Source organism: Bacillus sp. MMSF_3353, assembly GCF_030733445.1.
Classification (GTDB): domain Bacteria; phylum Bacillota; class Bacilli; order Bacillales; family Bacillaceae_G; genus Bacillus_A; species Bacillus_A wiedmannii.
The window spans coordinates 1-230,686 of record NZ_JASHJA010000004.1 but is presented as its reverse complement, the minus strand read 5'-3'; the positions used below and the strand labels follow the sequence as shown (position 1 = coordinate 230,686).

The window sequence follows — 230,686 nt, the reverse complement described above, 5'->3', positions numbered from 1 at the left end:
TTTTCATGCTAAGCATGATTCTTATATATTTTAACGTTTGACTAACCTATCTGTAATATTTATGGCTACAGTATGTTACTAAGCGAGAAATCATATTTTTTATCGTAGGAGGACAACGATGAACAGCGACTTTACCTTGGCCATTCACAGTTTAACTTATTTAGCTTTACAGCCAGATCGGATGTCAACAAGTAATGCTATTTCAGAAAGTGCAGGTGTTCATCCAGTACGCATTCGCAAAGTGCTAAGTTTGTTAAAAAAACATAAGTTTATACAATCAAAAGAGGGAACTGGTGGAGGTTTTATTTTTGCCCGTGATTTAAGTGAAATTAATCTTTGGAATATGTATCAAATAACCTCTGAAGGTGCATTGCAGCCGAAGTGTCCAGAATCAAATGATCAGTGTATTGTAGGTTCGAACATGCGGAAAGTTCTTTTTGCTATTTTCTTAGGTGCGGAAGAACATCTAGGTGAATATTTAAAGAATTATACAATGAAAGAAGTTGTTGACCTTATTAATCAAGAACGTTAAGCGGCTTAATTATTATGTAGCCGTGAGTTCTTAAAAAACAACTGTAATAAAAAGAATTACAGTTAAAGTTAGTTTTTATATCTTTTTTATCGTTACAAAAAATATTTATAAGAAGGTGAAAAGTATGATGTCAAATAATAATCATGTTTTAAAAGTGGGAGATTGGGTTCGTGGAATATCAAATGAGGGTGAATTCATAGTTGGTTACATTGTATCACTTGATGAAGTGGAAGATGTAGTTACAGTTAGCATTGTGAAACGTGACGACAAGTACACAATGAACGAAGCGATTTTACTCTTTAGTAAACACGTTAACAAACTCCCTGAATCAAAAGTAATAAATAAGGAGCAAATCCTTTATCTTATAGACCTTGCATTATTAACAGGGGATGAAGAATGGTTTATTGAGCTCTCTGCAAAATTAAACTTGATAAAAGAGCTAGTTAATGAGGGGTTTTAAAGATTACATTATTCGTATTTAATAGGTTTAATGGTGTAATAATCAATAATATCATCTCTTTTGTTGCATTTTAATAAAAGAGGTGATTGATGGTATGAAAATAAAAATAATTAGCATCATATATCTTCTGAGTTTTTTATTACCCTGTATTTCTGCTCAAGCAATTGGAAAAAGTGAAAATGAAATCAACGAATATTTTGACATAGATTTAACTGGTTATGAACTTTATTCGTTTGGTGACTTTAATCAAATAGGTTATAAGATAACGCCGCTTACTCAACTGTTTTTAGGTATAGTTCAAACAGAAGGTGAATGGATTGATGAACCACGATTATATATTAAGGGGACTAAAGGTTATTTTCATCTTTGGAAAGAGGATGGTACGAATGTTCTTTATACCGTTGAACAGAAAAGTGGTTTTTGGAAAATTATAAATGTAAATAGAAAAAGGATTAACAGAATCCCTGTACCAAAAAAAATTTAAAAGAAGTAGTAATTAATCTTTTATTAGAACCAATAAGTAAAGAAGTTGAAAAATATTATAAGGAACCGAAGCTTTGGTACCGGGGTTCTGAAAAAATTGTTGAAATAACAAAAGACGAAGCAAATTATATTTTCTATGTAACTGTGCAAATTCAAACTTTTGAAGGGGCACACAATCCGCCTTATGGAGAGGACACAATTACTTTTCGTATAAAAGGAAATGAAATAAAACCCATTCAATACAAACATAGAAATATCCCTGAAGAAGATTTGAAAAAACTAAAATTAAGATGACATTGAAGTGATTCGTTTGCCTACACCTAACAATGATAATGATGTAAATAAGCTGTCCATATATGGGCAGCTTATTTTATTTTTTCGTTTAGCGAAGATTTTTGCGAAATGTTAGCGGTTCTCTTATTGTCATCAAGTTAAAATATGTATTTTCCTAAAAATGTATATGAATGCAATATTGATAATATATAACCTAAAAATTGGTTTATGCATTTAAAAAGAAATTTCTTTTTAACCACGTTAATTATTTATTAGAATATCTTTTTTAAATCAAAATAAAATTTTTAGATAAAGAAGAATATAAAAATTTTTAAAATGAGTATCTTGAATAAACAATATTTTACTGTGTTTTTTGCTGATTAATTCCGTTATAAGCGATAGGAACAAGGGTTGCATGCTAACTGTAAATTATTATCCATGTAAAATTATATCCATTGAATATTTCTGAAAATATAAAAATATTAATTTTATAAATATACACGTTATAATGAGGGCGTCGAGAGAAATTTTATGATCTCTGGAGAAAATATAAAAAATGCGATTAATAGAAAGAAAGGCGTGTGATTAGAGGCGAAATGTATGTAAAGTGCTTCAGTAGCTTGTGTAATCAATACCATAAATGCTGCCGAAGTTATGAAAGTGATGTATAGAATTGAGAAAGAAATGCCTCATAAATGAAGAGAGGCTGGTTTATCTAAAATTACTGTTACAAGTAAGTAAGAGAAACCATTAAAGTAACACACTGTTATTAGAAATGTTGCAACGTATTTATGAAGTCTATTCAATATTGTTCTCTTAAGCGGTCTTTATATAAAGAGTGGATAGTACGAGTAAACTTTTTTGTGAACGCTAACATTTATGTTAGGACGCTAACTAGCGAATGTTTCAATTTGGATTCATTATGATGAAGGACATACAATGTGGGGCAACTTGTAAGGAATTTATTTTCCGAAAAAAGGGAATGTTCGTTAGCTATAAAGAGATACGCAAGAATAGGATACAAGGGGGAGTTATTATATGAACGGGAATACTGCAAAGAAAATAGAAGTTCAAGCTGAAAATATCGCACTAGAAAATGAGCAATATGCAGATCCGAAAAAGTGGCATAAGCAGGATACTACATGGGCATTGAGCCTATTTGGAACTGCAATTGGAGCAGGGGTGCTCTTTTTACCGATTAATGCAGGTTCAGGTGGTTTATTATCATTACTACTAATTACATTGCTTGCATATCCAGTTATGTATTACTCACATAGGGCACTTGCTAAAATGATATACGCTTCTAATTCTGCTGATGAGGGGATCACAGGTACAATTAGAGAGTATTTCGGAAATAAAGCAAGTATCATTTTTAACATCGTATATTTCGGTTCAATTTATACAATCGTGCTAATGTATTCGGTTGCGCTTACAAATACTGCAAGTAGTTTTATCGTGCATCAATTGCACATGCCAGAGCCTCCAAGGGCTATTTTATCACTTGTATTAGTTCTTGGTCTTATCGCTATACTGAATTTTGGTCAAGATATTACCGTAAAGATCATGAGTATGCTAGTGTATCCTTTCATAGCTTCTCTACTTTTTATCGCAATATCTTTAATTCCACAGTGGAATACGTCAATGCTTAGCTTTTCAGCTGTTTCTACTGCTTCAACAGGAACAGGATATTTTGGAACGATACTGTTGATTCTACCAATCATCGTATTCTCATTTAATCATTCACCTATGATTTCATCATTTGTTGTAAAACAGAGAGCTACGTATGGAATAGAAGCTACTGATGCTAAATGTGCGCAAATACAAAAAGTTTGTTATATCATGACATTCGCTGTAGTTATGTTCTTCGTTTGGAGTAGTACATTAAGCTTGACTCCAGAGGATTTAAAAATGGCAAAAGAGCAAAACTTATCAATCCTTTCATATCTTGCTAATGAGCTTAATTCACCTGTAATTACGATTGCAGCTCCAATCATTGCTTTTGTGGCTATTACAAAATCTTTCCTTGGCCATTATATCGGAGCATTTGAAGTAATGCGTGACATGATTATTAAGTTCGGTAAATCACGTGGAAAAGTTATTGAAGAAAAAACAATTAAAACAATCGTCCTTACTTTTGTTGTATTATCATGCTGGTTTGTTGCTTATACAAATCCAAGTATTCTTGGACTTATTGATTCTCTAAGCGGTCCATTAGTTGCTGCTATCTTATGTCTATTACCGATGTATGCGATTCAAAAAGTACCAGTACTAGCTAAATACAAAGGGAAAATGAGTAACGTATTTGTTATTATTGTAGGTGTACTTACTGTTTTAGCAAGTATTAAATCATTATTCTAATTCACGATTGTTAGTTCTAATGCAAAATAGAACGATTTTGGGACAGGTTTCTCCGTTTGGAGAGTCTGTCCCTTTTTAATGCGTTACAGTTTGATCTTATTGATTTTATGAGGGATTCACGCATAATGGTAAGTAAGGGAGATGATTTCAGATTGAGTAAACTGAATATTAGTACAACGGTTTCCGGAGATATAATTGTTACTCGTCTTATAGGCAAGATTAAAACAGATGATGTTTATGAATGGTTTAATGGCTTCGAGCAAGTTTGTCAGCAATTCATTTCCGAAGGGCGGAAATACAAATTGTTGATCGATAGAAAAGGATACATACCAGATCACTTTTCTGTTCAAAAAGCATGGAAAGAGAAATTTTTCAATGAAACGATTTTGAAACACAGTAAGGCAATGGCTTTTCTTCTTGAAGAAGGAGAGATACTGAATTATTTACAACAATCTAATACAAAAAAATCTGTAAAATTTTTCGATGATTATGAACAAGCATTCCTTTGGTTGAATGAATATCCTAGATAAAACTTTTAGTGAACCAGTTGCTTAAGCAACTGGTTTTTTTATGCTTGTAAGTAGTAGCTGGAAGAAAACTTCTATACGAAATGTTTAGCGCTAGAGGACATACATTTTTAGTGCGTTAAATATAATTCATAATAGCAACAAGAAGAAAAGAATACGCTTTACGTTATTAGTTATATGGAAAGTCCGTACGGTAGGGTCGCATAATTTTAAAAATAGCAATGTGGCATAAAGTGAGTAAGGGGGATAAACATATGAGTACTTCAAATTTGAATGAAATAAGTAAACAAATTTTAATAGAGGAGGAAACACTTCAATTTTCCTCTTTTACAAATGAAGATGCACTGCAGATAGGTTTATTTATCGTTGAAACAGCGAAAAAGGAAGGGAAATTGATTGCTGTTGATATAGCGAAAAATGGTGTGCAATTATTTCATTTCAAGATGACGGGGACAACTGAGGAAAATACGAAATGGATTGAGCGTAAAAAACGAGTTGTTTCTTTGCACAATCATAGCTCGTATTATATGCAAATACAAAGTGAAATAACGGGTGTTCCATATAATGAAAAGTATCTTTTAGATAGGTCGGATTATGCTGCGTTTGGTGGTTGCGTTCCTGTGCAAATAAAAGATGTAGGAGTTATTGGAATGATAACAGTTTCAGGGTTACCACCAGAAGAAGATCATGAATTAGTTATAAGGGCAGTTAAAAATCATTTAAAGCAATAATAAAAAGGAAAAACCGAACAAGAATATGTTCGGTTTTTCCTTTTTATTATTCAGTTCATGAACATATTTTTAATAAGATGTTACGAAATGAAAAATCTTTAATTCAAGACACTTTCCTTGACGATAATAATCTATGTAGTTAATATGATAGACATAAAATAACCTAATTATTTTTTGTAATTTAGTTATTTTATATAAGTATAACTGAGTAAGTAGGATGTGGGGAAAATGCTTTGAATTGCCACTATTAATATTGGGGACAATTAGAAAGCGACAAATATAAAAAATTAGAAGTTAAGAAGTAAGATTGGATCAACAATAATAGTAGCTTCTGTACAATGCATTCTTACTATATTGGCAATGACTATACATCACGAGGAGGACTGAAATTGGAATCGATGACCTTTGTTTTATTTGGAGCGACAGGGGATTTAGCGAAAAGGAAAATTTACCCCGCGCTATATAACTTATATAGAGATCAAAAGCTTCCAAAGCCAATATCTGTTATCGGGCTTGGAAGACGTGAAGTATCTCATTTAGATTTTCAAAAAAGAGTAAAAGAATCCATAGAAACTTTTTCTCGTCGCAGAGAAGAAGGTACTCCGAAAATAGAAGATTTTTTAGAGTATTTTCGTTATTGTCCGTTAGATGTGAATAAGCCAGAAGATTATAAAAGGTTATTACAAGTAGTTCATGAAAGGGAAGAAGAACAAAATATACAAGGGAATAGAATGTTCTACCTTTCAGTTACTCCTGACTTCTTTGAGACCATTGCTTTAAATATTAAAGAAAGTGGACTTGATAAAACAGATGGATGGAAGCGTCTAATGATTGAGAAACCGTTTGGTCATGATCTTACATCTGCCCGAGAGCTGAATGATAAGCTTAGTCGAACGTTTGAAGAAGACGAAATATACCGTATTGATCATTATTTAGGTAAACCGATGGTTCAAAATATTGAAGCACTTGAATTTGCAAATCCTGTTCTTCAATCGATTTGGAATAAAGAACATATAGCGAATGTACAAATAACAGCTAGTGAAACGGTTGGGGTAGAAGAAAGGGCAGCATATTATGATCATGCAGGAGCCATTCGCGATATGGTTCAAAATCATATGCTGCAAATATTAATGATGACTGCTATGAATCTGCCGGAAAAGATTAATGCATGTGAAATTCGTGAGGAAAAACGAAAAGTGATGGAGACTCTTCGTAAAGTGAAAAAAGAAGACGTTCAGAACCATATCATTCGCGGACAATATGCTTCAGGGGAGATAAAAGGACAACAAGTTGTGGCGTATAGAGAGGAGCCAGGAGTAAATCCTTCTTCTCAAACAGATACATTTGTTGCGGCTCGCTTATGGATTGATAACCCATTTTGGACTGATGTTCCTTTTTACATACGAACAGGAAAAAGAATGAAAGAAAAGTCTACTCGTATTGTAATTGAGTTTAAAAATACATTAAAACAGCAGTATCAAGATAGTAATCCAAATGCAGCGCCTAATTTGTTAATCATTGAAATTAGCCCAAATGAAAATGTTTCACTCCAATTAAATAGTAAAAATCCATTGAACAATGGAGAGCTTGAACCGATCCGTATTCATTTTACTTGTGAGCAAACAGGTGTGGGAATACCTGAAGCTTACGAAAGGCTTATCTATGATGCTGTATGTGGAGATTCTACATTCTTTGCACACTGGAGAGAAGTTGAATTGTCATGGGAATGGGTGCAGCCAATACTTGAAGCATTCGAAGAAAACTTGTTACCACTTCATGAATATAAGTCGGGTTCGTATGGTCCAGATGCTGCGAATGCTCTATTACAAGAAAGTGAGTTTAAATGGTGGTTAGATGAGGAATTGAAAAAATAAGTACATTCTTACATGAAGGTATTTCATACGTTTCTTTATATGTAAAACAATATGACAAAAAGATATTCATCATTTTATTAACATGTATTTATGATGAAAGGTAATTCAAGGAGGAATTATATTATGAGAGTAGGATTAATTGGTTTAGGTAAAATGGGATTAAATTTAGGGAAGAATTTAATGGATCATAAACATGAAGTAGCTGCATTCGATTTAAATACGAGTGCGGTGGAAGAAATGAAAGAGTATGGTGCTACAGGTACGTCTAGTTTAAACGAACTTGTGCAATCATTGGAATCACCAAGAATTCTTTGGGTAATGGTTCCGCACGCTGTTGTTGATTCTGTTATTAATGAGATCACTCCGCTTTTATCAAAAGGAGATATTTTAATTGAAGCTGGTAATTCACATTATAAAGAGTCTATTCGCCGATATGAGCAACTAAAGAAAGATGGCATTCACTTTATGGATGCAGGAACTTCTGGCGGAATGGAAGGTGCGCGTAATGGAGCTTGTTACATGATCGGAGGAGATCAAGAAGCTTGGGACATCGTTGAACCTATCTTCCGTGATACAGCTGTAGAAAATGGATTCTTATATGCAGGAAAAGCTGGTAGCGGTCACTTCTTAAAAATGATTCATAACGGAATTGAATACGGAATGATGGCTGCTATTGGTGAAGGGTTTGAGGTTTTAGAGAAGAGTGAATTTGATTACGATTATGAAAAAGTATCAAGAGTATGGAACAACGGTTCAGTCATTCGTTCATGGTTAATGGAATTGACTGAAAACGCATTTTCTAAAGATGCAAAATTGGATGAAATTAAGGGTGTTATGCATTCTTCTGGTGAAGGAAAATGGACAGTAGAAACAGCATTAGACCTTCAAACAGCAACTCCTGTTATCGCAATGTCTCTATTAATGCGCTACCGCTCATTAGACAATGATACATTTACAGGAAAAGTTGTAGCAGCACTGCGTAATGAGTTTGGTGGACATGCAGTAGAAAAGAAATAAATATCTTAAAATTATAACTCGTTAACGTTTAAAAAATGGAGGGAATGAATTATGAAGTTTTTTATTGATACTGCAAATCTTGAGGACATAAAAAAAGCATATAAACTTGGAGTTTTAGCCGGCGTTACAACGAATCCTTCTTTAGTAGCGAAAGAGGGCATTAAGTTTGAAGACCGTATTGCAGAAATTTGTCAGGCAGTGCCTAAAGTTGAATCTGTTTCGGCAGAAGTAACTCCAGATGTTGTTGCAGCTGAAGAAATGATCGCACAAGCAGAAGAACTGATTAAAATTAACGGTGGCGATAAAAACATCACGATAAAACTTCCAATGACGCTAGCAGGATTAGAAGCTTGTCGTTACCTTACTGAAAAAGGTGTGAAAACGAACGTTACCCTTATTTTCACTGTGAACCAAGCCCTTTTAGCTGCTAGAGCAGGTGCAACCTATGTTTCACCATTTTTAGGTCGCCTAGATGATATTTCTGAAGATGGCGTACTATTAGTTGCTAAAATAGCTGAATTGTTCGATATTCATCAATTAGATACACAAATTATTGCGGCTTCTGTTAGACATCCAGACCATGTCACTCGTGTAGCAATGGCAGGTGCTCACATTGCAACAATTCCTTATAAAGTCATTGAACAACTTGCTATGCACCCATTAACAGACCAAGGTATTGAGAAGTTTGCTGCGGATTGGGCGAAGGCGCCTAAGTTATAAGGAAGTAAAGTTTACACAAATTGCTTTTTCACGAGAGGACCAATCTCTATGTAACTTCATCCTTTAAAATAAATCTCGAGCTTGGTACCTTATTACGTAAAAGCAGCGATATGAAAAGACACCATGCATTTTCAAAACAGCACAATGGTTATAAAAAGGATCCCCTTATGAGAGTGAAGTTTATGAAAACGTAGCTCTCATAAGGGAGCGTCTTTTTGTAGACACCATGGTGCTCTTTTGTTATAGGAATGATTTGAAAGGGGTTACATAGTGAGTTCGAAATATATGATTGGTGTAGATATTGGGACAACTAGTACAAAAGCAGTTTTGTTTTCGATCGATGGATCTGTTATTGCAAGTCATGGGATTGAATATCCTTTGTATACTCCCGCACCAGAAACAGCGGAACAAGATCCAGAAGAGATTTTTCAAGCGGTCATACATACGATTAAAGAAACTATACAATCAAGTAATGTACAGCCAGTTGATATTCTTTGTGTTTCTTTTAGTTCGGCAATGCATAGCGTCATTGCTGTAGACGAAGCAGGGAAGCCGTTAACGAGATGTATTACTTGGGCAGATAATAGAAGCGCAAGTTGGGCAGAAAAAATAAAGAATGATATGAATGGTCATGAAATTTACCTTCGTACTGGAACACCAACCCATCCTATGTCACCACTTTCGAAATTAGTTTGGCTTAAAAATGAACATGCTGATTTATTTGCAAAAAGCTATAAATTCATTTCTATTAAAGAATATGTTTTCTATAAGTTATTTAAGGAATATGTGATTGATTATTCTATAGCATCAGCAACAGGAATGTTCAATTTGAAATCTTTAAAATGGGATGAAGAAGCTCTTCGTGTTGCAGGAATTTCGGAGGGAAAGCTTTCTAAACTCGTTCCAACTACGCACACCTTAATAGGATTAGATGAAGAATTTGCAAGAGAGATGAATGTACTTGTTACTACTCCTTTTATAATAGGAGCGAGTGATGGAGTACTATCGAATTTAGGTGTGAATGCAATAAAACCTGGAGTAGTTGCTATTACAATTGGTACGAGCGGTGCAGTGCGAGTTGTCACAAATCATCCTGTAACGGATCCGAAGGGTAGGACTTTTTGCTATGCGTTAACTGAGGACCTTTGGGTAATTGGTGGACCGGTGAATAATGGTGGTATGATTTTTAGGTGGGTTCGTGACCAATTATGTGCGTTAGAAGTTGAGCATGGGAAGCGCTTAGGAAAAGATCCTTATGAATTGCTTACTGAAATAGCAGCAAAAGTTAATCCTGGATCTGATGGTTTATTATTTCATCCGTATTTAGCAGGAGAAAGAGCTCCTTTATGGAATGCGAATACGCGGGGGTCTTTCTTTGGGCTTGGACTACATCATAAGAAAGAGCATCTTATCCGTGCTGTTTTAGAGGGAATCATTTATAACTTGTATACAGTTCTTCTTGCTTTAAAAGAGCTAATTGGCGAACCGAAAAAAATTCAAGCGACAGGTGGCTTTGCAAGATCGGAACTTTGGAGACAGATGATGGCAGATATTTTTCATCAAGACGTATACGTTCCTGAAAGTTTCGAAAGCTCTTGTCTAGGAGCAGCTATCCTCGGTTTATATAGTTTAGGTGAAATAAATACATTACATGTAGTTTCTAATATGGTAGGTGCCAATTTTTATCATGAGCCAAACATGGAAAGTGTGGAGAAATATAAAGAATTAATACCGATCTATATTCGTTTGGCCCGTCACTTGGAAGAAGAATATGAAAGTATAGCAGCTTTTCAGAAAAAATGGGTTTAGAGGCTATTTGGCAGAAAAATATGGTAACTTAAAAGAGGTACTCCGATTTTTTAGGATATTCTTTCAATCAAAAATAGTTTTATGAACTTGGTAAGAAGTATGATGAACAAAAACTATAGGGAGAGGGTTATGAAAATGACGGATAACAAAGAGTTTATTGGATATGTTGGAACGTACACGAAAGAAAATAGTGAAGGGATATATACTTTTACTTTAAATACGGAAGCACAAAAAGTTAGTAATGTAACGCTTGCGGCTAAGCTGGATAACCCTACATATGTAACGATTAGTAAAAATAATCAATATCTCTATTCTGTTGTTAAGGAAGGCGAAGCTGGTGGTGTAGCTGCTTATTCGATTAACAGTTATACAGGAGAGCTAACGGAACAAAACAGACAAGTAGTAGAAGGGGCTTCTCCTTGTCATATTAGTGTGGATAGTGAAAACGGTACGGTAGTTACAGCAAATTACCATAAAGGAACAATTGAGTCTTTCGTAGTTAATGAAGAAGATGGAACTGTAAATCCTGTTACATCGATTATGGCAAATGAAGGTTCTGGTCCAAATAAAGAAAGACAAGAAAAACCACATGCGCATTACGCGGGATATACTCCTGATGAAAAATATGTGGTGGGCGTTGATTTAGGAATTGATAAAATCATTACGTATGAAATAAAAGATAGTAAGTTAAAGGAAGTGAATAGCTTGTCTGTGAACCCAGGAAGTGGTCCTAGACATATTACTTTTCACCCGAACGGAAAGTATGCGTATGTAATGACTGAACTTAGTTCGGAAGTTATTGCATTATCATATAATCCGGAAGAAGGGTCCTTTACAGAGTTGCAGTATATTTCTACCGTTCCAAAAGAATTTGATGACAATAGTCAAGGAAGTGCGATTCATATTTCTTCTGACGGCCGCTTTGTATATGCAGGTAATCGCGGTCATAATAGTATCGCTGTTTTCAGTGTGGATCAAAATTCAGGTCAGCTTACATTTGTTGCACATACATCTACAGAAGGAAATTGGCCGAGGGACTTTGTATTAGATCCGACTGAAAAGTTTCTTGTTGTTACAAATGAAAAGTCACATAATCTTGTGCTATTTTCAAGAAATGAAACGACAGGTGAGTTAACATTGTTACAATCTGATGTTATTGTACCAGAGCCTGTTTGTGTGAAGTTTTTGAACGTTTAATTTGTGATTGGTAGAATTTCTATATATCCCAAAAACAGTAAAAAAGCAAAGCGATATCGCTTTGCTTTTTATTGTTTCTTTTTCGGTCTACGTACTAATTCGCCGCCGCAGTTTGGGCAAACGTTTTGTCTTTCTTCTGTACACGGTGCACAAAATGTACATTCATACACGCAAATGTAGGCTTCGGAATTTGATCCGAGAGATTGATCGCAAATTTGACAGTTTGTTTTCATTTCGAGTGCCATAGTAAGTCTCCTTTTAGTTTGAATATTTATAATTTAATTATAATTCATTAGATAGAAGCTGTCTTTTTCAATTGAAAGGAAATCGAATGATAAAGTTATGATTTGAAATGAAAGAAGCTCATTTATTTTTAAATTGATTATTTAATAAGGTTGGAATATTATGAAATAGTCAAAAGACAACAGGGGGTATATACTTTGACTAATCATAACGATCATTTAAAAGCAAACTGCGAAAAATGCTTCGGTTTATGTTGCGTGGCGTTAGCGTTCGCAGCATCGGTAGATTTTGCGGTGAATAAAGATGGCGGGAAGCCATGTTCTAACTTACAAACAGATTTTAAATGTAGCATACATAAAAATCTTAGAGGAAAAGGTTATAAAGGTTGTACAGTGTTTGAGTGTTTCGGGGCTGGGCAGAAGATTTCGCAAGTTACGTTTAACGGGATTGATTGGCGAAAAGATGCTAAGCATGCGAGAAAAATGTACGATGCTTTTCCAGTTATGCATCAGCTTCATGAAATACTGTGGTATTTGAATGAGGCGATTCTTTTACAGGCGACACAATCGATTCATAAAGAACTAAGTAAAGCAATTGAAGAGACGGAGCGCTTATCAAATTTAAATGCGGACGAGTTAATGAAAGTAAATATTCCATTACACCGTGCGGAAGTAAATGTGTTACTTTTAGAAACGAGTGAGCTAGTTTGGAAGGAAATGAATTCCGCGCGTAAGAAACGAATTAGTCACCGCGGAGCAGACCTTATGGGAGCAAATTTGAAGAAGAAAGATTTACAAGGAGCGAATTTAAGAGGAGCTTATTTAATTGCGGCTAACTTAAATGGAGCAGATTTAAGAGGAGCAGATCTTATCGGGGCAGATTTGCGAGATGCAGATATTCGCGGGGCGGATTTCACAAATAGTATTTTTCTGACGCAAGTTCAAATTAATGCAGCGAAAGGGGATAAACATACGAAATTACCGAAAGTGTTGTCCCGTCCATCGCATTGGAGTGCGTAAAGAATGTGGAACAGGCAGAGATTAAGAATCTCTGCCTATTTTTTCATTTCTTTTCAAAAGTAGTAATGAAAACACTACATATAATAAGAATACCACCAATAAAAAAGTTAATATTTAATGTCTCATTTAAGAGTAACCAACCAAGCAATGATCCGACGATAGGTTGGAAGAAGAAAAATAACGAGCCGATGCTTGCGTCCATTAATTCTAACCCTTTATTCCAAAGGAAAAAGGCACCTGCCGTTGAGACGACTCCTAAATATACTACGCCTAATATTACGTACGTATTTATTGTTTCGATAGAGGTTGATTGTAGTTCCCATATCATAAAAGGTGTAATGAAAAAGAGTGAAAAGAATATGGCGTACGTTGTAATAACTAAGGATGAAAATCGAGCTGAAGCAATCTTCACATAAATGGATAGTAAAGCCCACGTAATAGCGGCCCCGACTAATATGATTGTACCGATAAAATAGGAGCCAATTTCAATATCCCATCCGATTACGATAATTACACCGATTGTCGCTATGATAGTAGATAGCAGTCTACGAGCGGTTAGTTTTTCTTTTAAAATGATCACTGCAAATATAACCATAAATGCAGGTGTAGCTGATGTTACTAAAGAGCCTGTATGAGCGTCAGATAATTTTGTTCCGATAAATTGACAAGTAATCGAAATGAAATATCCGATAAATCCAATCCAGGCGAAGAGTAGCCAATCTTTTTTGTGAATGGTTACTTTTTTCTGTTGCTTTTTCTCAACTATTTTCAAAATGAAATATAAAACAACGAAAGCGATAATAAAGCGTAGCCAAACGAGTGTCAGTGGTGGGATAAAGTCGAGTACATATTTGCTAACAACATACATACCGCCCCATATACTAGCTGCTAGTGATAAACATATAGCTCCTAAAATTGTTTGTTTCATGTAAAGTACCTCCGTCTATTTTTAGGGTTTTATGAGTTCCCTAAGACGAGGCATAGTGTTAAGTGTTATATGAATGCCCGCCTTAGTTTATAGACGGCTTACAGGTTGATCGTTTTCGAATGAAGTGTTGTAGTACATGAGTGCATTCCTCCTTCATAATTTAATAAAGATATTATAACTTAATTTTCAGTTTATTGGGATGTTTCTTTAGAAAATGGTGGTTGTCTAAGAAAGCATAGTATATGGTAGAAAAACATATTTTAAAAATAAAAGAAACCAATTACATAACTGATAAGTATAGTAAGAGTAGGATGAAAAAGTAGATTAATAGAGAACGAGGAGGAGATTGTTATAACTACAACCGTTATTTCTCATTTTTACAATGAAGAGTATTTATTACCGTGGTGGCTTGCTCATCATACGAAACTGTTTGATCATGGCATTTTAATTAATAAAGGTTCAACAGATCGTTCGGTTGAAATTTGTAAAAAATTCGCACCACACTGGGAAGTACGAGATTCTGCAAATCCAGAATTTGATGTATTAGCGACAGATCATGAAGTGATGAGGATAGAACAAGAAGTAAAAGGATGGAAAATAATTTTAAATACGACCGAGTTTCTTTGTGTGCAAGATAAAAATCAGTTTTGGAAATCCCTGAATGAATTGGGAGGGAGGATGTATTGGCTGGAAGGGCTTATTATGGTCGATGATCTTAACTATAATTATCCGGACCTTAACTTTGGAATACCTTTAATGAAACAGCGATTTCATGGTTATTTACCAGAAGATTGGGCGTTATGGAGAAGAGGTAGATTTATTCATAATCATGAACACGGAAGTTATACGGTTGGGAGACATTTATCTGCACATGAATCTATGATTTATCCGCCACTTGCGTGTATTGCATGGTTTGGTTTCAGCCCTTGGAACGATGCGATGAGAAAGAGGAAATTACAAATTGGCCCGACTCTTTCTGAAGCTAGTAAGCATGGGGGAATGGGAACACATCATATTATTACACCTGAAAAATTAGAAGAATGGTATAAGGATTTAGCGAGAGGGACGAAGGATTTGCGTTTTAGTGGTGCGTATCGTTATGTTTTTTTATAAATGATTCCCACCATAAAATTGTTTCTTCGATCCCAGTATTTAGATCGTATGTTGGTTTCCAATTTACTTCAGTTTTTAAACGCTCTACATTAACGCCGACGAATAAAGGTTCATCTTTAGAGAAAGGAATCGTACCTAGTTTAATTAAATGTTCTTTTCCTAACTTTTTAGCAATGATAGAAGCTAATTCTTTAATTTGTACAGATTGACCAGAAGCGATATTGATTGTGCCTGTAACGCCATGTTCTAATACTGTTACGAGAGCATCAGCGACGTCGCTCACATGGAGGAAATCTCTTGATTGTTTTCCATGTGTACATAGTGCTTCCTCATTTTTTAATAAGGAAGTGATAATGTTAGAAACGAGCCGATTCCCTTGTTCGTGAGGGCCATACATATGAAAGATGCGGCCCCAACACATGCTGAGGCCGGTTTGCTCAGCGTACGTTTGTAGCCAAGAGTGTAGTGCGTTTTTACATAATGCATACGGTGTTTTATAGGAAAGAAGCGGTGAATCTTCAAATAGTACGCCGTTAAACCATTCGTACTCTGCGCCGGTGCCGGCAACAACGACTCGCTTTCCGCCGCATGTTGTGAAGTGCTGAATCAATGAGATGCTGGATGTAAGCCAATAGTAATTATTAATAGATACATAACAAGCTGGCGGCACTGCTTCCCAAGCTAAATGAATGAGATGACTAGGCTTCATGTCGTAAATGAGTTTTTTTACTTCTTCATCACAAAGTAAGTTTACTTTATGCCAGTGGCAAGGGATGTGAGAAGGCTTCTTTGTATGATAAGTGGCGTGCACCTCATAGCCCCTTTGTATAAGAGAATTTACAACATATTTACCAATCCATCCACTACCGCCTGTTACAAGAATTTTTTTCATGGCTCAATTACCTCAACTTCTGGAATGGTTACTAAAAATTTGCCGCCCCATTCACGAATGAAAGAGCATTCTTTCATAATTTCATCTTTCAAATTCCAAGGGAGTATGAGAATGTAATCAGGTTTTGTACGCTTAATTTCTTCTGGAGATTTTATTGGAATGCGTGTTCCTGGTAGTAGGAGATTTTGTTTGTGAGGGTTTTTATCTACTGTATAAGCTAAAAATTCTTTTCCTATTCCGCAATAATTTAAAAGGGTGTTTCCTTTAGCTGGTGCACCGTAACCAATAATTTGTTTGTTTAAAGCTTTTGCTTCGATAAAAAACTTTAAAATATTTATTTTCAATTGCTCGATGCGTTTAGAAAAAAGGAGATAACAATCTAATGTATTTAGCCCGTGATCTACTTCTTTTTCGATTAATTTTGTAACACTGGAATGGATAGTGGATTTGTCGCTATGATGTTTTACAAAAATACGTAAGGAACCACCGTGCGTTGCAAGCTCTTCTACATCGACAATTTGTAAATGATGATGAGCTAAAACTTTTTGAAGACTTATAAGTGAGAAATAGGAGAAGTGCTCATGGTAGATCGTATCAAACTGTTTAAAGGATATGAGATTTAATAAGTGCGGGAATTCAATTGTTATTGTTCCGTCTTGTTTTAATAACGTTTTTAAAGCAGCGACAAAATCATGTAAGTTCGGGACGTGTGCCAATACGTTATTTGCGATGATTAAATCAGCTTTTGGTAATTTTTTTGCAAAGTCATTGCTGAAAAAATTCACTTCAGTAGGAATTCCTTTTTGGATAGCGATTTCTGCTACATTTTTTGCTGGTTCAATTCCTAACGTTTCGATATTTTCTTTTTGAAAGTATTGTAATAAGTACCCGTCGTTACTCGCGATTTCAATCACTTTCGAATGATTGGTTAAGTTGAAACGCTTAATCGCCATTTCTACATATTGCTTAGCGTGTAGTAGCCAGCTTGATGAGTAAGAACTGAAGTATAAATAGTCATGAAAAATATTGTGAGGAGATTCAAATTCATCTAATTGTACGAGTAAACAAGAGGTACAGACAAACGTGTGCAGTGGATAGAATGGTTCCATTTTATATGAGTGTTCTGGATCTACAAATGAGTTAGCGAGAGGGGAAACACCTAAATCTAGAAAAGTATTTGTTAGTAATGAGTGGCAAAAACGGCATTTTTTCAGTTCCATTTTATAGCCCCCTTATAAATTTTTGAATGCATCGATTTGTTGGCGCGTGAAAGATTCCATATTTTCACCAGATGCATATTTCTTGTACCAATCAACAGTCCAAGCGATAGAGTGATCTGTTGATAACTTAGGAGTCCAACCGAGTTTATTTACTGCTTTTGTACTATCGAGTGTTAAAATAGGTGATTCATAAGGAGTGTTTGTATGAGGAGAAAGGATTGTTAGTGGTTTATTCCATAATTTCATTATAGATTGAATGACATTATGAACGGTTCTGTTAGGTTCATTTATCGGGCCGAAATTCCACGCCGCTGCAAATTCGGCGTCTTTCCAAAGTTTTTCAGCTAAAAGGATATAGCCATGTAAAGGATCTAATACGTGTTGCCACGGGCGGATAGCGTGTTTGTTTCTAATATTTAACGTAGCATCTTGTAAATATGCACGAATGACATCTGGGAATAATCGGTCTTTTGCCCAATCACCGCCGCCGATAACGTTACCTGCTCTTACTGAGGCAAGATTCTGAGTGTTAGTGCGGAAGAATGAGGTTTGATAGGAAGTCGCCACTAGTTCAGCACAAGCTTTACTAGCACTATAAGGATCGAAACCTCCTAATCGGTCACTTTCCACGAATGCACGGTTACCGCTCCCATCATTTTCATAGCATTTATCACTTGTAACATTAATGATGCCGCGTATACTTTCTATATGTTTTGCCGCTTCTAATACGTGAACAGTACCTAAAACATTCGTCTTAAATGTTTCGATAGGATTTTTGTATGAAGTGGTGACGATTGGCTGGGCAGCTAAATGAAATAGTATGTCAGGGTTATGATGTTTTAGGGCATGTAATAAAGAATCGTAATCTGTAATGTCGCCTTTAATTGTTATGCACTCTTTTGCTACGTTACATTGTTCAAAAAGGTTTGGAATGGATGGTGGATGAGAAGAATAGCCAATTACTTCTGCGCCTAAAGAAGTTAAAAAAAGGGTGAGCCATGAGCCTTTAAAGCCAGTATGTCCTGTAATAAATACTTTTTTCTTATTCCAAAAAGATGAAGAAGCCATATTACCAAACCTTCCACGGAGCGTTATTACTTTCCCATAGCTCGACTAATTTATTTTTATCGCGCAATGTATCCATCGGATGCCAAAAACCAGAATGTTGATATGCGGCTAGTTCATTTTTGTTTACTAACTGAACTAAAGTGTCTGTTTCAAAAACAGATTTATCTCCGCTAATGTAATTGAAAACATCAGGGTTTAAAACGAAAAATCCACCGTTAACCCATCCGCCATCCCCGAGTGGCTTCTCTTGAAAGGATGTGACAGACTGTTTATCTAATACGAGAGAACCGAATCTACCAGGAGGTTGTACGGCTGTAACAGTCGCCATTTTACCGTGTTTTTTATGAAATGCAATGAGTTCTTTTATATTTACATTACTTAATCCATCGCCATAAGTGAGGCAGAAAGGTTTATCCCCGACGTAATTTTGTATTTTTTTAACTCGTCCACCTGTTTCGGTATTTAGACCAGTATCAATTAATGTAACTTTCCATGGTTCAATGCGATGAGAGTGGTTCGTAATTGTATTGTCACTTAAATGTATCGTAAAATCGGACATGTGTAAGTTGTAATTTAGAAAGAATTCTTTAATTGCATATCCTTTATAGCCTAAGCAAATAATAAACTCAGTAATCCCGTAATGACTATACAAACTCATAATGTGCCATAAAATAGGCTTTGTTCCAATTTCAATCATAGGTTTTGGTTTTAAATGAGTTTCTTCCCCAATCCTTGTTCCATATCCACCTGCAAGAATAACAGCTTTCATTTTTTCCTCCTAAAATAAAAATTTATAATATATACAGTATTCATATGAAATACAAATGGTATGGTTTTTAGCTAAGTGCGTAAAAATGTGTGGAACATGATAGGGTGAGAAATGTTAAGGTTTGAATTTAGGGAATAATTGTTGATACTCAGGGTGATTACGTAGATCTTGTGTTATGTTACTAAGCTCTAAAAATCGAGTTTCGAGTTCCTCAGAGGACTGACCATAATGAGTTTGAAGGCCCATTTGAACACCCGTTTTTGAAAGAGTAGGTGTAATTTGTAATTTTCTTGCCTTTGTATGTTCGTTCCAAGGGCTAAAATAAAATTTTAAAATGAATGAAGGGGAGTTATAAACGATAGGTTGGTGCTGCGTAAAATGTCTGCCTGGTAAATATGCGCCGTTAAGATGGTTGTGTATAAATCTCCAGGCACAGCCGATTTCTGGTTTATAAGGAAAGAGCCCGTGATATCGTTGCTCTACTAACGGAATAGAATATCTTAGTTTTGAATAATTGTAATTATGCTTATCAATCATGACAATCATTCTAATTGCATACATATTTTGGCCTAACGTATGAAGTGATGAGAAAAACTCTTCTACATTGTTACAACAAAGAAATTCCGTAGTATTTAATACCATTTTCCAACCTGAAACCTCTCTTTCAATTTCCATCACCTCAATATCAGTATTAGTGGGATCGAAATCAAGGAATCTTGAATTTCGTACTTCCCAGTTGGGAGCAAATAATTTACAAATTTCAACAGAACGATCTGTAGAACCTCTATTAATTAATATGCCGTGATCAAATATTTTTGTATGATGCATAAGCCACCATGGTAATAAATACTCCTCGTTATAAAAGTGAGAGATAATTGTCCTAGTGATTTTAATCTCCTCCAGTTGCATAAATAATGATTTTATTTCAATATTATTATCATATGTTTTGAATTAAGGAAGGTTGAAAGGAATGTGTGATTCCATTTTTATATTTTGGTATCGGCATATCGAAAAAACAGTAATCTAACTATATGGATAGAGTTATAGAGTGTGAATATACTACATACTTAGATGGCATGTGAAATTTTGTATAAATTATGAATAATAAACCGTCACGTTTGACTGTACAGTTTATGTATTGTATGATGTTAGTAATATAAACAAGGGGGGAAGATCGTTGGGAAGGTGTATCGAATCGGACAGTTGGCTCTCATGGCTCACGTGTCGAAACGCACGATTGATTATTATACGAATCTAGGAATCTTAAAAGCGGAGCGATCTCAATCTAATTATCGCTATTACGATGAAACAGCATTTGAGACATTACAATTTATTGAGAAGTGCAAAGAAATGCATATGCCGCTTTGTGAGATTAAAGAGAAAATCGAGGAGAAGAAGAAGCTGCTCGGTATCAATGAACACGTTTCGAAACAAGTGAATGAAGTGACAGACCATATTCATCGATTAGAAGCAGAGTTAACGGAGTTAAAGCCGCTTTTAGATGGATTGACTGATTCACAACGTGAAAAAATATCGAAATCTTTATCTGGTCAAACGACAGCTTTAATACAGACACTTGTTCTATTATTATAGAAAAAAGTGAAATCCGACCTCTTTAATTTTTGTATCGGGCTATGTTTTCTAATGAACAAATAAGAAAACATTATAGTATACAGGAGGTGGACACCTTAGTTTTTTTAAACTAAGGGGATTCATTGGAAATATTTAATTTAGTCATGGTTGCGATTTTAATCGCATTTACTGGATTTTTCGTAGCAGCAGAGTTTGCGATTGTAAAGGTACGTTCAAGTCGTATTGATCAGCTTGTTGCGGAAGGGAAACGCGGTGCTTTAGCAGCGAAAAAGGTAACAACAAATTTAGATGAATATTTATCTGCTTGTCAATTAGGTATTACAGTTACAGCTATGGGATTAGGTTGGTTAGGTGAACCGACAATTGAAAAGTTATTACACCCGTTATTTGAGAAATGGAACATAAATCCTTCTATCTCATCAGTATTAACATTTGGTCTTGCTTTTATGCTAATGACGTATCTACACGTTGTAGTAGGGGAATTAGCTCCGAAAACGATGGCAATTCAAAAGGCTGAACAAGTAACATTGTTATTGGCAGGTCCGTTAATGATGTTCTATAAAGTCATGTATCCATTTATTTGGGTATTAAACGGTTCAGCTCGTGTTGTAACTGGCTTATTCGGTTTAAAACCAGCTTCAGAACATGAAGTAGCTCATACGGAGGAAGAATTACGTCTTATCCTTTCAGATAGCTATGAAAGTGGCGAAATTAATCAGGCTGAATACAAGTATGTAAATAACATTTTTGAATTTGATAATCGTATTGCAAAAGAGATTATGGTACCGCGAACAGAAATCATTGGTTTCTACCTGGAAGATTCAGTAGAAGAACACATGAAAGTAATCCAAAATGAACGATACACACGTTATCCGATTTTTGGAGAAGATAAAGATGATATTATCGGTATGGTCAATGTAAAAGATTTCTTTATTCGATATATGAACAACGATAAAGAAGATTTATCATCGATTCGCACGTATATGCGTCCGATTATTGAAGTGATGGAAACAACTCCAATTCACGATTTATTACTTCAAATGCAGAAGAAGCGAATTCCGATGGCTGTTTTATATGATGAGTACGGAGGAACAGCCGGAATTGTAACGCTTGAAGATATCTTGGAGGAAATCGTCGGCGAAATTCGTGACGAATATGATGAAGATGAAGCACCACCAATTCAGCATGTGAATGAGCACCATAAAATCGTTGATGGAAAAGTGCTTATCTCCGAAGTGAAAGATTTATTTGGATTACACATTGAAGAAGATGATGTGGATACAATTGGTGGCTGGATTATGATGCAAAATCATGAAATTGAAGAAGGACAACATGTTGAGGCGGAAGGTTATGAATTTAAAGTGTTAGAAAAAGATGCTTACCAAATTAAACGTGTTGAAATTCGTAAGATGGAACAAGAGCAAGAAGAAGAGAAAGCAGCAACTGTGTAAGTTGCTGCTTTTCTTCTAAAGTATAAAAAATGTGAAATTAGGAGCGGATATTTTGATTCAAGCAGCCTTACGTGTATATCGATTACAATTGTATGCGATCTTTAGTGGTTTACTACTTATGTGGACGATTACTCCGTTTGGAAAACAAGTAACAGGGTTTGGTATCGGATTAGCTGTAAGTGCATATTGCCTTTGGTTATTGGCTCGCAGAGTGGAGAAACTTGGGAAAAGTATCGTAATGAAAGAAAAGGCTCCTGGATTAGGAGTTTTAAACCGATTTGCAGCAGCCATTTTAGGAGCTATTATTATGTATGAAATTGAGCATGAAATGGAAATGTGGGCATTCGGTACAGGCATTTTAGGTGGTCACTTTTTAATGATTGCGAATTTAGCTTATGCAAACGTGCAGTTAGTGAAAGAAGAAGAGAAGCAAAGAGAACAGGCTTCGAAAAACATAGAGCTATGATGAAAGGGGCCTAATGGGGTTCCTTTTTGTGTTTAAAGCGAGCTAATGAAAGGAATCAAATTTACGACAAATATAATACGCTTCTTTTTTACGTTTTTCAATAGTATGAAAAATAATAAAAAAAATTAAAAAACCCATCGATTTCTAAAGGTTATGTATGTTATCATGACAAAAGACTTTTTGAAAGAGGTGGATACCAATGTTACAAGCGTTACTTATTTTTGTGCTTCAAATTATTTACGTTCCAATTTTGACAATCCGTACGATTTTGCTTGTAAAGAATCAAACAAGATCCGCTGCTGGTGTTGGATTGTTAGAAGGAGCTATTTACATTGTCAGTTTAGGTATTGTGTTTCAAGATTTATCAAATTGGATGAACATTATTGCCTATGTCATTGGCTTTAGTACGGGACTATTATTAGGCGGTTATATAGAGAATAAATTAGCAATTGGTTATATTACGTATCAAGTTAGTTTGCTAGACCGTTGTAATGAATTAGTAGATGAATTACGTCACTCAGGATTTGGCGTTACAGTATTTGAAGGCGAAGGTATTAATTCTATACGTTATCGCTTAGATATCGTTGCAAAGCGTTCTAGAGAAAAAGAACTGTTAGAAATTATTAATCAAATTGCACCAAAAGCGTTTATGTCTTCTTATGAAATCCGTTCATTTAAAGGCGGATATTTAACGAAGGCGATGAAGAAAAGAGCGTTAATGAAGAAGAAAGATGAACATGCATCGTAAAGAGAAGGGAGTTGTGCAGCTTTAAAAGTGCAGTATAAGCCCCATAGAAAAAAGAGAGGAATCTATATTGAAAAAGATTCCTCTCTTTTTTCTGCGTTATTTTTTTCTGCTTTTTCTCAGATTAACAAGTAACCATACAACTTGAATAATTAGTGGTAATATAAATGCAATTAATAAAACGATAAAGGCTATTAATTTCAGCTCAGGTGTTTGAGTAACACCAGTCCCATCAACCTCTCTTAGCCAAATGATAGCTGCCAATATCCCGAAAGTTATAATCCAAAATATGTTACCAATCCACCAATAAATCCATCTTCTTTTCATGCTAGCACCCCTTACATTTACCCTCTGTTAAAAGTGAATTTTCGTTCGTTACATTTATAATGAAATACCTATAAAATTAATTTTTTTTAACTGTATGTCTAACTTGTTTAAACGTTACCATCTCTCCATCTTTATGATCATCTTGCGTTTGCAAAAGTTGAACTTTTGGTTTGTAATCTGTCCTATGAGCGTGCTCGATATCTTTAATGTTAACTTTGTAGGATTCGCCATTATTAATTTTTTGTTCCAATACTTTTTTATTGGCGACATAAATAAACGTCACTTTATTTTCATCAATGCCTTCAGTCTTAAATTCTAATTCGTTATCTTTTGTTGTAATCGTCGGTGTTAATAATTCAATACTGCCTTTTCCAGTTTCTAAAGAATTTTCTGCTATAGTTGAACATCCGGATAATATGATTCCGATGAATAGAAGAGCACTTAATTTCTTTCTCATAACATCCCCCAATTTCAAGTGATTTTTGATTTTGGCATTGCTAGACTGCTAGTGTGGAACGTAACTGTTTAGCTAGCACTCTTTTTAATTGTACCATAATATGTAAATTTAAACAGGCTGTATATCCAATTTAAGGGGTTTGAAAAGTTTACTTATTGTTTTAAATCAGTATCTTTCCAGTAGGTATATATTTTCTGTAGAAAGCAGTGTTGTCAAAATCATTATGAATTGGCTATCCAACTATATGATGACATGTAGACAGGCGAAAGGACTTATTTTTATGGAAATTACAATTTTTTCATATTAAAATAACGATGTGGAATAGATGAATTCATTCACTTCGGAGGTAGTTACTTGAACATTAACGAGAAGGCAATTGAAATGTTTGAAAAAAATGAATATGTGGAAGCAATGAAACTGTTTCACCTAGCAGTAGATGAATCTAGAGGTGTACAATCTCTCAATAATCTTGCTTGGATGTACTTTTATGAGGAAGAGAATGATGCTAAAGCTCTTGAATTAATAAAAGAAGTTGTTAAGTTGAATCCTTCCTCATACTTTCCTTATAACATCTTAGGGGAAATTTACACGAAACAAGAAAAGTGGGAAGAAGCGAAAGAAGTATTACAAAAGTCTATTTCGATGCAACCATCCAATGAAGCATTTCACAATGTAGCTGTAGCGCATTATAACCTTGGAGAGTTAGAAAAAGCTTCGGAATTTTTCTTGCGAGTTGCGGGGGATTCGGACTATATCATGTATAGCTATGTAAAATGTTTAATTGATTTAGGGCGAGCGATAGAAGCGAAAGAGAAGTTAGATGCTTTTAACAGGAAATCTGATGATTTTGTAGGAGAAATTCATGTAGCAGATTTATATGTTGAGTTGAATTGCTATAAAGAAGCCATTCAATGGTTCGAAAAGGGATATAAAGAAGTTTGGAAAAGCCCCAATTGGATTGGTAGATTTGTTTATGCTCTATATAAAGCTAATAATTTCACCCGTATAAATGAAGTTATACGGGAATCTATCGAAGCGAAAACAGCAGAAATAGAAGATGTTCAAAATGAAGAAGTAGAAGAAAACTGGACAGAAAAAGATAAGAAAGAGTTAATTGAGGAATATACAGAAGAGAATCATTGTTATAAAAAAATGATAGAACGTATCAAATCTGGATATGTTCCAGGGTTAGAATTTGAAACTTATCATATAGGGGCTTGCTATTTGTTTGGTTGTAAAAGACATAATCATCTTGAATATGAAGAATAAAAAAATTCGACTGTCACATATGATGGTCGAATTTTTTATTATAGGCTGCTTGTCTAAAGGTACCATCTCAATTGTAATGTGTTAAAGATGTTTCGTCTCATTACATAGGTATATATCTTCTTTAGAGCTCTCTTTTTTTATATTTAAAATATGGAGTGAAATAAAACCAATAAGTCCTATTCCACCGAAAATAAGCCATGGTGTATACATTCCGCTTAAGTTGGATGTAAAAGATGTACCGGTATAATTACCGATGATAAAACCAAATGCGAGTGATAGTTGATAAAATCCGAAGTAAGTAGCTGTATATGATTCGTTACTGTAATTTGCAATAGCAATATCAGCGTTAGGTAATACGAGTGTTTCGCCAATTGTAAATAAAATTACACAAATAAATAGCCAATATGGGTGTGGAAATAAAGGAATGAGTAAAAAAGAAAAACTCATTAATAAAACACCGTATTTAATAATCGAAAGTGTATTGTATTTATGAAATAGTTTACGAAATAATACCATAAATATGACGCCTGTCATTGCATTTATCGTAATAACGAGTGTAGCAAGCTGATTGCTATTACTAATGTTTTTCATATGAAGTGGAAGTGCGACAGTAAGCTGAGTAAACATAATATAGAAGAAAATCATGATAAATGAAAACAGAAGAAAAGGCTTGTTTTGTAAGATAGCCTGTATTCCAAATGTAATAGACGTGTTTTCAGTAGTGACTTGAAAGTGATTTTTAAGTAAGTAAAAGATAAAAGCGAATAACAGCATAAGTGATCCTGTTAGAGAGAAAGCGTAGATGGGATTGAGTAAGAGTAAGAACCCTCCTGCGATTGGTCCGATTATTGCACCGCAATTAAAACTAAGGTTTAAATATGTAAATAAATTTTTTCTCATATGAGCTGGTTGTGAGCCGAATATGGCGCGCGCAGCAGGTTCGTAAAATGCAGTTCCGAAGCCAATAAGTGCAGAAGAAATAGAAATTGTATAGAAATCAGAGCATATTCCTAAAGTGATAAATCCGATTCCTCTTAAAAATAATCCGGCTATCATCATAATGATATAGCCTATTTTGTCAGCAATTAATCCTGAGAATAAAGGGATAACTCTTGATGTGATTGTCATAACTGTCAACACTGTTCCTACTTGGACAGCAGAAAAATGAAGAAAGCTTAATAGATAAATAGCTAAAAATGCGTATACTGCAAAATAGCCAAAAGACATAAAGAATGAAGAAATAAGCATGAAACGTATCGGTATTGAGAAACTTTTCATAGAACTCCTCCTAATGTTGTAACCAGTAAAATTATTTAATGGTTAACTAATTTATATTATAATTATACATAAAGTCAGAAAAAAGTAAATTTTAAGAAGAAGGTGGATGGAATTGAATCAAAATGCACCAAATGAATTAGAATATATTCGGGAATTTTTAAATACATGGAAAATACCAAACGATACGAGAGAGCCAATTGACATGCTGCAAACAGAAGAGGATATAAAGCTCTTTATGAAAGAATATTTTCATGAAGAGGTTCCATTCCATACGATAGAGGAATTAAAAAGTTTTCGAGAAGATATTCGGGTGGCAATTGAAGGCGGAAAATCATTGCAAAAATGGTTAGAGAAATACCCATTTCATGTACATGTAAAGGAAGATATGAAAGGTATTACATATGAGCCTGTGCACGAAGAGAATGTATATACAAAAGTATTAAGCGTGGTTTTAATGGCGATTCAAGAAAATTTGTGGGGAAGGTTAAAAGCATGCCCAGATTGCCGCTGGGTATTTTATGATCATTCGCGAAATGGAAGTAAAAGATGGTGCGGTATGTATGCTGGAGAAGCAGGAGGAAGAGCGTGCGGTACGATTGCGAAAGTGAAAAATTATCGGGCGAAGAGAAAAGGGAGATCGGGTTATAATGTGTAATTTATATTAGGGGAAGAAAATTGGATGGGGGAATGTAGAATATGAAAGGGACACAAATGTTAGCTTTAAATAAAAAGTGTTGGGATACAGTTGCACCATATTTCTTTCAAGTGGATTGTTTACCGAAATATGGTCCGTATACGGCGTCTGAAGATGAGATTCATATGTTCGATTCAATTAGAAATAAAAAGGTTCTTGATATTGGATGTGGAAGTGGGCATTCGCTGCAATATATGGGAGAGCATGGTGCGGAAGAGTTATGGGGGCTTGATCTTTCAAGTGAACAAATTAAAACAGCGAATGAAACTTTAAAGTGTTGGAATCCAAAGTTAATATGCGGAGCAATGGAAGAAGAATCGGATATTCCAAAAGGATATTTTGATATTGTATATTCCATTTATGCATTAGGTTGGACTTCGAATTTACGAAAAACGTTGGAACTGATTTATTCATATGTAAAGCCAGGAGGAAGTTTTATCTTTAGTTGGGAGCATCCAATATATTCAAATTTACAGTATGGTACAGAAGAAATTGCTTTAAAGTCTTCTTACCATGAGGAAACACCTATTACGTTTGAAACATTTAAAGGGGAAAATGTACAAGCGACATTATATAAGAGAAAAATAAGTACATACATAAATGAGTTAAATAGAGCGGGATTTACAATGGAGAGAATAGAAGAGCCTGAACCATCAAGCTCGTTTGATGGAGAGTTAGCTGCGCCGTCTACGAAATATTATTCTTTATGTAAAGCTAGGATGGTGCCGACTACCTTTATTATTAAGGCGAGAAAGTAAAGTGCTTTATAAAAAGAAGCCTATCATTTTAAATAAATGATAGGCTTCTTTATTTTTTGAAAAATGAGTTCAGAGGTGTACTTTTCTTATAAAAATGCATTTCATATAAAAGGTGTAATTATTTTGGGGAAGGGGGATTGTTGTGCGTCATCATAGAAAATGCAAAAAATTTGGAGTGGCACTGCCTCTTCCGCTTATAGGAGCAACGGGTCCTACTGGTAATAGTGGTCCAACTGGTCCAACTGGAGGGCATGAAGGTCCTGTCGGGCCTCCGGGAATCACTGGGCCTTTAGGAGCAACGGGTCCACAAGGCTCTCAAGGTATTCAAGGTATACAAGGTTCGCGAGGAACAACAGGAGCTCAAGGAATACAAGGTGCCATTGGTGATACTGGAGAGCAAGGAATTACAGGTCCAGTCGGCTTACAAGGTCCTCAAGGATTAATTGGAGAGCAAGGTCCTGTTGGCGATATTGGATTACAAGGACTAGAAGGAATACAAGGAATTACAGGCCCTGCTGGTAGTCAAGGTATACAAGGCATCCAAGGAATACAAGGAGAAATAGGCGAACGAGGACAAACGGGAGCACAAGGAATGCAAGGTGTGGTAGGTGAAGCTGGTATTACAGGTGTAACAGGTCCACAAGGTCCCCAAGGAGTGCAAGGAATTCAAGGGGAGGACGGAACTACAGGTATACAAGGAGAAGAAGGTCCACAAGGAATACAAGGAATTACTGGAGAGCAAGGGCACCAAGGTGATCAAGGGATACAAGGTGTAACTGGCCCTACAGGTTCTACTGGAATACAAGGACCTCAAGGTATAAGTGGAATAAAGGGGATAACAGGTGTAATAGGTCCTCAAGGTCCACAAGGAATACAAGGGATACAAGGAGTAAGGGGATCCACAGGTTTTCAAGGACCAAAAGGAATACGAGGAATAACAGGAGCAACTGGGTCTACTGGTACACAAGGTGCAGAAGGTCCACCTGGAGGACCAACAGGAATAACCGGTCCAATTGGTCCCTCTAGTGGAGTGACTGGTCCATCTGGCCCGCCCGGTCCACCTGGGGGACCAACAGGTCCAACTGGTGAAACTGGTGAACGTGGTGTAACAGGGGGAACTGGTGCAATAGGAGCGCAAGGTTTACAAGGTATAACGGGTCCCACTGGTGCTCAGGGTGCAAGGGGAGCACAAGGTTCTCAAGGGATAATTGGTGTAGCTGGCGTACAAGGTGCACAAGGAATACAAGGAGTTCAAGGAATAACAGGAGCAACTGGCGCAGAAGGTCCCCAAGGAACTCAAGGTCCACAGGGAGAAATCGGTCCAACTGGTGCAGAAGGTCCTAAAGGTGTGCAAGGAATACAAGGGATAACAGGTCCAACAGGAGCACAAGGAATACAAGGGTTACAAGGAATAATCGGTCCCACAGGCACAACAGGAGCGGCTGGAGCCCAAGGTCCCCAAGGAATACGAGGGGAAACAGGAGCAGCTGGAGCACAAGGGATACAAGGTCCCCAAGGAATACGAGGGGAAACAGGAGCAGCTGGCGTTCAAGGAATACAAGGACCTCAAGGAATACAAGGGGAAATTGGATTAACTGGTGGTCAAGGTGCTCAAGGTCTTCAAGGAGTCCAAGGAATAATCGGTCCAACTGGTGCCATCGGTCTCCAAGGTCCTCAAGGAACACAAGGTATAGTAGGCCCAACAGGAGCGCAAGGTTCTCAAGGTATGCAAGGGATACAAGGAATAACAGGCCCGACAGGTGCACAAGGAATTAGAGGCCTTCAAGGGAATATAGGAGAAAGCGGGATAACAGGCCCACAAGGAGTGCAAGGGGCGCAAGGTATCGAGGGACCCGAAGGACCACAAGGAAATGTTGGGATTACGGGTGTAACTGGAGAAACAGGAGCGACCGGAGCAACAGGGGCGACCGGAGTACAAGGGATACAAGGCGTTCAAGGGATTATAGGGATACAAGGAAGTACAGGAAGTACAGGACCTACCGGAGCAACCGGAGTAACTGGAATACAAGGTACTCAAGGTATTCAAGGTTTGCAAGGCCCAACTGGAGTAAGTGGAATGACAGGCGTTAGTGGTAGTCAAGGGCCAGCCGGAGCGCAAGGTAGTCAAGGGCCGATTGGAGCTGTGGGACCTACTGGAGCAACTGGTAGTCAAGGGCCTATAGGTTTTTTAGGAATTGTAGGTGCAACAGGAGCGACTGGCTTACCTAGCGGTGGCGGTTATTTCTTTTCTACTTCAACGAGTGCAATTGCAGCGAATGCGTTAATACCAATCAATTCTGGATCTACAACTTTTGGTTCCGGTGTCAGTTTAACAAATGCAACAACTGTAACGTTAAGTACGCCGGGAATATATTTAGTAAGCTATTATTTTCAAGGTGATCCAAATGGGGGGAATGAAACGATTTCTGTGAGTCTTACTTTAAATGGAACGCAAGTCGCAGGGAGTTTTATTTTTTATGTTACAGGAGGTACTTTTGTATTAGAACCAGCGGTTTCGAATACGATGGTCATTAATGTTACTTCTTCAAATGCTACTTTATCTTTGCAAAATGGTCCATTAGCTATTGGGCATGTAACGACATTATCTGGAGTGATAACAGCTAGTTTAAATGTATTAAAAATAGTTTGACACGTTAGTTATAACGGGGGAGATGCTTGTGAGGGATCAAGATAAGTGTAGTAAGTTTCAAGCACCTATTCCTTTTCCGGCGTCAGGTATTACGGGGCCAACAGGTCCAACGGGTCCGACAGGTTCTTTAGGTGGACCGACTGGCCCGCAAGGAATACAAGGCGTACAAGGACCAATTGGTCCAACAGGTCCGACAGGAATTCAAGGAGTGCAAGGGGTGCAGGGAGAAATTGGCCCAACTGGTCCAACTGGCTTAACAGGACCACAAGGTGCTCAAGGTAGTCAAGGTCCGATGGGGGAACAAGGTCCACGGGGAATTCAAGGTGTTCAAGGTATACAAGGCGAAAGGGGTCCGACTGGTCCAACAGGTATTCAAGGGATACAAGGAATACCTGGACCAATGGGAGAAACAGGTCCAACCGGAATACAAGGTATACAAGGAGTGCAAGGAGAAATTGGTCTAACCGGCCCAACCGGAATACAAGGTATACAAGGAGTGCAAGGAGAAATCGGTCCAACTGGTCCAACTGGAAATACGGGTATACAAGGTGTTCAAGGTAATTTAGGGAGTAGTGGTTTACAAGGGGTAACAGGAATACAAGGCATTCAAGGGCCGATTGGTCCAACAGGTCCAACAGGTTCTCAAGGAATACAAGGTCCACAAGGGCCGATGGGACCAACAGGAGCAACTGGCATTCAAGGTTTACAAGGTCCACAAGGTGAGGTGGGTCTAACCGGTCCAACCGGCTCTCAAGGAATTCAAGGGGTGCAAGGTGTAATAGGCCCAACAGGGGCAACTGGCTTGCAAGGAGATCCAGGTCCAACCGGCTCGACAGGTCAGGCGGGAGTAACAGGTCCAACTGGATCTGCAACAGGTCCAACAGGAGCAACGGGTCCAACAGGTCCACCAGGAGGCCCAACAGGTCCAACGGGTCCAGCAGGATCACCGGGAGGTCCAACAGGTCCGACTGGAGCAACAGGGGCAACAGGGGCGACCGGAGCAACAGGAGCGACTGGAATTCAAGGAGTGCAAGGAATACAGGGACCGACAGGGGCAACCGGTTTAACAGGTTTGCAAGGAGTACAGGGACCGATGGGGGTAACAGGTCCAACGGGTGATCAAGGTATTCAAGGTCCACAAGGAGTAATGGGAGCAACAGGTCCAACGGGTTTACAAGGTCTACAAGGAGTACAGGGACCGATAGGAGCAACAGGCCCAACCGGTCAACAAGGAGTGCAAGGGGCACAAGGTCCAATTGGTCCAACAGGTCCGCAAGGAATACAAGGAATACAAGGTGAGCAAGGAGTAATGGGAGCAACTGGACCAACAGGCTTACAAGGTCTGCAAGGAATCCAAGGTCCACTCGGTCCAACCGGTCCTCAAGGTTTACAAGGAGTGCAAGGGATAAGTGGTATAACAGGTCCAACTGGTCCTCAAGGAATCCAAGGAATTCAAGGTCCACAAGGGGATATAGGTCCAACCGGTGCGACTGGAATACAAGGAGTGCAAGGTCCAGAGGGTCCAACTGGTCCAACGGGTGCAACAGGCCCGCAAGGAATTCAGGGAATACAAGGAATCCAGGGTCCAGCCGGTCCACAGGGAATTCAAGGTCTGCAAGGAATTCAAGGTCCGATTGGTCCAACAGGCCCAACTGGACCTCAAGGCATACAAGGTATAACTGGCTCGACGGGTCCAAGCGGAGCAACCGGAGCAACAGGTCCGACGGGAGTAACGGGCCCTCAAGGTCCTCAAGGAATCCAAGGCCCACAAGGAGTAACCGGACCAACGGGAGCGACTGGAGCGACGGGAGTAACGGGTCCACAAGGAATCCAAGGAATCCAAGGCCCACAGGGGATAACGGGTCCGACGGGAGCAACCGGAGTGACTGGAATAACAGGCCCACAAGGAATCCAAGGAATTCAAGGCCCACAAGGTGTGACGGGAGCAACCGGAGCAACCGGAGCGACTGGATCGACTGGTGCAACAGGACCGACAGGAATCCAAGGAATCCAAGGAATAACAGGAGCAACAGGGGGAACGGGAATAACAGGCCCAACAGGTGCTACGGGCCCAACCGGCTTAACCGGAGCAACTGGATCGTCTGCTATATCAACAGGTGGCGGCTATTTCTTCTCTACCTCAACAAGTACAATTGCAGCAAATGCCAACATCCCAATTAATTCTGGATCCACTGTATATGGAACTGGTGTATCTTTAACTAGTGCTACAACTGTCACAGTATCCACACCAGGAATATATTTAGTAAGCTACTATTTCCAAGGGGACGCGACTGGTGGGAATGAGACAGTATCTGTTAGGTTGCTATTAAATGGAACACAAGTAACAGGGAGTTTCATACAAAATGTGACGACATCAACGGTAGTAATCGAACCTGCCATTTCAAATACGCTTCTTGTGAATGTAACGAGTGCTAATTCAACATTAATATTACAAAATGGCCCGTTAGGTGTAGGGCATGTGACGACTATAGCAGGTGCGATTACGGCAAGTTTAAATGTAGTGAGAATACTATAAGGAATATAAAAAACACAAGGAATGTCTGTATAGACACACCTTGTGTTTTTTTCTTTATCTTTTCGGTTGAAAAATATGTTGAAAGAAGTATTTGTGATGTAAGTTATCTACAACTTTATTAGCTTGATATGTGCGATGTTGTTCGAGTCGAAGTCTTTGCTCCATCATTTTTATTGCGTGATCAGATAAACGTAACATTATACATGTCTCCTTTTCTATAAATATAGGTGTCTATTGGTATCGATCCCATATTTATAATTAAGGAGGTACACTGTGTAACATAGGCAAAAAGCACCTTCCTCTCCCATTACGCTTACGAGGTTAGCTGTCGGACTCGGGAAGTGAGAGTTTCCCTACTTAAATAAGATTCGCCCCAAGTAGCATGGCTACAAAAATGGTTCCCCCGCTCCAAAATTTGGACTCAGCAAAAGGATTTATAAAGTAAAGGATAACATAAATAAATTGATGAGTCAAACTATTTTATGTTTTCTGATTTTTTTAGCGAGGTTAAAACCACTCCATCGGGTAATATAATATCATTTATTTTAATAAATCCATGTTTTTTATATAAAGACAGAGCAGGTGTATTTTCTTTCCCTGTTTGTACAATATATGTTTGTGAAGGGGAGAACATGTCAAATACATAAAGTAGTAGTTTTGTGGCGATTCCTTTATGAAAATGATCGGGGGATACTACTAAACGATGAATATCAACTTCCTCTTCATCCATTTTAAAAGAAATAAACCCAGCAAGTGTATCTTCATAAAAATAGCCGTAAAAAATTTCATCACATAATTGAATATCGGTTACAGTATCATAAAGACGAGGAATAGCCGTACTATTTATATATTTTGCTTCAATTTCATAAGCGGGTATTTGAATGTTTAAAATAGAAGTAGCGGTGTTGTGAGAAGTTGTTACTAATTTTTGAATCATAGGGTAAAACCTCCTTATAGACTTTATTTTCATAGATTTGACAAGATTTTTCTTTATTGGATATAATAATTATAATAGTTACATAACAATTTAGTATGAAAAAGAAATACACCATAATAGAAATGGAGGGCTAAAGATGGGATGGATTATCACATTAATAGTTGGTGCTATTATAGGTGCAATTGCAGGTTCTATAACGGGTAAAAATTTTCCGGGTGGTATGTTTGGAAATATTATCGCAGGTTTGTTAGGTGCTTCATTAGGTGGTAGACTATTTGGAGCTTTTGGGCCATCATTTGGTGGGATTCATGTCGTGCCAGCATTATTAGGTGCGATCGTATTAATTCTTATTGTATCATTTGTAGTGAAAGCTGCAAGAAAATAAAGATATAGATCATGATGAAAAGCCCTGAATAAGGGCTTTTCATCATTCGAAGAGGTGGTATCATTGGAGAAATTAAATATTAGAAAAAGAGATAAGTTGAAAAAGTTTTTTAGAGAACAAAATTATTTAGCGGTGTTACTCGGCTTTGCGTTATTGTTTATTAACATATTACTGCTAACGAAAATTTCTTTTGTTTTTACTCCGTTTATCGTCTTTTTAAAAACAATTTTCTTCCCCGTATTATTAGCGGGAGTGCTATTTTATATTTTGCATCCATTCGTTTCGCTTTTAGAAAAGAAAGGTGTTTCAAGAATCGTATCAATCGCTTCTATATATATAATAGTACTAGGATTATTTGTATTTTTAGTTGTAACAGTAATCCCGATTATTAAAGATCAAATTGATGCATTAATAGATAACTTACCGTATTTCGGTCATGAAATTGAACGAGCAGCACGTAGATTCGGGGAAAGTAATTTACTAGGCAAAATTCAAGAGAATTTAAATATTGATGTAGCGAGTATGGTAAAAGACTACACAGTTGATTTTACGAAGTCGCTATCATCAGTAACTGGAAATGTAACTGGATTTTTAAGTACTGTTACAGAGGTCGTTTTAACGTTTGTAATGGTTCCGTTTATATTGTTCTATCTTTTAAAAGATGGTGAACAATTACCGAACCACTTTTTAAAGTTTATTTCAGAGCAAAGACAACCAGCAGCGATGAGAATACTAGATGATATGCATTATGCGATTAGCTCGTATATTAGAGGACAAATTATCGTTAGCTTGTTTATCGGTATTATGCTATTAATCGGTTACCTTATTATTGGTATTAAATATGCGGTATTACTCGCTATTTTAGCAATGATTGTAAATATCGTTCCGTACGTAGGACCAATCATTGCAATTACACCAGCATTAATTATCGCATTTATTGACTCGCCAGCAATGGTGTTAAAAGTAATTATTGTAATGATGGTCGTACAATTAGCAGAAGGTAAATTTATTTCTCCGCAAGTTATGGGAAAAAAGCTAGACATTCACCCAATTACTATCATTTTTATTATTTTAACTGCCGGAAATTTATTTGGAATTATGGGGATTATTTTAGCAATTCCAGGATATGCGATATTAAAAGTGTTAGTAACGCATAGTTATAGATTTGTTAAGTTGAATACGTAAAAAAAGAGCTAAAACAGATAAAACTGTTTTAGCCCTTTTTTTATTTATACTCTTGTTGAAGTAAACAAATAAACCTTATGCGTAGGCTTTTAATTCAATGATAGGTAGATTGCTTTCCTTTAGTTTGTAATCAAAAATTAAATCGTCCATGCGAAAATTAGCATCTACTTCAAGAGAAATGAAGGTACCCCCGATTTCTACTTGATTTCCGTTCTCATTTTCAAAAGTGAGCGCACCGTCAAATGTTTCTATGTACTCATCGCAGGTGTATAAATATATTGCGATAGGTGTGAAATGTATAATTACCCCTAAAGTATCATCGTGACTATTATCATCGTTCTTAAATACATCAATCTTAAACGTATCATTCTTTTTAGTAAACCAACCCATGACATCACCTCGTTTTTGTATTACAAATCAATTCTATATATATTGATTATATATCGTTCGGAATGAATTGGTAATAACTATTGTTAAAACTTAATAAAAATAGAAAATTCAGTTTTGAGAGAACGAGAAATGTGATAAACTGTAAAAAAATAACGAAAAGCAATGAAAGAGAAGAGTACATATTCAAAACTTTGCAGAGAGCTGATATGTGGTGGAAATCAGTAAGGGATGAATATGGAATGGGCTCCGGAGCTTCTAGCTGAAATGAGTAGGCAAAGACGGTTACTTCACGTTACGAAGTTGAAGTGAGCTATGAATGATAGCTAATGAAGGTGGTACCACGGGAGTCTCTCGTCCTTTTTATAGGATGAGGGGCTCTTTTTATTTTAAGGAAGGAGGAGTTAGGGTGAGCGAAAAAATAATGTTAACAGGAATTAAGCCGACAGGTTATCCTCATTTAGGAAATTATATTGGTGCGATTAAACCTGCATTACAAATGTCAAAGAAGAATGAAGGAAAAGCATTGTATTTTATAGCGGATTATCATGCGTTAAATGCTGTTCATGATCCAAGTCAGTTTAGTAGTTATACGAAAGAGGTAGCAGCTACTTGGTTATCACTTGGACTTGGAGAAGATGTTATTTTCTACCGACAAACAGAAGTGCCGGAGATTCTAGAATTAGCTTGGATATTAGCTTGCCTAACTCCGAAAGGGATTATGAACCGTGCCCATGCGTATAAAGCGAAGGTGGAGAAAAATAAAGAATTGGGTTTAGAGGTAGATGCAGGCGTGAATATGGGATTATATACGTATCCGATTTTAATGGCAGCTGACATCTTACTATTTCAAGCTACTCATGTGCCGGTAGGGAAAGACCAAATTCAGCATATTGAAATCGCGCGTGATATTGCGACGTATTTTAATCATACATTTGGTATGACATTTACGCTTCCGGAGTATGTCATACAAGAAGAAGGTGCCATTTTACCTGGTCTTGATGGAAGGAAGATGAGTAAAAGTTATGGAAATGTGATCCCATTATTTACAGAGCAAGAAAAACTACGAAAATTAATATTTAAAATCAAAACAGATTCTTCACTTCCAAATGAACCGAAAGAACTAGAAACGTTATTTATGATATATAAAGAATTTGCGACAGAAGATGAAATACAGTCGATGCGCGAAAAGTATGAAACTGGAATCGGATGGGGCGATGTGAAAAAAGAGTTGTTTCGCGTTGTAGACCGTGAATTAGCTGGACCTCGTGAAAAGTACGCTCTGTATATGAATGAGCCAAGTTTATTATATGAAGCGTTAGAAAAAGGTGCTGAGCGGGCGCGTACTATTGCGAAGGTAAATTTAGCAGAAATTAAAAAACGGATTGGGTTTGAGAGGGAACGCTGAGCGTTCCCTTGTTTTTTTTATAAAAAAATCGAACGAAATTTAAATTTGTTACCAATATAGAGTGAGGGAGGGATAGAAATGGTTACAATTCTCCAATTAAAAATGTTGCTAGTTCAAATAGGAACAGAAATTGTACCACCTAGTAATTTAAAAGAAAAAATTTTAATTCAAGTTAATCTGATGGAGGAAGTAACATTTAATCATGTTGAGGTGAATAAAGATGAGTGAAATTGTGTTAGCAGTTCAAGGTTTAAGTAAGACTTATGAGAGTGTAGATACAAATGTTAGAGCTTTACAAAATGTATCTTTGGAGTTAAATAAAGGAGAACTCCTTGCTGTAATGGGAACGAGTGGGTCTGGGAAGAGTACATTGCTTAACATACTTGGTGCTTTAGACAAACCTGATGAGGGAGTCGTATATGTAAATGGTGAAGTCCCTAAAAATATGTTTGTTGAACCATATGCAACGGAGTACAGGCGGGATAACATAGGATTTATATTTCAGTCATTTCATTTATTAAAGGATTTATCTGTAGAAGAAAATATTGCGTTACCCCTCATATTATCAATTGATTCAGAAGAGGAGATACGAGAAAAAACAAATAAAATATTAGATGTTCTTGGTTTAGTAAATTGGAGAAATCATCGACCAGTTCAGCTTTCTGGGGGACAACAACAGCGTGTTGCAATTGGTAGGGCATTAATAACATCTCCTCCAATTGTTCTTGCAGATGAACCTACTGGAAATTTAGATTTCAATACGTCTAATGATATTTTACGAGTACTAGTCGATATGAAACAAAAATTTAATCAAAGTATGATTCTTGTTACTCATGATCCTCACATTGCTACGTATGCAGATCGGGTTCTCTTCTTTCATAATGGAGAAGTTGTTGATGATTATACGTGTTCTCATGGAGTAAATGATATGAATATTATTTTAGATAAATTTAAAAAATTAATGGAGAAATCAAAATGATAAAATCAGTACGAGGATTAGGTTTACGCTTTTTTAAGATGAATAAATTTACTGCTATTTCCTCTATAGTTAGCGTTATGTTGGCTGTTTCTCTAATTGTTACGATGATTGTATTTTCGAGTCATGCGAAACAGTCTGTTATAAATGAAGTTAAAAATTTATATGGAGATATGGATTTATCTGTTGGATATAACCCTGATCAAAATAAATTGATGGATAAATCTTTACTACAAAATATTAAGGAACAAGGAAATATTGAATACATGTCAAAAGTATTGGTAAATCATTTTCAAGTGAATAAATTGAATACAACTATTTATACAGTAGGTGTTCAAAATGATTCGTTATCTAAAAGTCGATATCACTTCTCTAAAAATCTATCAAATGAAGAAGTAACATTAAATGATGGATTAGCGGAAACTTTACAAGTAAAAGTTGGGGAAAAGGTTGAAATAGAAAATAAATTCTATGTAGTAAAAGAAGTTTTACCTGATATAGAAGCTGGAGGTTCAGCTCCAGACATACTCGTTTTATCGGAAGGTGCGGTGAAACAGCACGTATATGAAAAAACGGGTAAACACAATGAGGCTACTTATGTGTTGATAAAAGCAAAAGAGAATGCAGATGTACTAGCATTGTCTAGTCAAATTCATAAAATAGACAAAGAATTAAGAATCGATATTGCGGAGGAAGACGAGTTTTTAAAAAGTAACTTAGTGTCATTACATATTTTTATAGTTATTGTATCTGTATTAATACTTATTATTACATCGTTATTATTAATGTCTAATTTTGAAGTGTTTTTATATAAATATAAAAATCAATTTGCTATTATGCGATCAATGGGAGCAACAACGAAACAAATGTTTAAAGTTATATTTATTCAATGTAGTGTAATTAATTTCTTTGGTGGAATATTTGGTTTGTTACTAGCTGTAATAAGTAACCGTTTTTTACAAAGTTGGCTAGAGCATGTATTTGCTTTTCAAATTAATACAATGAGTTTCGACTATGAAATAGCAATTGTAACAATGATTTGTAGTATCTTTTTTATTGAATTGTTTATGTTATATCCTTCATACAGAAGTTCGAAAATATTGCCAGTAAAGCTTATGCGCGAAAATGAGGAATCCGACTTTTCTAATAAAAAAACACGCAGTATGATGGGGAAATTCCTTTTAATTAATAGCATATTTTTAACTGTTTTAGGTGGATTTGTAGCAAATACGGGAGATACGCAGGCGATAGTGATATTAATAGGATCTATATTTCTTGTTTTAGGGGTGTATATATTATTTCCTATTTATCTTTCTTCGATATTAATAGCATGTCTACCTATAATGAAAAAAATATTTGGAAGGAATACATTTGTTGCTATTAAAAATGTAATTCCGCAAGTAAGGAAAAATACATTTGTTATCTTAATGATAAGTACAATGATGGTGATAGTTGTCTTCGGATCCACTATATTTAAAACGATGCAAAAAAATAATGAAAGATATTTAAAACGAGAATTTCCAACACATATTGTTGTAGAAAATCGTTTGAATAATGATTCAACAATTTCCTCACCTCATATACAAAATATATTTAAAGAAATAAGTAGTGTAAAAGGAGCTAGTACAATTAGTACGAACTCACTTGCAGAATTAAAGCAAGGTGAAAAATATATTACTTTTGACTATAATTTAGGTGATTTGAAAGAAATGGAAAAGCAAGGATTACTGCCAGAAGTACCTGCGAATTTGGAGAATAGTATAATTATTACCGAAGAGTTAGCAGAGCAGTATAAACTTCATGTAGGTGATATCGTTCAATTGGGTCTATTTTCAGAACAGGAACAAAAAGTTAGACCGACTAGTAAGGTGGAAATTGGGTTAATTGTTAATGAGCTACCGAATTCTCCTGCGGTACTTATGGATTGGAGTAATGTAACATATAAACAAGATTATACAGTTTTTGAGCGTGCATTTATTAGTTCAAATAATGAGAGAGAGACGTTGGAGCAATTAAAGGAATTAAAAGGTCAATATCCACAATTAAAAATAAGTAGTTATACCCAATCGTTAAAACAATCTAATTTAATGTTTCAGCAAAGATGGTCCATCTTCATTGTTGTTATTATAGTAATTTTGTTAAGTGTAACATTAGGGGTATGTAATACACTTATAAATAATATTCAATCTAAAAGAAAAGAGTTTGCCATTTTACGAGCAATAATAGTTAAGAAAAAGGGGATTGTACAAGTTATTTTGACGCAAGTTAAATTATATGTACTTATTGGAATAGTGCTAGGCGTTGTAATAGGAACATTATTAACCTATATGGTAAGTATAATAGATCGTACACCTTTATTTTTTAATTTCAAACTTATCGTAACGGTAATAGCGGGGATGTTTGGAATAGTCCTTATTATTTTTCTACCTTTTGCTAATAGAATAGGAAAAAGGGATATTGTACAAGAGTTAAATAAGGATAATAAATAAAAATATAGTCAAGGTGAATCTCATCTTGACTATATTAATAGTTCAATTCGAATTCTGAAAGTCAGTAACAATCCTCTCAATAACAGAAGGAAGATTACTAGGTAACTCATCTAGCGGAAAGAAGCGCAGTTCTTTCGATTCCGTTTGGTCGCATACAAGTTCGCCATTGAATTCGCGGCAAATATAAACAACGAGTACACCGTGTACTTGATTGCCGTTTGGATAGATTTGAAAGAAATCTGGTCCTGAGTATGTACGGAATAGTTCTGGATTTTTAATAATAAGTCCAGTTTCCTCATACACTTCTCGCTTTAAAGCGTCTTCTAATGTTTCGTTATATTCTAAGGCGCCGCCAATAATGCCCCAGCGGTTAAAATCTGTACGTAGCTGCAGTAATATTTCATCTTTCTCATTTAATATAATGGCGTGTGAACCTATTAAAATAAGTGGATGATTTCCTACTAAATTTCTCATGTCTTCAATATAACCCATGTTATTTCTCCTTGCTTTTAATAATAGTTAGGAAGTTCTTTTAACATTCTTTCTGTTTTACGTGCTGTATAGGCTAAGTTATGATCATCTTTCGTTCTGAAAAATAATGTGCGTAAAAAGGTTTTAATGTTGGCACATAATATACAATACTCATTAAGCGAAAGGCGTTTTCTAATTTGAGGAAGCCTTTTTATTTTTTTATAAATAATTGAAATTAACTCATCTTGCGGAAAATCATGATATAGCATCGATAGTAACGGTGTAACAATTCGTTCATCTTCATTATTATGAAAAAGGTCAGATGGAATGAAGATTTTATTCAATAAACAATGAATTAATTCTTCATACCACTCAAAAGTCGTATAGGAATTGTGAACAATTTCAGTAAAGGCATCAGATACGTGGGCAAGACAATGAGCCCATCCTTTATTTTCAATATAGCCTCGGAAATCTGTTTCTAAGTTTGTGTATGTAATGAGTTTGTTTTTTATGTCTTCAATATCCTCTTCTGTAAAAAAGTAGTGCGAGTTAGCGAATTGGAGTATTAACGCAAGTAACGAAACAGTATAAGAACGTGTGAAAACCCCATCTGTATGCGGGGAGTAAATGTCACAATATAAATACTCATCACTTAAACAAGTTTGTAAAAGTAATTTCAGCTGATCATCCATAAGGAATTCATGATGAATGAAATGTGCAAAACATTTATATATAAGTTGGTAACGAACGTAACTATCAGTCGTTCCGATATACTGAAGCATGTTGAGTGTTAACTCATTTATATCTATATGTTGCAGTTGCGTATAGTCATTTTGTTGTATAAGCTCTAACTGTTGTTGTAACGTTGTAATATCCAATGGAGAACCTCCTCCGCACTTTAAAGATGCGATGTTTTCTAGTATTCTATATATTCAAGGACAATCCTGCTCATGCAAGGAGAACAAGTAGAAATTCGAGTATGACATAGATGAGGGAAGTATATGATGACTATAGAACAGTTAGAAAAACATTTTAAAATAAGAAGAAATGCTTATTCTATTATGATAAAAGAAAATAATGCAGAGCTTTTTACAGAAGAGAAATTAGAAGAAATAGTGCAGTATTGCATTGCTGAGGCTGAAAAAGAGGGAATAGAAAACTTACATTTTGAAATTTCTTCAAAAAGCCCAAATTATGATGTATATAAGAAATCTTTCGAAACGTATTCATTTGAATATGCTACTGAAAACATGATTGTATTTAAGGATATATATGAAGTAGAAGGTGTAGAAAGTGAGATTGATTTTAAGCTTATTGAAGAGATAGGCGAAGACGCTTTTTATTCACTGTGGAATGAAGTGACGGGAGAACAAATTGATTATGATCACTTTGTACATATGATGCTACAAGAAATTGGTGAGCAATGGAAAGAGCATTGTTTAACAGCGAGTGTCGATGAAGAGCCGATAGGAATTGTAATCCCACATATTGAGAGTGGTACGTTAGAAGAAGGAAAACTAATGTATTTCGCAGTTGCTCCAAATATGCGAAATAAAGGGTATGAAGCAGCGTTTTTTACAGGGGCAATGTTTGTCTTAAAAGAAATAGGCGCATCTTATTATATTGGCGAGACAAATGTACAAAATGAGTGGATGAAGGATGTTTTTGAAAAGAATGGATGTCAGTTGTTAAGTTGTACTGAGCGATATGTGAGAAGGTTTTAGGAGGGGGAAAAGGTTCTTGAACTTGTTTAACGGGAATCCGTGTACAAATTTTGAACAAGTAAAAGAACTTCTAGCCTGTTTGTAAGATAAAAAGAAAAATGAGAACGACAAAATAGATATTCCTATAATACAATAGAGAAAGATTCGATTATACGAGAAAGTGTTGGTGAAAGAATGGAGCAGCAAAGAAGTTGGTTACAAGCAACTGTAGAAAGAAATGAAGACAATACGTTATATATAAAGTGGGAAAATAATATAGAAGAAGTTCGCATTTACTGGAGTACTTCACCAGAGCATATTGAAGAAACGGGAGAATTACTTGCAACGGTAAATGGAGAATCATCATGTACAGTTCAAAACCCGAGTGAAAATGAGCGTCCATATTTTAGACTAATTGGAAGTAATGGACAAGCAGTGACAGTAGCTGAGCGTAGATTGCCATTACAAGGCGCGTTTAACTTCCGTGATATGGGAGGATATGAAACGACTGAAGGCCGTAAAGTAAAATGGGGCAAGTTGTACCGTTCTGAAGAATTAGCAGGACTAACAGAGTGGGATATCTACTATTTACAAAAGTCTGGCTTAAAATTAATTTGTGACTACCGTACAGATTTTGAAGTGAAGCATAAGCCGAATCCAGAGATTACGGGTGCTCGTCAAGTGTGCTTACCAGTTATGCAAGACTTGGCAAAAGACTTGAACATAAATGAATTTTTCCAAGTTGGTGACCTTTCTATGTTAGGGCAACCAGGCGAGTATCTTGTGAAAATGAATCAAGATTTCGTAAGTGGTAATGAAGCATTCGTGAGCTTCTTAAACTTAGCACAAAACCCAGAAAACTTACCGTTAGTAAACCACTGTACAGCTGGAAAAGACCGTACTGGATTCGGATCAGCACTATTATTACTTTTACTAGGTGTACCGGAAAAAACAGTAATGGAAGACTATTTACTAAGTAACGGCTTCCGTGAAAAATTAAATGAAAAAATGATGGCTTTTTTAGGTGCAAAACTACAAAACGATGAAAGTAGAGCAATATTAGGCGCAATGTTTGAAGCGCGCGCTGAATATTTACAAGCTGCGATTGATGAAGTGAAAAAGCAATACGGTTCAGTTGAAGTGTATGCTGAAAAAGCACTTGGCTATACGAAAGAGTCGTTAGAAGACATGAAAGTGTTATTGCTAGAGGATAAATAATGAGGAGGGAGGCTAATTGGATTAGCCTCCTGTTTCTATTATGAAATTTTTCGTTGTCTTATTATTCCTATGACAATTGGAATAACTGTCCCAATTAACAATATCGGTAAAAATAATTTTCCGAAACCGCCGCTCCAATCTAAAGCTATTGAAATTGTTTCAAATTGGATGAAAGCAAAAATAAGTAAACAGACATTTTTTAATTGATTAAGCATTTTTCTGCTATTTAAATAAAACAGCGGAGCATTCGATTCATGCAGTCTTTGTGGGTAGTTATGAACTTCTGGAAACTTTTCTAAAGTTTGCATTAAAAGGAGTATGAATGCCCCAATTCCTGGTAGAAGCAAAAGTTGCCACTTTGATCCCCAGCGATCTACAGCCCCATATGCGTTATAATGTGTGGGTACTTCCTCGGGTAATCTTCCCCAAATGATAATCAAAAAAATGATTGATCCAAAGAATAATGAATATCCAATGATATCTCCAACCCATTCACTTTTTGTTTTTGGGATTTGTATTTTAGGTCTTCCCCATGAATTTACTATGTCTTTCCGCCCCTTTCTATTCCTGTATTCCCTTTTTTAAAATTGGATTCATTATCCAAATTATCTCAAATTTATAGTATTTTCACAATTAATTATTTTTGAATAACATGATTCGTGTGTCTGAAACAACTTTAAGATTGCTGTACAGCTATTATTCGTAAAGGGAAAAAGTTCGACTTAAGAGACGATTAATGAGAAAATACAAGTTGTAAATAACGTACTAGTTGAGGAGAGCATAATGAAATACAAAGTTATATTATTCGACGTAGATGATACATTATTAGATTTTCCTGAGACGGAAAGAAACGCATTACATAACGCGTTTGTACAGTTTGGCATGCCTACAGGGTATGATGATTATCTTGCAAGTTATAAAGAGATTAGTAATGGATTATGGAGAGATTTAGAAAATAAAATGATTACACTAAGTGAATTAGCGGTAGATCGATTTAGACAATTATTTGCACTGCATAATATAGAAGTAGATGCGCAGCAATTTAGTGATGTATACCTTGAAAACTTAGGGAAAGAAGTACATTTTATAGAAGGTGCAGTACAATTATGTGAGAAACTACAAGATTGCAAGTTAGGTATTATTACGAATGGATATACGAAGGTGCAACAATCGAGAATTGGAAATTCGCCTTTATGTAACTTCTTTGATCATATTATTATTTCAGAAGAGGTTGGTCATCAAAAACCAGCGCGTGAGATTTTTGATTATGCATTTGAGAAGTTTGGGATTACTGATAAATCAAGTGTACTAATGGTCGGAGATTCGCTAACTTCTGATATGAAAGGCGGAGAAGATTACGGCATTGATACGTGTTGGTATAATCCAAGTTTGAAAGAAAATAAGACAGATGTTAAGCCGACTTATGAAGTGGAGAGCCTGCTACAAATTTTAGAAATTGTGGAAGTGGCGGAAGAAAAGGTAGTTTCATTTTAATCGTGTCGATATAATTTGAGTTGCGTTCAATTTATAGGTACGATCGGTGTAATAACTAGAGGTGAGTGAAAGATGTTAACGTTTTTATTTGAGTTAGACAAAAGTATTCCGCAGAAAGATGAGCCACGGTATGCTGCTTATGCAAATGGCTTTATTGAAGGGGATTTAACGATTCATGTGGGTGACAGAGTACTTTTTCAAAAGTCATGTATGAAGGTCGCAGAGCTCGGCATTTATTTAGGACAGTGGATGGAACAAGTGCAACATGGGAAGAACGAACAGTTGAATTATGAAACGAGTAACCGTGAGGAAGTAATTCTCGGATTCTTATATGAAGAGGAAGATCAGTGGAGAGTTGCTTCCAGTTGGCAGCAATTTGAACTTCAGGAGCGTATATCCACTACAGTATTAGTAGAAAGCGTTGGGCGTTATTTGAATGAGCTCAATAAGGAGCTGCGCGCGATAGAATATCCTGTGACGTTTGATCAGTACTTAAGAGGAGAGCGAATGATGCAGCTTTCTTATAAACGACTGTGTGATAGTAAAGCGGATACGACTTCAATAGAGGTTTACAATGGAAGCGAAGGAGTAGGCGTAGTACGGGGCTATTATAAAAATGCGTTGATGAAAGTGCTAGACTTCATTCCGAAAGTCGGTAGTAATATCATTTATGAAATAAAGGATAGTAAGGACAATATTCGTGTCATTGCAAAGGATGTAAGTAGGCAGCGTCAAAGAAGAATTTTAGTAACGTACATCGATAATAATGATGCAGAGCATGAAATACTTGTATGTGACGGAAAATTATTAGATGCAAATTTCTTATTTACTTTTACATATAAGGGAGAAGAATATGTTGTTCACAAAACTTCAATTGGGCTTGGAAAGTTATTACGAAACGGCTATGTAATCGCAGATTGGAATATTCGTCTTGAGGAAGATATGTATTATATCGAGATGGATGTATATGATGAAAATTATATAGAAGATCAATACTTACTGTTAGGCGTATTTCATGCTGTTTTGTATGGTTGATAAATGAGAAGTACCGGCATTCTTTATGGGAAGGATGCCGGTATTTTTATGTGATTTTGTGTCCTTAATTAATCCTCAAAAATAAAAATCTCATCAATCGTACTATGAAGTGCCTTCGCTATATCGTGAGCGAGTTGTAAGGAAGGGTTATATTTTCCTTTTTCGAGATGGCTTATCGTTTCACGACGTACACCAACAGTTTTCGCTAAATCTTCTTGTGTCATGTTCGATTTGGCGCGGTATTCTTTTATTCTCGTTACGAACGCCATGGCGCATCTTCCATTTCATCAACAGGTTTATCATAAAAGAACATAGAGAAGCCGAACGTAAGAATGAGTGTGCTGAAAATAAGAGCGATATCAATCTCTTGTAGCGCCGGGTTTGGAAATAACATTTCAATAAACATAATGATAGCGGTCGTTAGTAATGTAACGATAAAGGCATTGCGGCACGATTTATTGACGATTTGTTCAAATAGTTCATCGTGTTGAACCGTTCTATACGTTGTGAAAAAGGAGAAGAAACAAAACATAGTAAACAATCTTTTTTCATAAAAAAAGCCGAGGAAACCGAAGAAACCGAGAAATCCTAAATATTTTATCCAAGTTGTTTTCACGATAGATTCTCCTTTCAGTGTTAGAAATAAATCATGTTATGTTATAAATATATCACATATAGAAATGTATAGTAATAATAGTTTTCCAATTCTTTTCATAATAATAGTAAAAAGAGGAAATATACTGCGAAATAAAGAGGATAATATTGTAAAATGGTTGTAAGGAGGGGGAGGAAGGAATGTTAACTTGGATCATGATCGTTGTATTACTTGTAGTCATTACTGTAGTGGCGACGGTGTTAATTGGGCGAAATGGTGATGCGAATTATAGTAAAGCGACAAAAGGGAATATTAAACGGCTGACGATGATTTATATTATATTAGCTGTCGTTTTAATCGTTGGATTGGGCGTGTATATTTATTTTAAAGGTTAAAAAACTGAAAAAATATAAAAATCTAAAAATAGAAGTATGCTATAATATTAATATAGTTATTTGGTAATTAAGGAAAGGATTGGATGGAATGATTGAAATTACGAATGTGTCAAAAAGTTATAATGGGTCTACCTATGCAGTAAAAGATTTAAGTTTATCTGTGCCTAGCGGAGAAATCTTTGGATTTTTAGGGCCGAATGGTGCGGGTAAATCAACGACAATTAAGATGATTACTGGTATTCATGGGGTGGACAAAGGGACGATTACGATTAACGGTATAGATATTATGAAAAATCCAATGGAAGCGAAAAAGACGTTTGGTTATGTTCCAGATAGTCCAGATATGTTTTTACGTTTAAAGGGAATTGAATATTTAAACTTTATGGCAGATATGTATGAAGTGCCGAAAGAAGTACGCCAAGAACGAATCGAGTCTTTAGCAAAGAAATTTGATCTTTACAATGCGTTATCGGATCAAATTCAAAGTTACTCGCACGGTATGAGACAAAAAATCGTTATTATTGGTGTGCTCGTGCATGAGCCAGATGTATGGATTTTAGATGAACCGTTAACGGGGCTTGATCCGAAATCTGCATATATTTTAAAAGAAATGATGAGAGAACATGCGGATAAAGGAAAGATTGTATTTTTCTCTACACACGTATTAGAAGTAGCGGAAAAAATATGTGACCGCGTTGCGATTATTAATAAGGGAAATCTTCAGTTTAAAGGGAATTTAGATGAAATGAGAGATCATTTTAAATCCAATGAATCACTTGAAAAAATGTTCTTGGAGATGACGGGCAATGAGTAAAATTTGGACGTTAACGAAAGTATTATTGAAATTAAATTATGCAGATTTCATAACAGATAAGAAGAAGCGATGGGCGTATGTATTTTCATTTGCAGCCATTTTATTTGTTGGCTTTTTAATATTTGGTTCGATGACGCACGGAATGTATGAGGGTATGAAACATTTAGGGCAAGACCCAGGAATGATTATCGCAATGGGACTTGCGATTGCGAGTATATGGGTATTTTTAATGAGTATAACGAACATTTTAACTGTATTTTACTACAGTAATGACATTGAAATGTTATTGCCATTACCATTAAAACCAGCACAAATTATTTCGGCAAAATTTTTAACGGTATTAATTACACAATACGTAATGAGTTCATTTATTTTATTACCAATCTTTATTACGTACGGGTTAAAAAGTAGCGCATTTATTACATATTATATATACATGATTTTTATTTACTTACTCTTCCCGATTGTGCCGTTAGTATTAGCTTCATTACTGATGACAGTTATTATGAGGTATACAAATATAGCGAAAAACAAAGATCGAGGCAATATATTTATTGGAATCGTAAGTATACTATTTATTGTAGGAATTAATGTATTTTTACAGTGGAAAAATAAAAGCTCGTTTTCTGAAGATGCGCTTACGAATTATCTTGCGAACAACCAATCTTCTCTTTTAGTACAAATGACAAATTATTTTCCAACTACATATTTTGGAGCAGTGGCATTAGTAGAAAATGCAAATTGGAAGGGACCTTTATACGTAATAATCTTTGCACTTATTTCATTTGTATTTTTTGTGTTGTTTTATTACATTGCAGAGCGTACATATTTAAAAGGGGTTATTGGACTTTCAACGAGTACAGCAAAAAAAGAGGTCATTTCAGCAGAAGGTTTACAAAAATCAACGGTACAAAGTTCACATTTAAAAGCGTATGTGAAAAAAGAATTTAAAACGTTATTCCGTACACCGCAATTTTTCTTAAATTGTATCGTACAAACTTTCGTTATGCCGATTATGTTATTCTTTGTTTTATTCGTGCAAGATGGGAATTTAAAATGGATTACAGGGTATATTGATAACCCAAAATCAGCAGGATTGGCGATTGGTGTAGGACTTTGTGCATCGTTATTTTTAATGGGAAGTAACGTTATCGCAACAACATCATTTTCACGTGATGGAAGCTCTTGGTTTGTGAATCGTTATTTACCTGTAAAAGCTTCGGATATCTTTTTTGCGAAAGCGATTACTGCTTGGTTAATTAATGTGATTATTTTAGCAGTATTCGGTATTACGATGGCAGTTGTAGCTGGGATTTCTCCTGTATTCATGTTACTGTGGTTTTTACTAAGTGCGAACGGTTTACTGTTAATTAATTTAATTGGTACACGCTGGGATGCACAAACTGCAGATATACATTGGGATACAGAGCAGAAATTATTTAAGAGCCGATATACAACTTTGTGGAACTTTTTAGCTAATATTTTTATAGCTTTAGTTATTGTAGCGGGAGTAAGTCTATTATACTTCTTCCTTCAAGTAGGACTGTGGGTTATGTTTATCGTTTTATTTGTAATGTTTACGATTGTAAATTATATCTTCATTAAAATTTTAAAATTAGGTGCAGAACGCATATTATCAAATATTGAATAAAAAGATAGATCCTCTGTATTCGTGCAGGGGATTTATCCATAGATGGAGGAGAAAAGGTGAAGAAAATAGCAATTGTAACAGGGGCAACTCGTCTGAATGGAATTGGTGCAGCTGTATGCAAGGTGCTTGCTCAAAAAGGGATAGACATTTTTTTCACGTACTGGTCTCAGTATGATAAAGCGATGCCGTGGGGAATGCATGACAAAGAGCCCTTTTTGTTGAAAGAGGAGATTGAAAGTTTAGGTGTTCGATGTGAAATGGCAGAAATCAATTTATCACAGTCGTATTCGCCAAATCGTTTGTTTTATATGGTCTCAGAACGTTTAGGTGATCCATCTATTTTAATTAATAATGCAGCGTATTCTACACATACGAGAATTGAAGAATTAAATGTAGAACAGCTAGATAAACATTATACAGTAAATGCCCGCGCTACTATGTTATTAAGTTCATTATTTATAAAACATTATGCACTGAAAACGAATGGAAGTATTATTAACCTTACTTCAGGACAGTCACTAGGGCCAATGCCTGATGAACTAGCATACGCAGCAACGAAAGGAGCAATTGAAGCATTTACAAAATCAGTAGCACCAGTTGCGATGGAGAAGGGGATTACAGTGAATGCTGTTGATCCAGGACCGACGAATACAGGATGGATTACAGAGGAGCTGAAGCATCATTTAGTATGGAAGTTCCCACAAGGTAAAGTAGGAGAACCGTCAGATGCAGCACGCTTAATTTCTTTTTTAGTAAGTGAAGAAGCAAAATGGATTACGGGGCAAGTCATTCATTCGAACGGTGGTTACTCATAAATATATTATGTTAACAATTGTTGAGAAACAAAAAAATAAAAGAAAATTTTATTTTTTTGTTTAAATAAAATGTCAAGAAAGATAAAAATTTGATAGGAGAGTATATCGTCATATGAAGATAGTAATTCTTCATTTGACAATATACTCTTTTTCTTTTACTACAGAGAAGAAAAATGAAGTAGAAGAAACTCGAATATTCAAATGGGTTTATCAGTTTTTGTACGTAATATTATGAAGATTACTGTCGGAAAGATGGTAATTCATGTGAAAAGGGATTTTTTAAGGGGAAATCGAATCGTAAAGGGGAGGATAAATAAAGTAAACATAGGGGGATTTATATGAAAATGAAAAAGGTCGCTATCGCATCGATAACAATTGGTACAATGCTTACTATGGCAGCTTGTAGTCCTTCAGCAGATAAAGAGACAGAAAAGAAAGAGCAAGTAACAGCGCAAAATGAAGGAGAATCAAAAACGACAAGTGCAGAGGAGACGTCAAAAACAACGAAAGATACTGAAAAAGATACAAATACTTCTTCAAATGAAAAAACAGATAAGGATGCAAAAAATACGAAAGAATCATCAGGAACAGAGAGTAATGGTAAAACGTCATCTCAAAATGAGAATGTGAAAACAAAAGAAAAAGAGACGACAGGAAAAACGAATGACGAAACGACTAGCGGAAAAACAACAGATCAAAGTACAAGTACAAACTCAAACGGAAAAACAACGAAAGATCCGAAGAAAAGCGTAGCTGTGAAAACAAATGTAAAAGAAGTTGCTGCATTAGTTGATAGTTTAGACAAGCAATTAGCTGCAAATCCGAAATTAGAAACAGTAAATAAACTTGGAAAACAAATTAATGAAAAGTGGGATGTAATCGAGAAAGAGTTAGAAGCATCACATCCAGCTGAATCTAAAACAATCGGACAAAGTATGTATCCGTTAATTGTAGGAGCGGAGAAAGAAAAAATAGATATTAATAAAATGAAGTCATTAACGACGAAAACGAAAAAAGATTTAACTCAGTTATTAACGAAACTTTCGTAGTTTGAAAAGCCTACTGTGGAAGTAGGCTTTTTTGTGTTGAGAGTGTAAGTAAAGTTTATGGGAAACCTAACGAAAAAGGATGGTGATAAAAATGACAATCGATCGAGTTTGTACAATTGGGCCAGCAAGTAATAATAAAGAAACGTTAGCACAGTTAATAAACAATGGTATGAAAATAGTGCGCTTGAATTTATCACATGGCACGCATGAAAGTCATAAAGACATCATTCGTTTAGTCAAATCGTTAGACGATTCTATTAAAATTTTAGGCGATGTACAAGGTCCTAAAATAAGGTTAGGTGAAGTAAAAGGAGAACAAATTACACTTCAGGCGGGAGATTCTTTTATTTTACATACGCAAGCAGTTACAGGGAGCAATAGAGAAGCAAGTGTTGATTATGAAGGAATCACGAATGATGTGAAAGTTGGAAGTAGAATTTTAATTAATGATGGAGAAGTTGAGTTAATCGTTGAAACGGTAAGTGCGGATAAAATAGAAACAAAGGTCAAAATAGGTGGTAATATCTCATCTCATAAAGGGGTGAACTTACCAGGGGCAATCGTTAGTTTACCAGCTATTACGGAGAAAGATAAAAAAGACATTCAGTTTCTTCTAGAAGAGGATGTTGATTTTATCGCATGTTCTTTCGTACGGAAACCTAGTCATATAAAAGAAATACGAGATTATATACAACAGTACAAAGAAACGTCACCTAATGTAATTGCCAAAATAGAAACAATGGAAGCGATCGAGAATTTTCAAGATATATGTAAAGAAGCAGACGGAATTATGATTGCAAGGGGTGATTTAGGAGTAGAGTTACCGTATCAATTTATTCCGCTCTTGCAGAAAATGATGATTCAGGAATGTAATCGAACGAATACATATGTTATTACAGCGACACAAATGCTTCAATCAATGGTAGATCATTCTATTCCAACAAGGGCTGAGGTAACTGATGTGTTTCAAGCTGTACTGGACGGAACGAACGCTGTTATGCTGTCTGCTGAAAGTGCATCAGGCGAGCATCCAATTGAAAGTGTAAGAACATTACGTCTCGTTTCTGAATTCGCTGAGCATGTGAAAAAAGAGGGGCCATTTGTGATGAAAGATGTACTGGAATTGTTGCATAAGTCTTTGGATGAGTGATAAAGTGAAACTTTAATCAGTGGGGGTTTTGTCCATCCCCCACTGATTATCAGCCCTCACCAATTGGGCTTTTACGGGCAGTTTATCTCCCACCTAACTCCTCCGCATTTGCCGAATTTTGAGGTGGGAGTCTTACTGCCCGGCGAATAGCGGGATAAATAAAAAGAGGGCGGATATGCATCCACCCTCGTGTTTTTCATTCTTATTATTCTTGCTCTTGCTCGTCCAAAATTTTATCAAAAGCAGCAGATACTTTATCAAACTCTTCATCATTTTCAATGTATGAAAACTCATTATCTTCTTCTACTTTTAAAAAGAAAATATCAATGTCTTCCTCAGATTCTGTTTGAATGTCTTCTACGAAGGCAACTGCAATATATTCTGCGCCTTCGACATCCATCGCTCCGAGTACTTCTACTTCCTGATCCTCATTATTCTCATCACTGAGAGTAAACACTTCGCCAACTTCAATATCAGACATATCCATTCTCCTCCTGTTCGACTCTAAAAAATAGAGCGCTCAAACTGTATACATACTAACATATCTTTCCATGAAAAATCAATTTCATACATTAGAAAAACAACTGATTCTTCAATAGAATAAGTATTTAGCTAGAAGGAGTTTTATTTGTGAGTGCTATATTACTTAATCCATTCAACAATTGTATCCATAGTTTGTCTTGTTTTATCACGCTTTGGCTCTTCTTTACGGTAACCAAAGGCAACCATAACAGATACTTCAAGATTATCGTCTTTTATAATGCCTTCTTGACGAAGTAAAGAATCTATTTTCTCTTTATCAAATCCTTCTATTGGACAAGAATCAATGCCGATTTGAGCTGCACTCGTCATCATATTACCTAAAGCAATATAAGTTTGCTTAGATGCCCAATCAAATACAGCACGATCGGATTGTAATAAGTTAAAATCTGTTTCCTGGAACTTTTTGAAGAATTCATATCTAATTTTTTGAGTGTCTTCAGGTAATCCAATAATATCGTTCATCATATGTTTAATATACTCTGCATCATAATGCATATCTTTAATATTTCTTGAAAGAACAATGACAAAGTGACTAGCTGTTGCAAGTTGCCCACCAGCGCCCCATGAATACGGTTGTAGTTTTTCTCTTAATTCTTTATTTTGTACGACAATAAATTTCCAAGGTTCATAACCAAAAGAAGAAGGAGATATTCTGCCTGTTTCTAAAATGAAATGAAAATCCTCTTCTGAAATTTTGTGCATAGGATCGAACTCTTTACATGCATGTCTGAAATGGAAAGCCTCCATAATTTTCTCTTTTGTAATTTGTTTTGTATTTGTCATAAAAGTTCCTCTTTTCATTAATTTATTTTTGTAAGTAAATTATATTTTTAAAGTAACATAGATACAAGTACGCACATTAATGTGTTATAGTATCAAAAAAGATACTATTGGTAAGGGAAGGGACTTATGATGGATTGTTCAAACGAAAATAATATAAATTACCCATTTTTAAATAAATATTCTTGTCCAGTGGAAGCTATGGTTGAGGTTATTGGCGGAAAATGGAAAGGGGTTATTTTGTATCATTTATTAGATGGTACAAAGAGATTTAATGAATTAAAAAGATTAAAACCTAATATCACACAAAGAATGTTAACACTGCAGCTGAGAGAACTTGAAGCAGATGGCATTATACATCGTGAAGTATACCGTGAAGTGCCGCCAAAAGTAGAATATTCGTTAACGGAGCTTGGTGAATCACTACGTCCAATGATTCTATTAATGATGGAATGGGCAACTCATAATATGGAGAAAGTTTTGGAGAGTAGAAATACGAAAAATAATAGTTAAGAGTTGTAGAAATAAAAGGTGTTTTCCATATGTGAAGAAACCTTTTATTTTTTACTTTCTTAAATTTTGGTTGTAATTAAAATGCATGTGAATCTATTCTGGGGATGTGCTGTTGATTTTGCTATGAATTAAAAACTTCCTTTTTAGTAGTAGAAGCTGCATCTAATAAAAGGAAAACAGCTGCTATAATATGTAGAACGACGTCTATATAAGGAAAGAAGGCAACTAGAGTAACGATAATACCTATATAATGAGCGTACGTATTCATGCCTGCTTTGTTAGCTAATAAAATAGTAGTAATATGTAAAGCAATCAATAGTAGTAAAGGTATCCCGTCTAGGTTAATAAAACTTGGAGATAAATAATAACAAGGAAGTAATAATAGGTGAGAGATCCCTGTAGTCCACTTTAGTGCTTGTATGTAAGTTTTCAAAGTAAATCCTCCTAAAATAATTAATATCTATATATTACCAAAAATAATAGGTAATTGGATATTAAATACTTGTGATTTTTAGTAGAATATAATTGTTTTATGTTAACTAATGGTTTCGTTATCTATAAAATAGAAAAACCACCCAAACGAGGGTGGTTCGTATTATAAATAACTATTTAAAGAAGAAAGGGGAACCTTCACCTCACTACCTTCCTTCATATTCCGCAGCATAACGGTTTCTGTACTAAGTTCTTCTTCCCCAATAATAAGCACATAAGGGATGTTTTCCTTATTGGCATAATTAAGGGCCCGTTTTAATTTGCGTCCTGCTAGTTCGAGTTCGACTTTTAAGGAAGTTGTAGAACGTAATTGCTGGGCAATTTGTAAACATTGTAATTCTGTCCCGAGTGGGATGATAAATACATCCGCTGTAGATGATATTGTTTCTTTCTGAGATAGTGCTGTGTAAATAACGTCTAAACCGAATGAAATACCGACTGTTGGATAGTTCATATTATCACCACGGAATGCTCCGATAATATTATCGTATCGACCACCGCTACCGATGCTGGATGTAATCGAGCCATCTTTTAAAAAGATTTCATACACGGTACCTGTATACATTGTAAGTCCTCGTGCTAAAAATGGATTGAATATAGCATTTTCATTTATTCCAAGGGCAATTAAGTATTGCTGTAATTGTTGTAGTTTGTTTACTCCATCGGCAACGAGTGGAGTATTGAAAGCGTCTTTAAAGTCAGCAATTGAAAGCTTTAGACAAGATAAAACGGTATTACATATCGTATCAGCCATTTCTTCAGAAATTCCGCGTTCTAATACATCTTTTCGTACACCATCAATCCCAATCTTTTCGATTTTGTCTAATGATAAAATGACGTCACTCGTTCGTTCAGTAGGGATGTTAATGGACTCGAGAATACCATTTAACAATTTTCGGTTATTATATTGGATCGTTACTTCTAAGTTTAGCGTTCGGAACAGTTCAAACGCCATACTCATAAGTTCCGCCTCTGCCATGACTGATTCTACACCGACTATATCAACGTCACATTGAATGAACTCACGAAATCTTCCTTGTTTAATGGGCCCATCTCGAAAGACTTTTCCAATTTCATACCGCTTAAAAGGGAGGCGGATGTTCGGATTCATTGCCACGAATTTTGCGAATGGAATGGTTAAATCGTAGCGTAAGGCAAGGTCACGTTTTCCTTGATCCCTAAGCGTATATATTTCTTTTAAAATTTCATCGCCACCGCCGTACTTGTAAGACATAAGCTCATATATATTTAACGTTGGTGTTTCTAACGGTTTACATCCGTATCGTTCGAACGTGTCTTCACAAGCTCTTTTAATTTTATTTCGCAACACTTGTTCCTCTGGTAAATAGTCTTTCGTTCCTTTTACATTTTTCATTTCCATTATAATCACTCCTTTTTAAATTAAAAAAAGCTATGCAGGTATAAAAATACCCACATAGCTTTATGGACGCTTCGTGGGTCAACAGGAAAAGCCCTGTACCCACGAAGAAAAATTTTTCTTCGGATACACGGCGTTACGTATGATGATGAAGTTGGAAAGAAGTATTTAAATTTCGCATGACAAATCTCTCCTTAACATAAGTTTTTCCAAATTATATCAGATGATTTTTGAATTATCAATATTTTTAGTTTTGAAATATACGTGAAGTTATGTAGAAGAAATGGAAAAGAGTGTATAATAAAACTTAATAATATGAAATAACCTTTTAAGGAGCTCACTATGAAAAAAGATAAAACAAATGCGATGCGAATATTAGATAAAGAAAAAATCGAATATTCGATGATGTCATATGATCCAGACGATGGAAAAATTGATGGCGTATCAGTAGCTGAGAAAATTGGACGAGAAGTGAGAGAAGTATATAAAACGTTAATTGCTCAAGGGAATAGTAAAAATTATCATGTGTTTATCATTCCGGTAGATGAAGAACTGAACTTGAAAGCAGCAGCAAAATCAGTTGGTGAAAAGAAGATTGAAATGATTCCCGTAAAAGATATTACGAAAGTATCAGGATATATTCGCGGTGGTTGTTCACCAGTAGGAATGAAAAAGTTATTTTCTACATGCATTGATGAGAGTGCTCAATCGCTTGAAACAATCATAGTGAGCGGCGGGAAGATTGGTATACAAATTGAGCTGAAAGTGGATGACTTAGCGAAAGTGACGAGAGCGCAGTTTGGTGAAATAATGAAATAATGATACATAGGAAAAGAAGTTCTAGTTTTATTGAGTTTAGATAATAATTTATAGGGTAGCTAGTCCGTTTTGTCTTAGAAAGGTGTAGATTTTTTGAATACGAAATTAATCATAGTAGAAGGGCTTCCTGGCTTTGGGAAATCCACCACTGCAAGCTTGCTTTACGATATTCTAATTGAAAAAAGTATTGACGCTGAGTTATTTCTTGAAGGGAATCCGGACCACCCTGCTGATTATGATGGGGTATCTTGTTTTGATAAAAGTGAATTCGAAAGTTTGTTAGTGAATAGTGGTAATTTTAAGGGAGTAATTAGTGATAGAGTCACGGAGCGAGAAAACAATTATTTATTGCCATATAAAAAAATTAAAAATGAATACAGCTCTAATTTTCCTGAAAATTTATTAAATACCATTTTCAAAAATGATATATATGAATTACCGCTAGAGAGGAATATTGAATTAATAACTGAAAAATGGAGGGATTTTGTTGAAATAGCCAACAACGAAAATAAAATTTATATTTTTGAATGTTGCTTCATACAAAATCCATTAACAATCGGGATGGTTAAATATGGTGAAAAAAAAGAGAAAGTTATAAGTTATATTAATGCATTAGCGAAAATCATAGAAAAATTAGATCCAGTATTGTTATATATAGAACAAGATGATTTGGAATTCTCATTCAGAAAGGTATTTAATGAAAGAGCAAAAGAATGGTCTGCTGGATTTATTGAGTATTATACAAATCAAGGGTATGGGAAAATGAAAGGCTATCACGGTTTAGACGGAACAATTAAAGTTTTAGAAGCAAGAAGAGATATTGAAAGAGAAATATTTGATATGTTAAATATAAAAAAGACAAAAATTGATAATTCACAGTATGAAGCTATCAAATATAAGTCAATGATAATTGGAAAATTGAAATCACTTGAATTTCTAGATTAATGTAGTGCTTTAAGTGAGCAAGAAACTAAGGGTTTTTAACTTCAGCTTTCGAAAATTATACAAATAATCTGTTCACTGGATTCTCATAGAAAACTGTAGTGAGATGAAATATTTGATGTTGAAGCATGTCAAAATCTTAACTAGATGGTTAGTATCGGTACCCACAATAAAAAGGCAGGAACATATCAAATATGTTCCTGCCTTTCATTTTAGAGAGATGTTTCCTAACAGTTGATTTTGTTAACGAAAGTCGACTTTAAATCCATATTTTGTATAGAATAAAGTACATATAATAAAAGTATGAGGTGATACAGTGAGAGAGATTCATATTCATAAAATAATTGCGGATAAGAGAAAAGAAACGGGAATTACGCAGGAAGAGTTAGCAGCGTATATCGGTATTACGAAGGCGTCTGTTTCCAAATGGGAGACAGGGCAGAGTTATCCGGATATTACATTTTTACCACTGTTAGCATCGTACTTTAATATAAGTATAGATGAACTAATCTGTTATACACCACAAATGGAACAGGGAGATATTAGGGATTTATATCATAGACTAGCGGAAGCTTTTAGTGAAGAACCGTTTGATGAAGTAATGATGGAGTGCAGGGGAATAATTAAAAAATATTATTCTTGTTTTCCATTATTACTTCAAATGGGACTACTTTTTATTAACCACCATATGTTAACAAAGGATACGGATAAAAGAATTGGAATTTTAGAAGAGGCAATGTCTCTTTTTAGCAGGGTGCAGGAAGAGAGTGATGATGTTTCTCTTGTGAAAGAGGCGGTATCGTTTCAAGCAACTTGCTATCTTATATTCAATAGACCAAATGAGGTGCTTCAATTACTTGGTGAAACGATACGTCCTAATTTTCCAGAAGAGGATTTAATCGCACAAGCGTATCAAATGCTTGGAAATGCTGAAAAGGCGAATGAAATGATGCAAATTAGTATGTACCAACATTTAATACACCTCGTTGCGACGATACCGAATTATGTAGTAGTAAATGCTTCAAACACTGAAAAGGTAGAGGTAATTTTAAATAGAGCTTTCCTGTTAATAGATATATATGAAATAGAAACATTACATCCCAATATGACTTTAAAAGTATACTATGCTGCTGCACAAGTATATTGTATGCAAGGGAATTTTGAAAGAGCATTAGAAATGTTACGGAAATATGCAGCGGTTTGTGCGTCTAGCTTTACAATAAATAGTCTGCATTTACACGGCGATTCATATTTTGATGCGATTGATGGATGGTTTGCAGAATTTCCGCTTGGCGCTAAAACGGTTAGAAATGAGGATATTATAAAGCGAAGCATGCTACAAGGTATTGCAGAGAACCCCATTTTCGCATCGATGAAAGATGTAAAAGAGTACAAAAATATAATAGCGAGTTTGAAATTTAAATTGGATATAACAGATTAGAGGGAGGACAAATATGATGACCTTTGACGAATATGAAGTAGCGATAAATAGTGAATTTACTTTGCAAGGTACGATTACTAAACCGAAAGCTGACGGGAAGTATGCTGCTGTTGTCATTATCGCTGGTTCTGGAGAAGTTGATCGTGATGGAATGATTGTACCGTTAAAGCTTGCGTCGAATATTTACAAAGATTTAGCACATGTAATAGCGAGACTTGGAGTAGTAACGCTCCGCTTTGATAAGCGCGGGGTAGGAAAGAGTGAAGGGGAATTTCAGAAGACTGGAATGTGGGATTTAGTTAATGACATAGAGGCTATGATTACGTATGTAAAAGAACAGCCATTTGTTGATTCGGAAAATATCATTTTAGTTGGTCATAGTGAAGGGTGTATGTTAGCAAGTGTAATAAACGCAAGAACACCAGTTAATGGACTCATACTTCTTACAGGAGCTGCGGAATCATTAGAAGAAGCTACGAAAAGACAAAGAGAAATTGCTTATAAAGAATTAAAAGAACAAAAGGGAATAAAGGGAAAACTAATGCGCCTTCTCAATGTGGAGAAACGTGGAGAGAAGCAGATGGGAAAAATAAAAGAGAAAATGATGAATACAGAAAAAGATACAATTAAAGTTGGTTTTAAACCGATGAACGCAAAATGGTATAGAGAGCATTTTCAGCATGATATTTATAAAGATTTACAACAAGTAACATGTCCAGTACTAGCAATTGCTGGTGATAAAGATTTTCAGGCGAATCCTGAAAAAGCGAAGAGAATTGGTGATTATGTACAAGGTGATTCTGAAGTATACGTAATAAAAAATATGGATCATACCTTAAAGTATTTTGAAGGAGATTTTAAAGCGTTACAATTTAAAAAGATTTATACGGAAAGTGCAGATAAGCCGCTTCATCCAGAGTTGGAAGGAATAATTGTAAATTGGATGGATGCGCGTTTTATCTCGCATAAGATCCCTGCATCAACATTAAGTGAATATGAGGGAGATGGAAAGGAGAGTAACTGTCTGTAAAAGACGGATTGGTTTAGATTAATAATAGGTATAAGTTCTTTAGTAGTTTCAAGCATATCTCCCTGACCGTACATTCTATAGTAAGATAATAAGCTTTTGTTATTAGATTGCTATAGTAAATCCTCTTAATCAATTCAATATACTACTAAATTCTGTATAGGGGTGTTTATATAAGGTTCGAAGTATAAATTCATATTCCGCTTCAAAACTTTTATCTAAATCAATATAGGTGTAGGCTCAAAGTAAAGTTAGAACAATTATATAACCCCCTATAAATAATCCAGGCTATTTAATATTAGGAGGAAGCCAACTATACACATAATCCATGACAGAGCTGATCCTGAATGATTAGCGATTTTCATTCGAAGCCTCTCGAGAGATTTTTGCATCCATCGACCAAATAGGAGATAGAGGAGAAACAGCAAGAGAGAGGGCAATACCATGATAAAGTTGTATCCAGCTAAAATAGAAGACCATTCTATCCATGATAGATTAGAAGTAGTTAATATGCCGATTGCTGCAAAATAAGGGAATGCAGTTCCCACTTCAATTAATGTAGTAGTGAATCCGAGCGCAATTATTGAAAGAATGCTATTTGATTTTGGTGAAGGGAGCTTTGAACTTTTCTTTGGTGGAATATAAAAGCTTGCGATGAATAATAGGGCTCCAATAATAAAGAACGTCCAGCTTACGATTTGGTTTTGAAATACGCCAGAAATAATCTCAAACAAAAAATCTAATCCTAGCATGAGTGAAACTCCAACAACAAAATAACATCCAGCTACCGTCAATAAATAAACGAATAAACGTTTCGTGAGACGCTCTTTATCTGTTAAAAGTAGATATATTGTTACTCCTATTGTAGTAGGGCTTAGCGTGTCCAATATAGCTAATCCGCCTATTAGGAGAAGGTGTTCTGTACCCATCGTGCTTTCCCCCTTATTTCGGCTCAGGATTATTTTTTTCAGTCATAAAAATGGCATATGCCTCGTTCATAAACTGAAGCACATCTTGATCAATTGGATATAAACTAAGTTTCTCTGATTGTTTGGGAGACATCCTTATCTCCCAAAGCTTATTTAGAAATTCATCCTCACCTTCAAATTCTTCTAAGCGTTTTTCCTCCATTCTTCTTATGATATTTTGAACTTTTGTTGCTTTTGGACCGTCCTTCATATAACGCTTTAACTGGCCGATGAGAGCAATCCATTCAAGTGAATCAGAACAGTCACTTGCCATTTTGGGAACCTTTTCCAATAGTTTTATTTCTTTTTCTTTAAATACAGATTCGCGATAATACTGTTGTATATCTTTATCTTTGCTGGATAATTGCATAATCTTCTGAATCGCAATCCAGCTTTCTTCTCCTTCTATCGCAATTCCATTTATCAATTCCCGTAAGGATAATTCTATTTTCTTTAAATGTTCCTGCTCTTTTATGACATAAGATAATTGACTCTGTAAACTATCCGACCAATTCCACTCATTAAAGTCGAGCATATTTTTAATCTCTTGTAACGGAAATCCAACCTTTTTTAAAAATTGAACTTGCTGTAATTTTTTTATTTCTTCATTTGTATATAAACGATGGCCACCCTCTGTTTTGGATGCTGGTTTTAATAATCCGATTTTATCGTAATAACGCAGTGTCCTTACTGTAACGCCTGTCAGTTCTCCAACTTTATTAATGTGTATCAACGGATAAACCTACCTTTCTGTACGTTAAGATTTTATCGTTAACGATTATTTTCTTCAAACCACATCTATTTTTCTTTACTAAAAATGTTTTTAAGTAAGTATCCTGCTCCTAGCCCAATTAGTACACCAGGAAAGGCATGATCCAATGTCATTCCGATCCCTGCACCTATAATGACGCATCCATAAATAATAATATCGCCTTGCTTCATCTAAAAACCTCCTATTTTTTTAATTTCTTTTATGAAATTGCTAAATAGTAGCTACTTAACAGTATATAAAATGACCCAACGTCAACTTCAAGTGTTTTTGATTTTTATTAATAAATTTATATAACTCTTTAACAGAAGGCTTAGTTTCGAAATGTTTTTATGGACTTATCGTTCCGAAAAATTTATACTAAATTATATAATAGGGGGTGTTGTTAAATGGGTAGAAAGATTAGTTTTAACAAAGAACATGCTTTAAATAAAGCGATGCATTTATTTTGGGAGAAAGGTTATGATGCTACGTATATTTCAGAGCTTATTGAGACAATGGGTATAAGTCGCTCTACTCTGTACGATAGTTTTGGAGATAAGGATGCACTATTTAAACTAGTTTTGGAACATTATAAAAATTATGGCTCTCAAAAGAGAAATTTACTTTTTAGTGGTATAAACACAAAAGCATCACTTCAATCCTTTTTTTATCAACATATTGAAAAATGTTATTCAGATGAAATTCCAAAAGGTTGTATTATAACAAATTCTTCACTGCTTATTGGACAAATTGATCCTTCCATAGAAGAGATACTCATAAATGATTTTAATGAACTTGAAAAAGTATTTAAGCAAGTTATCGAAGAAGGAAAAAAGAAAGGCGAAATTTCACAAGAGGCTGATACTGAATTAGTTGCATATTCTTTATTAAGTTTAAACCACAGCTTGAATATAATGTCCAAATATAAAAAAGAAAAAAATTTAGCCTATCGCCTAGTGGATAAGACTATTGCAGACCTATAGTCTTTCTTTTTTTAATGATTTAGGAATGAACGTTCCAAAAAAAGAAAGGAATGGTAAAGTTGAATAACAAGACAAATTTTCTAATATTTATTTTAGCGATTAGTTGTGGCTCACTTGCTGCAAATATTTATTATGCGCAACCAATTGTACAATTCATTGCAAAGGACTTGAATATCTCCTCTGATTTATCTGGATTGCTCACTACTTTTACGCAAATTGGTTATGGATTGGGATTGTTTTTTATCGTACCAATGGCAGATTTATTTAAAAGTAAGAAAATAATAGGGGGTCTTATCGGGCTTACTATTCTTTCATTAATTGGTGCGTTAATTTCGACACATGGAATTGTTTTTTTACTATTAACAACTATAATTGGCATTGGAGCCTGTGCTGCTCAAATGTTAGTTCCGCTAACAATGAGGATTGTGCCTATTGAAGAGACGGGGAAATATGTCGGTAAAGTAATGAGTGGTTTATTGATTGGGATTATGATTGCTCGCCCATTATCGATCGGAATAGCTGAATGGTTTGGCTGGAGAATGGTATTTCTTTTTTCATTAATAGTCTTAGTTGCTGTCTTACTGTTAATTATAAAATTTTTACCCAACTATGAAGTGGTATCGACTAGTAACATGTTATATCCAAATTTAATAGCTTCTATGGTAAAACTACTCATACATACTTCTCCGTTACAACAACGAGCTTTTTATCATGCATGCTTATTCGCAACATTTAGCCTTTATTGGACAGTTATTCCCATTTTATTAAGGTCGGAGCCATTACATTTCTCAAATAATGAAATTGCATTGTTTGGATTTGTTGCAATAGCTGGAGCTGTATTAACTCCTACTATTGGTAAAATAGCAGATAAAGGTTATATGTTTACAATGACTAATCTATCAATGGTGCTCGTACTATTATCTGTTGTACTACTATTTTTTGTTCAAGATCATTCACTGTTTAGTGTGATTTTAATACTTATTTCAGGCATTAGCATCGATATTGGTGTAGCAGGAAATTTATTATTAGGTCAAAAAGTTATCTTTAGTTTGAATCCCGAGATAAGAAACAGACTGAATGGATTATATATGACCATCTTCTTTTTGGGGGGAGCCTTTGGTTCATGGGTTGGAAGTTATACGTACTATAAATTTAATAGTGAAGTAACTTTACTCATTGGAGCAGCTTTTCCTTTAATCGCCTTAGTTGTTCATTTCATAAAGAATAATACAAAAAAATTATCGAAAACCAAAAGTGAGTTCATATCATGACTATAGTTTAGTGTTTTTGATTGTAAGTTTTTTTGTGGTATTATCCACTGAAAAATGAATAACATCATCTTTTTTTGTGTAAAAACGAACATTTTAATTATTTTTAGTTAAAATGTTCATATTTAGATTGCATGCACACTAAAAGTTTGATATATTACCAATATAATAATTTTACACATCATCACTCGTATATACTCGGTAATATGGTCCGAGCGTTTCTACCTAGTTCCCAATGAAAGAACTGGACTACGGGTTAAAGTATTCGGCCGTGCTATGTAATGTACGCTACCGATTTATAATTTTGCATGTGCTTAATTAACTTTGACTACCGTAGTTCTAGAAAGTAGAGATTCTTCTACAATTTCTAGAACTTTTTTGTTTGGACTAAAAGCATCGAGTATAGAAAACAACAAGAGAAAGAGGAGATTATTTATGAAGAAGAATACGTTGAAAAAATGTGCTGCCCTAGTAACTACTGTTGCATTGTCATTCTCAATACTTGCGGGATGTAATGTGACTCCAAAACAAGTTGAGGCAAAAAGTAATCAACAACCTATTTTAATTCAAGGGCCAATGCCGATAGAGGCTGAGAAGTTTGCAAAAAGGTTAAAAAATGTGAAAGAAGAAAAGTCTGGAACTTTCGTATTTTATAAAGGCACTGTCGACAATTATCCTGTAATCGTAGCGAAAACAGGTAAAGGAATGGAAAATACAGCAGCTGCTACAGCAGTGGCTATTGAAAAATATAAGCCTAAGGCGATTATTAACCAAGGAACATCAGGTGGACACGATCCAAATTTAAACGTATTTGATATTGTTTTAGGAAAACAAGTAGCAAACATAGGTTCATTAAAAACAACAAATATGGATGAGAATCAAGGGATTGAACCGACAAAGTGGATTTCAATGGACTTAATGGCTTCTGAAGGAAGTGCAGGAGAAGATCCAAATGCTGAGAAAATCCGATACTACGAGGGGGATAAGGATTTACTTGCAGCAGCTAATGCGGTAAAAGATAAATATACAAAAGGTAAAGTGGTTGAAGGGACTATAGGTTCAGCAGATCTTTGGAATAATGAAGTTGATAGAATTAAATGGTTCCATACAAAATACGGTACATCTGTTGAAGAAATGGAAGGTGCTGCCGCAGCGCAAATCGCAAAAGCTTATGACGTACCATTTTTAGGGATTCGAGTATTATCTAACAATAAAACAAACGGCGGAAAATACAATCCAAATACAGCGGCGGCAAATCAAGAATATGTATATGAAGTAGTTAAAAAGTATATAGATTCGATACCAAATAAATAGTAGTAGTTCTGTCTCAATATAAAAATGTTATCATTACTGCGCAATGTGTTGTGAACTCAGAATTACCAAAGTTTCTTTAATTAAAATAGATTGGTGCCTTACATGGTATCCAATCTATTTTTGTACTTATTTTTCAGAGGAAGAAGGGTTTTACACCAAAAAATAAAGACAATTATAGAAAAAGGAAAAGTCGAACGATTTATCAAATATGCATAATTGCATGAAAAAATTGAAATTTATAAGTTAACATTAAACTACTTTTTAATTGTAAAGAATATTTTAATAATCTTTACTAGAGAAGGATATTCCTTGAGAAGTAGATAAACCAAAAGTGTGGAAATAATACAGACTCAATAGAGTTTTGTATTAAATAAAAAGAAAAGGATGGGTATGGCTTTCTAAAAGTTTTTGGGGGTTAGAAAGCATTTTTTAGTTAATGGCTTCAAATTATATGTTAAAGGGGAAATGGGTATATGAAGTTTCGAAATACAAAGCTTGCTATGGTTACACTATCTTCATTTTTTATTTTAAGTACTGCATCTCTATCATTCACAGATACCATACACGGTGAAGTAGCTTCTGCATCACCACAAGAGATTACTGTAAAAAGCTATGATGATACATATTATAATAATGCAATAGGAAAAACGGGTTTAGAGTTAAAGAAGGAACTTCATAATATTATTGATGATCATACAAAGTTATCATACAGTGCGGTTTGGGAAGCACTAAGAGATACTGATGAAGATCCAAATAATAAAAACAATGTGATACTCTTATATACTGGGCGTTCGCAAGGGAAACTTACGAATGGTTCAGGAGTTGATAATTGGAACCGAGAGCATGTTTGGGCAAAATCTCACGGTGATTTTGGAACGACTGCAGGAGCTGGAACAGATTTGCATCATTTAAGAGCGACGGATGTATCTGTAAATAGTTCACGTGGAAATCTGGATTTTGATAATGGTGGTGTGAATCATTCGGAAGCGACAGAATGTAAATATGATAGTGATTCTTGGGAACCTCGTGATAGTGTAAAAGGAGATATCGCTAGAATGCTATTTTACATGGCTGTTCGTTATGAAGGAGACAACGGCGAAATAGACTTAGAATTAAATGAAAAGGTGAATAACAATAAAGATCCATACATGGGCAAACTATCCGTTTTACTAAAATGGAATGAACAAGACCCTGTAGATGATTTAGAGCGAAAGCGTAATGAAGTGATTTTTACGAAATATCAACATAATCGTAATCCTTTTATTGATCATCCGGAATGGGTAAATAAAATTTGGAACTAACATACTTAAAGGTATTTTACTTTGAGAGAAGGGATTGATCACTATGATCAATCCCTGTTTATATCTATACTAGAATAAGTGATTTTTATAGGATTGGAGAATAGAATCGATATTTTATTAAGTAAAGTATAATATAATATGAGTCTTTTAATACGGTCCCCACTCAATATTCACACCAACAATAAGAAAAATAAGTCCAATGATAAACCAAATGAATGCAAGTGGAGCCATAAATCGAATCCATTTTCCGTAAGAAATGCCGCTCGCTGCGAGTACGCCCATTAAAACACCGGAAGTTGGGTTGAGGCAGTTCACTACACCTTCTCCAAGCATAACAGCTTGTACTGTAACTTGGCGTGTAATGTGCATGAAATCAGCTAATGGAGCTAATATCGGAATGAAAATAACAGATTCTCCTGTCCCGGATGAAATGAGGAAATGTAATGCGGCACTACTTACATACATGCCGATAACGCCAAATACAGGGCTTTGTCCTTCGAGAGACTGTGCGAGTTGGTTAACGATTGTATCAAGTAATTTGCCTTGTTCTAAAATGACTGAAATACAACGAGCCATTCCGACGATCAAAGCACCGTATATGAGATTTTGGCAGCCTGCTAGAAAAGTAGAAGCGATATCGTTCGCTTTCATACCACCTATTATTCCAGCTGTAATTGCTATGAAAATAAAAGTAGCGGTCATTTCTGCGTCAGTCCAATGTAGACGAAAAGCGCCTATTAAAAATACAATTAATGATAAAGCTGAAACGAGTAAAATTAATTTGTGACGTATTGTCCAAGGAACTTCAGTTTTCTCTAGTTCTTTCTCACTTGAAAGAGCATTACTTGGAAACCAGTTATCTCCGAGTATGCTTCCTTTATTCGATTTCTTCAAACGTTTTACGTACCAATTAATATATAAAATGGTAGCAATTAAAAAAGAGATATAGATTGCTGTGCGTAAACCAATTCCTGAAAACATCGGAAGTTCGGCGATTTTTTGTGAAATGCCTAAAGGTGAGGGAGATAATATAGTAGCATTAAAACCAGCATAAGTGCCTAAATAAATAATTGCTACACCGACGATAGCATCCCATTTCAATGTGCGTGCAACGATGATGCCGATGGGGATAAAGCCTATAACTGAGTTAACGATAATGCCAGTTGTTCCGAGAATAGAAAAGAGTGCGGCGACAATACAAATGAAAAGTAATTGCTGATTACGAAATTTGTTAATAACATGATAGATTAAACCGTCAAGAGCGCCTGTTTTTTCAAGAATGGCAATGGCTCCACCTGTAAATAAAATTAAGAAGATGATAGGAGCAGCAAGTGTCATTCCTTTTTCAATAGCGGTAAAAAAAGAAACAAACCCTACCGGCGATTGTGGAACGGAATGATAACTTCCTGGTATTGTCGTTGTAACAGTACCGTTTGTAACTCTTTTAAACTCTCCAGCAGGAACGAAATATGTAGCAATGGCACAAAGTAAGGCAATAAAAAATAATAGTACGTACGCGTCAGGCATTTTAAACTTTCGTTTACTCGGCTGCTTTTTTACCTCGGTATGTAATTGCATAAAAAACCTCCTTTTTCACCTGGTTAATTTTTAATATTCTGAATCTTATCCGTGAAATAGATTATAATAAAGGTGGCTTCTTAAGGCAATAGTTTTTCTATCCTTTTCTTACACATACAAATTCTTGCAACATTAGACAGGGAAACGAAAAAAATCAAAGAATATGTTATATAGAAAGAATAAGGAAAAGAGGGAAAAAGATGTGGAAAACTACGGATCTATGTGATGAGTTTGAAAAGGATTTACAAATATGTCGCCAGTCATTTCGGTCTTTTGGGAAGAAAGAACAATTTCACGGGAAAATTGCAACGGTGAAAGTGAAGGATGATAACGTACTAGTGAAGGAAGGATTGCAAACATTACCAGAAGGAACGGTATTAGTTGTTGATGGCGGAGCGTCTACGAATTGTGCGTTACTTGGTGATAATTTGGCAGCTATTGCGGAGGAAAGAAAGCTGGCAGGAATTATTGTAAATGGATATGTTCGTGATTCTAGTGAACTAAAGAATATTAATATTGGTATTTTAGCGTTAGGGACGATGCCAAATAGAAGTATAAAAGAAGGAAAAGGAGAGCGGAATATTTCGTTGCAATTTGGACAAGTAGAATGGAAGCCGAATGAATATGTTTATGCGGATGAAGATGGCGTCATTATTAGTGAAAAGAGTTTGCATCGTTAAAGGATAGTAAACTACTATTCTTAGAAAATAAATCCGATAAAGCATGGACAAAATTCTTTGTCAATAGTAAAATAATACAGAAATTTATAATTAACAGAATGTATAGGTTTATCGTTTTACGATAACTTGAATGGAAGTCAGTTTTGCCTAGAAAAGTGAATGTTATCACAATGATACGTTCATAAACAAAATTATTTTTCCTATACAAATATAGCCGCGAATGATGCGGGTAGGAGGTGTTGCACAGTTTGTTCGACACTTACAAAAAAAGAGTGTCAATTGCACGCCCTTGAAGGGCCTTTTTTTGTGTAAATAGTAGTAAGGGAGGAAATTTTGGGATGGCAATGTTGAAAAAATGGCTGCTTACGTCGTTAATGGCAGTTACACTCGTATTTGTTTCTTTTGCGAATACAGTACATATTACGTTTGCTGAAGGAAATACAGCAAAACTTGCAATTATTGGTGAATCACAAAAGGGCATTATGTTATGCCCGAAAGAAGAGCAAATTACAGATGGGGAAACAGCTTTAAGTTTGCTGCAAAAAGTCATGGGGGACAAAGTAACAGCAGAGACGATGTCGTTTGGAACGTATGTTAAAGGCATTGACGGCTTAATGGCTGGGGACACAAGCGGCTGGTTGTATGATGTAAATGATAAATCTGCAGAAGTTGGAGCAGATAGTTATAAATTAAAGTCTGGAGATGTTGTTGTCTTTCGTTTTGTTGCAGACTGGAGCAATATGAGCCAGGAAACATTACAGCAAACATTAGATAAATTTGGTACTTGTAAAACTGTAGAAGAACCAAAGACAGATGACCCAAAACAAGAAAAACCAGAAGAACCAAAAACAGATGATCCAAAACAAGAAAAACCAGAAGAACCAAAAACAGATGATCCAAAACAAGAAAAACCAGAAGAACCAAAAACGGATGATCCAAAACAAGAAAAACCAGAAGAACCAAAGACAGATGATCCAAAACAAGAAAAACCAGAAGAACCAAAAACAAATGTTGAAAAGGTAGAACAACCAAAGCAAGAGAATATTCAAGTTCCAGTAGCACAAGTAAATGACGCGATCTTTAAGACATCTGAAAAGATGTTACAAGATGGAATTGAAAGTGATTGGGTAGCTTTAGGCCTTTCTCGTTCTGGAAAGAATGTTCCAATTGAGGCGAAATTAAATTATGTTAAGTCAGTAACTGAAAAAGTAGAAAAGCGCATTAACCGTTTTTCAGCGACAGATTTAGCTAGAACGATTATTATGATGAATGCAATGCAAGCAGACCCTACAAAGGTTGGCGAACATAATTTAGTTCAAAGATTGTACGAATCAGATAAAGTGAATTCTGTTACAGGTTATACATTTGCTTTACTTGCATTTGATACGAAGAAATATGAAGTGCCAGTGAATTCAAAATGGAATCGAGTTGCTTTAGTAGATGCGCTTTTAAACTCACAGCATACAGATGGTGGCTGGACTTACGATAGCGCAAGCAGTAAAGACAGTGCTAGTAGCGTTGATGTAACAGGTATGGTTTTATCAGCATTAGCTCCTTATCAAGAACGAGAAGATGTGAAACCCGCTGTGCAAAAGGCTGTTGCCTATTTATATAACGAACAGCTAGAAAACGGTGGTTTTTCTGCTGATGGACAAGAAAATTCTAATAGTGTTGCACAAGCAATTATTGGATTATCTCTTGTACAAGATGTAGATCAAAATCGTCTACATAAGGCAATGCAAAATCTACTGTCATACCAACTTCCAAATGGTGAATTCAAATGGTTACCAAGTGATCAAAACGGTAGCGGAATGGCTACAGAGCAAGCATTCTTAGCTTTACTTCAGTTTAAAGATCTTGGGAAATCGATTTATGACTGGTCAACTGTATCTGTTCCTGAAATTGATACGAAACCAAATGTGGATGCAGAAAATATTGTAGTAGAAAAAGAAGTTACTGAGCAACCAGAAGAACAAAAACAAGTACAACAAGAAACGAAAGATGACACGCTAAAAGTTGTTGTCGATAACGAACCGGTTAAAAGCAAAAAGTCAGGAAACGGTAGCACGTTACCAAAAACAGGAGCATCTTCTCATAGTGCAGCTACAGAAGTAGGTATGGGTGTATTATGTATTGCTTCTGCATATGTATTATGGAGACGTAAAGCAGCTTAACAAAAATTAGGAGCAATCATTTGCTCCTAATTTTTAATATGAAAGGTGAGAGACAACATGAGTAAGATGAAATGGTTTATTTCTTTAATGCTTTCACTTGGGCTACTTGCCGGGTGTGAAGAGGCAGCTGTAAAGCCTGAGAAGAAAGTAGAACCAAAGCAAGAAGAGGTAGCAAAACAAGAAGAGAAAAAAGATGAAGCGAAACCGGAAGAAAAACCGGAGGAAAAACAAGCTGAACAAGAGCAAAAGCAGCAAGAAGAGCAGAAAGAGAAACAAGAGCAAAAAGTAGAAGAGAAGCCGAAAGAAGAAAAGGCACAGGCACAACCGGAAGTAAAGAAAGAAGAGAAACCTCAGGAACAGCCTGCTACTAAGCAACCAGAACAGCAAAAAGCACAAGAAGAGAAACAACCGAAAGCGCAAGAAATAAAAGAAGAAGCGAAGGTTGTGAATCAGCCGAAAGAAACACCGAAGCAGGAGCAGAAGGTTGATCCGAATAAAGAGCAACAAGCAACTGTACCAACGCCACCAACACCGGTACCAGATCCAGTACCGCCAGTGCCAGATCCAGTAATACCAAAACCAAAACAAGTCACTATCTCAGTAAAAGGTGATAAAGGGTACTTATTAGGTGCGAAAAAAATGGATGTACAAGAAGGCGATACTGTTTATAAAGTATTGCAGCGTACAGGTTTAGATGTGGATGCAATGGGCTCTAAAGGTGATATTTATGTAAAAGGTATTAATGATTTATATGAAAAAGATATTACAGATACTAGTGGATGGAAATATCGTGTGAACGGTGCGTTTCCAAACCATAGTGCAGGTGTAGTAACAGTTAAACCAGGAGATACAATTGAGTGGGTGTATGTATTAAAATAAGAAAGGCATTCGGTAAAGGACTATGAAAATAAGTTTTTCTTCTTTACATCCTTTTGTGAATTTTTTCTATTATATCGGGGTGATGATACTATGTATGATGTGTCTTCATCCTCTTTTTTTAATTGGAGCAATACTATTAATCGTCATAATCAATATAATGCAAGGGAATAGTGAAAAGATAAGAAAGATGTTACCGAGCACAATCGTTTTCTTTTTTATGGTCATTTTATTTAATTCGTTATTAACACATAGAGGGCGAACTACGTTATTTTGGTTAGGTGATAGCCGTATTAAGCTTGAGGCGATTATGTTTGGAGTAGTAATGGGATTATTATTAGTTGCGATTATGTTTACGTTTGCTTCGTATAATGATATTATTTCGAGTCATAAATTTTTATATTTGTTTTCTAGAATTTCACCGAAGGTAGCATTGTTAACGATGATTACGGTGAGGTTTGTTCCTTTGTTTATGAGGCGATTACAGAAAATAACACTCGTTCAAAAAACGAAAGGTGTACAAGTAGACGCAGGTTCCATTGTAGAACGGGTGAAAAATGGTATGCAATTGCTGCAAGTATTATTAATTTGTTCATTAGAAGATGCGCTGCAAACAGCAGATTCTATGCAAGCTCGTGGATTTGGTGTAACGAAGCGTACGACATATATTCGGTATAGAATGGAAAGACGAGATTGGTATACGCTCAGTTATTTAAGTATTCTACTTATCATTGCTATTATATGTAATACGTATGGCGGGGGAAAGCTAATCATTTATCCGAAAGTCGAATCTATTCTATTTCAGCAATACGATGGAGTGATGTTCGGAGTATTTATGATGTTTATTAGTCTACCAATTATAATGGAAGGAATGGATATGGTGGCGCATGCAGAAATAAACAATTTATCATTTGTATATGCTGATGAAAACGAATATGCGTTACAGCATATTTCTCTTTCTATTCAAAAAGGAGAGTTTATTGCACTTGCTGGAGGGTCAGGCTCTGGAAAGACGACTTTATTGAAACATTTTAAAAAGGAATTACTTCCAATCGGTACACGTTCAGGCGAAATTTTTTATGATGACGTTTTATTAGAGGAAGTACCTGATTTATTATCTGCACAAGAAATTGGTATGGTATTTCAAAATCCAGAAAATCAGCTCGTAATGGATACGGTCATTCAAGAATTAGCATTTTCTTTAGAAAATATCGGGTTACCATCACAGATTATTCAAAAACGAATAGCAGAGCTTATTAGCTTCTTAGGATTTCAAGATTTATTGCATCAATCTGTTCATACGTTATCTGGTGGACAAAAACAACTTGTCAATTTGGCTGCGGTACTAGTTATGCAGCCAAAACTATTATTATTAGATGAACCGACGGCGCAGTTAGATCCCATTGCTGCGAAAGAGTTTTTAGGATTGTTAAAACGTATTAACGAAGAACTTGGTATTACGATTGTGTTAAGTGAACATCGTTTAGATGAAGTGATCCCACTTGCTACGCGCGTTATTTGTATGAATAATGGTCAAATCGTGTATGATGGAAATCCTAAAACGGTTATCGCGAACATGTGGGAAGTAGAAAAATTCCGTCCATTTATTCCGCAAATTCCAAGATTGTTTTTAGAATGGAATGCGGAAGATATTCCGTTTACAGTGCGAGAAGCGCAAATGAAACTGAATCATTTTTCAGCGATATCATATGTGAATGAGCCAATAGCACAAAGTGAAAAGCGAGAAGTCATTTTAAGTGCAGAGCATATTTCGTTCCAATATGAAAAAAATAGTCCACTTATTTTACGAGACTTAACCGTATCGATTGAAAAAGGAAAATGGGTAGCTCTCGTTGGAAAAAATGGTACAGGTAAGTCTACACTGTTAACGATTTTAGCTGGATTACAAAAAGCGAGAAGAGGGAAAGTAAAGTGGAATGGGAAAGTGATACATAAAATTGATTCGAAAGAACGATTTAAAAGGATCGGGTATGTATCGCAGCATCCGTATTATCATTTTACATTTGATACAGTGTGGGAAGAAGTGTATGAACGTGCACGAGAGTTATACGGAAAACAAGGAAAAGAAATAGCAGAAGATATGTTGAAGAAGTTTTGGTTGTATTCGCTTAAAGAACGCCATCCGCATGATTGTAGCGGGGGAGAGCAACAACTACTTGCGTTATGTACAACGTTATTATCAAAGCCGACTTTATTGTTACTTGATGAACCGACAAAGGGATTAGATCCGTGGAAAAAAGAAAGAGTAGGAGAGCTATTTAGAAAGCTGCAAAAAGAAGGTACAACAATTGTAATGGCAACGCATGATATTGAGTTTGCAGCGAAATACGTTGATCAATGTATGATGTTATTTGACGGAGCAGTCATTATGAATGACACACCGAAAGAATTTTTTAGTGGCAACTTCTTTTATACAACCTCTATTAATCGATTTATTCGAAAAGAGTTACCATATGCATTAACGTGGGAGGATGTGTACGAAGCGTGTCCAAACGATATGTTGCATTCATAATATGTATTTTTGCAGTAATAATAGGCACACTACTCTTTACTACACTTATCATGGATGGTTATTACATGTTAAGTAGTTTGTTTTTATTAGTTGTTATTATGTTGCCGTTTTATATCCGTTTTGAAAGGAAGGCGTTTGTTTCACGTGAAATTGTTCTCGTTGCTGTGTTAGCGGCAATTGCAGCAGTTAGCCGTGTACCATTTTCTATTTTACCAAGTGTACAACCGACTTCTTTTGTCATTATCGTTTCTGCAATCGTGTTTGGAAGCGAAACTGGTTTTATGATCGGTGCAACAGCAGCTATCGTATCTAACATCTTTTTAGGGCAAGGTCCGTGGACGCCGTGGCAAATGTTTTCATGGGGCATGATCGGGTTTATAGCTGGATTACTTCGTAATACATTTTTAATGAAAAAGCTATGGGGAAGGCTTCTATACGGATTGTTTGTTGGATTTTTATTTGGCTGGATTATGAACTTATGGGGGCTTCTCGGTTTCATACGTGAGGCAACGTGGGAAGCAGTCGTTTCGTATTATATTGCAAGTTTTTATTTCGATTTGAGTCATGCAATTTCGAATGTTATTTTCTTACTACTATTTAGTACGTCTTGGATTACGATTCTTACGAGATTTAAAAAGAAATACGGCATATTAGATAAGCATAACATGGCATAGAAAAGCATACTCATATAAGGTAGGGTCGCGACTTACATATTCGTTTGCCTCTTTCATGCTTCTTACACATTGTAAGGAGCATTTTTTATTGTCAAAAAATAGTCCAATATATATACGTTACTATATAAAATTATTTGTATAATAGTAGGTGAGAACTGCTTTCAAAAGGGAGGTGTATAGTTAATGAAGTTAGTTATTCCGAAGCAACACGGTGCATGGGCCATGCTCGTTATACCATTTCTATTAAGTGTCATGCTTGGGAAACCTACTATGTATCATATTCCATTGTTTTTAGCTTGGTTCTTTATCTATTTAGCTACGTATCCATTTCTTACGTACATAAAGCAAAAACGAAAAAAAGAGTACTTACATGCTGCAATTGTATATTTTATCATCGCGTTCGTATTTGGAATGATTTCTCTATTATATGAATGGCGCATTCTTTTATTCGTAGTATTCATGATTCCATTATTTATTGTAAATATGTATTACGCTCGTCAAAAAAATGAAAGAGCGTTACTAAATGACATTAGTGCGATTATTGTTTTCTGTATTGGTGGTTTAGTTAGTTATTATTTTTCAATGAAACTTATAGATAAAACAGCATTATTTATTGCGCTTATTTCATTTTTATATTTTTTAGGAAGTACATTTTATGTAAAAACGATGATTCGCGAGAAAAATAACCCGAAGTATCGTCTTATATCATGGGGGTATCATATTGTATTAACAGTCATTGTCTTTGCTATCAATCCGTGGTGTTCTCTTATTTTTATACCGAGTGTCATTCGAGCAATTATGTTATATGGCAAAAAAATTTCTATTATAAAAGTAGGGGTTTTAGAAATTGCTAATTCTGTATATTTTTTAATTATAACGGTAATAATTATGAAGTATGCCATTTGAAAAAACTTCCCACCTTATGATGGGAAGTTTTTTCAATCTTGTTCTAAAATATGAACCGTGTAATCACAGCGTTGAATAGCTTGTTCGATCGCATAAAGTGATTGTTCAATACGAGCGCGATTAAAATCTTTTTCAACAGTCTGTAGCGCTTCTTCTAAACAATGTTTTGCTTCTTGTAATGATTGAAAAGAATTTTGGACATATCCGCGAGCATTTTCGTGCATTTCATAATCCTCCTTGCATATTCATATATGTATAGTATGAACAGTAAGGAACAAAATATAATTTGTTATATTTGTTTGACAATTAGAATGAAATTACGTATAGTAAGAATTAAGTGAATATTTTCTTATCCAGAGAGGTGGAGGGACTGGCCCGATGAAACCCAGCAACCGCGATGCAGGTGCTAATTCCAGCAGAACATATTTGTTCTGGGAGATAAGACGAAGATATATACGTAACTTCTTCTTATCGGAGAGGTTTTTTTGTTGCAAAAAAACCGATTACGAAAATTTATATTAAGAAGAAAGGGGTTGCGAAGTACTGTGACACTCGAAAAATACGTAAAACTGCGTAGTACAGTTTATGAATATATGATAGAGCAAGATAAGCCAATATCATTGTTAGATATTCAAGAACATATCGTTTCGCATCATGAAGGAAAATTCACGAAAAAGATGTTACATCAATTTTATTTATCAAGACTATTAGATGAACTGAAACTGGATGGGAAAATTACATTAGCTGATGAATATCTCTATACTGAAAAAGGGGTATTTTATAAGGCGGGAAAAGGGAGCTAAGCTCTCTTTTTTTTGGAGTATGTAGCGTAAAAGACTGCTTAAGCAGCCTGATACAAGGGAATGGTGTTGAGTGTGTAGTGTCAAAGATTGAATGTGCCTGAAAGAGGCACTTCATATCGGCTGCAAATGAAAAGAGACACCTCCGCCGAATAGGTGTCAGTCGTTTTGTCATATAGACTTGCTATTTGACAGTTATTAGAATAACATGCAGGGTTTTGGAAGTCAAAAGGGAATTAAAGGAAGAGGTGTTGTTATGTACGCTTACTTACTAAATGATATAACGAAATGGATTCCTAAGTACATTATGGATAAAGGTTATGAATATTATGAAGAAGGACATGTAGAAGATGTTGAAATACAAGAAAAGAAAATATTTGCTTTTGTTACTGGAAATGCAGGAAACTATGAAGTAATGATTGATCTTGAAAATTTTACAGAAAGTAGCTGCGAGTGTCCATATGAGAATTATTGTAAGCATATGGCAGCAGTTGTTTATGATATTCAAAGTGCTGGTGAGAGTACGGTGAAAGAGAAACTGAAAGATTTAGAAAAGGAAGAGTTACTTACATTATTAAATCGTTTATTACAAAGTTCGAAAAACGTGCAAATTGTAGAGAAAATGTTAAAGAAGGGGAAACTTTAACTTATAGAGGGAGTTGTTATGTAGTGAATGTACTAATTGTATACGCTCATCCTAGTCCTTCCAGTTTTAATGCGGGGATATTAAAGCATGTGCAAAAAGGATTACAAGAAACAAATCATTCGGTTACGGTACTTGATTTATATAAGGAACAATTTAATCCCGTCCTTGTATTTAATGAGGAGAAGAAAAGACGTGATTTAGTAAATGAAGAAGAGACAGCTCGGTACAGAACGTTAGTGGAAGAAGCGGATACTCTTCTCTTCATTTATCCAATATGGTGGTGGGGGATGCCAGCTATTTTAAAAGGGTTTATTGATCGCATTTTCGTAGCTGGTTTTGCTTATAAATATGAAGGTGCCCTGCCGAAAGGCTTATTGAAAGGTAAGAAGGCATGGGTAATTAATACGTTAGACTCACCGTTATGGTACGTCGCACTACTATATCGATCAGCCGATTGGATTATAATGAAGAGAGGTATTTTACGTTTTTGCGGCATTCGCGATATAAAACGATCTGTTTTTCAATCTGTGAAAACGAGTAAACGAGAGAAGCGGGAAAAATGGTTATTACAAATAGAAGAAAAGGCTCGTACGTTATGAATGAAATGGAACGTATTATAAATTGTTGTCAGTATGATAACGAACTTTTTCGTACATATATTAATTGCTTAATCCAATTGAAGAAATGTAGTGAAACGTTTCAACAAATACAGATTCAATTAAGAAATGATTATTTAATAAGAGGAATTTGTGAAAGAGAAGTGGATGAGGTAGTAAGAGGAAGTAAAGAGTATGAAACGTATTTTCTTCCTAAAGCGTTACAGTGGAATTTCTTGAGGGAAAATCCACATCTGATTGAAAAAGTATGTGAAGATTTTTTTGCATTTGAGGCATTACAGCTTACGGATATAGAGTGGAAGATCGTGATAAATTGCGTGGGAAATAAGTGATTTATTATATAAAAAAGCTAGTATAAAACTAGCTTTTCGTTTAAATAAATAAGAAACATAGACTAATGATAAATCCTGCATATAGTAAGTTAACAACGCAAAATCCCATAATATCACGAGCACCTAAACCAGCTATCGCTAATGCCGGTAATGCCCAGAATGGTTGAATCAAATTCGTCCAAGCATCGCCCCACGCAATTGCCATTGCTGTTTTTGCGGCAGGTACACCAAGTTCAGCGCCAGCTGGAATCATAATTGGTGCTTGCACAGCCCATTGACCCCCACCAGATGGAACGAAAATATTAACGATTCCAGCACTTAAAAAAGTAAAGAGCGGGAAAGTCGTTTCGTTTGAAATGCTAATAAAGTAATTCGAAATAGCCCCTCCAAGTGAAAGTCCTTCACTATTCGCTCCAATCATCATCCCCATAATTCCTGCGTAAAACGGAAATTGAAGTAAAATGCCAGAAGCACTTTTCGTAGAGTCTGAAAAAGCGCGAATATATTGAATCGGAGTACGGTGGAAAATAAGTCCAGCAATTAATAACATAAAAATAACGATGTCTAGCGTAAGGTTAAAGCCTTTCGTATAAAAATAATTGAAAATATAAATGAGACCTAACAATCCAACGCAAAGTGTAATAATGATGCTATTTTCCATTTTTTCGGCGAATGTATTGTTTCCTACTTCTTGCGCGGCAGCTTCTTCATGGAATACGCTAGGATCTACCGTTATCGTATGTTTTTCATCTGGATGCATCGCTTTATTAATGAGAGGCATCGTAACGAGAAAAATAATAACTGGTACAAGTGCGTATGGTGAGAATAACGTTTCTGTTATTGGAATCGCTTCTTTAATACTTCCAGCTGTCGTTTTAATTAACGTTTCGCCGCCTGTTGCTAACGTAAGAGGAATAGAAGCAGAAAGCCCCGCATGCCAAATGAGAAATCCAGAGTAAGAAGAGGCAATGGCTAGTCTATAGTCTAATCCTTCAAGCTGCCGTGCTACTTCTTTTGCATATAAAACAGATACAACAATACCAAATCCCCAGTTTATGTATGCCCCTAGTAAACTTACGATTGAAATGGCAATAATACCTTGTCCATTCGTTTTCGGTAGTTTTGCCGCTTTCGTTAATCCTTTTTTAATGAGAGGCGCGTTTGCTAAAGCAGATCCTGTCACGAGTACAAGTGCCATTTGCATAGAAAAGGCGAGTAGTCCCCAAATGCCATTACCCCAGTGATTAATCATTTCCACAGGTGTTTGGTGAGTCGCAAACATGCCGAAGAAAATAACGAAAACAGTTAATAAACATGATAAAATAAACGGCTCTGGCAAGAAACGTTGCACTAAGGCGACGCAACCATTTGTAAAAGAACGAAACAAAATAGATCAACCTCCTTATGTATATGTATTACAATTATTCGAGGTTGATTCGTTCATAACCTTTTAGAATTAGAAAATTCTGATATTTTTGGAGGGATTGAAATATTGTCAAGAAGAGTAGTACCACCATCACCCTGACAGAAAAAGTTGCTTTTCCTCAATATGAAATATTGCATATAAAAATGAATTGATGCAAATGCAAAAGCTTATTATAATGAAAGCATAAATATACAACGCATCTTAATACAGCAAAGAGGAGGAAGTAATATGGAAATCGCAATGGCAGTTTTAAAATTTTTAGGTGGAGTAATTCCTTTAGTTCAAGAACTTTTAAAAGCGTTTATGTAAGGTTATTAGTTAGCTATCATATATCAATCATTATTATATCTTACTAAAAAAGAACGGGGTGATTTTTCTGAATAATAAGAAAAGTACCAAGAGAAGAAAGTTCCTTGCATGTTTATTAGTTAGTTTATGCACTCTTAATTATTCATCTATTTCTTTCGCAGAAACACAAGCCGGTAATGCAACTGATATAACTAAAAATGCTAGTAGTATTGATACTGGTATAGGAAATCTTAAATACAATAATCAAGAGGTTTTAGCTGTAAATGGTGATAAAGTAGAGAGTTTTGTTCCGAAAGAAAGTATCAATTCAAATGGTAAATTTGTAGTAGTGGAACGCGAGAAAAAATCACTTACAACGTCACCAGTCGATATTTCGATTATTGATTCTGTAGTAAATCGTACGTATCCAGGAGCTGTACAACTTGCCAATAAAGCATTTGCAGACAATCAACCGAGTTTATTAGTGGCTAAGAGAAAGCCTTTGAATATTAGTATAGACTTACCTGGTATGAGAAAAGAAAATACAATCACTGTTCAAAATCCGACATATGGTAATGTGGCTGGAGCAGTAGACGATTTAGTATCTACTTGGAATGAAAAGTATTCTACAACACATACGTTACCTGCAAGAATGCAATATACAGAATCTATGGTTTATAGTAAATCACAAATCGCAAGTGCTCTTAATGTTAACGCTAAATATCTTGATAACAGTCTAAATATTGACTTTAATGCGGTAGCAAATGGAGAAAAGAAAGTGATGGTGGCCGCATATAAACAAATATTTTATACTGTAAGTGCTGAACTACCAAACAATCCATCTGATCTCTTTGATAATAGTGTTACTTTTGGTGAGTTAACTCGTAAAGGAGTAAGTAATGCGGCTCCACCTGTTATGGTTTCAAATGTAGCTTATGGTAGAACGGTTTATGTAAAATTAGAAACCACATCTAAGAGTAAAGATGTACAAGCTGCTTTTAAAGCTTTACTTAAGAATAACAGCGTCGAAACGAGTGGACAGTATAAAGATATTTTTGAAGAAAGTACCTTTACTGCTGTCGTATTAGGCGGAGATGCGAAAGAGCATAACAAGGTTGTTACAAAAGATTTCAATGAAATCCGAAATATCATTAAAGATAATGCTGAATTAAGTTTTAAAAATCCAGCATACCCAATTTCATATACAAGCACTTTCTTAAAAGATAATGCAACTGCTGCTGTTCATAACAATACAGATTATATCGAGACGACAACTACAGAATATTCAAGTGCTAAAATGACACTTGATCATTACGGTGCTTACGTTGCTCAATTTGATGTATCTTGGGATGAATTCACATTTGATCAAAATGGGAAAGAAGTATTAACACATAAAACATGGGAAGGTAGTGGCAAAGACAAAACGGCTCATTACTCTACAGTTATCCCTCTTCCACCAAATTCAAAAAATATAAAAATTGTAGCAAGAGAATGTACAGGTCTTGCATGGGAATGGTGGAGAACAATTATTAATGAACAAAACGTTCCGTTAACAAATGAAATAAAGGTTTCAATTGGAGGAACAACATTATATCCAACTGCTACTATTAGTCATTAGGTTGGAGTAAAGCGCCCTGGTTATAGGGCGCTTTTTTACTTGTTTGAAAGAATATCGGTGTTTTTAGATGTATCATAATCAATTCGCAAATCTTGTAATCATATTTTTTTATGGCTGTATCAATGTTATTAATGATTGCATTTCCCATTATTAAATCCCCATAAATGTAGCCTATCTTAGGTTGATAGTGATGCATGGTGCCTCAATGTATATAAATGCATTTTGTCGAAATTATTAAAAAGGGGAATTTTTCTATTTGAAGAACTAATAATTGATTGTCAATATGTATTAGAAATCTCAATCTAAACTAAAGGAGAACAAAATGGGACAAAACAATAAGGGCTTTTCTGAAACAGGATTGCGCAAAATGCGCAATATATTGGCGCGGCATGTTGATTCTGGAAAGATTCCTGGGCTCGTCGCCTTAGTCAGCCGAAACGGCGAGACGTATGTCGAAGCGCTTGGAACAATGAGGCATGATGGTGGTGCACCAATGCGTCGGGACACGATTTTTCGATTGGCGTCCACTAGCAAGCCAATCGCAGTTTCACCAGTAATGGTTCTGCTCGATGAGTGCAAACTGCATTTAGACGACCCAGTAGACAAATGGCTACCGGAACTCGCCGACCGACAAGTGTTGAAACAGCCCGATGGCCCGCTAGAAGAGACCGTCCCAGCACGACGTCCTATCACTGTACGAGACTTGTTGACCTCCACATTCGGGCTCGGAGTGGATCTCACGTTGATGGGTTCTCCAATCATGAACGCGTTCTTCGAGAGTGGGATATTCGACACGCCAGGTCAGGATATGCCCGATCCAGATGAGTTTATGCGTCGCCTAGGTGCACTTCCGCTAAGCTATCAGCCCGGAGAGCGGTGGCAGTATCATATCAGTATAGAAGTAATCGGCGTTCTTGTTGCCAGGGTCACGGGTCAGACGTTCGAGTCGTTCTTGCGCGAACGCATATTCGATCCGCTAGGAATGAAGGACACTGGATTCTACGTACCTCAGCTCAAGATTGATCGGCTTCCACCAGCCTTCAACCCCAATCCGCAGACAGGTGAATTCATCGTTTGGGATGAGGGGGCGGGTGGACGTTACAGCAAACCTCCAGCATTCCAAGCAGGCGGTGGTGGACTGCTTGGAACCGTCGACGATTATCACGCGTATTTGCAGATGCTTTTGAATAAAGGGGTGCACGGTACTAAACGGATCTTGTCTAGGCCCGCAGTCCAGCTGATGACCACCAACCGTCTTACTCCGGAACAACAAGTATACCGAGACGATTTGGCCAAAAATAACGTCCATTTGTCGTTCGGACAAGGGATCCAAGGTGGCTGGGGCTTTGGGATGGCGGTGCGTACCTATCTTGGAGACTACGCGTCTATTGGTCAATTCGGCTGGGATGGTGGAACCGGTACTTCAGCTTACGCTGATCCAGATAAACAGTTTATTGGAATTCTGTTCACCCAGGTTGGGATGTCCACTCCGGCCCCATCGCATCTTATCCAAGACTTCTGGACCACGACCTATCAAGCGATCGAAGACTAGGGTATCGTTTAAAGGAAAACGCCAAGACGGATAGATAATCATAGGCTTGATGGCCACGATCAACACCATGGTTAAAAGTTAGGATAGGACCGTGTTGGAAGTACTGCGGTAATAGTTGGGCATTATTAATAATAGCACAACAAAAAATCCCCTTGGATGCAAGAGGATTTTTTTATTGGGAATAGTAAGGACGAGAGGAGGTGCATTACATATGGGAAAAGGTAGAAGTAATAATGCTGGTAAAAAGCAACCGAATTTCGATGATTCATCTAATTTCGCTAAACAAAGCCAACCGACAGAAAAGAAGAAGAAGTAAAAAAAGGATCTCTCTTGATAAAGAGAGATCCTTTTTTAATATATTGACGTTTCGGCACAACATATCGATTGCTCAACCAAATAGTCATTATAGTCATTCAGGCAAGGCTTAAACTCCTTCGAATGGAAGTTAATTTAATATTATTGCCCTGCTTTTTATAATGCTTCTTCACGTTTACCTTATTTAAAAAGCCAATAAAAAAAAGACACGTTTCCTAAATAAACGAGCTCTTAATGGAGTATTATCTTTATTTTGAGCATTTAATAAAATTCTCCAATTTATATTTTACTCTAATAGTCTATGAAATTTAATTAATTAAATGTAAAATTTATATAGTAAGTTATAAAAATTTATGAAGAACTTTAAATATATTATTCTACAATTAGGCCAAATTATAGAGTGCAAGTTCTACTAGGCTTAAAACTATTGAGAAACATGAGGAGAGGATTACATTGACTATTTATGAGCAATTTATAGAGGCTCTTAAAGAAAAGATAGGCGATACTGTAACATCTGCAGAGATAAAGGACAGATTAATAACAAAATTTAATACAAAACCGGGGAGTATTAATCCTGCTGATTATTGTTATAACCGTTATAACAAAGGGAGAGCTGTTAATAAAAATCTGTTTATATATATAAATAAAAAAACTTTTAGATATGTAGGTGAAAATTATCCTTATACAGGATTAGTTTTTCACAAACCTAAAGGGACAGATTGTGAATCTGTTGTAGGTGAGTGGGATAATGGAAACTTCTTGTCTATGGGGATAAGGATAAAATAGGAATCTCACAAATTAAAAAGTTATATGAGGCATATTTTGAAATGTTACGATTTGAAATGAATGTTCTTGGTTGTAAGGCGACTGAATTAAGGCATCTTATAGGTCGTCTAGGTGAATCTTTTTGTGTTCTTTATACGAATGGTGAGCTATCCAAAGTGACGAATCAGCATGGATATGATGTCATTAAAGATGGACGAAGAATAAGTGTTAAAACAACTGCCCAAGAAAAAGGGTTTATCACGATCAATCAAAACACATTTGACCAATTTGATGACTTCTTTGTAGTTCAGTATAAAGATGATGAGTTGAAAGTATTATTTTATGGGCCAAAGGAAGAACTTTCGGCGCTTAGACCATATGGGAATAATTATGAGGTCGATATAAATTCTTTTCTTATAGTTTTTTAGCAGAAGCAAGCAGCTCCAACGATGATTAGTAAAATAAACAATACAACTAATAAAGTAAAACCTTCAGCAAAATCGCAACTACCACCAAATCCCATAATAGTTCCTCCTTTAATAAGAGGGAACAACAGGGGTATGCTCATGTAATTACATTCTAAAAAAAAACATATTTGGAGCCACTTGGCGTTCTTATCATTAATTTTAACTTTTTGTTCAGGAATACAAGCTCTAGCATTTTGGACAATCCGTTTAGATTTCGATATTTCTTGGTGGATTCCTAATTTATATTTATTAGTTTACCCATGCTTCTTTTTAAAAAGTGTTTGGAGAGAGTGTGGACGGTATGACAGTAGCATGAGAAAAGAAAGAAAAGAATTCATTTAATAAAAGAAAGACAGGGGCTTTAAGCACATTCGAATTCTAGATCAGTTTTTTCGCTAGCCTTACAGCAGAAGTTAAAACAGAAGCTAAACAATTTTTGAAATGAAAATAGCCGATGTTTCCTTAACATAGGAAACATCGGCTTGTATTATTTATATTGAGTTAGTTTACGTTTCTGGAATAATTGTAATAGCGACGGTCCGAACAGGAGCCTCTTTTTCGTCACCTTTACTTTGGGTATGGTAGTATTTATTCATTAATTCATTAAGTTCGTTTTGAAAGTTCATAAAGTGTTCTTCATCTAGCTTTAATTCCACTACAGAAAAAGTAGCATTATCTTCTTGACTGTTTTGTTCCTCTAATTTTTTAAGGTAACTTTGATATTGTGTCATAAGTGATAATTGGTAATAGGAAATGTAATTTAACTTTTCCTCATCACATAATCCTTTCCACTCACTTCCTTCAATTTTTGCATCTTCTTCATTGATTGCGTAATATTTTTCAGAAACAGATTTTACCTTTTTTTCGTTAATTACATGGACGATATCAGAATCAACCATAGTTTGTAGATGTCTATATAGAGTTGCTTGTGGTACATTTTTAATGATTTTTACCATTTCTAATGGTGTTAGTCCATCTTCTTTATTTCTCATTAATACTTGGCAAATTTTCATTCTTACTGGATGCATTAAGATTTCAACTTTATTACTCACTATATATCACCTTATTCATTATTTATTCTCATTATAAATAATGAGAATAATGTTTGCAATGCATCTGCTCTTGATTTATCATTATTATTATCAATAATGATAATGAGTTTAGGAAGGAATGATAAAAATGCAACTACATTATGGATGGAATGATCTTAAAGACATGGATATTATGGCGTTTCTCCCAATCATATTGCCAGTTATTGCAGTCGGGGTACTTTTAGTTTTCATTGCACTAATTGATTTATACCGACATAGAAAAACAAGAAAAAATGTACTTGTATGGGCGCTAATTATTCTTTTTGTTAACGTATTGGGACCTATTCTATACTTTGTTATAGGGAGAAAGGACAGTGAGAAATTATGAAATTAGAGATTAGAAATGTAACAAAATCATTTAAAGGGAAAATTGCTGTCAATACTTTCTCAATGGAACTGCAATCAGGGGAATGTGTAGGGTTAATCGGACCAAATGGAGCAGGGAAATCTACATTAATAAAAGTGATTTCGGATATTATTAATCCAGATGTGGGTGAAGTGTTATTGAATGGGATAAAAATATCAAAAATGAAAAGGGAAATTGGCTACTTACCGCAATACCCTAATTTTTTTCATTGGATGACAGCGCGAGAAACCCTTATGTTTATGGGGCAACTTTCAGGGATGAAAAAAGAAGCATTGTCAAAGTCGATACCAAAAATTTTGGAGAAAGTTGGATTAAGTGGGGAAGAAGATTCGAAGGTGAGTACCTTTTCTGGTGGAATGAAACAAAGACTCGGTATTGCACAAGCATTACTGCATAAACCGGCGCTTATTGTCATGGATGAGCCAGTATCCGCATTAGATCCAATAGGTAGAAGGGAAGTATTAAATCTCATTGAAGAAATAAAAAAAGATACGACTATTTTATTATCAACCCATATATTGAGTGATGCAGAAGAAATCTGTGAACGATTTGTCATGATTAAAGATGGAACAAAGATAGAAGATACAACAATTACTGAGCTTTTACACCGTAATAGCGAAAATAAATTAATCATTGAAATTACAGCTAAAGATCGAGAGTGGATTGACGTTGTAAAAAATTTGCCTTATGTGAAGGATGTAGAAGTGATTGGACTTAAAGTCAAAGTGAAGGTTGAAAGTATCAAAATAAATAAAAATATGTTACTGCAAAATGCACTCGAACATAAAGTGGACATCGTTAAGTTTGAAATAAACAACGATACTTTAGAAGAAATTTTCTTGAAATTGGTGGTGCAAAAATGAATAACTCAATGATATTGATAAAAAAAGAATGTGTTCAAATGTTACGTGATTTTAAGATCATTTGGCTACCAATTGTTTTTATATTTTTAGGGGCAACACAGCCAATAGTAACGCATTACTTACCATCCATTTTAGGAGCATTAGGTGGAGGGCAGGGAATTACCATCGATCCAAGTATGACATCACAAAAAGGAGGCGAAGTATTAGCGAGTACTTTGGGGTCTCAGTTTGATCAGCTCGGACTTATGATTCTAGTGATTTCTATGATGGGTGCTATTCAAACAGATAAAGCTAACGGTATGTTGGCCTTTATTTTAACGAGACCTGTTACGGTTACTTCATATATAGTGGGGAAAATAGTATCAAATTATGTAATAGTAGCGCTTAGTGTAATGATTGGATACTTTACCTCTTATCTATATACAAACTATCTTTTTACTGTTGTTCCGTTTTCGCACATGATTACTGGATTACTATTTTATTTAATTTGGGTTCTTTTTATCGTATCTTTCACAACAATGATAAGTGCTATTTTTCACAGTCAAGGTATTATTGCACTAATTTCAATTGTTGTTCTTTTAGCTTGTAGAATAATCGTCGGTTTGAGTCCAATAATAGATCAAGTTAATCCAGCCAGTATGAGTAAACACGCAATGGAAACGTTAGTCACAGGGGGAGTGAATGCAACTGCAATGGTCAATGTACTACTAACGATTATTTGGATCTTATTGACACTCTTCGTGACAAATTATTGGATTGCTAATAAAAAATTCACGTATGAATAAGAAAAGAATAATCGTGATGAGGGGATTTATTAAAATAAATACCCCAATAAGAAGAAGCTTCCACTACTGTGGAAGCTTCTCTAAATGATGTGCAATATCAATATACATATTTGAGTAGACTGAATGTATTTCATTACTTGGCGTAGCGTTAGAAGAGAAGTGGACAATGACCATATTTGCTTTCGGATCGATGTAAAGTGTTTGTCCGTAACTACCTAACACTTCAAAAGCACCTTGTTCATTGTGCGGAATCCACCATTGATTATGATAAGAAATGGAAGCTCCAGGGCCAACTGCAAGTTCACCTTCTTGGACATTTTTTATATCTTTAGTAATAGAAGAAGGGAGAATTTGTTTTCCATTATATTCCCCGTTGTTTAATAGTAATTGCCCGAATCTAGCCATATCTCTAGCAGTTGCATTTAAACCAGCGCTAGCTTGTTCAACTTTTGTTTCATCGGTGACATAATAAGCATTTTCTTCCATACCAATTTGAGACCATATGCGTTCGCTAACATTTTCAGCTAATGATTTACCCGTGATAGTTCGAATAACCCAAGCGAGTGTTTCGGCTGATCCGTTATCGTAAGAAAAATCGGAACCAGGCGTTGCAGTTTCTTCTGCTTCTCGTAACATATCATAAATTTTCATCGGACCGTCGTAGTTTTTACCTCTAGGTAAAATATTGCTCGCTAAATATAGTTGTGCATCTTGATTTTCTAACGCTGGATGTTCGTATCCGTGAGTAGGGTATTCTACAGAAACTTGCATGTCCATTAATTGCTGAAGTGTGGCATTACCGAACGGTGTATTTTTTAATTCTTTTATATATGCGTCAGCTGTTTTTTCTAAGTCAATACGATTTTCTTCAGCGAGAGATTGTATAATTGCACCGGTAAAAACCTTTGCTAATGACGCCATGCCATGAGGTTCACTCTCGTTATACCCGTTGAAATATCGTTCATAAACAAGTTGTCCATTGTGTACAACGACAAAAGCATCCGTTTTGTTATCGTCTAAAAGTTTTTTTAGAGGAGTTGTATTTCCAAATCTACGCTCCACAGCAAAATCGTCTAAGTTTTGTGATGCGGTAGAGAAGTGGGAAACGTGATCCGGGTTATTATTTACCTCGTTAATTAAAGTGAATTCTTTCATATGTGTGTACGACCAACGTAAGTAAGGATCATCTAACCAATTTTTTTTCGTCACGTTATTTTTTGATGGGATTGTTTTATTATGTTTGAAGTATGTAAAACCGAGCCCTGTAATTACAAATATGAATGTGATTATGAGTAAGAGTAGGGGAGATTTTTTAAGTTTCATATCGGTCCCTCCTTTTTTATTTCTATTATAAGTATACGCTTCTATTAAAAGAAATACAAAATAAGGAAAGTAAACGGGGAAGTTTACTTTCCTTATTCATGTTAAGCGGAAATTTTTCCATCTGTATGTTGTTTCTTGAATTTTTGTTTTCGTCCGTGTAATCCATAATATAGAAGTAAAGTGAAGGCAACGATAATAGCTGCGATAAAATACATATTATGGTAACTGGATTTCGCTGCGACGATACCTAAAATGAAAGAACCAAAGCCAATACCACTATCAAAGAATGAGAAGTAAGTAGCTGTCGCAGAACCACGTCGGTGGTTTGGAGCGGCAGAAATCGCAATCGTTTGGAAGCTAGGAATTAATGTCCCGTAGCCTAAACCGATTAGCATACCTGCGCCAAGGAACCAAAATGAAGTTTGTGCTTGGCTTAAAATAAACATCCCAATTGTGAAAATAATGATAGCAGGGTAAACAAGTACATTTTCACCGAAGCGATCAAAAATCTTTCCTGTAAATGGACGAGAAATTACAACAACAAGTGCGTATACAATAAAGAAGTAACTAGCAACTTCTCCTAAACCGATCTCTTTCGCATAAATAGGAATAAAGGATAAAATGCCACTATAAGAAAAGGCTAAAACAAATCCTGTCAGAGCGATCGGAATAGAGGATGGTTCAATTAAGTCCTTCCATTTCATTTTTTCTCGTTTTTGTTTGTTCACTGGTGCTTCATGCGGAATATTTACAAGTAGTCCTAATAAAAATGCAAGCAATGAAAATACGGAACAAACGATAAATAGTACAGTAAATGAAAAATGAGAAATAATTGTTAAACCTAAAAAAGGACCAATTACCATCGGCAGACTCATGAATACGCCGAAATAGGCAAGTGCTTCGCCTCGTCTATGAGCTGGCGCAACATCTGTGACAATCGTACCAGTTGCTGTCGTTGCCATACCGAACCCAATACCATGTAAGAAGCGAAGGGCAAGTAATAAAAATAAACTTTGCGCACCGAAATACATAACAGTAGCAGCTAAAAATAATGAAAGTGAAATAAATAATATTTTCTTTCTTCCTAAATCATCGAGCCATTTACCTGTAAATGGTCTACATAAAACAGATGAAATAAGAAAAACAGTTGCAACTAAACCAATTTCCTCAGGTTTTCCTTTTAGGCCGTCTATTACATAGACAGGCAGAGTAGTCATAAGCATGTAAAATGTTAAGAAGAGAAATAGACTACTAAAACAAGTTCCGAGGAAATCCTTCGTCCAAAGTTTCTCACTTTGCATCGTCATCCCTCCAATTTAATCTAAATTTTTAATAATTTGTTGTAACACTTCAAATGCTTGATGTAAATCATCTTCGTTAATATCTTCTAGTGTTTTTTCTTCGAAAGTATCAACTTCTTCTTGCCATACCGGAATCATTTTTATCGCTGTCTCTGATAAAGAAATGAGCTTCTCACGACGATCTTTTCCTTCTGTACGAATAATCCAGCCCATCGTTTCCATACGTGTTAACGTACGAGTCATCGTTGGTGATTCAACATTTAAGTACTGGCACAATTCTGTTTGCGTACAAGAACCGGTTTGATTAATGCGGAAAATAACAGCCCATTGCGCACTGAATAGCCCAGTTGGAGATACGCGTTCATTAAATTTCTTTGTGAATTTTCGAGAAGTCTGGCTGACAATGTGAAAAAAATGTTGTTTTTCGTCCATGTATTTTGATCCTTTCAAATTAGTTACCTAGCTAACTATATACTTTTTCATTATAATTGTCTAGTAATAGACATGTTGATTTATGTAAAAATTTCGTATAGGTTTTATGTTGCGAACGTATATTCTGCATGCTATTCTTTAAGTAAGTAAAGAATTTTCTTTCTATTAAAAAGAATGGGGGAACTTGTGATGATTAAGCCTGCAACAATGGAGTTTGTTTCACTATCGAACGGAGAAACGATTGCGTATCAGGAAGTTGGAAGGCAAAATGCAGAAATTCTTGTACTCATTCACGGAAACATGACATCGTCACAACATTGGGATTTAGTAATTGAAAAGCTGCAAGACCGATACCATATTTACGCTCTTGATTTAAGAGGATTTGGACAATCAACATATAATCAATCGATAGATTCATTACAAGACTTTGCAAGAGATGTAAAACTATTTATTGATCAATTAAAACTAGAGAAATTTTCATTAATGGGCTGGTCAATGGGTGGTGGTGTTGCGATGCAATTTACAGCGAATCATCCAACTTTTGTTGAAAAGTTAATTTTAGTAGAATCAGTAGGCATGAAGGGATATCCAATTTTTAAAAAAGATATTAACGGGCAACCGATCGTATCAAGTTTAGTAAAGACGAAAGAAGAAATCGCGCAAGATCCCGTACAAATTGCTCCAGTGCTAGATGCGATAAAAAATATGAATAAATTATATTACCGTACAGTATGGAATCTATTAATATATACACATAATCAACCGGAACCGGATCGTTACGAAAAGTATTTAGACGATATGTTAACGCAACGTAATTTCGTAGATGTGAATTATGCACTAATTACATTTAACATTTCGGATGAACATAACGGGGTTGTAGAGGGAAATAAGCAAATTCATCATATTAAAGCTCCAACACTCGTCATACAAGGTGACAGAGATTATGTCGTACCGCAAGTAGTCGGTGAGGAATTAGCAAAACATTTGCCGAATGCAGAGTTGAAAGTGTTAGAGGATTGCGGTCATTCGCCGTTTATTGATTGTTTAGATGTATTTATAAAACATGTAGAGGATTGGTTAGAAGAGAAATAATCCCCGAAATGATAAGTATTGCATATACTATAACATTGTAGGTAAAAGGGGAGATTATCCATGCATCAGCCGTTCTTAATTGCGCATTCGCCATATAATCATCACTTATATACAAAAATAATGATAGCTCCGATGTATATGCAAGTTTCACCAGCTGTAGTTCCTTTACAAATGCAATACCCGCAGCCACCAATTGCTCATGCACAGCAATACGTGTATGAAACTGCTTTTTATAAACATCCGTATTTCAAGCAATTCCATAACAATGTGAAAGCGCAAGTATGGGAAGGATAAGAAGCTAAAGGATTCATTCTTTTAGCTTCTTTTTTATTCATAATATTCGTACACGCATTTGGAGAAACAGTTTATAATGAAAAGTGGAAAGCGTGAGAAGGAGAGGGAAAAGGATGTCGATGCGTTTTACTTTTTGGATTATGGTTGGAATTGTAGCAATCTCGGGTTTGTCACAAGGGATGCTTTTACCGGCCATTGCAATGATTTTTGAACAAGAAGGGGTAAGTTCAAGTATTAACGGTATTCATGCGACGGCATTATACATTGGGATATTAGTTATTTCACCGTTTCTTGAAAAACCGATGCAAAAGTTTGGAATGAAGCCAATTATCGTTATTGGTGGGTTTCTCGTTATTATTTCATTATTCTTTTTTACACAAACTTTTTCATTTTGGGTATGGTTTATTCTTAGATTTCTAGTTGGAGTCGGAGATCATATGCTTCATGTCGGAACACAAACATGGATTACGACAACATCAGACCCGAGTAAAATAGGGAGACAAGTATCGATATACGGTGTATTCTTCGGAATTGGTTTTGCCGTTGGTCCGTATTTAGCAAGCACTGTGCAGTACGGTCTTGCAACGCCATTTATTATATCTACTATACTTTGCTTAATAGGTTGGCTATTATTACTTCCAACGAAAAATGCATTCCCGGCGCAAGATGAAAGAGAAGTGAAGAGTGAATCATCATTTTCTCGTTATAAACAAGTTGTTGGATTAGGGTGGATTGCATTACTAGGACCACTTGCATATGGCGTACTAGAAGCAATGTTAAATAGTAACTTACCAGTATACGCGCTTCGTAAAGGATGGTCTGTATCAGATGTATCCTTCTTATTACCAGCGTTCGCAGTTGGGGGCATTATTACACAAATTCCACTCGGTATATTAAGTGATAAATACGGAAGAGATCGTATTTTAACGTGGACGTTCAGCGTAAGTACGGGCATTTTCCTACTTGCAGCAGTATTTGATCACTATTACTGGATCGTCTTTGCCTGTATGCTGTTAGCGGGTATGGTCATTGGATCATGCTTCTCACTAGGTCTTGGATTTATGACAGATTTATTACCGAGACATTTACTACCAGCAGGTAATATATTATCTGGAATCGCCTTTAGTTTAGGAAGTATTATGGGACCTGTATTAGGAGGCGTATTTATAGAAAAAATACAGTATACAAGCTTTTTTATTGCGGTTATGATTATAATGGGAATTCTCGCAATGGTATATATGGTCTACATGAAGAATCAATTCGCATCAAGAAAAATAGAAAGTAGGTTAGGGCATGACAAAACAACCTAATAAAAAGAAATTTGAAGTACTCGAAAACGAAACAATTACAGACTGCTTAGCACGTATGGAACAAGAAGGCTATGCACCGTCTCGTCGTATGGAAGAACCAATCTTTCATGAAGTGAAGAAAAACGGCAAAACAGAAGTTGAACCGTGCGGTAGAAAGATTGTCTTTGAGGGGAAATTGAAGTAATACGTTATATAAAAAGAATTTGCTTTTGGGTACAAACAAGATAAAACATAAAGTCACATAAGAAAACGCTATTGATTCCAATATCAATAGCGTTTTTATTTTTAACAAATATATAGATCAAAATGAATTTCTGCTTGAATGGAACTAACAAAATCAATAATGTTTTTTTGTAAATACATCGCGGGTGATTCGTTATTCTCCACTTGCATTACTACCATAAAAAGAAACTCTAAACTATACTTCTTCTTGAGATGTTTTAATTGCTCTGTTTTTCCTTCAAGGGATTTTAGAATAACTTGCAACTGATTATTTATATCGTATGATTCTTGATAGCCGGTGCTGAAAGTCCAATTAGTTTCTTTTCTATATAGGGTTTTGGTGGATACAAGATTCGGATTATCACGTTTTGCAACAACATCACCTTTTTTATAAGTTCTTGTAGGCTCGATACTTAGGGCGTCGGTAATTGCTTCAACAGGGAATATATTACCCGTTGCACTAAAATAAGCCATAACTTTTGTTTTATCCAGAATGGCTCCTCCTCTATTATTAAGATGTTAATCTTATTACATTATAAAAATTTATGAATGTAAATAGAATTTTTATCCTGCTATTTGTGGGCAGCAAAGCTTCTAATGGGAGAAAAGTAGGTGAGAGCCAATTTTTCATAAAAGCTCACTAGTTCCATTGTATTGAATTCCGGCGTTGAGGCATTAGTTAAAGATGGATACCTATACATTTGTAGGACAGAACAATTATACAAAAGTAGGATGCTTAAAAATATAAATATTTGTATGATAAAAACAAAATATATTTTAAAAATCAGAATGTAGAGGAGAGGGAAATATATAATGATACAAAGCATATATGAAACTCATTTACATGTAAGAAATTTAGAAAAGGCGATAGATTTCTATCAAAATAAGTTAGGCTTAACAGTAGCAAAAAAACTATCGAAAAGACGAGTTGCGTTCTTTTGGATAGGCGAAAATAAAGAGCAAATGCTCGGATTATGGGAAGTACATACGAATGAAGAGTTTGAGACGAAACACTTCGCTTTTCGTGTAGATTTAGAGTTTTTAAAGATTTCTAAATTATGGCTAGAGAAGCGTGGAATAGAGGTAGTAGGGAGTCAAGGGAAAGGAAATCGAGAACCAATTGTCCAAAGGTGGATGCCAGCTGCAAGTGTATATTTTCTAGATTGTGATGGAAATAAATTAGAGTTTATTTCTATGTTACATGATGATCCAGATGAATTAGAATATGCAACGTATTTAAGTGAATGGGATGCGGAGCATCAAGAAAAATAAAGTTTAAACAGTAGGAGTTATATAGTTTTGGATTATATTAAATAGATAGAGACAAATAAAATCCCTCAAGAAAAAGCACGTTCTTGAAGGATTTTTTATGCTTTATATATTTTATATTGCTTGTAACTTATTAATTGAATTTATTTTTAGATATTTCAGCGCGTTGAATATAACCATCAGAGAAGCTGAAATAAAGAGAATAGCTTCCTCGATTATATATAAAGCCTTCACTAGTCATATCCTCTCCGATTCCATCTGGCTCACCAAACCACTCTTTTAATTCATTAATAGTGATATCCATTTTCACTGAAATATATCTAGCGTCCGAAGGGTACATGTCAATATTATAATCGCCGTATACCGCTATATTAGGTGCATCACATTCTGTACATGATGCTTGCTTCCAAACATCAGGCGCTCCAAATTCTTTTTTCACTTCAGATATATCTTTACCTAGTGCATCTAATTTAAATGGACCAAACGTCCCATTCTGTAAAGCTGTTGTTAACATTTGTTTCATTTCTTCTTTTGTATTGATGTTGAAATTATAAGATCGGTTCTTGGCTATTGCATTATAGAAAAATTGTGCATATTGCTCACGCTTCACAATCATGTTGCCATTAAAATTACCTGATTCGTCACCTTGTGCTATACGGTTACTACGCACTGCATTTACAGATTCATAGGCCCAATGACCTTTTGGTACATCTTTAAAGCTCCCTTGTCCTTTTGATTCTAAATGAAATGCTTTTTGTAACACTACTGCCATTTCATATCGAGTTAATACATCATCTGGACGAAATGTACCTGATCCATCACCTTTCATAATTCCAGCTTGCGCAATGGCTTTAATATCCTTTTCAAACATATGATTTGTAATGTCACTAAACATATTCGCCTGTTTATCATCTGCTATTAAACCTAAATGTCGATTGACTAAAGAAGCTACCTGTCCTCTAGTAACATTGTCCCCAAAACCAAATTTCCCATTTCCGTATCCTTTATAAATTCCTGCTGACGCTAAGTAATCGATAGCATCTTTTGACCAGTGGTCCTTTGGTACATCTGTAAATACAACGTTCGCATTGCTAGCTACCTTATAGCTATTTTCATTACCGTTTGTTTTCGTAGTTGTTTCTGCATTTACTGTACCTACCATCGTTGTAGTTGCTAATGCTGCAGTGATTATGAAACCGAAAAATTTTTTAGCTTTGCTTGTTTTCTTGCCCATTTGCGCAAGCCTCCCCAGTTTAATTTAACTTTATTAAATATACGTATTACACATTTAATATAACTAAATGCATGCATCGTAATTATAACATGTAAATTATAATTATTTGTCATTTATTTCCGCAATATGGATAATTTTTTGATAATATAACTGAAAATGTAATATTTGGATAATGGATATTCAGCTCTATTTAATAATGGTATATACAGTAAAACATTCTGCTTTCCAATCTGTAATAGAAAACAGAACGTATATTTGGTATAATCGAAACATACTATATGAAACGATGTACATGAGTTTGACATTTACGTAATAAGGTAAGTACTACATAATAATAACTACGCTATAGAATTCAGTTCATGTTATACAAATCAATCGTTAGAAAGGAAAAGAAGTAATGAATCAAATTTCATTTGAAGATTTATTTGAAGAAGAAAATAAACCAGAAAAGGTGGAGGTAGCTGATATACCAGTACCTTTATCGCCATTGCAAAAAGATATATTGGAATTAGTGGATTCTGAAGAAATAAGTACACTTGAGCTATGTGAACAATTAATACGATCCGGCAAAATATCAGATGAAAGATTCACAACGAATAAGCCGAAAGCATATGGACAAGTATGCTTAGTATTAGAAGATTTTGTTAAAGAAGGAAAGCTTATTTTTGTCAAAAGCGATGAGAAAAGAGATAGGGTTTATAAATTAAAAGAAGAAGTTTCTAACATATAAGTTGTCCAGAGGTAAATGAATGTTTTCTAAGAAGAGAGTTCAGTAGTCAAAGAAAAAGGTGGTATCAATCAAGAAAGATTGATACCACCTTTTTCTTTTTTAACATCTTACATACTTACGTTTGAAACCAAGTCTGCCTCTATCAAGTTCTTTCTGAATACTTTCGGAAGCATTTAGCAAACTGCTTTTTTTATTATCACGTTTTACTTCAACTATACCAACTTCTTTTGCAATCTCGACTGCCTTTTCGTGTAGTGGCACATATGAAATTGCTACAGTGTTTAGAAAATTATTCATAGCGGATTTTGTTCGTTCTGGTGAATCATGGATCGTATTTTTTACCATTTCAAGCATAGTGGAAATTTTGCTTTCAGAAAACTCATTGTCTTTGCGATTTCCTAAAAGCCAGCAGTAGCAACTCCAGCCCGCTGACATTCGTAGCTCGTCTCCACTTGCAATCCATTTATCAGCAACATCTTGTGCAATATTTGATTCTGATAAAGTTACTGCCACCACATAATCGGACAACATATAAAAATATGCTCCGTCTATCCAGCGATCAAAATCAGACTCACTCATAGCTTTCGGATCTGCAATAATGCCTGCAAAATACATAGCATCGTAGTTGCCTGTCGCATACAGTTCTTCAGCTAACTCTTGGTTTAATTTTATTTTTTTAGCGATTGGTTTCATAGCGCCTGTAGCTACGCCGAAAACTGGCTCGTGCGCACCGTTAGATATGTATATTTTTTTCGTTCTTTCCTTACCGAGGGATTCAAGCTCTTGCATAACTGTTTTTAAATCCATAGCTGTGCACTTCCTTCCTTCATATAAAAATCAGTTTAATTGCGATCATCTAGTTTAACTTTTTTATCATGTTTTCCATACTTCCTAATTTTAAATCTTATGTGAGTAGGATGTCTACTTTCTATAATTTATCGATAATTCAGTTAGTGATTTTGAAAGTCTAGCTATCTATAATTGTAAGGGTACTATATGAAAGTAGACGGGAAGGAAATACAGAAGTATAGCTTTTTACATAGATTGTTGGGATGAAAATAATATTTTACCTTTGGCTCTTTCTCGGTATTATCATGTTATTATTCGAAAAGGGAATAAATAGAATTTAAAATTAAACATGTGAGGTTGGTTATAAGTGATAAAGAAATTTACTAGAGTAGTATTAACTGCAATAATGCCAATTGGTATTATTGCGGGTTGTGGAAATACTGAAAAAACTGAAGCAAAAGAGCCGAAAGCGGTACAATCGGAGAAAAAGGATTATACGGATTACTCGTATGGAAGCAAAGGTATAGTAGTAAGCGGCAAAGCGAAAGAACGTCAACAATACGAGGTTGGATATATGGATGACAATAAGTTAATTGGAATTGATGAAAATATTGAGGATTGTATTATTTTAGATAATAAAGATGAAGCAGGTCTCGTTTGGAAACAAATAGAGCGTGGGTCTATTATTGAAGTGCAATATGGTAAAGACCGCAATGATATTGTAGGCGTACAATTAGTAGGAGATCGTGAGCCATACGAAATTAGTGATAAGTTTGATCGGAATACGATAAACGAGATTGTCGAAAACGTTAAAGGGAATTTGTAATAGATGTACTTCGCTAGTATAGGATTTAGTATTATAAAATGATGAATCGCATATGTGAAAATTTAGAATCAACGGCATTTTTTATATGAAAATGCCGTTGATTTGTGTTAAAAAGTAAATGCTATTCTATAGTCTTGTAGAAAAACACGTATGAAACATAAATGAATTATTCTTCTTTTAGCTGTTATGATCGCCGTAAGGTTATTATCCAAAATAAAAGAGCACAAGCACTAACAGATACACCTAATATGCATACTCCATCCCAACCATATTTTGCATACGTATTTGTTGAAAGAATTGCACCTGTTGCACTACCGATAGAGTAAAAAATCATGTAACTGGCAGTGAGTCGACTTCTCGCTTCAGGACGCACTGTGAAAAGCATACTTTGATTGGTGACATGTACAGCTTGCACCGCTAAATCTAAAAGGATAATTCCGAAAAGTAGTAATAATAGAGAATGGTTAATAGATTTAATTAGGAGCCATGAAAGTACTAATAATGATAAGGCTATGCCAGTTGTTCTTTGTCCGAATCCTTTATCAGCTAATTGTCCAGCTTTAGTAGCAGCTAATGCACCTGCAACTCCAGCAAGGCCGAATGCGCCAATAGCTGTATGAGATAGATTATGTGGTGTAGCACTTAGAGGTAATACTAAAGAAGTCCATAAAATACTGAATGAAGTAAAAATGAGAAATGCTAGTATTCCGCGAACGCGTAAAAGTCGTTCTTCTACAAATAATAAGAGAACAGAGTGTATTAATTTTCGGTAAGACATAGTTGTCACTTTTTTAAGTTTAAGAGTTGGTAAGTTCCGGTGTAACAAAACAGTTACGAAGAGTAAAAGAATAGCGGAGGTGAGATAAACGGATCGCCATCCAGCTAAATCTGTTAATGTGCCTGCAAATGTACGAGCAAGGAGAATACCTATTACAACGCCACTTGTAACGAAACCTACTATGCGTCCACGTTCTGCTGGATTAGCTAAAATTGATGCATATGCGACGAGTGTTTGCGTAACCGTTGCAAGAATACCTACTAAGGCCATACCTATAAAAAGTACGGTGCTTGAGGAAGCGCACCCGATTATAATTAAAGCGAAAACAGATAAAAGCATTTGGAGAATTATTATTTTCTTTTGGTTTAATAAATCACCAAGTGGAACTAATAAAAGTAAACCGAGTGCATAACAAACTTGAGTAATAGTAATCACAATACCGATAGTTGAATGACTAATCTTAAATTCATTTGACAATGAATCAAGTAGTGGATGAGCGAAGTATATATTTGCTACAGCCATCCCACAAGCGATTGCGAATAATAGAGTCATATAGCGAGACATGGTTGCATGAACAGGTGGATGTATCTGAGTGTGAGTATGTTTTAGAATGGGCATCATTTTTTCTTTACTATTCATAAAAACAGCTCCTTTTTGCATTACTTACAAATAATGTACCGAACGGTATGTTATTTGTAAGTAAAATATAATCTCGAAGAAACATATATGTCAAGTTTATTTTGAGTTAATTATAATTTTTTTGACATGTCGTTTATAATCTAATACGATATATAACATACTGATTGGTACATAAATGACGATGTGTAATCTTAATAACTAGATATAGAAAGGATATGGTTTTAAATGGCACGACTACGCGAATTTGATGAAGAAAAAGCTTTGGATGCTGCTATGCAACTTTTTTGGGAGAAGGGATACGCAGCTACTTCATTAAGCGATTTAACTGCAAAAATGGAAATACAAAAGCCGAGTTTATATTCAGCCTTTGGTGATAAAGAGGGTTTATTTGAAGCGGCATTAAGGAGATACACAAATTTACATGCGGCTAATATACGAACAAAACTTCAAAACGAACAATCTGTAAAAGGAGCAATTCGGACGTTTTTTGAAAATATGGTGGAAGAGGAATATAAAAAAGAGTTCAGTAAAGGTTGTTTTTGTATTAACACAATGGTTGAACTTGCTCCTCATAATGAAAAATTTGAAGTACTGACTAGAGAACATCAAATGTATCTTGCAGTTATTTTTCAAGAATTAATTACGAAGGGAATACGATCAGGTGAACTGCAAAGTGATTTGAACGCTAAAGCATTAGCGCAAACATTAGTCACGTCCTTAATTGGATTAACAGTGTTAATGAAATCACGTCCAGAACGTTCCGTTATAGAAAATTCGATATCGATAATAGTATCGTTAGTAAAATGATCTTTGGGCGAGGTGTTAATCAGCAAATTAGATATTAAGAAAGTCGATTCCTTATTAAAATAAGAAATCGACTTATTATAATTATTTATTTTGTAAGTTGTCTTTCCAAAAATTATAGCTATTATCAATAACGTTTTTTAATTTGAAATAGTTTTCCCAAGTATCTTGCACATGGTAGAGAGTTTCGCCTTCGTCTATAAAAACATCACTGTAATCATTTATATATTTCCAGTCCTCGTCATGGTTAAAGTAGTACTTTGCGAATTGGTTGCCCTCATCATTTAACATGTCGTCTGCTAAAACGCCATCCCAGTTCATATAAATTTCTGTGCCAGTCATTTGTTTAAGTTTAAACTGATTAATTTCGTCTTGAGACTCTTCTTCAAATTCTTCACTAAATAAATTATGTTCAAGTATCCATCCTAAAAACATACCAGTATGTACAAAAGCTTGATCAATTGGTAAGTCCTCAGGGAAATCACCTTGATAATGGTACTTCGCTTTATCATAAACGATCGTATTTAACAATTAGGTCATCCCCTTTAATGTATAATCTAATAAACTTGTATGGTTTGTTTTAATATTTCAACTATGTTTTCAAGCCATTCTACCGGTGTGATTTCTAGCCCTTCAAAATATATCCCATCTGCTGAATATCGAATGTACGCTTGTTTTTCTTCAATGCTATAATCATTTTTTAGAAATTTAGATAGAAAAACAATAGAGTCTTGTAAATATTCCTTGTGTGCCTCTTCTAATAATTCTTTAAGTGCTTCTTCGTAGAAAGTATCTTGATGGAAAGTGCCAGCTAGAAATTGGAAAACTTCATCATCTTCCATATTTTCTATTCGTAGCATACTCATACTCATCCTCCTTGTTTCGTATGTAGTGATATTTCACAATTAATTAATCTAGAATAATTAATTGTGAAAATAAACTTTCTATGTCTTTAGCATCTTTCTTGAAAAATTTAAGTATGCGTGCCATAACGTAGTAATTTTCCCCGCCACGCTCTGATACTAGAACATTCTTTTCGTTTTCTTTTGTCACTTCATTTTCTAATACAGAGTAGATGTGTTTGAAATCGCCTTTTTCAAATACTACACAACATGTTAATAATGCTATGCTGTAGTAATAGCCAATAACATCATACATAGCAAATTGATTGTTTGGCATTAAATCTAATTGGTAAGAGTGTACTGTATTGGCAACGAGTCTAGTTATTCCTTCAGATTCAATAAAAGGTTTCATACGTAAGCAGTGATTTTTATTTAGTGGTGCATGAGCAAAAGATTTTAACTTATTAACTAGTTTCTTTACAATTTTTTGGTCTTCTTCATTTAATGTATCAATATTAGTGAGTAAAATATGAGCAATTTCTTCCATATAAAAACTCCTTTCAATGTAAAAAGATGACAACTATATTATAACGAAAAATTGAAAAGCTTAGTATTTTCAAATAGGGAAATTACATTAAATCAGGATCTAATTAATAGATACATAGTATTTATGAAAAAACGTAAAGGTCCTTCTTGGTGAAGAAAATCAGTAAAAGGTATCCTAATCTATTTTTTGAGAAGTAGTAGTGTGTAAGGGGATAAGTGTTTTTGACGGCAATTGCAATTGGTTATAAAATAATGTCTGTTAAGGGATTTTATAGAAACTATCATTCACCTGCTGGGGGTAAAATGAAGTGTTTATAAAAAGGCGAAATAAACATATTTTTATACATAGTAGATTCATAGTCTTTCACTAATGAGAAAATAAAGGGAGGTTGAGATACTTACACGAACAGTGTAGGGTATCGATTACAGCAATGAAAAAAATTATAAAAAAAAGAGTAATTGCACTATCAACAAGTTTAGTAATGTTAGGGAGTGCACCTTTAGCGATATCAGCAGAAGAGAGCAAAAACCTTCAAACGGATCAACTTCGTATCGCACAAGGGGAACGTGGAACGAGTGGATTAAGTTATTCTCATTTCAATCTAGAAACTCCTGATCACATGCAAATTAACGAAGCAGAAGTATCAGAAAACGAGAAAATACTTCTAGAAGAATATAAGCATAAACATGATGAAACAGAAGAACTAAATAAAATGAAGGAAGCTAAAAAAGGTCAAGTAGCAGAAGATGAAGCTATTTCAAACATTGAAAAGGCATTTGAACATGTAGACGGCCGAAATGATGGTTCTACTCGCGAAATGAAGCCGGTTGAAAAGCCAAGAGCTATTCAGTATAGTGCATCGATGACTACAAAGAAATATGGAACACTTGCAGGTACTCCATTTGTAGAGTGGATTGTTCCAGCAGGAAATCCTGATATTCGCCCTGCTAATCCGATGAAAGCACGCTACATTACAATTCACGAGACTGCAAACACAGCCCGTGGTGCGAATGCTGAAAATCATGCGAAATATTTGTATAAACAAGCAACGGAAGGTACGTTCCGAACAGCTTCATGGCATTTTACTGTAGACGACAAACAAATTTATCAGCACTTACCAACAAATGAAAATGGATGGCATGCAGGAGATGGCGATGGCTCAGGAAATAGAGAGTCTATCGGTATCGAAATTTCAGTTAACCAAGATGGAGATTACAATAAAGCGTTAGAGAATGCAAAGAGACTTGCAGGTTATTTAATGAACAAAGAAGGTATTAGTGCGGATCACATTTACAGGCATCAACAATGGAGCGGAAAAAACTGTCCTGATATTTTAATTTCGCGTGGGAATTGGACTGGCTTCGTACAAAGTATTCAATGGTATGCAAATGTTAATGCGCAAATTGACTCGCCTTTACAAGAAAGAGATGAGCTATTTGATTCAAATGAATATAATCCAGCTGAACCTAATATGGAGCTTGTAGTGAATGGTGACGGTATAAACGTACGTAGTGGCGTAGGACTTGAGCATCATATTGTTCGTAAAGCTTCAAACGGAGATCGTTACAAAGTGTTAGCAGTTAAAAATGGTTGGTATAAAATAGGAAATGGAGAGTGGATTTTCTATAATCCAAGTTGGATTAAAATTAACTACAATGTACCAAAAGAAGAAGTACAGAAGCCAAAAGATGATATTACAGGTGGATGGTTTGAGGGACATATTCGTAAACTACACAGTCTAGGTATTATGAATGGAGAAGGAAATGGTGTATTTGCGCCTTATCGTAATGTAACGAGAGCTGAGTTTGCGACATTAATCTCAAATGCTCTTAAACTACCAGAAGGAAATAAGTCATTTGTAGATATTAACGAAGCGCATTCATCACTTCATGACGGTATTAAACGTAGTGCAAGTGCAGGAATTATTAACGGTCGTGGCGGAGGGATTTTTGACCCAAATGCGCCAATTACTCGTGAAGAAGCATCTATCATGATTGACAACGCATTACAGTATAAAGGTGTTACAGGTGAATTAGTCGCATTACCATTTAGGGATAAACATTTGATCACATATAAACAGCCTGTTCAACGATTATACAGCTTAAAGGTAGTTACTGGTGTTGGAAATAATGAGTTTAATCCTAAAGGTACAACAACTCGTGGCGAGGCAGCTGCTTTTTTAGTGAAGATGTTAGACTCTATGCAAAAATAAAAATGGTATGTAAAAGTTTGTACTGATGCAAGAAAAAGTAATAAGGATGTTAAAGGAGCTATCCAAAATGAAAATTTGGAACAGCTCCTTTTTATTTTAGCCCCTATGAAGCCCCTTCCAAGCCCCTCATAAGCACCTACCAAGTAATAAATCACTAAGAAAAAACAAAACAAAAACAACTATAAGAACAAAAAAGCGCGAAAAAATAAAACCGGCGTTGTAGTAGTTAAAAAAATTTGGAATTCAAATGCAAAAACAAAGCCCTCATTCCTATATGTATATTGAAGGGGTGAATTCTGCCTTTTTATGAATAAAAGGAGGAGGGAAATATATGGCGGTGTACCGTAATGTGCAGGTGGACTTTTGGCAAGATGAATTCATATTAGATTTAACGCCAGAGGAGCGTTATTTTTATATATATTTGTTAACTGGTACGAAAACAAAGCAATGTGGAATTTACGTATTACCGAAGCGTGTGGCAGAACTGGAAACAGGCTACAGTATGGAAACTGTTGAGAAGCTGTTAAATAGATTTGTTGAATACGGAAAGATTTTATACGATGCGGAAACGAAAGAGTTATACATACTAAATTGGCTACACTATAACCCTATTTTAAATACAAATGTAGAGAAGTGTGTGTTACGTGAGTTAAAGACTGTAAAAAATAAAGAGTTCATACATATGTTTTTACGTAAATGTCTTGAAGAAGAATGGAAGATTCCATTGTTATTGCAGCATTTTGGTATGCCGAAAGAAGAGGATAATAGTAGTTTACAAGAAGTTGTTGAGGAGAAGGAAGAAGAGATAGAAGAGACAGAAGAGGATACGTCGCATAGTGAAGTTTATAAGTTTTACAAACAAAATATAAGTAGTCTATCTCCATATATCGTGAAGGAATTAAAAGAGTGGATACAAAAAGCTTCAGGAGAGACAGTACTAAAGGCACTTAAAGTTGCGTTTGAACAGAATAAGCGAACGTTTGCTTATGTGAAGGGGATTTTGAGGAATTGGTGTAAGAAAGGGCGGGGAGATTTCAGTGGAAGAAAGGAAGGAGAAGTCTGTTTACATGATCCATAGCATAAGAAAAGATGGATTTTTCCTATTCTAAAAGGTTCTTTCAAAATAGAAGCGAATAGTTTGAGAAAGGAGGGGTTATATGGAAGTCGTCATAAAGAAGAAACGAACTAGAGGGAAGAAAATTTTTATTTGGTCTAGTAGTATCGTTCTTTTGGTAGTTATTTGTACAGTGATTTTTTTGAACATATATACGCTTAGTTCTGTGCCAAAGATAGATGGGACGATAAAGCTAGAGGATTTACAACATGCTGTTCAAGTAAAGCGAGATAGTAAAGGGGTACCTCATATTAAAGCGGAAAATGTACATGATTTATATTTTTCGCAAGGGTATGTACAAGCGCAAGATCGTTTGTTTCAAATGGATTTAAGTAGAAGGCAAGCTTCTGGGATGTTGAGTGAAGTTGTAGGGGAAGCAGCTGTTGATCGAGATAAATTGTTTCGAACACTCGGTTTACGACGAGCAGCCGAAGCGTCTGTTAGTCAATATGACGGGGAAGCGAAATATGCCCTGCAGTCATTTGCTGATGGGGTGAACGCTTTTATACGCGAGGCGAAAGAGGAAAAGAAATTGCCAGTTGAGTTTACTATATTAGGATATGAGCCTGCTGAATGGTCTATTGTTGATACGTTAACGATTGGAAAGTATATGGCGTTTGATTTAGGTGGACATTGGCACGGACAGGCGTTTCGATATTGGGCGCTGAAAAATTTGCCGAAAGAGCAAGCAAATGAGCTATTTCCTACATATCCGAAAGATGCGCCTAGATTGCTAGCTGAACTGAAAAATACAAATGTGGACGTAGCACAAAGTTTTGCAAAAACGATCATTCCTCCAGAGTTTAATGGTAGTAATAATTGGGTCATAAGCGGTGAGAAAAGTGCGTCTGGTAAGCCAATCTTAGCGGATGATCCTCATTTATCTCTTGCGACGCCTTCAATTTGGTATCAATCGCAACTCGAAATGAAAGATTTACATGTGAGTGGTGTTATTTTCGCTGGAGTACCGGGTGTTATATTAGGTCACAATGACAAAATAGCATGGGGCGTTACGAATACAGGTCCTGATGTGCAAGATTTATATATTGAGAAGCGAAATCCTAATAATGAAAATGAATTTTTGTATAACGATAAGTGGGAAAAAGCTACAGTTGTTGATGAATCTATTAAAGTAAAAGGCGGGAAAACAATTCCGTATAATGTGACGGTTACGAGGCATGGTCCAGTTATTTCAGAGTTTGCGGATAAAGGGAAAGAGAAAACGAAAACTGTATTCGCTTTGAAATGGACTGCTTTGGAGCCTTCCGCTGAATTAAAGGCTGTATTAAATATGAATAAAGCGAAAGATTGGAATGAGTTTGAAACGGCACTTCAAGATTTTCATACTCCAACTCAAAACTTTGTATTTGCATCAAATGACGGCACAATTGCGTATAAAGCGAATGGAAATATACCAGTGCGTAAAAAAGGTGATGGAAGTTTGCCAGTGCCAGGGTGGACAAATGAATATGAATGGGAAGGGTATATCCCATATGATCAACTTCCAAAAGTAATAAATCCAAAACAAGGGTTTATTTCAACTGCGAATAATAAAATTGTGGATGATAATTATCCGTACCATATTAGTAATACGTGGGCACAGCCATATAGGCAAATGCGTATTCAAGAATTTTTACAAGAGAAAGAAAAGTATACGGTGAAAGATTTAGAAGAGTTACAGATGGATCAAAAAAATTTATACGGGAAAGAATTTGCCCTTATATTTTTAAAAGAGTTAAATAAAGCATCTTTAAATGAAGTAGAGAAAGAAGGCGTAAAACAATTAACAAAGTGGAATTTTTACGATAGTAAAGATGAAGCGGCACCATTACTATTCCATTTGTTAATGAAAGAGATTTCGAATACGTTATTTTCAAAAGAAATACCGAAAGATGTGATGGAGTTATTTGAAGGGAAGTCACAAGTTGTTGATGAATTGATTCGAAAAGAAGTAGCGGGAGAAAACGGCGCTTGGTTTACGAAGTACGGAGGCTTCACAAAAGTTGTGCATACATCGTACGAAAATGTAATGAAGAAACTGCAGAAGGAATATGGCCCTGATGTTGCGGAGTGGAAGTGGGGCGATTACCATCAACTGGCGTTCACACATCCAATTTCAAAATCATCTAGTATGCTAGCACTACTTGCATTTAATCGTGAAAAACCAATTCCAATCGGCGGAAGCCAAGTTACCGTTCAAGCAGCGAGTTACGGAGAAAATGGTATTGTAAATCACGGAGCTTCTTGGAGATTTGTTATTGATACAAAAGATATGTCAAACGGTTATCATATTGTAGGACCGGGACAATCTGGACATTTTAGAAGCGATTGGTACCATGATCAAATAGATGATTGGGTAAATGGAACGTATCATACGACTACATTGAATACGGAGGGGATAGAGGGGAAAGTGTTAACTTTAGAGCCGAAGTGATAATATTTCCACTGATTAAAAATTATAAATTAGAATATAACCCAGTTCTTAAATGATTTTAAAAGCCTACTATCAGTTAAGTGGATAGTAGGCTATTTTATAGGATAAGATTCAATAATTTTATTATGACAAAACAGTAAGTGTTTTAACATTTACTTATACGATAACGGGCCTTATTTACTCTGTTACAGTTGCTCATTTTTATACACCGCGAAACATTTTGTTATTCAATAATTCCAATTTCTAGAGCCTTTTGAACAGCTTCTTCTTTGTTACGGACTCCTAGCTTTGTATAAGCTGTGGAAGCATAATTTCTGACCGTACCACTCGATAAATATAACCTTGATGCTATGGTAGTGTATCGAAGGCCTTTTGCTACTAGCTGCAATATTTCTATCTCCCTAGCTGTTAGCTCATAAGCGGTTGCTTTTGATTGTGGTGTCTCTTTTTGCACATCAAACTTCTCAAATATTTTGTGAGACATTCCCTGGTCAATTAGTGTCCCACCTTTGTGAATAAGACGTATCGTATTAGCTAGCTCCAACGTTTCAATAGATTTAAGTAAGAAACCATCCGCACCGTTGCGAAGCGATTCTAACGCCTGTTCGGTATCCTGAAACGTTGTAAAGATCAATACGCGGATATGTGGCCATTGTTGCTTAATCTTTTTGGTTGCTTCGACTCCATCCATGTGCTGCATATCTAAATCCATAAGTATAACATGGGGTTGAAGGCGCCCACACAAATCGATGGCTTGATTGCCATCCTCAGCCAAACCGACTACATTTAAATCTTCATATCTATCGAGTAGTGTCCTCAAACTTTCTCGAACAAATGGCTGATCGTCTACAATTAATAAACGAATAAGTCCATCTTTTATTTCAGTTTGTCGTGGTATGGTACATGTAACAAGCATTCCTTCCTCTGGCTTTGTATATACAGACAATTGACCTTGCAAGTTCATTGCCCGTTCTTTCATCGCATTCATACCGAAGCCTTCCTGCCATTCTACATTTCCTTTTCCATTATCTTGAACTTCTAATCTCGTATATTGTTGTTCAAACTGCAATGAAACTATAATTTCAGTTCCCTGTCCATGACGTACTGCATTCGTAAGGGACTCTTGTAAGCAACGAATGAAGGCTATCTTCGCTTGCCGAGACAATTCATATTCCTCTCCGAATATCCTAAAACTTACATTTACCTGAGCGTGCTCCTGAAATTCGGCTCCAAGATTTTGTAGAGATTGGATTAAGGAAGGCGATTGACACGGAGAATCCATTTGATGTAGGTAACCTCTCACGTCCTCGATGCTTTTCCGTCCCATTTCAAGCAGAGAATCTAGCCTCTGTATACCCATTTCAGTAGCAAGTTCGGTACGCAATGTTTCCATCCCCATAATAATAGAAGTATAAGCGTGACCAACTGTATCATGAAGCTCACTCGACAGTCTGTTCCGTTCTTCTGCCAGTGTAATGCGTTCAATCTGAGACATATATTGCTCAAGTACCGCGTTTTGTTTACGAATCGCTTCATTTTGCTTATGATTGACGATTAATAAATGGAAAGCGAAGCCCATTACATAAGCAAGTCCATAGTTGGTAACCATAATCCAATAGCTATTACTTGGCGCAACCGCATAGAAAATTCCAGTTGTTATAAAAACTGTTGTTGGAGCTGTCCAATAATAGGACAAATGCTGACTATTCGCAGCAATCAGAAAAACCGATATAAGAAATGTAACGTTAGCTCCCGGAAATAAAGAAGTTAAATATATACACAGTCCACCATATAGCAGTATTTCTGTGAACAAATAATATTTATAATTGAATAGTAAGGCTACCCATGGAACAGAGAAGGCAATAATTTCCCAAAGAATAATAATCCAAATTGGCAATGTTAAACTATCCTGAAAATCTAATGTGGTTATGGCGATAGAGACACTAACAAGTATACGGACTCCTAACATAATCCAATCGTACCAAAACCAATACTTAACCATATCTAACAAGTCATTTACCCCCTAAGTAGCCTACCTTTTTACTTCCTATATTATAAATTAATCCTTCATACATTGTTATACTTTTTAATTTTACACTGCAATTCTCTTACAGAAGGCAAACCTTTATTGATTTAGTTGCCGGATCATGCTACGTGTATAGCCCCCAATTTTCTTTGTTAAACCATCTACTATTCTAATACTTATGGCGGTAAATACTATACCCATAAACATTACAAAGAGTGACTTGGCAAACGTATCTATCTGTATGAATATGATATTCATTTCAATGTAGCGATACAGTAGTGGTGCTAACAGGAACATAAGTGGCATTACATAAAAAATGGTTGCACTAATGAGACTAAAAATGCCAATCGCAAATTTCTGCATTAACCAATAGACAGCAGACCAAGTGCGACGATCAGTAAGCACTAATTTCACCTGAGTCCAGTTCGATGTATCTATTGTTATACTTTTATCATAAGAGTCTGTTGAAATATCTGTATAAATTTTCGTCTGTATGCGCTCGAATTGGATAAAAGGTGTAGTAGTCTGTAGTACACGTATAACTAGTGGAATCCCAATTACCGTAAATGAAAGGGTGAAACTGAATAGCAGAGCTATTAGATAAAAACAAAAATAAAACAATCCTGTAACGAAAGTTAGCAATAAAAAATAACCATTCTGGATGAATCTTGATTTCATAAAGTTCTCGCTCCTATCTATGTAATAACCGAATTGTACTGCTTTTTTTGTCATTCTCACTAGTGTAAAAGTGTCATATGACATTTCTAAATGATGCTAAAAAGGGGAGAGTAACCTACTTCTGGTTAAAAAAGATGCTTATATGAATCACCATAAAACAATCCCGTTCTTGCAGATGCAAGAAGGGATTGTTTTGTACTTTTATCCCGCTTTAATGGGCAGTAAGACCCCCACCTGAAAATGCAGCAAAAGCAAAGAATTTAGGTGGGGGATCAACTGCCCATAAAAGTCCGATTGGTTCAACTAATAATCAGTGGGGGATGAAGAAAATCCCCACTGATTAAAGTTTCACTTTATTTAATATGAGATGGACTTGTTTTTCGAATGTGAAAAATAATATCAAATTGCTCAAGCAATGACTTATCAAAGTATGCCAATTGGTTCGGTAAGAGTCGTGCCCCTATACTTAGTAATGGTCTTTTTGCTTTAACCCATTTCTCTGCCGGTCCTTTAAGGTGACGGTTATCCAATAAAAACATTTTATATGGTACTTTTCCGAGGGTATAATTGAAACTATTTACATCTTGTGGAATCGGATCTGTTATAATCTTATCTCCGGTGTCGTTGTATAAGGTGAAATTCCCCTCCGTAGTTGTACTGCCAATTGTGACATAATTATTGTCTAAACGTTCCTTCAAATTCTGCCCTGCAGCATAAGGGTATAATTCCTCATCGATAATTCCTTTAGCTATATGAATATTGTGTCCCCATACCATCGTTTTACCACCCAATGTCTCTTGTGACCACATTGCATGATCGGCCAAGTATTGCTCATGTAGCTTTAACATACTTGGATAGTCGTTAGGAATTAGCATTGTTGTATATTTCTCTATTGCACTTGCCGTTGCTTTCGCCCAGATGTACTCGGGTGAAGCCATTTCTGTGTTGGCTTGCCCATTCTCATCTTTTAGTAATTGGGCTACTCTCTCAGCGTTTGCTTTGAACTTTTCTTTTATTTCAGGAGCGAGGTCCATATATTCCTTTGTACTTCCATTAAAAGCCGACAATTCTTTATAATTTTCTTCTACTTCTGCCAGCAAATCTGGTCGATGCAGCCTTACATAATCAATTACTTTATTAAAGCAACCTTGGTCCATCTCCTTTAAGTCAAGCCCAATAAATTGTATCTTTTTTTTATTGGATGGATTAGCATTATAATCTTTCATCCACTCAATCATGGCTATAATTTCATCAGTAGGATATAAATAATTTAAAAATTCCCTAGGGTTTCCTTTTCCTGTTTGGATATATTCATTTAGTTTTAAGCCGTTTCCCCAATCTTCTTCCATTGTGAAATTTGTAAAACCCATCTCAGTAACCAAATATTTCACAAGGCGAAACTTCATAGTGAAAATTTCAGAGCTTCCATGAGTAGTCTCTCCTAATCCTACATATTGTGCGCTCCCAATCATTTTCTTAAGTGGTTTTAAATCCTCAAATTTTTTTGACGGCTCTATCGTTTTTAATGGGTAAGCCTGTGATTGTATGGATTTAACTATATTTTTTTGGATTGATTGATCTGAATTTTCGACTGCTACTGTTTGAGCCTTTCCTACTTCTACACATCCTGTGACTAATAAAGCTGTACTAACCATTGCAATTATTCTTTTCTTATTCATTTTTTCCACCTCAATTGAATTATTTGTAAAAGCAAGATTGATTCATGTACTTGCACGAATCAATTGCCTTAATTCAATTGTTATCTATCCCATATCATATTTTCTAGTTACATATTGTCATAAGGTTAATTGACACAGGTCATAGACTAATCATTACACTTTTGTACTATCGGCTATGACAACTTATAAATAATAATTACATTGATGAGTCGTAAGTAAGACTAGATTATAAATTGGGGAGGGATTTTAAAGATGAATGAATTTGTATACAAAAATATTTTTATTCTAAGTTGTGTCTGTGGAAATGACAAGAAGTATATTCGATAAACAAGTGAATTATAGGGGAAGGGCGGATTACAATGATATTACACGCAAAATCGTTCCACAATAAAGATAAAATCCAACGTGCTAAAGTAGGACTTCAACTTTTTCTGAGTATCTTAATCATTACTTCAATTATCCTAAATGTAGTAGTAATAATTACGAAAAGTATGCCGCTTATTGTGGTATATATGTTTACCCCAGCATTATCTTCAATTTTGACTCGCATAATACTGAAAGAAGGGTTTAAAGATGTATCTTTTAGTCTCGGTAACTTAAAGATATGGAAGGGGATTGGTTTTGCTCTGCTAATCCCTATGATTATTTGTGGAATTACTTATTCTATCGCCTGGTTGAGCGGAATTGCGGGGTTTCAGCATCCCGAAGGTGGTATGTTAGAACCGATCTACAATTTACTTGGGCTTCAGTATGTAACGGCACCATTCAGTTTCATTTATCTAGTAGTATTGAGCGGCATTTTCGGAAGTTTGCTTAACTTAATCCCAGTTTTGGGAGAAGAAATGGGTTGGCGAGGTTATATGCTCACAAGGCTAGTCGATGCAGAGTTTTCACGGCCTATCCTTATTAGTGGATTGATTTGGGCAACGTGGCATGTTCCAATAGTTATTGCTGGTCTATATGTAGAGGGACCATCTGTCGTTCTTTCAGTACTGGGCATCTATCTTTGTATTGTACCATTCGGTTATATTACAGCTTATTTACGACTTATCACAGGTAGCGTTTGGCCTTCGGTTATCATCCATACTACTTGGAATGCCATTATTCAAGGACCTTTCGCACGTGCAAGTACAGGGTATCAAACTGAGATTTGGATTGGAGAATCTGGCTTGATAACCGCTATTATTATCTTGATTACGGCAATAATTGTGTCTCGGATAATAAGATTTACTAAATATTGATTTTTCACATAAATTTTTAAAAAATGATTGTTAATCAGAAAAAACGGACTCTCAGATTGCTTTTTAAGGGTTTTTAACGGTCGTGTGAATGTCATATGTATCGATAAGGATTAAATTTCACACGATTGAAAACAGGGTGTTTAAACGTTGTTTTGTTTTTATTCGTAATTTTAAATCTGAAATACTGAAGCCAATGTAATACAATTTCATTGGCTTCAGTATTTTGATTCTTAACTAAAAATAGAGTGGAAAATTAAGGGTGTCATATATATTAATTAAAAGTAGCATACAAAGAATGCTTAAGTGACATTTCTTTTGTTATAGAATAAACAAATCCTGATATTGCAGTAACTATTATTTTGAGGTCAATTTACTGTGAAATAAGTGTCTAATGTCTACTATTAATTTGGATCTATGTGACTGCATCTCTTAATTAGGGGTGTTGTTTTTGTTAAGTAATAGCCATTGTACTTAGAAAATAAATAATATGTTTATGTGATGGAGTAATAAAGCTAGGTAGCATAAAGATTGATACTACAAAGATTAACAACATATAAAAAAATATTTATATGTTGTGTCACCGCTGCTATCCCTAATAATTTTTGAATCTATTTATTTCTTCCGCTTTTGCGGAAACTAAAACTAATGTTGCGACCAGTAATATAGTGCCAATTAGATAAAAATAGTTGGCACTATATCGTCAGTATTTTTAATATTCCATTCGCTTTTTGTGTTTTCTATTTTTATTTTTGTACTGATGATAAGACCTTTTCCTCAATTAGATCTTTAAATAACGTAGACCTATTTGGTGCTTGAATTTCTTCCAACGTGAATTTTCCGAAGCACAGTGGTTCAGAAATAGCTTTATCATTTTCATCTGCTGTTAAATTTTCGACTTCTTTATTATCTTTGTCAAAAATTTGGAATACAGCAGTTTATCAGTTTTATATTCGAATTTGCAGCATCCACTTTTTTAATCTCAGTTTGTCCAAGTGATTGAATTTTTGGCTGTTAGTTCTTACTGTGATACAGTATCTCCTTGGACTTTCACTGTATTTTTAATCTTTTTTCCAGCTTGTCCCTCGCATGGAGTACCATTGTATGCCACTCTGTATGTGTCACATCCCAAAATTCTTCGTTTTCTTTTCCTACATTAAATTTACTTTTGTCTGTATCGAATTGTATCTGTCACTGTTTAGCCTACTATTTGTAATGTACCTGGGGCATATTCTAGTTCGTCTGGCAATGTATCCGCAAAGGCTAGATTTTTCGCAGGATTAGCAAGAAGCTATTACTTACTAGAGTTGTATACTCCAATCATCCCTTGTTTCTGTATTTTGTAGGTTCTTCACTGTTTTCCCAAGTTCTATGATTAGATCTTGGAGAATTAAGAAACGACCTCAGCTCATTTCATTGTCGTTTAGAAAATTATAAGAAAAGAATCTATTTCTTTCACACTTTTCCTAACTACTCTGATATTTAGATGCTACTTACAAATAAATAATATATGATTTTCATAAAAAAAATATAGTAATATTTTGTCGTGAATTGTACTAATTTGATATTTTATAGTAATATTTTGTCTTGAGTTATACCTGACGGAAAATAATTTATGAATTTATACAGGAACGATGTAAAAATTTATCAGTAATCTAATTAAGAGGAGAAGGTAATGAATAATTCAATCGATATACAACACTTGTGTGATCTCGCACATAAAGCCTTTAATGTACCTGTTCACATTTTATCCACAGACAAAAAAATATTATATCATTCTAATTCTGAGGATATTTGTAGTCCTTTTTATTCTTCTAAAGAAGAATATCTTAGTGACATTTATCAAGAAAATGATCCCTATAATTTGCCCCTTTTCAGATGTAACAGTTATCTTGAAAATTTCATCCTAATTCATATAGAAAATCATGATTATATAAAAGGGACTATAATAATTGGCCCCACTATACATCCAAAGGGATCGGATGATGTAACCTTTAAACTTCGAAAAGAATTTAACTCAAATGATAATATTCAAGAAAGACTAACCTATTTTCAATCCCTACCTGAGGTTAAAAAAACTTCTTTAATTGATATGGGAATTTTATTGCATTACATGATTTTCAATGAAAAGTTAGATGTTGATATTGTGGTAGAAAAAAATAAAGTGTTAGAGGAAGTTCCCTATAAAATTGTGAAACCTGATCTATATATTTTAAAACGTCAACAAAATAAACCAAAAACTCACAACATGGCATTAGTACATAATTATTTTTCAGCAATCAAAGAGGGAAATAAAAAGAAGTTGTTGCAATATATGTATGCAGTTTCGCAGGAAGATACGGAATTAATTTTAACAGCGGATCCACTCAGAAACCAAAAAAACCATGGGATTATTGCGATTACTTTAGCAACTCGATATGCGATAGAAGGTAATCTCCCACCAGACATTGCTTTTGCTCTTAGTATTTTGTATATCCAAACCATGGAACAACTAGAGAACGTGGACTCTGTAAGGCGATTGTCAGGAGATGCTTTACGTACTTTTGCAGATCGGGTGAAAGAATTCAATGCGCAAAAATTTTCAAATGCGGTTACTACATGTATGAATCATATTAGTAAAAATGTTTACGATGGAATATCTCTCAATGAACTCGCTAATCATTTGGATATTACCCCTACTTATTTATCTAAATTATTTAAAAAAGAAGTGGGGATTCCTTTAAGTGAATTTATTCAAAGGGAACGAGTGGAAGAAGCAAAAAAATTATTAACACTCACTACATATCCACTATCAGATATTTGTGCCTGGCTTAATTTTAACGACCAAAGTTATTTTACAAGGGTTTTCAAAAAAACAACTAACATGACACCTAGACAGTATCGTGAAAAATATACCGTAATATAAGCTTAGTATCAGTTTTTTGTGAAAAAACTTTAATATACGCGCAAGTAAATCTAAAACTTGAGCATACTGTTTCTTTTACTCTAGAAAGGGTATGTGATTGATCTAGAAAAGGAATATGTATTCAAATAGATCTTGAAGAGTCCATGAAACATTTAGTGAAGCCAAAGGACAAGGGTAAGATTTATAACATGTTGTTAATTTTAAAGAGTACACTATCCGTTATTTTTCTAAGGAGACAAAAAAACAGAAGGCCGCCAAGGTTCTTTTCGAGAAAGCTTTGCGGCTTTTTTTATATTTTAAAACCCATGGTTATAACGAGGAATAAGTTTATAGATTAATATCTTCATGTTAAGTATTTAATAATGGTGATATTAGGGACTATTACATAAAGTTTAACAATATAACATATATCACTTGATATATCTATAGTATATGCAATTATACATAACCAAATAAAGGGGAAAAAGTATAAAAAAACCTATTAAATTATTCTATAAGTATTTTTTAAAAAATAAAATTGCTTGGTTGAGCTAAAATGGTTATTTACTAACCGTATACACTTTAATTTGTAATCATTACAATTACAGAGCTGTAATTCCTAATTAATTATATTGGTATAATTAATTAGACTCGTATTTTTACTTAATAGTTAAATTATCGAGCTCAATCGACAAAATTTTGCTATTTACGCATTGGAAATTTAATGTTTTAATGAACAACATAACTGGTATGACCACACAGAAGGGAGAAGAGCAAGCTAATAGAGATAGAGGTTATTAAATTTGCAAGTAACATTATGTTGTGAATAATTTTCTTAATAATCAGTTTATTTTTAAGGTATTTAGAATCTCAAAAGTAGTATTTTTGTAAAAATGGGTTTTAAGTTTCTACATAGCAAAAGTGAATTTATTCCGCAATAAAAGTATAAGCAATGTACAGTATAATTTCATCTTTTGTAGTCTTGTAAGGCTATTGCTGACAAAACTAAAAACCATATTATGAAATTGATATTAAAAAAAGGTCATGACAGGATTAACTCTAGAAGCAATGGTTATCTATCTTCACGGATCTGTAAGTTAAACAGCAGCTCTAAGGGGGAAATAATATTTTACTACTTATTGGGCAGCTAATTCAAATATAGCTGATGAATTTTTATCGTTTACTATTTGAAAAATAGAGTATCTAAATGAGAGGGAAGTAAAATCCTTAGATCCTCTTAGAAGTAAATAATAACGATAACACCCTATCCGAAAGACTTCCCATTCCCCATGCGTGTGCAAGGAGAGAGCCTAGCGCTAGGGCGTACAAGTTATATGAATCAAGTTATAAAAAACAATGGTAAAGGAGTGTACGGAATGAAAAATAAAATAATGACAGGATTTTTAATAACATCCATTGTAACTGGAGCAACTATTCCTATCAATACTCTCGCAGCACCAATCGTTCAAGCAGAAACTCAACAGGAAAGCATGGATATTTCTTCATCATTACGAAAATTAGGTGCGCAATCTAAATTAATCCAAACGTATATTGATCAATCTTTAATGAGTCCTAATGTACAGCTAGAGGAAGTCCCAGCTTTAAATACCAATCAATTCCTAATTAAACAAGATATGAAGGAATGGTCATCGGAACTCTATCCACAGTTAATTCTATTAAATTCAAAAAGTAAAGGATTTGTAACGAAATTTAATAGCTATTACCCGACATTAAAATCGTATGTAGACAATAAAGAAGATAGAGAAGGGTTTTCGGATAGACTTGAAGTTCTTCAAGAAATGGCTATGACGAATCAAGAAAATGCGCAACGACAAATTAATGAATTAACAGATCTTAAATTACAGCTTGATAAAAAATTAAAAGATTTCGATACTAATGTGGCAACTGCGCAAGGCATATTAGGTACAGATGGAACAGGAAAAATAGATCAGTTAAAAAATGAAATATTAAATACCAAAAAAGCAATTCAAAATGATTTACAACAAATTGCATTAATACCAGGAGCTTTAAATGAGCAGGGATTTGCTATATTCAAAGAAGTTTATAGTCTTTCAAAAGAAATTATTGAACCGGCTGCTCAAGCAGGGATGGCAGCGTATAACAAAGGAAAAGAAATTAACAACTCTATTCTAGAAGCGGAGAAAAAAGCGGCGCAAGAAGCGACAGAACAAGGTAAAACTGCTCTAGAGATTGAATCGGCCAAAAAAGCAGCTCGTGAAGCAATTGAGAAAAGCAAACAAGGTGAAATAGCTGCAGCTGCAGCCGCAAAAACGCAAGAATATGACCTGATGAAAGCCATTGATACTGAAAAGATTAAGAAAACATTTGGTGTCTTCGCAGAAGTAAATAAACTAACAGCAGAGCAGCGAGCATATTTAGATGACTTAGAGAAACAAAACCAAAAAATATATGATTTAACAACGAAACTATCAATAGCAGATTTACAAAAATCAATGCTTCTTCTTTCACAAAATGATTTGCATACGTTTGCAAACCAAGTAGATGTAGAACTTGACCTACTAAAGCGCTATAAAGAAGATTTGGATCTAATAAAAAATAACATTACAAAATTATCTACTAATGTTGATGCAACTAACGAGCAGTCTCAAAAAGATACATTAAGACAATTAAAAAATGTAATAAGTTACCTTGAAGAACAGGTATATAAATTTTGATATTACGTTTTTCAAAAAAACTATAAAGATTATAAGAATCTAGCGAAAGAAGGAGAATAGTTATGAAAAAATTCCCATTCAAAGTGCTAACTTTAGCCACTCTGGCAACGGTTATAACTGCTACTACTGGTAACACTATTCATGCATTTGCACAAGAAACGACCGCTCAAGAACAAAAAGTAGGCAATTATGCTTTAGGTCCCGAGGGACTGAAGAAAGCATTGGCTGAAACAGGGTCTCATATTCTTGTAATGGATTTGTACGCAAAAACAATGATTAAGCAACCGAATGTAAATTTATCTAATATCGATTTAGGATCAGAAGGAGGGGAGTTGCTCAAAAATATTCACCTTAATCAAGAACTGTCACGAATCAATGCGAATTATTGGTTAGATAAAGCGAAGCCACAGATTCAAAAAACAGCTCGTAATATTGTAAATTACGATGAACAATTTCAAAATTATTACGACACTTTAGTAGATACTGTACAAAAGAAAGATAAGGCAGGTCTAAAAGAGGGCATAAGTGATTTAATTACCACAATTAATACAAATTCAAAAGAGGTTACAGATGTAATTAAGATGCTACAAGACTTCAAAGGGAAACTATATCAAAATTCTACAGATTTTAAAAATAATGTTGGTGGTCCAGATGGCAAAGGTGGATTAACTGCAATATTAGCAGGTCAACAGGCAACGATTCCGCAACTTCAAGCTGAAATTGAGCAACTTCGTTCTACTCAGAAAAAACATTTTGATGATGTATTAGCATGGTCAATTGGTGGTGGATTGGGAGCAGCTATTTTAGTTATTGCAGCTATTGGAGGAGCAGTTGTAATTGTTGTAACTGGTGGTACAGCAACACCAGCTGTTGTTGGTGGACTTTCAGCTCTTGGAGCAGCTGGTATCGGTCTAGGAACTGCGGCGGGTGTCACGGCATCTAAGCATATGGACTCCTATAACGAAATTTCTAACAAAATCGGAGAATTAAGTATGAAAGCAGATCGTGCTAATCAAGCAGTTCTTTCGCTTACTAACGCGAAAGAAACATTGGCATATCTATATCAGACTGTAGATCAAGCGATCTTGTCTCTAACAAATATTCAAAAGCAATGGAATACAATGGGCGCAAATTATACAGATTTACTGGATAATATCGATTCTATGCAAGACCACAAATTCTCTTTAATACCGGATGATTTAAAAGCTGCTAAAGAAAGTTGGAATGATATTCATAAAGATGCAGAATTCATTTCAAAAGATATTGCTTTTAAACAGGAATAGAACTGAAAATTAAAACCTAAATTGGAGGAAAATGAAATGATAAAAAAAATCCCTTACAAATTACTCGCTGTATCGACGTTATTAACTATTACAACCGCTAATGTAGTTTCACCAGTAACAACTTTTGCAAGTGAAATTGAACAAACGAACAATGGAGATACGGCTCTTTCTGCAAATGAAGCGAGAATGAAAGAGACCTTGCAAAAGGCCGGTTTATTTGCAAAATCTATGAATGCCTATTCTTATATGTTAATTAAAAATCCAGATGTGAACTTTGAAGGAATTACTATTAATGGATATGTGGATTTACCTGGTAGAATTGTACAAGATCAAAAGAATGCAAGAGCTCATGCTGTTACTTGGGATACAAAAGTAAAAAAACAGCTTTTAGATACATTGACTGGTATTGTTGAATATGATACAACATTTGACAATTATTATGAAACAATGGTAGAAGCGATTAATACAGGGGATGGAGAAACTTTAAAAGAAGGGATTACAGATTTACGAGGTGAAATTCAACAAAATCAAAAGGTTGCACAACAACTAATAGAAGAATTAACTAAATTAAGAGACTCTATTGGACAAGATGTTAGAGCATTTGGAAGCAATAAAGATCTCTTGCAGTCGATTTTAAAAAACCAAGGTGCAGATGTTGAAGCCGATCAAAAGCGTCTAGAAGAAGTATTAGGATCAGTAAACTATTATAAACAATTAGAATCTGATGGGTTTAATGTAATGAAGGGTGCTATTTTGGGTCTACCGATAATTGGCGGTATTATAGTAGGAGTAGCAAGAGATAATTTAGGTAAGTTAGAGCCTTTATTAGCAGAATTACGTCAGACCGTGGATTATAAAGTAACATTAAATCGTGTAGTTGGAGTTGCTTATAGTAATATTAATGAAATGCACAAGGCACTTGATGATGCTATTAACGCTCTTACTTATATGTCCACGCAGTGGCATGATTTAGATTCTCAATATTCGGGCGTTCTAGGGCATATTGAGAATGCAGCTCAAAAAGCGGATCAAAATAAATTTAAATTCTTAAAACCTAATTTAAATGCAGCGAAAGACAGTTGGAAAACATTAAGAACAGATGCTGTTACATTAAAAGAAGGGATAAAGGAATTAAAAGTGGAAACTGTTACTCCACAAAAATAGGGAAATATTAATTCTGTTGCAAAGTGAACCATAACATAGAGAGTCTATGATTACACTGTTAAACAGTAAAGCGATAATTAATAAATCCTTATATATTAAAAAGGCGGAGTCTCATTAAAGACTTCGCCTTTCACTTATATATAAGTTTTATCCAAATAAAAAGATAGCCATGTAGTTTGCTTGTTTTTAAAAATTTGTAACAGAATCGATTAATAGGGGACAGTTTATATAGATTCGCTTAATAATATCGAATCTATGCAACTACATCGTCTTTTAATAAGAATAGGACTTGAAATCATACTCTATACAGGAGGAATAAGAAAAGATGAAAAAAAAACCTTATAAAATACTGGCTGTATCAGCATTTTTAATTATGACAACTACCTATGCAGTCACACCAGTAGCAACCTTTGCAATTGAAACTGAACAAACGAACACTGAAGATATGTCTCTTTCAGCAAATGAAGAAAAGATGAAAAAAACTGTACAAGATGCTGGGTTATTTGCAAAAGCTATGAATGAATATTCTTATTTGCTAATTAATAATCCGGATGTGAGTTTTGAAGGAATTTCTATTAATGGGTATGCAGATTTACCTAGTAAAATTGTACAGGATCAAAAGAATGCAAGAGCACATGCTGTTACATGGAATACAAAAGTAAAAAAACAGCTTTTAGATACATTGACCGGCATTATTGAATACGATACAAAGTTTGAAAATTATTATGAAACATTAGTAGAGGCGATCAACAATGGAAATGGGGATACTTTAAAAAAGGGGATTACTGATTTAAGGGGGGGAATTCAACGAAACCAGAAGTCTGCAAAAGTATTAATAGAAGAATTAACTAAATTTAAAAACGCTATTGGAGAAGATGTTAGAGTATTTGGAAGCCATAAAGAGACCTTGCAATCGATTTTAAAAAACCAAGGAGCTGATGTGGAGACTGATCAAAAGCGTTTAGATGAAGTTTTAGGACAAGTAAACTATTATAAGAAATTAGAATCTGATGGATTAATAATGGTGAAAATACCTTTTATCCCCACGCTTATTTCTGGTGGCATAATGATAGGTACTGCTAGAGATAATTTAGGTCGATTAGAGCCTGCTTTAGCAGAATTACGTAAAACTGTTGATTATAAAATTACATTAAATCGTGTAGTCGGAGTTGCATTTCATAATATTAGTGATATGCATAGTACGATTGATAGTGCTATTACTGCTCTTACTTATATGTCCACACAATGGGATGATTTAGACTCTCAATATTCGGGCGTACTGGGGCATATTGATAAAGCTGATGAAAAAGCTGATCAAAATAGATATAAATTTTTAAAGCCTAACTTGAATTCAGCTAAAGATAGTTGGAAAACATTAAGAACAGATGTTGTCACATTACTAGAAGGCATAAAAATTGCAGAGAAGAAAGAACAGGATTTTATGAATCTACTTCGTCCATCAAACGTTTTTTACTTTTATAAAAAAATCCATAACGCATACACTTTTGAAATAAAGACTGGAACAAATGCACCAAATGCGTCTTATAAAGTTATGAATTTAACTAAAAACACTGTTCATCATATGTGGAGTGGAGGTGCTAATACAAGCATGTGGGCTGACTGGCTTTCATTCAATCCAAATGATGAATTTGCGGTGGTAGCAGTAGTGGATGGGAAAGAATATGTTGTGTATAAAGACAAAGTAGAAAATATAATGAACTGAACCCAAAAAATGCATTAATTGGGGATGGTACACATCGCTATCAAGCTAAGAAAAACAAATACCCCCAGAACGAAATTTTGTGCTAACTTTTAACAGAAAAGCTCATTTTTTCGTTTTGGGGTGAATCTATTTTCTTAAGTTGATGGGCATGGGGGGTATCTCAAAATCTTAGCTTGATGGGCACGTGGCGGTACCCCACATCCATCAACTTAAGGATTTACACTATTCTTGAAGTTAAAAGCAGGTTACTATTTTCTTATGTTAATGAGAATTGCAACCTGCCTTTATGAAATATGCACCAAAAACTTTATAGTAATAAGTCTGGCGTTATCTCTCTAATTATTAGGATATTTTTTCTTCATATATGCATACTAAACATACTATAGAAGGTGCATAGAAGGTGAGGAAGCCATGACTAAATTTCTGAAATGGTTAAAATATAGAGAAAATCCTAAATCATGTTCAATACGAGACGATACTCCTGTTCCCCAAAAAAATATAGAAGACTCTCTCTTAGAAGCTAGTTTATCGAAGAATATAGCTGAGCTTCAGAATGTATTTCATCAATCACCTGATCTAGTGATTCGACGGTTTCAAATGACAGAAGCTGGACTAGAAGCCGCTTTAGTATATTTGTCTGGATTAACAGATAAAGAATTGATTCAAAATCATGTTCTAAGTCCTTTGATGAATAGTGATTTTGATACCAATACAGAACTTCCCATTACATTAGGACAAATTAAAATTATTAATACGTGGAGTCAGAGTGAAAATGCTATTTTAGAAGGGGATAGTGTTTTATTAATTCACGGTCGAACTACAGCGTATCAATTGGACACAAAAGGATGGCCGCAAAGAAGTATTGAAGATGCTCATAACGAAATATCTCTAAAAGGTGGGCATCAAGGATTTGTAGAAACCGGAGCTCAAAATATCACAATGATTCGAAGGTATATTCCACATCGCCAATTAATGATAAAAGAGATAACAATTGGTTTACGAAGCAAAACAAAGATTTCTATTTTATATTTAAAAGATGTAACTTCTGAGGATGTGCTAAAGGAATTAGAAACACGGATTCAAAGTATAACAGTTGATGCTGTTACTAGTACAGGTGAACTTATTGAATTCATTGAAGATAACCCGTACTCACCATTTCCACAATTTATGTTAACAGAAAGACCTGATTTAGCCGTATCGCACATTCTACAGGGCAGATTTGTGACTGTAGTGGATCATTCGCCAAATGTATTAATTGCTCCAACAAATTTCATCTCTTTTTTTCAAGGGGTGGATGATTACGGTACAAGATGGCTAGTTGCTTCGTTTATTCGTATACTTCGTTTTATCGCCTTTTTGGTTGCTCTATTTTTGCCAGCGAGTTATGTTGCGTTTATTTCCTTTAATTTCGAAGTTATTCCTGTAGAGCTTTATTTATCTATTGCAGAGTCAAGAACAAGCGTACCTTTTGCTCCAGTAATGGAAGCATTACTTATGGAAATAACGCTGGAAATGATGAGAGAAGGGGCCTTACGCCTGCCTACCCCGATTGGTCAGACAGTTGGAATGGTAGGAGGTATTATCATTGGACAAGCAGCTGTTCAGGCCGGAATTGTAAGTAACATTATGATTATTGTTGTTGCTGTTACAGCCATCTCTTCTTTTATTATCCCTAACTATGATATGGGATCTGCAGTTAGACTTTTACGATTCCCCATGATGATCTTAGCTGCATTATTTGGAATTGTAGGACTGGTTATCGGGTGGATGACATTAATTGGACATCTTATCAGTCTTGAATCGCTAGGAACTCCTTATGGAACACCGTTAGCACCGTTTCGCTTTGCAGATATGAAAGATACTTTTATACGCTTTCCTTTATGGGCAATCAGAAGGCGTCCTAAGGGTACAGGAGCTATTCAATCTATTCGACAAGGTAAGAATCATAACAAAAGGTGAAATTATGAAAAAATATGCCTATAATGACATCACTCTTATTCAGTATATTGTTTTAATCAATGGAATGCAGGTCGGCACTGGCGTTCTATCTCTTCCACGTGTGCTTGCAGAAAAAGCTGGAACAGATGGATGGATAGCTATATTGATTGGCTGGATATTCTCCACAATATCAGGTGTTTTTATTGTGAAAACAGCTGCAAAATATCCCGAGGACACACTTTACGAAATTCTTATACGATTTTTCGGGAAAATAATAGGGAAAACACTTGTTGTTATTTACATGATGTACTTCGCTTTTTATTCTTGTACTGTTCTTGTGAACGCTATGCTTTATCTTAAGGGATGGCTTCTTCCAAAAACGCCTGATTATCTAGTTATCTTTTTGTTTTCGATTCCTACCTTTCTTGTCGCACGTAACGGCCCTCGTATTATAGGGCGGTACTCCGAACTTACTTTTTATATGTTGCTTTGGATTCCGTTATTTTTTTTGGTACCTCTTAAAGAGAACGGAAGTTGGATGCCATTCTTTCCGCTCTTAAAAGAGGGGTGGAAGCCTATATTAACGGCTGTGCCGACCACTATCTATGCTTATTTAGGATTTGACATTGCGTTCTTTTTATATCCCTTTTTACGAAAAAAACAGTATGCAGTCCATGGAATGGTTATTGCAAACACTTTAACGATGTTATTTTATTTATTCGCTACTATTGTTTGCTTTGCCTATTTTAGCCCTGATAGCATTACGCAATTTAACCAACCGGTACTAAATTTACTTAAAGTAATTGAATTTCGGTTTTTAGAACGTTTTGACATGATTTTATTGGCTACTTACTTGCCCGTTGTTTCTACATGCTGGATTCCTGCAATATTCTGTTCTGTATTTTGTTCAAGCCGATTACTTGGGAAACAAGATCACAGCTCTCATGTAGTTATTCTCTTATTACTCATTATCGGCTTCGTATTCTGGATTAGTCCTAGTTGGAATCAAGCCGAAACGGGACTACAGGTGTTATCGAATGCTGGGATTGGGTTAACCTATATATTACCTATCATTTTATGGATGTATGGCTGGCTATATGAGAAGTCTCATTGGGGGAAGATACATTGAAAAGAAAAGTACTATGTTGTATTTTGTTATCGGTGTTCATGATGACTGGATGCTTTGATCAAACAAATATTGAAGATGTTTCCCTTACTCTTGTGCTTGGTATCGATTTAGATCGTAATAATAATCTATTGGTGTACATGTCAAGTCCTGTTTTTAATAAAGAAGCCAAGGTAAAAGAAGAAGTTACGGGTGTGAAATCTGCTACGATTCGAAATTCTAGAGACAAATTTGATGCTACTGTTATGGCACTTACCTCGGGAAGTAAAACACAGGTGATTTTAGTTGGAAAACGGCTATTGAAACAAAAAAATTGGATGAAATATCTCGATCCATTTCAACGAGACCCCAAAAATACAGTTACTACAAGGGTTGTTGCTGTTGATGGACCTGTTTCGGACGTCATCTTTTATAACCCAAAAGATAAGCCGCGTCTTCCTCTATATTTAACAAAACTAGTTGATACAGCCTCTTTAAGAAATATCACAGTAAAAACAAATCTTCAAGAACTACATGAACAAATGGCAGACAAAGGGGTAACAGCGAATATTACTGAAATGAAAAAAACGAATAAAATATTTGTGGCAGGTACAGCTTTGTTAGATGAAAAAGGAAGGCATAAATTAACGCTAAAACCTGATGAAAACAAACTATTACGCATTTTGCAACAAGGAACTACAGGTGATTTTTCATTTACAATCCCAATTAAACTAAAGTCGGATAGCCAGGATAAAGATTGGATAAGCTTTGCTGCCTATAACATTAAAGTAAAGACAAAGGCAAGATATGATAATAAATTTATATTTAATACAGATATAAAGATGAAGGTCGGCATTACAGAACAGCTTTTTTCGTTCAATACAAGAAAGGATGGTGTAAAATTACAAAAGGCGATTGAAACTAAGCTGGAAGCTGATTTCAAGCAATTAATAAAGAAAATACAAACTGCCAATATTGATCCTATTGGGCTTGGGAGATATGCAAGAACTTACACATATCCAGAATGGAAAAAAGTCCAAAATAAATGGAATAATGAATTAGCAAAGGGCGATGTAAACGTCAAGGTAAATGTGAAAATTGGTGGGATGGGGACAATTAAGTAACAGGAGTTCAACTGAGTTTCGTACTAAATTTACAAGTATCTTCTATTTTAGAATGGGAATTTTCTTTAATAGGAGTACCCCCCCGTACCCATCAACTTAAGGATTTAGACTATTCTTAAACTTAAAAGCACGTTACTATTCTCTTATGTTAATGAGAAAGGGTGACGTGCTTTTTATGAATATGCATCAAAAACAAGAGCGATTAGAATGCCACCTTTATGGACAACTCATTAGTATCCTATTATGTTCTTCTACTATGTTTAAAATGAGAGAACTCCTGTTACGTAAGAAACCAAAAGAACTAAGTGAATATAAAGCGATGTACATAATTAAAGATTATTTCTTACTTTTTCATCAAGCACTACATAAAAACACCCTAAGCAAAAAATACAATAGGCTGCCCATATGGACAGCTCATTTACATAATTCTCGTTATTAATAGACAACAATGGATAGAATTTTCGTTTTGGGGTGAATCTATTTTCTTAAGTTGATGGGCATGGGGATGGTACACTAAACTAGACACCAAGTTAAGTGAAAAATTGAACGGCATAAGGCTCCTTATTTCCTAGAACACCTAGCTAAAGCAAAAGAATTTGTACAGCAAAAAAGTGAATATTGAATCAAGGTGCTGGTTGCTTTATGTGTATGGCTTAACCAAAAGATTGCAAATACATTAAAAGAGTAACTTGTAATAAAGATATTGCAATATTTTTAAAGCGAAAAGCCGAAATTGAGGAATTTGAAGAATTGTAATAGTGAAGGAATTGATTAATTTATAAAAAACATTTAAATAAAAAGAGAGAATAAATACCTTATTTTTGGGGTGTTTGAAGGTTCAAATGGAAGATTCTCTGGTTTTCGATTTGAATCAAAATGATACTATTTACATGTACTGTCATGTAGGGAATTATATTTTTTACACCTGAACTGTTTGTACTATTTGTAGGATTTTCAGTTTTTTTGTCGAATATATCTTTAATGCAAGGAGGGACATTACATGATTATTAAAGACTATTTTATCAATCTTTCTATTTTTTCTTTATTAGTTAGCGCAGCGATATTTATTCAAGTGTTTTTGATTCATTCCAGGCGATATTTCGAAAAATTCTATGGAGGGATTATTGCAGTTACTTTGATGCTCTTTTCTTTTCCATACATGGGATTTTCCTACGATCTTCGAGTGGTTCCTCTTATTCTATCTTTTATTTACTTTGGTCGCATTGCTGGTTGGATTACATTAATTAGCATTATTATAATGCGTATCTTTTACATTGGAGGTTACTGGGAACCTCCTGTGATTGCTTATTTAGGTTTGGGTATCCTATTTGTTACTTTTAAAACATATTTTAAAAACCTTCATCCTTTTAAAAGTGCATCTTTATATTTTTTGGTTTTTGTCGGAATAAAGTGGTTAGTTGGTGTATTCTTTAATACTAAGTTACTTTACACTGGAGGCTTATTATATATAGCTTTAGGGCTTTTAATTGGGCTATTTCTTATGGAAGCCTACCAGAGATTATATTATTTAACACAGGACTTATCTAAAATGAATCGGGAATTAAAAAAATCCAAGCAAGAACTCACAGATACCGTACATGAGCTTCAAGGAGGGATTTTTAAATTTAAAAAAGTGGGTAAGCACTTTATACACACTTTATGTGATGGACAGTTTTATTATCAAAAAGGATTTTATTCTGAACAGGTGGTAGGGAAAAGCTTACGGACTATTGATGCTTCTATTGTTCCACCACATTTAGTTCCACAATTGATGAAGTATTATCTTCAGGCATGGGAAGGGAAAGAAATTATATTCGAATTACCCTGGCCAGATGATAAAACGATTATTCTTATTGCACTTAGGCCGATTAAACGAAATGGACAAGTTATGGAAGTTGTTGGTTCTATAGTCGATATAACCGAAAGGAAAAAGGTAGAATCAGAATTAAGAGCTACCAAAGAATTACTAGAATCATTTATAAAGCATAATGTAGATGCTATTACCATTTCTGATCGAGAAGGGCATATTTTACAAGCAAATAAAGCTTATGAAAAGATATTTGGATGGTCATTACAAGAAATCATAGGTAAGAGATTACCCTGTGTACCAGATTTCTTAATGGAAGAATCACTTAAAAATATTCAGAAAATTCTAACGGGAGAATCCGTAGTTACCAGATTAGAAACTGTTAGACGACGTAACGATGGAAGTCTTCTTGATGTCAGTCTGACAGTTTCTCCTATACTAGACGTAAGAGGAAATGTGATAGCTTTATCTGCAATATGTAGAGACATCTCTGAAAGAAAACAAGCAGAAAGAGAACGACAGCGATTACACCAACAATTAAAAGATAGTGAAATGAAGTACCGTGCACTAATCGAACAAGCAACTGATGCAGTATATGTAGTAGAGCTGAATGAAAATCATGTTCCAAGTCGATTCATTGAGGTAAACCCTGTTGGTTGTAAAAGATTTGGATATAGTAGAGAAGAGCTGCTCTCGTTACCATTTCCAAATGTAGTACCACAAGATTCTAAAATGATTGTAAGGTTGTTAGAAAAAATTAGAGAGGGACAAACTTCCTTCACTTTGCAAGATGAATATGTTTTTCCAACAGGAAAAATAATAACAACTGAGTTTAGTGTCCGTGTTTTTAACTTAAATGGTAAAAAAGTTTTCCTAAGTATTTCTCGTGATATCACTGAACGGCTAAAAACAGAAGAATTACTACGGAAATCTGAAAAACTTGCTGTCGTAGGACAATTAGCGACTGCAATGGCTCATGAAATTAATAATCCATTAACCGCAATGAAAGGGTTTATGCAATTACTAAAATCAACGGAAACTGAGAATAATCGGGGTTATATAAATATAGTATCATCAGAGATTGAGCGTATAGAAAGTATTACTAATGAATTTATGGCGGTAGCCAAACCACAGGTGGTAAAGATACAACCTAATGATATTAGTGTGCTAATGGATCAAGTTTTAATGCTACTGCAACCTCAAGCAATGATGAATAATATAAAAATTAGAATTGATTTTACACCTGGTATTCCACTGATTCCATGTGAAGGAAATCAATTAAAACAAGTATTTGTTAATATTATAAAAAATGCAATTGAATCCATGCCAACAGGAGGAGAAATTTTGATTCAATTTGATAAACTTGATAATAATCAAATAAGGATTCGCTTTATCGATCAAGGATGTGGGATTCCAAAAGAACGTATACCATATTTAGGAGAACCTTTTTACAGTATTAAGGAAGAGGGAATCGGCTTAGGATTAATGATCTGTTATAAAATTATTGAAACACACCAGGGGAAGGTATTTATTGAGAGTGAAGTGAATAAGGGGACTATAGTTGAAGTCACTCTCCCAATTTGCACACTTCAAAATTAATACATTCTTTTACTGAAATTTTGTAAGTTAGTGAGCAGTTAGCTTTGGCTAGCTGCTTTTTTGTATATATTGTAATCGATTCTTCATATTACGGCTTTTTGATGTTTCATATATAGATTTTATGGCTTTTAAAAACTCTGTAAGTGTTTTGTAATATTTACGAGAGACTTTTTTAACAGTTATGAGAGAGAAAAGAAAGATTTGTTATATATGATGAAATTAATCTTACTAGTAGGTGTTCTAATGGATCTAGAAACAAAGGAGGAAAAATAACAATGAAACAATTGAAGCCAGCAATTAGTGTATTAGGTAGTGTATCAATGGCACTGACTTTAGCATCTCCTGCTTTAGCAGATGTAAAACAACCGAATCCAGGAGGTACAGTTGAAATATTCAAAGAGAATGCAGATGTAAAAAAAGAAGATAAGAATTTCACGCTCGGATCTGATGGAGAAATAGGTTCACTCATTACACAAAACATTGAAATGGCAAACAACGATTGGGATAAAGATGGTATTTCCAACGACTTAGAGATTAATGGATATAAAATTGAATTCAATTCACAAACTGGAAAAAATGAAGCGAAAGCATGGGATCCCGAGAAGGATAAAGGGAAACCAAAATTTATATCGAATCCTATGAATGCAAATACGGATGGTGATCCTTTTACTGATATGTATGAGGTTGAGAATTATAACAACGATTCTGATACTAATTTCAATCCGATAGTTGCCAACATGCCGAATTTGCAAATTGGTGTCAAACGAATTGAAGTAATTCCTATTGCAACCATTACGGATAATAATGGTGGATCAGTTAGTAGAGGATGGGAAAAAAGTGTATCTACACAACATTCATTTAATGTAGGTTTAAGTGGTTCAGGTGGTGTAGAAGGCTCAGCAGCCGGTCCTGTTCCTTCCGGAAGTGTTTCAGCAAATGTGGGATACGGATATTCAAAAACAACTACGGAAACGGAGAGTTATACAAATAATTTTGATTGGTCTACTGCAACAACTGTGGATACAGCGAACGCAGCAAAATTACGTGTACATTTGGAATATAAGAATGTAGGAACAGCATCCGCTGAAAATGTTTCGCCTCATTTTAATATTCGTTTAGGAAACAAAATTATTAATACTGTAAAGGCAACACAAGATCGTTATAAAGCAAACTATTTAAGTACAGAAAAAGGTGGACGGAATAAAACAGAAGTAGTAATTGACAGTTTAGAAGGACAAGCAGATGCGAATATTGTCTTATCTTTGGATGAATTGAAAGCTGTTGAACAAGGGGAACTTCTTTCGATTGAAGTTTTACCTACAAGTACAATGGATTTATCTATTGAAAAAGGTGAAGAAATTATGCATTTGGGGGATTCAGGGAGATATGAGTCTAGAGTAAATGCAGCTACTGAACAATTAGAAACAGATATAGGAAATATACCAAAGTTTAGGGTATATACTCCTAAAGACAAATCTCTTGCTGATAAGCCAGTTTTATCCTATAACGAAGTTTTTCAACAGGTAAATATAGATACGAAAAAAGTAAATCATATTGTAAACAAGGCTAAAAGTACTAATAACGTATCAGTGGTTTCAGCTAATAATGGAACTGATGCATTGAACGATTTAAAAGCGGGACAGGGAGATCGCGGTTATTTACATAAAGACTCTGTACACGGAGCTTTTGCAAAACTACAGCACCCAACATTAGTAGAAGGTAGTTATGATTCTGTGACACAAAAGATTAGGGCAACAATTTTACCTGGTTTATTTGGAGTGAGTAAAGATATTCCTACTACTTATAGTAAGAAATGGAATGCTCCGTCACAAACAGTAACACTGGTTAAACGTGAAAATGGATTTACATATGAGTCTAGAGAAAATATACACCCTATTAAATCTGAAATTGCTGCGCACAGAAAAGTTACATTTGAAATCAATGACGCACACAATCTAACGCCTACACAAAAGATTGATACTGAAATTAAAGCTAATAAAGAATTTGAAGATTATGTAGTAGATAATTCAGGTGAATTTGTTACAGAAGGAGTTCCTTATACCGTGGCTTCATATGGAAATACAGCTTATTTGGGAAGTCATCATGCAGGGAATAAATGGGAGTATCTTTGGGCTGAAAAATCTAGCGATGAAAAAGTGAATGTAATTATTGAAAGAGTAGGTCAACCTAAACCTGGAAAACCAATTAAAAAGGATGAAGAGGTATTAATTAAATTTCAAAATCCTATTTATTCAGATTATGCATATTTAAAACTTCAAGATAGTTATATCCATTTAGATCAAAAACAGAACGCAAGTACTTTTAAATTTAATCATGCATATCCAAAGAATTTCACTGGACACCATAAGCAATGGAACATACTATCTAATGGTAATAAGTTAAAGGTAGGATATTTAATCGATTATATGAAATATGGTAATGGAGAGAATGGGACTGATACTATAGCATGGAATCTATCAAGAGTTCAGTAATAGGTAACAGTTCTGTTGCTAAGTTTGAAAAGAGAACCGGAAATGAATTGTATCTGAAAAGTTAGATGCAAAAATTTAGGTTACTATTAAGGAATGAGTTCGATGTTGAATCGGACTCATTCCTTTTAATTTATATATGATTTAGAAACTACTATTTTAAATACTTATCTAGTCATATAAGTAATCAAATGTTAAGATTACTATCTGTATTACATGATTTATTTTCTGAATTTTCATTCGTTTCGAGGGTGAAATGTGGAATTCTGATTTATTTATGTGATTAGTTTTTATATCTTTACCTATAAAGATATTTTTATTGGATAATAGAAAAAAATTTTTGTTATTGGTGAAAAAGAAGTGAGGATAGTATATGAAGAAAAGAATTTTAATCGTAGAAGATGAAGAAAATATTCGAGAAGTATGCAAACGGTATTTAGAAAGAGAAGAATATGAAGTTTATACCGCTGTAAATGGTAAAGAAGGTTGGGATTTATTTCTTACACATCAACCAGATTTAATTATATTAGATTTGATGATGCCAAAAAAAGATGGATGGGAATTATGCGAGGAAATTCGTCAACAATCAAATGTACCTATTATTATGTTAACTGCTAAGGGAGAGGAAAGGGATCGAATTTTAGGCTTAACAATGGGGGCAGATGATTATTTAACAAAACCATTTTCCCCTCGTGAATTAGTATTAAGGGTTCAAATTATACTAAGAAGAGGAAGCCATGTACAAATACAAGCGAAAGAATCCTTATTGGAAGTGATAGAGTTTCCAGATTTAAAAATATATCCAAAGACAAGATATGTACTTGTTTGTAATAAGGAAGTGGAGTTAACGGTGAAAGAGTTTGAGGTACTTTATCTCATGGCAAAGCATCCAAAACAAGTATTTTCTCGCTCGCAGCTTCTTGAATTAATTTGGGATTTTGGACATGAAGGGGCATCAAACACAGTTACTGTGTTAGTGAGTCGTTTACGTGAAAAGCTCGAGAAGCATACGATAAAGAATCGTTGGATTCATACGGTTTGGGGTATAGGATATCGCTTTGAGCCAAATGGAGGAAATGAAACATGAGATTACGTATTCAATTGTTACTCATGAATCTATTAAGTACTAGTATTATGGTAATTGCTATATGGTATAGTGATACGAAAATGTTACTTGAACCGGAACAAACGCGGTTATTAACAGTAATTGCATTTGTGGCATTCATTATTTCAACGTTTATTTATTGGTTAATGACACGTCCTATCATGAGATCTATACAAAATTTAATAAAATTGACGAAACAATTTAGTGATAGACACTTTGAAACGATGTATATAATTGGGCAAGAACCACGTGAGTTTAAAGAATTGGCAACAGCCTTTCAACAGATGGCAAAAAAATTAGAAGAAGGGTTTACTAAGTTAGAGGAACAGGAAAACGCTCGTAAGGAGCTAATTACCAATATCTCACACGACTTACGAACACCTATGACTAGCATGCAAATGATGATAGAAGCATTACAAGATAACCTGATTGAAGATCCTGAAATGAAAAAGCAATACTTAGCAACGGTTTTAAAAGAAATAGAAAGATTAAATGGATTAATTAACGACTTATTTGATCTTTCAAAGTTAGAGTTTGAGCAAGTAGATTTTCACCCAAGTTTCACACATTTAGATAAAGTTCTATTAGATGTATTAGAGTCACATTCTGTCTTATTAGGAAACAAACAAATCCATGTGCAATTGGATGTCCCTGATACATTACCTCGACTTTTGATTATGCCTTGTAAAATAGAAAGGGTCATAGGTAATTTATTACATAATGCAATTCGATATTCTCCTATCTCTGGAACAATTGAATTGACTGTAGTGGAAAATAAACCAACTCAACAGGTCCAATTCACTTTGCGGGATGAAGGAATGGGAATTTCTCCAAATGATCAATTACGCGTATTTGAACGTTTTTTTAGAACAGATCGATCAAGAAGTTCACAATCTGGAGGTTCCGGACTTGGATTAGCTATTGCAAAATCATTGATTGAAATGCACAAAGGGGAAATTGGTGTACGGAATCGCGCAGATGGTAAGCAGGGAAGTGAATTTTGGTTCACTCTTCCCATCACATCAGTAAAAAAATAAGACGGCTGAAAGACTTTTGTAACATTTACGTTAGAAAAATGAAAGACCTTCTTGTTAACATACTACTACACAGTATGTTACAGGAGGTTTTTTACTTTATGAAAAGAAAATATGTATGGCTTATAGGTGGTTTGATAATTGTATTGGGGATTTTATGGTCATTGTTCCGACCAGAGAAATTATTTATTGATAAGCACGTAAATGAATCATTGCCACAAGCAGAGATACAATCAACTGAAGTAAGGCAACAAAGTGATCGAGTAATAAGGGAAGGTCAGTTTCAAAACGGTGTCCATGAAACAACTGGAACGGCAAAAATTTACCAATTAGCGGATGGAAAACGTGTTTTACGACTTTCTGATTTTGCAACATCTAATGGGCCAGATGTACGAGTTGTATTAGTTCCTACAAATCGCTTAAAAAATAATGAAGACGTGAAAAACTATCAGTATATTGAATTAGGAAAATTAAAGGGAAATAAAGGAGACCAAAACTATGAAATTCCTGAAGGGATAGATGTAAGTGAATATGGTTCGGTTTCTGTTTGGTGTAAAAGATTTAATGAAAACTTTGGTGCGGTTTATTTTAATAATTAAATATGAACTTAAAATTTCCTCTTACAGGCAAAATTCATCGGGGTAATGATAATAGTTGCAGCGGACTTAGTTGCTAAGAAGGGCACTCATAAGAGTGTTTTTTTCATATTCTTCAATTTTTGTATATTTTAGAGCTATTGGACGTTTACGGAGAGATTTTATTTAGTGTGGAAGCGTACTGTCTGTGAATAGAAGGATGAATAATATGTTACAGGAAAACATTACTCTTTTATAACTTAATTTTGAAGGAACATATACTTTTTTCATTTATCGGCTTGTAAAGAAGTATGGAAATTAAAGTTTATAATTTAAAAGTCAGCTTAAAGATGCAATAAGCAATTTGAATAGTAATCTTAAGTAAATAAAAAAGAGAGGAGCATCGATGAGCTCTTCTCTCTTTTTAAATCTAATTAGGGTTTCCATAACTGTAAAGGGGATGGTGTAAATTGTGGGATATTACCAAAATATCACTTTAAGTTAAGATTATAAAAAAGAAGTTCCTTTTTTCTGACAATGAATATTAATACAAAATTAATGGTTAATATTCAAAAATGATTTTATAGTTCATTAATTTATTACTTGCTATCTATATTAATCATTTATTACAACAGCTTTCATGTCCAAAATTAAATGTTTCAACAAAGGATAATATAAGTATCATTATAATGATTTTCCAATATAATCAATGTGTTAATGAAAGGAACTCTGTGTTATTTTTGCTTTTCTACTAACTAATACAGCTTCAAACAAAGGACACAATTGCTACATGCTAAGTGTAATCTATTACCCATTCAAGATTCTGTTTATTCAATCTTTCTAAAAATAAAAAAATATTGTACTCATAAATATACAAGCTATAATGAGGGCGTCGAGAAAGAATTTATTACCTCTAGAGAAAGTATCAAACCTAGTTTTTTTGCAAAAATCCTAATGACATTGTAAGTAACCTTTTAAATTTGGACATACTCACATGATTACTCTAAGAAAGGTATGTGATCAAAAGGAAAAGTGTATTTGACACGAGAATGAAAGCGCATTCAATTAGATCTTGTTTTGAATCAGTCATTTTAATAACTTAGATTCAACTGTAATTAAAAATAATAAATTATGGGGGTGCTTATATGAACATGAATGTAGCATCTATTAAAGAAAAAAAGGTTGTTAAATACAAAAGTTGTTTTGATGTGATTGGGCCCATAATGATAGGTCCTTCAAGTTCACATACTGCAGGTGCTTTGGCTATTGGAACGGTAGCCAATAAATTATTTCAAGGTCTTCCAAAAAAAGTCGTGGTAAGGTATTATGAATCATTTGCTGAAACCCATAAAGGTCACGGAACTGATTTTGCAATTATTGCTGGGATATTAGGATTTGCTGCCGATGACAGCAAAGTGCCAGATGCTATTGAAATAGCAGAATCTAAAGGAATTGAAATTACCTTTATTGAAGAAGCAGGTGATAGTCCTGCTGGCCATCCAAATACGGCAGATGTATATTTAGAGGATGAAAATCGAAGTATTAGAACGATGGGGATTTCGGTTGGCGGTGGATTAATTGAAATCAAACATGTTGAAATTGACGGATTTAGTTTAGATCTGCAGGGGCCATTGCCAGTTATTATTGCGATTTCTGAAAGAGCTGACTTTGAATTTGTCTTACGCAGGATCTTTAAACAATATGATGTGGAAATAAACAACTTTCATAGTTTAGAAGAAAACAGGAAATATTTATATGCATTCGCTTTGGATACGCTATTGCCTGGTAATGTCCAGGAGGAATTAGGAAATTTAAGCAATATAGCTAAGCTCATTATTCTTTAGTTACATTAAGGAGTGAAAAAATATGTATATGGCCATAAAAGAAATTGTGGATGCAGCTAATAAAAGCCAAAAGACAATTTATGAATTAGCAATTGAACAGGAAATTGAACAAACTAAATCTACTTATGAAGAAGTTTGGAGTAAAATGGAACGAAATTTAGCGACTATGCAAAATGCTATAAATAAAAGTATCGAGGGCGACGGTGTATTTTCTCCAACTGGTTTAACCGGAGGTGATGCTGTTAAAATTAAAAACTATCGAGAAAATAGGAAAACCCTTTCTGGAGATTTGATGGTGTTAGGGATCCAAAGTGCTATCGGTGTTAATGAAGTAAATGCTGCATTAGGAGCTATTTGTGCAACTCCAACAGCAGGTGCGAGTGGGACGATTCCGGGAGTCCTATTTAGTATTAAAGATACGTTGCAGTTAAGTCATGAAGATATGATTCATTTTCTATTTACTTCAGCGTTATTTGGAACGATAGTCGCAAACAACGCTTGTATTTCAGGAGCGTACGGAGGATGTCAAGCTGAAGTAGGCAGTGCCTCAGCGATGGCGGCTGCAGCTGCGGTTGAAGCTGCAGGTGGAACGCCACAGCAATCTTCTGTAGCTTTTTCGATTGCATTACAAAATTTACTCGGTTTAGTTTGTGATCCGGTCGCTGGTTTAGTAGAAATTCCTTGTGTAAAGAGAAACGCCATTGGAACGGCAAATGCTTTAGCAGCAGCGGACATCGCATTAGCCGGCGTAAACAATATCATCAATGCTGACGAAGTTATTGAAGCGATGTATAGAGTTGGAAGACAGATGCCTCGCGAATTAAGAGAGACAGGTTTAGGTGGAATTGCAGCTACACCTACAGGGATTGCCATTAAAAATAAAATCTTTGGAGAGAAATAATCAAATCAATGAACAATTACCGGATATATTGTGAAAAAGTTAACAATCTATTCTCTATTGTTCGCCTAAGGATGTCTGTATATTGGGGGAATTACTAATAAAATATATCACTATATAATTGGGATATTTTATAATTTGTAACAACCCCGTCAGGTTGATGCTTCGCCAATTTTTTGATTTTGATTAACTTAGAAGAAGGATATACGATGTGGCGCACTTTATAAGCAATTCATTTTTCAAGAACGGTCTATATTCCGATGCCTTAAATAGAGAAGTAAGAATAGAAAACTAGGAGGAATTATTATATGAATGGGAATACTGCAAAAAACATAGAATTTCAAGTTGATAATACTGCAGTAAAAAATGAGAAATATCTAGACCCTAAAAAGTGGCATAAACAGGATACTACCTGGGCATTGAGTCTATTTGGAACAGCAATTGGAGCAGGAGTACTCTTCTTACCTATTAATGCAGGTTCAGGTGGTTTATTATCATTGCTGTTAATTACCATACTTGCATATCCTGTTATGTATTACTCACATAGGGCACTTGCTAAAATGATATACGCTTCTAATTCTGCCGATGAGGGGATTACAGGTACAATAAGAGAGTATTTCGGAAATAAGGCAAGTATCATTTTTAACATTGTATATTTCGTTTCAATTTATACGATCGTGCTGATGTATTCGGTTGCACTTACAAATACTGCAAGTAGTTTTATTGTGCATCAATTGCACATGCCGGAGCCTCCAAGGGCCATTTTATCGCTTGTATTAGTACTCGGTCTTATCACTATACTAAATTTTGGTCAAGATATTACTGTAAAGATAATGAGCATGCTAGTATATCCTTTCATTGTTTCTCTACTTTTTATCGCAATATCTTTAATTCCACAGTGGAATACGTCAATGCTAAGTTTTTCAAGTGTTTCTACTGCTTCAACTGGAACAGGATATTTTGGAACAATATGGATGATACTACCAATCATCGTATTCTCGTTTAATCATTCTCCTATGATTTCGTCATTCGTTATGAAACAGAGAGCTACGTATGGAATAGATGCTACTGATGCCAAGTGTGCTCAAATACAAAAAGTTTGTTATATCATGACATTCGTTGTTGTTATGTTCTTTGTTTGGAGCAGTACTTTAAGTTTGACTCCAGATGATCTTAAGGTGGCAAAAGAACAGAACTTGTCAATCCTATCATATCTTGCTAATGAGCTTAATTCGCCAGTAATTACTATTGCGGCTCCTATCATTGCGTTTGTGGCTATTACAAAGTCTTTCCTTGGCCATTATATAGGAGCGTATGAGGTAATGCGTGACATGATTATTAAGTCCGGTAAAAAACGTGGGAAAGATTTAGGAGAGAAAACAGTTAAGACAATGATTCTTACTTTTGTCGTATTAACATGCTGGTATGTTGCTTATACAAATCCAAGTATTCTTGGAATCATTGATGCCCTTAGCGGTCCGTTAGTTGCTGCTATCTTATGTCTATTACCGATGTATGCAATCAATAAAGTACCAGTACTGGCTAAATACAAAGGGAAAATGAGTAATGTATTTGTAATTGTTATAGGAATACTTACTGTTCTAGCAAGTATTAAGTCATTATTCTAATTCTCTATTGTTCGTTCGGATGCAAAAATAGTAGGATATGAAAAGAGAATAAAAGACTTTTAGCGGAACTGAATTATATATTGTTAAACCATAGAGTTTATGGTTTTGGACAAACTATTCACCTTGGATAGTTTGTCCTTTTTTGATTATATGTATAACTTCTATTGCAGCATTTTTTTTAAGCTGTTTGTAATGATTTTAATCCAAGCATTTGAGGGCGCCTAACCATGTGCATCAAGCTAATATTTAAAGTATCTCACATCTGTTTTCTTAGGTTAATGGGAATGGGCCGGTACCCCATGTATGGCGAACAACTAAACTGGCTTCCTTATATCCTATGTCCGAAGCCAGTTCATCTCTCACATACTCACTTCGCGTTCCTTGAGGAAGGAATCTTCTTGGCTAGATTTATAAACTTAACTTATTGAGCTTAGGGTGATACTCCCGTTACAATTTTGATAGTTCATTGACCACACTTTCTAAAAATTGCTCTACCTTTTCTTTTGTAGTATCTGGCGAATGATAACCAATTGTAAATGTAAGTCTCTCATTATAAGAGCTTGCCCCCATTGTAAAGAATGGTGCATACATAATTGGTGATGTTATATACCCGTCCTGAGCTTGAACTTCACCAAACTTAATAGGTTCATCAGCTATCGATCCGAAATTAGTAAGTAACGGTAAAGCCATTCCCATTTGTAAAGCCCATTCATATTGCTGTTTATACATTTCCTTAACTTGAGATAGCTTTTTACTTGCCAGTAACTCCATTCCTGCGGCTGAAGAAAGACCTGGATTTTGAGATTTTATTGTATCCATTGATTCTTTGACTCGAACTAGAGTTTGATTAAATGAGTCATCATTTTCCATTTTAATCACTGGCATTTCCATCCCGGATAAGTTGCAAATTGAACCAGTTGTATGATTAGGGAGATATCGGCGTAAATCAATTGTTAAACCAACCATTTTTTCTGCGGTACGAGGTTCTGCATACACAGCGAAATGTGATAAAGAGCGGAAGTATGCAGTCAGGATTGCATCATTTAAGGTAGCTTGTTGTGCCTTTGTCCATAGGGTTAAACGTAGAGTTTGCTCACGGCTTAACCGTCGCACGGCCATTTTTGGATAAGTATTTTTGTTAGGTTGAGATGGAAAAGACCATAATGCTGCTTGTTGTTCTTGGCTGGGACGATACGCACTTTTTATGTCTGTTATTCCAGTATATTTGAATACAGGTGATTGATCGCGAAAACCCTCATTTTTTGCATTAAATCTCTTTATAATTTCATCCTTAGACTGTCCCAGAGAAAGGTGAGTATAAATTGCTCCCAGCAAATTAATATATTCCTTGACTCCAGCACCATCTGAACAAAGATGAGATAATTTAACAACTAATATATTTGTTGAAGTGCCTCGTAATAATTTTGTCTGAACCATAGGCCCTTGAATAGGATCTCCAGATTCCTTTATAAAATCTATTGCCATCACTTCAAGATTTTGATCATCTCCTTCTGCAAAAAAACAAATTGGTGAGTTAGTACTAGATGAATGTTCCTCCCAGTAAGGCATATCACTTTCTACAAAACGGCTGTTTAAAACGGGCTGTAATTGTAACGTTATTCTTACTGATTGTTCAAGTACTTTTTTTGATATACCTATAGGAAAATAAAGAACGGCATTAATTTGTTGATTTGCGGAATAAAGACCAAGTATATAATTCATTCGATCTTGAGGTGTTACTGAATATTTCCTTTGTTCCATAATTTTCTCCCTCTTTTCAAGCTATTTTTGGTTACAATCTTGTTTTTCATAGGGTTGTAACTTTTTTAAAGGATCCATATTGTTTTATTTTCACTTTTTTAGTATTTCACTTATGAAAGTATGATTTCTGTATTGGTTCATGTTGTTATTGGTATTAATAATATTCATCAATTTTGTTTGGTTTTTGTATAAAAAGTAGATAAATTGTATTTTCGTTTGATTATATATAAACATTTTACATAAATGTTTGTGTATAATCTACAAAAAATAATCGAGTCATTTTTATCTTTTTTCGACAGTATCTCCCATCTATTTACTAACGCTATCCCAACATTAAACAAATTAAGGAGGGGGTCTTCTGACATAAAATATACACGTTGTAACTTCTAATCTTACAATATTGTAAGATTAGAAGTTAGATAGTTAGATAGAAGTCATTAACTTATGAAAAAATCACATCTATAATCCAGATATAAATCATTAATTAAAGGAGTATTCTAGTGAAAAAAATTATAAGTTATGTGGTGGTTATTGCTATCTTTATAGGAGTAAAACGTTATGTGCAAGGTCCAGGACAACCAGTCGATGGGATTCTAGTTAGTGGTACTGCAGCTGATATAGAAAAAGTCAAACAAGAATTTAAAGATGATATTAAACAATCTAATGAAGTAAATATAAAAGTAATACAAACAAAAAGCGAATATAGATAAAAATTTTTTGATACATTTATGAGTATAAAAATTTATTTATATAAAAAATTAGATGTGGTTAGGTTATCAGAAAAAATCCAATAACTTCAATTTTAAAAAGATAAAAAAGGAGCGGAAATACGCTCCTTTTTTATTTATCTTACTATTTTTAGGAGGTTAGTATGAATAAGATATGGATAAAGGGTGAATAGCATTTTTATTGATGAAATTTCACTAAATATTCTTGTGGAATATATGTGAAACATTGTATAGAATAAGCAAGAATGCCAAAAATTATAGGGGGAAAGTTGTGAAGAAAAATAAGAGTTTAATAAGTTTTTTAGGAGTGTTTATTATGTTGTTTTCTTTTTGTTTTCAAGGAAATGTACAGGCTGATGTAAATACTGTTCAATCTGGAAAAATCAAATCAGGAAATGTAACGGTATGGGAAGTTGGAAATGTGGCGAAAGTGTTAGCTGATGTAGAGCGCTTAAATTTAAATACAGTAAATGTACCGATTCAGGTAGATATTCCGAATGTAACTTCTACGAACATGGTAATTAATCAAGCGCAAAAGCAACAGGCTATTCTTTTAATTCAAGAATTATTAAAGCGTAATATTCAAGTTATTGTGGAACCGTTCCCATATATTCAGCAAGGAAATGTTGGGGAAACGGAATGGAATCCGAGTAATATTAATGATTTCTTCTGGAATTGGAAAACGGTTATTCTACAAGATATTTTTAATTCGATTACAAGTAAATACAATGTGTACGGGCTCAAGATTGCCTCTAATTTCGTGAATATGGAATATGCAGAAGGATATTGGAGCGATACGATTGATTTCGTCCGTCAGCAATATAAAGGAAATGTTTTGTATCAAATGAATTGGTGGTTAACAGCAAGCTTTGATCCATCTTATGAAGCGAAGTTTATAGAAAAAATAAATCGTCCATATTTAAAAAAGGTGGATATTGTTAGTATTGATGGTTGGTTTGAAGTTTCAGGAAAAAGAAATCCATCATACGAAGAAGTGAAGCAAAGTTTATTTGCCACAACAGTATATAATCGTGGGCAAAATGTTGTGCAGCAGTTAGAACAATTACATAATGCAACAGGAAAACCGGTTTATTTTGGTGGATTTAACGTTCCAGCACGTGAACTTGGACTACAAAATCCGTGGAATCCAGATGTATCTAATGTGTTTTCAAAGGACGTACAATTAAACGGATGGCGTGCTTACCGAGATATATTAGAAACGAAACCGTATTTTAAAGGTTTTTCAATTTGGTTTATTGGCTCTCATAATAGTACGCATGCGTATCAAATACATAGTAAAGAAGCAGAGGCAGTTATTAACGGCTGGTACCGAAAATAATTTTTATTAAATAGGTAAGTTTTGAATTTTACCACATATATTTCTAGTGAAAGGCCTTTCACCATCTTATCACCTAGGGGGCAATCATAATGAAATTTTTGTCTTACCTTACAGTAATTTTGGTGATTCTTGGCGGTTTGAATTGGTTGTTTGTAGCGTTAGATTACAATGTAGTTGAGAAATGGTTTGGTTCTATGCCGGCGCTTGTGGACACTATTTATTGGCTCATTGGTCTTTCTGCTATTTATCAAATTTTTGATCGGTTCTTCACGGACAATTAGCAATTATACTTTATTACTAGAGTGTTAAGTACGATTATGTACTTAACACTTTTTTGTATGTTTATAAAAAGTAGTTTGCACATGCAAGCGATTCCATTGCGTCTTACGCCGTAATAATAGAAAACAAATTGACCACGTATTATATTTCAGGTTATAATTCAGAAAGTTTAAAAATTAATAAAAATAAGAAATAGGGAGGTTATCAGGGTGATGGAGAGAGTATATAATTTTTCAGCTGGACCATCAATACTCCCTTTGCCAGTTTTAGAGAAAGTGCAAAAGGAGCTTGTAAATTATAACGGGACAGGCATGTCTATTATGGAAATGAGTCATCGATCTTCTTATTTTCAAAGTATTATAGATGAAGCAAGTAGCCTAATTCGTGAATTAATGAACATTCCTGATGAGTATGAAGTACTGTTTTTACAAGGCGGTGCGTCATTACAATTCTCTATGATACCGTTAAATGTAATGAATACGTACAAAAAAGCAGGGTACGTATTAACTGGCTCATGGTCTAAAAAGGCGATGCAAGAAGCTGAAAAAATAGGGGAAGTACAAGTGCTTGCTTCTTCTGAAAAAGAGAAGTTTACTACAATTCCTAAACTGGATGGTTTACCAAATGATGAAAAACTAGATTATGTACATATTACAACGAACAATACAATTGAGGGTACGAAATATGTGGACATTCCACGTTTAGATAGAGTACCGCTCGTTGCAGATATGTCCTCAAATATTTTATCAGAACAATATGATGTTACGAAGTTCGGCCTTATATATGCGGGAGCGCAAAAGAATTTAGGACCAGCGGGCTTAACGATTGCAATTATAAAAAGAGATTTAATTGGGGGAGCAGATCGCTCTTGTCCTACAATGTTAAACTATGAAACTTACAGCAAAAATAACTCCTTATATAATACACCGCCATCCTTTAGTATTTACGTAACGAAACTTGTACTAGAGTGGTTGAAAGAGCAAGGCGGGGTATCTGCGATTGAAGAACAGAATAGAATGAAATCTTCACTTCTTTACAATTTCTTAGATGAATCAAAATTGTTTACTTCACCAGTTGATCCTACGTATCGATCACTTATGAACATTCCGTTTACAACACCGTCAGAAGAGCTGAACAATGAGTTTTTACAAAAAGCGAAAGAACGCGGCCTTGTTACGTTAAAAGGGCATCGCTCAGTCGGTGGTATGCGTGCAAGTATTTACAATGCGATGCCAGTACACGGTGTACAGCAATTAGTAAATTATATGAAGGAATTTGAGCTTGAGAATAGATAGGGAGATGGGGATATGTTTCGTGTTCAAACGTTAAATCAAATTGCGGAAAAGGGTTTGCAAGTACTTAGCGGAGAGCGTTATGAAGTAGGGGATAGAATGGACCACCCAGATGGTATTTTACTTCGTAGCTATTCTTTACACCAAGAAGAATTTTCAAAAGACTTAAAGGCGATTGCAAGAGCTGGTGCTGGTGTAAATAATATTCCTGTCGAGCGATGTACAGAAAAAGGGATTGTAGTATTTAATACACCAGGAGCGAATGCCAATGCAGTAAAGGAACTTATTATCGCTAGCCTTATTATGTCTTCACGTAACATTATTAACGGTGTAAGCTGGACGAAAAATTTAGAGGGTGAAGAAGTACCGCAGCTTGTTGAATCAGGAAAAAAACAATTCGTTGGATCAGAAATTGCAGGGAAACGTCTAGGTGTAATTGGCCTCGGCGCAATCGGTGCTTTAGTTGCGAACGATGCGTTAGCTTTAGGGATGGACGTTGTCGGATATGATCCTTACATTTCAGTTGAAACAGCATGGCGCCTTTCTACACATGTACAAAGAGCATTTAGTTTAGATGAAATTTTCGCAACATGTGATTATATTACACTTCATATTCCTCTTACGAATCAAACGAAGGGGATTATTGGTGAACACGCTGTAGAGAAGATGAAAAAAGGTATGCGTTTATTCAATTTCTCTAGAGGAGAACTTGTAGATGAAAATGTTCTTCAAAAAGCGTTAGAAGAAGATGTTATTACGCATTACGTAACAGACTTCCCGAATGAAAATGTGATAAAGATGAAAAATGTAACAGCGACGCCTCACCTTGGTGCATCTACATCTGAATCAGAAGAAAATTGTGCAATCATGGCAGCGCGCCAATTACGTGAATATTTAGAGACAGGAAATATTCGTAATTCAGTAAACTATCCAAACGTCGAACTCCCTTATATCGGAAAGAAACGTATTACAATCATGCATCAAAACGTTCCGAACATGGTAGGACAAATTACAGGATGTTTAGCAGAACATCATATTAATATTGCGGATATGATTAATCGTAGTAAACATTCTTGGGCGTATACAATGATTGATATTGATAACGGAATTGATGATATAATAAAAGAGAACATTGTGGAAAATATAAGCAAAATTACAGGTGTTGTAGCCGTTCGAATGATTGTGTAAAGGAGAGAGGAAAACTTGGCAAAAATCCGACCGTTTCGGGCCATTCGTCCAGTAGAAGAAAAAGCAGCGGAAGTTGCAGCTTTACCGTATGACGTATTAAATAGTAAAGAGGCAAGAGAGGTTGTAAAAGGGAATCCGTATTCTTTCTTACACGTTGATAAAGCAGAAATTGATTTAGACCCGGCACTTTCACCGTACGATGATCGTGTATATGAAAAAGCGGGTGAAAATTTAAATCGATTTATACGAGAAGAAGTATTCATACAAGATGAAGAGCCATCACTGTACATTTATGAACTGACGATGGAAGGAAGAACGCAGTCAGGTCTTGTCGTTTGTACATCTATTGATGAGTATGAAGATGATACAATTAAAAAACATGAAAGAACGCGTCACGAAAAAGAATTAGATCGTATTCGCCACGTAGATGTGTGTGATGCAAATACGGGGCCTATCTTTTTAACGTATCGTACGAAAGAAGATGTGAAACGTATCATTGCAAGCTGGAAAGAAGAGCATGCGCCAATCTATACATTTACAGCAGAAGATGGCGTGGAGCATGTTGCCTGGAAAATAGTTGATGAGGATGTAATTGCTACTTTAGTAAACGCATTTGAAGATATTTCTAATCTTTATATTGCAGATGGGCATCATCGCTCAGCATCAGCAGCAAAAGTAGGGCTCATGCGAAGAGAACAATATCCGAATTACACAGGAGAAGAAGAGTTTAATTTCTTCCTATCTGTATTATTCCCTCACGATGAATTATCCATTTGGGACTATAACCGAGTTGTGAAAGATTTAAACGGCTTATCAGAAGAACAGTTTTTAAAGCAAATTGCACAATACTTTTATGTAGAAGAAGCAGCTGTTTCTCCGTATAAACCAAATGAGCCAAAAACATTTGGTATGTATGTAAACGAGAAATGGTATAGACTCACAGTGAAAGAGGAAACGTTTGATGCGAATGATCTCGTTAAAGGTTTAGATGTATCTATTCTGCAAGATCATTTATTAAGCCAAGTACTTGAAATACACGACCCGCGATCTGATTCACGCATTGACTTTGTCGGAGGAATCCGCGGATTAGAAGAACTAGAACGTCTTGTAAATAGCGGTGAATATAAAGCAGCGTTTTCATTATATCCGACATCAATGGAAGCTTTACTATCAATCGCAGACGCTGGAGAAATTATGCCGCCGAAGTCAACGTGGTTTGAACCGAAACTGCGTAGTGGGTTGTTTGTACATTCTTTAAAGTAAATATAGACTTCTTTAGATTGAAAAACCGAAATGATTATAGTTTCGGTTTTTCTTATTTATAAAGTGTTTTTGAGGAGGGGTATAGATGAAATTGCAAGTAGGGGAAAAAATCACCTTTGAGCGAACTTTTACGAAAGAGGATGTTGTTTTATTTACGGAAGTATCGAAAGATGAAGGTGTTCATCATGTTACACCAGATGAGCAGGGGAGATTTGTTGTACAAGGACTGTTAACATCAACGTTGCCTACAAAAATTGGCGGTGATTATAACGTACTAGCTCGCAAGATGGATTTTGAATTTGTACGTCCTGTTTTTAGCGGTGATACGATTCGTTGTGACGTAACTATTGAACAATTTGAGCCCGATGAAAAAAATCGTACAAAAATTATTGCGATGTTTATATGTAGGAATCAACTTGAAAAAGAAGTTATGCAGGGGAGTTTTTCTGGGATTATTCTTTAGTTAGTAGGAAAAGTAATGAATAGGTGGGGGCCACATGCCTCTCGAGCTTAGATTTTTAATTCCCCCCATAACGAAAATTTTATGCATTGCTGGATACTGATAATAAGACGTTATGTAATATACCCTGTTCTTTTCTTAACTAATAGAAGAATAGTTGAATAAGCCCGTCAACAAAAAAAGGACATTCCTAGTATTACAAGAAATGTCCTTTCCACTAAATTATAGGATATTTTGCTGAAATTCAAACTCTAAAATCAGTTTACTGGTTTGACCTGTAAACTGATAATTATAGGACCCTCTCAGATTTTCTAAGTTACCAGTAGCTTTAATAATTGTTCCTGGGGAATTTAGATTTCCTTTATCGAATATTCCTTGCTCTATAGCTGTAAATGTCCCTTGTTGCCCCTTATAAATTCCTTCAAAGTGTAAAAATCCAGAAATTTTAGCAGTAGCCAAGTGACCATCATTTATATTTGAGTCTAAATAATATAATAAGTATTCAACAAAAGCTTTTCCTTTTAATTCACCATCAATATCATATTCAACATGGGCAATATTAATAGGGAAATCTTTTCTAGTATCATCAATTAGTTTTTCATCCCATTTACTTACTGTAAATGTTGCTTCCATACACGTAAATCCCCCTTTATCATTAGATAAGTAATCTCCCTAAAATGAAAAAATATGCTATTCTTCCTGTAGGATCAGGAAAACATAATTATAAAACTTATGGCTATACTTATTTAAAGTTTTCCTTTATTCCACGCCACTCTCTAAAATAGAGAAAGCCCCATTTTCACAATCAATTTCTGCCATCGCACCGTAAGGTAAAATAAACTTCGGCTCGGTATGACCAAAATTTAAATTATAAAGAATCGGCAAATCTTCTAAGTTATGTTCTTTCATAACTTGCAGTATTTCATGTTTATATTCTTCATAATACATTTCGTCTTTTGGTTTACCAAAGATGATACCCTTTGCTTTTTGGAGAATGCCTTGCGCTGCGTAATTTCGTAACCAATACTTTATATAGCTTGGTTCTGGATGGTCTTCAGAAGTTTCAAAGAAAAGGATACTATTTTCCCAATGTTTTTTCTCAGGCCAAAGCTCCGTTCCTTTTGCAAATTCCAATACTTCTATACAACCACCAATTAAGCGTCCTTGTACGGTAGTAGAGCCTTGAAGTAGTTCATAGCCATTGTTTTGTTGCATCGTACGCCTTGTATCTTTATTTACCTCTATCCATTCTAAACGCTCACTCGTCCATTCATGAGCTGGTTGAATCTCGCCAATTGTCTCATTTGAAAAGAGAGTCCGATTTACCATTTCAACTGTATATGGATCCATCTCTACATTTTCGGCAAAATCAGTTAAAATTGCTGGACCGTAAAAAGAGGAAACTCCTGCTTTATGACAAAACAAGTGTGAAACGGTATCGTCAGAGTACCCCATAAAGATTTTCGGATTTTCACGTATCACATTAAAATCAATATAAGGTAGTAAACGGATACTATCTTCTCCGCCAATATTCGTAATAATTGCTTTAACACGCGTATCTTTAAATGCTGTCATTAAATCTTCCGCACGAGCCCCTGGATTGTTATAAAGGTATTCGCTACCTTTTAAACTATTTGGCATTGGGATAACTGTAAGCCCGAATACTTCTTCTAATCTCTTTACTCCTTGCTCATAACGCCATCTTAGCTTAGAATCACCCGCTCCTCCCCATGAAGCACTTACTGTTGCCACAATATCTCCTGCTTGTAACCTCTTTGGTTTTATTAACATGTTAACTCCGCTCCTACATAATGTAATGGACTACGATTATACAAACTGTAGCATTGAAAAAATATGATGCATCACATTAGTTTCTTCATCATCAATCTGTTTACCTGCTGTGATTCAAGAATTTAGCACTCGTGTTGAATATAGGAATAATCGATTCATATTTAAAAGTTACAGTATGCAACATTGCATAAGAAAGATGGTTGCTATTTTATATAACCTGTAACTATAATGGTTACATGTTGGTCGTATCCAATCAAAAAATATAATCATCATGAATGGAGAGGTTACATATGGGTATGAAAAAAATAATTTTAGCAGGTGCTTTAGGGATCGCAGCATTATCAGGAACGAATTTACCAGGATTAGAACTGTCAAAAGTGAGTGCGGCTTCTATTGAATCGAATTTCTCGACGTTAGAAGGACGAGTAGTAGAAGTAGATAAAGGTGTAATTGTCGTAAAATCTAAGCAATATGAGGAGCCTGTAAGTGTATATATAGATTCCCTTTCAAATGTGAAAGTAGGAGATGAAGTAAAAGCTACTGGATCTATGATGCGTAATTTTACTGAATATATGATTGCAAATACAGTTGAAAATACGTCAAATAAATTAGGTATGCACATGAAAGAAGATGGTTCTCCTGATTATGTGATTGGGGAAGTATCAAAAGTAGGAACGATGGAATATGGGGGAGACGGTTCTACTAAATATGTCGTAGTTGAGTATCCATCACTAAACGGGAAGAAAGTTATTATTGATGTTTTCTTAACGAAGGGACAAGTATTTCATACAGGTGAGAAAGTAAAAATTGATATGAAGTATGTGGGCTGGGGCGGTATTTCTATTAACTGGAACACGGTTGATCATATCGAAAGAGTTTATGAAGCAAAGACGAACGCTGAAAATAATGATGATGTATGGATTTGGTCTTAATTAGAATTCTGTAATTAACAAATATATCCCTTAGTACCCAGCAAATTGTCATACACATGATCATTTGCTGGGTACTTTTTGTTTATTTTTACATCATTGTATCTATAATAATTTTTAAAATGCGGGTATACAGTTGAATCGAATAAACCCATATAGACAAGTGTTTTATCCTATTGCTTATGCATTGATTTTATTCAAAATTGAGACTCTATTGGTCGTAAATAATAGATAATTTTGTTTTACTGTTCTGATTAAAATCCGGTCTGTTGTAGCGTATGCTGTTCCAATTCGGATTACGTTTTCTTCTTCTTCTACACCAGCATAGGTTTCATCTTCTGTAACTTCAATAATTTCACTTAATGGAATTTGAATCTTAGCTAGTTGCCATGAAATAATTAATTCTCCATCTGTTTTTTTGATATCGATACCTAGCATGTTACCAAAACCTTTCTGTATTAAAATATGGCTATTAATTTTATTATACAGATTTAAAGGGTTTATTTCTATTGTGAAATTTGATTTTTCAATTTTTTCACAAGGTATCGTACTACGAACAAAAAAGGGTATCCACTAGCACCTGCAATCTTCCTGAAATGAAGACGATCTTTTTTATTTTGTGAATTTTTGAGAATAAGAGATTTTTGATTAGAATATGATGTTTAAATCGGAGCGAATTTAAAAAATACAATAATGAAAGAGGTGTTTATATATGGAGCAAGATGAGAATTATTTACGAGCTAAAAAAAGGGTGGAGAATTTAAAAGCGTTTTACATTCATTTAACGGTGTATATACTAGTGAACTTAATGCTTTTTATTATAAATATAATCTCTGATTCCAGTAAATTGTGGTTTTTATATCCACTTGCAGGTTGGGGAATCGGTATCGTTATACATGGTTTGACAACTTTTCCAGTTGGGATATTCGGAAAAGAGTGGGAAGAACGAAAGATTAAAGAATATATGGAGAAGGATAAGTAAATTTATTTCTGGAAATTATGAATATAAAATCTCATATGAATCTCTATGATCACACGCTTGATGCGAAGTTTATTCTATAGCTTCGCCTATTTGTTTTGTATTTGAAGTTTGTGCGAGTGAGAGTGTTGATATACATTTTTTAGGGTGAATTGCATGGGAAATCAAAACTTTATTTGTCGTACATAATAAATACAGTTGTTTTACTTTTTAATTACATGTGGATATAGGATGAAGTTGATTTATTACCCTATATTAAAATAAAAATAAACCACTGTTCGATTTGAATATTCCACGATATAATGGTGAGAGTTTATGACAGAATAAATATTTACATAAGAAGTGAGGTACTGTATGAAAAAAAGAACGACAGACATTATTTTTATTATTATTGGTGCATTTCTTTTTGCGTTAGGTGTCAATTTGTTTGTTATCCCGAACGAGTTTGGTGAGGGTGGAGTAACTGGTATCACGATTATTACGTATTATTTATTTGAATGGTCACCAGGCTTAGTTAACTTAATTTTAAATGCGATTTTGTTAATAGCTGGTTATAAATTTTTAAATAAGATTACAACAATTTATACGATTATCGCTGTAGTTACGAACTCGCTATTCCTTCATTTGACAGAAGGTTGGACGATTGCTTCGGATGAAATGCTCGTAAATGCCATTTTCGGAGGAATATTTATTGGGTGCGGGATTGGTCTTATTATTCGTGTTGGCGGAACAACAGCAGGTACTACCATCTTAGCAAGGATGACGCATAAATATTTAGGATGGAGCATTAGCTATGGTTTACTGTTCTTCGATTTAATCGTTGCGTTTTCGTCTTATTTCATCATTGGTGCAGAAAAACTGATGATAACAATTATTATGCTATATGTAGCAACGAAAGTGATGGAATTTGTAATTGAAGGTTTAAATCCGAAGAAAGCCATTACGATTATTTCTGATAACCCGAATGAAATTGCCGGAAAGGTAACTACATTAATGGGCAGAGGGGTTACTGTGTACTCAGGTCATGGCTATTACACGAAAACGCCGAAGGAAATTCTTTATGTTGTTATTAATAAGCAAGAAGTAGTCAAGCTAAAACGGATTGTTCAAACTACAGATCCGGCTGCGTTCATTGCTATACACGATGTTCGTGACGTATTTGGAGAAGGATTCGTTGATATTTCTAAAGCATAGAAATTACTTTTCATTAAAATAATCTTAATACTAAAACGTAAGAATCTATTTTGAATAATCTTTTTTCAAAATAGATTCTTTTTATTTATCTTAAAATGTTGGTTTGTTTTTCTTTTTCTTGCAAAAAATCCAATTGTTTCTTAAGGTAAGGATGTAGAAGGATGAACAAGAGAGGGTTTAATGAAGATGATACATATTTTATTAGCTGATGATGATAAGCATATTAGAGAATTGTTACATTACCATTTGCAAAAAGAGGGGTTTAAAGTTTTTGAAGCGGAAGATGGAAAGGTAGCGCAAGGCGTATTAGAGAAAGAAAATATTCATCTTGCGATAGTAGACATTATGATGCCGTTTGTTGATGGCTATACGTTATGTGAAGAAATCCGGAAGTATCATGATATACCGGTTATTTTATTAACTGCGAAAGGTCAGCTAGTCGATAAAGAAAAAGGATTCATTTCTGGTACGGACGATTATATTGTAAAACCATTTGAACCAGCTGAAGTAATTTTCCGTATGAAAGCTCTATTGCGCCGTTATCAAATGCTTAGTGCTGATATTATTACATTACACGGAACGATAATTGACCGAAAAGGGTTTGAAGTGAAGTGTAACGGTCAGACGATTTTGCTTCCATTAAAGGAATTTGAATTATTATCACAACTTGCTAGTTATCCTGGAAGAACCTTTTCAAGAGAAGAATTAATTGAATTAGTATGGGGAATGGATTTTGAAGGAGATGAACGAACAGTTGACGTTCATGTGAAGCGACTGAGAGATCGTTTTTCAAAACGAACAGATGATTTTCAAATTACGACAGTACGCGGACTCGGTTATAAGTTGGAGTTGAAATAAAATGAAATCACTATACTCTAGATTTGTTTTTATGACGGTTGGAATCATGCTACTTAGCAGTATTATCGGTTTTTTATTAACAAATGTGTACTATCAAGTGAAGTTAAAACCGTACAATAGTGAAAAGATTTTAATGTATGCGAAAGAAGTAAAATCGTTATATGAAAAGCAAAGTGAAGAAAATCAAGAGGCATACTTACAGTCTATTGCGAAGTTAGGATATGAAATTTATATTGTCGATGATAAAAAGAATGGAAAACGTATCGGCAACGCGTTTCGTAAGACAATAATAAGTGATGATACCGTTCATAAAGTATTGAATGGCGAAACGTTTAATGGTGTTTCTACGTATCCAACACGTCTCTTTATTACAGGTTTTTTCGATAATGAATTAATAAATAGTGTCGGTGTACCAGTGCAACACGGTGATAAACAGTACGCTTTATTTATTCGTCCTGACATTCAGAACCAATTTGGCGAGATGCGAATTTTCTTAGCGGTATTACTTGGGTTTATCGTACTATTAAGTATTATCTTTATAGCGATTGCAGCAGGTTATATCGTTCGTCCCATTCGAACATTTACGAAAGCGACTCAAAAGATTGCAAGTGGTGAATATGATATCGAATTAGATGAAAATCGAAAAGATGAAATTGGTACATTAGCAACTAATTTTCAAAAGATGACGAAAAGTATAAAAGAATTAGATGAGATGAGACAAGAATTCGTTTCAAATGTTTCTCATGAATTTCAATCGCCGCTTTCTTCCATACAAGGGTTCTCAAAAACGTTACAGTCAGAAGAGATGAGTGCGGAAGAAAGAAACCATTACTTACAAATTATTGAGGGCGAAAGTAAGCGAATGTCTAGTTTATGTAAACAGTTACTTACGCTAGCTTCACTAGATAAAGAAGAAAAAGTATTACAAATAAAAGAATTCAATTTGCAGAAGCAAATTAAAGACGTTATTTTTATGCTCGAATGGAAATGGCGTGAAAAAGATATCGCCGTTGAATTTGATGTGCCGGATATTACAATACAAGGTGATGAAAACTTACTTCATCAAGTATGGAGTAATATTTTTACGAATAGCATTAAGTTTTCAAACGACGGCGGAACGATTGAATTTGTTGTAGAAGAATTAGAGTCGAGCGTGATGATCTCTATATCAGACAACGGAATCGGTATGGAAAAAGAAGAAATGGATCGTATATTTGATCGTTTTTACAAAGTAGATACTGCAAGGGCAAGAAACGTAGAAGGTAGTGGTTTAGGATTATCGATTGTGCAGAAAATTGTTGAACTGCATAACGGAAACGTTTCAGTATATAGTACGAAAGGGGAAGGGACTACTGTTCAGGTGGAGCTTCCGAAATAGATGGAAGAGGCTGCTTGGGAACAGCCTCTTCTTTTTGTCATTTTTTGTCGATAAATCGATATAATCGGAAAATCGCTGATATAATTTGAGTTGCGCCGATATATTATGAAAATCGCCGATATAATCCGAGTTGCGCTGATATATTTGAAAAATCGCCGATATAAATTTCACGTACTGCCACTTCTGCTATAAAGCTGTACTTTTCCCGCGCTCTTCTTTAAACCGAACTTCAAAAGTATCCGCTGTAATTTCATCAGCTTTCGGCAAAGCCCGTAACTTTGGATGAAGTAGCCATACGAAAGAAATAAATAAAATCCCGATGCTAGCGAACGCGAAAATGAGTTGGCTACTAAATACATTTGCAGCATATCCACCAATTAAAGAACCGAACGGCATAGCAATTGTGCCCATACTTCGCATGACTGAGTTTATGCGTCCAATATACTGATTTGGAATTACAATTTGACTAATTGTCGCAAATAATATGTTGGTTGCACCAATTGGAATCCAGGCTAGACCGAATAAGAGAATAGACAACCACTGAAACGGTACGATCGTGGAGAGAAACCAAAAGATAGCACCAGTCGCAAAGCCAATAATAGAGACACGGCCAACATTACGTTTACCAACCCATGAACTGAATAATGCTCCAATTAAACTGCCGGCTGATATAGCGGCTAAGAAGAAGCCATATGATTTCACGCCTCCTAAAGAATCAGCGAAAGAAGGGAGTATCGCCATCGTCATACCGATTGAAAAATTAGCGACTACTGAACCGATTAAGAATACGCCCATTAATGAACGGAAGACGATCGAAAAACCTTCTTTTAAATCAGTGAAATATTGTTTAGTTGAAAGTGATGTATTGGTTTCTGCTTGCTTTGGCATTTTCAATGAAAAGAACAAAAGGGCAGTAATCGCGAATGTAATAGAGTCAATTACATATAAAGTGATTGCGCCAAGTAGTGCTACTAATATGCCAGAAAGCGTCGTGCAAATTAAATCAATGCCTTGATACGCAAATGAAAAGAGTGAATTTCCTTTTAATAGTTGTGTTTTATGAAGTAGAAGTGGTAAAGCTTTTGATTGTGCGGGATAGGCGAATTGTTCGATAAAGGCTACGATGGGCATGATGATGAGTAGTAGTTGAACTGTTAATAGATCGACGTAGTGTGTAATAGGAATGATTAAAATAAGCATGCATTGCAAAACTTGTGTAATGACGAGGGTGTTTTTTATTGCCCATCTATCAACGAATGGGCCGGTAAGGAATTGTAATGCAGAAGGTAATAATGTAAGGAAACCAGCCAATCCAGAATAAAAAGGATTACCACTCAGCTTATATACGAGCCACATCGCAGCTACATAATATAAGCTATCTCCTATGTTTGTAAAAATTCTTCCTAAAAAAAGTAAGAGGAAATTTCGGTTTTTTAATATGTCCATTTAATCTACTCCTTTATAAAAAAATTATTCGGTAAAATAAATTTGACCGTCTATGTAAAAAAATCGTATTACGATTTTTCTTCTTTTTTCACAAAGCGCTGCATTGCTTTTTCATCGATTTGTAGTGCAGTAGTAGAAATGTAATAAGATTTACTATTTGGATCTTTATCTGCGTCTTTTGCGATATCATTTAATTCAGCCATTAATTCATGAAATTTTTTCACCCACACTTGAAATTGTTCTGGCGTGGCATCAAACTCCCAGCAAGATGAAACGTAATTCCACTCTGCTGGGTCTTCGCTTACTTTTCGTAATGTAAAAGCTTCTTCTGGTGCAGCGAGAATATGGCTTTTCGTTCTTTCTGTCATTTGTAAAAAGATTTGGCGACCTGATTCGCTTAATATTTCTAAATGAGGTAATAGGTCCGCGGCAGGGGTGAAGCCCCTAGCGACAGATTGATAAAACTTTTGAATGATGCCATTCTTTTCTTCTGTATAAACAATTTCTATAAAACCATTCTTTTCTAATTCTTTTAAATGATAATGAATTTTAGCCCTTGGAATGCCGAATTTATCAGATAGTAGTTGTCCTGTATAAGGACGTTCGCATAGATGCATCATCATTTTGACACGAAGTGGATCGCTTATTGCTTTTAGTTGGCTATAAGTAGTTAGTGTTAACATGGGCTTCAACAAGATCAACTCCTCAAATAAAATTACTCGGTCAAGATTATTTGACTGAATTGTATCAAGGATTCTGATTATTTTCAATACTTTCCGAAAATTAAATCTTCTCCTCTGTAATCTTCTGTTCATATTCCGTTCATATTTCTTTTTTATGATAAGTGCATAGAAAGAAAGAGGAAGGAGCGAGCGAAATGTTTTTAGCTCTGCGTGAATTAAAACAATCAAAATTAAGATACGGATTAATCGGACTGATTATGGTGTTATTATCATTTTTAGTTCTTGTTATTTCAGGATTAGCAAATGGATTATCATATGATAATGCTTCATCGATTCAAAATATGGAGGCAAATAAGTTCGTTTTAGCAGATGATGCGGAAAATAAATTACTTCGTTCACAAATTAAGAAAGAAGATGTAGATAACGTAGTCAATCAAGTAGGCGACAAAGAGGCCGTTCCGTTTCGTGTGAAAGTTTCAACGTATGAAAAGAAAGATAGTTCGAAAAAAGTGGATGTTGCTATTTCCTCAAGTGAACGTGATTCATTTTTAGAACCGAACATTGTAAAAGGTGAGAAATTAGGCACAGCAAATAACGAAATGGTTGCTGATGAATCTATTAAAGAAAAAGGAATCGATATTGGGGATACAATTATTGATCCTGTTTCAAAGAAAGAATTTACAATCGTTGGATTTACGAAAGATCAAATGTTTAGCCATACACCAGTCGTTTATGTAAATGAAGACGTATGGGGATCTATTTCACAACCAAACCAAAAAGATTATAGTGCAATTGCACTGAATACAGATAAAGAAATTAAAAATGCACATGTTATCGACAAAAAAGAAGTACTGCAAAGCATTCCAGGATTTAAAGAAGAGCAAGGAACATTAACGATGATCATTGCATTCTTACTTGTTATCGCTGCGTTACTAATCGGTGTATTCTTCTACGTCATTACATTGCAAAAAACACAGCAATTAGGTGTATTAAAAGCAATCGGTACAAAGAACTCTTATTTAGCAAATAGCTTAGTCGTGCAGGCGTTATTCTTATCAGTCGTTGCGATGGTAATCAGTATTGTTCTTGTACAAGGATTAGAACAAATTTTACCAGCGGGTATGCCGTTCTTATTAACAACACCGATGATTGCACAATATGCAGCAATCTTCATCGTAATTAGTATTTTAGGAACACTTATTTCGTTATACCAAGTATTAAAAGTTGATGCATTAGAAGCAATTGGAGGCGGGATGTAATGACTTCATTATTAAAATTAGACAAAGTAAGTAAAGTGTACGGAGAAGGGAATACGGAAGTAACAGCCCTTCATCCGATGTCGCTTGATGTGAAAGCTGGAGAATTTATCGGAATCGTCGGTCCTTCTGGATCAGGGAAAAGTACGTTATTATCAATCGCGGGTGCGTTATTATCACCATCAAAAGGGGATATTTACATTCGTGAGCAAAATATTACGAAGCTATCAGAAAAGGAAATGACAGACATTCGTTTGAAAAAAATCGGCTTCATTTTCCAGTTTGCAAATCTTGTTCCATATCTAAATGTAAAAGAACAATTGCTTTACATTGCAAAGCTTAAAAAAGAAAACAAACAAGACTCAGAAAAGCGTGCGGATCATTTATTAGCGGCATTTGGATTAGGAGAAAGAAAAAGTCATTATCCAAATCAACTATCTGGCGGGGAAAAACAAAGGGTAGCAATCGCTCGCGCGTTCATGAACAACCCAGATTTAATATTAGCGGATGAACCAACAGCAAGCTTAGATTCAAAACGCGCACGTGAAGTTGTAGAAATGATGAAACGTGAAGTGAAAGAGAGCCAAAAAGCAGCAATTATGATTACGCATGATGAAAGAATGCTTGATGTATGTGATCGTATATTGACGCTAAGAGATGGGAAGTTAATATAAAGAAAAAAGACAATCGCACAAGTGTGCGGTTGTCTTTTGTATAATTGCTTTATTTTGAGAATAACGCTTTAATTTTATTTCGTGTAATTAATAAAACGCCGCCTAATACAGATAACATACCTAAAGCCATATTGTTTGATTGCTCACTACCAGCGTTAGGAAGTTCTCTAGCGTTATTGTTTGTGTTTGTAGTACCAGCCTTTGTTTCTGTTTGTTTTGATTGAGATACTTCATTAATTTTGTTATCTACATTTTGCTTCGTTGTATGTACCTCAGCTAATTTGTCCTCAATTTTTTTCTCAGTATGCTTAAAGTCGTTAATTTTAATATCTAAGTCTTGTTTTTTCTTTGTTAAATCATCTGAAACAGTTTGTTTCGCTTGTTTAATTTCGTTAATTTTATTTAGTAAATCTTCTCTAGCTTTTTGTAATTCAGCTAGTTTGTTTTTTACATCTTGTTTCGCTAGTTCTAAGTTAGCGGAAAGACTATCTAAATTGCCTTTAATTTTCTTAAGTTCCTCTAACGTATTTCCAGTATGCGGCTTATTTTCTTTTAACTCAGCAAGTTTGTCCTCAGCAGTTTGTTTTGCTTTCTTTAACTCAGCTAATTTTTCATCTACCTGTTTTTTTACTTCCTTAAGTTCATTAACCTTTTGATCGATGTTCTCTTTATGTTGCTTCATTTCATTCACTTTTTCATCGACAGTTTGTTTATGTTCTTTAATCTCATTCACTTTATTATCGATATTTTGCTTATGTTCTTTCACTTCAGCAACTTTTTCTTCTACTTGTTTTTTATGCTCTTTTATTTCAGCGATTTTATCTTCGGCGATTTGCTTGTCTTGCTGAAGTTTTGCATCTAGCTCTTCTTTACGTTGTTTTATTTCGTTAATTTTTTCATCAGCAACTTGTTTACGCTCATGTAGTTCATTAACCTTCGTGTCAACATTTTCCTTAACTTGGTTAAGTTCATTCAACTTTTGATCCACGTTTTCTTTGTGCTGCTGTAATTTCGCATCTAATTCTTGTCTATGTTGCTTAATTTCAGCTAATCGATCTCCTGTACTTTGCTGAGGAGTAGCATCAGTTACTTCCGCATGAGCAGAATTTGCGCCAGCAATCATTGCTAAAGCTAGTGTAGACGCAGCGATTGTTTGTTTTGTTTTCATATTTTTGTACCTCTTTTCTTTCATATGCATGAGTTGTTTTGTGTAGAATTGAGCATATAGAAGTAGATTATCTTATCATTATATACCATGTAGGATGTCTAGAGGAAGTATTTGCATAATAATCTATCATTATGTAATTCTTATAGTCTATTATTTTTGGGTAGGGGAGAGATCTTTAGCTAGATGAACAATTTCTTCTATAGTAGAGTTTACATCCTTACGATTACGAATAACAAACAAATAATCAGCCTCGTTTTCTATCGGATCGACCACATCTTCATGTTGCAATTCAGCTTGTTGTCGATCGAGTACTTCTTTGAAATTAGAATATCCACCTCTAAAAATATTGGTACTTCGCGTGCTTCGAGCTACTCTTTCATAAAGTACATCATTTGGAATGTCAAAATGAACGAGTATACGTACATATTCCTCTTTCTGAAACAATTCATTTAGCAAATACATCCGGCCGTTTCGGCTTCTATTTGAGTTGCAAATAATAAGATGTAAACTTGTATGTTCTTTTGCATAATCAACAATGAATTTCGAAAGACCGTGTTTAAATGTATTTGGGCCTTCGTCCGGCTGTAATTTTTCATAATGCGTGTTAATGAATTCAGCTTGGTTATCTTGATCCATAACGAAAGCGTGGGGTAACTCTTTTTCTAGTTCTTTAGCAAATGTAGTTTTTCCGCTGTGTGTTTTTCCTACTGTAATGATCACTAATCGTTTCATATTGGCCTCCATATGTATTGTTATCATTTGGGACATTCGATGTGAATTGACAATTTTCCTGCTAGAGAATATACAATATGTCGGAGTAGTAGTAGGCTGAAAACTTGACAAAAAAACTTATTTATGCTATAATTTACCAATATAAAAATAAAGTGTATAATAGGGTTCTCCTGGCCAGGGGAACCCTATTTTTGTTGTGAAAATGAAGGAGTGTATGTGCGTGAAAAAAGGTGAAGCGAGTGTAACGTCGCTAGTATCAGCTTTCGGAAGGGCGTACCATAGTGAATTTGATAGTCCTAAAATCTTTGATGATTATGTAGCTAAAGATTTCATTTCAAAAAAAGAACGTAACGATATTGAAACAAATATGGTCCAAGGAATCCATTTTTTCAATACAGACATTGCACAAAAGTTTCAAGACAATCCACAAGAAATATTAAAATGGATTACACAAGTTCAATTATCACCAACACCTTTGGCACGTGCGGCATATTGTGAAAGAGTATTGCTACATGAAATTACATTAGGCGAAAAACAATACGTCATACTCGGTGCAGGCTTAGATACGTTCAGCTTTAGACACCGAGAATTAGAGAATGAAATAGAAATATTTGAAGTAGATCATCCTTCTACACAAAGGTTTAAGAGGGGGAGAATAAAAGAAGCAGTACTTGAAACTCCAAACAACCTTCATTTTGTTTCGATGGATTTCACGAAAGGGTTTTCCAGTGAACAGTTACGGAATGAAGGATTTGAAAATAAAAAGACTTTCTTTAGCCTATTAGGTGTTACGTACTATTTAACGAAAGAGGAGCTTTCTAGTTTAATAGAAAATTTATTCGAGATGGTTCCAGTGGGGAGCTCTATCGTATTCGATTATCCGGATGAAAACTTATTTACGGAAAAAGGATTGTCCAATCGAGTTGAAAATATGGTAAAAATGGCTGCAGTAGGCGGAGAACCGATGAAATCGTGTTTTTCTTATGCTGAAATGGAAGCACTGTTAGAGAAGGTAGGCTTACTCATTTATGAGCACTTATCACCAGAGGATATTCATACATTATATTTTGAAGGACGAAACGATTATTTAAAAGCTTTTGAGACGGTGCATTATGTGCATGCGGTGAAGAAGTAGGAATTAGTAGGCATGGGGGGAAATCTCTGTGTCTTTTTTTGGGGGAGAACAAGGAGGTATTAATAGGAAGAGAAATTCGATAATGTAAAGAATATGAAGTATGAATGTAATAAATTAAGTAGCAATGATAAAGGAGAACATAATGTACACAATTGGACAAGTTGCTAAATTTTTAGATGTATCTAGAGATACTTTGAAGTTTTAATCAAAATGTGTGGGGTTCTTCTTTTTATAGAATAAATATTTGCAGCAATACTTTGGTCAAATTCTAATTAAAACTAAAATCCACCTTTTCTATTATAAATTTTTGTAATTTGGAATATATCTATTTGATTAACCAAATTAGTATTTTAGGGGCCTTAACTGAAACAATAGATATAACTTCATATCAATCTTGTTAATGAATTTCATTGCCCTCAGATAAAGGACAATAGTAGATCTTTGATTTTTATTACAATTTTGTAAGGTTAAGTAATAAAAATCGATAGAACAGGATATTAGAATGGGATACTCTGATTGATGGATAGAATATTCTGAAAAAAGGTGGAGCAGATGAAGAATAGACAAAAAGCATCGATAATATGCAAAAGTATTTTATGTTTAATGATTTACATATTTATTACGAATGAAGCATGGTTTACAAATGTGGTGAGGGCAGAATCGGGCACGTTGATTGATAGGAGTATAGAGGATTTCAAAAAAAAGCTGGATGAACAGGTACCAAAATGGCAAGAGAATTATGAGGTACCAGGGGTTGCAATAGGGATTGTACATGAGGGGCGTATTGCTTATACACTTAACTACGGTTATGTAGACAAAAAGACAAAAAAAGCGGTGAGTGACGATACATTGTTTCAAGCTGGTTCCATATCTAAAAACCTTACAGCGTGGGGAATCCTACATCTTGTAGATGAAGGGCATTTATCACTAGATGATCCCGTTGGAAAATATCTGACCAAATGGAAATTACCTAATTCAGAGTTTAATAATAATGAAGTCACAATAAGAAGATTGTTAAGCCATACAGCAGGGCTGTCTGCACATAAAGGATACCTCGGGGTTACACCAGGGAAACATCTTGACTCTATTGAGGAGTCTCTGTCTGGAAAAGGATGGCTTAATGAACCAGTGGAGGTTACCAATAAACCAGGTTCAGAAACAATTTACTCTGGTGGCGGATATACAATTTTACAACTTGTAATTGAAGAGGTTACCGGAATACCGTTTGATCGTTATATGGAAGAACAAATTATGAAACCTTTAGGAATGAAATCTAGTTCATTCTTACAACGTCCTGAAAACCATAACCTTTCGAAAGCTTATGGATATTTTGGAGAGGAGCTCCCTAGTTACCAATTTACCGAACAGGCTGCTGCAGGTCTTAAGACAAATGTTACCGATATGATGACATTGATACTTGCAAGCATGGATGCACATAATAAAGGGAATGGTGTCATCAAAAGTGAACGTGTTACGGAAATGCAAAAGCCGGTATTAGGGGAGAATGGTTTAGGTATATTTGAAAAAAAACTATCTAATCAATGGAAATTAATTTATCATTCTGGTGATAATCGAGGGTGGCATTCTTTTTATGGTTTCATTCCTAATACAAAGGATGGATTGGTAATCCTCACGAATAGTGAAGGTGGTATAGACTTACGACAGGATATTTACCACGCATGGATTGAATATGAAACTGGAAAATTACCTGAAAGTTACTTCTCTCTAGCTGAGCAGAGAAAAAACAACTCTATTACATCAATTGTTATTGGAGCCACACTTGGTTTATATTTGCTGCTATTTGTGATTAGATTGTACAAAGGTAGAAGAACTTTCATTTTTAAGCAAGAGAAGAGATCCTACATCGGATTAGTAGTTAGGACATTTTTACTTATTAGTACTGCTATCCTCGTTTTTTGTGCTGCCTATTTTTGGAGAGTTTTCAGCTTGAATTCCGGTAATACAATAAATTTTATTCTAATAATGGTATGGATTATAACATTATTAATTAGTGGATTTTTCCCGAAAATTAGAAGTAATAAAAAACAACGTATGAAACGAAAAGATTTAACATCAAAATTTACATGTATGTAATGTTAAAAGCTAGAAAGCTAGATTGGCGTAAATCGCTAATTGTGGTTTGCAAAAAACGACAAAATCTCTTAAAAAACACTTAACTTTTAACGTCATCTATCTTTACAATCCCTCCCTATAATGTGAATTGGACAAGCATCTAAGAGAAAGCAGAACATGGCAGTTTGTACATTCTATTATTAGGGGGAGAATTTGTATGAAAAAGACAGTTGCTTCGTTAGCAGTTATGGCGGCATTATTGCCGACGTTTTCAGTGTATGCAGAAGGGAAAGAGCAAGTTCGAAAATCAGCTACAACTTTTAATGTTATTAGTGACATTCAAGGGGATTTAGGAGACTTTGATCATGTGTTAAAAGATATGAACAAAGTGACGCCACTTTCTAGAGCGCTTATTATGAATGGGGATATAACGCCAACTGGACAACAGTCACAATACGATGATGTGAAGCGTGTGTTAAACAAAAATAAGCATCCAGAGAATGTATGGTCAACTGTTGGGAATCATGAGTTTTATGCTGGTAAATGGACAGCTGATGGAAAGCTCTCTCAAAGTACATGGCCAAATGGTGTAACGGAAGAAACGCTATTTAACCGCTACTTACAATTTAGCGGGCAAGAAAAGGTATATCATAAAAAAGAATTAGACGGTTATCCGCTTTTATTTTTAGGAACTGAAAAATATATGAAATACCACGATTCAAAAATGTGGGATGAAGTATTTATGAGTGATGAGCAATTAGGTTGGTTAAAACAAAATTTAGAAGAATATAGCCAAAAAGATAAAAATAAGCCCATTTTCATTTTCTCTCATCACGTTTTACCGGATACAGTATCTGGATCAAGACAATCACCGTATTTAAATGACTATTTAAACGTGGATAAATTGTACGATATATTAAAAGATTACCCGCAAGTTGTTTTCTTCACGAGTCACACGCATTGGGATTTAAACTTACCGGACTGGGCTGGAAAAAAGAAAATTGCAGGCGGAGATGAAAAAGGATTTACAGTTGTAAATACGGGCGGTATTGAAACTGGATGGATGTCGGCTGGACCAAATGGCGGAGAGAAGACTGCTCCTGATGGCTATTCATTTAAACAAGGATTACAAGTGAAAGCATATGGTAACGATGTAATGGTAACAGCTTACGATTATAAACGTGATAAGGATATAAAGAAGCTATTAATTAGTGATGCGAAAGTCGCACAAATGGCACCAAATGTAACAGCTGACGATAGTAAAAATGTAATTGTCGGTGCAACGGAGTATATGGAGTACTCTGTAGAAGGAACGAACGAATGGTTGACGTATAATCCAGGGAATGCTCCGAAATTTGACGGGAACAAGGTTGTACACGTACGTCATAAAGGCGAAATGAATTTAGAGCCAGGATTAACACAGCTTCTTCGATTTTCGGCAAATAAGTGATTAGTAAGGGCCTACTTTTTAATAAGTGGGCTCTTTTGTGTTGTCGTTTTTTATCGGTAAGTCGATATATTTCAAGTTATGGACGATATATTTGAAAAAATCGTTCATATAAACTTCATGTACCGAAATAAAGTGAAAGTTATTAATGTAATTTCACGTACCGTATTGGAGTTAAAATTATTAATACAATTCCATTCACAAAAACCGAATTCCAACACATTTTTCACCCAGAAAGATGACTTCATCATTTTTACATGTAATAATAGTATCGTTACATACATTGTGAAAGAAGTACAAAAGGAGCGTTATTAATGAATTTAGCTAAATTCCCGAGAAAAAAATATACAGAGTCATATACTCCAATTGAAAAATTAAACAATTTTTCTGAAGCACTTGGTGGGCCGACTATATATTTTAAACGAGATGATTTACTTGGTTTAACAGCTGGTGGTAATAAGACGAGAAAGTTAGAGTTTCTAGTTGCAGATGCACAGGCAAAAGGTGCAGATACGTTAATTACAGCTGGTGGTATTCAGTCAAATCATTGCCGTCTAACACTGGCAGCTGCGGTAAAAGAAAAAATGAAATGTATCCTTGTATTAGAAGAAGGGCTTGAGCCAGAAGAGAAGCCAGACTTTAACGGAAACTATTTCTTATATCATTTACTAGGTGCTGAAAATGTAATTGTTGTACCAAACGGAGCAGATCTTATGGAAGAGATGCATAAAGTAGCGAAAGAAGTAAGTGAAAAAGGTAATACACCATATGTAATACCAGTTGGTGGATCAAATCCTACTGGTGCAATGGGATACGTTGCTTGTGCGCAAGAAATTATGGCACAATCATTTGACCAAGGAATTGATTTCAGTACAGTTGTTTGCGTAAGTGGTAGTGCTGGTATGCACGCTGGTTTAATTACTGGTTTTGCTGGAACACAAAGTCACATTCCTGTAATCGGAATCAACGTAAGTAGAGGAAAAGCAGAACAAGAAGAGAAAGTAGCAAAACTTGTAGAGGAAACGTCAGCTCACGTTGGTATTCCGAACTTTATCCCGCGCGAAACTGTTACATGCTTTGATGAATATGTAGGACCAGGTTACGCGTTACCAACACCAGAAATGGTGGAAGCTGTTCAATTACTTGCGAAAACTGAAGGTATTTTACTCGATCCAGTATATACAGGTAAAGCAGTAGCGGGACTAATCGACTTAATTAAAAAAGGTACATTTAATAAAGAAGACAACATTTTATTCGTACATTCAGGTGGTTCACCAGCGTTATATGCGAATACGTCTTTATTTGCGTAAGTGTGAAAAGCATTGGGTATCCAATGCTTTTTTGTTATATAATGGAATTATTATGAAGTGAGAAGGGGGAGTATATGAGTACAAATGCAAAATGGACCATATATACGGTACTTAGCATTTCTATGTTACTAATTTTATTTGTGGCTTATGGAGTTTATTTATATTTCAATTAAGTGAAATGGTAACCAAACCAAAGGAAAAATAAAATAATTACTGTGTTAAATAGAGTAAAACATGAACCGATAATGGCTAAAATTTTCTTCTCAGATCGGCTACAAAAAGAGATAACTGCTAATATTATTACTATAACAGCAGAAGCTAATATGAAATAGGCGAAAGGTACAACATATTCTACTCCAACTCTGTCTAAAATAGGTGAGAAGAGAAAGAGATTAATAGTAATGAATATACTTACAATGAGAAACGTATAACTTTTCCAAGTGTATGTTTGTAACTGCATGGAACGATACTCCTTTCTCTTTATTATGTATATTTTTAAGTTTAAATTAATTACCTTTATTTTACAAATTAAAATATTTTGTATTGAAAAGAGGGTATGAATATGAAAATTAGAAATTGGTCTCTAGTCTTTATTGCGATCTGTATACTCATAATAACCGGCTGTTCAAATATATCAGGCAATGAAGATCAAAGAATCCAAGTGCAAAAACATATTGGTGATAATGAATATGAAGATCTTAAGGTAGTGAAAGATAATAATGAAGTGTTGCAAGTAAAGAAAATATTAAATGATATTACTTTTGAAAATAAAAAAGTGGAAATGTCTCGTCCAGCTGATTATCACTTTATTTTTCAATTTAAAAATCCGAAAATAGAGGCGAAAGCTGTGTCGTATCAAATTTGGGTAAGCCCTAATAAGGATAAAATAGAAATCAAGACGGGGGAAAATCGGTACGCTCAATTAGAAGGGAAACATGCAGCCACTTTGTTTCAGATTGTTACAGGGGAGAAACTAGTTGAATAAACGTATATAGGGTTATAGGAACTCAGCTCGTATTGTTCATTTTGGAGATAATTAGTATTCAACAAAATAGCTATCTTTTTATATTGGAATAAATATTGAGAATCGGATAAAATGGAAATTGGACATTGACTTGATGAGCATGAGGTTCTCCGCTTATAAGCAGATTAATGAACATTAAGGTGTCCATTAATCCGCCATTGAATAATAATGCTAGGAAATATATTGTTTTTACAAAGATTCGATGTTATGTTTAATTTTCTCAATATAATATTTTCCTTATATAGGAGTGGCTATTTGAAGAAGTTAATATTATTAGTTTTATTGGCTACATGCTGTCTCACCATTGCAGGATGTTCTAATAATAGGATTACACCAAAGAATGAGTCTAAAACTTCAACATCTGTAAAGATTAAACGTATCAACAAAGCGTGGTACAAACATATTTAATAGTTTTAAGAAACTTGAAATTGTTGATGATAAAGGTCATAAGGTGAAATTCGTTAGGCTGATAGTAGAGGTTGTGAAACCTGGTGAAAAGCGGGAAGCATAGTTTGCATTTGAATTTATAAAAAATGCGACATTAAAATATTCACAAAAAAGAGTCTACATGTAGTCCTTTTTTTGTGGATATTTTTCATAAATAATAGACATTCTATGGTGCCTTCCTCTGATTTGAACCATCCGGAAATTATTTTACCAAGTTAAGTAGTGTCGCCCTTCAAAATTCGGCGAATGCGAGGGACCCGTAGTAGCTCGATTGATATGGTCCTTTTTTTCACTTTATCTATCATCTTAATGTATCTGTCTATTAAAAAATCTAACTTTAATCGATTAAATGAGATGAAATCTGTTAAAAATAATGAAATTTCAGGAAAAATAAGGTACACTATTCAATGGTTTTGGTTTAAAATCGATTGACGTTAATGTATACGGGGGAAAGATTAATGAACAACAATACAGTAAATGAATCTGTTGAAGAAGTTGAGAAAAAACGGGTAAGATCAAAAAAACGCTTTACAAATTGGAAGCTTATCGCAGCGGGTGGCGGTTTAATTGCACTTCTTATTGGAGGAATGAGTTATTATCAAGCAACTCACTTCAATTCGAATGTTACGATTAACGATACAAAAGTCGGTGGTTTGAGCGCTGATCAGGCAATACAGAAATTAAAAACGTCTGGGCTAGCAAATAAAGTCTATATTGATCAACAAGAAATTTTAGATGAACAAGATACAAAAACGGAACTGACGGAAAAAGATTTGCCACAAGTTAAGAAACTATTAAAAAGTCAGTGGACATTTTTCCCTTCTGCAAAGGAAAAAGATTATTCATTGCTACCGGAAAAAGCGGATCAGTATCGTAGTGAAACGATGAAAAAACTTGTAGAAGAAAAGCTCGTTTCTATGAATGAAAAATTAAAAGCACCTCAAGATGCTATGGCGAAGCTTGAACAAGGGAAAGTTGTAATTTCGAAGAGCGTTGATGGAAAACAGTATGACGTTACAAATCTACTAAAAGATTACGACAAGCAGAAGCATAAAAGCGAAATTCATCTGAAGTCTGCATACATACAGCCTATTAAAGAAGACGATCCAATCATCAAAAAAGAAGAGAAAGCATTACAAAATCTTCTTACGCAGTCTGTTGATTATAAAGTGCAGGATGAAGTGTATTCATTAAAAGCGAAAGATCTAATTCAAAATGCTACTATGTCAAAGGATATGAAAGTAAAAATCGATGCGAGCGACATTAAGAATAAGGTTGCTGAAATTAATAAGGCTAAATCTACATTACATAAAGACTTTGCTTTTAAAACACATTCTGGCTCGGTTATTTCAGTAAAGGGACAAGGATACGGCTGGGCACTAGATGTGGAAAAAGAAACAAAACAAGTTCAACAAGCCTTTGAGAAAGGCGAGAAATCGCTTTCTGCTTCTAATATTCACGGGAATGGTTGGGAGAAGGAAGGGATCGGCTATAAAACAACATCGAATAATGGCATTGGAGACACATATGCAGAAGTTTCTATTGCAGATCAACAAATTTGGATTTATAAAGATGGGAAATTAGTTGTCACAACCAATGTAGTAACGGGTAAACATAGCACGAGTGAAGATACATCACCAGGTGTGTGGTACGTTCTATATAAACGAACACCATACACGCTTAAAGGAAGCGCAGTAGGTAAAGCTGATTATGCAGTGAAAGTAGATTACTGGGTTCCATTCACAAATAGCGGTCAAGGATTCCATGATGCAGGCTGGCGAAAAGACTGGGGAAATAATGCTTATTTAACAGGAGGATCAGGCGGGTGTGTAAACCTTCTTCCTAACGTTGCAAAAACTGTATATGATAGTTTGAACACGTATGACCCAGTTATTGTTTACTAATAGCTATGTATTAAGACCATAAACGAATAAACAAAGCAAGAAATCTTACTTGATGTATATGAAAAAAAACCTCTTGAATTCGCATGCAAATTCAAGAGGTTTTTTTGTTTGAAAACAAGAGTTCATTGCTTATAAGAAACAAAGTAGAAAGAGATTGAGATGAAGAAACAGGTATTCAAATAGTCAATAAAATTGACATTGAATATCATTTTCACTTATTATAGAATCATTGCATTTAATTAGACATGACTTTTTTATTAATATGATAGATTTTTAATAAGGTGTCCCATTAAAGAATTTAAACGTAGGAAAGGGTAATATAAAAATGAACTGGAAAAAAGGCGGATTATGGATCATTATTTTTTTCATTGTAAAAGGTACGATTTCTACACTGTTAATCGTTACAGGTGCTAAATATTTTAATTTATCATTTATGCAACTTTTCGCACTAGTACTGATCTTATTACTGATTTCTCTCATAAGCCGAAAATTGCTGTATAAACATAAACAAAACAAAAAGCAAAAAGAGCTAAATATATAATGAAGCCCCAGAGACCTTTGGATTTCTGGGGTTTTATTTCTATAGTTTTTTCTACATGTATATCAACTTAACAGAAAAGGTTGTCCAAAATGATAAAATCGATGTTGTTTAAAATGTGTCAATTATTTTTACATAAATATTGAAGAGAGCTTTTGAATCAATCTTTATTTGGAAGCTACAGATGCGCATAAATTATGCTTGTTTTTCCATTGGTAGTTTAAATGTAAACGTACTGCCTTCTCCTAATTTACTTTCAACTGTAATTTCTCCTCCGTGTAGTTCGACAATCCATTTTACCATCGACAATCCTAAACCTGTGTTTCCGGTGCTTGAAGATGTTCGTGCTGCGTCAACTCGATAGAAGCGGTCCCATATTTTCGTAATATGTTGCTCGCTGATGCCTATGCCATTATCGGAGACTTTACCTATTATGTTGGTTTCATCACGGAACAGTTGCATATGCACAGTGCCGTTCGCTTTGCTATAAGCAATCGCATTCGTTAGTAAATTCATTAATAAACGCATCATCAATGTTTGATCTGCTTTCATAAACAGGTCTTCCTCTATATGAGTTGTTATATCAATCGAAGCTTCTTGAACCATTAATGAAAGCTCTTCTACAACGATTTCCGTTAATTCACTCATATTGATACATTCAAATTGGAAAGTATTATGCTTTCCTTGGTCAGCTCTTGCTAATAATAAGAGTTGTGAGATTAGCGCGGACATTTTACGTGATTGCTTTAAAATTACTTCTAACGATTCTTCCATTTCTTTCGAATTATTCCTCAGTGATAAAGCGTATTCGCATTGTGAAATAATAACAGATGTTGGCGTTCTTAATTCATGAGATGCGTCAGATGTAAATTGTTTTTCACTTTCGAATGATGTCTCCAATCGCTCAAACATTTTGTCAAAGGTTTGTGCTAAATGATACATTTCGTCTTTCGGTGAACCTTGTAAATGAATTCTCTTGGAAAGGTCTTTACCATCACCAATTTTACTAGCTGAATCACTCATTTGTTGCACAGGTCGAAACGCTCTTTGTGTAATCAAATACCCTCCCACTGCGGCAATGAGAATAAGTAATGGGAATGAGATGAGTGTTATCACGATAAGCGTATTCATCGTTGATGATAATTGGCTCATAGTCATTATTCCACGAATCCAGACTTGCTCATCGCCGCCTGCATTATGGAGAAAATCATATACAATCCATTCTTTATTACCGTCTTTAATGGTTTGTATTTCATCGGATTTAAGCGATATCTTTTTATTAAAGCTTGTTGGACTATTTCCTGCCAGCAGCTCACCTTGTTTATTATAAATAATGATATTTACTCCATCTTCTAAGGGTTCAAAATCATCGTCCATCTTTAATTGTCCATGCTTATATTCAATATCTTCCATGCTTTCTTTTACTGTGCTCTTCAATTGATCTTTCATATTAAAAAGCAAAACTTTATCTGAAGAAGTTAAAATAAAAGCTAACACGAGTGCCATAATAATTACAATTAGCCCTGTATACCACAGGGTTACTTTCATTTTAATTGATAGTCTTTTCATGATTCTACTCGCAATACATAACCAGTTCCTCGTATTGTATGAATTAACTTCGTTTCAAACTGGCTATCAATTTTTTTACGAAGATAGCGGACGTAAACATCAATAATATTCGAGCCACCTTCATAGTCGTAATTCCACACATGTTGTTCAATTTTATCTCGTGTCAGCACAACGTCTTTATTACGAATCATATATTCTAAAATAGCAAATTCTTTACTGGAAAGAGTGATAACTTGGCCTCCTCTTGTTACTTTATGCATATTGCAGTCTACCACTAGGTCAGCGATTTCAAACACATTAGATGTGCTTCCTGTATTTCTTCGCATTAACACTCGAATTCTTGCTAGCAGTTCGTCAAAAGCAAACGGCTTTACTAAATAATCGTCCGCACCTAAGTCGAGTCCTGTTACGCGATCATCAATTGTATCTTTAGCTGTAAGAAGCAAGACAGGGGTTGTATGATTGTCCGCGCGTAATCTTTGTAATACTTGTAAACCATCTATTCCGGGAATCATAATGTCAAGCACAATCAAATCGTAGGTAGCCATGTTTATATAATCCAAGGCATCTTCGCCATTCCCACATGCATCGACACTATAATGTTCTGCATTTAATCGTTTTACTAATATATTTTGTAAGTCTTGTTCATCTTCGACAATAAGAACTCGCATTACCATTCTCCTTTTCTTCTTATTAATATGTATCAGTATAATTCCAAAACATTAAAGAAAGATTAGAAACTATTTAATTATATCATTTTATTTTTTTGTATATTAATCTTCCTTTAATGTTTGTTCAGTAATATAAAGGCAAGGATAAGATGCACATGTAAAGGGAGGAAAAAAGAATGAGAAAGTGGATGTTGATTGGAGCAATGTCTTGTTTATTCTTAACAGCTTGTTCTACTCAAGCTGATAACAATACAGAAGTACAACAACTGAAAGTGGAAAATGATACATTGCAAAAAGAAAGTGCTCAACTACAACAAGAACCACACAAAATAGGGCCTGCTGCGAATGATACGAAGCAAATACAAGATTTTAAAAATGAAGTCACATCTATCGTTGAAAAGGCAAATAATACGAAACCAGTTGGAGCAAAAGAAGAAAACTTAAATACGTACTTAGCAGCAAAAAAAGAAATTGATCAATTAGATGACAAAATAGATCTATCTGATAATCAGCTTGAAGCAGATTATCGTGCTGGAACGATAACTGTTGAACAATATGAAACGCAAGAAAGAGAACACGATATACTAGAAGATCAATTAGAGCAAGCAGAAAATGCACTTGAAGCAAGATTCGGAATAGATGATTAATCATGAAGGAGTGGATGAAAATGTTAAAACATAAAAAGAAAATAATAATAAGTATAATTGCTATTTTAGTAAGTGGTATTGCTATTGTTGGGGGATATTATGGTATGGGTTACAATTATGCAAAAAAGAATGAAAACTACACAGAGAAACAAGTTCGTGAAATATCTTTATCTCATACAAAAGGAGAAATTATTAATGTGAAAAAAGAATTCGAATTAGAAGATGACAACTTAACACAATCTACATTTGAATATGAAGTGGAAATCAAAACACCTGATAATCTGTTAAATAGTTTAAAAGTTAGTGCTAGAACAGGTACAATAGAAATCAATAGTGAAGATTAAAAAAATATCGCATATTTGAAAAAACTCCTAACAAAATTTGTTAGGAGTTTTTTCATGTTTTGTGTTTGGATATTCGCTTTTCTTAGCTTGATAGCAATGTGGCTCTACCCCTTATAAACCGTACAAAAACCTTTCAAATAGCTCTAAATTGCACAATGCTTCCCGTTAATATAATACGCCGATTCTGTGAAAACCGTAAATACAACCTCTACTTCTGGAAGTCCAAAATCCATTACATATGTAGTAATGGCCTTGGCAAATCGATCACGAATTTCCTGTCCGCGCTCGAACCATTTCACTTCAATAAGAGGAAACGCTTCTATTTCTTCTCCATTGAATACAAACGTAGAACTTGGTAGTTCCAACGTAAAATTATCCGTACCACACTCACAAATCTCTGCGAGCTCTTCTACTAATGGCTTGCTTATGCGTTTTAATTGTTCAATAGTAATTCCACGAAATACAACATGCGGCATATGAATCCCTCCGTTAAATAGCTTTATATTTGCTCACATCATAACACAATTTATTTTACTGCACTAATATCTATTGGTACATTTCAATGACATTCTTAAGAATGATCATATGTTATTGAAGCAATACATGTATTATAACTATTTAAAACATTTGAGAGCTCGGTAATTGGGTAAATAAAAAAAGCCTTATCATTCTCCCTGTAAGGAAGCATGAGGGGAGGCCTCTGTTAGGAAAGGGATAGTACGCTTATATATTTTAAAAAGAAAAGACACCTTAAGGTGCCTTCCTCCGACTTGATAACCACTTTAATTTTAATAACATTGGATTCGCATCCGAATACTATTTTACTATGTTAAGTAATGTTGGTCATTGAGAAAGTCAAATACGTAGTGTTCATATATAGTGACACCTAGGAGGATGCAAGATGTAATACAGTTTTTTATTTATACAACAACAAAAAAGAATCCTAAAACCGTGCCGGGATAGGAATGTATAAAAAAATGCATAGATCGATAGAACAAAGAAAGGGGGTTCCCTTGTAAGGGGAAGATGCCTCCTTGTCCTTGCTACCGATAATAATGCGTTATGTAGACAATATTTGTATAGATAGGATATATAGTCCATACCCATCAACTTAAGAATTTAGAACTCCCCCAAAAAATTATGAGTTTTTTGTTACAAGTTATCACAAAATTTTCGTTTTTTGGGTAGTTTTATTTTCTTAGCTTGATTGCGATGAGCGGTACTCCATAAAGGCCCCTGATACATAATTGATGTTCTGCCATTTGTAGAAAACAATCCACTTATACCATTTTAACAAGAATAAATATCTCGTCCATGTTGTAATATTGGCTTACGTTAAGCTTGTGAAAAAAACATATTCATGTATAATACAATTGATGTATGATACATTAGTTGTAGGAGGGTGACCTATTTGAAAAGAGAAGATGCCTTAAAACTAAGAACAGATATTAAGAAAATGATTATAATAACTGGGGTTTTTGAATCTCAAAATTTGCCCAATGGACCATTTGAAAAACCTTTACCAACTTCTCAAATGATGGCGTTAGAGGAACTAGAGGTGGAAAAATTAACTGTTTGGCAACTATCCAATAAACTTAGATTAGAGACTTCAACTGTAAGTAGATTGGTAGATAAGTTAGTAAAAAAGGGGCTTATTTATCGTGAAGTAAATGAAAAAAATAGAAGAGAACTTTTTCTGCACCTCACAGAAAAAGGTCACATAACTGTTAATTGCTTAAGAGAGCAATCCATTACATTTTATCAAAGTATTCTCAATAATTTATCAGAATCAGAACAAAAAATAGTTGTGGATGGTTTTGAATTATTTATTGATTCTATTTCTAAGCCTTTTGATTAGAGTGAGGTAAATCATAACATTTGGAGGGTAAAATGAGTTTGGATTTTGAACGTCCTATTATTGAATTAAAAGAGAAATTTGATGAATTAAAGAAAATTATGAAAGAAAATAATGTAGATTTATCGCCAGAAATTCATGTATTAGAAAAACGTTTAAATAAAATGCAAGATAAAATTTATTCTAATATTACACCTTTTCAACGAGTTCAAATTGCAAGGCTACGTAACCGGCCCACGACATTGGACTATATACCTTTATTGTTTACAAACTTTCTCGAACTTCATGGTGATCGATTATATGGTGATGATAAAGCAATGATAGGTGGTATTGCAAAATTTAAAGGGATGCCCGTTACGGTTATTGGTCATCAAAGAGGTAGAAATACAAAGGAAAATATAGAAAGAAATTTTGGAATGGCACATCCAGAAGGTTATAGAAAAGCGCTAAGACTTATGAAACAAGCTGATAAATTTAATCGCCCTATTATTACATTTATTGATACAATAGGCGCCTATCCAGGGAAAGGGTCTGAAGAACGTGGAATTTCTGAAGCGATAGCTCGAAATCTATTTGAAATGGCTACACTTAAAGTGCCAATTGTTTGTATTGTAATTGGAGAGGCATCAAGTGGTGGAGCTCTTGGCATTAGTGTCGGTAACCATATCCATATGTTAGAGTATTCATGGTACTCGGTAATTTCGCCAGAAGGAGCAGCATCTATCCTATGGAAGGACGCTAAGTATGCTCCAGAAGCTGCCGAACATATGAAAATTTCAGCAAAAGATTTAAAACATTTAGGAATTATTGATGAAATCATTCCTGAAATTAAAGGTGGAGCACAAAATGATATAAAATCACAGGCAAAAGTGATTGAATCTGTAATCGAATCATCTCTAAAAAAATTGATACTATTATCCTCGGAAGAGCTTATACAACAGCGGTATGAAAAGTATAGACAAATAGAGAATTATAAATGAAAATATTTAAAGTCCGTATTACATTTCGGAGGATTATCGCAAAAAAATTCTAAATATTTTGCGAGTAACCTCTTAAACTGGGATATGCTGATACTATTACACTACAAAAGGTGTATGATCGGTATGGAAAAGGAAAATTTGTTCAAATGGAAGCATTATCACATACCCATCAACTTAAGAAATTGATTGTTCCCCAAAACGAAAAAATGAGCTGAATTCTCATAAATAACTGTAAAAAGGTGAAAATTTCGGTATGGGGGTATCTCAAAGGCTTAGGTTGATGGCAATGGGGTGGGCCCCCTTTTAGCAAAACCGGAGTGGAAATGATGAGTATAAACAGTTTTGTGGGATTGATAAAGGACGAATTATTAAAAGAGGTAAGCATTAGAAGTGAGGGTGAATTCGAGCCTGTAGTAGTTAAAGATATTCCTAGACTTTGGAAGTGTTTAGGGATGGGTAATTATGCCGCAGTATTTATGCATCAAGAATACAAAGATTGGGTAGTGAAAGTTTACGCGCGAGAAGGAGAAGGAATTGAAAAAGAGTCAGAAGTATACCGAAGAATTGGAAACCATCCTTCTTATTCGAAGCTTATATATAAAGGAGAAAATTTCATAGTATTGAAACGTTTAAAAGAAATTACCTTATACGATGCTATTCATAAGGGCATTAAAATTCCTAAGCAGGTGATCTTTGATATCAATGAAGCTTTAGAGTATGCAAGAGAACAAGGATTAACTCCTTGTGACGTTCACGGGAAAAATGTGATGATGGAAAACGGAAGAGGATATGTAGTCGATGTATCTGATTTCTTAAAAACAAAAGAAGATAGTAAGTGGAGAGACATAGAAAAGGCATATTTTACAATTTATTTGCCTTTCATTTATAAATTTCCTTTCCCTGTTAAAGTACCGTATTTTATGTTAAACATTGTTAGACGTTCGTATAGAAAATATAAGCAGTTTAAAAAGAAATTTAAATGGTAAAAGGACCACATACTTATCTATAGGTTAGATAAGTGAACCACTAGTAAACAAAAGGACCGTACATTTTAGATAGGTCTAATATGTGCGGTCCTAATTTTATAACTTTATGAAGTAATCAGTAAGCTTTACATTTTCTTTTTCACGCAATTACTTATTTTCTTCCTCAAACCCTCTATTCTTTTTCTTGTTTATTTCGCAAGAATTGATGCGTTATTTGAGCCCTGTTTGGTTATACAGTGTGGTTTTACTACTCCAGATTCTATTTGCCACACTCTTGAAGTTAATTATATTTTTCGACGTACTAAATAAAAAGCTAAGGACCCCATAATTACAGGTGCAACGAAATCAAAGAAATGGGAAAAATTAAAAGGAAAAAGCAAAAGAAATGGTATAAGTGTATAGATAACTGCTTGTCCTATAAATACAGGGATTCCAAATTGAAATTCTCTACATCGCTTGATTTTCCTGTATAACACTTCCCCGATTAGACAAGCTATAAGAGCTGGTATACTACCATAAGTGAAGATCGTTTTAATGAATCCTAATACAACGTTCGGGTGAATAAAGCTAGGATGAGAAATATATGAAATCAAGAACCATCCAAAAATAAAAGCAAACAGACTTGCAGGATAACAAATTACAAATTTTATCAACGTAATCATCCTCACAGTTTTCTAATATTAACTCCATTGTATGACATGAAATCCTATTATTGGTAGCGAGAAAAAAGCGAATCCCTACTCTAAAAAGTATCCACTCATCCTTCTATACTTGTTTTATTTTCTTTGCTCTAGCAAACTTCCAAAAAGCTGCAAGTAGTATGAGCAGCGGTATTCCCTGAATAAAGAGAAATCCTCCCAAAAAATAAAGTGCACGACTAACTAGAGGAGGAGCTGTTGCCGACTCACCCGCGAAATAAGCCCCATAATTAGCCGCTACACCTGCATAATCAGCTATCCCACCTATAAGAAAAGCCGCTGGAATTATGATTAAATTTATCCCTAAACAGATCATTATTGAAGATAGGTTTTTAGCCTTAGTTTTTGGTGAAACAGACAAGAAAAATAAGAATATTGCAGTGCCGTTTATAAGAAGTAGTGTTATTACAAAATAAATTCCCATAATATCCCTCCATGATTTTAATTGTACCATCAGCAAGGACAACTTTGTGTAAATTTGGATGAATAGGGTCTTCATGTGAGGTTAACATAACGTCTCATTAACAGTAGTCAATGATGCATATAATTTTCGTTTTTGCTTTCTTTTCTGAGCTGGATAGCGGTGGGGTGAGTCATAAATTGTGGAACACATTCTTAAGTTATTTAATATGAAAAAATGAAATTCTCCTTCTGTAATTTATTCAAATGACTCAATCTCCGCATCTTTTGAATGTCCTGAAAGTGCTAAACATATGCAAAATAATTAACTATCCCATGCAAGAAAGTTAGGCTAGTTAATCGCATATGTTTTATGGAAGGGGTGTGATTGAACTATGGAACGACCGAATTGGGGAATTGGAGGATTAGTATTTGTTGGCTGTATGTTTCTTGGTGGAGGAGTGGGATCTATGTTAGGTAATGCTCAAACTGGATGGCTCATAGGAATGGGTGTTGGATTTCTTGGGATGGCTTTAACGAGACTGATCAGAAAGTAATATAACGGAGATTCTTAATACCATAAGAGCTCGATACATTACAGTTAGAAGCTTTTTTTTTATATAGGTCTCCATACATAGATAGGATTTTCAAGTCGCAGGATGGCACCTTAGGGTGTATTTTTTATGCTTTCTAAAAATGTCTTACCATATAATAGAATTCATTAGGTTCTGATAATCTTTTTTGTAATAGAATAGATTCATTACCGTTTCAGACCTTTGTATTCATTCATAACCTAATAGTAAAAGGGGGGGGATGATGGAAGGTATGGCGTGTAATGATGAATTAATTTGTCAACAGTTTGCAAGAATTATTGGTGGTCAAGAAGGATTTGCCGGTGGAAAATGCGTGGCAACGATAAACCGGGATGAAATAAAGGCAACAATCTTAGGGAAACGTTTTAGGGTAACAAGTTCTTTCTCATTCGAATCAAGAGATCAAAAAACTGGACGGGCATTATGTTTAGGACGGGTAGCGCTCTTACAAAAAGAAGTCAATGGATTTGTTGCTACAATTATTAAACAAGGAATAATCGTTTCGTCTATACACAATGAGTGGTTATGTGATGATCCAAATTTAATCTACGTTAATATTGAAGACGTTGATGATCCGCTAAGCTTCGCAAGGAAAGTTAGAATAGCGTTATGTAATTAATTAACAAGTTTCTTTCGTTAAATGAGATGCTATTACATGCGGATTTTCAGTCGACTTTGGATGAACAGGAAAAAGATTCTATAAAGATTTGAATACTTTTCAAATAAATTAAAATTAAAAACCCGGTTCTTTCGTAAAGGAACCGGGTTTTTGCTTTTTGTTGGTGCTACCACACCTCTATAAAGTTATTAGATACAAGATAATAGATGTTTTTATAATTTGAAAGACGAGGAAACGAATTTGGAGGGAGTATTGAAAGCATGTTTAAGAAGATGAAATCAATGGAGAAAAGGAACTGGTTTTTAAGTCGGGGCTATGGACCTATCCTCTCGTTCTAATCCACTAAAAGAAGAACTTCCCCATACCCATTAGACTACTAAGCATTCCGATTCCATTCATGGTGCCTTTTCCTACTGTCAGTAAGTTTCCAAGCATTCCTGGCTGGCCGTAACCTCCGTTATTCCCCCATCCCATAGGACTTACCTGTCCTCCCCATCCTGGAGGGTTTCCAAAAATACCCCAGTTATTATTGGTATTAAAATTAAAAGCTTTAGCTGGTGGCGATAGTAAAGCGGCGAGCTGACCTTGTGCGAACATCCCTGCATGATTGAATGGTTGGGCCCAGGGTAAGGGAGGTTTTTGGAGATTACCTACATGGCCTTGTAATGGCGTCCAATTAGCGGGATGTCCTTGTGGCATCATCCCTGCATAATGGATTGGCTGACCTAAAGAGAAGGGAGGAGTTTGAGGATTGAAACCCGTATAATAGGCTGGCGAATCCCAACCAAATGGATAGCCTCGACAACTCCAATTCTCAGGAATCTTCAAATCATTCATTCCCTCAGCCTTAGTGATTTGGGGCTGTAAATATAATGATGACATTGCAATTTGGTTCGTATATTGCTCACCGTTGCCCTCTGAATTCAAATACCAATATTGGTACATAAGTTTATTCCCCTCACTTTAAAAATGTAATGTTAGACTTAGCCTATGTAATATTCCTTTTTATGGATGGTTACATAACTAGATTTACAAGCCTGTATTTAAAGGAATAGGTGTATGGTCTTGTTGATTTATCCTACTATTTGTGGGCAATAAGACAACTCCACCTCAAAATGTAACCTAATTTAATTTCGGTTAACAAACGCGTTTATGAACGTTTGATCAATAAAAAAGATTTTCAGATATTATGTTGGGCAAGTAGAATTGTTAAAAAGAGAATATCCATTCGAAGAGTTTGGCAAAATACTGCAAGGGCAATGTATTCTTGTGCAGATTTGCAAACGGCTTAAACGAATTAATGGAATTTATAATGAAGGGGTAAATGAATATATGAGTGAAACATTACATAAAAGAAAACCACCATATTTAATGCTTGTAATCCTTTTTATTGGGGCCTTTGTTTCATTTCTAAATAACTCGCTTTTAAATGTAGCCTTGCCATCGATAATGAAGGATTTAGACATTAAAGATTATTCAACGATTCAGTGGCTTTCTACAGGGTATATGCTTGTAAGTGGTATATTAATTCCGGCATCAGCATTTTTAATAACCCGCTTCTCCAATAGGAGCTTATTTATTACATCTATGTTGATTTTTATTCTTGGTACGGGCTTAGCGGCTTTAGCGCCGAACTTTAGTTTATTACTGACTGGGCGGATGGTTCAAGCAGCAGGTTCTTCAGTCATGGGGCCTTTGTTAATGAATATTATGCTAGTAAGCTTTCCAAGAGAAAAAAGGGGAACAGCGATGGGGATTTTTGGGTTAGTTATGATTACAGCTCCAGCAATTGGACCGACACTATCGGGTTATATTGTAGAGTATTATGACTGGCGTTTGCTTTTTGAGATGATTTTACCGTTAGCAATCATTAGCTTACTGTTAGGGGTTTGGAAATCGGAGAATGTCATGAGACAAAACAAAAATGCAAAACTTGATTATCTCTCATTACTATTATCTTCTGTCGGTTTTGGCGGTTTGTTATATGGATTCAGTTCTGCAAGCTCCGACGGTTGGACGAATAAAGTTGTTTTAACAACCTTAATCATAGGCGCTATTGCCCTAATTACTTTCATTATCCGTCAATTAAAAATGAATGAACCGTTATTGGATTTACGTGTTTACAAGTACCCAATGTTCGCACTTGCGTCTGTAATTGCGATTGTTAATGCAGTGGCCATGTTTTCGGGTATGATTTTAACCCCAGCTTATGTACAAAACGTCCGCGGTATTTCACCGCTAAGCTCTGGGCTGATGATGCTTCCAGGTGCGGTAATAATGGGGATTATGTCACCAATTACAGGTAAACTATTTGATAAATATGGCCCTCGTATTCTTGGTATAGTAGGACTTTCCATTACAGCCGTTTCAACTTATATGCTAGCAAACCTGCAACTCGACTCTAGTCACACGCATATTATTCTTATTTACACACTGCGGATGTTTGGGATGGCGATGGTGATGATGCCACTTATGACAAATGGCCTTAATCAATTGCCAACTCGCTTAAATCCGCATGGTACAGCTGTTAATAATACAGCTCAACAAGTATCCGGTTCAATTGGTACTGCTATCCTTGTTACGATTATGAATTCGGTAACAAAAACAAAAGCTGAAAGTCTAATGGCTGATGTAGATCCAACAACCTTCACAGAAGCTACGAAGGCAATGTTAACTCAGAAGGCTTTATTATCTGGAATTCAATATTCATTCTATGTAGCGCTTGGCATGAATATTGTTGCACTACTATTAGTTTTTTTCGTTAAACGTGTAGATACAAGCGCGGAAGCTGTCGAGAGGTTAAATCGGTAGAGTAAAATAAAACCTTAGATCATGACTCCTATAAGTTTTTACTGTTTAGTTAGACTATGAAGAAATGCAAATTTCTGCTGCTAAGGCGCTGGTATTTAAATCTGGAAAAGAACCAGTGAAATAATTATATATAGTAAAAAGGATCTGATATTCATATCAGATCCTTTTTTCATTAGCAACACAGTATACTTACTTATCGTATTTGTTTGAATTGACATTAGAAACTACTGGTTTTCCCAATACTACAATCTTTAGCTCTCAATTTCTGATAAACATTATCATAATACGCTTCATTTTTATTTAGTATTTTTTCTGCAAGTTATACATGTAATAGCAACAAACAACTTAGATTAACAACCTTATAAGCAATATCATAATCGTGAATAGTTAGGGAAAAGATAAAATAAGGTAATCAATTACATATCTTTATCCCAGGCGATTCATTGCTATCTTCTTTTTATTGAATGGGATATTTTATTACATGTTTTTTTGAAAGGGTGTTTTTAATGGATAAAAAAGTATCTGCCATTCCTCAACCGAAAACATATGGATTGCTGGGGAATCTCCCATTAATCGATAAAGATAAACCGACCCTATCCTTTATCAAGATAGCGGAAGAGTATGGTCCCATTTTTCAAATTCAAACTTTAAGTGATACCATCATTGTCGTTTCTGGGCATGAACTGGTAGCAGAAGTCTGTGACGAAACAAGATTTGATAAAAGTATAGAGGGTGCTTTAGCGAAAGTTCGCGCCTTTGCTGGGGACGGATTATTTACAAGCGAGACTCATGAGCCTAACTGGAAAAAAGCTCATAATATTTTGATGCCTACATTCAGCCAACGAGCAATGAAAGATTATCATGCTATGATGGTCGATCTTGCCGTACAACTCGTTCAAAAATGGGCACGGCTTAATCCGAATGAAAGCGTAGATGTACCGGAGGATATGACTCGCCTTACATTGGATACAATTGGTCTATGTGGTTTTAATTATCGATTTAATAGCTTTTATCGTGAGACCCCTCATCCTTTTATTACTAGCATGAGCCGTGCTCTAGATGAGGCGATGCACCAATTACAGCGGCTGGATATAGAAGACAAACTCATGTGGAGAACGAAACGTCAATTTCAGCATGATATTCAATCTATGTTTTCTTTAGTGGATAATATTATTGCTGAACGTAAAAGTAGTGGAAATCAGGAAGAAAATGATTTACTTTCCCGTATGTTAAATGTGCAGGATCCGGAAACTGGTGAAAAATTAGATGATGAAAATATTCGTTTCCAAATTATCACTTTTTTAATAGCTGGGCATGAAACAACAAGTGGATTATTATCTTTTGCAATCTATTTTTTATTAAAGAATCCGGATAAATTGAAAAAAGCCTATGAAGAAGTAGATCAGGTTTTGACAGATCCTACTCCAACATACCAACAAGTTATGAAACTTAAGTATATACGGATGATTTTAAATGAATCGCTACGTCTATGGCCTACTGCTCCAGCATTCAGTCTCTATGCAAAAGAAGATACAGTGATTGGTGGGAAATATCCAATTAAGAAAGGAGAAGATCGTATTTCTGTTCTTATTCCACAGTTACATAGGGATAAAGACGCGTGGGGAGACAATGTGGAAGAATTCCAACCTGAACGATTTGAAGATCTGGATAAGGTTCCTCATCATGCTTATAAGCCATTTGGAAATGGTCAACGGGCATGTATCGGTATGCAGTTTGCACTTCATGAAGCTACACTTGTAATGGGAATGCTTCTTCAACATTTTGAATTCATTGATTATCAAGACTATCAGCTGGATGTAAAACAAACATTAACGTTAAAGCCTGGTGATTTTAAAATTAGGATTCTACCCCGAAATCAAACTATTAGCCATACTACTGTTCTTGCGCCTATAGAGGAGAAACTGAAAAACCATGAAACCAAGCAGCAAGTTCAGAAGACTCCTTCTATTATTGGGGCCGATAATCTTTCGCTTCTTGTTCTATATGGATCGGATACAGGGGTAGCAGAAGGTATTGCCAGAGAACTAGCAGATACAGCTAGTTTAGAAGGTGTTCAAACGGAAGTGGTAGCTCTTAACGATCGAATTGGAAGTCTGCCAAAAGAAGGGGCGGTTCTTATTGTAACTTCTTCTTATAATGGAAAACCACCAAGTAATGCAGGGCAGTTTGTGCAATGGTTGGAAGAATTAAAACCGGATGAGCTAAAAGGTGTTCAATACGCAGTTTTTGGTTGTGGAGATCATAATTGGGCTAGTACTTATCAGCGAATTCCAAGATACATTGATGAGCAAATGGCTCAAAAAGGAGCAACAAGATTTTCTACACGTGGAGAAGCGGATGCAAGTGGTGATTTCGAGGAACAGCTCGAGCAATGGAAACAAAGTATGTGGTCTGATGCGATGAAGGCATTTGGATTGGAACTTAACAAAAACATTGAGAGAGAACGCAGTACATTAAGTTTACAATTTGTTAGTCGTCTTGGAGGATCTCCTCTGGCGCGAACATATGAAGCAGTTTATGCGTCTATACTAGAAAATCGTGAACTTCAATCATCTAGCAGTGAAAGAAGCACGCGACATATTGAGATATCCTTGCCAGAAGGCGCTACGTATCAAGAAGGTGACCACCTTGGTGTGCTGCCAATTAATAGTGAGAAAAATGTCAACCGAATTTTAAAACGCTTTGGATTAAATGGGAAGGATCAAGTCATACTGAGTGCAAGTGGACGAAGTGTAAATCACATACCTTTAGACAGTCCTGTTAGTTTATTTGACCTTCTTAGTTATAGTGTAGAAGTGCAAGAAGCAGCCACTCGAGCACAAATACGAGAAATGGTGACATTCACAGCATGCCCTCCTCATAAAAAGGAATTGGAATCATTATTGGAAGAGGGAGTTTATCATGAACAAATATTAAAGAAACGTATGTCAATGTTGGATCTTCTTGAAAAGTATGAGGCTTGTGAAATCCGATTTGAACGCTTTTTAGAACTTCTTCCTGCGCTCAAACCGCGTTACTATTCTATTTCAAGCTCTCCACTCGTTGCACAGGATCGTCTGAGCATTACGGTTGGGGTTGTTAATGCACCTGCATGGAGTGGGGTAGGGACATATGAAGGAGTCGCTTCTAATTATTTAGCTCAGCGTCATAATAAAGATGAGATTATCTGTTTCATTCGAACGCCACAATCGAACTTTCAATTACCCGAAAATCCAGAAACACCAATTATCATGGTTGGACCAGGTACTGGAATTGCACCATTCCGTGGATTCTTGCAAGCGCGTCGTGTTCAAAAGCAAAAAGGTATTAACTTAGGACAAGCACATCTATATTTTGGTTGTCGTCATCCTGAAAAGGATTATCTCTATCGTACAGAACTAGAAAATGATGAAAGAGATGGATTAATCTCGTTACACACAGCTTTTTCTCGCTTAGAAGGACATCCTAAAACATATGTACAGCATTTAATAAAACAAGATAGAATCAATTTAATTTCGTTATTAGATAATGGGGCGCGTCTTTATATATGTGGTGATGGAAGTAAAATGGCTTCTGACGTAGAAGACACCCTTTGTCAAGCATATCAAGAAATTCATGAAGTAAGGGAACAAGAGGCAAGGGATTGGTTGGATTCTTTGCAAGATGAAGGGCGATATGGAAAAGATGTTTGGGCTGGAATCTAAATTCTTCTTAATTAGATAAGTAATATTTCATTCACGAACTTCTTTCGACTAAGTATAATTTTAAACAAAATAAACTGATTTATAAAAACCCTGTATTTTTTATTGAATATGGAGTTTTCTTATTTTTAAATAAAAGGGATGTATATGTTGATTCAAAATCCAATAATCTTTATGCTTTATATACACAACATGGTAGATTTGACTTAATAAAAAGGGGAAACATCAGGGAGAAGTAGACTTTAATTTAAACTCAACAAAATCTTCACACAAATCTGGGGGATATGATTTGAAAATGGGTTAAGAAAGGATTCATTTATGAATGAGTAAGTAAGAAAAGCAATCCAACATTTTTATGTAAATGGGGCTGTAAATGAATATTTACTTAGGTGTGAAAATGAAATTGAATTACCTAAAGAATTAACTGTATTTATTCATAATGCAGACATTCAAACAATGCCTGTCAACATTGATGATATTTGGCTAGCAGAAAAATATGTATTCGATTTTAAACCATATAAGAATGAAGTTAATATTAAACGAAATTAAGAATAGTTAAGAAAAAGCTATTTCCACTCTTAATTGACACAATTTTCAAAATACACAAATGTTAATATTTGTTATATGATATATTTGTCAAAGTACTGTTCCTGTAGTTTCTATAATGAATCTGTAAGATAGTTTGTTTGTCTCATATATTCACCTTAAACTAAAAAGAACTTGCAGAGATTCCTACAAGTTCTTTTTAGTTTAAGGGTTGAATGTGGATTTGAAATAAAGAGACGATTTTTTGAGAGGAGAAAAGTAAATGTTTATAAGAGCAGAAAGATTATTAATACGAAATTTTGAGTTCAAAGATTGGCAAGCTGTCCATGAGTATACATCAGATAGCAATGTTATGAAATACATACCCGAAGGAGTTTTTACTGAAGAAGATACAAGAAACTTTGTAAATAGAAATATAGGTGAAAATGCAGAGAACTTTCCTGTGATACTGGTAGATGAAAATATTCTGATTGGTCATATTGTTTTTCATAAATATTTTGGTGAGCATACTTATGAGATTGGGTGGGTATTCAATCCTAAATATTTCAATAAAGGATATGCTTCTGAAGCAGCACAAGCTACATTAAAATATGGGTTTAAGGAAATGAAATTACATAGAATTATAGCTACATGTCAGCCACAAAATACCCCGTCATATCGAGTGATGGAGAAAATTGGAATGAGAAGAGAAGGATATTTCAGGAAGTGTATACCCCATGGAAATGAATGGTGGGATGAATATTATTACGCTATTTTAGAAGAAGAGTAGTGTCTCAGAACGCATTGTTCAAATCCCGTTTCATAAACTGATTGCAGCGATTGAGAATAAATGTATAAAAGAAGGTATACGATTTTTAAAACAAGAAGAAAGCTATACTTCAAAAGCTAGTTTTCTTGATAAAGATCCGGTTCCAGTTTGGACTAAGGATGATAAGACGTATTATCACTTTAGTGGCAAACGAATGACTCGTGGTCTGTACCAAAGTAAAGCAGGAACATGTATCCATGCTGATATTAATGGTGCGCTGAATACATTGCAAAAATCAAGAGTTGTAGAATTGGATGACAATCTCACAGTGAAAACGCCGATTCTATTAGAAGTGCAAAAACGTAAGGCTGTTGCTTCGCGCATAGCTTAGTGGGTGCGTCAACCATCCATGTGTACTCGACTTGTCGGGGCTTGTAGCACACGCCGGATTCATCTGAGTGGTGGCTTCTTCCATAAGGAAGAATTGCTCTTTTTCGAAAGGGTGGTGCAAGTGGGAAAACAATAGTTCGTTGCCAGTACCAACCAAAAACATACTTGGGGTGCTACCATAAGGTGGCATGAATGCTAGAGCGTCAACTGTCTAGCGATAGATGAAAAGACCTAGCGTTCTAACTCAAGCCCCCACTGAAACGTGTCACCTCAGTGGAGGTAGTTGACCATAGAACTGTTGCCACATTAATAAATACTTTAATTGAACATGGGCTTTCGCTGGATAAAATAATCGAACCACAATCAAATTTGGCAGGGATAGAGAAAATGCCAGATTTAATAAACGAATCGCGAAGTCCATCTTTTATTATAATCAAGTCAAAAAAAATAATATTTAAAAATATCTACCGCAATCTGGGAGCTTTTATTGAATTATGAAAACAGCCGTTAAACTGTATGCATTCGAATTGAAAATATTGAACTTAGGAGTGAGCGAAAATGGCATATTTATTACAAGTTGATTTCCCGTTTGAAGGTCCTTTTGGTGAAGAAATGGAAAAAGCATTTTGGGATTTAGCAAAAAGTATTAATGAAGAAGAAGGATTCCATTGGAAAATATGGACGGAGAATCAAGAAACGAAAGAAGCTGGAGGCATTTATGTATTTGAAAAAAAACAAGATGCTGAAAAATATGGAGAAATGCACAAAAACAGACTTCAAACATTTGGTGTTAAAGATATTAGAGTAAGAATTTTTACCATCAATGAAAAGTTAACGAAACTGAATCGTGGTTATAGTAAATAATAAGGAGAATTCAAAAAAAAGAAGGGGATAATCTCTTCTTTTTTTGAATTCTTCTTTACTAGGATTTCTAGAAATTTGAACTGTTGTTGTGAATGAATTTAAAGCTGCTGAAACAAAATAGACCCACTTGAGCAAAAAAACTTGCAAAACTAAAAAAAGAGATGTATATTAATTGACGCATCAATCATTGATATATCAACTGTTTTCAGTTAGAAAGAATTGGTGAGAAGTTTGAAGAATGCGTTGGTATTAGTCAATCTCGATTGGAATTGCTCGCTATGTACCAACTATGCTTCTATCTATCGATCAAGCAGCCGACGAAGGGAATCGTTTCCTAGTTGATAGAATTCACAGTTGAAATAATATAGAACTGATATTAAGGAGAGAGGGGGTAGAATGGTATGGAAATAATCGCAGCTATTTTAGTCGGGATTGTAGCATTAGAACATTTGTTTATCATGATCCTCGAAATGTTTTTTATTAATTCAAAAGTAGCGAAACGTGCTTTCAAATTACCGAAGCATTTAGAAGGAGATAAAAACGTAGCTGTTATGTTTGCAAACCAAGGGTTATATAATGGATTTTTAGCCGCTGGTCTCATTTGGGGACTTATAATTGGGTTTAACCCAATTGGTTATATGGTTCAATTATTTTTCGTGATTTGTGTGGTGATCGCAGCTATTTTTGGAGGTTTCACATCTAATAAATCAATTATTGTGAAACAAGGACTTCCAGCTATTTTAGCATTGGTCGCTCTTTTATCTATGATGTAGAAACAAAGTTTTTCAATAAAAGAAACAATCCTTCCTAAAAATGACTTTGCATACTCTTAACTTTCTAGGTATGTGGTGCTACCTCAGTAAGAAAAGAAATAGGAAAAACACCCTATTACATTTTATTAATATAATAAAATGTAATGACTAGATCCAAAATAATGATAATAATGAGAAGTAACAAGTGTATAAATGCATCAGTTTTACTGTGTAATAAAGACTTTATAAAGAAATCCCATTCTGTTTCATAGGGGGACTCTATCCAATTCCGTTGCAGACCTAACACCATTCCATTTATGAAATAGACAATACTTAATAGAATTCTTCCAACAAATACGGCAACTACTTTTAAATTCCAATGCTTTATCTTGATTACATAAAGGATTGGAAAGAGTATAAGGATCCAAAAAATAATAATATAGATTGTATTAATCATTCTCTGCTCCTAACAAAATGATTGTTTTTTAATATAGGTGAGTTTTCGGATTGAAGATATGTTTCCTTGTTACTATTTAAAAACAAGGGCCGGAATTCCGGCTCTTTTTCTATCCTAAAGTCCCACTTTATCTCTCCGTTTCAAAAAACTCAATCCATTCTCCATCAGGACCAGCGAAGAATATGTAACGTGTTCCATCTGGTAATGTTTCAATTTCTTCTCCTAGTAAAAAGGTTACTTTGTGTTTCTTTAGTCTTTCGATTTCATCTTCTAATGAATCCACTTTAAAGCAAATGTGATGTACTTTTCCTTCTGCCGGAAGAGAAGAGTTGTAGCCTTCAATTAATTCAAGTATCGTTTCCTTCGATTCTTCCACACCTAAAAAAGCGAGTTTTAAGTCGGGATTCGGGTGACCCATACGTTTAATGAGCTGTAAGCCAACTACTTCTTCATAAAATGAAATAGATGCTTCTAAGTTTGCGACCATAAGACCGACGTGTTCAATTCTTCTAACTGGCATGTGATCCCTTCTTTCTGAAAAATATATACAATATGTTATTGAAAATTAAGAAAATAAGCAAGATAAAAACCTTACAAATTTTAGCTTGTTATATGGTATAGTGAGAAAGTATGTTTGGGGAGAAGGAAGGAGATTATACGATGAATACACCTACTCAAACTCCTTCATTATCGGCAACGATGAAAGAGTGGCATTATGCATTAGCGTATGAAATTAAACATTGGAAAACGATAGGTGGTAGTAAAATTTCTATCATGAACGGTCGTTTTTTATATACAGATTATGAAAGTACAGTATACGTATTTCAGCTCATATCGGAAGTAAGCTTACCGGAAGGTTCACCAATTCGAATTGAGTTTGATGGTGAGGAAGCGACAGGAGAAGTATTATCTGTACATGGATTAGAAATAGAACTGAAATTAAATGATTATATACAAGGTGAAATACGAGAAGCTGTTTTATACAGTGAACCGTGGCAATTGTTAGAGCAACTACAAGAGCGATTGAAAGAGGCACATAAAGATAAGCTAAAACGTAATCGTATAAAGCGTCTTGTTGATGGGACGAGCAGTCCGAAACATATTGAGAAGATGAAAAATCCGAAAAATGAATTGGCATATCGTTCATTTTACAATCCGACAACGTACGTGTGGGGACCCCCTGGAACAGGGAAGTCTTACAATTTATCACGTATTATTTCGGCGCATTATCAAAAAGGAAAATCGGTACTTGTATTAGCTCATAGTAATGCGGCAGTAGACGTATTAATGAGTGAAGTAACGAAGCAAATTGAGAAGAAAAAGAAATGGACACCTGGTGAAATTGTTCGTTACGGTTATAGTCAACATGAACATATAAGAAATCATGAAACATTACTTACGTCGAAGTTAGTTGAAACGACGAACGGATCATGGGGAGAGGAAAGACTCTATTTAGAGGAAACACGACAAGATCTTCGTGAAAAGATTTTATCATATAAAGCGACTTCTGCTGATAAGAAGCGTATACAAGAGATTGAAAGTGATCTTCGAAAGCAAAAAGCGAAAATTAAAGAAGTAGAAAAAGAATATATTGAAAATGCAAAAGTAATCGGCGCAACTTTATCGAAATGTGCCATTGATTCACTTATTTATGAGCGTACATTTGATTTAGTTGTCGTAGATGAAGTGAGTATGGCATATGTTCCGCAAATTGCATTAGCAGCTTCACTTGGAAAACGTATCGTCGTTTGTGGGGACTTTTTACAGTTACCTCCAATTGCGATGGCGAACCATGAACTCGTTCGAAAATGGCTTGGGGAAGATATGTTTTACCATGCTGGGATTGTTGATTCTGTCAATAAATCAGAAGCACATCCGAACCTATTTATGTTGCAGGAACAAAGGCGTATGCATGCGGATATATCGAAGTTTACAAACTCATTTATTTATAAAAATAGAGTATACGACCATCCGTCTGTTTCAGAGCGTAAAGAACTTGCGCGATTGCAACCGTTCGCAAATGAGGCAAGTGTTTTATTTGATACGAGCTTAATGGGAGCCTTTTCGTTAAAGGACGCTGCTTCTGGTTCTCGATTTAACATTATGTCTGGTTTAGTAGCGATGCAAATGATGTTAATCGGACTGTTAGATGGTGTTCAATCGATCGGTGTTGTTACACCTTACAGGGCACAATCCCGCTTTTTATCAACGTGTATTAGAGAAATGTTGCAGAGAACGAAATATCAAAACATACCAGTTTTAGCGGCGACGGTTCATAAGTTTCAAGGTTCTGAAAGAGATATGATGATATTTGATACGGTTGATAGTTATCCGCAAGAACGACCTGGCGTGTTATTCTTTGACCATAAAAATCATCGCCTCGTCAACGTTGCAGTGACAAGGGCAAGAGGGAAGTTCATTCAATTATCAGATTGTCATTATATGCGTAAAAACCTTTCGAGAAAACAAGCGTTATCACAATTAACAGCTCATATAGAACGTCACGGAGATGTGTATGATCGTACGACATCAAGACAATTGTGGGAGCGGAAAATTTCGAAACGTTTACGCTGGTTTATGGAAATGAATCTTGAAGAGCCGAAAGGGTTATTGAAAGATATTTTAGCCGCAAAACGAAAAATTATTATTTCACTTCCAAGTACAAAGCAAGTGGATAAGCGAGTCTGGCAAGCGTTAATGCGTACAAATGCGCAAATAACAGTGTATAGTGATGGACCAGTTCCGTTAAAAAATGTAAAGTTACAAAGACAAAATAAAGCATTCCCGTTTATCGTAATCGATGATGAAATCTTTTGGGCAGGAGCACCGCTCACATCTCAAATGATGTTTGAAGGTAGTATGGAATTTCCGTACGTATGTGCAAGATTACAAGCACCGGAAACAATTGGTGTGTTAAAAGGATTTTTAGATATTCGGTAAATTCGGATAGGAATTCCTTGACTTTTAATTGGAATGAACATAGAATGAATATAATTTAATATAATCTTATGAAAATTCTTATCACGAGAGGTTGAGGGACTGGCCCTATGACACCTCGGCAGCGGATTCTTTTATGAATACTGTGCCAATTCCAGCAAGGTAACTTGAAAGATAAGAAAGAAGCTCATTTTGACTGTAAATGCAGAAGCCTCTTTCTATCTTTTAGAAAGAGGCTTTTTTATGTGAAAATATAAGGGGGAAGAGAAATGGGAGCGACTGGAGTAACGTCACAAAGAAAAACAATTGAAGAGAGTATAGAAAGAAATAAGGAAAAGTACATAGAAACAAGTCACGATATTCATGCGAATCCGGAGATTGGTAACCAAGAGTTTTACGCATCAAGAACGTTAAGTTTATTACTAGGTAGTGCAGGGTTTCAGCTGCAGCACAATATAGCTGGACATGAAACAGGATTTATCGCGCGAAAAAGTTCAGGAAAACAAGGGCCAGTTATCGCATTTTTAGCTGAGTATGACGCTTTACCAGGACTTGGTCATGCGTGTGGTCACAATTTAATTGGCACAATTAGCGTTGCGGCCGCGATCGCATTATCAGAAACGCTTGAAGAAATTGGCGGAGAAGTTGTCGTGTTTGGTACTCCAGCCGAAGAAGGAGGACCAAATGGTAGTGCGAAAGCGAGTTATGTAAAAGCGGGGTTATTTAAAGATATTGATGCGGCACTTATGATTCATCCGAGCGGAAAAACAGCGCCAACGAGCCCTTCACTAGCAGTCGATCCACTTGATTTTCATTTTTACGGAAAAACAGCTCACGCCGCAGCTTCACCTGAAGAAGGGATTAACGCATTAGATGCGATAATTCAACTTTATAACGGTATTAACGCACTTCGCCAACAACTTCCATCAGATGTGAAAATTCATGGCGTTATTACCGAGGGGGGAAAAGCACCTAATATTATTCCTGACTACGCATCAGCAAGGTTCTTCATCCGTGCAGCAACGCGAAAAAGATGTGCAGAAGTAACAGAAAAAGTAAAAAATATCGCACAAGGAGCAGCGTTAGCAACAGGCACAAAAGTGAAAATCCATCAATTCCAAAACGAAATCGATGAACTACTCGTAACAAAAACATATAATGACGTCGTAGCCGAAGAACTAGAATTACAAGGTGAAGACGTAAATCGGAAAGAAAGATTTGGCATCGGCTCAACAGACGCAGGAAACGTAAGTCAAGTCGTACCAACAATTCATCCGTACATTAAAATCGGTCCAGATGACTTAATTGCGCATACGAATGAATTTAGAGAAGCAGCACGTTCAGAACTTGGAGATAAAGCGTTAATTACATCCGCAAAAGCACTAGCGAATACGGCGTATCGATTAATTACGGAAGAAGGGCTGTTAGAGAAGGTGAAGGAGGAGTTTAGAGAGGCGCAGAGGAATCAGGGGTAAGGGTACTCTATTAGAAGAGGAATCTAATTAATAAGTAGAGAAACAAAAAAGAACATTGAAATATCAATGTTCTTTTTTGTTTACTAATCATTGATTTTGTTGGTTTTTCTCATAAAAGAAAAACTTTTACTGTTAGCGGGGGATAATACGTATCTCTTTATCAGAACGACAATTTCTCCTCAAACTCACTCTTTAAAACAATTAAAGGAGACGATAATCCAAATTGCATTAAGGAGTCTAAAAATGTAGCGAGAGAATCCATCGAATTGCTCATGACCTTCATCATATAATTAAACTCCCCGCTAATTCGATATAAATCAGTTACTTCGGGAGCGGCATTACAAAATTGGATGAAATCAGAGCATTGGCTCGTTTTAAACATAATGAATGCTTGAATGTTCTTATTAATTTTAGAAGGCTCAAATTTCGTTCGGTATGCAGCTATAACGCCTTGATTTTCAAGTTTGTTAATGCGCTCTTTTACAGCAGGCTGCGTCATGGATATAATACGTCCTATTTCTGAAACAGAAATTCTCGCATTTTCATATAACAAGTTCATAATTTTATGGTCAATTTCATCTAGTTTTACTGTGTTTTGCATTGTGTAGCCTCCTTGCTTTATTTTCTAAAGTGAATCGTAAAGTTGCAAAATTTTCTACATGAAGCTACACTCTAGAAAACAGGATTTAGGGGAATCAGACATGAGATATTTTAAAGGAAAACAATTCAAGTAAGATGTTATTTTAGTAGTTGTCGGCTACTACTGCCGTTTTTCTTTCGGTTATCGTGATGTATCTGAAATCCTGAAAGAACGTGGTATTTCAGTGAAACCAACAACCATCATGCGATGGAGTCATAAATATGGCAATCCCATCTATCGAATTTGGAAAGTAAAAAATAAATCTGCACGCTTATGAAACCATTCATACCCTATATAAACAAAGGCGAAGTCTTCAAAGAGACTCCGCCTTTTCAACGTACAACGAACTTCAACAATTACTAGCTACTTCCTAAACATTGTTCTGCATTTACCAACCTGTTTATGCTTTTTTCAAACTTTGCAACAGAACCAGTTTAACCATCATCATGCTCATGGAACTATAGGTTATTTAAGTTCAGTTGAGTTCAGAAAACGAGCCCTTAAAAAAAGTCTGAATTTGTGTTGACAATCACACTCCATCAATACTATCAAAAGAACCTTTATACTGTTACAGCTTGAGAAATCCATTGAGCAGTTAGTTCAGGAGATTCAACAGGAAACTGATGACCGTACTGAATACGTGTAATATCCAAGTGTTCAAACTGCTTTGGGACATGATGATCCTTGTCCAAAGCTCCCCATAGTATCTTAATTTTCCTCTTATCCCATGTCTCGGGATTTAACTGGATGGATTTTGATATAGTTAAGCAAGACATGACCGTAGCGTTAGTTTTGCGTATACGGGGGGATTTTAAATCACGGACCACAGAATGAGCGTAATTACTCAATAACTGACTGGATGTTCTAAAGCTATTGGTTTGAAGTAGCTCTTTTTCCAAACGGGCGGGCTCCATATATTTTAGAACGAAACTTGTAATACGTCGAAATCTATATTTAGGTTGGATAGGATGCAGTACTGGCTGCAATAAAATGAGTTGTTTGATCAGTGAGGGCAGCCGTTCCATCACTTGAGCCGCAATCAATCCGCCAAATGAATGCCCCACTAATATAACGGGTCTGTTCAACTCAGTGATCATAGTGGAAATGCTCTCTACATAGCCTTCTATCACAGAAGGATTATGGTGATAAGGGGTACGCCCAAATCCAGGTAAATCTACGAACCAAGTATTTAAACCGCTTAAAAATTGTGAGAGGGGCAAAAGGGCATCGGCATTGCTGAACGTCCCATGAAGAAAAATAATAGGTGTTTCATTCCTATCTTTCTCTAGCGAAACTAAGTTAGCCCTTCTTCGTTGACTAAAATCTTTCTGCTCATTTTGATTCAGGCCTAAATGATTTAACCGATAATCCAAATCACTAATGATAAAAGGGAGCGTGGACGGAACTACGAATGAATTTCTGCCGTTCCTTTGTTCTATTTCTAATTTACTGTAAACAGGGAATTCCGACTTAACAAGAAAACTCATGGATTCTTTAGGAATACCAAGCATCTTATCAGCACCCATTCTAAGCACAGTGTTCAATAACGGAAGCGGTATAGTTCCTAACGGCTTTGTTGTCTGCAATTCGTGTGCCATGAGTTTGATGAAAGTTCGGATCGACGGACTTTCTTGCTTAGAATCTAAAAGATAGTAGGTATTGCTTGATAACCCTTCTGTGTTAACAAGTTTTGAAATAAACGAAGCCACATGGTCAATATGAACCATTGGTAACCAATAATCGTCGCCGCCTGGAACAAGCGGCATAAGATTTCGCCTTACGGCATCGACTAAGATACTAAGGCCTCCAATCTGTTCTGTTTTCCCTGAGAAGGAGTCTCCGACGATTACACTAGGATTAACAGTAGATAAGGGAATGCTCATGTTATGAAGAGATTTTCGTATATAAGAGTCGGCTAAAAACTTCATTTTTTCATAAGGCGGTTGATTGTCCAGCAAATGATCTAGATCCAACAATGCATTTTGTTCATGATAGGGACTCATAAAGCCTGCGACATGGATAAAATGCTTTAATTCTTTTTCAGCGTGGATATCCTGTGCTAGCCGAACAAGGGATTTTGCAGGGGTGAGGAAAGACTGTTCAGCTTCAATGAGGCTCAACTCAATATTCATTGGACCTCCTGCGTGAATAATTAGATCAGTTGCAAGTAATTGTTTGTAGCTGTCATCACTTAAACCTAATCGAGGCTGCGTTAGATCACCGATAACAGGAACAATGTTGTTCTGTTGATCGGGTGCCAGTTGATTGATGATGGTAAGAAGACGATTTTTTTGACGTACAAGTACATAAATCTGATGCTGAGAAGCTAACTCAGCGATTAAATGACGTCCAATATAACCAGTTCCGCCAGTCATGAAGATATTCATAATAAAAACACTCCTTTATTATTTTATAGGACTAAATAGTACTAATGTATCTAAAAATATTACTTTAGCATGGAAGCTAAAGTAGGAAATAAATTTTTGATCATATCTTGGTTGTTAGAAGCTTGAGCCAAGAAGAGAGCACCCTCAATAGAGGAGACAATCAACATAGCTGTTTGTTTAACGGGCAGCTCTTTCTTTAGTTCTTGTCGTGCAATCCCTTGGGCTAAAATCAATTCAACACCATGCAGCTGTTTTTCAAAAAAACTCTTGATTCTATCTCTAATTTCAACCGCGTCAATAGGCGTCTGTGTATACAGAGTCAGGAAAGGACAACCGCCAAGGTAGTTATTTTGTTCAATAGTATCGCTTAAAATGTGGAGTACCGCTTCTAATTTCTCTTGAACGGTGAGCTCAGTTTGAGACACAATATAATTAATTCGCTGTTCGTAATGTGCTATCAACTGATTAACAATAGCGAGCAGCAGCTCCTCCTTGCTCTTAAAATAATAATAAATGTTCGTTTTTGAAACTTTGCTATGTGCGACTATGTCGTCCATGCTTGTTGCTAGAAAACCTTTAGTAAGAAACAATGTAAAAGCGGATTGCAGAGCAATATCTTTATTAGTAAGTGTATTTTTTTTCATATTAGTACTATACAGTACTATAAATGGAGAGTCAAGGGAATGATTGATGAAATGCATAGGGGTTCGACCGCACATCCATCAACTTAAGAAAAGTAAACATCCCAAAAACAAAAAAATGAGCTACCTTCTCAAAGTAACTACCTGTAGAGAAAGAAAAAGTTCATTTAGTGGGTACTTCAAAACCTTAGCTTGATTGCGATGGGGTCACCATATCAAAAAAAAGAAAATTGTGCGTTTAGACATATTTTTCAACCGCTTCCTGTACGTTAAGGGACTCGTTATTTTTTTTACAGTTTTTTATTATGAAATTCTAAATAACTAATTATAATAGGTGAAAAAAACGATCAATAGTTGGGGGACGGAAAGGATTCGAATTTACATTCTTTCTCAATACATATTATGGATAAATAAAGTAAAATATGGGTTGGGGTTATGTCTCATGTTGTGTTAATCCTAACAATAACTAAGGGTACATAATATGCTTTCATACCTTTGAATGATTTTGTTATAGGAGGGATGGAGATTTAAATGGCTCAAATTGTTGGTATTGATAGATACCTTTGTACTGGGGCTTTAATCTATATGCGTGAGGGCCTTTCCCTAAGTCTTGTCAGGAAGTAAGGAACAGTAAGCAAACACTGATATAATATGAATAGAGAAGAGGAATGCCTTATGAAAATACGTAGTCAAATTACATGTGCAAGTCTGGCCCTTTTAATAGCTGGAAGTTCCCTGTTATATACAACACCAACCTCAATTGTAAAAGCAGAGCCCACTCAAAATGTATCTAGTTCGTTACAAACAAATACTCAACGAGATCGTACTTCCGTCAAGCAAGCAATGCGGGATACATTGCAACTTGGATACCCGGGGATACTTGCTAAAACTTCTGAGGGTGGAAAAACGTGGGGTTATGCCGCTGGGATAGCGGATCTGAGAACCAAGAAACCAATGAAAACAGATTTTCGCTTTCGCATTGGCAGTGTGACGAAGACGTTCACCGCAACAGTTGTACTTCAATTAGCTGGAGAGAACCGCCTGAATCTAGACGACTCCATCGAAAAATGGTTGCCTGGTGTCATTCAAGGAAATGGATATGATGGTAACAAGATTACTATCCGGCATATATTGAACCATACAAGTGGTATCGCTGAATACTCAAGGTCAAAAGACGCTGATTTTACGGATACAAAAAAATCGTATACGGCTAAAGAGTTAGTGAAGATGGGGATTTCTTTGCCCCCAGACTTTGACCCAGGAGAGGGCTGGTCTTATTCAAACACAGGATACGTATTACTGGGTATTCTTATTGAAAAAGTAACCAGAAACAGCTATGCGGAAGAGATTGAAAATCGGATTATTGAACCACTTGAATTGTCGAATACATTCCTACCTGGCAATTCAAGCGTTATTCCAGGCACTAACCATGCCCGTGGATATGACCAACCAGACGGAGCAAGTGAGCTAAAAGACGTTACTTATTATAACCCAAGTGCAGGTAGCTCTGCTGGAGATATGATTTCTACTGCTGACGACTTAAACAAATTCTTCTCTTACTTGCTCGGTGGTAAATTACTGAAAGAACAACAACTAAAACAAATGCTTACTACAGTTCCTACAGGAAGAGAAGGAATCGATGGATATGGTCTTGGAATCTATGAAACTAAGCTTCCAAGCGGTGTCTCGATATGGGGACACACAGGTGGCATTCTAGGGTTTACTACTCTTGTTGGAGGTACACTTGGAGGCAAGCATACGTTGGTTGTCAATTGGAATAGTTTGGGTAGAACTGACAGTCCTAATCCTTTTAAAAATATTTTACTTGCTGAATTTAGCAAGTAGGAAAAAAGGAAAAATTTACTGTAGTTTTCATAGTTAAAAATATACTTTTCTGGTTCAAAAGCCCCACCTTATTTTCGAGAAAAATTTGGGGCTTTTTTTGTTTTGGTGGCGTTTATTCTCCTTAAGTTGATGGATGTGGGGTAGCACCACATTACTATCAAGCTAAGGTTTTAATATATCTCCTAAATGAACATTTTCTTTTTCTACAGGTAGTTACTTTGAGAAGGTAGCTTATTTTTTCGTTTTGAGGGCGTTTATTTTTCTTAAGCTGATGGATATGGAGTATCCGCCCTAAGTTTTAAATAAATTTTGGCTTAAAAACAAGTGATTTTAACAACGTTAGGAGTGTTTCATGCAGCACAATGTCATTTGTGTTGTATTGCAAGAAAAAAATTACATTAGAAAAGAGCCAGAATTCATCCTGTTAAGGGTAAATCGACTCTTGATATTTAAAAGGATGGTAAAAAGAAACATAGAAGTAAAAAAAACTGTGTTTCTTTTTGATTAATATATTTACTGAACTTTACGGCACAGATGCTCCTTCTATCCTATTATAAAAGCGATTTTGAAAGTAAGTAATTTGTAAGAAATGGGTAAGAAAAAAGAAATTTTCATTGTGTATGATAAAAATATAAAGAAGCGTGAAAGGCGGAACAGATATGACTTATATATGAAAAACAGACCAGTAACAAGACTGTTTCAAGGAAAAGAAGTAATTTATGTGGTTAACATATATGTGGAAAAAGAGGGATTTACCCAGGACAGAATGGCGTTTGTAAAAATAATAAATATGAAGATGATTACGAATTCAATGTTGACCTTTTTTCATTGGTGGAGATGGTAGCTGTGTGGTTAATACGAAATAGCAAGAAACCACCTATACAATATGAATAGAGGAGAGGGATGCCCTATGAAAACATGTAGTCAAATTACATGTGCAAGTCTGGCCCTTTTAATAGCTGGAAGTTCTCTGTTATACACAACGCCAACCTTAATTGTAAAAGCAGAACCTACTCAAAGTGTATCTAGTTCGGTACAAACAAGTACTCAACGAGATCGTAATTCTGTCAAGCAAGCAGTGCGGGATACATTGCAACTTGGATTCCCGGGGATACTTGCTAAAACTTCTGAGGGTGGAAAAACATGGAGTTATGCCGCTGGGGTAGCGAATCTGAGCAGCAAGAAACCAATGAAAACAGATTTTCGCTTTCGCATTGGTAGCGTGACGAAGACGTTCACGGCAACAGTTGTACTTCAATTAGCCGAAGAGAACCGCTTGAATCTAGACGACTCTATTGAAAAATGGTTGCCTGGTGTCATTCAAGGAAACGGATATGATGATAAACAGATTACTATCCGGCAAGTATTGAACCACACAAGTGGTATCGCTGAATACACAAGGTCAAAAAGTTTTAATCTTATGGATACAAAAAAATCGTATAGGGCTGAAGAATTAGTAAAGATGGGGATTTCGATGCCCCCAGATTTTGCTCCAGGAAAGAGCTGGTCTTATTCAAATACAGGATACGTATTACTAGGGATCCTTATTGAAACAGTAACCGGGAACAGCTATGCGGAAGAGATTGAAAATCGGATAATTGAACCGCTTGAATTATCGAATACATTCTTACCTGGCAATTCAAGCGTGATTCCAGGAACCAAGCATGCCCGTGGATATATCCAACTAGACGGAGCAAGTGAGCCAAAAGATGTTACGTATTATAACCCAAGTATGGGGAGCTCGGCTGGAGATATGATTTCTACTGCTGATGATTTAAACAAATTCTTCTCTTACTTACTTGGAGGTAAATTAATAAAAGAACAGCAACTAAAACAAATGCTTACTACAGTTCCAACAGGAGAAGCTGCACTTGGCAGATATGGTCTTGGAATCTATGAAACTAAGCTTCCAAACGGTGTCTCAATATGGGGACACGGAGGTAGCATTCCAGGGTTTGTTACTTTTGCTGGAGGTACACTTGGAGGCAAGCATACATTAGCTGTCAATTTGAACAGCCTTAATGCTGATAGTCCTGATCCTTTTAAAAATATTTTACTTGCTGAATTTAGCAAGTAGGCCAAAAGGAAGAACGGATAAATTTTATCATATTTTCATAGTTAAACAAACAAATGATGAAATTGATCACTTATCTAAGGAGGCAATTCCCTCATGAAAAATAAACTAACTGGTGTATTAGCCGCTACATTAGCGCTAACTATGATTCTACCAACAGGGGCGAAAGCATTTTCTGATAGTAAGACTACAGTTGTATCTAACGTAGAAGTAGCTAGCCAAGAGCTGAAGAAGATTGCAGCAGAGAAGGCTGCGCTACTCACGAAGTCCCATGGGACGACTAGCGTGCAGTATGCGCTAATTGATAATGGCAAGCTTACTTTGTCGGGGCAGGCTGGAAAGAACGATATGGAAGGGGAACAGCCACTAACCAAAGATACTCTATACGGGATTGGTTCAGTCAGTAAAATGTATGCAACAGCGGCTGTAATGAAATTGGTCGACGAAGGAAAAGTCGATTTGGATGCTCCTGTGGTTAACTATGTTCCTGATTTTAAGATGAAAGATGGGCGGTACAAACGCATTACCCCGCGTATGTTGTTGAATCACTCCTCCGGCTTGCAAGGTTCCACGTTAAGTAATGCATTTTTATTTAACGATAATGATACCTATTCCCATGATTTCTTGTTGCAGCAATTGTCCAACCAGAGCCTGAAAGCAGACCCTGGCGCGTTCTCGGTATACTGCAACGATGGTTTTACGCTGGCCGAAATTTTGGTGGAAAGAGTCAGCGGTATGAGCTTTACCGAATTTCTACATCAACGGTTTACAGAACCCTTAAAGATGAATCATACAAAAACGCCGCAGGACAAATGGAGAGACGAAAAGCGGGCTGGACTTTATTTTCCGGCGTACCAAGGGCAGCTTCCAATTGAATCGGTGAATGTGATTGGTACGGGAGGGGTCTCTTCCACGGCAGAAGATATGGTACGATTCTCACAATTATTTATGGGACAGGGAAAAGGGATCCTCTCTGATAAGGTAGTCAAGGCGATGGAGCAAGAGGAATATAAAAAAGGAATGTGGCCGGGGGATGGAGATAATATTTTTAACTATGGTCTTGGCTGGGATAGTGTGAAACTATACCCATTCAGTGAATATGGGATAAAAGGCTTGGCGAAGGGCGGCGACACGGCACTGCAACATGCTATACTGGTCGTGCTTCCGGAACAGAAAATGGCAGCGGCTGTGTTGTCATCCGGTGGACGAAGCTCTACAAATCAACTGCTGGCAACTGAATTGCTGCTCGCCGTGCTTAAAGAGAAGGGGACAATTAAGAACATCAAGCCGAACAAATCTTTTGGCAAGCCGGTCAAGGTCAAGATGCCTCAAGACGTGGCAAAGAAAGCGGGCTTTTATGGCAATAGCGAAACTCATTTCAAAATTGAAATTACGAAGAATGGAGAACTGTTCTTACCATCTAATCGAGAAGAAAAATATGTATATACTGTGGATGGAAGCTTTATTAATGAGAAGGGTACTTCTAAGCTCAACTTTGTCACCGAGAAGAATGGAAGAACTTATTTGAGGGAGAGCACATATAAATCGACACCAGACTTAGGGCAAGGTGCGATGACTCACTATTTAGCCGAGAAACTAGAAGACAATGTGCTATCGAAGAAAACCGCTGCCGCATGGGCGAAGCGGGAAGGTGTCAAGTTCTATCTCGTGAATGAGAAATTTAGTTCTATTGAATATCTCGTACAACCGAAACTTATTACCACACAAATTATTCGTAAGGAAGGCCTGGCGGGCTATTGGGAGGGCAGAAAAATTACAGGTCCGAACACCGCGGCGCATCAGCTCCAGATCCCCGTGATGAATGGCCGTGATACGACGGAAACGCATTTCTATACAGAAGGCGGCAATGAATATATGGAAATGGCCGGGTTGTTATACGTAAGTGGAAACAACGTAAAACCACTTGATGCTGGCCAATCATCCAAAGTTACTCTGCAAGCAAATGGGCATGCTAAATGGTTTACGATCCCGCAAGCGGCAGCAGGAAAAAGGATGACCGTGACATTGCCATCGAAGGGTGCGTTCGCGGTGTATGATGAGAATGGAGTATGTGTCAACTTTACCATCGTGAGCGGCAATAACAAAGTAAAACTGCCGAAGAATGGAACGGTTGTAATTGCTGGGGCACCGAACTCAGAATTTGCAATTACGTTGAACTAGCTACAATTCAAAATGGACTTCAACAAAACCAGTACGACATAGGAACGTTGTTTTGCTGGTTTTGTTTGTATTTACGTATTATCTTTAAGAAGAGAATTTCAAAGAATAATATCACGCTCAAACTCTGCAAAAACAGCTATCAAACCAATTTAGGGCAATCATCATTTGCTCCATTAATCTTCTTGATGTAAATACGTTCGCAGCCGGTATTATGATGTACAAGCCCTATACGATACAGGAATTATCCGAGGTGTTTCAGCTACTAAGTTTACGCCATATGGCACACTCACACGTCAACAGGCAGCACTTATGTTAGAACGAACTCTAGAATATCTAGGTGTAGAAAAAGAGTCAAATATAGGGCCCTACCACATCGCTATCAAGCTAAGAAAAGCATAAATCCCCAAATAATAAAATTGAGATCCCCAGAGTAAAAATCATTGTTTTTGGGTAGCATAAAACCTTAGTATGTTAGCGATGTGATGCTAACCCAAATTTGAACCCTATTCCTCAATGAATCAAACAATTTAACATGGTAAAAGTATATTTGGATGAGAGTCCAATACTTACTATTGAAATTGTGATGGTTCACATTGAAAGAAGGCACTTTAGGGTGTCTTTTCTTTATGAAAAAAATTCCCGCACAATGTACAGGGATAAAAAATTATAAGTCATGGTGGGACAGTTCCTGTTTTAGTTAATCAGGTAGTTTCTATTAAAGGTAAAAACAAAATGTAATGCTTTGAAAAAAAACATGTACTAGAACTGGTACTCTGTCGGTAAGCCATGAAAGAGGTACTTATATTATTTGTTTTGTAAATTATCTTGAATTTGTTGTTCCATATTTACTAGTGATGTTTTTAGGGAATTACTAAGCTTTTTAACAAATTTAAGAACAAGAAGTCAGTTTTTAATAATAGAATTCTAAAAGCGTTAGGGTAGAAATTTATTGTTTTTGTTAAAAAAGAATTGACTTCTACTATAGTTGTAACTAATATGGTTACATAAGGTTGTAATTGAGTTAGTTACAACTTATGGATATTTAAAGTGAAAATAAGGTTTATATATTTAATTAAGGATGGTAGTCCACATATTATCGCCCGGTGTAGAAAGTTACTAACATATTTAAATCAAGATATATTCCGAATTTTAGTATCTTCTATTTTGGAGCAATGATGTGCAGCGCTATCTTTCATTAGAAATCTTATCTAATCTTTTTGGGAAAGGTTAGTTTTGAAAAATATAGTAAGGTAACTCAAAAAAGAACAAGATATAAAAAAGATGTACTTATATAAACCAAAAAGTTAGCTGAGAATTTTAAGTGATAGCTGGACTGGTTAATAAAAATAAAGGTAGGGGATTTAAATGAAGACGAAACAAGATAATCTTATATACGTATGGGACGCATATTGTGGATGGTGCTATGGATTTTCAGAAAGTATTAAAGGATTTTACAAAGAACACACTGAAATGCCGTTAACAGTTTTATGTGGAGGATTATTTTTAGATGATTTACCAATAAAAAATTTCTCATATATAGAAGAGGGGAATAAAAGAATTAATCAACTTACAGGTGCAGAATTTGGTCCTTCATATCAAAAATTGGTGGAAGAAGGGACTTTTAAAATGAATTCGAAAGATGCTGCAATTGGCTTTTCAGCTTTACGCTCATTAGCACCAGACCGTTTGTTAGAATTCACTGCGGCTATGCAAAAAGCGTTTTATTATGAGGGCCAAAGTCTGAGTGATCCTGAAACATATCGTAAGATTGCAATCGAGCATGGTTTGGACCCTGAACAAGTACTAGAACGTTTAAACGCTCAAGAAACAATAATAGATGTCCAAAACGATTTCAATAAAGTGCGACAGCTTGGTGTTAATAGTTATCCTTCATTACTTTTACAAAAGGATAATCAAATTATCCCTATTGGTGGTGGGGTAATGACGCCGGATAAAATTGAAGCGCGTTTTAAAAATTTATATTAATGAATTTTAAGTTACAGTATATAACATTTAACGTTTTAAAAAAGGCTAGAAGTGGATGGACTTAAACCTTTTTATAACAGTCATAGTTTCAACTTATTTTTAAAAAGAGTCCAATTTTAATGTTTCTATTGACTATAGTAGCAAACATGTTAGCTTACACCAACCGACATTCATCTCTCGCCTATTTGCTGGTGCTATCACACTTTCAGGTAAATTGAAGAGGGAGCTTCTGTCGGAACAAGATAAAAATATGTTAACTAGAAAATAACTTTAACAAAAGGAGAATAACATTCTATGTTTAAAACAATTGATACAAATCAAAAAGATGTGAAATTGACGGTGTTTAGTTCAGACGAAAAAAGTTTTATGGTCACTGCAACCTTAGTTGAGAAAGCGGGACATGCATTTTTAATAAACTCAAAATTTACTCAATCTGATTCGAAAGAAATTGTTGAGTATCTGAAAAAAAACGACTTATCTTTAGATAAAATCTTTATTATTCATGGGGATCCTGATTACTACTTTGGATTAGAAGTTATTAAGGCTACTTACCCAGAAGCTATAGCGTATGCTACAGAGTCTACTGTTGAACATATTGTTCATTCTGTCTTAGGTAAATTAAAAGTTTGGAAAGGTGCCCTAGGAGAAAACGCACCAAGCAACGTAGTATTACCTCAAGTGTTTAAAGAAAAAACGATTGATTTTCAGGGGTTAACATTTGAACTAGTAGGCTTAGATCATTACAGAACTAGCTTATTTAATAAAGAGCTAAAAGTATTAATTGGTGGTATTGATGTATTTAACGAAATACATGTATTCTTAGCGGATACTAGCTCAAAAGCGGCTATGGAGGCATGGATTGAGAACTTGAAAGTATTACAAGCATTAAATGCTGACATAATTGTACCTAGCCATGGATCAATTGAAAAATCCTTAGATAATCAAGCGATTATTGCAACTATGGATTACCTAAGAACTGCGGTTCAAGCTTCTGAGGAAAGTAAAACTTCAAAAGATTTTGTAGCGACACTTGAAGCAGCATATCCAGACTATGCAAATAAAGGTGTATTAGAATTAAGTGCAAAAGTTGTAACAAAAGAAATGCCTTGGGGTTAATGCTATGAATAAATATCAAAAACTATTACATGAAACGTATGTGTTAACTGGCGAGGGGAAAATGGATGCTTTCAAAACGTATTTAAGTGAAAATGTATCTTGGACAGAAGCTGCTGGGTTTCCATATGCGGGCACTTATACAGGTCCTGATGCAGTAGTGAAAAATGTACATGAACGTCTTGGCACGGAATGGGATAACTATAACGCTAAAGATGAAATTTATGCTTTTAATAACAATACTGTTATCGTGTATGGAAAATATAGTGGAACATATAAAGTAACAGGGAAATCATTCATAGCAGATTTCTGTCATCTTTATGAGTTTGATGAGAACGATAAGGTTAAGAAGTTTATTCAAATTGTGGACAGTGCAACTGTTAATGAGGTATTAAGTTAGAGTTATTAGTTTCTAACATGCCTTGTATAAGGGGGAGTGTAATTTTCTAACATTCCCCCTCACATTACATTTTTGGGAAGGTTTCTACTTCTCAAGCGTGTTATGGAAGATAACTTATACGATTAGAAGAGGTAGGCATAAATGAAATTAGAGAAAAATTTAATAGTAATAATTATTTCTGTGTTTATTTTAGGAATTGTGTCGACTTTGATATTTCAAGCTTCAACTGGTAATACCAAAGGTCACTCAATAAAGAGTGAGAATGTTGCATCGGTATCGAAAGAAGCGACAGAAAATGAAAAGAATAAAAAGATGGTAGTTGATTTCTATAATGAAGTTTTTAACAAACATGATATCGATATTATCCCTAAATATGTAAGTGAAGATTATAAGCAACATAATCCTTTTGTTGCTGACGGACGAAAAGCCTTCATGGATTTCTTTAAGGAGGACTTTGTTAAAAATCCTAATTCTTCTGCAGAGATTAAACGAGTAGTAGTAGAAGGAGATACAGTTGCTCTTCATGTACATTCTCGTACTAATTCTCAAGATAAGGGAGTTGCTATAGTCGATATATTTCGTATAAAGAATGGTAAGATTGTTGAACACTGGGATGTAATTCAAGAGATTCCAAATGAGGCAGCTAATGATAATACTATGTTTTAGACAGAAGGTATATTCAATTGTTAGTGATGTATAGAATCTAGAAATTATAAAATGAAGGGGATGTCCTAGGTATCCTACTAGGACATATCTTTTTGTTTTAACGAGATTTAATATATTATCATTTGTAGAGTGCTTACTTCATATGTTTTCTGATAACTTACCCCTGAAACTGCACCATGTTAATATTAAATTATCGTATTAATTTGTAAGAAAGCTATTTTATATTGAGCAAGAAAAAGTATTCAAGTATAGATTTTGAAGAGGAAGTTTTTTTGATAAATCAAAAAAAATTGATGAATTAGTTGCATATAGAACTCATCTGCGTATATACTATAAATATCAAAAAAAATTGATGAAGGGAGAGTGAACTACAGTGGCACAAGATTTTCAGCTCTATGAGAAAAAGTTTAAAGCGTTGGCGGATCAGAAGCGTCTAGAAATCATGTATGAACTTTGCCAGCGAGGCCAGACTTGTGTATGTGATTTAACAGAGATTTTTGAAATGACGCAATCTAAGTTGTCATATCATTTAAAGATCTTATTAGATGCAGGTTTAATTGTAAAAGAAACAAAAGGTACGTGGAGTTATTATGATTTAAATGATGCGGAAGTAAATAATTTATTATCAGAAGAATTATGCTGTATCTTTAGAAAAACAGGCAAAGGTAGTTGCTGTTAAAATTTTGCACCATTAATCAAAAAAAATTGATTAATGAAATATAAAGAGGAGGAATTAGCTATGAGATATGTTCACGTTGGTATAAATGTTACGGATTTAGAGAAGTCTATTGAATTTTACGAAAAGGTATTTGGTGTTTCACCAGTTAAGGTGAAAGTGGATTATGCAAAATTTTTATTAGAGACGCCAGGACTTAACTTCACGCTGAACGTACGAGATGAAGTGAAGGGAAATCAGGTAAATCATTTCGGTTTCCAAGTGGATACAGCTGAAGAAATTACATTGCATAAAGAAAGATTAGAAAAAGAAGGGTTCTTTGCACGTGATGAGATGGATACGACTTGTTGCTATGCGGTTCAAGATAAGTTTTGGGTAACAGATCCTGATGGGAACGAGTGGGAATTCTTTTATACGAAAGCACATAGTGATGTTCATAAAATTGAAGAGCCTTCTTGTTGCACGACTTCTAACGTAGTAGAAAAAAATTCTTGTTGTTAATAGGAGATGGAAAATAAAATGAAACGTTTATCTTTTCTAGATCGATATTTAACACTATGGATTTTTCTAGCTATGGCTGTTGGGATTGGTTTAGGGTTTGTGTTTCCTAGTGTAGTAGACGGACTAAATACATTACAAGTTGGAACGACGTCTATTCCACTTGCTGTTGGTTTAATTGTCATGATGTATCCACCATTAGCGAAAGTTCGCTATGAGGAAATGGGCCGAGTATTTAAAGACGTAAAAGTATTGGTTTTATCTTTAGTACAAAACTGGATTATTGGACCTGTACTTATGTTTGTTTTAGCAATTATTTTTCTTCCTGATAAGCCAGAATACATGGTCGGGCTCATTATGATTGGTTTAGCACGCTGTATTGCAATGGTAATTGTTTGGAACGACCTTGCAGATGGGGATAAAGAGTATGCTGCAGGTTTAGTAGCTTTTAACTCAGTATTTCAAATGTTATTCTTCTCCGTTTATGCATACGTGTTTGTAACAGTCATTCCAGAATGGTTAGGGATTGAAGGGGCTATTGTTGATATTACAATGATAGAAGTAGCGAAATCCGTATTTATCTATTTGGGAATTCCTTTTATAGCAGGTATGTTGACACGCTTTGTACTCGTTAAGTTAAAAGGAAGACAGTGGTATGAAAAGGTGTTTATACCGAAGATTAGTCCACTTACATTGCTGGCACTACTATTTACAATCATCATTATGTTCTCTTTAAAAGGGGAAATGATTGTTAGCGTACCATTAGATGTAGTAAGAATAGCAATTCCGTTATTAATCTATTTTATTGTCATGTTTTTTGTTTCTTTCTTTATGGGAAGAAAAATTGGTGCAAACTATCCGGTGACTACAACGTTAGCATTTACAGCAGGTAGTAATAACTTTGAGTTAGCAATTGCTGTAGCAGTTGGTGTGTTTGGTATTCATTCAGGCGCAGCATTTGCAGCTGTTATCGGGCCGTTAGTTGAAGTACCTGTAATGATTGCACTTGTAAACGTCGCTTTTTGGTTTAAGCGTAAATATTTTAATGATCAACCAGTATAATTTAAAAACAAAGGCGGAAAACAACATGGAAAACAAAAAGACAGTCTATTTCTTATGCACAGGAAATTCATGCCGAAGCCAAATGGCAGAAGCATGGGGCAAACAATATTTAGGTGATAAGTGGAATGTATATTCTGCAGGAATTGAAGCACACGGAGTAAATCCAAATGCTATTAAAGCAATGAATGAAGTAAATATTGATATAACGAATCAAACATCAGATATGATTGATTCAAATATTTTAAATAACGCTGATTTAGTTGTTACCCTTTGTAGTCATGCAGATTCTGTTTGTCCTTCCACACCTCCGCACGTTAATCGTGTACACTGGGGATTTGATGATCCAGCAGGAAAAGAGTGGTCTGAATTTCAACGTGTTCGTGATGAAATTGGAGAACGTATAAAGCGATTTTCTGAAACAGGGGAGTAAATAAAGGAAAGAGCCAATCTTCTATCGTATAGGAGATTGGCTCTTTTTTCTATAGATAGTCACCACTACATTGGTTTACAACAACTATCTCAACAAATGTAGAATATTATGTAAGGATGATATAGTTAGAATAGTCATCCCCTTTTATTAAATTTATACATATAAAACACTATTGATAGTTAATAATGAATAAAATTTGGTTTTTATAATAACCGAGATAGTGGTTATAAAAAGTAGTTTGTAATAAAAAAAATTTCACATGAAAGGAAAAAAGGATGAAACATATAATTAAAGATGTATTAATGAACTATTTTAAAGAAATCCGTACATTAATAGTTGAAGAAGAACTACATATGAACAGTTGGCATACCGATCTACACTATAAAATCATCGTAAATGGAGATCGGTACTCAGCACGGTTTATAAATAGCGATCGAACAATCAATCCGGCCTTTGGGACGTTATCAAATGAACAATTGAAAGAGCAAGTGCGGTTTACGTATTATTTACGAGAGCATGGAATTCCATTTATGCAGATTAAGGAGAATAGGGCGGGAGAGTCCTTTACATTACTCACTTGGAATGAGGAACAGTACCGGTTTGTATTGTCTACTTGGATGGAAGGGGAACATGTCACTTATTGTACAGAAACGATGGCAGAAGTCTTTGGAAAGGAAGCAAGAAAGATACATGATATTTCTAGTACGTTTCAAAGCCCGATTTTTCAAAAGAAATCTCATTTAGATGGATATGGTGAGTTTATAAGATTATTAGAAAATAAAGGTGGTACATGTAAGGAATTAAGAGGGTATATAGATCTCGCTAAGTATCATATAGAAAGCGCACATACGAATGATCTAGAGTATATAGTACAAACTGATTTAAATCCTTTAAATGTCATATGGAACTCCAATCAATGTGTAAAAGGGATTGTAGATTTTGAATCGATTGGATATGTAGATCGTATTGAAGGTTTAGCCTTTTTAATAAAATGGTATTCCCGGACAGAAGGAATAGAGTCGCATGAAGTATGTTCGAAAGTTGCTAGAGCATTTTTAGAAGGGTATAAGGCCCATAATATTTTAACATCAAATGATTATAAAAGGCTTTCTTCATTATTATGGTTATCCGGTAGTTTAAATTGGAACTTTGTGAAGAAAACGCTACTTGTAATAAGTGATGAGAGGGAATTGGAAAAACATTTGGAAGTTTATAGAGTGAGAGGAGAAAGACTATCATCATTGTTAATTTGTAGATAACATTTATTCTTCTAATTTTGGATGCGAAAAAGAAAGTATATGAGGTGTTCAAAAAATGAAAATACAAATTGTATTGTTTGATGGTTTTGGAGAACTGGTCTCCTTTGCACCTTTTGAAGTATTGAAAAGAGCGATAGAAGAAGGGGCTCCATTTACGGTTGAACTCGTATCAAGTGTACAGAAACAAGAAGTTACTACTTCATTTGGAGTTACGGTGAAACTACATGATTTTTTACGAATGGATAATCGCCCAGATTTATTAATTGTGCCTGGTGGTGGCTGGAATCATAAAGCTGAACATGGGGCGCGAAAGGAAGCTGAGCTTGGTACTTTGACTAAAATAATTAGAGAGATGCACAATGAAGGAACGATCGTTGCTGGAGTTTGTACTGGAGGTATGTTACTAGCTGCATCCGGTATATTGAATGATAAAAAGACGACAATGCATCATTTGGCGCAGAATGAAATGAGTGAATATGGAGCAGAACTGCTTCCTTACAGAATTGTGGATCAAGGGAATGTTATTAACGCAAGAGGAGTTACTTCAGGAGTTGATTTAGGACTTTGGATCACGGAAAGATTCGCAAGTCCTAAAATTGCAGCTGCTGTTGAATATAGAATGGAATATGAGCGGCGAGGTGTTGTTTGGAAGTAATTTGACCGTAATCATAGTTTTTTTGCTGTATAGCGTATTAGATATTGTAAAAGAGAAAGAGCCAACTTATACGAGCAGGCTCTTTTTTTTTTTATGTATTCATTCTCTATGTTTAATAATTGGGCTGAATATAACCTAATTTTATTCCTTTCGTGACAGCTTCTAAAATGAGGGAAGTGCAACATAATGGACATAAACGTTGCTTATACATGTAAAGTAAGATGTCATAAAATGAATAAAGACTGCTAATTTTCGTGCACTTTGATTATGTAGAAATAGGGGGGCTGACATGAAAGACAATACGCCTAAGAAAATTTTATTTATTCAATCAGGAATTCCTTTTTATTACCCAATGATCGAAGCAGCAATTTTGAATAGTTTACAAAAAGTAAACAGTAATACAATTATGGTGAACCCAGAACGAGCGATAGAAACCGCATTAAAAATGAAACCGGATTTTATTTTGGTACTCGGTGGTTTAAACGAGGGTATTATTAGTGTCATGCCAGTAATAAAGAGTGCAGGTTTTACTACTGGACTTTGGCTGACAGATGATCCTTATTATACGGATGTAACACAAAATCTTGTTCCGTATTATGATTACATATTTACGCAAGATTTAAATTGTATCAAGTTTTATAGAGCGTTAGGATGTAATAATGTGTTTCATCTTCCGTTAGCAGCAAATCAAGATGTGTTTAAACCTTCTCAGAAAGAAGATACATATAAGTATGATCTTAGTTTTATAGGCACAGCATTTGAAAATAGACTTACCTTTGTTGATTCTATTTCAGAGTATTTAGCAGAAAAAAACATAAAAATTGTGGGATTCGGTTGGGAGAAGTTAAAGAATTACGAAAGGTTAAAGGATAAAATACAACTTTTGCCACTTGCAAAGTATGAAGATGCGTTACAATTTTACGTATCGACTAAAATCAATATAAATTTACACCGTTCACCAAATGATCAGGAATTGAATTGTAATGCTGCAAATATCCAAGCCTATTCAGTAAATAATAGGACGTTTGAAATTAATGCCGTAGGTTCTTTTCAATTAACTGATATACGACCAGATGTAGCGAAGCATTACATACCTGGTGTTGAAATAGAAACGTTTAATAGTGCACGAGAGTTTATACAAAAAGCGGAGTATTATTTGGAACATGTACAAGAAAGAAAACAAATAGCAAAAAATGGACTGGATAGAACTTTGAAACATCACACATATGATAAACGTATATTACAATTATTAAACTATATTAATTTCATAGGCGTGAAGATGTAATCTAACCATTAACTTAAATGATAAGCGGTCATTAGAGGAAGAAATCACCCATTACGAAAAAGATTTTGATGAATACATTTTTGACAGTAAAGAAGCATTCATCCAATCAGAAAAAATGGTTTACAGCAGGTGGTCACCATTAATAGAATGTGCGGTTTATGACTTAATGCGAGAAGAAGATAATAAAGTGAAATGGCATGATACTGGCGATACCGCTAGAAGTGTAATTAAGTTTCAATATACGGTGTATAAAACGTTGAAATCGCATGAAATTAAAAATGATATTTTATTATTGTATTGTGATCTTCCACATAATTATTTAAAAATAAGAGAATTGCAGATTGCTTAATTTAAGAAGCGTATTGATATTACGACTAAGCTTTACACAGATACAGGGCACCTAATGCATTGGGATAGGCCAGAAGAGATTACCGAGGATGTTTTAAATTGGTTCAAATAAAGAAGGTCCGTTGTTCGCATTTGAGCAACGGATTTTCTTTTGAAAAATTGAATGTAGTTGTCATAACCAGTTCCTTGTAAATAAAGATAATAAAGCTAGCTATAAGTCCAAAAAAGTTTTTGGGGAAAAGTAAGCCTAATGCTCAAAACTGGCCCAGGGTTCTTGGTATAAATCTGTGTATGCAGCTTCAACCGCGAGATGTAGTAGCCCCGTTATCATGAATAGTTTGTAAGTCTCCTAAAATGAAGTAACCAAGATCACATAAACACAAATCGCCTGCTTCTACTGGATTAGGTTTCTTGCGAATTTTAAATGAAAGGTCTTATCCAAAGTTGAGAAAAATCCACATACCCAAAATATTTCATCTTAATATTTGTTAAATCTGATGAAAAAGGAATTTGGCGTGTATCATAGTATAAGGGAATCATAGTAGAGGACTCTATCAGTTCTTTTTCAAGATTCTTATTTAGTAAAGGCCACTCTTCAAAATGTGTATGTTTGTATTTAGATAGTCGGTCTCTTAGTGATTTATTTGTTTTTAAAACTTTAGCCAATGGTGAATATCTAGCTGTTAAAAAATAATAAAATGATATCTCTTGATTCATCTCGAATACTTCACCATGAATAAAAAGGTCGACTTGTTCATTAAGTTTTTCATCCCTAATATAGTTTTCAAATGGAACCCATTTAACTTGAAAAGGTATATTTTCTTTTTCTAAGATATTCATTAACCATTTTGTGGTTGCTTCTGTATACTGAGTAGCTTTTATAATAAGTGGTTCTTTAAATTCAGGACGTTTTCTTTTTGGGATATTGATTTGATGATCTATGTCTTTTAAACAGCTTTTAATATTTGGGATTTTTTGAGAATCATATTCATGAATATGATTTATATTGTTAGCGATAATAGAATGTAAGTAATTACGAACATCTATGTGCTGAATGGAAGAATCGCGCCAAGCATTCATAATTATAACGCCAAAACCGGAATTCCTTTCTACTTGAAAAGTAGAATTACATTTATGGTGTTTGGAAGATTGATAAATAGTATCAAATTCCAGAGGGACCTGGATGAATTCTACTGTATCTAGCAAAGGTCTTTCTTGAAAATAATCATGAAATGCTATCAATGATGTTTTCTCCAGGCTATTCTCTCCTATATAAAAACCACCGCTTCCTATGATTTGACCGTTATTTTCTTTATAAATACTTGTATTTATCATACATAACATTTGTAAACAATAACTACACCCCTTTGGGTAATGTATATCAATAATTAATGGTGATACAACTTCTATTTTTTCTATGGGTGCCCATAAGTCTTTATAGTATGTATGACTGCGTAATTTTGAGAGACATAATTTCACATCAGACGCTGTTAAGATGGATCCATCATGAAATTTTATAGACTTTTTTAAATATAGTCTAAGCGTAGATTGAGTTAAATCCCAACTGTGAGCTATTTCAGGGAATATGTTCCCCTTTTCATCCATATAAACAAGTCGATTAAAGACATTCGCAACAATGTGTGCACTATGTACATCGGCAGCCTCAAGCGGATGTGTTGTTAAAAAGGGCTTCCTTCTAGGAATAATTAATTTGTCATCTGAATTATGTATATAGCCAAATTTTGAATGAAACTTAGTCATTAAGCGTAGTTTACTGTTTGGAGACCAATTATATAGTAAATATTTACTACTTTTTTCAACAGGCTGTTGGTCCATAATTTCCATTACTTGTGACTCATAGATTTGTTCTATATTTTTCAACCATTGGAGAGAGGAGGGGTTTCCTCTACCTTTTCCAGAAATGAAAGTTAGCCAACCTTCATCCATCCATTTATGTAAGTAACGTACTGTTTGCTTTGTACTTAAATTTAAAAAATCTGCTAGGTCTTGTATTTTTATATTTCCAGAAGAAAATGATTGCCATAGATTCAGTAAAGTTTTATCCATTTTCCTATCTCCTTTTATAAGTGGACATGTTTTTCTGAAGGTGTCCATTTTTAATTTGATAAGTCTAGTTTAATATAACATTAGACAAGGGGAGGAGATACGATGAATTGGAAAGAATTTGAGCAAAATATAAAAGTACGCTTAATTACATCATTTTTTAATCGTGCTGTTACATCAGCAGTAATGCCTTTCATGGCATTGTTTTTTGCTCAAGAAATAAATAAAGTATGGGCCGGGTTATTTTTAATCTTAACGGTTATTTTAAGTTTTTTTTCAAATTTAATTGGAGGTTACATTTCAGATCGATTTCAACGAAAGAAAATCTTATTGTTAACTTCTTTTTCTAGTACTTTAATGTTTTTATTTATGACTTTAAGCTTATATCCGACAGATAAGATGATTTGGTTATTTGCAATCGCTTATGTAGGTTTTATAATAACTAGCAGTCTTGGGCGCCCATCCATGCAAGCTATCATCATAGACTCAACTACACCGGAAAATCGAAAGGCTGTCTATACAATTGACTATTGGCTTATGAATCTTTCTATGGCAATTGGTGCTGCATTAGGTGGTTTTTTATACATTAATCACCAACAAGAGTTGTTTATACTACTGACTTGTGTTTCTGCTACAGTACCGATTGCTTATAAAATTTGGCTAGTTGCAGAAGTTAAGGAGTGCTTAGAAAAAAGGCAGGGAAATATAGTACTTGATCTAATTCAAAGTTATAAAATTGCTATTCAAGATATAGCATTTTTAAGAGTTGTAATAGGGTCTACCTGCATATTTGCAGCAGAGTTTTCTTTAAACAGTTATATTGGTGTACGACTTTCAGAAACATTCAATCCAATAAGCATTGGGAACTTTGAAATAGTAGGAGTGAGGATGCTAAGTATTCTTAACATACAAAATATGCTTTTAGTAGTATGTTTAACGTTTATTATAAATAAATTTACAGATCATCTAAGTGCGAAAAAAGCGTTACTTTTAGGTCTTGTGCTCTATGGGATAGGCTATGTGGCAGTAACATCTTCAAACACTTGGTACGTATTAATTATTTTTAATTTTATTGCTACTGTTGGTGAACTTGTCTACTCACCAATCAGAAATGCAGAACAAGCTAATCTGATTCCGGCTGACAAGAGAGGATCATATTCAGCCTTTGCGGGTCTATCAGATATTGGGGCGGACCTAATTGCAAGAATGACTATTATCGTCGGTGCATTCTTAATTCCTACGATGATGTCTGTTTATATTGGTATGATTGTAATAATAGGGGCATTTTTCCTATATAAGGGTCTGTTTGTTAGAACTAATAGTCAATCACAGGAAAGATTGAATAAAATTTCAATATAATATAATGCCTAAAATGAAATATACACGATTCTTTCTATAGAATCGTAGGATAGGTGTGCAAAGAGGGATTATACAACTTTGGAGGAATTATCGTGGTAAAATATATTTCGATTCTTGGTTCAACTGGCTCAATTGGTACGTCTGCATTAGATGTAGTCACTTCTCATCCGGAACATTTTAAAATTATTGGTTTAACAGCAAATCACAATATTGACCTTCTCGAACAACAAATACATACATTCCACCCTCGGATTGTAAGCGTAAGCACAAAAGAATTAGCAGATGCACTTCGGAAGCGAATTTCTACGGACACAAAAGTCACATATGGAACAGATGGATTAATTGAAGTTGCAACTCAACCTGATTCTAATCTTGTATTATCTTCAGTTGTCGGTGTCTCTGGTCTCCTTCCAACAATTGAAGCTTTAAAAGCGAAAAAAGATATAGCAATTGCGAACAAAGAAACATTAGTTGCGGCAGGGCATATTGTGACAGATTTAGCGAAACAAAATGGCTGCCGCTTAATTCCAGTAGACAGTGAGCACTCTGCCATTTTTCAATGTTTAAATGGGGAAAATACTCAAGAAATTGAGAGGCTTATTGTTACTGCTTCAGGTGGTGCATTTCGAGATAAAACGCGTGAGGAAATGGAAATCTTACAAGCTAAAGATGCCTTAAAGCATCCTAACTGGTTAATGGGAGCAAAACTAACCATTGATTCAGCTACATTAATGAACAAAGGCTTTGAAGTCATGGAAGCACGTTGGTTATTTGATATCCCTTATGAGAAAATTGATGTTTTAATTCATAAGGAAAGCGTTATTCATTCTTTAGTTGAATTTATAGACGGATCCATCATGGCACAGCTCGGTGCCCCTGACATGAGAATGCCGATTCAATATGCATTCCATTATCCAATTAGATTACAATCAAACTATAAAAAATTAAATCTACTAGAGATAGCTAGTCTACACTTTGAAAAACCAAATTTCAAAAAATTCCCTTGCTTACATTATGCGTATGAATCAGGAAAAATTGGTGGTACAACACCTGCTGTCTTAAATGCAGCGAACGAAATTGCAAATGCGCTATATTTACAAAAAAAATTTCATTTTTTGATATTGAAAAAACAATTTATTCTACTCTTGAAGCTCATCATAGTATTGCAAATCCAGATTTGGAAACAGTATTAGACGCCGATCATTGGGCTCGTGAATATGCAAACGAATTATTAATTAGAAGATGAAAAAAGAGCTAGAACAGAACTCGCCTTTTTTAGCTCTCCATTTTACGTGTTCTTTTATTTTAATACATTTACGTTCACGGAATTGTAAAGAAATGTATTTAAGATATCGCATGCAGAAGGATTTATAGTAATTATTAGTTATGGTCATTGGGAAAGTTCTTTTTAATTAATATAAGCTATATAAGGAATAAAAAAACTAAAAAACTGGAGGTAATTATGAAAACTTTCATATATATGGTGAGACATGGGGATTCACCGAAATTTGGAAAAGAAGAGATAAGAGGATTAACTGAAAAAGGAAAATTAGATGTTCAACGAATAACAGATGCATTACAAGGTGAGGGAATCGACGTTGTTATCTCGAGTCCATACAATCGCTCAATTCTAACTGTTCAGCAGTTAGCGAAGCAAATAGGACAAGAAGTTATAGTATTTGAGGACTTAAAAGAGAGAATTTTTATTGCTGAAGAGGAACGAATGTCGGATAAAGAATTATTCCCTTTGATAGAAAAGTCATTCATAGATCCCGACTTTGCTTTAACGGGAGGAGAGTCGAATGTCGACTGTCAGAAACGTGCTATAAAAGTTTTAAAAGAATTATTAAACACCTATCGAGGACAGAAAGTAGTATTAGGCACTCATGGAGCTGTAATGACTTTGATGATGGGGTATTATGACAGTAAGTATGATTTGAATTTTTTACTACAGACATCAAAACCAGATATATATAGAATGGAATTCAATGGGCAGGAATTGGTGGAAGTTAAAAGATTGTGGGAAATTTCATAGATTGACTGTATTCATCCATAGCTTACCTAAATGACGTGTATTATAAGAAAAAGGGTTACTGCGGTAACCCTTTTTCTTATGGCATTGATTTCAACAATATAAAAATTCGGTTTCTTAGCGTACAAAATTCACGTTTTGTTCTTGCTATCCCGAGGTGAAGTGGGAGGAAATGTTTTTGGGCAGGATATCTTTAAAGTTATTTTTTAAATCAATCCTATTTTTATTCATATGCGGTATTGTTGTTTATTCTATATTTCAGATTATTTTTGTTTGGAGTGTTTCGACAGGATTAGGGAGGGATGATATAGTCGGATTTTCTGATAATAAGTATGTAATTGGCCGTCCGCCTGTTAGCTATAATTTATATAAAAAAGATAGTGGAGAAACTATATTAGATAATGTTAATGGTTATAAAAAGGGAAAAACTAAAAGCTATGTTCGAAATGAAGTTGAATTTGTAGTGATAGATGAGATAAAGGGGAGCTATGAACTGTATAAAATAGAAAATGCTTCAGAAAAGGAGATAGCATGGCTGAAAGAAATGAAGAAATTAGAATAATAGAGACTATCTGAAAGGTAAAGAAGCACACTTGTTATTGTTAGATATAAAAAATGGTTTAGACTGATAACTGGGTTTTATTTTATGAAAAGAATTATTATTAAAATAAAGCATTAGGGGTTCAGTCCCATGCCCTCAAGCTAATATTTTGAAGTGTCCTCAAAACGAAAATTTTCTTCGTTTTGGGGAACTACCAATTTCTTAAGTTGGCATGGGGTATCGCCAGCATTTGGGGAAAAATCAAGCTAAGCAAAAATAAAATAAGCCATCCGTTTGGACAGCTCATTTACATAATTCTCGTTAGCGGGAGTTATCAATAATTCATATATGATAAAACTCTTAATTTAGTAATTTGCGTAGTACAAGCCGTAACCAAATCTATTAATCTGATATACCATATGAAGGTAACTTTAAATCGATAAAAAAGTTGCAAAGGAGGTGAATATAAAGTGGCATCATTTGAAATTGGAGCAAGATCTCTTTTCAATTTTCGAAACCAACGTTTTTCTTATTAGTTGAAGATGAAATTACAATTCCAGATAAAGGTGTAGAAATTGATCCAGTTAATATCTACGAAATTGACGAGCAAACTTTCAATCTTATCAGAGATGAAGGTGATACACCTGTAATTGTACCAAGTGATGAATTTCCAACTGTACCACCTGGATTTAAATTAGAACGAAAATGTATTTTTACAGTCGATAATGCATACTTTGTAATCTATGATTTAGAAGATGGAACTGATAACAACGTCCTATTAAGAATCAGTGCAGCTTTATTTAACTCATTGAAAAATTCCGGTGTTCGTGAATGTGTACCTCAAAATTTCATTTGAGAACATAATTTGATTAAACCTCAAATGGAATACCCTTTGAACAATTTAACCCTTAGTAGAAAACTACGAGGAGTTAAATTGTTATGTAAAAAGTTTGTTTAATTATTAGCAGTTTTTGGCGGTTCGGCAGGTACAATTGCTATTCCAAGTCGAGCAACCTAAGAAAAGAAAATACCCCAAAACGAGAAAAATAGCATATCCAGGTGAAAATGTACAATTTTTTTGTTTTGGGGGTATTATGAAATTCTTAAGTTGATGGGCATGCAACTGTACCCCATATTAGAAAAAACGATATTTTGATGCAAAGTTATCGTGCAAGCAAGAGCATTAAAGTTCTATCGCCAATTCTTTTTTTGATATAATAGATGTGAAGCAGAAAATAGATAGAAAGATACTGCTAGTAATTTATACTTAAAATGTAGGGAGATTGAACAGATTTATGGGGACAGAAAAAGAAATTAGTTCCGCTAAATTAATATGGAAGATGACGCGCCCGCATACATTAACGGCGACGTTTTCTCCTGTAATTTTAGGAACAGTAGCATCACTTTATGTTACAGACATTCATTGGCTTTTATTTATTGCGATGATGGTTGCATGTTTAGCATTGCAAATAGCAACGAACTTATTTAATGAGTACTATGATTTCAAACGTGGATTAGATACCGCTGATTCTGTTGGTATCGGTGGCGGAATTGTCCGTCACGGATTGAAACCAAAAAATGTGTTAACAGTTGCGCTTTTATTGTATGTAGTAGCAGCAATTATTGGAGTTTATATTTGTATGAATAGCAGCTGGTGGTTAGTCGTTATTGGTTTAATTGGGATGGCGGTTGGCTACTTATATACAGGTGGTCCATTACCAATTGCGTACACTCCATTTGGAGAATTAGTTTCTGGATTGTTAATGGGGACATGTTTTGTACTCATTGCTTTCTTTATTCAAACGAATACGATAACGATTGAAAGTGTATTGATTTCCATTCCAATCGGAATTTTAGTCGGTGCAATCAACATGTCGAATAACATCCGAGATATCGAAGAAGATATTAAAGGTGGAAGAAAGACATTAGTAATCCTCCTTGGGAGAGAAAAAGCAATAGTAACACTAGCTGTAGCCTTTTTCATTGCTTATTTATGGATCGCCGTAATTGTATTGATGGGTTATATAAGCCCTTGGGCATTAGTTATGTTCCTAGGTTTGAGAAAGCCAATTTCTGCCATTCGAAGTTTCCAAAAAGGAGCAAAGGATCCCGGGTATATGCGCATCGCAATGAAATCAACAGCGATGACAAATACGATTTTTGGCTTTTTATTATCGGCAGGATTATTAATCAGTTACTTGTTTTAAATAAAAAATATTATTACGTGACTAAACCCCAATTTCTCAATTTTAATATAGAGAAATTGGGGTTTTATTTTTATAGCGTGTATTTTCCCTTTTAATCAAAAGCAAACTTTAAAAACAAATAAAAATATCAAGCATGTGAGCATCAAGAAAAGAAGTGCATGGAATATACATCTTTAGCTTGATGGGTATGTGGCGGTACCCCTATGCCAATCAAGCTAATATTTTGAAATGCCCAAAAACGAAAATTTTATCTTTTCATAGGTGTCCATGAGAGTTGAACTCATTTTTTTATTTTGGGGTAATTTTGAATGCTTAAATTGATGGCAATATGGTGAGACCCTTTAATCGTAATTAGCATTATGATAATCGTTATTTAAGCTGAGCACTCTTCCATGGGGACGATATTCTATGTGAAAGGTATTATGTTATTACTTGTACTGAGGCTCTTCATGTTCAATTTGTTGAAGACGAGGATTTAAAGATTCAATAATTTCTTGAGTTTGTTGTGCTGCATCTTTATATAATTGTTTTGCTTGCTTGTTATCAGTATCAAGAACAAATCCTTCTAGGCATGCTTGAGCACTCTTTAATCCAGCGATAGTTTGTTTAAGTTTAGTGCTTACTGTCATGTAGTATTCCTCCTTGTAAATGTACTTCAAAATATAGAATGCCTATTTTGTTATCATCGTACGACTTCCAATTTTAGGGTTATGCGAATGAGAAATTTTATAGTTAATCATTCAAAGAAGGATTTTGTTAGCTAATAGATGCATGGAATAGTTTTGTCCCAATAACAAAAACTAACAGAAATAAAACGATAATATATAAAGGAGATTAAATATGCTGAAAAAGATAGGAAGAATTTTCCGAGTATTCCTCTTTTTATTTATCGGTGGATGTTTAGTTCTGTTTGTTTGGGGTGAAATTGACAGAACGATAGCCGAAAAAAATGGGGTATTTAGCCAGAATTCTAGTCAATACCCTATGCGTCAAAGTGATATTACTTTGTATACAGATGGGAAACAGTTAAACAATCAACTATTCTCAGATATAGAGAAAGCAAAGCATTACGTGCATGTTAACTTTTTTTCTATTGCTGATGATAAAGTAAGCCATCAGTTTCTAGAGTTATTACGGAAAAAAAGTCAAGAAGGTGTAGAAGTATACTATGCTTTGGACAGGTTAGGTGGAATTTTACTAAAGAAAAAGGAAAGAGAATTATTAGTTAAAAAAGGAGTTCATTTTACATATTACAATAAACCTGCTTTCCCTTATCTTTTTTCTTCTTTGGATCATCGGAATCATCGTCGTATTTCAGTTATTGATGGAAAGGTTGGTTACATTGGTGGATTCAACATCGGAAAGAAGTATTTGGGGGAAAAAGAAAAACTTGGTTATTGGAGAGATTATCATCTTCAAATACGAGGAGAAGGAGTTCAAGATTTAGAACAACAATTTGTATTAGACTGGAAGAGAAACTCAGAGAAACCGATTCCGATACACAATGCGGAAAAGGAAAAGGGAGCAACCTCGCAACGATTTACTGCATATTATAGTGGAGGAAAACTTGGGCAAGATTATAAAATGCTGTTTCAACAAGCAAAAGAATCCATTATTATATTAACACCTTATTTTATACCAAAAGACAGAACTATTTGGAACGCATTAGTAGATGCAAGAAAGAGGGGAGTCCGTGTCAAAATTCTATTCTCACCTCATTCGGATGCACTATTAGTTAAAGAAGCAGCATATCCATATATCCGAAAAGCATTAAAACAGGGTATGGAAGTATATGGTTATAAAAAAGGGGTGTTACACGGTAAAGTATTTTTGATTGATGAAAAAGTATTGATGGTTGGGACCGTGAATTTTGATTCACGCTCATTTCATTTAAATGAAGAAATGAACTGTTATATTCATGACCCTATCTATATTTCGAAAATAAAACCTGTGATTAATGCAGACTTACAAAATTCAAAGCAAGTAACATCCTCTGACGTCAATCAATTATCTATAAAAGAAAAAATAAAAGAAAAGGTTGCAAAAATGTTTGAGTATTATTTGTAAAGACAATGTATTTTTATACTTGGGTAACAGGGGTTATATGTTTAGTGATTTTACGTATTCTCCATGGAATCAGCTGGGCAGTTGCTACAAGTTCGATAGAAAAGGCTGTGATTGATGTATTCCACGATCTCTTCGTGGAGAAGCAATGGCATGGCTTTTTAGATCTTTGGGTAATCTTAGGTTGATGGCGGTACCCCATCAACCTAAGAAAACAGGTCACCCCAAAACGATAAATAGGCTTTTTTCACAATAAAACCTAAAAATTTCGTTTTGGGGTGTTATAAAACTTTATCTTGATGGAAATGGGGCGGTACCCCTGGTTTTAAGTTAAAAAAATCCCCGGAAATAAACCTTTTATAAATATGATTATTTTATTTCGAGGGGCTCCTTATAAATCTTAGCTATATATTTTACGAAATCAATGACGGGATAGTGTATGAGTGAACGGTGCTGCGTAAAACGGATCCCTTCTTTTTCCATTTTCGAAATGAGTTGTTCAATTTCCAACTCTTTTTGTTGTATCCTATTATAATTTTGATATACAATGTTTTTCCATTGATAGGAAGAACCGTGAAAAAAATTCTCCCCTTTTACCCTGTGACTAAATATAATTTCTATTTTTTCTCTACGTTGTTTTTCCTTCATATGCGCTTCCGTTGACTGCATGTTTATCGCCTCTTCCCTTTTTTTGTATACTGTTTCACAAAATTTGGTCTAACTCATCATAGCCAATGTGCATTAAGTTTGTTGGGAATTGTCGTTTAAGGCTATCTCATCAACTATATTTTTTTCAAGCGCTTAATCTAATATATTGGATTATAATCTTACGTCTAAATAAATTGATAGTGTATATAAAACACTATCAATCTTTATTATAAAACGATTCTTTATAGGTATGCACCTTTTTACACTCACCAAAATTTACAACATGACGAGTATCTTTATCCATGAATGTTATTCTGTATTTACTGAGGTTAGTTTTTATTTTGACTAACTAACATATTGTTTGCCTCAATATCTATTTTATAAAAAAGAAAATAGATGTAACGGTCCCTCTTTTGATAAAAAAATCCTATGAAAATATAGCGCTCTTAAAGAGTTTTGTTACAAGTTTGTTATGTTTGATTTAAAAAAAGGAAAGTAATATTTATTTGTAGAAAATTTTTAGAGATAAAAATAAGCTGAATATTCATGGTAAGAAAAGGGGGCACTTATATGCTAACAAATGATTTAGATTTCCGATTAGAACCACGTTTAAAAGAACTGTATGAACAACATAAAATAAGAGCGCAGAAGATAGACTGGGGTTATCATGAGTTTTTACCATGGGATAAGGGAATGGACTTTAAAAGAGTTCCTTGGGATGAAAGTCAAGTTACTCTCCCTTCTGGTGTAATTACGGCCATTGAAACAGCTTTATTAACAGAAGTGAATTTACCATGGTTTACAACGTATTTATCTGCGACTTTTAAAGGTTCCCTTTCTGTTATTACAGACTTTATTCATACTTGGACCTCAGAAGAGGATCAACATTCGAATTTATTAGAGACATATTTACTACTCACTCGAAGTGTAAACCCTAAACGTATACATGAATTAAGAAAATCAGTCGTTGAGTGTGGATTTGAGCCTGATTTTCATACACCAATCGAAGCCATGACGTATACGACGCTACAAGAACTTGCAACAATGGTGTTTTACAATAATGTAGCTAAGGTGGCAAGTAAGCATGATCCAGATCTTGCTACATTATTACGCCGTCTTGCAAAAGATGAAACACTTCATTATGCGTTTTATCGAGACGTTATTCGAACACATTTAGAATTGGAACCAAATTATTGCTACCATATTGCCAATGTGATTAGGAATTTTAAAATGCCAGGTGCCGTCATGCCTGATTTTGAAAATAGAATGGCTGTGATTGCAAAAGAAGCAAACTATGGGCCACTACAATATTTTGATCAAGTACTTGATGTAGTGGTTGAGTATTGGGGGTTAAAAGACTTACGACCAATTGCCCCTCTAGCAGAAAAAGCAAGAATTGAGATTTTGGAGTATCATATAAGATTGAAAAAAATACGGGATCGATTTGGCCGTTTTCAAGGAAAAACTGATCTACGTTAATGAGTAGAGATTTCAGAATATACGCGTGGGAATTCCCTTTTCTTTTATTTGAAATCTAGAACGCTCTCTATTATTTTGCGGCTGTTTTCCTTAATTTAACTTCCGAAGAAAAAAGTGATTGACACTAAAAATAAACTCATGATATTATTGAATATTTGATAAAAAATAACATATGTGTTAAGCTTGAGAAGGTTACCACATATGGAGGTGGGTTATATGTTTCAAATTGGCGATAACATTGTTTATCCAATGCACGGAGCAGGTATAATTGAAGCCATAGAAGAAAAAGAGTTCTCAGGGAAAAAGCAACTTTATTATGTCATAAAAATGTCCCTTAGTAATATGCAAATCATGATTCCTAAGGGCAAAATATTGAGTTCGAATATACGCCCAGTTATTGATATACTTACATTAACGCGCATTATACACATTTTTCAGCATGGAGAATCAGGCGAATTAATGCCTTGGAAACAAAGGTATAAAGTAAACACAGATAAAATAAAAACGGGTGAAATACAAGAAGGTGCTGAAGTTATACGTGATTTAATCCGTATAAAGAAGGAAAAAGCACTGAATACAAGCGAAAAAAAATTGTTGGATGATGCATATAAATTTTTGGTCAGTGAGCTAGA

212 protein-coding genes, 13 pseudogenes, 4 riboswitches and 1 other annotated feature are annotated in these 230,686 nt (G+C 35.0%); of the genes and pseudogenes, 158 read left to right on the top strand and 67 right to left on the bottom strand.

Annotation, left to right across the window (positions count from 1 at the left end):
* The first annotated feature begins 118 nt into the window (after positions 1–118).
* The 11 genes and pseudogenes from saiR (at position 119) to RBB48_RS12005 (ending at position 11,981) form a co-directional block, all read left to right on the top strand.
* Positions 119–532 (top strand): Rrf2-family transcriptional regulator SaiR, encoded by a 414-nt coding sequence (gene saiR, locus RBB48_RS12055; RefSeq protein ID WP_001083471.1) that lies wholly within the window; start codon positions 119–121, stop codon positions 530–532.
* A gap of 124 nt (positions 533–656) precedes the next feature.
* A complete protein-coding gene (locus RBB48_RS12050; protein ID WP_000987459.1) occupies positions 657–992 on the top strand; it encodes an IDEAL domain-containing protein in 336 nt (111 codons plus the stop codon).
* 94 nt (positions 993–1,086) lie between these two features.
* A pseudogene (locus RBB48_RS12045) lies at positions 1,087–1,769 on the top strand (DUF3888 domain-containing protein).
* Positions 1,770–2,786: 1,017 nt separating this feature from the next.
* Positions 2,787–4,106, top strand: coding sequence for an aromatic amino acid transport family protein (locus tag RBB48_RS12040; RefSeq protein WP_046954708.1), 1,320 nt, complete (start codon positions 2,787–2,789; stop codon positions 4,104–4,106).
* Between the two features lie 107 nt (positions 4,107–4,213).
* On the top strand, positions 4,214–4,636 hold the full coding sequence (locus RBB48_RS12035; protein ID WP_306007760.1) for an STAS/SEC14 domain-containing protein: 423 nt from the start codon (positions 4,214–4,216) through the stop codon (positions 4,634–4,636).
* Between the two features lie 218 nt (positions 4,637–4,854).
* Positions 4,855–5,364, top strand: a complete 510-nt coding sequence (locus RBB48_RS12030) for a heme-degrading domain-containing protein (protein ID WP_170968437.1) — start codon at positions 4,855–4,857, stop codon at positions 5,362–5,364.
* Between the two features lie 389 nt (positions 5,365–5,753).
* Positions 5,754–7,238, top strand: coding sequence for a glucose-6-phosphate dehydrogenase (gene zwf, locus RBB48_RS12025; RefSeq protein WP_060487784.1), 1,485 nt, complete (start codon positions 5,754–5,756; stop codon positions 7,236–7,238).
* A 123-nt stretch (positions 7,239–7,361) separates the two neighbouring features.
* Entirely contained in the window at positions 7,362–8,255 is an 894-nt protein-coding gene (gene gnd, locus RBB48_RS12020; protein WP_088609547.1) for a phosphogluconate dehydrogenase (NAD(+)-dependent, decarboxylating), read from the top strand.
* 51 nt (positions 8,256–8,306) lie between these two features.
* Positions 8,307–8,975: a fructose-6-phosphate aldolase gene (gene fsa / locus RBB48_RS12015; RefSeq protein WP_048546534.1), complete on the top strand. Its 669-nt coding sequence runs from the start codon at positions 8,307–8,309 to the stop codon at positions 8,973–8,975.
* Between the two features lie 267 nt (positions 8,976–9,242).
* The gene (gene gntK / locus RBB48_RS12010; protein ID WP_306007759.1) at positions 9,243–10,784 is read left to right on the top strand and encodes a gluconokinase; all 1,542 of its coding nucleotides are present in this window, start codon (positions 9,243–9,245) and stop codon (positions 10,782–10,784) included.
* 135 nt (positions 10,785–10,919) lie between these two features.
* Positions 10,920–11,981 (top strand): lactonase family protein, encoded by a 1,062-nt coding sequence (locus RBB48_RS12005; protein ID WP_306007758.1) that lies wholly within the window; start codon positions 10,920–10,922, stop codon positions 11,979–11,981.
* Between the two features lie 68 nt (positions 11,982–12,049).
* On the opposite strand, the gene RBB48_RS12000 is transcribed toward RBB48_RS12005, so the two are convergent.
* A complete protein-coding gene (locus RBB48_RS12000) occupies positions 12,050–12,226 on the bottom strand; it encodes a DUF1272 domain-containing protein (protein WP_306007689.1) in 177 nt (58 codons plus the stop codon).
* 195 nt (positions 12,227–12,421) lie between these two features.
* On the opposite strand from RBB48_RS12000, the gene RBB48_RS11995 reads away from it, so the two are divergent.
* Positions 12,422–13,243 (top strand): pentapeptide repeat-containing protein, encoded by an 822-nt coding sequence (locus RBB48_RS11995; RefSeq protein WP_306007688.1) that lies wholly within the window; start codon positions 12,422–12,424, stop codon positions 13,241–13,243.
* 43 nt (positions 13,244–13,286) lie between these two features.
* On the opposite strand, the gene RBB48_RS11990 is transcribed toward RBB48_RS11995, so the two are convergent.
* Positions 13,287–14,171: a DMT family transporter gene (locus RBB48_RS11990; RefSeq protein ID WP_306007687.1), complete on the bottom strand. Its 885-nt coding sequence runs from the start codon at positions 14,169–14,171 to the stop codon at positions 13,287–13,289.
* Between the two features lie 327 nt (positions 14,172–14,498).
* Between RBB48_RS11990 and RBB48_RS11985 the strand changes: the two genes are divergently transcribed.
* Entirely contained in the window at positions 14,499–15,284 is a 786-nt protein-coding gene (locus RBB48_RS11985; RefSeq protein WP_306007757.1) for a glycosyltransferase family 2 protein, read from the top strand.
* Here the strand turns inward: RBB48_RS11985 and RBB48_RS11980 are convergent.
* The 5 genes from RBB48_RS11980 to RBB48_RS11960 all read right to left on the bottom strand — a co-directional run bounded on the left by RBB48_RS11980 (position 15,253) and on the right by RBB48_RS11960 (position 20,142).
* Complete coding sequence (locus RBB48_RS11980; protein ID WP_048546522.1) at positions 15,253–16,176, bottom strand: NAD-dependent epimerase/dehydratase family protein; 924 nt, start codon at positions 16,174–16,176, stop codon at positions 15,253–15,255. The two genes, RBB48_RS11985 and RBB48_RS11980, sit on opposite strands and share 32 nt — an antisense overlap.
* Entirely contained in the window at positions 16,173–17,396 is a 1,224-nt protein-coding gene (locus RBB48_RS11975) for a class I SAM-dependent methyltransferase (protein ID WP_306007686.1), read from the bottom strand. The genes RBB48_RS11980 and RBB48_RS11975 overlap by 4 nt, the downstream gene beginning before the upstream one ends.
* Positions 17,397–17,408: 12 nt before the next feature.
* Entirely contained in the window at positions 17,409–18,464 is a 1,056-nt protein-coding gene (gene rfbG / locus RBB48_RS11970) for a CDP-glucose 4,6-dehydratase (RefSeq protein WP_048546516.1), read from the bottom strand.
* Between the two features lies 1 nt (position 18,465).
* Positions 18,466–19,233 (bottom strand): glucose-1-phosphate cytidylyltransferase, encoded by a 768-nt coding sequence (gene rfbF, locus RBB48_RS11965; protein WP_306007685.1) that lies wholly within the window; start codon positions 19,231–19,233, stop codon positions 18,466–18,468.
* 114 nt (positions 19,234–19,347) lie between these two features.
* Complete coding sequence (locus RBB48_RS11960; RefSeq protein WP_048546514.1) at positions 19,348–20,142, bottom strand: glycosyltransferase family 2 protein; 795 nt, start codon at positions 20,140–20,142, stop codon at positions 19,348–19,350.
* A 276-nt stretch (positions 20,143–20,418) separates the two neighbouring features.
* On the opposite strand from RBB48_RS11960, the gene RBB48_RS11955 reads away from it, so the two are divergent.
* From RBB48_RS11955 to RBB48_RS11940, 4 genes are all read left to right on the top strand, one after another.
* A complete protein-coding gene (locus RBB48_RS11955) occupies positions 20,419–20,826 on the top strand; it encodes a MerR family transcriptional regulator (RefSeq protein WP_000285638.1) in 408 nt (135 codons plus the stop codon).
* 122 nt (positions 20,827–20,948) lie between these two features.
* Positions 20,949–22,277 carry a hemolysin family protein gene (locus tag RBB48_RS11950; protein WP_046957914.1) on the top strand — a complete coding sequence of 443 codons (1,329 nt, stop codon included), beginning with the start codon at positions 20,949–20,951 and terminating at the stop codon, positions 22,275–22,277.
* Positions 22,278–22,329: 52 nt separating this feature from the next.
* Entirely contained in the window at positions 22,330–22,743 is a 414-nt protein-coding gene (locus RBB48_RS11945; RefSeq protein WP_048546511.1) for an ATP synthase subunit I, read from the top strand.
* 199 nt (positions 22,744–22,942) lie between these two features.
* Positions 22,943–23,491, top strand: coding sequence for a DUF2179 domain-containing protein (locus RBB48_RS11940; RefSeq protein ID WP_088064064.1), 549 nt, complete (start codon positions 22,943–22,945; stop codon positions 23,489–23,491).
* A 96-nt stretch (positions 23,492–23,587) separates the two neighbouring features.
* Here RBB48_RS11940 and RBB48_RS11935 read toward each other — a convergent pair whose 3' ends face one another.
* Together RBB48_RS11935 and RBB48_RS11930 are read right to left on the bottom strand one after the other, a co-directional pair.
* On the bottom strand, positions 23,588–23,815 hold the full coding sequence (locus tag RBB48_RS11935; protein ID WP_087984131.1) for a DUF3923 family protein: 228 nt from the start codon (positions 23,813–23,815) through the stop codon (positions 23,588–23,590).
* A gap of 76 nt (positions 23,816–23,891) precedes the next feature.
* Positions 23,892–24,272 carry a hypothetical protein gene (locus RBB48_RS11930; protein ID WP_306007684.1) on the bottom strand — a complete coding sequence of 127 codons (381 nt, stop codon included), beginning with the start codon at positions 24,270–24,272 and terminating at the stop codon, positions 23,892–23,894.
* A 354-nt stretch (positions 24,273–24,626) separates the two neighbouring features.
* Between RBB48_RS11930 and RBB48_RS11925 the strand changes: the two genes are divergently transcribed.
* Positions 24,627–25,541: a tetratricopeptide repeat protein gene (locus tag RBB48_RS11925; RefSeq protein WP_088064062.1), complete on the top strand. Its 915-nt coding sequence runs from the start codon at positions 24,627–24,629 to the stop codon at positions 25,539–25,541.
* Positions 25,542–25,622: 81 nt separating this feature from the next.
* Here the strand turns inward: RBB48_RS11925 and RBB48_RS11920 are convergent, their stop codons facing one another.
* Positions 25,623–26,819: an MDR family MFS transporter gene (locus RBB48_RS11920; RefSeq protein WP_088064061.1), complete on the bottom strand. Its 1,197-nt coding sequence runs from the start codon at positions 26,817–26,819 to the stop codon at positions 25,623–25,625.
* Positions 26,820–26,931: 112 nt separating this feature from the next.
* Here RBB48_RS11920 and RBB48_RS11915 point away from each other — a divergent pair, with 112 nt between their 5' ends.
* From RBB48_RS11915 to RBB48_RS11900, 4 genes are all read left to right on the top strand, one after another.
* The gene (locus tag RBB48_RS11915; protein ID WP_142291783.1) at positions 26,932–27,474 is read left to right on the top strand and encodes a CGNR zinc finger domain-containing protein; all 543 of its coding nucleotides are present in this window, start codon (positions 26,932–26,934) and stop codon (positions 27,472–27,474) included.
* A 41-nt stretch (positions 27,475–27,515) separates the two neighbouring features.
* Positions 27,516–28,271, top strand: coding sequence for a class I SAM-dependent methyltransferase (locus RBB48_RS11910; RefSeq protein ID WP_088064059.1), 756 nt, complete (start codon positions 27,516–27,518; stop codon positions 28,269–28,271).
* A gap of 142 nt (positions 28,272–28,413) precedes the next feature.
* Complete coding sequence (locus RBB48_RS11905) at positions 28,414–30,921, top strand: collagen-like protein (protein WP_142293526.1); 2,508 nt, start codon at positions 28,414–28,416, stop codon at positions 30,919–30,921.
* 22 nt (positions 30,922–30,943) lie between these two features.
* The gene (locus tag RBB48_RS11900; RefSeq protein ID WP_306007683.1) at positions 30,944–33,457 is read left to right on the top strand and encodes a BC_3345 family exosporium-associated protein; all 2,514 of its coding nucleotides are present in this window, start codon (positions 30,944–30,946) and stop codon (positions 33,455–33,457) included.
* Positions 33,458–33,511: 54 nt separating this feature from the next.
* On the opposite strand, the gene RBB48_RS11895 is transcribed toward RBB48_RS11900, so the two are convergent.
* Positions 33,512–33,655: a hypothetical protein gene (locus tag RBB48_RS11895; RefSeq protein ID WP_000945246.1), complete on the bottom strand. Its 144-nt coding sequence runs from the start codon at positions 33,653–33,655 to the stop codon at positions 33,512–33,514.
* Positions 33,656–33,751: 96 nt separating this feature from the next.
* Positions 33,752–33,894, bottom strand: a riboswitch (cyclic di-AMP (ydaO/yuaA leader).
* A 38-nt stretch (positions 33,895–33,932) separates the two neighbouring features.
* Positions 33,933–34,394, bottom strand: coding sequence for a GNAT family N-acetyltransferase (locus tag RBB48_RS11890; protein ID WP_097907285.1), 462 nt, complete (start codon positions 34,392–34,394; stop codon positions 33,933–33,935).
* A 136-nt stretch (positions 34,395–34,530) separates the two neighbouring features.
* Here RBB48_RS11890 and RBB48_RS11885 point away from each other — a divergent pair, with 136 nt between their 5' ends.
* Positions 34,531–34,779, top strand: coding sequence for a GlsB/YeaQ/YmgE family stress response membrane protein (locus RBB48_RS11885; protein WP_088609535.1), 249 nt, complete (start codon positions 34,531–34,533; stop codon positions 34,777–34,779).
* Between the two features lie 63 nt (positions 34,780–34,842).
* Positions 34,843–35,964, top strand: coding sequence for an AI-2E family transporter (locus tag RBB48_RS11880; protein WP_048546503.1), 1,122 nt, complete (start codon positions 34,843–34,845; stop codon positions 35,962–35,964).
* 75 nt (positions 35,965–36,039) lie between these two features.
* On the opposite strand, the gene RBB48_RS11875 is transcribed toward RBB48_RS11880, so the two are convergent.
* Positions 36,040–36,354, bottom strand: coding sequence for a hypothetical protein (locus RBB48_RS11875; protein ID WP_088064057.1), 315 nt, complete (start codon positions 36,352–36,354; stop codon positions 36,040–36,042).
* Between the two features lie 153 nt (positions 36,355–36,507).
* Positions 36,508–36,716 (top strand) — a binding site (T-box leader).
* 5 nt (positions 36,717–36,721) lie between these two features.
* Here RBB48_RS11875 and RBB48_RS11870 point away from each other — a divergent pair.
* From RBB48_RS11870 to RBB48_RS11855, 4 genes are all read left to right on the top strand, one after another.
* Positions 36,722–37,759 (top strand): tryptophan--tRNA ligase, encoded by a 1,038-nt coding sequence (locus tag RBB48_RS11870; protein WP_306007682.1) that lies wholly within the window; start codon positions 36,722–36,724, stop codon positions 37,757–37,759.
* 78 nt (positions 37,760–37,837) lie between these two features.
* Positions 37,838–37,987, top strand: a complete 150-nt coding sequence (locus RBB48_RS11865; RefSeq protein ID WP_087984140.1) for a hypothetical protein — start codon at positions 37,838–37,840, stop codon at positions 37,985–37,987.
* Entirely contained in the window at positions 37,980–38,738 is a 759-nt protein-coding gene (locus RBB48_RS11860; protein WP_306007681.1) for an ABC transporter ATP-binding protein, read from the top strand. Before RBB48_RS11865 ends, RBB48_RS11860 begins: the two co-directional genes overlap by 8 nt.
* Positions 38,735–41,224: an FtsX-like permease family protein gene (locus tag RBB48_RS11855; protein ID WP_306007680.1), complete on the top strand. Its 2,490-nt coding sequence runs from the start codon at positions 38,735–38,737 to the stop codon at positions 41,222–41,224. Before RBB48_RS11860 ends, RBB48_RS11855 begins: the two co-directional genes overlap by 4 nt.
* Before the next feature lie 42 nt (positions 41,225–41,266).
* Here the strand turns inward: RBB48_RS11855 and RBB48_RS11850 are convergent, their stop codons facing one another.
* Together RBB48_RS11850 and RBB48_RS11845 are read right to left on the bottom strand one after the other, a co-directional pair.
* Entirely contained in the window at positions 41,267–41,716 is a 450-nt protein-coding gene (locus RBB48_RS11850; RefSeq protein ID WP_088081921.1) for an NUDIX hydrolase, read from the bottom strand.
* A 17-nt stretch (positions 41,717–41,733) separates the two neighbouring features.
* Positions 41,734–42,573, bottom strand: a complete 840-nt coding sequence (locus RBB48_RS11845) for a DUF2785 domain-containing protein (protein ID WP_088064052.1) — start codon at positions 42,571–42,573, stop codon at positions 41,734–41,736.
* A 123-nt stretch (positions 42,574–42,696) separates the two neighbouring features.
* On the opposite strand from RBB48_RS11845, the gene RBB48_RS11840 reads away from it, so the two are divergent.
* Positions 42,697–43,419, top strand: a complete 723-nt coding sequence (locus tag RBB48_RS11840) for a GNAT family N-acetyltransferase (RefSeq protein WP_306007679.1) — start codon at positions 42,697–42,699, stop codon at positions 43,417–43,419.
* Between the two features lie 174 nt (positions 43,420–43,593).
* The gene (locus RBB48_RS11835; RefSeq protein WP_306007678.1) at positions 43,594–44,616 is read left to right on the top strand and encodes a tyrosine-protein phosphatase; all 1,023 of its coding nucleotides are present in this window, start codon (positions 43,594–43,596) and stop codon (positions 44,614–44,616) included.
* 38 nt (positions 44,617–44,654) lie between these two features.
* On the opposite strand, the gene RBB48_RS11830 is transcribed toward RBB48_RS11835, so the two are convergent.
* Positions 44,655–45,128, bottom strand: a complete 474-nt coding sequence (locus RBB48_RS11830) for a DUF1648 domain-containing protein (protein WP_306624336.1) — start codon at positions 45,126–45,128, stop codon at positions 44,655–44,657.
* Between the two features lie 271 nt (positions 45,129–45,399).
* On the opposite strand from RBB48_RS11830, the gene RBB48_RS11825 reads away from it, so the two are divergent.
* Positions 45,400–46,110, top strand: a complete 711-nt coding sequence (locus tag RBB48_RS11825; RefSeq protein ID WP_306007677.1) for a YjjG family noncanonical pyrimidine nucleotidase — start codon at positions 45,400–45,402, stop codon at positions 46,108–46,110.
* 72 nt (positions 46,111–46,182) lie between these two features.
* Positions 46,183–47,145 carry a tubby C-terminal domain-like protein gene (locus RBB48_RS11820; RefSeq protein WP_306007676.1) on the top strand — a complete coding sequence of 321 codons (963 nt, stop codon included), beginning with the start codon at positions 46,183–46,185 and terminating at the stop codon, positions 47,143–47,145.
* Between the two features lie 68 nt (positions 47,146–47,213).
* Here the strand turns inward: RBB48_RS11820 and RBB48_RS11815 are convergent, their stop codons facing one another.
* Both RBB48_RS11815 and RBB48_RS11810 read right to left on the bottom strand, forming a co-directional pair.
* On the bottom strand, positions 47,214–47,414 hold the full coding sequence (locus RBB48_RS11815) for a helix-turn-helix transcriptional regulator (protein ID WP_087984149.1): 201 nt from the start codon (positions 47,412–47,414) through the stop codon (positions 47,214–47,216).
* The gene (locus tag RBB48_RS11810) at positions 47,402–47,761 is read right to left on the bottom strand and encodes a DUF3796 domain-containing protein (RefSeq protein WP_306007675.1); all 360 of its coding nucleotides are present in this window, start codon (positions 47,759–47,761) and stop codon (positions 47,402–47,404) included. The genes RBB48_RS11815 and RBB48_RS11810 overlap by 13 nt, the downstream gene beginning before the upstream one ends.
* A 179-nt stretch (positions 47,762–47,940) precedes the next feature.
* Here RBB48_RS11810 and RBB48_RS11805 point away from each other — a divergent pair, with 179 nt between their 5' ends.
* From RBB48_RS11805 to RBB48_RS11780, 6 genes are all read left to right on the top strand, one after another.
* Positions 47,941–48,135 carry a hypothetical protein gene (locus tag RBB48_RS11805; RefSeq protein ID WP_000958865.1) on the top strand — a complete coding sequence of 65 codons (195 nt, stop codon included), beginning with the start codon at positions 47,941–47,943 and terminating at the stop codon, positions 48,133–48,135.
* An 88-nt stretch (positions 48,136–48,223) separates the two neighbouring features.
* Positions 48,224–48,949 carry an ABC transporter ATP-binding protein gene (locus RBB48_RS11800; protein WP_088122691.1) on the top strand — a complete coding sequence of 242 codons (726 nt, stop codon included), beginning with the start codon at positions 48,224–48,226 and terminating at the stop codon, positions 48,947–48,949.
* Positions 48,942–50,600, top strand: coding sequence for a putative ABC transporter permease subunit (locus tag RBB48_RS11795; RefSeq protein ID WP_088064044.1), 1,659 nt, complete (start codon positions 48,942–48,944; stop codon positions 50,598–50,600). Before RBB48_RS11800 ends, RBB48_RS11795 begins: the two co-directional genes overlap by 8 nt.
* Before the next feature lie 56 nt (positions 50,601–50,656).
* Positions 50,657–51,415 (top strand): SDR family oxidoreductase, encoded by a 759-nt coding sequence (locus RBB48_RS11790; RefSeq protein WP_137013618.1) that lies wholly within the window; start codon positions 50,657–50,659, stop codon positions 51,413–51,415.
* A gap of 338 nt (positions 51,416–51,753) precedes the next feature.
* A complete protein-coding gene (locus RBB48_RS11785; protein WP_306007674.1) occupies positions 51,754–52,464 on the top strand; it encodes a hypothetical protein in 711 nt (236 codons plus the stop codon).
* Between the two features lie 79 nt (positions 52,465–52,543).
* Positions 52,544–53,614 (top strand): pyruvate kinase, encoded by a 1,071-nt coding sequence (locus tag RBB48_RS11780; RefSeq protein WP_306007673.1) that lies wholly within the window; start codon positions 52,544–52,546, stop codon positions 53,612–53,614.
* 205 nt (positions 53,615–53,819) lie between these two features.
* Here RBB48_RS11780 and RBB48_RS11775 read toward each other — a convergent pair whose 3' ends face one another.
* Positions 53,820–54,101, bottom strand: a complete 282-nt coding sequence (locus RBB48_RS11775) for a DUF1292 domain-containing protein (protein ID WP_002008111.1) — start codon at positions 54,099–54,101, stop codon at positions 53,820–53,822.
* Between the two features lie 155 nt (positions 54,102–54,256).
* The gene (locus RBB48_RS11770; RefSeq protein ID WP_088064041.1) at positions 54,257–54,940 is read right to left on the bottom strand and encodes an NAD(P)H-dependent oxidoreductase; all 684 of its coding nucleotides are present in this window, start codon (positions 54,938–54,940) and stop codon (positions 54,257–54,259) included.
* A gap of 129 nt (positions 54,941–55,069) precedes the next feature.
* On the opposite strand from RBB48_RS11770, the gene RBB48_RS11765 reads away from it, so the two are divergent.
* A complete protein-coding gene (locus RBB48_RS11765; protein ID WP_000340656.1) occupies positions 55,070–55,450 on the top strand; it encodes a winged helix-turn-helix transcriptional regulator in 381 nt (126 codons plus the stop codon).
* A gap of 121 nt (positions 55,451–55,571) precedes the next feature.
* On the opposite strand, the gene RBB48_RS11760 is transcribed toward RBB48_RS11765, so the two are convergent.
* Entirely contained in the window at positions 55,572–55,883 is a 312-nt protein-coding gene (locus RBB48_RS11760; RefSeq protein ID WP_088064040.1) for a hypothetical protein, read from the bottom strand.
* 162 nt (positions 55,884–56,045) lie between these two features.
* Positions 56,046–57,323, bottom strand: a complete 1,278-nt coding sequence (locus RBB48_RS11755) for a histidine--tRNA ligase (protein ID WP_088064039.1) — start codon at positions 57,321–57,323, stop codon at positions 56,046–56,048.
* Positions 57,324–57,662: 339 nt separating this feature from the next.
* On the opposite strand from RBB48_RS11755, the gene ybaK reads away from it, so the two are divergent.
* The 4 genes from ybaK to RBB48_RS11735 all read left to right on the top strand — a co-directional run bounded on the left by ybaK (position 57,663) and on the right by RBB48_RS11735 (position 61,552).
* A complete protein-coding gene (gene ybaK / locus RBB48_RS11750) occupies positions 57,663–58,139 on the top strand; it encodes a Cys-tRNA(Pro) deacylase (protein WP_088064038.1) in 477 nt (158 codons plus the stop codon).
* Positions 58,140–58,232: 93 nt separating this feature from the next.
* Entirely contained in the window at positions 58,233–59,084 is an 852-nt protein-coding gene (locus tag RBB48_RS11745) for a P-loop NTPase family protein (RefSeq protein WP_306007672.1), read from the top strand.
* Between the two features lie 313 nt (positions 59,085–59,397).
* Positions 59,398–60,522, top strand: a complete 1,125-nt coding sequence (locus RBB48_RS11740; protein ID WP_088064036.1) for a helix-turn-helix domain-containing protein — start codon at positions 59,398–59,400, stop codon at positions 60,520–60,522.
* Positions 60,523–60,535: 13 nt separating this feature from the next.
* Positions 60,536–61,552 carry an alpha/beta hydrolase family protein gene (locus tag RBB48_RS11735; RefSeq protein ID WP_142291781.1) on the top strand — a complete coding sequence of 339 codons (1,017 nt, stop codon included), beginning with the start codon at positions 60,536–60,538 and terminating at the stop codon, positions 61,550–61,552.
* A gap of 269 nt (positions 61,553–61,821) precedes the next feature.
* Here RBB48_RS11735 and RBB48_RS11730 read toward each other — a convergent pair whose 3' ends face one another.
* From RBB48_RS11730 to RBB48_RS11720, 3 genes are all read right to left on the bottom strand, one after another.
* The gene (locus tag RBB48_RS11730; protein ID WP_088064035.1) at positions 61,822–62,478 is read right to left on the bottom strand and encodes a GAP family protein; all 657 of its coding nucleotides are present in this window, start codon (positions 62,476–62,478) and stop codon (positions 61,822–61,824) included.
* Between the two features lie 13 nt (positions 62,479–62,491).
* Complete coding sequence (locus RBB48_RS11725) at positions 62,492–63,250, bottom strand: MerR family transcriptional regulator (RefSeq protein ID WP_088609515.1); 759 nt, start codon at positions 63,248–63,250, stop codon at positions 62,492–62,494.
* A gap of 65 nt (positions 63,251–63,315) precedes the next feature.
* Positions 63,316–63,459 (bottom strand): hypothetical protein, encoded by a 144-nt coding sequence (locus RBB48_RS11720; protein ID WP_179196846.1) that lies wholly within the window; start codon positions 63,457–63,459, stop codon positions 63,316–63,318.
* 216 nt (positions 63,460–63,675) lie between these two features.
* Here RBB48_RS11720 and RBB48_RS11715 point away from each other — a divergent pair, with 216 nt between their 5' ends.
* The 4 genes from RBB48_RS11715 to RBB48_RS11700 all read left to right on the top strand — a co-directional run bounded on the left by RBB48_RS11715 (position 63,676) and on the right by RBB48_RS11700 (position 68,134).
* Positions 63,676–64,251: a TetR/AcrR family transcriptional regulator gene (locus RBB48_RS11715; RefSeq protein WP_088064033.1), complete on the top strand. Its 576-nt coding sequence runs from the start codon at positions 63,676–63,678 to the stop codon at positions 64,249–64,251.
* A 50-nt stretch (positions 64,252–64,301) separates the two neighbouring features.
* Positions 64,302–65,522 (top strand): MFS transporter, encoded by a 1,221-nt coding sequence (locus tag RBB48_RS11710; RefSeq protein ID WP_088064032.1) that lies wholly within the window; start codon positions 64,302–64,304, stop codon positions 65,520–65,522.
* A 165-nt stretch (positions 65,523–65,687) separates the two neighbouring features.
* Positions 65,688–65,791, top strand: a riboswitch (purine riboswitch).
* A 163-nt stretch (positions 65,792–65,954) separates the two neighbouring features.
* Entirely contained in the window at positions 65,955–66,833 is an 879-nt protein-coding gene (locus RBB48_RS11705) for a 5'-methylthioadenosine/S-adenosylhomocysteine nucleosidase (RefSeq protein WP_088064031.1), read from the top strand.
* A 473-nt stretch (positions 66,834–67,306) separates the two neighbouring features.
* Positions 67,307–68,134, top strand: coding sequence for an endonuclease I family protein (locus tag RBB48_RS11700; protein ID WP_088609514.1), 828 nt, complete (start codon positions 67,307–67,309; stop codon positions 68,132–68,134).
* A 147-nt stretch (positions 68,135–68,281) separates the two neighbouring features.
* On the opposite strand, the gene RBB48_RS11695 is transcribed toward RBB48_RS11700, so the two are convergent.
* The gene (locus tag RBB48_RS11695) at positions 68,282–69,712 is read right to left on the bottom strand and encodes a YfcC family protein (protein WP_088609513.1); all 1,431 of its coding nucleotides are present in this window, start codon (positions 69,710–69,712) and stop codon (positions 68,282–68,284) included.
* Between the two features lie 200 nt (positions 69,713–69,912).
* Here RBB48_RS11695 and rraA point away from each other — a divergent pair, with 200 nt between their 5' ends.
* The 7 genes and pseudogenes from rraA to RBB48_RS11660 all read left to right on the top strand — a co-directional run bounded on the left by rraA (position 69,913) and on the right by RBB48_RS11660 (position 77,555).
* Positions 69,913–70,392 carry a ribonuclease E activity regulator RraA gene (gene rraA / locus RBB48_RS11690; RefSeq protein ID WP_306007671.1) on the top strand — a complete coding sequence of 160 codons (480 nt, stop codon included), beginning with the start codon at positions 69,913–69,915 and terminating at the stop codon, positions 70,390–70,392.
* A 338-nt stretch (positions 70,393–70,730) separates the two neighbouring features.
* Positions 70,731–72,566, top strand: coding sequence for a DUF4430 domain-containing protein (locus tag RBB48_RS11685; RefSeq protein ID WP_306007670.1), 1,836 nt, complete (start codon positions 70,731–70,733; stop codon positions 72,564–72,566).
* Positions 72,567–72,623: 57 nt separating this feature from the next.
* Positions 72,624–73,445 carry a DUF4430 domain-containing protein gene (locus RBB48_RS11680; protein ID WP_097889839.1) on the top strand — a complete coding sequence of 274 codons (822 nt, stop codon included), beginning with the start codon at positions 72,624–72,626 and terminating at the stop codon, positions 73,443–73,445.
* Between the two features lie 22 nt (positions 73,446–73,467).
* Positions 73,468–74,341, top strand: a pseudogene (locus RBB48_RS11675) (energy-coupling factor transporter transmembrane component T).
* A complete protein-coding gene (locus RBB48_RS11670) occupies positions 74,314–75,975 on the top strand; it encodes an ABC transporter ATP-binding protein (RefSeq protein ID WP_097906982.1) in 1,662 nt (553 codons plus the stop codon). The pseudogene RBB48_RS11675 and the gene RBB48_RS11670 overlap by 28 nt, the downstream one beginning before the upstream one ends.
* On the top strand, positions 75,948–76,649 hold the full coding sequence (locus tag RBB48_RS11665; protein WP_000044898.1) for an ECF transporter S component: 702 nt from the start codon (positions 75,948–75,950) through the stop codon (positions 76,647–76,649). The genes RBB48_RS11670 and RBB48_RS11665 overlap by 28 nt, the downstream gene beginning before the upstream one ends.
* Before the next feature lie 183 nt (positions 76,650–76,832).
* Positions 76,833–77,555, top strand: coding sequence for a YwiC-like family protein (locus RBB48_RS11660; RefSeq protein WP_088064025.1), 723 nt, complete (start codon positions 76,833–76,835; stop codon positions 77,553–77,555).
* Positions 77,556–77,587: 32 nt separating this feature from the next.
* Here the strand turns inward: RBB48_RS11660 and RBB48_RS11655 are convergent, their stop codons facing one another.
* Positions 77,588–77,779 (bottom strand): hypothetical protein, encoded by a 192-nt coding sequence (locus tag RBB48_RS11655; RefSeq protein ID WP_000545003.1) that lies wholly within the window; start codon positions 77,777–77,779, stop codon positions 77,588–77,590.
* A gap of 122 nt (positions 77,780–77,901) precedes the next feature.
* Positions 77,902–78,000: riboswitch (SAM riboswitch) on the top strand.
* A 40-nt stretch (positions 78,001–78,040) separates the two neighbouring features.
* Here RBB48_RS11655 and RBB48_RS11650 point away from each other — a divergent pair.
* The 4 genes from RBB48_RS11650 (at position 78,041) to RBB48_RS11635 (ending at position 79,950) form a co-directional block, all read left to right on the top strand.
* Positions 78,041–78,358, top strand: coding sequence for a hypothetical protein (locus RBB48_RS11650; RefSeq protein WP_002096439.1), 318 nt, complete (start codon positions 78,041–78,043; stop codon positions 78,356–78,358).
* A gap of 253 nt (positions 78,359–78,611) precedes the next feature.
* Entirely contained in the window at positions 78,612–79,001 is a 390-nt protein-coding gene (locus tag RBB48_RS11645; protein WP_060487719.1) for an SWIM zinc finger family protein, read from the top strand.
* 23 nt (positions 79,002–79,024) lie between these two features.
* Positions 79,025–79,600 (top strand): NAD(P)H-dependent oxidoreductase, encoded by a 576-nt coding sequence (locus RBB48_RS11640; RefSeq protein ID WP_088064024.1) that lies wholly within the window; start codon positions 79,025–79,027, stop codon positions 79,598–79,600.
* On the top strand, positions 79,597–79,950 hold the full coding sequence (locus tag RBB48_RS11635; protein WP_142293508.1) for a group-specific protein: 354 nt from the start codon (positions 79,597–79,599) through the stop codon (positions 79,948–79,950). Before RBB48_RS11640 ends, RBB48_RS11635 begins: the two co-directional genes overlap by 4 nt.
* Positions 79,951–79,990: 40 nt before the next feature.
* Here RBB48_RS11635 and RBB48_RS11630 read toward each other — a convergent pair whose 3' ends face one another.
* Entirely contained in the window at positions 79,991–81,337 is a 1,347-nt protein-coding gene (locus RBB48_RS11630) for a short-chain fatty acid transporter (RefSeq protein WP_060487716.1), read from the bottom strand.
* 406 nt (positions 81,338–81,743) lie between these two features.
* Between RBB48_RS11630 and alo the strand changes: the two genes are divergently transcribed.
* The 3 genes and pseudogenes from alo (at position 81,744) to RBB48_RS11615 (ending at position 86,342) form a co-directional block, all read left to right on the top strand.
* On the top strand, positions 81,744–83,282 hold the full coding sequence (alo, locus tag RBB48_RS11625) for an anthrolysin O/cereolysin O family cholesterol-dependent cytolysin Alo (RefSeq protein WP_088064022.1): 1,539 nt from the start codon (positions 81,744–81,746) through the stop codon (positions 83,280–83,282).
* A 322-nt stretch (positions 83,283–83,604) separates the two neighbouring features.
* Positions 83,605–84,834, top strand: coding sequence for a serine hydrolase domain-containing protein (locus RBB48_RS11620; protein WP_088064021.1), 1,230 nt, complete (start codon positions 83,605–83,607; stop codon positions 84,832–84,834).
* A 768-nt stretch (positions 84,835–85,602) separates the two neighbouring features.
* A pseudogene (locus RBB48_RS11615) lies at positions 85,603–86,342 on the top strand (DUF7225 domain-containing protein).
* Here RBB48_RS11615 and RBB48_RS11610 read toward each other — a convergent pair.
* The gene (locus RBB48_RS11610) at positions 86,339–86,437 is read right to left on the bottom strand and encodes a YjcZ family sporulation protein (protein WP_088064019.1); all 99 of its coding nucleotides are present in this window, start codon (positions 86,435–86,437) and stop codon (positions 86,339–86,341) included. The pseudogene RBB48_RS11615 and the gene RBB48_RS11610 overlap by 4 nt on opposite strands.
* Positions 86,438–86,486: 49 nt before the next feature.
* Here RBB48_RS11610 and RBB48_RS11605 point away from each other — a divergent pair.
* Positions 86,487–86,723: pseudogene (locus tag RBB48_RS11605) on the top strand (DUF5360 family protein); the annotation flags it as partial.
* Positions 86,724–86,887: 164 nt separating this feature from the next.
* Here RBB48_RS11605 and RBB48_RS11600 read toward each other — a convergent pair.
* Positions 86,888–87,433 (bottom strand): transcriptional regulator, encoded by a 546-nt coding sequence (locus RBB48_RS11600; protein ID WP_088064018.1) that lies wholly within the window; start codon positions 87,431–87,433, stop codon positions 86,888–86,890.
* A 127-nt stretch (positions 87,434–87,560) separates the two neighbouring features.
* Here RBB48_RS11600 and RBB48_RS11595 point away from each other — a divergent pair, with 127 nt between their 5' ends.
* From RBB48_RS11595 to RBB48_RS11585, 3 genes are read left to right on the top strand one after another with little or no spacing between them, the layout of a single operon-like run.
* Complete coding sequence (locus RBB48_RS11595) at positions 87,561–87,800, top strand: PLD nuclease N-terminal domain-containing protein (RefSeq protein WP_087984180.1); 240 nt, start codon at positions 87,561–87,563, stop codon at positions 87,798–87,800.
* Positions 87,797–88,702 carry an ABC transporter ATP-binding protein gene (locus tag RBB48_RS11590; RefSeq protein ID WP_088064017.1) on the top strand — a complete coding sequence of 302 codons (906 nt, stop codon included), beginning with the start codon at positions 87,797–87,799 and terminating at the stop codon, positions 88,700–88,702. The genes RBB48_RS11595 and RBB48_RS11590 overlap by 4 nt, the downstream gene beginning before the upstream one ends.
* Positions 88,699–89,487: an ABC transporter permease subunit gene (locus RBB48_RS11585; RefSeq protein ID WP_088064016.1), complete on the top strand. Its 789-nt coding sequence runs from the start codon at positions 88,699–88,701 to the stop codon at positions 89,485–89,487. Before RBB48_RS11590 ends, RBB48_RS11585 begins: the two co-directional genes overlap by 4 nt.
* Before the next feature lie 63 nt (positions 89,488–89,550).
* Here RBB48_RS11585 and RBB48_RS11580 read toward each other — a convergent pair whose 3' ends face one another.
* The 3 genes from RBB48_RS11580 to RBB48_RS11570 form a co-directional block, all read right to left on the bottom strand.
* Positions 89,551–90,810 (bottom strand): serine hydrolase domain-containing protein, encoded by a 1,260-nt coding sequence (locus RBB48_RS11580; protein WP_088064015.1) that lies wholly within the window; start codon positions 90,808–90,810, stop codon positions 89,551–89,553.
* A 101-nt stretch (positions 90,811–90,911) separates the two neighbouring features.
* Positions 90,912–92,111: an MFS transporter gene (locus RBB48_RS11575; RefSeq protein WP_001190325.1), complete on the bottom strand. Its 1,200-nt coding sequence runs from the start codon at positions 92,109–92,111 to the stop codon at positions 90,912–90,914.
* A gap of 15 nt (positions 92,112–92,126) precedes the next feature.
* Complete coding sequence (locus RBB48_RS11570) at positions 92,127–92,543, bottom strand: MarR family winged helix-turn-helix transcriptional regulator (RefSeq protein ID WP_046954781.1); 417 nt, start codon at positions 92,541–92,543, stop codon at positions 92,127–92,129.
* A 174-nt stretch (positions 92,544–92,717) separates the two neighbouring features.
* Here RBB48_RS11570 and phaZ point away from each other — a divergent pair, with 174 nt between their 5' ends.
* From phaZ to RBB48_RS11550, 4 genes are all read left to right on the top strand, one after another.
* Positions 92,718–93,635, top strand: coding sequence for an intracellular short-chain-length polyhydroxyalkanoate depolymerase (gene phaZ, locus RBB48_RS11565; protein WP_142291779.1), 918 nt, complete (start codon positions 92,718–92,720; stop codon positions 93,633–93,635).
* 60 nt (positions 93,636–93,695) lie between these two features.
* Positions 93,696–93,929: a hypothetical protein gene (locus RBB48_RS11560; protein WP_088064013.1), complete on the top strand. Its 234-nt coding sequence runs from the start codon at positions 93,696–93,698 to the stop codon at positions 93,927–93,929.
* A 113-nt stretch (positions 93,930–94,042) separates the two neighbouring features.
* Positions 94,043–95,239: an MFS transporter gene (locus RBB48_RS11555; protein WP_088064012.1), complete on the top strand. Its 1,197-nt coding sequence runs from the start codon at positions 94,043–94,045 to the stop codon at positions 95,237–95,239.
* The gene (locus tag RBB48_RS11550; RefSeq protein ID WP_000166305.1) at positions 95,223–95,423 is read left to right on the top strand and encodes an NETI motif-containing protein; all 201 of its coding nucleotides are present in this window, start codon (positions 95,223–95,225) and stop codon (positions 95,421–95,423) included. The genes RBB48_RS11555 and RBB48_RS11550 overlap by 17 nt, the downstream gene beginning before the upstream one ends.
* Positions 95,424–95,524: 101 nt before the next feature.
* Here RBB48_RS11550 and RBB48_RS11545 read toward each other — a convergent pair whose 3' ends face one another.
* Positions 95,525–95,935 (bottom strand): DUF4279 domain-containing protein, encoded by a 411-nt coding sequence (locus RBB48_RS11545; RefSeq protein ID WP_088064011.1) that lies wholly within the window; start codon positions 95,933–95,935, stop codon positions 95,525–95,527.
* A 339-nt stretch (positions 95,936–96,274) separates the two neighbouring features.
* Between RBB48_RS11545 and RBB48_RS11540 the strand changes: the two genes are divergently transcribed.
* Positions 96,275–96,733 carry a VOC family protein gene (locus RBB48_RS11540; RefSeq protein WP_088609318.1) on the top strand — a complete coding sequence of 153 codons (459 nt, stop codon included), beginning with the start codon at positions 96,275–96,277 and terminating at the stop codon, positions 96,731–96,733.
* A gap of 130 nt (positions 96,734–96,863) precedes the next feature.
* Here the strand turns inward: RBB48_RS11540 and RBB48_RS11535 are convergent, their stop codons facing one another.
* On the bottom strand, positions 96,864–97,964 hold the full coding sequence (locus RBB48_RS11535) for an S-layer homology domain-containing protein (protein WP_306007669.1): 1,101 nt from the start codon (positions 97,962–97,964) through the stop codon (positions 96,864–96,866).
* Between the two features lie 397 nt (positions 97,965–98,361).
* On the opposite strand from RBB48_RS11535, the gene RBB48_RS11530 reads away from it, so the two are divergent.
* Entirely contained in the window at positions 98,362–98,694 is a 333-nt protein-coding gene (locus RBB48_RS11530) for a DUF3895 domain-containing protein (protein WP_087984191.1), read from the top strand.
* A gap of 99 nt (positions 98,695–98,793) precedes the next feature.
* On the opposite strand, the gene RBB48_RS11525 is transcribed toward RBB48_RS11530, so the two are convergent.
* Positions 98,794–99,501, bottom strand: a complete 708-nt coding sequence (locus RBB48_RS11525; RefSeq protein ID WP_088064009.1) for a DNA alkylation repair protein — start codon at positions 99,499–99,501, stop codon at positions 98,794–98,796.
* Between the two features lie 349 nt (positions 99,502–99,850).
* On the opposite strand from RBB48_RS11525, the gene RBB48_RS11520 reads away from it, so the two are divergent.
* Complete coding sequence (locus RBB48_RS11520) at positions 99,851–100,309, top strand: hypothetical protein (protein ID WP_088064008.1); 459 nt, start codon at positions 99,851–99,853, stop codon at positions 100,307–100,309.
* A 184-nt stretch (positions 100,310–100,493) separates the two neighbouring features.
* Here the strand turns inward: RBB48_RS11520 and RBB48_RS11515 are convergent, their stop codons facing one another.
* The gene (locus tag RBB48_RS11515) at positions 100,494–101,726 is read right to left on the bottom strand and encodes an MFS transporter (protein WP_306007668.1); all 1,233 of its coding nucleotides are present in this window, start codon (positions 101,724–101,726) and stop codon (positions 100,494–100,496) included.
* Positions 101,727–101,951: 225 nt separating this feature from the next.
* On the opposite strand from RBB48_RS11515, the gene RBB48_RS11510 reads away from it, so the two are divergent.
* Positions 101,952–102,533 carry a TetR/AcrR family transcriptional regulator gene (locus RBB48_RS11510; RefSeq protein WP_088064006.1) on the top strand — a complete coding sequence of 194 codons (582 nt, stop codon included), beginning with the start codon at positions 101,952–101,954 and terminating at the stop codon, positions 102,531–102,533.
* An 81-nt stretch (positions 102,534–102,614) separates the two neighbouring features.
* On the opposite strand, the gene RBB48_RS11505 is transcribed toward RBB48_RS11510, so the two are convergent.
* The 3 genes from RBB48_RS11505 to RBB48_RS11495 are packed head-to-tail and all read right to left on the bottom strand — an operon-like array spanning position 102,615 to position 103,919.
* Positions 102,615–103,061 (bottom strand): DUF7832 domain-containing protein, encoded by a 447-nt coding sequence (locus tag RBB48_RS11505; protein WP_063220963.1) that lies wholly within the window; start codon positions 103,059–103,061, stop codon positions 102,615–102,617.
* A gap of 26 nt (positions 103,062–103,087) precedes the next feature.
* Positions 103,088–103,390 carry a contact-dependent growth inhibition system immunity protein gene (locus RBB48_RS11500; protein WP_088064482.1) on the bottom strand — a complete coding sequence of 101 codons (303 nt, stop codon included), beginning with the start codon at positions 103,388–103,390 and terminating at the stop codon, positions 103,088–103,090.
* 49 nt (positions 103,391–103,439) lie between these two features.
* A complete protein-coding gene (locus RBB48_RS11495; protein ID WP_063220964.1) occupies positions 103,440–103,919 on the bottom strand; it encodes a hypothetical protein in 480 nt (159 codons plus the stop codon).
* Between the two features lie 430 nt (positions 103,920–104,349).
* Between RBB48_RS11495 and RBB48_RS11490 the strand changes: the two genes are divergently transcribed.
* The 3 genes from RBB48_RS11490 to RBB48_RS11480 all read left to right on the top strand — a co-directional run bounded on the left by RBB48_RS11490 (position 104,350) and on the right by RBB48_RS11480 (position 109,679).
* A complete protein-coding gene (locus tag RBB48_RS11490) occupies positions 104,350–106,131 on the top strand; it encodes an S-layer homology domain-containing protein (protein WP_306007756.1) in 1,782 nt (593 codons plus the stop codon).
* A 331-nt stretch (positions 106,132–106,462) separates the two neighbouring features.
* Positions 106,463–107,209 carry a DnaD domain-containing protein gene (locus tag RBB48_RS11485; protein WP_306007667.1) on the top strand — a complete coding sequence of 249 codons (747 nt, stop codon included), beginning with the start codon at positions 106,463–106,465 and terminating at the stop codon, positions 107,207–107,209.
* A 79-nt stretch (positions 107,210–107,288) separates the two neighbouring features.
* Positions 107,289–109,679, top strand: coding sequence for a penicillin acylase family protein (locus RBB48_RS11480; protein ID WP_306007666.1), 2,391 nt, complete (start codon positions 107,289–107,291; stop codon positions 109,677–109,679).
* A gap of 223 nt (positions 109,680–109,902) precedes the next feature.
* Here the strand turns inward: RBB48_RS11480 and RBB48_RS11475 are convergent, their stop codons facing one another.
* The 3 genes from RBB48_RS11475 to RBB48_RS11465 form a co-directional block, all read right to left on the bottom strand.
* On the bottom strand, positions 109,903–111,690 hold the full coding sequence (locus tag RBB48_RS11475; RefSeq protein ID WP_088064002.1) for a helix-turn-helix transcriptional regulator: 1,788 nt from the start codon (positions 111,688–111,690) through the stop codon (positions 109,903–109,905).
* A gap of 114 nt (positions 111,691–111,804) precedes the next feature.
* Complete coding sequence (locus tag RBB48_RS11470; protein WP_098134406.1) at positions 111,805–112,383, bottom strand: sensor domain-containing protein; 579 nt, start codon at positions 112,381–112,383, stop codon at positions 111,805–111,807.
* Positions 112,384–112,736: 353 nt separating this feature from the next.
* On the bottom strand, positions 112,737–114,062 hold the full coding sequence (locus RBB48_RS11465) for an erythromycin esterase family protein (protein WP_306007665.1): 1,326 nt from the start codon (positions 114,060–114,062) through the stop codon (positions 112,737–112,739).
* A 359-nt stretch (positions 114,063–114,421) separates the two neighbouring features.
* Here RBB48_RS11465 and RBB48_RS11460 point away from each other — a divergent pair, with 359 nt between their 5' ends.
* A complete protein-coding gene (locus tag RBB48_RS11460) occupies positions 114,422–115,303 on the top strand; it encodes a CPBP family intramembrane glutamic endopeptidase (protein ID WP_088063999.1) in 882 nt (293 codons plus the stop codon).
* A gap of 743 nt (positions 115,304–116,046) precedes the next feature.
* Here RBB48_RS11460 and RBB48_RS31670 read toward each other — a convergent pair.
* Positions 116,047–116,223, bottom strand: coding sequence for a hypothetical protein (locus tag RBB48_RS31670; RefSeq protein WP_371878384.1), 177 nt, complete (start codon positions 116,221–116,223; stop codon positions 116,047–116,049).
* A gap of 752 nt (positions 116,224–116,975) precedes the next feature.
* Here RBB48_RS31670 and RBB48_RS11455 point away from each other — a divergent pair.
* From RBB48_RS11455 to RBB48_RS11375, 17 genes and pseudogenes are all read left to right on the top strand, one after another.
* Positions 116,976–118,205, top strand: a complete 1,230-nt coding sequence (locus RBB48_RS11455; protein WP_147787874.1) for a helix-turn-helix domain-containing protein — start codon at positions 116,976–116,978, stop codon at positions 118,203–118,205.
* 1,355 nt (positions 118,206–119,560) lie between these two features.
* Positions 119,561–120,880, top strand: a complete 1,320-nt coding sequence (hblC, locus tag RBB48_RS11450) for a hemolytic enterotoxin HBL lytic component L2 (RefSeq protein ID WP_088064481.1) — start codon at positions 119,561–119,563, stop codon at positions 120,878–120,880.
* 62 nt (positions 120,881–120,942) lie between these two features.
* On the top strand, positions 120,943–122,163 hold the full coding sequence (hblD, locus tag RBB48_RS11445) for a hemolytic enterotoxin HBL lytic component L1 (RefSeq protein WP_002128070.1): 1,221 nt from the start codon (positions 120,943–120,945) through the stop codon (positions 122,161–122,163).
* 36 nt (positions 122,164–122,199) lie between these two features.
* Entirely contained in the window at positions 122,200–123,327 is a 1,128-nt protein-coding gene (gene hblA / locus RBB48_RS11440) for a hemolysin BL binding component B (RefSeq protein ID WP_000591974.1), read from the top strand.
* A 325-nt stretch (positions 123,328–123,652) separates the two neighbouring features.
* Positions 123,653–125,050, top strand: a complete 1,398-nt coding sequence (gene hblB, locus RBB48_RS11435; protein ID WP_306007664.1) for a hemolysin BL regulatory component HblB — start codon at positions 123,653–123,655, stop codon at positions 125,048–125,050.
* 411 nt (positions 125,051–125,461) lie between these two features.
* Positions 125,462–127,009, top strand: a complete 1,548-nt coding sequence (locus RBB48_RS11430) for a spore germination protein (protein WP_044444144.1) — start codon at positions 125,462–125,464, stop codon at positions 127,007–127,009.
* A gap of 4 nt (positions 127,010–127,013) precedes the next feature.
* The gene (locus RBB48_RS11425) at positions 127,014–128,117 is read left to right on the top strand and encodes a GerAB/ArcD/ProY family transporter (protein ID WP_088609324.1); all 1,104 of its coding nucleotides are present in this window, start codon (positions 127,014–127,016) and stop codon (positions 128,115–128,117) included.
* A complete protein-coding gene (locus RBB48_RS11420) occupies positions 128,114–129,217 on the top strand; it encodes a Ger(x)C family spore germination protein (RefSeq protein ID WP_044444146.1) in 1,104 nt (367 codons plus the stop codon). The genes RBB48_RS11425 and RBB48_RS11420 overlap by 4 nt, the downstream gene beginning before the upstream one ends.
* A gap of 190 nt (positions 129,218–129,407) precedes the next feature.
* Positions 129,408–129,617 (top strand): annotated as a pseudogene (locus RBB48_RS11415) (IS4 family transposase); the annotation flags it as partial.
* A 600-nt stretch (positions 129,618–130,217) separates the two neighbouring features.
* A complete protein-coding gene (locus RBB48_RS11410) occupies positions 130,218–132,623 on the top strand; it encodes a PAS domain S-box protein (RefSeq protein ID WP_306007663.1) in 2,406 nt (801 codons plus the stop codon).
* A gap of 275 nt (positions 132,624–132,898) precedes the next feature.
* Positions 132,899–135,115, top strand: coding sequence for a binary toxin-like calcium binding domain-containing protein (locus RBB48_RS11405; protein ID WP_088063995.1), 2,217 nt, complete (start codon positions 132,899–132,901; stop codon positions 135,113–135,115).
* Positions 135,116–135,485: 370 nt separating this feature from the next.
* Complete coding sequence (locus RBB48_RS11400; protein WP_002017159.1) at positions 135,486–136,199, top strand: response regulator transcription factor; 714 nt, start codon at positions 135,486–135,488, stop codon at positions 136,197–136,199.
* A complete protein-coding gene (locus RBB48_RS11395; protein WP_106382918.1) occupies positions 136,196–137,254 on the top strand; it encodes a sensor histidine kinase in 1,059 nt (352 codons plus the stop codon). The genes RBB48_RS11400 and RBB48_RS11395 overlap by 4 nt, the downstream gene beginning before the upstream one ends.
* Before the next feature lie 98 nt (positions 137,255–137,352).
* Complete coding sequence (locus RBB48_RS11390) at positions 137,353–137,850, top strand: DM13 domain-containing protein (protein WP_002017161.1); 498 nt, start codon at positions 137,353–137,355, stop codon at positions 137,848–137,850.
* Between the two features lie 1,121 nt (positions 137,851–138,971).
* Entirely contained in the window at positions 138,972–139,670 is a 699-nt protein-coding gene (gene sdaAB, locus RBB48_RS11385) for an L-serine ammonia-lyase, iron-sulfur-dependent subunit beta (RefSeq protein WP_033716175.1), read from the top strand.
* Positions 139,671–139,692: 22 nt separating this feature from the next.
* Positions 139,693–140,571, top strand: a complete 879-nt coding sequence (sdaAA, locus tag RBB48_RS11380) for an L-serine ammonia-lyase, iron-sulfur-dependent, subunit alpha (protein WP_088063992.1) — start codon at positions 139,693–139,695, stop codon at positions 140,569–140,571.
* 305 nt (positions 140,572–140,876) lie between these two features.
* Entirely contained in the window at positions 140,877–142,196 is a 1,320-nt protein-coding gene (locus tag RBB48_RS11375; protein ID WP_088063991.1) for an aromatic amino acid transport family protein, read from the top strand.
* Positions 142,197–142,643: 447 nt separating this feature from the next.
* Here the strand turns inward: RBB48_RS11375 and RBB48_RS11370 are convergent, their stop codons facing one another.
* Positions 142,644–143,957: a condensation protein gene (locus RBB48_RS11370; RefSeq protein ID WP_306007662.1), complete on the bottom strand. Its 1,314-nt coding sequence runs from the start codon at positions 143,955–143,957 to the stop codon at positions 142,644–142,646.
* A 500-nt stretch (positions 143,958–144,457) separates the two neighbouring features.
* On the opposite strand from RBB48_RS11370, the gene RBB48_RS11365 reads away from it, so the two are divergent.
* The 7 genes from RBB48_RS11365 (at position 144,458) to RBB48_RS11335 (ending at position 150,509) form a co-directional block, all read left to right on the top strand.
* Positions 144,458–144,667, top strand: a complete 210-nt coding sequence (locus RBB48_RS11365) for a hypothetical protein (protein ID WP_242475724.1) — start codon at positions 144,458–144,460, stop codon at positions 144,665–144,667.
* Between the two features lie 289 nt (positions 144,668–144,956).
* Entirely contained in the window at positions 144,957–146,024 is a 1,068-nt protein-coding gene (locus tag RBB48_RS11360; protein WP_306007661.1) for a glycoside hydrolase family 113, read from the top strand.
* A gap of 89 nt (positions 146,025–146,113) precedes the next feature.
* Complete coding sequence (locus RBB48_RS11355; RefSeq protein WP_000670803.1) at positions 146,114–146,305, top strand: DUF378 domain-containing protein; 192 nt, start codon at positions 146,114–146,116, stop codon at positions 146,303–146,305.
* Between the two features lie 210 nt (positions 146,306–146,515).
* The gene (gene serC, locus RBB48_RS11350) at positions 146,516–147,598 is read left to right on the top strand and encodes a 3-phosphoserine/phosphohydroxythreonine transaminase (protein WP_087984264.1); all 1,083 of its coding nucleotides are present in this window, start codon (positions 146,516–146,518) and stop codon (positions 147,596–147,598) included.
* A 12-nt stretch (positions 147,599–147,610) separates the two neighbouring features.
* The gene (locus RBB48_RS11345; protein ID WP_087984206.1) at positions 147,611–148,783 is read left to right on the top strand and encodes a 3-phosphoglycerate dehydrogenase family protein; all 1,173 of its coding nucleotides are present in this window, start codon (positions 147,611–147,613) and stop codon (positions 148,781–148,783) included.
* 15 nt (positions 148,784–148,798) lie between these two features.
* Entirely contained in the window at positions 148,799–150,046 is a 1,248-nt protein-coding gene (locus RBB48_RS11340; RefSeq protein WP_088063989.1) for a DUF1015 domain-containing protein, read from the top strand.
* 85 nt (positions 150,047–150,131) lie between these two features.
* Complete coding sequence (locus tag RBB48_RS11335) at positions 150,132–150,509, top strand: hotdog family protein (RefSeq protein WP_048544764.1); 378 nt, start codon at positions 150,132–150,134, stop codon at positions 150,507–150,509.
* A 219-nt stretch (positions 150,510–150,728) separates the two neighbouring features.
* Here RBB48_RS11335 and RBB48_RS11330 read toward each other — a convergent pair whose 3' ends face one another.
* Together RBB48_RS11330 and RBB48_RS11325 are read right to left on the bottom strand one after the other, a co-directional pair.
* The gene (locus RBB48_RS11330) at positions 150,729–151,139 is read right to left on the bottom strand and encodes a DUF3224 domain-containing protein (protein ID WP_088063988.1); all 411 of its coding nucleotides are present in this window, start codon (positions 151,137–151,139) and stop codon (positions 150,729–150,731) included.
* A 126-nt stretch (positions 151,140–151,265) separates the two neighbouring features.
* Positions 151,266–152,297: a S66 family peptidase gene (locus RBB48_RS11325; RefSeq protein ID WP_306007660.1), complete on the bottom strand. Its 1,032-nt coding sequence runs from the start codon at positions 152,295–152,297 to the stop codon at positions 151,266–151,268.
* 290 nt (positions 152,298–152,587) lie between these two features.
* Here RBB48_RS11325 and RBB48_RS11320 point away from each other — a divergent pair, with 290 nt between their 5' ends.
* Positions 152,588–153,229 carry a hypothetical protein gene (locus RBB48_RS11320; RefSeq protein ID WP_306007659.1) on the top strand — a complete coding sequence of 214 codons (642 nt, stop codon included), beginning with the start codon at positions 152,588–152,590 and terminating at the stop codon, positions 153,227–153,229.
* A gap of 177 nt (positions 153,230–153,406) precedes the next feature.
* Here the strand turns inward: RBB48_RS11320 and RBB48_RS11315 are convergent, their stop codons facing one another.
* Complete coding sequence (locus tag RBB48_RS11315) at positions 153,407–153,664, bottom strand: SunI/YnzG family protein (protein ID WP_306007658.1); 258 nt, start codon at positions 153,662–153,664, stop codon at positions 153,407–153,409.
* Positions 153,665–153,938: 274 nt separating this feature from the next.
* Here RBB48_RS11315 and RBB48_RS11310 point away from each other — a divergent pair, with 274 nt between their 5' ends.
* The 4 genes from RBB48_RS11310 to RBB48_RS11295 all read left to right on the top strand — a co-directional run bounded on the left by RBB48_RS11310 (position 153,939) and on the right by RBB48_RS11295 (position 157,635).
* Entirely contained in the window at positions 153,939–154,208 is a 270-nt protein-coding gene (locus RBB48_RS11310) for a 2TM domain-containing protein (RefSeq protein ID WP_088609333.1), read from the top strand.
* 351 nt (positions 154,209–154,559) lie between these two features.
* Entirely contained in the window at positions 154,560–155,399 is an 840-nt protein-coding gene (locus tag RBB48_RS11305; protein WP_000747488.1) for a YitT family protein, read from the top strand.
* A 180-nt stretch (positions 155,400–155,579) separates the two neighbouring features.
* Positions 155,580–156,257: a response regulator transcription factor gene (locus tag RBB48_RS11300; RefSeq protein ID WP_199695075.1), complete on the top strand. Its 678-nt coding sequence runs from the start codon at positions 155,580–155,582 to the stop codon at positions 156,255–156,257.
* Position 156,258: 1 nt separating this feature from the next.
* Positions 156,259–157,635, top strand: coding sequence for a sensor histidine kinase (locus RBB48_RS11295; RefSeq protein WP_306007657.1), 1,377 nt, complete (start codon positions 156,259–156,261; stop codon positions 157,633–157,635).
* 186 nt (positions 157,636–157,821) lie between these two features.
* On the opposite strand, the gene RBB48_RS11290 is transcribed toward RBB48_RS11295, so the two are convergent.
* Together RBB48_RS11290 and RBB48_RS11285 are read right to left on the bottom strand one after the other, a co-directional pair.
* Positions 157,822–159,081, bottom strand: coding sequence for an MFS transporter (locus RBB48_RS11290; protein ID WP_306007656.1), 1,260 nt, complete (start codon positions 159,079–159,081; stop codon positions 157,822–157,824).
* 68 nt (positions 159,082–159,149) lie between these two features.
* Positions 159,150–159,773: an ArsR/SmtB family transcription factor gene (locus RBB48_RS11285; protein WP_306007655.1), complete on the bottom strand. Its 624-nt coding sequence runs from the start codon at positions 159,771–159,773 to the stop codon at positions 159,150–159,152.
* A gap of 185 nt (positions 159,774–159,958) precedes the next feature.
* Here RBB48_RS11285 and RBB48_RS11280 point away from each other — a divergent pair, with 185 nt between their 5' ends.
* On the top strand, positions 159,959–161,023 hold the full coding sequence (locus RBB48_RS11280) for an ABC transporter permease (protein ID WP_306007654.1): 1,065 nt from the start codon (positions 159,959–159,961) through the stop codon (positions 161,021–161,023).
* Positions 161,023–161,694, top strand: a complete 672-nt coding sequence (locus tag RBB48_RS11275) for an ABC transporter ATP-binding protein (RefSeq protein ID WP_000202602.1) — start codon at positions 161,023–161,025, stop codon at positions 161,692–161,694. The genes RBB48_RS11280 and RBB48_RS11275 overlap by 1 nt, the downstream gene beginning before the upstream one ends.
* Before the next feature lie 49 nt (positions 161,695–161,743).
* Here the strand turns inward: RBB48_RS11275 and RBB48_RS11270 are convergent, their stop codons facing one another.
* Together RBB48_RS11270 and RBB48_RS11265 are read right to left on the bottom strand one after the other, a co-directional pair.
* Positions 161,744–162,862 carry an LPXTG cell wall anchor domain-containing protein gene (locus RBB48_RS11270; RefSeq protein WP_306007653.1) on the bottom strand — a complete coding sequence of 373 codons (1,119 nt, stop codon included), beginning with the start codon at positions 162,860–162,862 and terminating at the stop codon, positions 161,744–161,746.
* Between the two features lie 150 nt (positions 162,863–163,012).
* The gene (locus RBB48_RS11265; RefSeq protein ID WP_088063979.1) at positions 163,013–163,594 is read right to left on the bottom strand and encodes an ATP-binding protein; all 582 of its coding nucleotides are present in this window, start codon (positions 163,592–163,594) and stop codon (positions 163,013–163,015) included.
* Positions 163,595–163,814: 220 nt separating this feature from the next.
* Between RBB48_RS11265 and RBB48_RS11260 the strand changes: the two genes are divergently transcribed.
* The 4 genes from RBB48_RS11260 to cuyA all read left to right on the top strand — a co-directional run bounded on the left by RBB48_RS11260 (position 163,815) and on the right by cuyA (position 169,559).
* Positions 163,815–164,729, top strand: coding sequence for a class I SAM-dependent methyltransferase (locus tag RBB48_RS11260; protein ID WP_306007652.1), 915 nt, complete (start codon positions 163,815–163,817; stop codon positions 164,727–164,729).
* Between the two features lie 552 nt (positions 164,730–165,281).
* Positions 165,282–166,823, top strand: coding sequence for a serine hydrolase domain-containing protein (locus RBB48_RS11255; RefSeq protein WP_306007651.1), 1,542 nt, complete (start codon positions 165,282–165,284; stop codon positions 166,821–166,823).
* Between the two features lie 196 nt (positions 166,824–167,019).
* The gene (locus tag RBB48_RS11250; RefSeq protein ID WP_088063976.1) at positions 167,020–168,252 is read left to right on the top strand and encodes a DUF4073 domain-containing protein; all 1,233 of its coding nucleotides are present in this window, start codon (positions 167,020–167,022) and stop codon (positions 168,250–168,252) included.
* Positions 168,253–168,563: 311 nt separating this feature from the next.
* Complete coding sequence (gene cuyA, locus RBB48_RS11245) at positions 168,564–169,559, top strand: D-cysteate sulfo-lyase (RefSeq protein WP_088063975.1); 996 nt, start codon at positions 168,564–168,566, stop codon at positions 169,557–169,559.
* A gap of 169 nt (positions 169,560–169,728) precedes the next feature.
* On the opposite strand, the gene RBB48_RS11240 is transcribed toward cuyA, so the two are convergent.
* Positions 169,729–170,019, bottom strand: coding sequence for a hypothetical protein (locus tag RBB48_RS11240; protein ID WP_306007650.1), 291 nt, complete (start codon positions 170,017–170,019; stop codon positions 169,729–169,731).
* A gap of 102 nt (positions 170,020–170,121) precedes the next feature.
* Between RBB48_RS11240 and RBB48_RS11235 the strand changes: the two genes are divergently transcribed.
* From RBB48_RS11235 to RBB48_RS11225, 3 genes are all read left to right on the top strand, one after another.
* Entirely contained in the window at positions 170,122–170,544 is a 423-nt protein-coding gene (locus RBB48_RS11235; RefSeq protein ID WP_097907138.1) for a YhfM domain-containing protein, read from the top strand.
* 944 nt (positions 170,545–171,488) lie between these two features.
* Positions 171,489–172,934 carry a L,D-transpeptidase family protein gene (locus tag RBB48_RS11230; protein WP_088063971.1) on the top strand — a complete coding sequence of 482 codons (1,446 nt, stop codon included), beginning with the start codon at positions 171,489–171,491 and terminating at the stop codon, positions 172,932–172,934.
* 325 nt (positions 172,935–173,259) lie between these two features.
* Positions 173,260–173,475: a hypothetical protein gene (locus tag RBB48_RS11225; protein ID WP_001104093.1), complete on the top strand. Its 216-nt coding sequence runs from the start codon at positions 173,260–173,262 to the stop codon at positions 173,473–173,475.
* Positions 173,476–173,667: 192 nt separating this feature from the next.
* Here RBB48_RS11225 and RBB48_RS11220 read toward each other — a convergent pair whose 3' ends face one another.
* Both RBB48_RS11220 and RBB48_RS11215 read right to left on the bottom strand, forming a co-directional pair.
* A complete protein-coding gene (locus RBB48_RS11220; protein ID WP_306007649.1) occupies positions 173,668–175,041 on the bottom strand; it encodes a sensor histidine kinase in 1,374 nt (457 codons plus the stop codon).
* A complete protein-coding gene (locus tag RBB48_RS11215; RefSeq protein WP_087984229.1) occupies positions 175,038–175,712 on the bottom strand; it encodes a response regulator transcription factor in 675 nt (224 codons plus the stop codon). The genes RBB48_RS11220 and RBB48_RS11215 overlap by 4 nt, the downstream gene beginning before the upstream one ends.
* Positions 175,713–175,888: 176 nt before the next feature.
* Here RBB48_RS11215 and RBB48_RS11210 point away from each other — a divergent pair, with 176 nt between their 5' ends.
* Positions 175,889–176,359 carry a hypothetical protein gene (locus tag RBB48_RS11210; RefSeq protein ID WP_306007648.1) on the top strand — a complete coding sequence of 157 codons (471 nt, stop codon included), beginning with the start codon at positions 175,889–175,891 and terminating at the stop codon, positions 176,357–176,359.
* A 20-nt stretch (positions 176,360–176,379) separates the two neighbouring features.
* Positions 176,380–176,703, top strand: a complete 324-nt coding sequence (locus RBB48_RS11205; protein ID WP_306007647.1) for a PepSY domain-containing protein — start codon at positions 176,380–176,382, stop codon at positions 176,701–176,703.
* A 143-nt stretch (positions 176,704–176,846) separates the two neighbouring features.
* Here the strand turns inward: RBB48_RS11205 and RBB48_RS11200 are convergent, their stop codons facing one another.
* Entirely contained in the window at positions 176,847–177,179 is a 333-nt protein-coding gene (locus RBB48_RS11200) for a DUF1904 family protein (protein ID WP_306007646.1), read from the bottom strand.
* 935 nt (positions 177,180–178,114) lie between these two features.
* Between RBB48_RS11200 and RBB48_RS11195 the strand changes: the two genes are divergently transcribed.
* The 3 genes from RBB48_RS11195 to RBB48_RS11185 all read left to right on the top strand — a co-directional run bounded on the left by RBB48_RS11195 (position 178,115) and on the right by RBB48_RS11185 (position 180,524).
* Complete coding sequence (locus RBB48_RS11195) at positions 178,115–178,561, top strand: MarR family winged helix-turn-helix transcriptional regulator (protein ID WP_000817662.1); 447 nt, start codon at positions 178,115–178,117, stop codon at positions 178,559–178,561.
* A gap of 32 nt (positions 178,562–178,593) precedes the next feature.
* The gene (locus tag RBB48_RS11190; protein WP_000050726.1) at positions 178,594–179,538 is read left to right on the top strand and encodes an acetyl-CoA carboxylase carboxyltransferase subunit alpha; all 945 of its coding nucleotides are present in this window, start codon (positions 178,594–178,596) and stop codon (positions 179,536–179,538) included.
* 326 nt (positions 179,539–179,864) lie between these two features.
* Positions 179,865–180,524 (top strand): protein kinase family protein, encoded by a 660-nt coding sequence (locus RBB48_RS11185; protein ID WP_262719527.1) that lies wholly within the window; start codon positions 179,865–179,867, stop codon positions 180,522–180,524.
* 284 nt (positions 180,525–180,808) lie between these two features.
* On the opposite strand, the gene RBB48_RS11180 is transcribed toward RBB48_RS11185, so the two are convergent.
* A complete protein-coding gene (locus RBB48_RS11180) occupies positions 180,809–181,186 on the bottom strand; it encodes a hypothetical protein (RefSeq protein ID WP_306007645.1) in 378 nt (125 codons plus the stop codon).
* A gap of 103 nt (positions 181,187–181,289) precedes the next feature.
* Positions 181,290–181,646: a hypothetical protein gene (locus tag RBB48_RS11175; RefSeq protein WP_306007644.1), complete on the bottom strand. Its 357-nt coding sequence runs from the start codon at positions 181,644–181,646 to the stop codon at positions 181,290–181,292.
* 370 nt (positions 181,647–182,016) lie between these two features.
* Here RBB48_RS11175 and RBB48_RS11170 point away from each other — a divergent pair, with 370 nt between their 5' ends.
* Both RBB48_RS11170 and RBB48_RS11165 read left to right on the top strand, forming a co-directional pair.
* On the top strand, positions 182,017–182,178 hold the full coding sequence (locus RBB48_RS11170) for a hypothetical protein (RefSeq protein WP_033691926.1): 162 nt from the start codon (positions 182,017–182,019) through the stop codon (positions 182,176–182,178).
* A 268-nt stretch (positions 182,179–182,446) separates the two neighbouring features.
* On the top strand, positions 182,447–182,833 hold the full coding sequence (locus tag RBB48_RS11165; protein ID WP_097858734.1) for a DUF1259 domain-containing protein: 387 nt from the start codon (positions 182,447–182,449) through the stop codon (positions 182,831–182,833).
* 342 nt (positions 182,834–183,175) lie between these two features.
* Here the strand turns inward: RBB48_RS11165 and RBB48_RS11160 are convergent, their stop codons facing one another.
* Positions 183,176–183,778, bottom strand: coding sequence for a hypothetical protein (locus tag RBB48_RS11160; RefSeq protein WP_306007643.1), 603 nt, complete (start codon positions 183,776–183,778; stop codon positions 183,176–183,178).
* A 387-nt stretch (positions 183,779–184,165) separates the two neighbouring features.
* Between RBB48_RS11160 and RBB48_RS11155 the strand changes: the two genes are divergently transcribed.
* The 7 genes and pseudogenes from RBB48_RS11155 (at position 184,166) to RBB48_RS11125 (ending at position 192,666) form a co-directional block, all read left to right on the top strand.
* Positions 184,166–185,644, top strand: a complete 1,479-nt coding sequence (locus RBB48_RS11155; RefSeq protein ID WP_088063959.1) for a DHA2 family efflux MFS transporter permease subunit — start codon at positions 184,166–184,168, stop codon at positions 185,642–185,644.
* Positions 185,645–186,150: 506 nt separating this feature from the next.
* Complete coding sequence (gene cypD / locus RBB48_RS11150; RefSeq protein ID WP_306007642.1) at positions 186,151–189,348, top strand: bifunctional P-450/NADPH--P450 reductase; 3,198 nt, start codon at positions 186,151–186,153, stop codon at positions 189,346–189,348.
* A gap of 805 nt (positions 189,349–190,153) precedes the next feature.
* Entirely contained in the window at positions 190,154–190,660 is a 507-nt protein-coding gene (locus tag RBB48_RS11145; protein ID WP_306007641.1) for a GNAT family N-acetyltransferase, read from the top strand.
* Positions 190,661–190,664: 4 nt separating this feature from the next.
* Positions 190,665–191,030, top strand: a pseudogene (locus RBB48_RS11140) (zinc ribbon domain-containing protein); the annotation flags it as partial.
* Positions 191,031–191,308: 278 nt separating this feature from the next.
* Positions 191,309–191,527: pseudogene (locus RBB48_RS11135) on the top strand (hypothetical protein); the annotation flags it as partial.
* A gap of 60 nt (positions 191,528–191,587) precedes the next feature.
* Positions 191,588–191,893 (top strand): monooxygenase, encoded by a 306-nt coding sequence (locus RBB48_RS11130; protein WP_073515595.1) that lies wholly within the window; start codon positions 191,588–191,590, stop codon positions 191,891–191,893.
* A gap of 401 nt (positions 191,894–192,294) precedes the next feature.
* Positions 192,295–192,666: a DUF1304 domain-containing protein gene (locus tag RBB48_RS11125; RefSeq protein ID WP_073515594.1), complete on the top strand. Its 372-nt coding sequence runs from the start codon at positions 192,295–192,297 to the stop codon at positions 192,664–192,666.
* 115 nt (positions 192,667–192,781) lie between these two features.
* Here the strand turns inward: RBB48_RS11125 and RBB48_RS11120 are convergent, their stop codons facing one another.
* Both RBB48_RS11120 and RBB48_RS11115 read right to left on the bottom strand, forming a co-directional pair.
* Positions 192,782–193,102 (bottom strand): hypothetical protein, encoded by a 321-nt coding sequence (locus RBB48_RS11120; protein WP_098134455.1) that lies wholly within the window; start codon positions 193,100–193,102, stop codon positions 192,782–192,784.
* Positions 193,103–193,229: 127 nt separating this feature from the next.
* The gene (locus RBB48_RS11115) at positions 193,230–193,622 is read right to left on the bottom strand and encodes a VOC family protein (protein WP_088063956.1); all 393 of its coding nucleotides are present in this window, start codon (positions 193,620–193,622) and stop codon (positions 193,230–193,232) included.
* A gap of 110 nt (positions 193,623–193,732) precedes the next feature.
* On the opposite strand from RBB48_RS11115, the gene RBB48_RS11110 reads away from it, so the two are divergent.
* The gene (locus tag RBB48_RS11110) at positions 193,733–196,042 is read left to right on the top strand and encodes an AAA domain-containing protein (protein ID WP_141520987.1); all 2,310 of its coding nucleotides are present in this window, start codon (positions 193,733–193,735) and stop codon (positions 196,040–196,042) included.
* A gap of 75 nt (positions 196,043–196,117) precedes the next feature.
* Positions 196,118–196,220: riboswitch (SAM riboswitch) on the top strand.
* 88 nt (positions 196,221–196,308) lie between these two features.
* Positions 196,309–197,514 carry a M20 family metallopeptidase gene (locus RBB48_RS11105; RefSeq protein WP_306007640.1) on the top strand — a complete coding sequence of 402 codons (1,206 nt, stop codon included), beginning with the start codon at positions 196,309–196,311 and terminating at the stop codon, positions 197,512–197,514.
* A 160-nt stretch (positions 197,515–197,674) separates the two neighbouring features.
* On the opposite strand, the gene RBB48_RS11100 is transcribed toward RBB48_RS11105, so the two are convergent.
* Positions 197,675–198,115: an Lrp/AsnC family transcriptional regulator gene (locus RBB48_RS11100; protein WP_306007639.1), complete on the bottom strand. Its 441-nt coding sequence runs from the start codon at positions 198,113–198,115 to the stop codon at positions 197,675–197,677.
* A 139-nt stretch (positions 198,116–198,254) separates the two neighbouring features.
* On the opposite strand from RBB48_RS11100, the pseudogene RBB48_RS11095 reads away from it, so the two are divergent.
* Positions 198,255–198,428: pseudogene (locus tag RBB48_RS11095) on the top strand (IS6 family transposase); the annotation flags it as partial.
* Between the two features lie 286 nt (positions 198,429–198,714).
* Here the strand turns inward: RBB48_RS11095 and RBB48_RS11090 are convergent.
* Both RBB48_RS11090 and RBB48_RS11085 read right to left on the bottom strand, forming a co-directional pair.
* On the bottom strand, positions 198,715–200,541 hold the full coding sequence (locus RBB48_RS11090) for an alpha/beta fold hydrolase (protein ID WP_306007638.1): 1,827 nt from the start codon (positions 200,539–200,541) through the stop codon (positions 198,715–198,717).
* A 59-nt stretch (positions 200,542–200,600) separates the two neighbouring features.
* Positions 200,601–201,185, bottom strand: coding sequence for a TetR/AcrR family transcriptional regulator (locus tag RBB48_RS11085; RefSeq protein ID WP_060749950.1), 585 nt, complete (start codon positions 201,183–201,185; stop codon positions 200,601–200,603).
* Between the two features lie 672 nt (positions 201,186–201,857).
* On the opposite strand from RBB48_RS11085, the gene RBB48_RS11080 reads away from it, so the two are divergent.
* The 16 genes and pseudogenes from RBB48_RS11080 to RBB48_RS11010 form a co-directional block, all read left to right on the top strand.
* Entirely contained in the window at positions 201,858–203,027 is a 1,170-nt protein-coding gene (locus RBB48_RS11080; protein WP_087984249.1) for a serine hydrolase domain-containing protein, read from the top strand.
* 910 nt (positions 203,028–203,937) lie between these two features.
* Positions 203,938–205,104 carry a serine hydrolase domain-containing protein gene (locus tag RBB48_RS11075; RefSeq protein ID WP_060486496.1) on the top strand — a complete coding sequence of 389 codons (1,167 nt, stop codon included), beginning with the start codon at positions 203,938–203,940 and terminating at the stop codon, positions 205,102–205,104.
* 93 nt (positions 205,105–205,197) lie between these two features.
* Positions 205,198–207,282, top strand: coding sequence for a serine hydrolase domain-containing protein (locus RBB48_RS11070; RefSeq protein ID WP_088063950.1), 2,085 nt, complete (start codon positions 205,198–205,200; stop codon positions 207,280–207,282).
* 222 nt (positions 207,283–207,504) lie between these two features.
* Positions 207,505–207,681: pseudogene (locus tag RBB48_RS31665) on the top strand (S-layer homology domain-containing protein); the annotation flags it as partial.
* Positions 207,682–208,647: 966 nt separating this feature from the next.
* Entirely contained in the window at positions 208,648–209,268 is a 621-nt protein-coding gene (locus tag RBB48_RS11065) for a DsbA family protein (RefSeq protein ID WP_060486498.1), read from the top strand.
* 294 nt (positions 209,269–209,562) lie between these two features.
* On the top strand, positions 209,563–210,384 hold the full coding sequence (locus RBB48_RS11060; RefSeq protein ID WP_306007637.1) for an MBL fold metallo-hydrolase: 822 nt from the start codon (positions 209,563–209,565) through the stop codon (positions 210,382–210,384).
* A gap of 4 nt (positions 210,385–210,388) precedes the next feature.
* Complete coding sequence (locus tag RBB48_RS11055; protein WP_060486500.1) at positions 210,389–210,781, top strand: nuclear transport factor 2 family protein; 393 nt, start codon at positions 210,389–210,391, stop codon at positions 210,779–210,781.
* Positions 210,782–210,922: 141 nt separating this feature from the next.
* The gene (locus tag RBB48_RS11050; RefSeq protein ID WP_087984491.1) at positions 210,923–211,447 is read left to right on the top strand and encodes a nuclear transport factor 2 family protein; all 525 of its coding nucleotides are present in this window, start codon (positions 210,923–210,925) and stop codon (positions 211,445–211,447) included.
* Positions 211,448–211,820: 373 nt separating this feature from the next.
* The gene (gene arsR / locus RBB48_RS11045; protein WP_000046014.1) at positions 211,821–212,126 is read left to right on the top strand and encodes an arsenical resistance operon transcriptional regulator ArsR; all 306 of its coding nucleotides are present in this window, start codon (positions 211,821–211,823) and stop codon (positions 212,124–212,126) included.
* Between the two features lie 60 nt (positions 212,127–212,186).
* Positions 212,187–212,624 (top strand): ArsI/CadI family heavy metal resistance metalloenzyme, encoded by a 438-nt coding sequence (locus RBB48_RS11040; RefSeq protein WP_087984492.1) that lies wholly within the window; start codon positions 212,187–212,189, stop codon positions 212,622–212,624.
* Between the two features lie 18 nt (positions 212,625–212,642).
* Positions 212,643–213,683: an ACR3 family arsenite efflux transporter gene (gene arsB, locus RBB48_RS11035; protein ID WP_046954878.1), complete on the top strand. Its 1,041-nt coding sequence runs from the start codon at positions 212,643–212,645 to the stop codon at positions 213,681–213,683.
* 25 nt (positions 213,684–213,708) lie between these two features.
* Positions 213,709–214,113 (top strand): arsenate reductase (thioredoxin), encoded by a 405-nt coding sequence (gene arsC, locus RBB48_RS11030; protein WP_098134460.1) that lies wholly within the window; start codon positions 213,709–213,711, stop codon positions 214,111–214,113.
* A gap of 275 nt (positions 214,114–214,388) precedes the next feature.
* Positions 214,389–215,372: a phosphotransferase enzyme family protein gene (locus RBB48_RS11025; protein ID WP_306007636.1), complete on the top strand. Its 984-nt coding sequence runs from the start codon at positions 214,389–214,391 to the stop codon at positions 215,370–215,372.
* A 55-nt stretch (positions 215,373–215,427) separates the two neighbouring features.
* Positions 215,428–216,027: a DJ-1/PfpI family protein gene (locus tag RBB48_RS11020; RefSeq protein WP_088610350.1), complete on the top strand. Its 600-nt coding sequence runs from the start codon at positions 215,428–215,430 to the stop codon at positions 216,025–216,027.
* Positions 216,028–216,316: 289 nt separating this feature from the next.
* Positions 216,317–217,312 carry a CgeB family protein gene (locus tag RBB48_RS11015; protein ID WP_306007635.1) on the top strand — a complete coding sequence of 332 codons (996 nt, stop codon included), beginning with the start codon at positions 216,317–216,319 and terminating at the stop codon, positions 217,310–217,312.
* Between the two features lie 25 nt (positions 217,313–217,337).
* Positions 217,338–217,772 (top strand): annotated as a pseudogene (locus tag RBB48_RS11010) (alpha/beta hydrolase); the annotation flags it as partial.
* A 308-nt stretch (positions 217,773–218,080) separates the two neighbouring features.
* Here RBB48_RS11010 and RBB48_RS11000 read toward each other — a convergent pair.
* Positions 218,081–219,727 carry an ABC transporter substrate-binding protein gene (locus RBB48_RS11000; protein WP_306007634.1) on the bottom strand — a complete coding sequence of 549 codons (1,647 nt, stop codon included), beginning with the start codon at positions 219,725–219,727 and terminating at the stop codon, positions 218,081–218,083.
* Between the two features lie 102 nt (positions 219,728–219,829).
* On the opposite strand from RBB48_RS11000, the gene RBB48_RS10995 reads away from it, so the two are divergent.
* The 6 genes and pseudogenes from RBB48_RS10995 to menA all read left to right on the top strand — a co-directional run bounded on the left by RBB48_RS10995 (position 219,830) and on the right by menA (position 225,863).
* Positions 219,830–221,083 (top strand): MDR family MFS transporter, encoded by a 1,254-nt coding sequence (locus RBB48_RS10995; protein WP_306007633.1) that lies wholly within the window; start codon positions 219,830–219,832, stop codon positions 221,081–221,083.
* 53 nt (positions 221,084–221,136) lie between these two features.
* A pseudogene (locus RBB48_RS10990) lies at positions 221,137–222,329 on the top strand (1-deoxy-D-xylulose-5-phosphate reductoisomerase).
* Between the two features lie 216 nt (positions 222,330–222,545).
* Entirely contained in the window at positions 222,546–223,118 is a 573-nt protein-coding gene (locus tag RBB48_RS10985) for a histidine phosphatase family protein (RefSeq protein ID WP_306007632.1), read from the top strand.
* Between the two features lie 175 nt (positions 223,119–223,293).
* Positions 223,294–223,677: a hypothetical protein gene (locus RBB48_RS10980; RefSeq protein WP_306007631.1), complete on the top strand. Its 384-nt coding sequence runs from the start codon at positions 223,294–223,296 to the stop codon at positions 223,675–223,677.
* A gap of 449 nt (positions 223,678–224,126) precedes the next feature.
* Positions 224,127–224,512, top strand: a pseudogene (locus RBB48_RS10975) (spore coat protein).
* Positions 224,513–224,951: 439 nt separating this feature from the next.
* Positions 224,952–225,863 carry a 1,4-dihydroxy-2-naphthoate polyprenyltransferase gene (gene menA / locus RBB48_RS10970; RefSeq protein ID WP_306007630.1) on the top strand — a complete coding sequence of 304 codons (912 nt, stop codon included), beginning with the start codon at positions 224,952–224,954 and terminating at the stop codon, positions 225,861–225,863.
* Between the two features lie 428 nt (positions 225,864–226,291).
* Here the strand turns inward: menA and RBB48_RS10965 are convergent, their stop codons facing one another.
* Positions 226,292–226,492 carry a DUF1657 domain-containing protein gene (locus RBB48_RS10965; protein ID WP_306007629.1) on the bottom strand — a complete coding sequence of 67 codons (201 nt, stop codon included), beginning with the start codon at positions 226,490–226,492 and terminating at the stop codon, positions 226,292–226,294.
* Between the two features lie 211 nt (positions 226,493–226,703).
* Here RBB48_RS10965 and RBB48_RS10960 point away from each other — a divergent pair, with 211 nt between their 5' ends.
* Together RBB48_RS10960 and RBB48_RS31660 are read left to right on the top strand one after the other, a co-directional pair.
* On the top strand, positions 226,704–227,930 hold the full coding sequence (locus RBB48_RS10960; RefSeq protein ID WP_306007628.1) for a phospholipase D-like domain-containing protein: 1,227 nt from the start codon (positions 226,704–226,706) through the stop codon (positions 227,928–227,930).
* A pseudogene (locus tag RBB48_RS31660) lies at positions 227,918–228,084 on the top strand (MFS transporter); the annotation flags it as partial. The gene RBB48_RS10960 and the pseudogene RBB48_RS31660, both read left to right, overlap by 13 nt.
* Before the next feature lie 212 nt (positions 228,085–228,296).
* Here the strand turns inward: RBB48_RS31660 and RBB48_RS10955 are convergent.
* Positions 228,297–228,596: a hypothetical protein gene (locus tag RBB48_RS10955; RefSeq protein ID WP_001191994.1), complete on the bottom strand. Its 300-nt coding sequence runs from the start codon at positions 228,594–228,596 to the stop codon at positions 228,297–228,299.
* 549 nt (positions 228,597–229,145) lie between these two features.
* Here RBB48_RS10955 and RBB48_RS10950 point away from each other — a divergent pair.
* Positions 229,146–230,054 carry an acyl-ACP desaturase gene (locus RBB48_RS10950; protein WP_000957101.1) on the top strand — a complete coding sequence of 303 codons (909 nt, stop codon included), beginning with the start codon at positions 229,146–229,148 and terminating at the stop codon, positions 230,052–230,054.
* A gap of 216 nt (positions 230,055–230,270) precedes the next feature.
* Positions 230,271–230,686: CarD family transcriptional regulator (locus RBB48_RS10945; RefSeq protein WP_306007627.1), on the top strand; the 416-nt coding region annotated here is incomplete at its 3' end.

Excerpts from the sequence above, each read along its gene's own strand:
- saiR (WP_001083471.1), top strand. The coding sequence starts at position 119 with ATGAACAGCGACTTTACCTTGGCCATTCACAGTTTAACTTATTTAGCT.
- RBB48_RS12050 (WP_000987459.1), top strand. The coding sequence starts at position 657 with ATGATGTCAAATAATAATCATGTTTTAAAAGTGGGAGATTGGGTTCGT.
- RBB48_RS12040 (WP_046954708.1), top strand. The coding sequence starts at position 2,787 with ATGAACGGGAATACTGCAAAGAAAATAGAAGTTCAAGCTGAAAATATC.
- RBB48_RS12035 (WP_306007760.1), top strand. The coding sequence starts at position 4,214 with ATGAGGGATTCACGCATAATGGTAAGTAAGGGAGATGATTTCAGATTG.
- RBB48_RS12030 (WP_170968437.1), top strand. The coding sequence starts at position 4,855 with ATGTGGCATAAAGTGAGTAAGGGGGATAAACATATGAGTACTTCAAAT.
- gnd (WP_088609547.1), top strand. The coding sequence starts at position 7,362 with ATGAGAGTAGGATTAATTGGTTTAGGTAAAATGGGATTAAATTTAGGG.
- fsa (WP_048546534.1), top strand. The coding sequence starts at position 8,307 with ATGAAGTTTTTTATTGATACTGCAAATCTTGAGGACATAAAAAAAGCA.
- RBB48_RS12005 (WP_306007758.1), top strand. The coding sequence starts at position 10,920 with ATGACGGATAACAAAGAGTTTATTGGATATGTTGGAACGTACACGAAA.
- RBB48_RS12000 (WP_306007689.1), bottom strand. The coding sequence starts at position 12,226 with ATGGCACTCGAAATGAAAACAAACTGTCAAATTTGCGATCAATCTCTC.
- RBB48_RS11990 (WP_306007687.1), bottom strand. The coding sequence starts at position 14,171 with ATGAAACAAACAATTTTAGGAGCTATATGTTTATCACTAGCAGCTAGT.
- RBB48_RS11980 (WP_048546522.1), bottom strand. The coding sequence starts at position 16,176 with ATGAAAAAAATTCTTGTAACAGGCGGTAGTGGATGGATTGGTAAATAT.
- RBB48_RS11975 (WP_306007686.1), bottom strand. The coding sequence starts at position 17,396 with ATGGAACTGAAAAAATGCCGTTTTTGCCACTCATTACTAACAAATACT.
- rfbG (WP_048546516.1), bottom strand. The coding sequence starts at position 18,464 with ATGGCTTCTTCATCTTTTTGGAATAAGAAAAAAGTATTTATTACAGGA.
- rfbF (WP_306007685.1), bottom strand. The coding sequence starts at position 19,233 with ATGAAAGCTGTTATTCTTGCAGGTGGATATGGAACAAGGATTGGGGAA.
- RBB48_RS11960 (WP_048546514.1), bottom strand. The coding sequence starts at position 20,142 with ATGCAACTGGAGGAGATTAAAATCACTAGGACAATTATCTCTCACTTT.
- RBB48_RS11940 (WP_088064064.1), top strand. The coding sequence starts at position 22,943 with ATGTTACAAGCGTTACTTATTTTTGTGCTTCAAATTATTTACGTTCCA.
- RBB48_RS11935 (WP_087984131.1), bottom strand. The coding sequence starts at position 23,815 with ATGAAAAGAAGATGGATTTATTGGTGGATTGGTAACATATTTTGGATT.
- RBB48_RS11930 (WP_306007684.1), bottom strand. The coding sequence starts at position 24,272 with ATGAGAAAGAAATTAAGTGCTCTTCTATTCATCGGAATCATATTATCC.
- RBB48_RS11920 (WP_088064061.1), bottom strand. The coding sequence starts at position 26,819 with ATGAAAAGTTTCTCAATACCGATACGTTTCATGCTTATTTCTTCATTC.
- RBB48_RS11910 (WP_088064059.1), top strand. The coding sequence starts at position 27,516 with ATGAAAGGGACACAAATGTTAGCTTTAAATAAAAAGTGTTGGGATACA.
- RBB48_RS11900 (WP_306007683.1), top strand. The coding sequence starts at position 30,944 with ATGCTTGTGAGGGATCAAGATAAGTGTAGTAAGTTTCAAGCACCTATT.
- RBB48_RS11895 (WP_000945246.1), bottom strand. The coding sequence starts at position 33,655 with ATGTTACGTTTATCTGATCACGCAATAAAAATGATGGAGCAAAGACTT.
- RBB48_RS11890 (WP_097907285.1), bottom strand. The coding sequence starts at position 34,394 with ATGATTCAAAAATTAGTAACAACTTCTCACAACACCGCTACTTCTATT.
- RBB48_RS11885 (WP_088609535.1), top strand. The coding sequence starts at position 34,531 with ATGGGATGGATTATCACATTAATAGTTGGTGCTATTATAGGTGCAATT.
- RBB48_RS11875 (WP_088064057.1), bottom strand. The coding sequence starts at position 36,354 with ATGGGTTGGTTTACTAAAAAGAATGATACGTTTAAGATTGATGTATTT.
- RBB48_RS11870 (WP_306007682.1), top strand. The coding sequence starts at position 36,722 with ATGAGGGGCTCTTTTTATTTTAAGGAAGGAGGAGTTAGGGTGAGCGAA.
- RBB48_RS11865 (WP_087984140.1), top strand. The coding sequence starts at position 37,838 with ATGGTTACAATTCTCCAATTAAAAATGTTGCTAGTTCAAATAGGAACA.
- RBB48_RS11860 (WP_306007681.1), top strand. The coding sequence starts at position 37,980 with ATGAGTGAAATTGTGTTAGCAGTTCAAGGTTTAAGTAAGACTTATGAG.
- RBB48_RS11855 (WP_306007680.1), top strand. The coding sequence starts at position 38,735 with ATGATAAAATCAGTACGAGGATTAGGTTTACGCTTTTTTAAGATGAAT.
- RBB48_RS11850 (WP_088081921.1), bottom strand. The coding sequence starts at position 41,716 with ATGGGTTATATTGAAGACATGAGAAATTTAGTAGGAAATCATCCACTT.
- RBB48_RS11840 (WP_306007679.1), top strand. The coding sequence starts at position 42,697 with ATGATGACTATAGAACAGTTAGAAAAACATTTTAAAATAAGAAGAAAT.
- RBB48_RS11835 (WP_306007678.1), top strand. The coding sequence starts at position 43,594 with ATGGAGCAGCAAAGAAGTTGGTTACAAGCAACTGTAGAAAGAAATGAA.
- RBB48_RS11825 (WP_306007677.1), top strand. The coding sequence starts at position 45,400 with ATGAAATACAAAGTTATATTATTCGACGTAGATGATACATTATTAGAT.
- RBB48_RS11820 (WP_306007676.1), top strand. The coding sequence starts at position 46,183 with ATGTTAACGTTTTTATTTGAGTTAGACAAAAGTATTCCGCAGAAAGAT.
- RBB48_RS11815 (WP_087984149.1), bottom strand. The coding sequence starts at position 47,414 with ATGGCGTTCGTAACGAGAATAAAAGAATACCGCGCCAAATCGAACATG.
- RBB48_RS11805 (WP_000958865.1), top strand. The coding sequence starts at position 47,941 with ATGTTAACTTGGATCATGATCGTTGTATTACTTGTAGTCATTACTGTA.
- RBB48_RS11800 (WP_088122691.1), top strand. The coding sequence starts at position 48,224 with ATGATTGAAATTACGAATGTGTCAAAAAGTTATAATGGGTCTACCTAT.
- RBB48_RS11795 (WP_088064044.1), top strand. The coding sequence starts at position 48,942 with ATGAGTAAAATTTGGACGTTAACGAAAGTATTATTGAAATTAAATTAT.
- RBB48_RS11785 (WP_306007674.1), top strand. The coding sequence starts at position 51,754 with ATGAAAATGAAAAAGGTCGCTATCGCATCGATAACAATTGGTACAATG.
- RBB48_RS11780 (WP_306007673.1), top strand. The coding sequence starts at position 52,544 with ATGGTGATAAAAATGACAATCGATCGAGTTTGTACAATTGGGCCAGCA.
- RBB48_RS11775 (WP_002008111.1), bottom strand. The coding sequence starts at position 54,101 with ATGGATATGTCTGATATTGAAGTTGGCGAAGTGTTTACTCTCAGTGAT.
- RBB48_RS11770 (WP_088064041.1), bottom strand. The coding sequence starts at position 54,940 with ATGACAAATACAAAACAAATTACAAAAGAGAAAATTATGGAGGCTTTC.
- RBB48_RS11765 (WP_000340656.1), top strand. The coding sequence starts at position 55,070 with ATGGATTGTTCAAACGAAAATAATATAAATTACCCATTTTTAAATAAA.
- RBB48_RS11755 (WP_088064039.1), bottom strand. The coding sequence starts at position 57,323 with ATGGAAATGAAAAATGTAAAAGGAACGAAAGACTATTTACCAGAGGAA.
- ybaK (WP_088064038.1), top strand. The coding sequence starts at position 57,663 with ATGAAAAAAGATAAAACAAATGCGATGCGAATATTAGATAAAGAAAAA.
- RBB48_RS11735 (WP_142291781.1), top strand. The coding sequence starts at position 60,536 with ATGATGACCTTTGACGAATATGAAGTAGCGATAAATAGTGAATTTACT.
- RBB48_RS11730 (WP_088064035.1), bottom strand. The coding sequence starts at position 62,478 with ATGGGTACAGAACACCTTCTCCTAATAGGCGGATTAGCTATATTGGAC.
- RBB48_RS11720 (WP_179196846.1), bottom strand. The coding sequence starts at position 63,459 with ATGAAGCAAGGCGATATTATTATTTATGGATGCGTCATTATAGGTGCA.
- RBB48_RS11715 (WP_088064033.1), top strand. The coding sequence starts at position 63,676 with ATGGGTAGAAAGATTAGTTTTAACAAAGAACATGCTTTAAATAAAGCG.
- RBB48_RS11710 (WP_088064032.1), top strand. The coding sequence starts at position 64,302 with ATGGTAAAGTTGAATAACAAGACAAATTTTCTAATATTTATTTTAGCG.
- RBB48_RS11705 (WP_088064031.1), top strand. The coding sequence starts at position 65,955 with ATGAAGAAGAATACGTTGAAAAAATGTGCTGCCCTAGTAACTACTGTT.
- RBB48_RS11700 (WP_088609514.1), top strand. The coding sequence starts at position 67,307 with ATGAAGTTTCGAAATACAAAGCTTGCTATGGTTACACTATCTTCATTT.
- RBB48_RS11695 (WP_088609513.1), bottom strand. The coding sequence starts at position 69,712 with ATGCAATTACATACCGAGGTAAAAAAGCAGCCGAGTAAACGAAAGTTT.
- rraA (WP_306007671.1), top strand. The coding sequence starts at position 69,913 with ATGTGGAAAACTACGGATCTATGTGATGAGTTTGAAAAGGATTTACAA.
- RBB48_RS11685 (WP_306007670.1), top strand. The coding sequence starts at position 70,731 with ATGGCAATGTTGAAAAAATGGCTGCTTACGTCGTTAATGGCAGTTACA.
- RBB48_RS11680 (WP_097889839.1), top strand. The coding sequence starts at position 72,624 with ATGAGTAAGATGAAATGGTTTATTTCTTTAATGCTTTCACTTGGGCTA.
- RBB48_RS11670 (WP_097906982.1), top strand. The coding sequence starts at position 74,314 with ATGGATATGGTGGCGCATGCAGAAATAAACAATTTATCATTTGTATAT.
- RBB48_RS11660 (WP_088064025.1), top strand. The coding sequence starts at position 76,833 with ATGAAGTTAGTTATTCCGAAGCAACACGGTGCATGGGCCATGCTCGTT.
- RBB48_RS11655 (WP_000545003.1), bottom strand. The coding sequence starts at position 77,779 with ATGCACGAAAATGCTCGCGGATATGTCCAAAATTCTTTTCAATCATTA.
- RBB48_RS11645 (WP_060487719.1), top strand. The coding sequence starts at position 78,612 with ATGTACGCTTACTTACTAAATGATATAACGAAATGGATTCCTAAGTAC.
- RBB48_RS11635 (WP_142293508.1), top strand. The coding sequence starts at position 79,597 with ATGAATGAAATGGAACGTATTATAAATTGTTGTCAGTATGATAACGAA.
- RBB48_RS11620 (WP_088064021.1), top strand. The coding sequence starts at position 83,605 with ATGGGACAAAACAATAAGGGCTTTTCTGAAACAGGATTGCGCAAAATG.
- RBB48_RS11610 (WP_088064019.1), bottom strand. The coding sequence starts at position 86,437 with ATGGGATTTGGTGGTAGTTGCGATTTTGCTGAAGGTTTTACTTTATTA.
- RBB48_RS11595 (WP_087984180.1), top strand. The coding sequence starts at position 87,561 with ATGCAACTACATTATGGATGGAATGATCTTAAAGACATGGATATTATG.
- RBB48_RS11590 (WP_088064017.1), top strand. The coding sequence starts at position 87,797 with ATGAAATTAGAGATTAGAAATGTAACAAAATCATTTAAAGGGAAAATT.
- RBB48_RS11585 (WP_088064016.1), top strand. The coding sequence starts at position 88,699 with ATGAATAACTCAATGATATTGATAAAAAAAGAATGTGTTCAAATGTTA.
- RBB48_RS11580 (WP_088064015.1), bottom strand. The coding sequence starts at position 90,810 with ATGAAACTTAAAAAATCTCCCCTACTCTTACTCATAATCACATTCATA.
- RBB48_RS11575 (WP_001190325.1), bottom strand. The coding sequence starts at position 92,111 with ATGCAAAGTGAGAAACTTTGGACGAAGGATTTCCTCGGAACTTGTTTT.
- RBB48_RS11570 (WP_046954781.1), bottom strand. The coding sequence starts at position 92,543 with ATGGACGAAAAACAACATTTTTTTCACATTGTCAGCCAGACTTCTCGA.
- phaZ (WP_142291779.1), top strand. The coding sequence starts at position 92,718 with ATGGGGGAACTTGTGATGATTAAGCCTGCAACAATGGAGTTTGTTTCA.
- RBB48_RS11560 (WP_088064013.1), top strand. The coding sequence starts at position 93,696 with ATGCATCAGCCGTTCTTAATTGCGCATTCGCCATATAATCATCACTTA.
- RBB48_RS11555 (WP_088064012.1), top strand. The coding sequence starts at position 94,043 with ATGTCGATGCGTTTTACTTTTTGGATTATGGTTGGAATTGTAGCAATC.
- RBB48_RS11550 (WP_000166305.1), top strand. The coding sequence starts at position 95,223 with ATGACAAAACAACCTAATAAAAAGAAATTTGAAGTACTCGAAAACGAA.
- RBB48_RS11545 (WP_088064011.1), bottom strand. The coding sequence starts at position 95,935 with ATGGCTTATTTTAGTGCAACGGGTAATATATTCCCTGTTGAAGCAATT.
- RBB48_RS11540 (WP_088609318.1), top strand. The coding sequence starts at position 96,275 with ATGATACAAAGCATATATGAAACTCATTTACATGTAAGAAATTTAGAA.
- RBB48_RS11535 (WP_306007669.1), bottom strand. The coding sequence starts at position 97,964 with ATGGGCAAGAAAACAAGCAAAGCTAAAAAATTTTTCGGTTTCATAATC.
- RBB48_RS11530 (WP_087984191.1), top strand. The coding sequence starts at position 98,362 with ATGAATCAAATTTCATTTGAAGATTTATTTGAAGAAGAAAATAAACCA.
- RBB48_RS11525 (WP_088064009.1), bottom strand. The coding sequence starts at position 99,501 with ATGGATTTAAAAACAGTTATGCAAGAGCTTGAATCCCTCGGTAAGGAA.
- RBB48_RS11515 (WP_306007668.1), bottom strand. The coding sequence starts at position 101,726 with ATGAATAGTAAAGAAAAAATGATGCCCATTCTAAAACATACTCACACT.
- RBB48_RS11510 (WP_088064006.1), top strand. The coding sequence starts at position 101,952 with ATGGCACGACTACGCGAATTTGATGAAGAAAAAGCTTTGGATGCTGCT.
- RBB48_RS11500 (WP_088064482.1), bottom strand. The coding sequence starts at position 103,390 with ATGCTACGAATAGAAAATATGGAAGATGATGAAGTTTTCCAATTTCTA.
- RBB48_RS11495 (WP_063220964.1), bottom strand. The coding sequence starts at position 103,919 with ATGGAAGAAATTGCTCATATTTTACTCACTAATATTGATACATTAAAT.
- RBB48_RS11490 (WP_306007756.1), top strand. The coding sequence starts at position 104,350 with ATGAAAAAAATTATAAAAAAAAGAGTAATTGCACTATCAACAAGTTTA.
- RBB48_RS11485 (WP_306007667.1), top strand. The coding sequence starts at position 106,463 with ATGGCGGTGTACCGTAATGTGCAGGTGGACTTTTGGCAAGATGAATTC.
- RBB48_RS11480 (WP_306007666.1), top strand. The coding sequence starts at position 107,289 with ATGGAAGTCGTCATAAAGAAGAAACGAACTAGAGGGAAGAAAATTTTT.
- RBB48_RS11470 (WP_098134406.1), bottom strand. The coding sequence starts at position 112,383 with ATGAAATCAAGATTCATCCAGAATGGTTATTTTTTATTGCTAACTTTC.
- RBB48_RS11465 (WP_306007665.1), bottom strand. The coding sequence starts at position 114,062 with ATGAATAAGAAAAGAATAATTGCAATGGTTAGTACAGCTTTATTAGTC.
- RBB48_RS11460 (WP_088063999.1), top strand. The coding sequence starts at position 114,422 with ATGATATTACACGCAAAATCGTTCCACAATAAAGATAAAATCCAACGT.
- RBB48_RS11455 (WP_147787874.1), top strand. The coding sequence starts at position 116,976 with ATGAATAATTCAATCGATATACAACACTTGTGTGATCTCGCACATAAA.
- hblC (WP_088064481.1), top strand. The coding sequence starts at position 119,561 with ATGAAAAATAAAATAATGACAGGATTTTTAATAACATCCATTGTAACT.
- hblD (WP_002128070.1), top strand. The coding sequence starts at position 120,943 with ATGAAAAAATTCCCATTCAAAGTGCTAACTTTAGCCACTCTGGCAACG.
- hblA (WP_000591974.1), top strand. The coding sequence starts at position 122,200 with ATGATAAAAAAAATCCCTTACAAATTACTCGCTGTATCGACGTTATTA.
- hblB (WP_306007664.1), top strand. The coding sequence starts at position 123,653 with ATGAAAAAAAAACCTTATAAAATACTGGCTGTATCAGCATTTTTAATT.
- RBB48_RS11430 (WP_044444144.1), top strand. The coding sequence starts at position 125,462 with ATGACTAAATTTCTGAAATGGTTAAAATATAGAGAAAATCCTAAATCA.
- RBB48_RS11425 (WP_088609324.1), top strand. The coding sequence starts at position 127,014 with ATGAAAAAATATGCCTATAATGACATCACTCTTATTCAGTATATTGTT.
- RBB48_RS11410 (WP_306007663.1), top strand. The coding sequence starts at position 130,218 with ATGATTATTAAAGACTATTTTATCAATCTTTCTATTTTTTCTTTATTA.
- RBB48_RS11405 (WP_088063995.1), top strand. The coding sequence starts at position 132,899 with ATGAAACAATTGAAGCCAGCAATTAGTGTATTAGGTAGTGTATCAATG.
- RBB48_RS11400 (WP_002017159.1), top strand. The coding sequence starts at position 135,486 with ATGAAGAAAAGAATTTTAATCGTAGAAGATGAAGAAAATATTCGAGAA.
- RBB48_RS11395 (WP_106382918.1), top strand. The coding sequence starts at position 136,196 with ATGAGATTACGTATTCAATTGTTACTCATGAATCTATTAAGTACTAGT.
- RBB48_RS11390 (WP_002017161.1), top strand. The coding sequence starts at position 137,353 with ATGAAAAGAAAATATGTATGGCTTATAGGTGGTTTGATAATTGTATTG.
- sdaAB (WP_033716175.1), top strand. The coding sequence starts at position 138,972 with ATGAACATGAATGTAGCATCTATTAAAGAAAAAAAGGTTGTTAAATAC.
- sdaAA (WP_088063992.1), top strand. The coding sequence starts at position 139,693 with ATGTATATGGCCATAAAAGAAATTGTGGATGCAGCTAATAAAAGCCAA.
- RBB48_RS11375 (WP_088063991.1), top strand. The coding sequence starts at position 140,877 with ATGAATGGGAATACTGCAAAAAACATAGAATTTCAAGTTGATAATACT.
- RBB48_RS11370 (WP_306007662.1), bottom strand. The coding sequence starts at position 143,957 with ATGGAACAAAGGAAATATTCAGTAACACCTCAAGATCGAATGAATTAT.
- RBB48_RS11355 (WP_000670803.1), top strand. The coding sequence starts at position 146,114 with ATGAAATTTTTGTCTTACCTTACAGTAATTTTGGTGATTCTTGGCGGT.
- serC (WP_087984264.1), top strand. The coding sequence starts at position 146,516 with ATGGAGAGAGTATATAATTTTTCAGCTGGACCATCAATACTCCCTTTG.
- RBB48_RS11345 (WP_087984206.1), top strand. The coding sequence starts at position 147,611 with ATGTTTCGTGTTCAAACGTTAAATCAAATTGCGGAAAAGGGTTTGCAA.
- RBB48_RS11335 (WP_048544764.1), top strand. The coding sequence starts at position 150,132 with ATGAAATTGCAAGTAGGGGAAAAAATCACCTTTGAGCGAACTTTTACG.
- RBB48_RS11330 (WP_088063988.1), bottom strand. The coding sequence starts at position 151,139 with ATGGAAGCAACATTTACAGTAAGTAAATGGGATGAAAAACTAATTGAT.
- RBB48_RS11325 (WP_306007660.1), bottom strand. The coding sequence starts at position 152,297 with ATGTTAATAAAACCAAAGAGGTTACAAGCAGGAGATATTGTGGCAACA.
- RBB48_RS11320 (WP_306007659.1), top strand. The coding sequence starts at position 152,588 with ATGGGTATGAAAAAAATAATTTTAGCAGGTGCTTTAGGGATCGCAGCA.
- RBB48_RS11315 (WP_306007658.1), bottom strand. The coding sequence starts at position 153,664 with ATGCTAGGTATCGATATCAAAAAAACAGATGGAGAATTAATTATTTCA.
- RBB48_RS11310 (WP_088609333.1), top strand. The coding sequence starts at position 153,939 with ATGGAGCAAGATGAGAATTATTTACGAGCTAAAAAAAGGGTGGAGAAT.
- RBB48_RS11305 (WP_000747488.1), top strand. The coding sequence starts at position 154,560 with ATGAAAAAAAGAACGACAGACATTATTTTTATTATTATTGGTGCATTT.
- RBB48_RS11300 (WP_199695075.1), top strand. The coding sequence starts at position 155,580 with ATGAAGATGATACATATTTTATTAGCTGATGATGATAAGCATATTAGA.
- RBB48_RS11295 (WP_306007657.1), top strand. The coding sequence starts at position 156,259 with ATGAAATCACTATACTCTAGATTTGTTTTTATGACGGTTGGAATCATG.
- RBB48_RS11290 (WP_306007656.1), bottom strand. The coding sequence starts at position 159,081 with ATGGACATATTAAAAAACCGAAATTTCCTCTTACTTTTTTTAGGAAGA.
- RBB48_RS11280 (WP_306007654.1), top strand. The coding sequence starts at position 159,959 with ATGTTTTTAGCTCTGCGTGAATTAAAACAATCAAAATTAAGATACGGA.
- RBB48_RS11275 (WP_000202602.1), top strand. The coding sequence starts at position 161,023 with ATGACTTCATTATTAAAATTAGACAAAGTAAGTAAAGTGTACGGAGAA.
- RBB48_RS11270 (WP_306007653.1), bottom strand. The coding sequence starts at position 162,862 with ATGAAAACAAAACAAACAATCGCTGCGTCTACACTAGCTTTAGCAATG.
- RBB48_RS11265 (WP_088063979.1), bottom strand. The coding sequence starts at position 163,594 with ATGAAACGATTAGTGATCATTACAGTAGGAAAAACACACAGCGGAAAA.
- RBB48_RS11255 (WP_306007651.1), top strand. The coding sequence starts at position 165,282 with ATGAAGAATAGACAAAAAGCATCGATAATATGCAAAAGTATTTTATGT.
- RBB48_RS11250 (WP_088063976.1), top strand. The coding sequence starts at position 167,020 with ATGAAAAAGACAGTTGCTTCGTTAGCAGTTATGGCGGCATTATTGCCG.
- cuyA (WP_088063975.1), top strand. The coding sequence starts at position 168,564 with ATGAATTTAGCTAAATTCCCGAGAAAAAAATATACAGAGTCATATACT.
- RBB48_RS11240 (WP_306007650.1), bottom strand. The coding sequence starts at position 170,019 with ATGCAGTTACAAACATACACTTGGAAAAGTTATACGTTTCTCATTGTA.
- RBB48_RS11235 (WP_097907138.1), top strand. The coding sequence starts at position 170,122 with ATGAAAATTAGAAATTGGTCTCTAGTCTTTATTGCGATCTGTATACTC.
- RBB48_RS11230 (WP_088063971.1), top strand. The coding sequence starts at position 171,489 with ATGAACAACAATACAGTAAATGAATCTGTTGAAGAAGTTGAGAAAAAA.
- RBB48_RS11225 (WP_001104093.1), top strand. The coding sequence starts at position 173,260 with ATGAACTGGAAAAAAGGCGGATTATGGATCATTATTTTTTTCATTGTA.
- RBB48_RS11220 (WP_306007649.1), bottom strand. The coding sequence starts at position 175,041 with ATGAAAAGACTATCAATTAAAATGAAAGTAACCCTGTGGTATACAGGG.
- RBB48_RS11215 (WP_087984229.1), bottom strand. The coding sequence starts at position 175,712 with ATGCGAGTTCTTATTGTCGAAGATGAACAAGACTTACAAAATATATTA.
- RBB48_RS11210 (WP_306007648.1), top strand. The coding sequence starts at position 175,889 with ATGAGAAAGTGGATGTTGATTGGAGCAATGTCTTGTTTATTCTTAACA.
- RBB48_RS11205 (WP_306007647.1), top strand. The coding sequence starts at position 176,380 with ATGTTAAAACATAAAAAGAAAATAATAATAAGTATAATTGCTATTTTA.
- RBB48_RS11200 (WP_306007646.1), bottom strand. The coding sequence starts at position 177,179 with ATGCCGCATGTTGTATTTCGTGGAATTACTATTGAACAATTAAAACGC.
- RBB48_RS11190 (WP_000050726.1), top strand. The coding sequence starts at position 178,594 with ATGAGTTTGGATTTTGAACGTCCTATTATTGAATTAAAAGAGAAATTT.
- RBB48_RS11185 (WP_262719527.1), top strand. The coding sequence starts at position 179,865 with ATGAGTATAAACAGTTTTGTGGGATTGATAAAGGACGAATTATTAAAA.
- RBB48_RS11180 (WP_306007645.1), bottom strand. The coding sequence starts at position 181,186 with ATGATTACGTTGATAAAATTTGTAATTTGTTATCCTGCAAGTCTGTTT.
- RBB48_RS11175 (WP_306007644.1), bottom strand. The coding sequence starts at position 181,646 with ATGGGAATTTATTTTGTAATAACACTACTTCTTATAAACGGCACTGCA.
- RBB48_RS11170 (WP_033691926.1), top strand. The coding sequence starts at position 182,017 with ATGGAACGACCGAATTGGGGAATTGGAGGATTAGTATTTGTTGGCTGT.
- RBB48_RS11165 (WP_097858734.1), top strand. The coding sequence starts at position 182,447 with ATGGCGTGTAATGATGAATTAATTTGTCAACAGTTTGCAAGAATTATT.
- RBB48_RS11160 (WP_306007643.1), bottom strand. The coding sequence starts at position 183,778 with ATGTACCAATATTGGTATTTGAATTCAGAGGGCAACGGTGAGCAATAT.
- RBB48_RS11155 (WP_088063959.1), top strand. The coding sequence starts at position 184,166 with ATGAGTGAAACATTACATAAAAGAAAACCACCATATTTAATGCTTGTA.
- cypD (WP_306007642.1), top strand. The coding sequence starts at position 186,151 with ATGGATAAAAAAGTATCTGCCATTCCTCAACCGAAAACATATGGATTG.
- RBB48_RS11145 (WP_306007641.1), top strand. The coding sequence starts at position 190,154 with ATGTTTATAAGAGCAGAAAGATTATTAATACGAAATTTTGAGTTCAAA.
- RBB48_RS11130 (WP_073515595.1), top strand. The coding sequence starts at position 191,588 with ATGGCATATTTATTACAAGTTGATTTCCCGTTTGAAGGTCCTTTTGGT.
- RBB48_RS11125 (WP_073515594.1), top strand. The coding sequence starts at position 192,295 with ATGGAAATAATCGCAGCTATTTTAGTCGGGATTGTAGCATTAGAACAT.
- RBB48_RS11120 (WP_098134455.1), bottom strand. The coding sequence starts at position 193,102 with ATGATTAATACAATCTATATTATTATTTTTTGGATCCTTATACTCTTT.
- RBB48_RS11115 (WP_088063956.1), bottom strand. The coding sequence starts at position 193,622 with ATGCCAGTTAGAAGAATTGAACACGTCGGTCTTATGGTCGCAAACTTA.
- RBB48_RS11110 (WP_141520987.1), top strand. The coding sequence starts at position 193,733 with ATGTTTGGGGAGAAGGAAGGAGATTATACGATGAATACACCTACTCAA.
- RBB48_RS11105 (WP_306007640.1), top strand. The coding sequence starts at position 196,309 with ATGGGAGCGACTGGAGTAACGTCACAAAGAAAAACAATTGAAGAGAGT.
- RBB48_RS11100 (WP_306007639.1), bottom strand. The coding sequence starts at position 198,115 with ATGCAAAACACAGTAAAACTAGATGAAATTGACCATAAAATTATGAAC.
- RBB48_RS11090 (WP_306007638.1), bottom strand. The coding sequence starts at position 200,541 with ATGAATATCTTCATGACTGGCGGAACTGGTTATATTGGACGTCATTTA.
- RBB48_RS11085 (WP_060749950.1), bottom strand. The coding sequence starts at position 201,185 with ATGAAAAAAAATACACTTACTAATAAAGATATTGCTCTGCAATCCGCT.
- RBB48_RS11080 (WP_087984249.1), top strand. The coding sequence starts at position 201,858 with ATGAAAATACGTAGTCAAATTACATGTGCAAGTCTGGCCCTTTTAATA.
- RBB48_RS11075 (WP_060486496.1), top strand. The coding sequence starts at position 203,938 with ATGAAAACATGTAGTCAAATTACATGTGCAAGTCTGGCCCTTTTAATA.
- RBB48_RS11070 (WP_088063950.1), top strand. The coding sequence starts at position 205,198 with ATGAAAAATAAACTAACTGGTGTATTAGCCGCTACATTAGCGCTAACT.
- RBB48_RS11065 (WP_060486498.1), top strand. The coding sequence starts at position 208,648 with ATGAAGACGAAACAAGATAATCTTATATACGTATGGGACGCATATTGT.
- RBB48_RS11060 (WP_306007637.1), top strand. The coding sequence starts at position 209,563 with ATGTTTAAAACAATTGATACAAATCAAAAAGATGTGAAATTGACGGTG.
- RBB48_RS11055 (WP_060486500.1), top strand. The coding sequence starts at position 210,389 with ATGAATAAATATCAAAAACTATTACATGAAACGTATGTGTTAACTGGC.
- RBB48_RS11050 (WP_087984491.1), top strand. The coding sequence starts at position 210,923 with ATGAAATTAGAGAAAAATTTAATAGTAATAATTATTTCTGTGTTTATT.
- RBB48_RS11040 (WP_087984492.1), top strand. The coding sequence starts at position 212,187 with ATGAGATATGTTCACGTTGGTATAAATGTTACGGATTTAGAGAAGTCT.
- arsB (WP_046954878.1), top strand. The coding sequence starts at position 212,643 with ATGAAACGTTTATCTTTTCTAGATCGATATTTAACACTATGGATTTTT.
- arsC (WP_098134460.1), top strand. The coding sequence starts at position 213,709 with ATGGAAAACAAAAAGACAGTCTATTTCTTATGCACAGGAAATTCATGC.
- RBB48_RS11025 (WP_306007636.1), top strand. The coding sequence starts at position 214,389 with ATGAAACATATAATTAAAGATGTATTAATGAACTATTTTAAAGAAATC.
- RBB48_RS11020 (WP_088610350.1), top strand. The coding sequence starts at position 215,428 with ATGAAAATACAAATTGTATTGTTTGATGGTTTTGGAGAACTGGTCTCC.
- RBB48_RS11015 (WP_306007635.1), top strand. The coding sequence starts at position 216,317 with ATGAAAGACAATACGCCTAAGAAAATTTTATTTATTCAATCAGGAATT.
- RBB48_RS11000 (WP_306007634.1), bottom strand. The coding sequence starts at position 219,727 with ATGGATAAAACTTTACTGAATCTATGGCAATCATTTTCTTCTGGAAAT.
- RBB48_RS10995 (WP_306007633.1), top strand. The coding sequence starts at position 219,830 with ATGAATTGGAAAGAATTTGAGCAAAATATAAAAGTACGCTTAATTACA.
- RBB48_RS10985 (WP_306007632.1), top strand. The coding sequence starts at position 222,546 with ATGAAAACTTTCATATATATGGTGAGACATGGGGATTCACCGAAATTT.
- menA (WP_306007630.1), top strand. The coding sequence starts at position 224,952 with ATGGGGACAGAAAAAGAAATTAGTTCCGCTAAATTAATATGGAAGATG.
- RBB48_RS10965 (WP_306007629.1), bottom strand. The coding sequence starts at position 226,492 with ATGACAGTAAGCACTAAACTTAAACAAACTATCGCTGGATTAAAGAGT.
- RBB48_RS10960 (WP_306007628.1), top strand. The coding sequence starts at position 226,704 with ATGCTGAAAAAGATAGGAAGAATTTTCCGAGTATTCCTCTTTTTATTT.
- RBB48_RS10955 (WP_001191994.1), bottom strand. The coding sequence starts at position 228,596 with ATGCAGTCAACGGAAGCGCATATGAAGGAAAAACAACGTAGAGAAAAA.
- RBB48_RS10950 (WP_000957101.1), top strand. The coding sequence starts at position 229,146 with ATGCTAACAAATGATTTAGATTTCCGATTAGAACCACGTTTAAAAGAA.